Below are 230,686 nucleotides of genomic sequence, written 5' to 3'. Positions count from 1 at the left end.
TGCAGATCGTGTTCTTGCGGCATTGTCGAAGCATCACCGAAGAAGTAACGATTGGAATAATCAAAAAACCAGGACAATTCGGCGGCGATGCTGCGGTATTCCGGATGGCTTTGATAAAACTCGGTCAATTTGTGCAAAAACACCGGCTTGCCATGCAAACCGTTAAAAGCGGCATGCAGCGCACCCAGCGCCTGCGGCAATTGTGGCAGCCCAAGCATTTGCAATTGCCGCTGCGCGCGCTTAAACACCCGGCGTTGCGGTAGACCGGGCAGGTAACCGTACAGCCAAGCCAAGCGTAAAGCGATCCCGCATAACACGGCCAGCGCTATGCATAAGCGCCGGACAATGACAGCGTCGTCTAACAGCGGCGGCGCTTGGTCCGGGCGCAGGTATTCGCCGTGTTGATCCTGTCTGACCACCAGTTCCCGCAATGGCGCGGCCGTAAAGGTCCAGGCCGCGACCGGCTGTTCCAGAGTTTGCCCGTGCTGCTGAAAGCGCAGGGTGAAAGCGGGTATGCTCAAGGCTTTCACTTCCAGAGGTGCGTAAAATTGCTGATACAGCAGGTCGATTTGATAGCGCTTGCCGTCAGCGCCACCCCGTTCCTGCACATGCACCGCGTTCAGTTGCAGCCAGCGATTCAATCGGCCCGGCGTCGGCAGACTGCTACGCTCCAACTCCATACCGGCGCGGGTTTCAAGCACAATACGCTGCGGTAGGGTATCGCCGATCACATAACCGAACGGCCGCGGTGTTTGCATTTGAAAATCGCGGAGTGCTTGGTTGGACGTGCCGGCACACGCCGCCAGCAGCAGCGTGACGAATGCCCAAGCCGAACCGCGAAAAAGCCGTTTCACCGCCACTGTCACCCGGCTCTCCTTAAAAAATAATGCGCCAGCTGCTCTGCGCGGTAGCCGTTTTCGATAAACAGCGGCTCACAGCCCAAGGCGCGAAAGTGCTGTTGCAATTGCGCACGGCGCTGCGCAAATGCGTGTTCTATCTTGCGTTTCAAACCGGGACGCAGCCACAGCGTGCGGCGCTTGCCGGTTTCCAGATCCTGAACTTGAAACAGCCCCCAATGCGGTAAACGGCTGTATTCGGCTTGGTCCCACAACACCAGCGGTACTACGTCATGGCGACGCAAGTTCTGTAAAATGGCCTGCAACTGCGGCAACGGAAAATGAAAATCCGACACCAAAAACACCAAGGCCCGATGATTGGGTAGATAGCGTTGCGCTTGCTGCAAGCCGGCCGAGCCTGGTTGCAGGTCGATGTTTTCCAGATGTTTTGCCATCGCTTGAATCCGGCCCAGGTGTTTACCGGCCGGCAAATAGCACTCGGTGAGCACGCGTTGGTTAGCAGCAATAAACCCGACGTTATCGCCATACTCCAGGGCCGATGCGGCAATCGATAACAGCATATCGGCCAGCGAACGGCGCTTGTCATAGCCGCCGACGAAACGCATGGAAGCGGATAAATCGGCCAGCAAATACACGTCGATAGCACTGTGTTGCTGCTGCACCCGCACTTGATAATGGCCGAACGGATCGAGCACGCTGGCCCGTAAATCGATGCGCCTGGGGTCCGGACGGGCAATCAAGGTGTCATGACGTTTGAATAATTGGCCGTTGCCGACCATTTGCCCAGGATGCGCGCCGGGAAACACACCGACTGCCGGGCGCGGCAGGCGATATTGGAAAGGCTTTATCGTGTCCGACATCGTTTTAGCGCGTACCTTATTGACTGACAACCAAATTCGCCAGCACCGCCGTCACGACGAGGTATCCGGGCAGGGAAAACTTCAACGGCGCCTTCATCAATAAGGCCACCACTCCTGAGTAAGACTGCGCATTGCGGCTATGGATGGCTTCGCCGAATAGCCACAGCAGCGAGTTAAGCAAGCATAAAGCCAGGATCGTGAAAAAGCCGACATCGCTGAACAAAAACGATTTGTTCGCCAACAGCGAAATACGCTCGCTGGTATCGATAAAATTGGCGGTCAAAATGCCTATCATCAAACCGCCTTCATCAAAGGCCACCAAGAAAAAAGTGTAAGTGAACCGCCGCAAGCGCCGACTAAACCCGGTCAAGGCCGGATAGTGCAGCGCCAGATACAACACTGGCAAGCTCAGGCAAAACAGCAAGCTGCCGACGACCGCCAGCAAAATCCAAAATTTAAAACCCACCGCGTCATTCAGAGCACTGGTGTAATACGCGGCATAGGGCACATCGGCATGTTTATCCAGCGTACTGGCGATAAATGCGCAGATAAAACCAACACCCGACCACGTGAGATAGGTTTCCACTAGGTGGCCGAGGCCGGCATGCGGCAGCATGGCGTGCAGAATCGATTTAATGTTCATGACTGTTACGGTGCGGCGATTTGATTGAGTATGCTGTCTATCAAGGCGGGAATAATGTCGTCTTGGCGATAGCTGTACATCGGGTTCAGAAATATCCGGTGCGACATGGTCACGGCGAAAACCGCCTGCAAATCTTCCGGCAACAGACTGTCGCGGTTTTCCAGCCATGCCCGGACTTTGGCGGCGCGTATCATATAGCTGATGCCGCGCGGACTAGCGCCGGCCTGCAGCAGCTTGTCCATTTCCACATCGGCTAAAGCGATGCCGAATGCACCGGGATCGGCGGTGGCTTTCCACAAAGCCAACGCGTATTGACGCAAAGCGGCGCTTGGCTGGATGCTGTTCTGAATCGCCACCGCCCAGTCGTTGAGCTGGTAATAAGGTATTTGACTGGCGCCCATTTCGCCGATCAAGGCATCGACATCGTGGTAACGCGGATTGAACAGCAAATCGTCCAGCACGGTGTCGTCACTGGGTGTATTAATGTTGATTTCCATAAAAAACCGGTCGCGAGCGGCCGCCGGCAATTCAAAGGTTTCTTCTTTTTCCACCCGATTACGGTCGGCAAACACCTGAATGTGCGGCATCCGGTATTCGCGGTTGAACGCGCCTATACTGCGCTCGGCCATCACCCGCAATAGCAGCGAATGCACTTGCGGCCGGGCCCGGTTGATTTCGTTAAAGAAGAACACCGACAACTGCTCGCCCTGCTTCAACAAGGGGCCGGGGTCGACGCAGGGTCGGCCTTCGTTGTTTAAATAGGTGTAATAGATCAAGTCGGCCGGCATCAGGTCGATGGTGCCTTCGATACGCTGGTAGTGGCCTCCTAGCCCTTGGGCGATGGCCCGCAATAAGGTGGTTTTGCCCACCCCGACCTGGCCTTCCAGCAACACATGGCCACGGGCGAATACGGCTATCAGTAGATTGCGCACCGCCGCCTGTTGACCGACGACGACCTGGTTGATTTGTTGTTCCAACTGCAACGCACTGGCGCGCCAGTCGCTGAGGGTTTGCTTGCTTGTCATAGCTAATTGAGCGCTGTTGATTAAAGCCAATACCGCAAAAAAACTCCGGTGCTGGGTTGCAATGTCGCCGTGTTTAGAAATTCGCATCGCTGACAACAGGCTGTAGCCGCGGATGACTGATCTAACCGGCATAGCAACGGCCCGGAGCCGTGAGGTTTCGTTTAGAAGCTGCTTAAACGCTACTGCACTCCCGACGTATTTAAACAGCTTGCATGGGTTGAGTGTGCCGCTGCCCTGGGCATTCCCTGGTCTCCGATTCCCTCCGCATTATTAGTTACCGCCATCCCTGGCGGCGTCCTAAGGGTTCGATCTTCAGGGTAACTGTCAGGTAGCGCGATACGCACCCTGACCTAACCCGTCTTTATTGGCCTTCGACGTCGTAAACAAACTTGCCGGTTTTCGCCATGAGCTCGTTGCGTTTAGCGTTGCGGGCTTCCATGTCCTTGATCGACTGCGCTTGTTTGTTCAGTTCGTTGGGATCGTGTTTCGGATCGTATTTGCTACCCGCCACTTGTGCCGGATAACCCGGTTTCGGTTCCCAGCAGTTGCCGGCTTCTTTGCATTTGGTGCCGTCATAAGCTTTTGCCGCGCCGGACAGGCCCAAAGCCAGTAGTACCGCGCCTAACATTACTAATTTGTTCATGTTGATCTCCTAATAAATTGTTGGATAACCCTCACCCTGCCCTCTCCCCTGGGGAGAGGGTTCAATACCTACTTCCAAGGCAAACTCAAGCCGCCTGGAGTTAGCTGTATAGTGGCTTTATGCCCTCTCCCTCCGGGAGAGGGCTAGGGTGAGGGCGTTTATTTCAACCACTCGGCTTTCTTCGGATCGCCTTTGTAAATGCTGCGCAAGAAAGCCATGATGTGCAGCATGTCGTCGGTGCTGAAGTTGACGTATTGCGGGCCCATCATGCCGTTGGCACCGCCGAACAGGATTTCGAACAAGCCCTGGTCGCTCAGGCCGCGCGGATAAGTCCAGTAGTCGTCGGCCAAACCGGGGCCAAGCTTGCCTTCCGCTTCATGGCCGTGGCAGCCCGAGCAACCAGTCATGTAAAGACTCTCGCCTTTTTTTGCCGCTTCGGCATCGCCGTTGTAAGGGTTTTTGCCGGTTTGCATGAATTGCTTGAATTTGTCGGTGTTGCCGCCTTTTTTGGCAAAACTCAAATCCAGGGCTTCACCGGTCAAGGCATGGCGCAAGGTGATGTCGGCCTGGACAGTACTTGCCGCCACCGCTGACATCGACAGCACGGCGCCAGTCAAAAATGTTTTCAATTTCATTCAAGGTTTCCTGTTTAGTTCATGGACACGGCGGTTTCGGGTTGCTCCAGCAACGGAATGCCTTCCGCTTCCAGCAACTCTTCGATATTGTCCTGCCCGTCTTTGATGATTTTGTTCAATTGCGCCAGCAAAGCGCTGTCGTCCTTACGCACGCCGATGGAGGTGCTGTAGTGGAAACCTACCTTCTCGCCGTCGGCACGCTTGGCGTTGTCCGGAATAACCGTCATCGTCAGAGGCGTGGCCGATGCCTTCACATAGCGGGCCGCCGCCGGCCCCCACAAGATGGCAATTTCCGCTTTGCCGGAAGCCACTTCGTTGACCAGCTTGTCGTTGTCGTACTTGACGTACTGGTTACGCTTGGACTTGAATCCGGCCAACTCTTGTTGGTAATTGAACATATCGTTGTAACGGCCGATGGCCCGCAGCATGGTTTCAGCGGGCGAACCCGGTGCGAAAGCAATCCGCTTGGCTTGCTTCAAGGCCGGGCTATCCCAGTTCTGCAAATCCAATCCGTCCTTTGCGCGGCTGATAAAGACATAGCCGGACCGGTAGTACGGCGCCGTGGTCAACAAACGCGGATCGCCGGCATCAACGCCCATCACTACGTCGCACAAGCCTTTATCCAGGTAATCGCGGATGAAGTAGCGCGGGTCTGTCCAACCGACGGTTTCCAGCTTTCGCCCCAATTGCTCGGCAACATACTGCGCCAGCTTGTTTTCGAAGCCTTCGCCGGCTTGATTGGAATAAGGCATTTCGTTTTCCGCCGTGCAGACCTTCAAGACCGCTTGTTCGGCTTGGGCGCAGGCAGACCCTATACCCAGGGCCAATGCAGTAAAAATATGTATCACTTTTTTCATGATTTGGATTTCAGCGTAGGGCGGGCATGCAATGCCCACCGATTCTGCCAACAAGGTGGACATTACATGCCCACCCTACGATTATGGGTTCTTGGGTTGTAGGGTACGTGATGCGTACCCCACGCCTGAGTTACAGCGCGAACACCATCACGCCGCCGCCCATTTGCGTGTAGTGCGCCAACTCTTTAAACGCACCTACCGCACCCAAGCCCGCTGTCGGATCAGCCAGGTCAAATACCAAACCTACGCCAGGCCAGCCGCCGACACCGTAATAAATCGCAACGTATTGCTTGTTGTTGTGTTTATAGGTAATCGGGTGGCCGATAACGCCGGAAGGCAGTTTGAACTTCCACAGCTCTTCGCCGGTTTTGGAATGACGAGCTTTGATATAGCCGTCCAAAGTGCCGTAGAACACCAAATCGCCGGCGGTCGCTGTGGTACCGCCCCACACTGCGAATTTCTCCTGAACTTCCCATTCCATTTTGCCGGTCACCGCGTTCATAGCTTTGACTTGGCCCAAAGTGCCTTTTGGCCCCGGATACATGTTCAAAGTCGCGCCCACAAAGAACTGACCCGCGCGGTATGGCAACATGAACGGCTCCCAGTCCATGCAGATATGGTTGGTGCCCATGAAGAACAGTTTTTTATTGGGATCGTAAGACTCGATACCCTGGTTGTGGTAACCCATGGCCGACGGGCAGATGCCGGTGGCTTGGTGATCCATGTGTGTGGAATATTCCGGATCGCGGATGGGCAGACCGGTTTTCAGATCGACTTTTTTCACCCAGTTGACGGTGTCGTCGATTTTAAACGCGTTAACCAGGCTGCCGTTTTCACGGTTTAGTGTATACACCAAGCCGTTACGATCCGGATGGGTCAGCAATTTGGTCATTTTGCCATCGACCATTTGTTCGGACAGACCCATGTAGTTGACGCCGGCGTAATCCCACTCGTCATGCGGAGTTTTTTGATAGCCGAATTTAGCTTCACCGGTATTGATGTCGCGGCCCCAGATGGTCATGGTCCATTTGTTGTCACCGGGACGCATGGTTTCGTTCCACGGCGCCGGGTTACCGGAACCGTAGTACAACATTTCTAAGTCGCTATCGTAAGCATACCAACCCCAGTTGGTGCCGCCGCCGATTTTCCAGGCATCGCCTTCCCAGGTTTTCAGACCCAGTCCGAACTGACCGTAATGCGGGTTGGCGCTGTTGAAGTCTTTGGATAATTTAATGTCTTCATCAGGACCGGTGGCATACACACGCCAGGCTTGCTTACCATCCTTAATATTGTAAGCGGTGGCATAACCGCGAACCCCCAACTCTGCGCCGGAGGTGCCGACAATGACTTTGTCCTTAACCACGAACGGCGCGACGGTCAACGTAGAGCCCATCGCGATGTCGGAGTTTTCCATTTTCCACAGCAGTTCGCCGGTCTTGGCATTTAACGCCACCACATGACCATCCAACTGGTTCAGGAAAATGGTGGCCGGATAATCCTTACCGGCCGGCGCATAAGCTAAACCACGGTTAACTACGTCGCAGCAAGCCACCGCGCGGGCGGCCGGATTTTGCTTGGGCTTGAACTGCCATAAAATCTTATCCGGCTCGTCCAAACTGATCGCAAACACATTGTTAGGATATGGCGTGTGGACGTACATAATGCCATCAATAACCAACGGACCGCCTTCGTGGCCGTTCAAGACGCCGGTGGAAAACGACCAGGCCACCTTCAGATTTTTGACGTTGTTGGCGTTGATGTCGATCATTTCGCTGAAATGGGTCGAACCGTAATCCTTGGTCTGCATCACCCAGTTGGTGTTTTGCTTGGACATCTGTTCCAGTTCTTTATTCGCTTGCGCCGATGGCGACACGGCCAAGGCCGCAGCCGTTACTAAGGCCGTGGTCGATACCTGCTTGGCAAACCGTGAAATTTGCATGAATCCTCCTATGTTGTTTATTAGGTTGCATGGCCCGGCAAATCGGTTGGTTAGGGGAGCCTTCCGTTAAAAGCGGATAACGCCATCGGCATTTCCGGGCAAAATCAATCACACGCTGCGCTTAATTTTGGCGTCAATCCGTGACGCGAGATTTTGCTTTGCGGCAGAAATCTCCTTCACTTTTCACATCAGCAATCTCAATCAAGTCGCACACAATATTGACTTAGACCTACCGGGCCATGCTGGCGCAAATGGTAAAGAAGGCCGCCTATCGGGCGTTACGGAATAATCCATAAATAGCCTGGGAATTCCGCGAAAAAAGTCATGGAAGTTTTCCCGGTCACGCGCAGCCGCACTCCGCGGCAAAACGGGAAAAGCTCCCATGGTTTCCCGGCATAAAAATCGGCATGATGGCAGGGCAAGAAACGCCAGCTATGGATAGCACCGGCGATACCGGCGGCGTTTCTTGCTCATTCACCCAAAACAAATCAGGACACGTAGTTAGTGGCGAATAAAATCAGCGTTTTATTAGTAGACGACCATGCGGTAGTCAGAGCCGGTTACAAGACTTATTTATCCTTATCGGAACGAATAGGCGCCGTCTATGAAGCCGATAGGGGCGAGACTGCTTGCCAGGTATATGACAAGCAAACGCCGGATGTGGTGGTAATGGATTTATCGATGCCCGGCTTGGGCGGCTTGGAATCGGTGCGGCGCTTATTGGTCCGTTACCCCAGCTGCAAGATCTTGGTATTCAGCATTCATAATGAGCTGGTGTATGTGACCAGAGCGATCAAAGCCGGCGCTAAAGGCTATATCACCAAGAATAACGAGCCCGACACCTTGGTCACGGCAGTCTGCACGCTGGCGGAAGGCGGCACGTACATAGAGCCGGCTTTAGCGCAGCAATTGGCGGTCAATATGGCCATCGGCCAGGACGAGGCCTATAAAGTGAAATCACTGTCGCCGCGCGAATTCGATATTTTCTGCCTGCTCGCCAACGGTTTGAGTACCCGTCAAGCGGCGGAGAAATTATGTTTAAGCTACAAAACCGTCTGCAACCACAGCACGGCGATCAAGGAAAAATTGAATGTCAAAACCATGTCGGAACTAACCCTACTGGCTGGTCGCCAGGGTATCATCAAGACCGGCAGCGAACTGTATGAGCACAGCTAGCGCGAAAAATACCCTTCCTTATTAGCCGGGCCGTATTTGTCCCTGGTGCTTCGTTCGGGCTGAGCGGATCGAAGCCTGAATTGCTTGGCCCTTCGATAGACTCAAGGCGAACGGTTTTTAAGGGCCGTGTTAACAATGCTGTCAAAAGGCGCTTGCGACCGGAACTCCCGGCTGCAACGCTGCAAACCTCACTCCCAAGCGGCGCATAAAGACACCCGGTTCATGCCTTCCCGGTCTCAAAGCTGCGTCGATCTTAATCATTACTTCATTATATTTTCATCTTCAATTCATGTTGAATGGTTATTGTGCCAAGTGAATAACCTTATTAAAAAAAGTAATAAAGCACCACCGAGGAGCGACGCGGTATCGGATATTGACCGTTTGCTTCCATTCATATGGGCAATTAATTAACGGTTACCCATCCGATCAAAACGTATTCATGGGAGGCATGTATGAATGCACGTCTATTTATTTTTCGGCTTTTGCTGATTTTTCTGGGTTTATGCGGATTTGGCAGCGCACAGGCACTTGAACTCAAACCCAATTCCGTCGAAATCTTAGTGGGTGACATAGCCAAGGTTGCTGTCACGAAATCATCCGGAAGCATAAGTGTAAAATCCAGTAACACCAGCGTGGCGACAGTCAGTTACGCCAGCGGCATCGCCAGTATCAAGGGTGTAAAAGCCGGTTCGGCGACTATCACGGTAAGGGATCGTGAGAGCTCGAAACGCGTGGAAGTAAAAGTCATCAGCGCTCCCTCTTCCGTCTTGACGATTTCGCCCGCCGTGGTGGCGGTTAACGTTGGCGGCAGTGCGACCGTCACGGTCACTAATGCCTCCGGGACCGTAAGCGTCCAATCCTCTGACAACTCAGTCGCCACCGTCAGCTATGCCAATAACCTCGCTACCGTAAAAGGCATTAAAGCCGGCTCGGCGACGGTGACCATCCGCGATAGCAAGACGTCAAAAACGGTAGCGGTAACAGTCTTAAATACCACGGCTATCGGCGAATACACCTTGCTGGCCTGGAATGACTTAGGCATGCATTGCATGGACGGGCTGGATTTTTCCGTGTTCGCCATCTTGCCGCCCTACAACACTTTGCATGCGCAATTAAAAGATAAAAACGGCAAGTTAGTCAGTAGCAACGTATTGTTGACTTATGAAGCGGTCGCCGACAGTAGCGGCTCCATCAATACCAGTAGCGCCAACAAAACCAATTTCTGGTCTTGGGTCGGTGAGTTAGTAGGCCTAAATCCGGCGCCGGATGTCGGTGTTAACCTGGACGGACTCGCCAGCGGAAACCCAATGCCCGGCAACAAAACGCCATCCTTAAAACCTGCGCCCATGACCTACAACACAGCGTTCGGCTGGTTCGAGGCCGAAGGTATCCCGGTGACGCCCTTCGACGACAAAGGTAACAAAAACTTCTATCCCACCGTTAAGGTCGTCGCCAAGGATGCGCTGAGCGGTAAAGTACTGGCTAGCGCCACCACCGTATTGCCGGTCAGCGACGAGATGACTTGCAAAGGCTGCCACGCGTCCACAGACGCCAATAACAATGCCGCGCAAACTGCTGCTAAACCCGTGGCCGGCTGGGTGTTCGATGCCGATCCTGACAAAGACTGGAAGCGTAACATTCTGCGTCTGCATGATGAAAAACAGGCAGCGAACACATTATTTAAAGACGCACTAAGCACACTAAGCGCTAAAGGCTACAAAGCAAGCGGCTTATTAACAACGGCAGATGCCGGACAACCGGTTCTATGCGTGGCATGCCATGCCAGCAACGCCTACTTTGATAAGGAAAACAAAACCACGGTGATGGGCGGCATGGCCGGCATTGCACCGTTTACCCAGTCATTGCATTTGAAACATGCCGATGTGAAAGATCCTGCCACCCAGTTAACGCTGGATAGTCTGGACAACCGCAGCGCCTGTTACCAATGCCATCCGGGATCGGTGACACAATGTCTGCGCGGTGCGATGTCCACAGCCAGCGATGCAAGCGGCGACCCGTCTATCAGTTGCCAAAGCTGTCACGGCAATATGAAAGCGGTCGGCAGCCCAACTCGGCAAGGCTGGTTCAACGAGCCAACTTGCGAGTCTTGCCACAACAGCGCAGCACCCGGCAAACGCGCCATCTCCGGCATCGACGCCACCGGCAAAGCGATTGTGCCAACAGATCATACCTTTGCCACCAACGCCAATACGCCGGTTCCCGGATTGAACTTGTACCGCTTCAGTAAAGGCCACGGCGGCTTGCAATGCGAGGCTTGTCACGGTGCGACACACGCGGAATACCCATCCACACATGCCGACGAAAACCTGCAAAGCATCGCCGTGCAAGGACACGCCGGCACGGTAGCCGAATGTAAGGCTTGCCATGCTACAGTCCCGAACACGGTAAACGGCGGCCCGCACGGCATGCACACCACCGGCGATGCCTGGGTTAAGCAACACGAAGACGCCAATAAAAACGGCACAGCCACTACGCCAAGCTGTAGCTATTGCCACGGTACGACCAGCGCCGGCACTCCCTTGAGTGCGGTAAAGGTTGCGAAAACCATTGATGCCGATGAGTTTGGTATTAAGAATTGGCCGGCGGGTTATCAGGTGAGTTGTTTTAGCTGCCACAACGGACCCAATCCGTAAAACCTCAGACAGCAAATCGCCCCGCTAGGGGCGATTTTTTTAATGCTGATCAGTTGGCAAGATAGACTTGATTCTACTTTTAAATGGCTTTTTGATAATTCATAGTCGTCGCTCCCGCGACAGCGGAAGCCCAGCGAAACCAATATACTAAAATCTCTGCGTGGTCTAACGGCTCCAGCATACACGGGAATTACGAGTTTTCGAGACTGCCTTTAGATTTATTTCTCCAACTTCGCTTTCAAGCCGCTCAAGCCGTTCTTGAAAAACTGCGTCATTGCTTTAACCGCCGCTTCGTCACTCAAATTGTCCGGCGGTGTGTTGCCGGTATCGCCGCGGTAGAATCGGCTTTTGATGGTTACCACGCTGCTGTCGGCGGTCTCCCCTGCCGTGACTTTCACATCGACCGTATGCGAACTGGTCGGAATCGCTTTGGTATTTTCGGTTTTCAACCGGTAACTATATTCGTGTTCAGCGTCGTTGTAATAATCCAGTTCTTCAGTGATGGTTTCATCGTTTTGAAACGTCAATGTACGCAGACCGCCGGACTGATTCTTGCCGTCACCCGTGCTCTTTTTTAGGTCGGTGTGCCAATTGGCAATGTCGTCGAAATTTTTTAATTCGCTCCAAACCTTGGCAAGCGACGCTTGAATCGTCACCGATTCCTTGGCTTTTTGCGGCGTCGGGCCGTGAGCGTGAACTTGCCAGGAAAGTAGCAAAAAGCTGAATGAAAGCATGATGTGTCGCATGGGCAATCCCGAAGGGTGGTGAAAACCGGGTATTATCCAGGCGCACCGCCAGCGTTCATCGGGAATAAACCCCGATTTGATCCGGGGAAACTTCATTTAGCCTACTGCCATCAGCTGCCGAAAGACACGCGCATAGCCAAACCGATTTGGTAAAACCGATCAACAGCTCCCCGGTTCGATCAGCATTTATTGCTGTAGATTCAGATCGCTTGGTCTTGTTTTTCGATAGTCAATATAATCGATTTTTGTTGGCCGCTCGCGCTGGTCTGAGTGATCACGACTTGTAGCGGCAACTGCGCGGCGCCAACGCTGTCAGTACTGAAGCTTAACGATTGGCTATTAAAACTCAGCCAAGCGGGTAACGGCTCGCCGTTACCCATTTTCGCCGAAACCGTGCTGTCTCCCGCCGTTGTAGGCAGCACTCCGGCTGGTAGCGCAAAACTAAATCCAATTGAATAGTTATTAACCTCAACGTTGGCGACGATCTGCACCTGACCTCCCGCTACCAAAGTTTGGGACGCCAATAAATGCACGGTATTGCCTATTTGCGTAGGCGCCGTACCACCCGCCGTCAAACCGGTGGTACTTCCACCGCCATTGATCCCCGAGTCCGCAATATTGAATTGCACGGTCCGGTTGCTGTCGGTACCGCGTAGCGCCGAAAGCGCCAAGCCGCCGGCTTTACCACCACCGTTGGAGCCGTCAGCCGCACTGCCATTTCCGCCACTGTTCGGTACAGCGGTACCGGCGTCGACGATATCAGTTGGCGTATCGACGGCAGGGCTTTGTAGGATGGTGACAACTGGATTGCCGCCGGCTAGCGTGTAATTGCTGGCCAAGCCGCCATTACCGCCGTCTCTCAAGGCCAAGGTTCCAAGATCGACCGGTTTATCGATACCGGCGCTGCTATCCGACATTTGACCAGCCCCGCTTAGCGACAGAGTTTCATTGCCGACCAAGGTGCCTAAATTGAAAACATCGGCATTTACAAGGTTACTGCCGTCGAACACCCTCGAACCGGTTAAATGGATGACGTAAGGCAAAATTATGCTGGTAGTGTTATCGCTGTAACTGATTGCGTAGTTGTTGCCACCGTTGCCGTCGGAAACGCTAATACCGCTAACCGTCACGATGCCGCCACCGCTGGCGTTCTTATCGATAAATGTGTACACACCGCCGGATAAGCTGTCCGCGCCGAAGAGTTGGCTACCGCTGCCGGCTTTGATGATTGGGGTGCCCGAGGCGGACGTGGTGCCGTCGTAAGTTTTGATAATGTCGCCGGTGGTCAAAACCAGGTTGGCTGGGCTGATGTCGGCTCTAAAGTCACCGCCAATCAAGGTATAGTTGCTGGCCAGACCGCCGTTACTGCCATCGCTGAGAGCCAACGAGCCTAGTGCAACCGTTTTACCGGTGCCGACGTTTTTATCCGCGACCGCTCCGACTCCGGTCAGGGTCAGTGTTTCACCGCCGACCAGAGTAGAGGTCGTCAAACTGGCGGCATTGATGGCGGTGGTGCCGTCGTAACTACGACTGCCGGTCAGGTTGACCTGGTAAGCCGTAATATCCGCGGTATGCGTGCCGCCGCTCAGCGTATAGTTGCTGGCCAAGCCGCCGTTGCTGCCGTCGGCCAACGCCAAAGTCCCCAGCGTCACCGCTTTGCCGGTGCCGACGTTTTTATCGGCGACCGTGCCGGTGCCGCTCAGGCTCAGGGTTTCGCTACCGAACAAGCTGCCGGTCGAGAAGATGCCGGCCGCCACATTGGTACTGCCGTTATAGGCCCGATTGCCGGTCAGACTGACCACGAACGGCGTGATGGTACTGCTGGTGTTATTGACGTAACTGATCGAATAGTTGGCGCCGCTATTGCCGTCGCTCACCGTCACACCGCTGACGCTCACCGTTTTATTACCGCTGCCGACGTTTTTGTCGGTAAAGGCAAAGGTGCCGCCGCTGAGGCTGTCGCTGCCGTACAGCGTACCGCCGGTCAGCGTGGCGGTGCCGGCTGCGCTGGTGCCGCCGTCATAAACCTTGCTGACGTCGCTGGTGCTGACGGTCACGCTGGCTGCTGAAATATCCGCGGTATGCGTGCCGCCGCTCAGCGTATAGTTGCTGGCCAAGCCGCCGTTGCTGCCATCGGCCAGCGCCAAAGTCCCCAGCGTCACCGTTTTGCCGGTGCCGACGTTTTTATCGGCGACCGTGCCGGTGCCGCTCAGGCTCAGGGTTTCGCTACCCACCAAGCTGCCGGTCGAGGAAATGCCCGCCGCCACGTTGGTACTGCCGTTAAAGGCCCGATTGCCGGTCAGACTGACCACGAACGGCGTGATGGTACTGCTGGTGTTATTGACGTAACTGATCGAATAGTTGGCGCCGCTATTGCCGTCGCTGACCGTCACACCGCTGACGCTCACCGTTTTATTACCGCTGCCGACGTTTTTGTCGGTAAAGGCAAAGGTGCCGCCGCTGAGGCTGTCGCTGCCGTACAGCGTACCGCCGGTCAGCGTGGCGGTGCCGGCTGCGCTGGTGCCGCCGTCATAAACCTTGCTGACGTCGCTGGTGCTGACGGTCACGCTGGCTGCTGAAATATCCGCGGTATGCGTGCCGCCGCTCAGCGTATAGTTGCTGGCCAAGCCGCCGTTGCTGCCATCGGCCAGCGCCAAAGTCCCCAGCGTCACCGCTTTGCCGGTGCCGACGTTTTTATCGGCGACCGTGCCGGTGCCGCTCAGGCTCAGGGTTTCGCTACCCACCAAGCTGCCGGTCGAGAAAATGCCCGCCGCCACGTTGGTACTGCCGTTAAAGGCCCGATTGCCGATCAGACTGACCACGAACGGCGTGATGGTACTGCTGGTGTTATTGGCATAGCTCACCGAATAGTTGGCGCCGCTATTGCCGTCGCTGACCGTCACACCGCTGACGCTCACCGTTTTATTACCGCTGCCGACGTTTTTGTCGGTAAAGGCAAAGGTGCCGCCGCTGAGGCTGTCGCTGCCGTACAGCGTACCGCCGGTCAGCGTGGCGGTGCCGGCTGCGCTGGTGCCGCCGTCATAAACCTTGCTGACGTCGCTGGTGCTGACGGTCACGCTGGCTGCTGAAATATCCGCGGTATGCGTGCCGCCGCTCAGCGTATAGTTGCTGGCCAAGCCGCCGTTGCTGCCATCGGCCAGCGCCAAAGTCCCCAGCGTCACCGCTTTGCCGGTGCCGACGTTTTTATCGGCGACCGTGCCGGTGCCGCTCAGGCTCAGGGTTTCGCTACCCACCAAGCTGCTGGTCGAGAAAATGCCCGCCGCCACATTGGTCGAACCGTTAAAGGCCCGATTGCCGGTCAGACTAACCACGAACGGCGTGATGGTTAAGGTGCCGTTGACATAACTGAAATCATAGTTGCTGGCAGTGTATCCGCTCCCGGTAATGGTGTAGCTACCCGCGTTGGCCGCGCCTTGCGAGGTGCCGCCGTAGCTAACGCTGCCGCCCAATACGCTTGAGGTTTCGCTGTTGACGAAGCCGGTGATATTGACACCGTGACCGCCACTGTAGCCCAAGCCGTTGTAAGCGCGGCTGTCGTCACTGCTGGTCACGATCAGCGTTTTTTTGTTGACCGTTAAGGTTCCGCTGGCGCCTCCGGTGCCTATCGTCGTCGAATAACCGGCCCCGCCACTGATCGCGGCCGAACCGACCGCGCCGTTGACGGTATAGCTGCCGACCGCGCGGGCAGTGCCGGCCGTTCCGCCGACGATGCTAAAACTTGGCGTGCCACTTAAACCCGCAACGGTGGCAGAGTCCGTCACGCCGTCGTCGTTGACGTAACCCGAAAACGCGCTGCTCGCGCTCGGATCGGCGTCGCCGTAGGTTTTGCTGATGTTGCCGACGTCGACGCTCAGGCTAGGCTGGTAGTCATAGATCATGTGATTGCCCGCGACGATTGTTGCCGGCGCGTTGCCATCGTAAGTTTTGTTGTATAGCCTGGGGAGAGCCGAACCCGCCGCCCCAGTCAGGCCGCCCTCGGTCGAGCCGGATGGACTGTGCATATACACCAGCCAACGACCGTTGGCGGCGGACAGTACGCCGTTGCCGACATTGTTGATCAACTCGCCGCCGCTGGCGGCCGCCAAAACCAGCGCATCCCCGCTGCCGCTGGCGGTCAAGCTCCCGCCGCTGTTTAAAACGATATTCTTGCTGCCGCTCGCGCCGCCGGTGCCGCGATGGATAATGCTGATGGTATCGGCCAGGATTTGTCCCGCCAGGGTGATGTTGCCGCTGTCGTCCTCGGTGTTGCCGGTGCCGTCGCGTAACTCCATGGTGACCGAACCGGCGCCGGCATCTATCGTGACACCGTTGGCAACTTCGATAACAGCATTCCCGGCCGCGCGATCAGCGTCGACAACGCCGTTGGCTGCCAAATCGTTGGCGTGCAGCACTAAGTTGCCGCCGTCGGTGGTGATGTCGGCATTGACGTAAATGCTGCGTCCCGCCTCCAATTTCAGGGTCGCTGACGAACTGAAAAGCCCGGCGACATTGAGCGCGCTGTTAACGGTGATGTCGTTGCTGGCTTGTAGCGTGACGTTGGTACCCCAGCCGAGTAGATTGGTCAAAACGTCCGGGGCTATGGTCATGTCCTTGCCGACCGCCATACCATAAGTAATGCGACTCGGATCGGTAGCACCCGAGGTTACCCGGCCGCTATTTTCGTTGGCGAAGCTGACCACGAAGGTATCGCCGTGGTCATAAGCAAAGCCTGGCAGCAGGCTGAAATAGTTGGTGCCGGCATATTGATAGTAATCCACCCAAGGGCCGCCGGTATCGAAGCTGATGCCGCTGTTCGCCGTGGTGCCGACAACGCTGTTCGCGTCCGAAACCTCGCCGAAAATACCGTAGAAGGCATCGCCGTAGGTCACGGCGCCGGCGTTCGCCAATCCGCCGTTGCGCCAATCGGTATCGATGACCAGATAGTCGTAATAGTAGGTATTGTAGTTAACGGTTAATCTAACTTGGTTCAGGCCGACGTCCTGATTGCTGTAACTACCGATCAAGCTATTGCTGGCCGACACCGCGCCGGCTCCGCCGATACTGGCGCGCGCCCAGGATAGCGCGCCGGCATCCGCCGCGGAACCGTTATGCCAGTGCCGGCTACCGACCAAATAAGACACGCCCAAATCGATGACCCCGTCGCTACCGACCTGGTCGCCAGCCTGGCTGCCGACAAAGCTATTACCGATCCCAACCACCGCGCCTTGGCTGCTCTCGCCATAGGCGAAGCCGGTTTTTTCGGCGACCCAGGTCACCGCGCCGGCGTCTACATTGGCGCCACTGTGCCAGTGCGGACTTAGCACCAGATAGTTGTAACTCGAGACGCCGTTGATAGGATCGTAACCGTTCGTCAAAACCGTGACGCCGCCGCTGCCGACCTGATCGCCGGAGGTGGCGCCTATCAGGCTGTTGCTGCTGCTCACCGCCCCTAAAGCGCCGGTCAGGCGGCTGCCCCATGTCACCGCACCCAACTGCGTGTCGGTGCCGTTACCCCAGTTCGGGCTGATCACAATATAGCCCACCCGCGTCGCGTTGTTATATTCAGCCGGCAGTGCGACCACGCCGCCACTGCCGACGCGGTCGTTGGCGTGAGTACCGACCAAACTGTTGGCCGCGCTGGCATTGCCGGTCAACGGCGACGCCGCGCCTGCCGTCGTGGTGACGCTGCCCCAGGTCACCGCGCCGGCATCGGCCGTCGCGGCGTTGTCCCAATAAGGACTCGCAATCGAGTAATAATCCAGATGGTACTGTTTCTGACCTACTCCGCTACCCGTGGTCCAGTCGTACGGCAACAGCGTGACGCCGCCGCTGCCGATTTGATCGCCTGCGGTACCGCCGATCAAGCTGTTTGCCGAGCTAATACTTCCGGTTATGCCTGTGGCCGCCGCGGTTTTGGTAACGGCCCCAACGTTCGCGTTGCCGCCGTCGCTCCAATTGGGGCTGATAACCAAATAATACGCAGTGCGGGTGCCTGACCAAGTGCTTCCGTTGTAAGTCAATTCGGTATATTGCCCGGCTTTGACGCCGCCGCTGCCAACCTGATCAGCTGCGGTGTCGCCGACGAGGCTGTTACCAGAGCCAACGGTTCCTTGGATACCGCTGGCTTCGGCGCCGAATGTGACAGCCCCGCGATCACTGTCCCAATGCGGGCTGATCACGCCGTAAAAATAGGTGTAAGTCCAGTTGTTTGCGGTCTCCACACCGTTAAAAGCCGTTACGACGCCGCCGCTACCTACTCGGTCGTTGGTATGACTTCCAATCAAGCTGTTGCTGCTACTGATAGCGCCACTGACGCCGCTGCCGACACTACCCCAACTCGCGGCGCCCGCATCGGCATTACCGCCGTTATCCCAGGTGGGGGTTAGGACCACGTAATCGGCCACGCCCACATCGACGATATTGTTGACGTCGCTGCCGACACCGTCGTTGGCTGTACTGCCGACTAAGCTGTTTCCCGCGCCGACCGCGCCGCTGACGCCGCTCGTTTTGCTACCCCAGGTGACCGCCCCGGCATCAGTGGCTCCGCCGTTGTCCCAGTCAGGACTCAACACCAAATAGTAACCGTCCTTCATCAAAATTCCGCCCCCTCCGACATGATCGTTGGCGGTCGTACCGACCAGACTGTTGGCCGAGCCCAAGGTGCCGGTCTTGGTGGCTGTGGCGTTCCAGAAGGTCACCGCACCGGCGCTGCCATTCCATAACGGGCTGAGTACCATGTAACCCGGATCTTGCCCTAGGTAACTGGCGCCGCCGCTGCCGACCTGATCGCCCGCATGGCTGCCGACCAAGCTGTTGCCGCTGCCGATGACACCGGATACGCCGCCGTTGTTGGTGCTGGTTTCGGTCGGGATATTCGTTAGCGTGTTTCCGAATAAGTCCGTCGTCGTGACAGTGCCGTAGGTGATGGTGCGGCCGTCGCCCCAGGTGATCGCACCGGCGTCGGCGGTTGAGCCGCCATTGTTGAAATGGGGACTGAGTATCAAGTAATACGGATGGGTTGAAGTATAGCCGGTATCCGGGCTGCGGCTGGTGTAGTGGCTGAGTAACTGGATGCCGCCGCTGCCGACCAAATCGCTGGCGGTTGCGCCGACCAGACTGTTGGCGGACGATACCGCGAAACCGGCAGTCGCGCCGCCGGACGCGTAACCGGTGGCGGCATTGAGCCAGGTGACTGAACCTTTGTCGCCGTCCCAATGCGGGCTGGCGACCACATACGCCGCGTCGGTACGGTAAGTGTTAACGTGGCCGTGCGGCGGGGTGTCGCCGGGTTGACTGGTATAGTTGGTACTGCTGGAGTAATAAAGCGCTTTGATGTCGCCGCTACCGATCCGGTCGTTGGCATTGCCACCGACCAGGCTGTTCGACGAAGAAACTGTGCCGGTCAATGCGGCCAAGCCGCTGGCCCAAGTGACCGCACCGGCGTCGGCACTGGCACCGTTCTGCCAATGCGGACTGGCGATCACGAAAAAATTTCGGTAATACTCGGTGCCGGTAATCAACGCGCCGCTACTGTTGTAATCGTGAAACTCGGTGACAAATTGCGTGATCCCACTACTGCCGACTTGGTCTCCAGCAGCACCACCTACCAAGCTGTTGGAAGATGAAATGACACCGGATATTCCGCTCAAAGCACTGCCCATCGTGACCGCACCGGTACTGGCATTCCATTGCGGGTTTAGGACCAGATATTTCAAATAGCCGTTGTCGTTGCTCCAAGTGTGACCAGTCGCGCCGTAATAATTATCGACCAACACGATACTGCCGCTGCCCACGGCATCGCTTGCCGAGCTGCCGACCAAACTGTTGGCTGACGATACGGTGCCGCTCAAGCCGGCGGTACCGCTGGACCAGGTCACCGCCCCCTTGCCACCATCCCAATGCGGACTGGAAATCAAAAAGTTGCCAAGCGAATTGAACGAGACGTTGACGTTGGTATTGGTATTTTGGCTAACCAGCTGGGTGATCCCACCACTGCCCAGGCGATCATCGGCGTGGCTACCGGTGACCGTCGCGATCAGCGCCCCGGACCAGCCGTTGTACAAATAAACCGCGCCGGCATCCTGGCCGCCGAAGTCGTCATAGGGATTCGTCACAGCCACGTTGGTGCTCCACAGGACCGAAGTGCCGGTGCCGAAGCCGGATGTGACGCCCAGTGTGTTGGTCGGATTGGGGTCTTCGAAATCGAATTGCGGGTACTGGCCGCTGCTGTCGATGGTGATGTTGCGCGGATCGAGTAATAGACTGCCGTTGCGGCCCTGACTGGCTAAGGTGGTAACGGTTCCGCCAAACAGTAGGGCGTCGTGAGACGAGACTTCAATGGTGCCGCCGTCGCCGCCCGCCGAACCGCCCTTGGCGGAGATCGTGCCATAAAAATCGGTTTTCTGATCCGACCAAACCACGACGTCACCGCCATCGCCCTTTTCAGTTGCGTCGGCTTGCAGTTGGGTGAAGGGATTGATTCGCGTTATCGTGGCATTGCGAACCGCCGCGTCCTTGCCATGAAAGCCGCCGCCAATGCTGATCTTGCCGCCGCCTTTGGCACCGTTGGCGGTGATCGTCGCAGCGGCCAACGTAACGTCTTTGCCGCCGGTGACGGTGATCTTGCCACCGCGTCCAGAAACGCCGCTAGCATCGATGGTGGCGGAACTGAACACGCCACCTTGGCCACCCGCGGTCACGGCGATGTCGCCGCCGTTTTGGCTTCCCTTTGTGGACAGCTTGGCGGATGCGGTCTGGATGACTCGACTGTCGGCGGCAATCGTAATTCGGCCGCCTTCGGAGACGGTACCTTCGGCGCTGAGCGTTCCGGTTTGCAGCACGCGGTCGCCGGTCAGGCGAATATCCCCGCCGCTATCACCGTCGGCGCGGATGGTGCCGGTATCGACGACCAACCGGCCGCGCTCGACGACATTGCCGCCTTGGGTATTCTCGGCGGCGGACACGTCCAGTGTGCCGCTGTTGCTGACCTCGTCGCCGATCAGTTCTATCGAACCGCCGCGATTGACCAGGGATTTGGCCTCAACCACACCGCTGTTGTTAATCGCGGCGCCGCGCAATTGGTCGGCGGCGCTGGCCGTCATGATCACCCGGCCGCCATCGGCGCGGATCAGCTGTTTGTTCTCGATCAGCGTATTGACGGTGGCTGGATCAACCTGAACATTGACCAGTTTACCTTCGTCCAATTCCAGTTTTACGCCATCGCCGCCGGCTAGCGCCACCGTGCCCAAATGGGCCTGGACCAGACCTTCGTTGCTGACGCTGGGGGCCAGCAACGCCACGTATCCGCCGTCCTTGGCACGGATGTCGCCCTGATTGACGACACCGGCGTCGCTGCCCTCGCGCTTGAAATGGTAGTTGCCGGCACGGAAATCGGCATCGCTGATGTTCATCGTCGACGCCGCCATCGCGCCGACATCGACTTGGGCGCCCTTGGCAAACAGCACGCCGTTGGGGTTCACCAGAAACACTTGACCGTTAGCGGTCAATCGGCCGGCAATGACCGATGCTTCGCCGGATGTCACGCGGTTCAGCGCGATCGCGCTGGCGTTAGGCTGTTGATAATCCACATGGGCACTGGCGCCGATGTTGTAGCTCTGCCAGTTGATGATAGCTTTATCACTACCTTGTACGACATCCATCCGTGCGCCATCTTGGTGGATTTGTGCCTGTCCCGACGTCACCTGGCCGCCATTAGGCAGCGCATTGCCGGCCAATTCGGCCAAGGCCGGCTGCCAAGCACCGGCCAAGGCGATTTGTATCGCCAGCACCAGCGGATGACGGTTGAAGTGCGGCGTGCGACTTTGGTAGGCATATCCGGTCATAAGACTGTCCTCTCGAATCAGTGCGGTTTTTCGGTGCTTGCGGCGGCTTTGCGTTCCAACAGGCGGGCAAAATTGCTCAACGACGCCAAGTGCAGATAGATCAATCCCAACCAGCCGGTTTGGAACAGGCTGTCCAACGCATCGCTACCGATTTTTTGGAAGCGCGCCTGGTCCACGACCCAAAGACCTGATAACGAGTAGCGCTCGCCGCTCGGTGATACCGCATCGGCCCGGCGTTCGGTTAAGAGGTCCAATTCGTGCAAGGTGGCGGCAAATTGCGCGGTCCGTTGCGATTCGGCGTGGAACTCCCGCAAAAAGCCGATGATTTGTTGCAGGTAAGCCGACGGTTCGCCGTCGACCAGCAACGGCTCACCGGCCGTTTCGTTAAAACGCGGGCTAGTCTCGTCAAAACAGACGACCAATTGCTTGTCTTCGGCCTGCTCGGCGGGTACGAACGGGTATCGGCGGACGAAGGCTGGTATGTAATGTCCGATCCAGCGACCGGCGCCGTTGACGAACAGGTTTTCACCGTCGTTCAAGCCCAGCACCGCGACCGGAACGAATTGGCCGTCGCCGGCTTTGGCGAAAGCGATCGGATATTCCTTGCCGGCTTCGCTGAATTCCGGACCAATCAGCGGCACCGAGTTACTGACTCGCGCGTAACCGACGTCTTCGGACGGCGCGATATGCAACCGGCCGTGAGCGGCGGGGTTCAGGCTGACGATGCGTTTGTAAAATAGCAATTGGTTATCCACGTTGGTGTCGCCGGTTGAGTTGGAGGAAAAATGGAAACTGAAGACGTTTAAAACGCTTTGCTCAAGCTGACCCAAAAATGAGGCGCTTTGTAAGTACCGTCCGAATCGTTGCCGTCTCCAGAGCGGGCTGGGTTGGCGCCTATGCGTTGGGCGACGCTGCCGCAGATGATGAAATTGCCGGGTACCACCCAGTTGATTCCGACGCCGCCGCCGCTGAGCGTGTAATGGTTAGGGCCTCCTTCGGCGGCATTCGGCCATAGATCGTTGTGCAGCGTTATACCGCCATGGTCGATGAAGCCGACCAACTCAACATGCTCGTAAACCTCGTACCGTAGTTCGAAATTCATCAGATAGCCTTCGTCGCCCAGGGCCTCGTTGACTGGATAAGCTCTGATGCCAAAGGGGCCACCCAGACTGAACTTTTCGGAAGAATCCAGATTTTTAGTGGCCAGTTGTCCGCTGACGCCGGCATAGAAGCGTAATTTGTCGGTCAGGCTTTGTAGACGGGAGGCGTTAAGCGAGAACTTTTGATAGGCACCACCGGCGCGGGCCGTGGCCCGGTTTTGAATTTGGTCGACCGGGCTTCCCGACAAATCCAGGTTGCCGGCTACCATTGTTGCGCCGAATAGCGTTACCGCGCTGCCTAGCCAGTCGTCCTGATGATCGCCGCTCAGGCCGAGGTAACCACTTTGCACTTCCTTGTCGCTGACCACGCTACCAAGGCTGGTATTGTAGTAGTGGCGATCATCGAAACCGCTGACAACGTAAAGATTCGTGCTCACACCGCGAAGCAACGGATAGGTTGCGAAGGTGCCGCCGGTCCACGCCGAGCCTTGGGCGTCCAACGACTGAAAGGGTTCGCCTAGGGTATAATCCAGCGCGGACGCGGCCAGGCCAATCCGCAACCCGGAGTAGCCTACCGGCAGCGAATAAGCAACTCGGCCATAAACGTTACCGCTGCCGCCTTGAACGCGTAACGAGGCCAGATCGCCGAGGAGCAAGGGATTATTCAGGTTTAGCGATCCGCCGAATTGGTTCATGCCGACCGAGCGCACGCCGGTATTGCTGTAATCTACAGAGCCGCTGATTAAATTGCTGGGGTCGATTTTCAGCAGCAGGTCGGATTCGCCGGCTCTTTCGCCGGCCTTCAAGGTGGAAGAAATGGTGCCGCCGGTCAGATCGTTCAGCAGGAGGATGCCGCGTTGCATATCGGCCAATCGCAAAGCGTCCCCTGCCGGCTGAGCCGCCAACATGGTTTGTCGGGGAATGTCGTTTCGGTAGGTGGCGGCCGGGTCGTCGACCTCGACTTTGCCTAATTTGGCTTCGCGGATCAGAATTTCGACGATGCCGTCGCGAATTTGCTGAGCGGGCAATACCGCGCGGGCGAAAAAGCCACGTTGCTGGTAATACTCCGCAATATCGCGAGTGATTTTGCGCAGTTCGGCCAAGCTCAAGTCCTTGCCGATCTGGTCTTTCAGAAATGCCTGGAGTTCAGCTTCGCCAATCAACTCGGCGCCGCTGATTTTCCAACCCTTGACTTGGATGCGGATATCGCCTTCACCGGCAGGCGCCGGTTGCTCCGAAATTTCGAACGGGACTTTCGAGTCGCCAGGCAAAATCGGTTCGGGTTTGATATTTCGTAGAATCGACCCCGCCTCTGGAACCACTTCAGCCGCTTGTCCGGCAGCCAGACAACTGATTAGGAAAGCTAAGGCAGCGGCACTGAGCCGAATCCGGATGAGTTTGCGATTTCTTAGGGTCGGTTGCATACGATTTCAATTGCTGACATGAATGGAAATGGTCGCCTGTCCGCTTTATTTAGGCCGCGAGGCAAATAACGACTGCCCTGGCCTATCTTTGGTTACCCGATGCGGATTGGTGTGCCCGTACAATATAGCCGTTCGGTCATAACCGTTTGGCTCAGGGGCCGGAGAGTATCGGATCCGATCAGACCCCAAAAACGGTATGGAAATAATATAGTCGATAAAAAAAATTAGTCGAACGCAAAAAATCTCAACCTTTAATTCGGGCGCGTCAGTTGGATCGCCGGTTTGAGCAGACCGGCGCTAACCGAGCCTGGGTCTCGGACATCACTTACCTGCGGAGCCGGAGCGGTTGGCTGCTTATGCCCTTGGGTATAAGCTGGCGGTCGTGTTGGACTTGTATTCGCGCAAAATCGTCGGCTCGGCTATGGCGCTCAACATGCCGGCGGAATCGGTTTACACGGCCTTCCGGATTGCCATTGCTCAGCGCAGACCACCGCTGGGCGTGATCGTGCATTCCGACCAAGGTAGCCAATATGCCAACCACGCCGAGGCCATCCGCGACGTGACCGACTATATCCTTAATTTCTACAACAATTGGCGCTTGCATTCGTCATCGGGCTCCTTGCCGCTGAATGGCTATGAGATGAAAATGGCAGACCAACAACCTATCTCGGTGTCCGAACAAAGTAGACCACTACAACCTGGCCTAAATGATCGTCACCGCAGGGAAAGTGGGAACCCCGTTGCCAATGGATTGACGGCGAGTTTTGACGGATGCCGCTTGCGCGGCACATGAAATGCGTTAACGGGCTACCCGACACCCCTGCAAAAACAAGCCAACAGACTGACGCACCCAAGCGTCTATCTCCGTTTCGTCGGGTGTCGGCTCCAAACCCAACTGTAACCGCTGTAAGCGTTCGCCACGCACGGCGCTGATGAATTGGTCGGCAAGGAAATACGGGTCCATTTCGGTGATTAAGCCGGCCTGTTGCTGGCGCATAAAAAACTGCGCTAACAATCCCAGAGTCCGGCGTGGTCCTTGTTCATAAAACTGTGTCGCCAGATCAGGAAAACGCGGCGATTCGCCGATCAATATCGCCCGCATCCGCAATACATCCGGACGGGTAATACGAAACAAAAACTGCCGGGCAAAATTCGTCAACGCCTCTTCCAATTCGCAATCGTCGGACAGGCTACCGATAAATTGATCGCTGCAACGCCTGATCAATGCGCCGAACAAACCGGCCTTGCCACCGAATTGGCTATAGATCGTACGCAGCGATACCTGCGCATCGCGGGCGATAGTTTCCATACTCAGGTTGCCGTAACCGTTTTCCAGGAAAAGTTGCAAAGCCGCATCGAGTAATCGATCCCGACTTTGCTGCTCATCGCCCTTACAGGGACGTCCACATTTGACCATGCTGTGTGATTCGCGAAATGAATTGACTTGGGTGAAGATGATAACCTAGACTAAACGGTAATAGATATTACCATTTTCAGTTAACCGACGATTTAGGCAGTACGGCAATGGCAAAAAACGCGCGCATGACGCTTGCAGACAAACAGACCCATTCATCGCCGGTTGCGGCTAATTTTCCAGGGCAAATGCATCGCCAAGCGTTGCGGAGTGGGTTAAAACTCGGCGTGGCCGGCGTCATCCTGCAACTGGCTGTGGCTGGCTGTGGTGATGCTGTAACCCCTGCCGGCCCAATAGCCGCGCCACCGCCGCCCAATGTGAAAATCGCGCAGCCCCTGAGCCGGGAAACCACCGAATGGGACGAATACACTGGCCGGATCGAAGCGATCAACTCGGTGGACATTCGCGCCCGAGTCGGCGGTTATTTAGACTCCGTCAATTTCACCGCCGGTGCCAAAGTCAAGAAAGGCGACTTGCTGTTTCAGATAGACCCTAAACCGCTGAAAGCCCAGCTTAATTACGCGCAAGCGGAACTGGAGCGCGCCAAAACCAAACGCGAGCTAGCGAAAAACGATTTGAGCCGCGCCGAAAACCTGTTCAAAGCCAAAGCGATTTCCGCGGAAGAATACGACATGCGCACCAAAGGCTTGCGCGAAGCGGCGGCTGCGGTCGAATCTGCGGAAGCCAACGTCTACACCGCAAAATTAAATCTGGAATACACCGAAATCCGCGCGCCAATCGGCGGACGAGTCGGCCGCGAGATGATCACCGCCGGCAACTTAGTCAAAGCCGACGACACTATGCTGACCAATATTGTTTCCATCGATCCGGTATACGTTTACGTCGATGCCGACGAACAATCGGTATTGCGTTATCGTCGGCATGCCCAGCAACACGGCCAAAGTGCCGCCGATTTGAAAGGTACGCTGGTGCAACTGGCGGTTGCCGACGAAACCGATTTTCCGCATCAAGGCAAACTGGATTACATCGCCCCGCGCGAGGATGCCGCTACCGGCACGCTGAGCTTGCGCGGCGTGTTCGCCAATCCGGACGAATTGCTCAGCCCCGGCTTTTTTGCGCGGTTGCGGGTGCAAGCCTCGGCATCGTACCCTGCCCTGTTAGTGCCCGACCGCGCCGTCGGCACCGATCAGGCGCAGCGGTTTGTCTGGGTCATCAACCAGGACAACCAAGCCGAGTACCGTCAAGTTACCCCAGGCTCGCGCATCGGCGAGTTGCGAGTGATCCGCAGCGGCGTGCAAGCCGGTGATTGGGTGGTAGTGGAAGGCGTGCAAAAACTCAAACCCGGCGCCAAAGTCAATCCGGAGCGCATCACTCTCGCTGTGCCGGGAGCGCAATAAGCTATGGATAAATTCAGTCATTTTTTTATCGACCGGCCGATATTCGCGGCGGTGTTGTCGATTGTGATCGTGTTGGTCGGCAGTCTGGCCTTAATCGGCCTGCCGATTGCCCAATACCCGGAAATCGCTCCGCCCACGGTCGTGGTCAGCACCAACTATCCCGGCGCCAATGCCAAAGTAGTCGCGGAAACGGTAGCAACGCCGATCGAGCAGGAAGTGAACGGTGTGGAAGACATGCTGTATATGTCGTCGCAGTCCACCAATAGCGGCGCGATGTCCTTGACCGTCACCTTCAAGCCCGGTGCCAATCTGGATAAAGCCCAGGTTTTGGTGCAAAACCGGGTGGCACTGGCCGAACCTAAGTTGCCAGAAGAAGTGCGTCGCCAAGGTTTGAGCGTGAAAAAGCGCAGCCCGGATTTAAGTCTGGTGGTTAACCTGGTTTCGCCGGACAAACGCTACGACAGCGTCTATATGAGTAACTACGCACTGCTGCAAATCCGTGACACCTTGGCGCGTTTGCCCGGTGTGGGCGATATTCTGCTATTCGGCGCCCGCGATTACAGCATGCGCCTGTGGCTCAATCCGCAAACCATCGCCGCCCGCAACCTAACCGCCGCCGAAGTGGTGACCGCAGTACGCGAGCAAAACGTGCAAGTGGCGGCCGGTGTGGTCGGTCAGCAACCCTCGCCGAACAGCGCCGAATACCAATACACCGTCAGCACGTTGGGCCGCCTCAGCACCCCCGAGCAATTTGGCGAGATTGTTATTAAGCAAGGCGAAAACGGCCAAGTCACCCGCTTGAGAGACGTAGCGCGCATCGAACTGGGCGCCAAGGATTACAATTCCGGCTTGTATTTGGACGGCGACGAAACAGTCGGCCTGGCAATTTTCCAACTACCCGGTTCCAATGCCATCGACACAAAAAATGCGGTGATGGCGGCGATGGAAAAACTGAAGACCCGTTTCCCGGAAGGCCTGGATTACAAACTGGTGTACGACACAGTGGTCTTCGTGGAGCAATCGATAGACGCGGTGGTCGAGACCCTATTCGAAGCTTTGCTGCTGGTCGTCTTGGTGGTGATAGTGTTCCTGCAAAACTGGCGCGCGGCAGTAATCCCGCTGCTGGCGGTGCCAGTTTCGTTGATCGGCACCTTTGCGGTAATGTCAGCCTTGGGGATTTCCTTAAACACCCTGTCGCTTTTCGGCTTGGTGCTGGCTATCGGCATCGTCGTGGACGACGCCATCGTGGTGGTGGAAAACGTCGAGCGGCATATCGCCGAAGGCCTGCATGCTCGCGAAGCCACACGCTTGGCCATGTCCGAGGTGGTGGGACCGGTGGTCGCCACGGCATTGGTGTTGGTGGCGGTATTCGTGCCCACGGCTTTCATCACCGGAGTATCGGGCGCGTTCTACAAACAATTCGCCTTGACCATTGCAGTATCCACGGTTATTTCGGCGTTTAACTCATTGACGCTGAGCCCGGCATTATGCGCCTTGCTGCTGGACCGCGCTCACGACAATAAAGACGCCTTTACCAAAGTCTTCGACAAACTGTTCGGCTGGTTTTTCGGCGCGTTTAACCGCTTTTTCGAGCGCTTCAGCCTGGGCTATTCGCGCTTGGTCGGCCGATTGATCCGCATCACCGCTGTGGTCCTGGTGCTGTATTTCGGCCTGAACGGCTTGAACTTCCTGGCATTTGAGAAAGTACCGACCGGTTTTATTCCGCAACAGGACCAAGGCTACCTGGTTCTGTACGCGCAATTGCCCGATGCAGCCTCTCTGGCCCGTACCCAGGATGTGGTGCAGCAAGCCAGCAAGATCATTCTGGATACCCAAGGCGTGCAGCACGTCAACGCCTACGCCGGCTGGTCGGTGCTCAGCGGGGCTAATCAGTCCAATGTGGCCACCATGTTCGCGCGCTTAGGTGAATTTACCGACCGGGCCGGCCACCCAGAATTGCATGCCGACGAAATCGTTAAAGACCTCACCCAACGTCTGAGCGTCATCCCCAACGCCCGCATCGCCGTATTCGCTCCACCGCCGATTCGCGGCATGAGTTCTGTCGGCGGTTTTAAACTGCAAATTGAGGACAGAAACAACGCCGGCGTGGACGAATTGCAGCGCGTTACCAATGAAATGCTGGGCAAGGGTAATCAACAGCCCGGCTTGGTGGGTCTGTTCAGCACGTTTAGATCCGGCGTGCCACAGTTGTTTGTGGACGTGGATAGAACCCGGGTCAAGGCGATGGATGTACCGTTGAAAGATGTCTTCGACACCTTGCAAATTTATCTGGGCTCCTTATACGTCAACGACTTCAATGCCTTCGGCCGCACTTACCAAGTCACCGCGCAATCCGATGCGCCATTCAGGATGCTACCGGGTGATATTGACCAATTAAAAACCAAAAACCGCCAAGGTGGCATGGTGCCCTTGGGCGCGGTCAGCGAGGTGAAAGAAATCGCCGGCCCCGATAAAATCACCCGCTACAACATGTACCCGGCCGCGGAAATCAACGGCGGCACCCTACCCGGCATCAGTTCCGGCCAGGCCATCGACACCATGAGCAAACTGCTGTCCGCAGAATTGCCGCCGGGCTTTGATTTCGAATGGACCGAACTGAGCTTGCAACAGGTTTTGGCCGGCAATGTAGCGATGCTGGTGTTTCCACTCAGCGTCATCTTCGTATTTCTGGCTTTGGCCGCGCAATACGAAAGCTGGTCACTACCGTTTGCGGTGATTTTGATCGTACCGATGTGTATTTTGTCGTCGATGACCGGGGTTTGGCTGAGCCATATGGACAACAACATCTTCACGCAAATCGGCTTCATCGTACTGGTGGGGCTGGCGAGTAAGAACGCTATTTTGATCGTCGAGTTTGCCAAACAACGGCAAGAAAGTGGCCTGAACCGTTTTGACGCCGCCGTGGAAGCATCACGCATACGCTTGCGGCCGATTTTGATGACATCGTTCGCTTTCATCATGGGCGTGTTCCCTTTGGTGATTGCCCAAGGTGCCGGCGCCGAATCCCGGCGCCTGCTGGGTACGGCGGTGTTCAGCGGCATGATCGGCGTCACCGTGTTCGGCTTGTTATTGACACCGGTGTTTTATGTGGTGGTGCAAGCCATCGCCCAACGCCTCCGCCCCACAGCCAGCGATTTAACTACTCATCAACCTTCAATGGATGCACCCAAATGAGTCAGCGCGTATCAATACACCGGTATAGCCTCCGCAATGCGATTGGTCTGATCGGTTTACTATTAGGCGGTTGTGCGGTCGGCCCGGATTATGAATTGCCGACCACTGCCGATTTGCCGGCGAGTTTTGCCAACGCCCAACCGGCCGAATTCTCCGAGCGCGGCATAGAGGAGCAGTGGTGGAAATTGTTCAACGATCCAGAATTAAGCGCCTTGATCGACAACACGATCAACCACAACTACGAGCTAAAAGCCGCCAGCGCCAATCTGGCCGAAGCGCGCGCCTTGTATCTGGAAACCGGTTTGAACCTGTTACCCACCGTCACCTCGCATGCCAATTACACCGAACAAAAACGCAGCGTCGGCGCATTTAATAACCGCACGGGGGTGTTTCCGCGAGAATTGAAGCTCTATAACACCGGCTTCGATGCCTCCTGGGAAATCGATTTCTTTGGGCGCGTGCGGCGCAATGTCGAAGCGAGCAACGATGAAGTGGAGGCCCAGGAAGCCAGTCTACGCGACATCGGTGTCAGCCTGATTGCCGAAGCAGCCCGGAATTATTTTGAATTGCGCGGCCTGCAAAACCAGTTGGCCGTCGCGCAAAAAAATGCCGACAACCAGGCCCAAACCCTGGAACTGACCCAAGTGAAACTGGAGAACGGTCGCGGCACCGAGTTAGACACTTCCAGAGCACTGGCGCAATTGGAAAGCACCAAAGCGACTATTCCGCGTTTGGAAAGCGCGATAGCGCAAGCCATCCATAGACTCAGCGTATTAACCGGGCAAATGCCGGACGCCTTGACCACAACCTTGGTGCAGTCAGCACCCTTACCGAAAGCTCCGGATGCCATCCAAATCGGCAACCCGGAGCAACTCCTGCGCCGCCGGCCGGATATTCGCGTCGCCGAACGCAGTTTGGCCGCCGCCACCGCCAGAATCGGCGTCGCCACCGCCGATCTATTTCCTCGCGTCACGTTCGTCGGCAGTCTGTCTTTAGAAGCCAGCACCCTGTCCGGCTTGGTCGCACCGGGATCGGAGACCTATTCGGTTGGCCCGAAGATCAGCTGGGCCGCGTTTGATTTAGGCCGGGTTTACGCCCGCATCGAGGCCGCCGACGCCCGCGCCGAAGCCAGCCTGGCGCAGTATGAACAAACCGTACTCAACGCTCTGGAAGAAACCGAAAACGCCTTGGTCAACTATAGGCAAGAACGCGCCCGCCGCAGCTCCTTACTAGCGGCAGCGCAGGCCAGCGAGAAAGCCTCGGAACTGGCGCATCTGCGTTATCAGGAAGGCATAGCGGATTTTCTGACCGTGCTGGATAGCGAACTTCGCTTATTGCAGGACCAAAGCCAATTAGCCCAAAGCGAAACCGCCACCGCTACCGCCTTAACCGCGGTCTACAAGGCGTTGGGCGGCGGTTGGTTGGAATCCACTGACACACCCGACAAGCTGGAAACCAGTCTTGTCCAATAGTCGATCATATCCCTCGGACGACAACGCCCGGAGTTTTGCCGGTGACTGTAAACGGGTGAATTAGCGAAAGTAGGATGGGTAGAGCAAAGCGAAACCCATCAATGCAAGTTATATAAGAAAGACTTACAGTGGTAGGCTGGTTGAATGACAATGAAACCCAGCTTGGAAGTGTTTGATTTTTCTAATCCAAAGAGTCGTGTCAATATAAAGAAACTTGGATATTTGAAGGTATTTGCTGGGTTTCGCTTTGCTCTACCCAGCCTACAAAATCATTTTTCTGTTCTTCAGGTATCGGTCGCCACAATTCAGTAAACTCCTTTGCATACTCAAGAATTTCATGTACTGAGGCTTTCAATACCGGTTTTTCCTCACCTCCAAAACTGACTAACTTGGGTTCATTTTTTACATCGGGCCATTCATCTAAACCATCCCTAAATTTTTCTGTCAGGCGCTGCAAGTTGTCTGGTGCTGCGAGATAGTTTTTTTGTGTGTTTCGATTTGTCATGAAAAATCCCTCTGCTTTGCCCCACCCGGTAAAACTTGAACCACGAGTTCTAAAGCCCGGCAGAATTCGGTAAACAATGTACACCTAATAGTCCGTGATTGGTGCGGTTCGTAATCTCACCGAACCCTGCGTCTGCTTTTGGCAGGACAATTGTCCAGGGGACGTTCGTTTCACCTGGCGTGATTTTGGTCGGCATTTGCGTTACCGCGTGATTATAAATGTCTCTTGAAATTTTATAACCATTTCTACAGGGACGTAGTTTATTTTCAAAATCTATCTCACCGCGAAGCTCTTATCGAATTTCTATATAACAATCGCTACCAACCCACCTATTCTTGTCAAGTAATTTTGGTTTCTGAAAACCTAATTTATTGCCTATGATGCAATTCCGGCACGGCTGTCTAATGCCAGATTTGCCGTATTTTTATTTGACCACGATGACGCTACCATGACCCAGCCTAACTATTTCCACGCCGGCGAAAACTGTTTCGTCATCGAGCAATACAACGACTGCGCGCCTTTCGCAAGTTTCTTGCCAGGGATTGCCGGCATGCGCGGCCGGCCGGCTTGGGTGTTTTATGTGAATCGTGGGCAGGCGATTGCTAGTTTTGGGGTTCGGAATAAGGACGGTGCGTTTTTGGAATTTTTTCCGGCGGATAAGGCTTATCAACTGACACCGTCTCGGGGTTTCCGCACCTTCCTAAAAATCGGCGATGGCGAGAAAGCTCTAAATTACGAACCGTTTCAGCGCGGCGCCGGGCCAGAGGTGTCGCAACGCCTGTTTGTCACGCCGCACGAAGTGGGGGTTGAGGAAATGAATCCCCAACTCGGCTTGTGTTTGCGCGCCGACGTATTCACCTTAGCCGAAGCGCCGGTGGCCGGTTTGCTACGTCGGGTGGAAATCGTCAACTCCTCCGATAAAGCCAGACAGATCGAGATCGTCGATGGCTTGCCGCAAGTGTTGCCCTACGCCATGAATCAATGGATCCTTAAATTCATGAGCCGCACCTCGGAAGCGTTTATGCGCGTAGAGGGCGTGGCGGAGAATCTGCCGTTTTACCGTTTGAAAGTCTGGCCCACCGACAGCCCGCAGGTGGAGCCGGTGGTTGCCGGCAATTTCTTCGTCGGCTTTTTGGATGGCCAGCACAATCAATCCATTGTCGATCCCGAGCGGATTTTTGGTTTGGCCGGGGATTTTTCTCAACCGGAACGGTTTTTTTCCGACCAGCCGCTGGATTTTGCCGAGCAGGTTAGCGGCAATCAAACGCCGGCGGCGTTTCAACATCTGACGCTATCGCTGCAACCCGGCGAAAGCCGGGTGTTTTATGGGGTTTACGGTCATGCCGGCTCCCGTGATATTTTGGATCAATTCATTATCGAAGCCGCTCAACCGAACTATTTTGAGAGCAAACGCGAAGTCAATCGCCGCTTGGTGAACGACATCAGCCAAAAGGCTTTTACCGCCACCGCCAAGCCGCTATTCGATGCCCATGCCCGGCAATGTTATCTGGACAACGGCTTGCGCGGCGGCTTTTCCATGCCAGTACCCGGCGGCGCGCATTTATATTTGTTTGGCCGGAAGCATGGCGACTTGGAGCGGGATTACAACGATTTTTTATTGCAAGACACACCCTATTCCGAAGGCAACGGCGACTTTCGCGATGTGTTGCAAAATCGGCGCATGGACCTGTTCTTCGATCCGGCCTTGGACGCTAAGAACATTCGCTATTTTTTCAATCTGATTCAGCCGGACGGCTATAACCCCTGCTCGTTGCGCAACTCCCGGTTTGTCTTAGAAGCGCCGCACGATTTTGCAGAGTATTTTCCGCGCTTTCCCACGCTGGAAGCTTTACTGGGCAAAGCGTTTAAATTCGCCGAGCTGGCGCAAGTGCTGGAAACGGCGACAGATGCAGAGGCCATTCTGACCGCTATTTTGGCGCAAGCCCGGGAAGTGGAGGATGCCGAATTCGACCGAGGCTACTGGTCGGATCATTGGACCTATCTGGTGGATTTATTGATTAGTTACGCAGCAATTTATCCGGATAGGCTTGCCGGTTTATTTCAGGACAAGACCTACAGCTTTTTCGACCCCACGCATAGGGTGGCGCCGCGCGCACAAAAGTATGTGGTGACCGCAAACGGCGTACGTCAATACAACGCCGTACAGTATCATCCGGAGAAAAAGGTGCTGATCGAATCCCGCAAGCAGCGCCCTTATCAAGCGCGTTCGCAAGCCGGCCAAGGCGAGATTGTCTACACCAGTTTATTAGGCAAAATTCTAACGCTGGTCGCCAACAAGCTGGCTACGCTGGATCCGGCCGGCGTGGGCATCGAGATGGAAGCGGATAGACCAGGTTGGTGCGATGCCTTGAACGGCTTGCCTGGGATTTTGGGTTCGTCGGTGAATGAAACCATTGAACTGAAGCGTCTGGTGGATTTCACTCGCACAGCGCTGGACCAATTAGATGCAGCTTGCGCAGTGCCCGTCGAATTGGCGGACTTTGTGACAGCGTTGCATAACTTGTTAACCCGCACTGATTTGACGCCGGAGCTGTTCTGGCAGGAAAGCGGCGCGCTAAAAGAAGCCTATCGGGAACAGGTATTCATGGGCTTTGCCGGTGCCGAACAAGCACTCGCGCTTGGCGACATCCAAACCTTCCTGAGCTTGGTGACAAATTATCTGGATACCGCGATAGATAAAGCCCGCACACCTAAAGGCATTGTGACCTATTTTGCTTACGATGCGGAGCAATACCGGGAACTGGAGACCGGTGGCTTGGAAGTAACTCGTTTTCGGCAAAAACAGCTGCCTTTATTCCTGGAAGGCTTTGTGCATGCCTTACGCATCGCCGATCCGACACAGGCGCAGACAATTTATCAAGCCGTGCAAAACTCCGAGTTGTTTGATCGCAAACTGGACATGTACCGGGTCAACGAACCCTTGGGCGATAACGCGCTGGACTTAGGCCGCATTGGCGTATTCAACTACGGCTGGCTGGAGAACGGTTCGATCTTTTTGCATATGCATTACAAGTTTGTGCTGGAATTGGTGCGAGCAGGCTTGGTCGATGAGTTTTATGCCCACATCGAATCACTATTGGTACCTTTTCACGACCCGGGCGAATACAAACGCAATCCCATCGAAAACTCCAGCTTTTTGGTCAGCAGCGGTTTTACAATCGATGCGCGCCAGCACGGACGCGGCTGCGTGGCCCGATTATCCGGCGCTACCGTGGAGTTCTTGCACCTGTGGACGCATTTATTTGTGGGACCTACACCGTTTGTACTTGAGGATGGCCGATTGGCGTTTAAACCGGCACCGCTGTTGGCAGCCACGTTTTTTACCCACGAAGCACAAAATGTCACCCCGTTCACCGAGACTGAAACATTAACTGCAGATAGCGCGACCTGCACGCTGTTTGGCTCGACGCTACTGGTTTACCTCAATCCGCAGCGCCGTGATACCTTTGGTCATGAGGCCGTCAAACCGATTCAATACCAGTTATTCGGCCGGGACGGCACTAAGCAGACGCTAACGGCAGGTTCGATTACGGGGGCCTTGGCAGAAGCGCTGCGTTTAGGTCAATTCAGTCGGGTCGACGTGTTGCTTGGATGACGCGCCGTTAGGCTGCCCAAACATAGCTAGCCACCGCTCTGGCCGGTAACTCAACGACCGCACTTTGGCCTTGATAGTGAATGGCAACCGCTTGCGGGTCGGCGTTGTCGTTAAGGACGATCAACACCACAGAACCCTCAGGGGTGAGGAAGGCCACGTTAGGTAAATAGTCGTTTTGGTCGCCGGAATTAATCCTAATTGAACCAGGCCGCACGAACTTCGCCGCGTGAGCAATCACGTAATAAGCAACATTGCGCGTGACCTGGTCGCCGTCGATGGTTAAAGCGCCCACACAGCGGGCTTCGCCGCCCGGCGTATGCGGGCCGCAAAACGGGTCGGACGCCAAGTTCCATTCCAGCACTGCCCTGCTCCAGTTTCGCAACGAGCCGATCAACACGTGCCGGGCGTGCCACATTAAATCCCCACCAAACTCACCATCCGAGCCAACCCATTGTTCGGTGAAATACAATTTCATGTCGGGATAGGCTTGATGCACTTCCGATAACACCGAAATATCGCCGCCGTACAAATGCCAGGCCGAGCCGCTCAGATATTGCCGCGCGTCGGCGTCGGCAAATACGGTCAACGGGTATTCTTTCACATCGCAATTGTGATCCCAGCAAAACAACTCCACGTCGGCTAAACCCGCATCGCGTAACGCCGGACCGAGATGATCTTTGATAAATTCGGCCTGCTCCGGCGCTTCCATGACCATGCTGGGTTCGTTCTTTTGATTCAGCGGCTCGTTTTGCGGGGTAATGGCGTGGATCACGATGCCGCGCTCGCGCATGGCTTGTAGGTATTTGACCAAATAAGCGGCGTAAATCGCATAGTATTCCGGCTTGAGTTTACCGCCGATAAACGCCTGGTTGGTTTTCATCCAGCGCGGTGCCGACCAGGCGGTAGCGATAATTTTGAGCGTTGGATTGAGCGCCAGAATGTCCTGCAATAGCGGAATAACATCCGTATCGCCGGCGTTCAGATCAAATCGGGCAAGTTCCAAATCGGTCTGACCGTCGGGCATATCGTCATAGCTAAAGCAACGCTCGCTTAAATCAGAAGCGCCGATGCTTAGCCGCAAACAGCTGACGCCGATTCCGTCGCCATAGGGCAAAAACAGCTCACGCAACAAAGCCAGCCTGTCAGCGTCGGGTAACGCAGCAATCAGCATCGCGCTGCCGCCGGTCAATGAGAAGCCAAAACCGTCAATGGTTTGATAACTAGGGTTGGTATCGAGCGCTATTACCGGCAAATCAGCGGTATTATCGTTAAATTCGAATTGGCTGGCTTGCTGGTCAAACAACGCCTGCTGGTCAGCGCTGGTCAGCCAAAACCTGATAGGCGCGCGTTCCTCGCTTTCAGAAGATAGTGATTGAAAAGCCTTGGTTTGCTCAGACATATCAGCCCTCATGGTTAGCGCGGAAGCGGCTCCGCCGGATTTAGTAACCCGGCCCTATTTATCAATGGCATGTCCTTCGGACTGAACTCGTCGAAGCCTAAGCGGGTGTGCCCTTAGACAGGCTCAGGGCGAACGTTGTTTAAAAGCCGGGTTAATAATAAAAACAACATCGCGCTATATTATCGATTTTGCCCGGACTAGCCAGTTAATTTTCCCGCCAGTTTCGATGCCATAGTTAAAGCTGCACAATCCAAACATTGTGTTAAGAGTCTCAGGCTTTTTGTTGGGCATTGTCATAAAACCGTCAAAATCACTTATACTGCGAATTCCGTTTTAACGTATGGAGATCGGATATGAAAAAATTGGTTTCAATTCGCGCGCTAACCACTCGGCTAAATCGTAAGCTGGCCAAGGAGTCGAAGAAGTTGTTGAAGTACAAGCCGAGGTTACAGAACAACGATACGATTGTCGAATACGCCGTCGTGGATCTAAAGACGAACTCCATCGTTAATTTTCATATGGCTAGCGAATTGCAAGAATTTGCCAGAGGACTAGGCTGCTTGGCTAGCCTGGAAGAAGTTTCTTTCGAATAGCAGCCGTTTAAGCGTTGCAATTCCATAAAGCCGGGTACGCCCGGCTTTTTTGTGCGCCTAAATCACAGCTTATCTATATTCAGAGCATCGTCTTTTTACATTTTACCGTTTAACTGGTTACTCAAAGCGCGTGCCGAAATTTCGTTGTACAAATTGGCTAATTCAGCGATCAATTTTTGATATTCAGGGTGGTGCTTTAGGAGTGGCATCATGGTGCTGGCTTCTGAAAGCATTTGTTCAAAATGCATGATTTCAATCTCGTTTAACGTATCACCATCTTCCACTCTTTTTTTAACGGCCAACGCGCGCGGAATGGACTGCTCTTCCAATTGCTCCACGAAGGCAGTGATAATGCCGATTTCATCATCTGACGAATACATTTATATTTCCTGATTGTCGCGACGAGGAGCCATCGCTACTGAATTATGCCATAGTCAAGAAGAAGTCTCTGACCTTATGGGTTTCTCGGAGAATAGCGTTTCCTTTAGTTTTTAGAAGTTACCTTCCCTGAATATTCGGGAGTGTCCCAAATTTTGTGTAAACGGTAGTTTGGTTTAATGGCTAGGGAAGCGATCTTCGAACTGAATACTAAACCGATTCAAAGCGGCTTTCCAATCGTAGACGGGCATGGTCCAATTTTGGCTGATATTGCGCAACGCCAAATAGAGCAGTTTGGACAAGGCGTCATCACTGGGGAAGACCGCGCGGTTTTTCATGATTTTTCTCAGACTTCGATTCACCGATTCGATGGTATTGGTGGTGTAGATCACCTTGCGAATCTCGGGCGGATAGTCAAAAAAAGGGATGATGTGCCCCCAGTTTCGTCGCCAGATGGGGGCGATCGTGGGATAGGTCTCCAGCCAGTTGGCCTCGAATTCGGTCAGCTTTTGCTCGGCTTCCCTCGCCGTTGCGGCTCGATAAATCTGCTTGAGGTCGTCGGCAACCGACTGGCGCCTTTTGTAGCTGACATAGTTGAGGCTATGACGGACCAAGTGGACAATACACAGTTGAACGGCCGCTTTGGGAAACACGGTTTCGATAGCCTCCGGAAATCCCTTCAGACCATCGACACAGGCGATAAAGATGTCGTTGACGCCACGGTTCTTGAGCTCGGTGACCACTTGCAACCAAAATTTGGCGCCTTCGCTTTGGGCAATCCACAGCCCCAGCACTTCTTTGTGGCCGTCCAGATTGACACCGATGGCCAGATAGACGGCCTTGACCCGCACGCTGCCACTATCGCGCACTTTGGTATGCAGACAGTCGAGGTACACAATCGGGTAAATCGGATCCAGCGGGCGGCTTTGCCAGACGCCCACCTCTTCGAGTACCGCGTCGGTCACCGAGGAAATCAAGGTGGGGGATACCTCGGTGCCGTAAAGCTCGAATAAATGGGCTTGGATTTCCCGTACCGTCAGTCCTCGGGCATATAACGAAATGATCTTATCGTCGAAACCGGTCCAGCGCCGTTGATGCTTAGGAATGATCTGCGGTTCGAATTCGCCATGACGGTCGCGGGGAATCTCGATAGGCAAGTCGCCGAAGTCACCTTTCAGCGTTTTCCGGCTTTTGCCGTTTCGGGCATTGCTGCTGGCGTTGGTCACCGCCTCATGCCTACCGTGGCCCAAGTGCGCGGTCATTTCCGCTTCCAGGGCCCGTTCGACTATCGCTTTGGTCAACTGCTTCAGCAGACCATTGGCACCGATCAGGTCCTCGGGTTTTTGATAGTGCGACATCAAGGCGTCGAGTAGGTCATCCGGTATGGCTTTTGATGATACGGTCATGGTTTCCTCCTTGTCAGGATCGGTAGTTTCCTACCTCAGGGCCGTTTACACAAAAATTCTTACACCCTTGTCCGGCGTCAATTATCTTTTCCGGTTTAACGTCAATTACCCTGGCCGGTTTTTGTTAAAAATAATGGGTTATTTTTTTACACGCTGTTTTTTCCGATAGCTTTCTCCTTCGATTTCAATAATGGTGGCGTGGTGGATAATGCGGTCAATCGCTGCAACCGTCATCATGGTGTCTGGAAAGATGTGATCCCATTGACTGAAGGGCTGGTTTGACGTGATGATCAAGCTGCCACTTTCATACCGATGGGCAATGAATTCAAAGAGCACTTGGGTTTCTGCATCGGTCTTTTTGACATAGCCAATATCATCCACAATCAGCACTTGATATTTATCCAGGCGTGTCATCGCGGTCATTAAGTCCAGGTCCCGCTTGGCTTGCTGCAAGCTTTGCACCAGTGCCACCGCTGAGAACCATTTCACACGGACGTTTTGTTCGATGAGTTGATGGGCAATAGCGGCGGCAATGTGCGATTTACCGACACCCGACGGGCCGATCAATAAGACGTTACCGGCACGATGAGCCCAGTCCGTATGATCTTTCAAGGCGGCAATCTGTTGCTGCACGGCGGTGCTGAGTTCTGCCTGATTCAAGTTAGCGAAGCTTTTCCCCGCCGGTAAACCCGCTTCTCGAGTCCATTTTTGCACGCGTTTTTGATAACGATCAGCCGCTTCCTGTTCACACAACCCCGACAAATAGCGGACATGGCCATAGCCTTTGGCAAGCGCCTGTTCTTGATGACTTTGATAATGGCGGATAAAGGTAGGCAGTCTGAGCTGCTTGAGCAATAACTCGATGGTTTCAGGCATAACCGACCTCCGGTTGATGCCAACTACCCTGTAACAGATGATCATAGCTGCCTAAGTCATGTTGCCGCGCGGGTATCGAAGGCACAGGGTGCTGACCTAAATAACGTTCCTGTAAGGCCTTAAGGCTGGGCAGTGGCTGATGTTGTTCGATAGTCGTCAGCAACTCATGGCCCAAACGTTCTTCGCAATCATGATCCATAGCGATTCTCAGTACGCCCACCATCCATTTACAGGCCTCTCGGGCATCTAATTGTCGGTCACTATGCAGCCATAACTGGCGATAAATGTCGGTGGGTAACAAATCATCACGGAATTGTAAAAACCGGAAGGCCTGTGGTTTGGCAGACAAACTATGGATAAGATGCCGGTAATCAATGCGTCGCGCACGTTCTTGACCGGCTTTCGGATAAATACGCGGGAGTGTTGCGGTTAAGGCTTGGCCGACAAACATGACCAAGCGATCATGGTATACATGCACCCGGACGTGCTCGCCAATCAGCCGTGAAGGCACGGTATACAACACGCGTTTAATTTCTACGGTACTGCTTCTCGTCACCTTCAGGCTGAGCTCGCTATAATCCATAAATCGCCCACCCGGCAAGGGCTGTAAGGCTAATTGCTCTTCTCTAAACCGGGCTTGGCACCGTCTATTTAACCGTTCAGACACGTGATCAAGAAAGGCTTGATAGGCTTTGATGTCAGCAAAATCGCTACTCCCTCTGAGCTTTAAGGCTTGATCCAGGCGATGCTTGAAGGACCCATGAGCACATTCAATAGCGCCATTCTCATGGCTGACGCCGCAGTTATTGCGGGTGGCCCGTAATCGATAATGCGTACAGAGCGCCTCATAAGACTGGGTGAGTGTCTGCTCATCTCGATGGTTATTAAACGCCGCACTTAAACTGTCAGTACGATGCTCAAGTGGACTGCCGCCGGCCAGCATTAATGCTGACTGCAGGCCATCGGCCAAGGCCGAATAACTTTCACCGCCCAACACAATCTGCACATACCGCCAGCCACTGTAGGCAAAGCGGAACTGGTACAACAGATGCGTAAAGACTTTGCCCTGGAGGGTGATGGTCGTGTTCGGATGACTGAAGTCCGATAAGCCTTGCTGACCGGCAGGCACTGACTGGCGAAAGATCACCACTTTCTCAGGGCCTTGGGTGGCTTTCCAGTGTTTGACGCGGCGCTGCAGAGTACGCAAGACACTGAAGGGAAATTGCCCAGCATGCTCATCTTCCAGATATTCCCAAAGCGTCAAGCCGGTGAGCTGCGATTCTTTTTCTAACAGAGGCACCAATTCCTTTTGCCAAATAGATTCCAAAGGATCTTCACGCGTTCGCCAATGGCGTTCACCCGGAATTGATACGCGCTCCCCTTTTTCTATCCTGCGGCCAGACCGTTCAGAAATAGCTGCCTGCGCCGCCGCGGTTTGCTGGCTTTGGCCTCGTTGACGTTTGCTCATATATAAACTCTCTTGATGTCGAGTGATACGTTTTCCAGGCAAGAGTGAGCTCCCTATCAAAGTGAAACTCACCGTTGTCCTTGGTATCAGTCAACCGGTCAAGATAGTTGTCGTCAAACCGGACAGGGTAATTGTCGCCGAACACACCCTCGAATATTCGGTATTTTGTGTAAAAAATCAGATGTAAATTTTGACTTTGAACATGGTAAATCCGAATATTGAAACTACTCTTTAGCATTTTTGGATAAAAAGATGACATTTCTTAAAAAAATATCTGCTCTGGCCCTTATATCTCTGACAACGAATACAGCCTGGTCTGAACCTGTTTACTTTTGCAAAGTGGAAAGAGTTTATGAAGACGATGTCAGCGTTCCCGCGAAGATTGTCCATGAAGACTGCTCTGGCGTAGCCTTTCTTTGGTATGCCAAGTCTTACGTCGAAGCGTCCTGTTGGCCTGGCGCTATCGAATTATTGAAGGGCAAATGCGAGCAAACTGATGTCGATTCCAAAGACTATGCAACCGAGCCAACGGTAACCGAGACGCAAGAAGAAAATCAGGAATAAAGGCATTGCAAGCAAGGATGCTTCATCAAGCTAAAACGGTTGACCAGTGTTGTAGTCCGTATCGTTCGATACCAGTTTGCTGTTGGATCGACGGTGAAGAAGCACTTGGATGTCCTAAGCGGGGTTACATGAAACTTACAAGCAACAAAAAAGGCCTAGGTCGTTAAACCTAAGCCTTTCATTTGTCTGGTAGCGGGGGCAGGATTTGAACCTACGACCTTCGGGTTATGAGCGCCCTCAAATAACACCTTAAGCACAACGAAACACGTTGAAACTTCCTTAGGATCAATAGGATAACAGAAACTGCCCGAAGGTCAAGCGTGTTTCAACGCGTTTAAATTTAGTTTCGATGTGCCCTAAATTGTGCCCTGTCTTGCGCCCTCGGGTAAAAAAACCGATGGTCTAATCACGGTCTTAAATAACCAAATTACCGACAATTCACCCCGCCTTATCGAGAGTAACATGGGTGGCGATGCCGGACTTGTAACGCGCGATTATCAATAATCCACCCACAATTTAACAGCTACAGCCTCGCGTGCTCGACAACAAAACTCGCTTATGCCGCTTGACACGTGTTTCCTTTAAGATAAATTAGGACATGAAATACGAACTGCAAAGCACCCAGACATTTAATCGCTGGCTATCCGGATTAAAGGACAGGACGGTCAAAAACCAATTATTGTCGCGCCTGGCGCGAATGGAAAACGGCCACTTTGGCGACTATAAGCCGCTATCTGCCGATTTGTTTGAATTGCGTTGCTTCTTTGGTGCAGGTCTGCGGGTTTATTACACGATTCGCCATCAGCAGGTTGTTCTGCTATTAGCCGGTGGCGATAAATCTAGCCAAGACCGGGATATTGAAAAAGCCCAAACCCTATTAAAAAGCCTGGAGAATTGACCATGAATGAAAGCATCACCGCGTTCGATATTGCTGAACACCTGGAAACCGACGCAGATATTCAAGCCTTTTTGCGTGAAACCGCAGCCAATGGCGACGTCTCCGATTTTATCCACGCGCTAAACACGGCAGCGCGCGCCAAAGGCATGACCGAAGTCGCCAAGCAAGCCGGCGTAACAAGAGCCAGCCTTTATAAATCCTTGGCCGACGACGGCAATCCGCGCTTTGAAACGATAGCCAAGATTGTCGAAGCCCTTGGCTGCAAATTGATTGTGTCCTGATGAAGCCGCCCGCACCGTCTATTTTACATTGATAAAAACAAAAGCCGCCCGCATTGCAGCCAGGCGCCTTAAATCATACCGGAACATCCTCAACCCAGTAATCCGACGACAGAATCATGCAACCGCAATCGGGCACTTCGCCAAAGAGGATGGGATGCGGATGGCCGGCGGCGGTGAGGTTGACTACGCCGTCTGCAATGAATGAGGGTTTGTTTTCGGGCCGCTCTTGTTGAGAGGCCGGGGTGTTTTTCTTTTTGCCCGTAATCATATTGGCAACCGCCGACAATGCCAGCGATATTGCCATATTGACTACCATTGTAATAATTGTGAAATTGGCAACAGTTACCCCGACCGCTGCAAACGCCGCCGCAACAAGTGGCACTGGCAGCTCCCCGCCGACAGTTGGCAGAATCCAAAGCTCTTCATCGGCCCAAGGATCTAGCGCGTTATCGCCAGTCACCTGCCAACAACGCCCCTGGTCAGCAACATCCACCAGCACCGCTACATAATGCCCGGCATCGCACTCCGCTAAAAAACCCTCCCGCTGCACACTGATAGCGCGCAATGCTTCGGCTGGGGTTTTAACGTCCAATGTCCAGACCGGTTTAAATTTTTCAAGATCGCCGCACAAGCGTATTGTTTTCATATAATCATCCTATAACTGATCACGCTAATTTGAAGTGGCAACCTGCTGGCCTGCTGGATTTGTTCCTGTTAAACCAATAGTCGCCATAAGTAAAAAACCCGGCGCGTTGCCAGGGTGGTCGGCCGATAACGCCCGTGTTGATAATCTCGCTATTGATATGATCGCCAGCGAGTTTGTTGGACTGGCGCATTTAGCTAAAAATCGCTTGGATGCGGCCGTCAATATCGGCAATACATGAAAGCAAGCGTTTGTCATCGACAACCAGGGGCAAGGCGCGCAATTCTTCATATATGCCGTTGAGCAGGCCCGTTTTATTGGGCGTTAACGGACCGGCAGACTGTACCCGTTCATGCAGATTATTGACGGCCTGTTGGATGATCAGGGGTTTCAACTGCTGTAGCTTTTGTTCCTCGGCCTGAATAGTGGTCAACAGTTTGCGCCGTCTGCCTTCGATCTCCGTGGCCAGCTCACTATATTTGCGCTGGGCTTGCGCTAGTTTAAGCGTCGAGTCGGCAACCTCTTTCTCGGCTTGCGCAAGCTGATCGGTTGGCAAATCACGCAACGCTTTGGATAAACTCTGGATTTTTTCAGCACAAGCCTGTCTGTCGTCCGAGCGTTCTTGCAAATCGTTCTGAAACAGCTCATCGATAATTCGCGATTTTTTCAGGATACTTTCTAAGAATTTCATACTAGCTCTCCATCCATTAATGGCCGGGCTACGACCTAAGCCATAACCCGGTTACAAGTTGATTACGCTGGAGTTAAATCACCGCCGCGAATTGCCCCTGTTTGCTCGATAGCAAGCGCCAGGCGGCGCTCGGCTTTCACAGTAAGCAAGCCCTTGGTGAAGTTGTCGCCATCGCTATCTGACACTTCAATCCCTACATCCTGCCGATCAAAGATCGATGCAGCGGCTAAGGCATCGAGAACCGCGAAGGTATCGATTGTCACCGAGCTTGTCTCGACGACGGGCACACCGAACAACATCTGCTGGAAGCCATTGGCAATATCACTTGAGCTGACGGCCGCCGGCGTGGAGGACAACAGATCTAAGTCAAACGCTAGCCAGTCCGCCGGATTAAGCAATATGGCGCTCGGCGTATAGCCCGCTGAGCGCAAATCTGCAATCACCTTGCGGATTAAGCGATGCTTTGGCAACGGCGTGCCGACCTGTGCGGCGGTGTAGCCGTGCGCGCTGAAATTCCCGGTTTGCAGCAACCCGCTCATATTCGGCGCCGTACCGTTACCGTTCACAATTTGTGCATCAACACGGCGTTGAACGCCGTACATCAGGCGGGCGTTGATGTACGCGGCCATGAGGGCGTTATCCGCCGCCAGTTGTTTGCTGACCTTCATAAAATGCGTTACGGTCGATACGGGTTGTTGAACCAGGGTGACAGTTAAGCTGGATTCACTCGCCGATCCCCCTTCAGCGGTCTCTGCGGCGGCATTGGTGAACACGTTCTCACGGCTGTATTCAATCAACGGCGAATCTGTCGGAAAATGCTGGAATAAATCCTCAACGCGCAGCGGCGCAAAGGCCCCCGGCAGCATGCCGGGGCGACGGTCGACGCCGCCAATATTACCGCTACCGGTTAACGTATTATTCTGAATATCGAATTTCGCACGCGCCCGGCCCCCGCGCATCATCTCGTTAAAGGTAGCGTTGTTAACGATTTGACCACCCCAACCTTTAGAAAGCCCGCTAAAACTGCCGCCATCGGCCCTGGCTACGCCTTTTTGCTCTAACATTAACAGCCTGTCAGCAAACTCGCGCTGCCTCAACTGGACATCATCTAGTGCATTCTTAGTTTCGGTAGAGACCCGACCAGATTCCTGAAGCTCGCGCTGGGCTTTCATTTGGAAGTCAGCAATCGATTTTTCCACGCCGTCCAGCATTTTCATAACCGCGTCGGAGTTGCCGACCGTGCCCGCCATCAGCAAGCCAGTGAATAACGGGCTATGATCCAGCGAGGCCAGTCCGGACAGTCCAGCGGCGACCTCATGAGGTGCGGCACCAACATTGAAAGCTAGGACCAGCAGCCCTAAGGAAGCCATGCAAAGGCCGATAAATTTAAATGTCTTCATAAATATAATTCCTGTAAAAAATGTGTTTAGTTGAGGATCGATTTGGGTATTTTTAAATTTTCCAATCGCTCCACAATTTCGTCGTCGCCGTTGTCGACTGCGGGCCGATTGACCACGTTTTTCAATCTGCTCACAAAGGCGGTTGCTTCACGCTTGGTGAAATGCAAGTCTCTAAGCAGTCGTTCAAAGTCTCGCTCATTCTCCAATTCATCGAAGTCCGGCTCACTCATGGGCGACATCTTGAAGCGGTGGTCAAAGGACCGGGCTTTGGCTGCCAAGCCAACACGACCTATAACCTCATCGCAGAAGCCTAACGTCTTAGCTTCCGTTGCTGATAACCAGCTCTCTTTGGCCATCATGTCAAGAACGGTCTGGCGGTCCAGGCCGGTGCGCCGCACATAGATGTCGGCGGCACTGCCCTGGAGCTTTTCCATTAATGCGGCCATGTCGCGCAGTTCCGCCGCGTCGCCGAAGGCACTGCCTTGGGCGTTGTGGATCATGAGGTAAGCATCTTCCGGCATGGTGATCCGGTCAGCGGCCATCAAAATAATTGAGGCCGCGCTGGCCGCCAGGCCATCGACATGGCCCAATATTTTGGCCGGATGGTTTTTCAGCGCGTTATAAATCGCCAAGCCATCCAACAGGCTGCCGCCAGGGGAATGAATGTTAAGTTCTAGCGTGGTAACGTTACCCAGCGCCCGTAATTCGGCAATGAATTCTGCCGCCGTAATGCCACCATAGCCGATCTCATTGTGAATGGAGATTTTGGCGGTTGTGGCCGTTAAGTTCTTCAAGTTGTACCAATTTTTCATAGGTTTCTCGCACATAAGACGACAGAAAGCCGTCGATTAAAATCGTGGTTTAAACAATACGATTGACATGTGCTTTTGCTACATCTCGCAGCAGAGGGTTTGTCTGATCGCGGCCAGCATCTCACTGGTTCGCTTGCCTTACCGGAATCACTCCGGCAGAGGTTGATGCCAACATAGCACGCCGCCTTTAGCGTTAAAACGAAAGATTTATCAAAAAAAATCAAAATTATCTTTCGTTTTAATATCAATCACATAGTGGGCTTTTTCTATTTAATAATCCCCCGGCGAAAATTTAGCTAGGGCGACGCAAAGGAAGCGGAACGGCCTAGAGTTTTGACCCACCCTCCCCATTGCTATACCCCCTCCCAAAACTCGCGGCCCTGCAAAAAACTAATCGCTATCGGTCTAGGCCGGGGTTGCTTTTGACTTTTCACCCCCCACCCCTGGACAGCAGGCCAGGATAACTGGACGGATAAACCGTAATTTTTCAACAAGTGGACGGCTGAAAGCCGCGCCGCATCGGGCTTTGATTGCAATCCGTCCACTTGTCTACTGATTTTTCCGGTATTGTTTCCTTTCGTGTAACTGCATAATCGTCCTGTTTTCGCCGTTATTCTCTATATCTCTTACATGTATGAAAAATAGGTGGACAAGTGGACGCATAGCCCCTTAGCCCAGAACACGCAAGGGTTAAAGCCGTCCCGTTATCCGTCCAGCCAAACCCGATAAATGAGTGAACATGGATACTATTCTCTTCGTGCGTCATACTCATCCAACCACTTGATAGCCGATCGCTGCCGCCACCCATCAATATCCCGCACCGCAAACAGGCTGACCGCTTCGCGTTTACCGGTAGCACGCTTGCACATCATCTGCAAACATCCGAGCTCAGCCATCACCACCCCGATAGATTTGGCGCTGTATTTATCGCGCATGGCTTTAGCCACATCGATAGACCGCACACAATCAACGTTGAACGGATAATCGCCCGCAGCAATCATGTCCTCAATCTGGTGTTTGAGCGGTGACTTGCTGGTGCCAATCAGCTCGGATTTGAACTGAGTCAGAGGGGCTGGTTGTTTGGGATTGAAGTCGCTTAGGTCACGATCCAGCAACCAGCGAACCACCAGACCATTGCCACCACCATCAAGCCACCGCGCCAGGTCGTTGTAATATTCCTTAGGTCTGGGTACCGCATCGGTCCATACCGCAAAATAGCGGCCGTCGCCCTCGGATATGTGCAAGGCATCTTTATAGTTGGACATAAAGATGGCCTGAACAATATTCGGTGTTTCGTAAAATCCCCGCCCGAACAAGCGCACCCGCAGCATATCCGGCGGCGCTGCCAGCATCGGTTTCAGTTTGTTTTCCAGGTTCAAACCCTCGAATGTTTGAATCTCCTGAAAGATAACCAATTTGGAATGATGCAGATAATCGGTGAATGATTCCTTCAACTCACCCGCCGGAGGCTCACAAACATTTGCAGAGCCCAGACCGTAACGCAGCGGATTAAGCAACATGTCCTTACCAACACGCGAAGTTCCCGCAATCAACAAGGCATGATTGATCTTGCACTGTGGCCGTTGCAAAGTACTCGCCATCCAGTTCAAGATATGGGTCTGCTCAATTTGGTTGGGATACAAGTAATTCAGATGCTCCAGCCACTGTTCCACATCCTCACATGTCGCTTCATCAGGCAAACTCACGCCAGGATCGCGCCAGATATTCCAAAGCACCGCACCGTCACGATGAACCGGGTTATCCGTTTCGCCAGGCAGATAAATCAGACCGTCAACCTTGATAGTGGCTGGATTTTTTAGAAAAACAGCCGATGGTTTGTGATCAGGAAAGACATGCAGAAACGCACCGTCGAAACCGTCTCGACTCAACTCGTTGCGCGTCACGGTATCGAATATCCGATTATGATTTTTCAAAAACACAAAGCGCTGAAATTGCTCGGTATTGCCGGACGACACCGTATTGGGTTTACGCTTCGGTTTATTTGCCTGCGCTTGTTTTGATGCTTCTGTCTGAGTGGCTTCAGTCTCATAAACCGACAAAGGCGGCTCAGGTGGTCGAGATACCTCCGGCGGCGAATAACCGTAGCCTTTGGCAATGCCAAACAAGGTAGCCAGGTTTACCCCGCCACCCGGCTTGAATGAATTCCAAACTCGCCGCTGATCAGCCAGGTTGAACTTATCCGACTGCTGCGACCATTCAACCCACAACCCACAACCCAAAGGCCTGATCACATGCCCCAGTTGAGTGTAACGCCATACCTATGGCGCGCCACTGGTCTCGGCTGTCAAAGTCCGAAATAAACCCCAATGCCGCCCGAATTCTCTTAACCTCGCTCACCGGCAAAAGCTTAGCGTTTTCCGGCGGATGCTTCATCGCGTTTTTTTTATCGCGCAACTTTGCCAGCAATTTACGGGGCAACTCTGGCAATTTTGCACCGTCCAAAGGCGATGCGCCATCCCAAAAATAATCGCCGCCAGCGACATGATTTGATGGCTCTACGACAATAAAACCACCATCTCCGCGCAGATCGATACCTGGGTAAAAATTGGTTGTCGACCGACATTCCGGGCCGGCGTATCTGAAACATATGTGACTACCGCCCGAACCCGTGTCTTGTACAACATCATCCGGAATAGAGCCTAGTTCGCCCTTCAACTGCTCCAGCGCATCATCACCCCCATGCCGAGGATCGATATCTAGCACAAAAATACCGGATGCCGCGCCGGTTCGAATGCCGATATTGGCTTTCGGCCATTTTTTAAACCAGGCATTTAATGTCTTTGTATCCGTAGCGGCATCAAGCAGCCCTTTCTGCAATAGCGGATGTTTGCCAGCGGACCGGCAATAAGTTTTGCCGCAGCTGCATACACCCCGCTCGGTAATCCAGTGCAACGGCAATACTGGCCAGCCCAGCGCCGCATATTTCGACGCGTACTCAAGTCTGGATTCAATTGTTGGCACTGGACAACCTCTTGTAATGCGCGGTAACGAATGCCACCCGGTTACCCCGCAAACAAGTCGCGCAATACCCATCACGCATTGAGCGCTTTTTGCAGGTGCCGCCGCATCGCCGGCATTGCCACATAGGTTCCTGCCTTTTGTAACAGTTCTTAAACTTCATCATCAAAATCACCCATTCTCATTTGCCATCGGTCCGACTCGACCGCAATCCGCGCGGCCACGTTGATAAGTCGTCTGAAAGAGAATTAGGCTTTTTGACTAGCAAACCACTTCGTAAACAATGGCTCGTTGATGTAAAACTTTCTGGCCGACAAAATCACCGCGCCGGACTTCGACAATCCATTGCGCGCGCGATTACGCATGAACCAAGTCAATTGACCGGGTGTGAACTTGTCGGCGTACTTTTCCTGGAATTTTTCAAGAATAAGAATCTCCCCTAGAGAAGCATCATTAAAACCGTCGCAAGCGCCGGTATAGTTGCTTGGTTGTTTTTCCATAGTTATCCCTCGTTAATATTCATGGTGTTGAAATTTGGAAGCGACTCAAAGCGCCTGCGCATATTGTCGCGCAGATTAAAGAATACAAAGGCAGTCAAGGAGTTTCAGGAATCAAGCGAGGGAGTATCAATGGGTTTGATTTGTTTTCATGAGTACCCCCCGTTGATTTGTAATGTCCCGGCGCGGTTGACGACGCTTGGTGCAAGATAACGGAGGCGAAGATGAGATAAAAGGAAAGATTAGAAAGATGTTTACAGACATATCTTTCCTATAATATTCAATTGCTTACAAATATATAGGGGATTTTTTTACTAAAAAATATTTTCCTAACCAATTGATTTTATTAGCTTAATTTTTCGGAAAACTGCGGCCCACGGTGTCAAGCTTAACAGGCGTATTTTTCCGTTTAATTAAAAATATTAGTTTTTATTGTGTTTTGGAGTCCAATCATGATTAATATAATTTGAGGTCTTTATAGTTGTAAAAGGGTAAAAAATGTTAGTTATGTTCTCCAAACTTGATTTAGATAGATTTGTTAATTTATTCGGCAAATGACCATCATCAATTAGCTTACGCAACGTATTAACAAAACCTCTAACGAAATCACCTGCACCACGCTTTGACGAAAACTTCAAAGGATCAAATCCTGAATCATCATTATTATATTCATCCATCCAACCACCTATTGCCATGACTAAAGCAGCTACCGATGGCATAACATCTGCACCATACTTAATGAGCAACTTAGAAAACTCTTTAGCAAACTCATTTTCATAAGAACATCCGCGCCAAAACTCACCATTCTGATGTAAATTATTTTGGATTTTAGCCGCGCGAGTCATCAGCGGAATATCAGGCCTCAACGGACAATGCTTAATCAACAAAGCCGAGAACTCAATAGATTTTGAACTAATTTCTTGGTAAATAAGCTTCTTCTCTCTCATTATTTCAGCGTCTTTTTTTGCCTCGCATGATGACCAATTAAATCCAGCCAACAACAAACCAAATGAAAATGCCATCCATTGCTCGTCACTGTTTAATATTCCATCTAGCTCGCACAACGGTGGTATTAAATTTACTTTTTTGCTATTTAAAACTTTCCTAACAGAATCAAATTCATGATCATTTAAATCAAAACAATGATCGTACCCATAACCAACGGGATCATCATAAACAAATAAATGCCTAGCACCCCAAGGTAAGCCGTTTTGTTTAATCCAATCTAATACGTTATCGTCCATTAACACCTCTCAAGTGTCACTCTCACAAATAGTTACCAAGCCAGGCGGGTGAGAAATCCGCTTTTCGATTGGCCGATCTAGGCTTGGTAAAACAGGTTACGCCGCCTCTGGTCGAGGCGCCGGCGTGACATTGGGGCGTGGTTTGTGGCGAGCCTGCCATAGGTCATACTCGGCCTGCATACGCACCCACGTTTCGGCAGTCGGGCCACTGGTCCACGCTTCCAATCGAATCGCCATTTCTGCGCTGATCGCCGCCTTGCCGTTGATGACCCTCGATAATGCCACGCGGGATACACCCAATTGCGCAGCCGCATCGGTAACGCCAATACCCAGCTCGGGTAAAACGTCCTCTTTCAAAATACTGCCCGGATGGGGTGGGTTAAATTGGGCGGTCATGCTGCCGTCTGGCGATGTACCGATAGTTTCAGCCCGACCGCCTTAGTAACGGCTAGCAGGGTTTTGATGGTGGGGTTACCTTTGGGCGACAAGGCCCGGTATAAGCTTTCGCGTTTAATACCCGCCCGCTCGGCAACTTCCGCCATACCTTGCGCTTCCGCAATCTGGCGTAGTGCCGCCAATAACGCTTCGCGGCCACCGGGCTGGTCAACCTCTTCTAACGCTGCCGCTAGATATTCATTGGCAAAATCAGGATCTTCGCGTAATAGCTCGATAACCGTTTGGTCGTGTGGTTTTGATGCTTCACTCATGGTCTGTTCTCTGCTTCCAGTCTTTCCAATAGGCAACGGCTTTGTCGATGTCTCCCTGTTGTTTGCGCTTGTCGCCACCGATTAGTAACAGCAGCAGCTTGGCCCCGGCCTGCGCGTAATACACGCGATAGCCGGGACCGTAATCAATGCGCAGTTCCCATAAGCCGTCTTGTATGGGCTTGCAGTCGCCGAGATTACCGGCGGCCATGCGTTGCACCCTGGTTAATACCCGAGCTTTCGCTTGTCTATCCGCCAAGGCTGACAGCCAATCCTTGAAGGGTAGCCGCCCATCGGCGGCCTGGTAGTCTTCAATTTGATACATTGTGGATTATAAGTTACAAGTAGACAACTGCAAGCGGTTTACCGTTAGGCGTCGGCTTCGCTTTCCGAAGCATAACGCGGCTCGACAGCTTCGACTATTTGATGCAGCTTCGCCGCCGCCATTCTGGCGCCATCGACCAAGGCTGCCAAAACAAATCGATCTTCTATGGTGTCGTCAGCCCATAGTCGCGCCGACAACGTTTTGGTCAATTCTTCGATAGCATTGATAAATTTGAAAGCGTCTTGTTGCCCCTCGGTCTGAAGGATTGAACTTAGTTCCGCCGATGCCGCGCGGGCGGCATCGACCTGCGCGGCCATGGCAAGCCGGTCCTTTATAGCTTCGTCATGCCACAGGCGTTCCGACAGCATTTCGGTTAATTCTTCGATAACGTTGGTGAATATGAAAGGGTCTGATTCTGGTCTGGACAATGACATGGTGGTTACTCCTTATGCGTTGGGGGTTTCGTGGCTATCCCAAGCCTTAATGCTGCGGTCGATGGCCGTCAACTCATCTATTACTACCCCAATTGCTGGTAATAATTCGCTGTTCTCCATCGCACTAAAAACTAACTCCAAAATGCAACGCGCCCGCTCGGTTTTAATCACTATGTCATCAAATAGATCTATCAGGTCTCTGGTATTAAGATCGCTATTGTTGTTATGTTCTTGGTTTTCTGTATTCATGATGTTCTCCTGTTATTTCTGGCGGATTGCCGCAGTCATCACCCGCTCGACCAGCTTCGATTTGTGCTCGGTGGATAGGTGCGCGTAGCGTTTGGTGGTTTGGGTGGATTTGTGGCCTAGCACTTCGCCAACCTCATAAAGGGAAGCGCCGGACATGGCCAGCAAACTGGCGGCACTGTGGCGTAAATCGTGAAACCGGAAGTTTTCGATTCCCGCTTCTCGTAATGCCTTATCCCAATGCTTTTTGAACTCGAACGGTCGTTCTGGCTTGTTCTCGCTGGCAAAGATAAGCGAGACACCGACTTGGCGCAGCGGCCGTAGCTGGTCCACAACAAAGTCAGGCAGAGGACACCAGCGGGATTCGCCGTTTTTGCTGGTTGCCAACCTGGCCAGGTTGTTATCGAAGTCGATGTCACTCCAGCGGAGGTTAAGCACTTCGGCTTTACGCATGCCGGAAGTCAGCGCCATCAACACCAACAAATGCAGCTTATCCCAGTCTGATTTTTGACACGCCGCCAGCAGCCGTACCCGTTCGCCTTCATCCAGGAATCGATTAATCTGGTTGTTAACCTTGCGAGCGGCCACCCGGGCGACCGGGTTGGCAACAACATAACCCTCGAAAATCGCATATCTGAAAATCGCCGACAGCACGGTGCGATAACGATTGACCGTAGACGGCGAACGGTCTCGATTGATTGCTTTGGTCTTGCCGGCGCCATCGCCACGCAGCACCTTGCCCGCTTCAAAAGCTTTAAGCCGTTGGCGGATCATATCCGCGCTGATGTCGACCAACTTATAGTCACCCAGGCAAGCTTGCCAATACTGGGCCCGCCTGGCTTGGTTGACCGCGTCCTTGCCTTGCCATTGCCGCATGTATTCGTCGACCAAATCAGCAAACCGCAAACCAGCACCGCGCGAGCCCAAGGCCTCCGTCATTTCGTGGTCAGACTCGATGCGCTTTACCCAGGCTTGCGCATCGCCTTTGCGGGTGAAGGTTTTGGATTTTATTGCAATGCCGCGCTGGGTGATGATCGCTTTATAGACGACACCCGACTGGCGTTCAATTTTTCGGATGGTGGCCATTAGGCTGGCCTCTCTTCGCTGAAAGCTGCCGAAAATTGCGGCAAAGCGTAGTCTCTCAGGTCGAGTGATAACGCAAGCTGTCGCAATGTTTCCGGATCAGAGTCTACCGGCAGCGATTCAAGCAATCGCTCATATACGTCTCGGCCACGTGACAGGGAATAAAGTATGCGTTTTCGTGGATCGTCATCACCCTCGCCAACATAAAAGCAGCGCAAATCTCGAAGGCAATACCCTGTCAGGCCAAAAACGTTGCCAAAGCGCCGCGCCTCACCCTCTGTGGGAAAGCCGGGAGAGGCCAACAAATGATTGTCAGGATGATGAACAGTCCAAAGTCGAATGACTGGGTGGTCGTAGGCGCCGCATGTCTTACACTGCACGCTACCGCCGTCGGGAAAATACGGATAAACCTCAGCAGGCAAGAAAAACCCTTCAGGATCACCGCATGAAGGACAATACGCAAACCGGTCAAATAGGAAATAATCTGAATTGACACAAGAAACGACCGGACCCGCGTTGTGTTGCCTTTTAGGAATAGTGGTCATGTCATTCCACCCCGCGGCTAGTTAACGGCTCCACGACCTGTGGAAACCTATCGAAGACCAAGGGGCTGCTTTCCGAATAATTGCAGCCAACATCCTCAGCCAAACAATTGATGGTGTTCTGTGCATCACCGGCAATTGAGTGTATTGCCTGGAGCGCATTACGTAAAAGGCGTGGGTTGGTATGAAATTTTGAACTTTCAGACGCGCAAATAAGCAAATCTGAAAATAATTCGATTAAATCAAACGCTTCTTGCGAAGTTTGATCAATATGAGTGATGGTTTGTTTGAACGTTTGGACATCAGCACCAGGTTCTGGTCGTGATGTTGATGGGGTTTGTTTTGAATTTATTGCGGACATAAAAAAAGCCCTCGGTGTAACACAGGTTCTCTGGAACCTTTTTGAAAAAATCCACATGTGCCCTAAACGGTGCCCTGTGGCGTTTTTTCAACGTGTTAAACCGATGGCTTTATGATTATTATCCTTAAGAATCAATCAGTTATCTGGTAGCGGGGGCAGGATTTGAACCTACGACCTTCGGGTTATGAGCCCGACGAGCTACCAAGCTGCTCCACCCCGCGATTGATTTGACTTATTATACAGACCTTAAATTATTTAGCAAGCAATAAACATGCTATTTGTTAAATAATGCCAACAGATAAGTTCCTTATGTGCTTGCTGTTGCTTTTAAAATCTGATTATTAGGGTTGGCCGGCTGGCAAATCCGCTGTACTCAGATCGGTATTTAAACAGGTCGGATGACCGAAACCATTTGCACTAACACCGGTACCTCCGTTCGGATTGGTGGTAATGTCATAAACGATATTATCAGGACGCTGTGGGTCGCCACTCACTCCCCCGACGCCGACGATATGGTCAAGCCCCAGATTATGCCTGACTCTCCAGGCGATATTATGATCGGCACAAGATGTGTCGCCGCTTAAACCGACGCCACCGACCAGCGTTTTACCCACTGAATACAAGCCTAGGCCACCACCGAATACATTAATGCCACCAATTTTTGACCCAACCATAGGATCTTGAGGAGTACCGTTTAAGCCTGAATTTCCACCGTAAGCAACGCCGGTTTCAACTGGATTGCTCTCTTGAAGTCCGAATAAACTACCACCAGGCTGTACCGCTGAATATAAATTCGCTGTCGATAACGCCAAACCATTGGGCTTGCCGGAACCAGCAGAATCTGAGGAAGAATCAAGACTGAGCGAATTGGCTGTGTTGGCTTTTTGCGCTGAGATAACGCGACTGGCCGGCCACTGTGCGCCCCGATTGGTGCCGGAAAACGCTACGGCACAAACCACGCCGTCACGATTAACTAATGTGGCCCACATATGCAAATTAAGCCCGCTTTCCTCCGCACTCACTGCGTCGTCAAGTGCAGCTTTTAATGTGGCGTGATTGGGCAAACCCCGACAGGCATGCCCCACCCCTTTATTGTCATCTTTATCGGCGATTGCCGCACCGGTGTTGGCCAGCATCAAAAGTGAAGCAGCGAATAACCATCGTGTATTCATAAAAAGCCCTCCTAATTGTTTGTATATTTATTAGGCTTGAGGCTTAATATTTTCCGCAACGCAGCCTTCAATCAGTCCCCCAAACCGACATGGATTTTAGTCGCATGAATTATCATGGGTCAAATGAGAACAATGCCAAAAAACACTGACTGTTAAAAAATCGTTAATTCAGTTCAAACTGAAAAATCAAACCAGAGGCGCATAATCAAGGCGGCAAAGACGCCTGCCACCACGTCGTCCAACATAATGCCAAATCCACCGTGCACGTGCTTATCGAGCCATTTGATCGGCCAAGGCTTGACGATGTCGAACAAGCGGAACAACACAAAACCCGCCAATAAGCTCTGCCAGGAAAAGGTTATGCCGGTCATCGTAATCAAAAATCCGGCTACTTCATCCCAAACGATACCGCCGAAGTCATGGACTTGCAATTTTTTAGCGGCTTGATCGCAAATCCAGATACCGATGCAAACGCTGACCAGCGTTACCGTTAGATAAATCCACTCATTCGTTTGCAGCAAAGCGAGGTATAGCGGAATAGCGGCGAGCGTACCCATCGTGCCGGGCATGGTTTTGGATAAACCGGAACCGAAACCAAACGCCAGAAACAAGGTAGGGTCTTTGACGATTTGCAACGCACTCAAACGTGCGTTGCCGTAATGCTCCTTAAGAAAAATGCTCAAAACCCTTCACCTCGAATGCCTCCACAAACCCTGCCCTATTCATCCGCAAACCCGGCTCGGCCTCGATACGCCCCACACAAGTAGCCGCAGGCAATGATTGAGAACGATCCGCCGACACAGTAAAACACAATTCGTAATCATCGCCGGCAATCAAGGGCATGCGCCAATCGCCGCTGTGCTCGATAAACTCTCTCACTGACGCGGATAGCGGTAAGTTGTCCCATTGCAAACACGCACCAACGCCGCTTTGTTCCAAAATATGCCCCAAATCGGCAGCTAGTCCGTCGGAAATATCGATACAGGCATTGGCGACGCCGCGCAGCGCCAAGCCTTCCGACACCCGCGGCTGTGGTTGGTTAAAGCAACGCAAAGCCAACTCCTGATCGGAGCAGGCATAACCTTGTTTAATTTTCAAACCCAAACCGGCATTACCCAGTTGACCGGTGACATAAATCAGATCACCTGCCTGGGCCCCGGAACGCAATAGCGCCCTACCCTGCGGCAGCACCCCCATCGCTTGCACCGTCAAAGTCAACGGTCCGGACGTGGTGTCGCCACCAATCAAATCGACATTATGTTGCCGAGCCAGATTGATAAAGCCATTCGAGAAAGCTTGTAACCAAGTTTCATCGACTTTGGGCAAGGTCAACGCCAATGTCACGGCGAACGGCTCGGCACCCATTGCCGCCAAGTCACTTAGATTAACCGCCAATAATTTATGACCCAGCAGCTCAGGATCCGCGTCAGCAAAAAAATGCACATTCTCGACCATGGTATCGGCGGTGACGGCCAATTGGTAGCCGGATGGAATGTTCATTAGCGCGCAGTCGTCGCCTATGCCCAATTGATTAAACGGATGCCGAGGGGCATGCACCGCAAAATAGCGGCGGATAAGATCGAATTCGGCGACCGCCATCAGTTTTGGATTTTCGCCTGCTTGGCGGCTATCTCGACGGCGCGCTGTTTTTGCGCGACTTTATCGAGAATACCATTCACGTATTTATGACTGCCGTCGGCGCCGAAATCCTTGGCCAGATTGACGCCTTCGTTAATGATGACTTTGTACGGGGTTTCCAAGCGGTTGATCAGCTCGTATGCGCCAATGCGCAGGATAGCGCGTTCCACCGGATCGATTTTTTCGACCGGCCTATCGACGAACTCGGCCAGCGCGGCGTCTATCACATCCAATTGTTTCGGTACGCCATGAAACAGCTCGCTGAAATAAGTTTTTTGCGCGCCTTTCAGATGCTCTTCTTCCAGAAAATAGGTTTCGATACGGATCAGGCTCTCGCCGGACATTTGCCATTGATACAGCGCCTGTACCGCGCACTTTCTGGCGTTGGTTTTTGCTTGACTCATTAAAGACCCAGGTTATTAAAGAGACTGACCATTTCTATCGCCGATAAAGCAGCTTCCGCGCCTTTGTTACCGGCTTTGGTACCGGCGCGTTCGATCGCTTGTTCGATGCTGTCCACCGTCAACACGCCAAAAGCCACCGGCACGTCATATTGCAATGCAACTTGCGCAATACCTTTCACGCATTCGCCAGCCACATATTCAAAATGCGGTGTGCCACCGCGAATGACTGCGCCCAAAGCGATAATTGCATCGTATTTTTTGCTGGCAGCAATTCGTTGCACCACCATCGGCAACTCAAACGCGCCCGGCGCTTTTACCAGGGTAATGTTGTTTTTATCCGCGCCATGACGAACCAAAGCATCGATCGCGCCGCCTTCCAGTTGTTCGACAATAAAACTGTTGAAACGCGAAGAAACAATGCAAAACTTGCCGCCTTGCGCGGAAAAGTTGCCTTCCAGAGTCGTGACTGTTGCCATCTGTTTACCTGTTGTTGAATGATTGAAATCTTTTAAAATCAAAATCAATGCGTCGCATCGATATGCTCGACCACTTCCAAATCGAAGCCGGACAAGCCTATGTATTTTTTCTGCGCACCCATCACCTTTAAACGCCTTACTCCCAAATCCGAGAGGATGCGGGACCCGGCCCCGGTGGTGCGCCAATCCGAATCGGCACTTAAATCCTGACTGTTTTTGACGCCATGATCCTGCATTTGATAGGCGTGAATCAGCTCGACTAAATCCTTGTTGTTTTCTTTCTGGCGGATAATCACCAACACACCGCGCCCTTCTTCGGCGATATTTTTCAAGGCTTCCCGCACCGGCAGACTGCAATCGCTGCGCTTGGAAAACAATAAATCGTCGATCAAATTACGGGCGTGGACACGTACCAACACCGGTTCGTCGCCAGCGACATTGCCCATCACCAAGGCCAGATGCACATTATCGTCGTTGCAATCCTGGTAGGCATACAATCTAAAATCGCCGAATTCGGTCGGATAGACGCATTCGCTGATCCGCTCCAGGGTATTTTCGTGTTTGATGCGGTAGTGGATCAAATCGGCGATGGTACCGATTTTCAGATTGTGCTGTTCGGCAAACACTTCCAGATCGGGCCGGCGCGCCATCGAACCGTCGTCGTTCAGGATTTCGACAATCACCGCCGCCGGCTCAACACCCGCCAGCCTAGCCAGATCGCAACCGGCTTCAGTGTGACCAGCCCGATTTAACACGCCACCGGCTTGCGCCATCAATGGAAAAATATGCCCGGGCTGCACCAGATCGCTCGGCTGGGCATTTTTCGCTACCGCCGCCTGCACGGTCAAGGCGCGGTCGGCGGCGGATATACCGGTTGTCACGCCGGTAGCCGCTTCAATCGATACGGTGAAATTGGTGGTATAAGGCGTATTGTTGTCGCTGACCATCAGCGGCAAACGCAACTGCTGACAACGTTCACGGGTTAAGGTCAGACAGATCAGGCCACGGCCGTATTTGGCCATGAAATTGATGTCTTCCGGCCGGGCAAAGGCCGCCGCCATCAACAAATCGCCTTCGTTTTCCCGGTCTTCATCGTCCATGATGATGACCATTTTGCCTTGGCGAAGGTCGGCTATGATTTCTTCTATGCTATTCATTTAATAAAGCCTGCGTTTTGTAATAAGGCCTCGGTGACACCGCCTTGACTATAAGCTGCGGTTTCGCCTTTCATCAAGCGCTCCAAATAACGGGCCAGCAAATCGACTTCCAGATTCACCTCGTTGCCGGCTTCGGTGCTACCCAGGGTGGTTTCTTGTAAGGTATGCGGCACGATGTTCACGGAAAAATACGCGCCGTCGACAGTGTTGACGGTGAGACTGATGCCGTTGATGCAAATCGAGCCTTTTTCGGCGATGTATTTGGCTAGCGAATCCGGCGCCTTGAATTTGAAGCGGATCGAGCGGCCATCGGCCTGCTTCTCGACCACTTTGCCGATACCATCGACATGACCGCTGACGATATGTCCGCCCAGGCGGCTGGACGGCGTCATCGCCAGCTCCAGATTAACCGGCGTACCGGTACTTGCTGTCTTTAAGGTGGTGCGCGATAAAGTCTCGTTGGAGACGTCGGCGCAAAAATAATGTTCGCCCAATTCCACGGCGGTCAGGCAAACGCCGTTCACCGCAATGCTGTCGCCCAAGGCGCATTCGCTCAACGACAGCTTGCCGGTATCGATAATTAACCGGCAATCGCCACCTTTAGGCTGGATGGTCTTGATTTTGCCGATGGCTAAAATAATCCCGGTAAACATGGTTATCACTCTATAAAAGTAAAAATGTCCGTAACGATCAGCGCGGCGCTGGCTCGGAGGATTGCTTTGGCGCGTGGGGGGGCGGGTCTTTCTTTAGCGACTTAGCCGGCTTACGATAAACATCAACGGTTTGATAGGTGCCGCTATGATAATCGTAGATTTCGATTTCGTGCTTTTCGCCAATCAATTTGCCGCCTTGAATCTGCAAGGTACTGGTTTCCGGGGTATCGTCCTCATCCGCCGTCGCCGAAGCAGGCAGCAGGCTAAATACCAATGTCATGACAATAATACTTTTCATCGTTTCAATCGGTTTTTGCTTGATAGCGTAATCTTAAATCCGGTCCAATTTGCCGGGCTTCGATCAGGCGCAGTGTTTTTTTATCCTGCATGGTCAGCATGCCCGGCAGACTAAATAGGCCGCGCCCTTGATCGCCCAACACACACGGCGCCATGTAAATCAACCATTCATCGATCAGTCCGCTATTGAGCAGCGCACCATTCAGCGTGGCGCCGGCCTCCACCCAAGCCGTGTTGATTTGTAACTCGGCCAGCAACTTAAAAACCTGTACCAAGTCTGCGCGCCCGTTCCGCGCATCGACCTGAAAGACTTTGCAGCCCACGTCGCGTAATTTCTGCTGTTTTAGCGCGTTGTCGCTACAGGTAATAATCCACACATCTACCGCATTGTCCAACAGCCTGGCGGATAAGGGCATGCGTAATTGCGAATCCAGCACCACTTTGACCGGCTGCACCGCATCGAAATCGACGCGCGCATTCAATTGCGGATCGTCGTACAACACTGTATCGATGCCGGTGACAATTGCGCTGCTGGCCGCCCGCAAGATCTGTACGTCTTGCCTGGCTTGGGCGGATGTAATCCATTGACTCTCGCCGGAGGCCAGCGCGGTACGGCCGTCGAGGCTCATGGCCAGCTTGCTGCGTATCCACGGTAAACCCAGCTGCATACGTTTAAAAAAGCCTTGGTTTAGCTTTTCTGCTTCTTGCTGCAAGACGCCGACCAGCACCTCAATGCCTGCCTCCCGGAGTTTTTGCAAACCGCGTCCAGCCACCAGGGGATTGGGATCCTGCATCGCCACCACGACCCGGCTGATCCCGGCAGCGATCAGCGCGTCGCTGCAAGGGCCGGTTTTACCATGATGGCTGCAAGGCTCCAATGTGACATAGGCTGTGGCGCCCCGCGCATTATCTGTTTTAGCCAGCGCATCGACTTCGGCATGGGCAAATCCGGCGCGTTGCGTCCAGCCCTCGGCAATCACGTTGTCGTCTTTGACCAACACACAACCGACATGGGGGTTGGGATCGGTTGTGTATTTGCCCTTTTCCGCCAATTTGACGGCGCGCGCCATATAGGCCGCGTCTTGACTAGGCGTCATGCTTTTGCAGATTTTCGATCATCGCGGTGAATTCGGAGACATCCTGGAAGCTGCGATACACCGAGGCGAAGCGTACGAAAGCGACATGATCAAGTGTTTGCAATTCTTGCATCACCAGTTCGCCCAATTCGCGAGCCGGAATTTCCCGTTCGCCCTTCGCCGTCAGGGCTTTTTTGATGCGGCTAAGCGCCGCTTCGACGGCGTCCACTTGTACCGGGCGCTTTTCCAGGGCCCGCTGCATGCCGGACCGCAGCTTGGCTTCGTCGAAACTTTGCCGGGCGCCATTGCGTTTAATGATGCGCGGCAAGGTCAATTCAACCACTTCAAAGGTGGTAAACCGCTCTTTACAGGCCACGCATTCGCGGCGACGTTTGACTTGATCGCCGTCGTCGGCCAAGCGGGTATCGATCACCCGAGTATCTTGTGCAGAGCAAAACGGACAACGCATAGTAAAGAGCCAAATCGAGATTCAAAGGGCGGCCATTTTATTACAGAATGGCTTTATATTGAAATCGGCTAATAAACCGCACCTCATTCGTTCAATATCCCTTTCGCGACCGAGCGGATATGCACGTCGCGTTGCGGAAAAGGTATCTCGATATGGTGGGCCAGCAAAGCTTCGTAAATTTTTGTGTGCAGGCGATGGGTAACGACTGTCCTATCGCTGAGTTCGCGGACGAATACGTTAATTTTGAACTGTAGGGCACTATCGCCAAAGCCGACAAAGATGACCAACGGTTCCGGGTCGCTCAGCACTTGCTCTACGCTTTTTACCGCATCGGCCAGAATTTCCTCCACCATTGCCACGCTGGTGCCGTAGGCCACGCTGACCGGCACCACCACCCGGGTGACGGTATCCGACAGAGTCCAGTTGATCAAACGGTCGGTAATAAAGGTTTTATTCGGCACCACCAACTCTTTTCTATCCCAATCGACAATATGCGTCGCTCGCATTTGAATGCGGCTGACCCGGCCGGTCACATCGCCGACCGTCACCGTATCGCCAACGCGAATCGGCCGCTCGAACAACAAGATAATGCCCGACACCATATTCGCGAAAATCTCCTGCAAACCAAAACCCAAACCCACCGACAGCGCAGCCACCAGCCATTGCACTTGCGACCAACTGCCGCCCAGCTCTTTGGCAACCGCCAGAAAGGCGATGGTTATTAAGGAATAACGCACTAACTGGATCAACGCATAACGACTGCCGGCGGTCATCGCGAACTTGCCGGCGGTTACCAAATCCACCAAGGCTGGAAAATTGCTGGCAAACACAAAGGCCAGGCCGCTGTACACTAAGCAAATCAGCAAATTGATCAGAGTGATGGGTTGTAATGTTTCTTTACCTTCCACCATTTCACTATGCTGCCACAGCACGACCTGATCGAACACTGTCAAGGCCGGCAAAATATCGCTCCAGATCATCCAGAAACCCATCAACATGATCACCATCACAACCGTGGTCAATAACTTATGGCTTTGCTGATTGATTTTGGAAATATCCAGTAATTGCTCCTCGACCGGATAGCCCCCTTCCAAGTTGGCGCTACTCACGGCAGCTTGTTCGACCTGTTTACGTTTTTGTCGCGCATTTTTTAAGGCCAATTGCCGTTCCGTGTTGCGCAACCAACGCAATACCAAGCCCTGGAACAATACGGTGATAAAAATCAAGCGTAGCGTTAGTAGCAACTTTTCCTGCAACTCCAATGCGCTTTGGTAGTAGCCCGCCACCGCAAAGCCGATGATGACCAGCGGCGTCAAGACCGCGATACCGTACCAGAGGTAACGCAAACTGCTGAGCCAGCCATCGGATTGTTGATAGAAATTTTTGCCTAAGCCGGTCAGGGGTTGCGTGAGGCGATGCAACACGTAGCTCATCATCAACATCATCACGATCATTGCCGTTCTACCCAGCGCATGACTGTGTTCCGAAAACAAATCGCTACCGGTCATCGCGGTGATAAACACGCAAGGTACGAGCACGAATCGCGCCCATTTCATTTGCGCGTAAAGTAACTGGACCGCATGTTGCGGCCACTGCAACAAGTTGTCGGCGACACCGCCGGGTTTAAACAAACGAAACACGAATTGCACTATGCACAAGGACACAGCGGTGGCGGTCAGGCCTTCGGCAAAAGCATGGCTAAACAGATCGGCCCGAACGTTCAATATCAACACACCAGCCATCCAGGCCATAAGCAATGGACCCGATAAGGAGAGCAATAACAGATATAGCAAGCTGGATAAAATTTCCGCAAATTCTTGATTGACGGCTTTTTTCCCTAACAGCTCCGTCAAGCGCTGCTTGACGCCGGCACGAAAGCGCCCATGGAATATCACGACACTCAAACCACCGAGTACCAACAGCGGCAAATGAGTGATACTGCCCCAAAAGCCGCTCAGCACCCCTAGCCAGTTCCCAGGACTCATAAACCACAGCAAGGAGGAGAAAATATCTTGCAGGAAATATTTGTCGATAACCGGGGCACTTGGCACCCAGAGCAAGCGTTGATCCAAATACGCGCTAAATTTGTCGGCTATACCCAGCATTTGCTGCAAACTAAAATCGACATCGCCCAGCACGCGGCCGTATTCGTTGTAACCGTTAGCCAGTCTTGCCACCAGATCTTTCTGATCGTTCAGCAACATCCGCAGCTCGGTACGCACCCTCAGCTTTTCCGCGTCCGGTGTGTTCTCCGGCAACTGGGCAATACGCGTCAACAACAGTTGATTAATATCGACCAGGCCTTTTTTGGCTTCATCCAGCTTGAACATTTCCAAACTCGCCAGCGCAATCTGATTTTGAATCTCGTCGCTCAAGGTGCTGTATTGTTTGCGTTGCGGCAAATTACGGCGCTGTTCGCGCAGTAAATTACCCAAGGCCGGACTTAAACCCGCCAGGCTGATTTTTTGCTCGGCGCTTTGAAAGTCCTTTTCCAGTTGTTTGTAGCGGACGTCGATTTCGTTTTTCTGGAGCGAGTACAGCTCCGTATTTTTATTGATTTCCTGCAAACTGCGGTTGAACTGCATGTTCTCTTTCGTGGCAGCGCGAATTAACGGATGCTTGCCCTCCGCTTCTTTTTCCGCCTGCAATAACGCTGCTTGTTCTTTGTCGGTTTCCTGCTGACGCCGCTCAAGCAGGAAATTATCGAGGTCGGCAATCACCAAGCTCTGTTGCTCGCGTTGCAAGGTCAACAGATGGACACGATCTTTATTGGTTTGCAATTGCAAAGGATTGCTAAGATTTTCCAGTTCCAGTGTTTTCAGCGTGCTGTTTAACAGGCGAATTCGGCTATCCAGCTGCACTTGCCTGGCTTCTTTTTGATATAGATTATCGCCGGCTTCAGACGCCAACACTTGCTGTTCACGCTGACTGGAGGCCTGCTTACTCTTGACTTCGGAGACTTTTTCCCTGATCAATTGCGGGCGGCCGCTCAGTTCGGCCAAAGTGGCTTCGATACGGCTAATCTCCGCATCCAAATCGCTAAGCCGGGTTTTTTCGATAAGCAGCCGTTGCTCTAACTCATCCGTCGGAAAAATCGCTAGTTTCTCCGGCTTACGAGTTTTCAAATTGGCTTCGGCCTCGGCTATTTGTTTTGCCAATTGCTTAACTTCTACCGGCAAGCTGTTTAATGCCTGCTTGAACGATTCAGCCTGTTTATCCTGGGCCTCCAATTCATTGAGGTTGTCTTCGCTCTCATGATAAGCGGCCAGAATCCGGTTTTTCTGCTCTTCAGGCAGATTTTGCTTGTCTTTGACGGTCTGAATACGTTGTTGTATGTCGGCAAGCGATAGGGATTTAATCGCCGGCTTTTGATTTGCGGCGTGGGCTAGGTTTAAACTGATCAGCAAAAACAGCAAACAAAAGGCAAAGCCGGATCTTAAAAAATTAGGTTTCATGCGTTGGCTGGATAACAAAATAAATCTTAAAAACACATTATAAGAATGGAAAACGGATTGAGCGAACTGGAAGGTGTTATTAAATATCGCCTTGATCATCAGCATAACGAGTTCGCTGCGGACATCGACATCAGCGAACTCAATGCCTGGCGTAGCCTGTTTTATCGCTTGCGGCTGATTGGGCAAATAGCCGAAAAATATGCCGGGCTGGGGTTTGGCAACATCAGTCGGCGCCTGGTTCCCGGCGGTCAGGCGTTTTTGATCTCCGGCACTCAAACCGGACATTTGCCGGTTCTTGACAAACAACACTATGCGCTGATCGAAAGCGCATCGCCGGAACGTAATGCCATCAAGTCGCGCGGCTTATCTCAACCGTCCTCGGAAGCGCTCACCCATGCCAGCGTTTACCAGCAACACCCAGCGATTAACGCCGTGATACATGTGCACTGTCCGGAGTTGTGGTTGCAGACCGACCGGCTGAATCTGGCTTTTACTGCGGCAAACGTGCCCTACGGTACCCCGGAAATGGCCAATGCCGTTGCCGCGTTATTTACCTCAGGTAGACTGCAACAAACTGGATTATTCAGCATGCTCGGCCACGCAGACGGGATTGTGGGGTTTGGAGCGACCTTACCCGAAGCGTCCTGCTTATTAATCGAGCAACTCGCCAAGGCCATGGCTATTGAGCAAAACCGGCCGTGGCTTTAGAATACCTGCATTCATTAGCATTTATTAATTTTTCTCATGCCGGACATTATCATTTACACCGCTAAACTCTGCCCGTATTGCACCATGGCAAAAAAACTTTTTGATCGCAAAGGCGTCGGCTATACGGAAATCAATGTGGATGCCGAACCTGGACTACGTCAGCAAATGATGGAAAAAACCAAGCGTCGCACCGTACCGCAAATCTACATCGGCGAGCGACATATAGGCGGGTTTGATGACTTGCATGAGCTGGATATGAACCACGAGTTAGATCCGTTACTAAGCGCTTAAGCGGGTCAACACTGGTTTTGACATACCTTCCTGGACATCATCTTTATTGAATGACGCCAATTGCGATAAAGCGCCGTGTATTATTTGTCTTGGGTAAATGACCGGCCTAAAAATGCCCAAAATGCATGAGTCAACGGCGCAAGCAGCCCATTGTGGCCTTATTTGACGATCACCAATTGCAGACCAAGGCGGGTGACCAATTCGTTGCTCTCTACCCAAACCACTTTGCCCAAAGCGCTCAATCCAAGTTCGGCAGCCAACAGCTTAACCGGAGCGTTGATCTTGATGCAGGGATGATTACCCGTTAGCTTCAAGCACATGCCCTCTACCGAACGATTCACGCCCTCCACACTGAAACGCTCCTTGTCGATAAACAATTCGGCTTTAAACGCTTCCAGTTTGCGGTAACCGCGCCGCTTGCGCCAGAGCTTGTGGGCATTGTGCACGACATCGCGAAACTCCATGCCCATCATGATGCGATTGCGTTCGCGTTTTACCCAAACGATATCGACTTCGCCAGCCAACATCAATTCCGCGACAAATATTTCCGCTCGCCGATCTTCATTCAACAACGCTTCAAAATCCTGGATAGTGGTGAGCAGGTCACCAGGACTGACTTCGACCATCGCGCCTTTCAGCGACACGTCGTAGCAATTCAGTTGCAAGGTTTCGCCGCCAACAAATAATTGGCCTTCCGCGTTAAAGTTTTTTCGGTACTCTTTTCTATCCTGAAACATGATCGCAATCTCTCTATAACGTCGGTCAAAGATAGCTTAATTTTTGATTTGCGTTGCGCGGCGGCAGGCTTTACCTACCTGCACCATCAGCAATTCGTCAGTCCGTTAAGCAAATCGGCCTTGATGTCATCGATATTTTCCAAACCCACCGAAATTCTCACCAAGCTGTCTTTGATGCCGGCCTCGGCGCGCGCTTCAGGCGTCAAGCGACCATGCGTGGTCGTTGCGGGATGGGTGATAGTGGTTTTTACATCGCCCAAATTCGCGGTAATCGACAACATCCGTGTCGAGTCAATCAGCTGCCAGGCGTGATCTTTACCGCCTTGCAATTCGAAACTGACCACTGCGCCGAAATGCGTCTGCTGGCGCTTAGCCAACTCGTGCTGGGCATGCGATTCCAATCCAGGGTAATGCACCTTGGCAACCGTCGGTTGTTGCTCCAGCCATTTGGCCAGCTCGAACGCATTATCGCAATGCGCTTTCATGCGTAAAGCCAGCGTTTCCAGTCCCCCTAAAAACACCCAGGCATTGAACGGACTCATCGTCGCACCGCCGGTACGCAGATAGGGATACACGTATTTTTCGATCAATTCTTCGTTGGCCACCACGGCGCCACCCACGCAACGCCCTTGGCCATCGATGTATTTAGTCGTGGAGTGCACCACCAAATCCGCGCCCAAGGTCAATGGCTGCTGCAAGATCGGTGTGCAAAACACGTTATCAACCACCAACAACACTCCATGCCGATGGGCAATGTCCGCCAACGCACGAATATCGGCAATTTCGATCAATGGGTTAGAAGGGGTTTCCAGAAACAGAAACCGGGTATTGGGTTTAATCGCCGCTTCCCAGGCCGCCGGCTCGGTCAGGCTGACAAAATCGGTCTCGACGCCAAACTTGCCGAAATAATTCTGGAAGGTCAATACTGTGTTACCGAACACACTGCGCGAACAGACCACATGGTCGCCGGCTTGCAGCAAAGCCATGCCCACGGCCATGATCGCCGCCATGCCCGACGCAAACGCCAGACAACGCTCGCCCTTTTCCAAATAAGCTAAACGCTCCTGAAACGCGCTGACGGTCGGATTGGTGAAGCGCGAGTAGATATTGCCGGGTTGTTTTCCGGTAAAGCGCAGGGCTGCTTCCTCAGCCGATTTGAACACATAGCTGGAGGTAGCGAAAATCGGGATGCTATGTTCGTCTTCGTGAGTGCGCTTATGCCCGGTGCGGATGGCCAAGGTTTCCGGGGCGTAGTCTTGCCAATCAAATTCACTCATTTCGGGTCCTGTTACTTTGCAACTTGCATCTCTATGATAAAGCTGCTGCTGTTACGCAATTCCTGCGCATTGTCATTGCGCAAGGCTTCGATGCGCGCCAGATAAGCATCGTCGATATCGCCGGTAATGTAATCATGACTGAAACATGAGGTATCGAAATGCTTGATGTCCGGGTTACCTCGACCGACCGCTTCAATCAAATCGTCCAAGTCTTGATAGATCAGCTTGTCGGCGCCCAGAGCCTCGCAAATCTCATCCTCGGTGCGATCATGCGCAATCAGTTCATGCGCGGCCGGCATGTCGATACCGTAAACGTTGGGATAACGTACCGGTGGCGCCGCAGAGGCAAAATATACTTTATTGGCACCGGCATCGCGGGCCATTTGGATAATCTGCTCGGAAGTAGTGCCGCGCACGATGGAATCGTCCACCAGCAATACATTCTTACCGTCGAATTCCAGCGAAATAGCATTCAGCTTTTGCTTGACCGATTTTTTACGCATTTTTTGCCCAGGCATGATGAAAGTCCGGCCGATATAACGGTTTTTCATAAAGCCTTCGCGAAACTTCACACCCAGGTCATGAGCAATTTGCGAGGCGGCGGTGCGGCTGGTATCCGGAATCGGAATGACCACGTCGATGTCGTGGTCAGGCCATTCCCGCTGAATTTTTTCGGCCAGTTTTCTACCCATCCGCATTCTGGCTTTGTACACCGAAATATTGTCGATGATCGAATCCGGCCGGGCAAAGTAGACATATTCAAAAATACACGGACAATGATCGACGACTTCCGTACACTGCTGGGTGTGTAACTGGCCGTCTGCTTCGATAAATACGGCCTCACCCGGCTCGATGTCGCGAATCAATTGAAAATCCAACACATCCAGCGCCACGCTTTCCGATGCGATCATGTAATCAGTGCCGTCATCATTTTCTCGCTTGCCAAACACAATGGGCCGGATACCATGCGGATCCCGGAAGCCCAACACGCCAAAGCCGGCGATCATGACCACGACTGCATACGCGCCACGGATACGTTTGTGCACGGCTCTAACCGCTTGAAACACATCGTCCACAGTCAATTTAAGTTTGCCGAATTGCGCCAGTTCATGCGCGAATACATTCAACAACACTTCCGAATCAGAATCGGTATTGATGTGACGTTGGTCATCCATAAACACCTGATATTTCAATTCTTCGGTGTTGGTCAGGTTGCCGTTGTGCGCCAAGGTCAAACCGAACGGAGAATTCACGTAAAAAGGTTGGGCTTCAGCCGAACTGGTGCAACCGGCGGTCGGATAGCGCACATGGGCAATACCCATATTGCCTTTCAGCTTCATCATTTGCTTGCTGGAAAATACATCCCGCGCCAAACCGTTATCCTTACGCAAATGCAAACGGCTACCGTCGCAAGTTACGATGCCGGCGGCGTCCTGGCCGCGATGCTGAAGTACCGTCAGGGCGTCGTACAAATCCTGATTAACACTTTGATTGGAAACAATAGCGGCAATACCACACATAGCAGACCCAAGTTATCGATAATGGATGTAATCCGCCAAACCGGTCGGCATGTGGGTTTTCAACCACACTGCCAAGGCTTGGAACGGAGGAATGAGAAGGGATTGTTTCCACCACGGATCTTCCGGCAACGGCGTTAGGCCGGCCAGCATCACCAATAAGGAAACCAGTACCGCCCCGCGGGCAATACCGAATAACATACCCAGCAAACGATCACTACCGGTCAAGCCGGTTTTTTCGATAAGCTGACTCAGCAAAAAGCTGATTAAACTACCCAAAATCAAGGTGGCGAAAAATAGCAACGCGAATGCGGCGGCAATTCTAGCGGACGGATAGCTGATGGTGGATTGCAGTAACACCGAAACATCCCGGCAGTACTGCGTTGCAACCCAAACCGCCACCATCCAAAGCACCAACGCAAACGCTTCTTTAATAAAACCGCGCAGTAGACCCATTATCGCCGAAATCGCGATAATGGAAATGACGACGTAATCCACCCACAGCAACTTGGCCCAGGGTACAAAATCCAACATGGTCTAGCCAGCTAAATCAAACAATACGAGGTTGGCAAATGGCTATTCGTCCGCGGAAACAAAACTGTTGACGTTAATTTGCGCCAGCTTAGCCTTCACCGCCTGGGCCTTGGCTTTATCGACGATAGGCCCTATGCGCACTTTAAAAACGGTACCTTTATCGCTGGCAACCTCTCTGACCGATGCGGCGAAACCTTGTTGCTTCAGATTATCCTGCAAAGTGACTGCGTTAGGTTTTTGACTGAAGGTACCCACTTGCAAATACCAGCGATTGCTGTCCTCAGCCGCCGCCGGCGCTTTGCTGGCCGGTGTAGCCACCTGTGCAGGAGCCGGAACTGCCGCTACCTCTGCTTTTGGTTCTGGTAATTTGTTAACCGGTTTAAGCACTTTCGGCGTCGGACTGACCGCTTGTAAAGGCTGGACAGCAGGCGCAGGCGATTTGCTCGGTTTAGTCAGGACTGCCGGCGGCACATCTTCCGCTTCAGCAGGTTCTTCATCGACTTGCGCGACCGCCGCCGCTGGCGCAGCGGGTTTGGCAGCCGGCAGACTCCGTGGCGCCGGCGCAGTGTCTTTGGCGGTCAATTTAACTTGCGGCTTAGGCGCTTCCAACTCCGCTTCAGATTCCCCTTCTTCCAGCACTTTCACCGCTTGTTTGGGTGCATTTTCAGCAGGCAGAGTTTCCGCCACCTCTTCAACTTTTTCCGGCAGAGGCATGATTTCCACATCCTGAGCCTTGGCGGGTAGCTCGGGGATTTTCAATTCATTGATGCTTTTGCCTGTTTCGTCGATCGGGTCGTCAAATAACATCGGCACGAAAATCGCCGCTAATGCGGTGATGACCGCCGCACCAATCAATCGCTGCTTTAACTCTTGATCCATTCTGATCACCTCTATGAAAATTTCGATAAATATTCGGATACTAGAAAAAAAGAACCAAAAATCAAAAGCAACTCGTCTTGCCCGGTGTTTTGCCGAGCAGCTTGAAATGCCTCGGTAAAATCGGCAAAACCGCTACGGACATTGTCCAGGCCTTGTTGCTGAAAGATGGTTTCTAACATATCCGCACTAGCAGCGCGAGGATTAACCAGCGGCGCTAAGTACCAAGTTGTCACTTTGTCGCGCATCATGTTCAATACGCCGGCTATATCTTTATCCCGCATCATCGCAAAAACTGCGTGTATTCTGACTTCGGGGAAGTATTCGTGCAAATAGTCGATTAGTGTTTGCACAGCTTGCGGGTTATGCCCCACGTCAAGCAAGATTCGCGGCGAGCCGGCAATCGATTGAAAACGCCCGGATAGCTGGGCACTTTGCAAGCCTTGCCGAATTGCATCGTCACTGATCGCTAATAGAGGCTGTAGGGTTTTTATCGCCATTATCGCCGACGAAGCATTTCGATATTGGTGCTCACCCTTAAAGGCCGGCGGTGGCAAGCGACTGATTTGCGTATCAGCAGACCGCCATTCCCAGCCGTCAACCTGTTTCTGATACGTGAATGCGTTGCCCATTTGCAGTACGGTGGCCCCTACTTGCTCCGCCACTTCGACTACCGAGCGAGGCCCTTGTTGATCGCCGATTATCGCCGCCACGCCCGGCCGGAAAATACCGGCTTTTTCCCGACCGATGGCTTCTTCGGTATGACCCAGCCAATCGACATGATCGAGTGCTATCGTCGTCACAATAGCCGCATCGGGATCAACAATATTCACCGCATCGAGCCTGCCGCCAAGACCGACTTCCAGCAACTGAATATCCAGATCCGAGTCGGCAAAGATTTTCAACGCCGCCAATGTACCAAACTCGAAATAGCTCAAACTGATCTCGCCGCGCGCAGCATCGATACGACTAAAGGCCTCGCAAATCAAAGCGTCGGCAACGGGCTCGCCATCAATACGAATACGTTCGTTATAACGCAAAATATGCGGCGATGTGTAAGCACCCACTCTATAGCCCCCGGCGCGATATATCGCTTCCAGAAATGCTACGCACGAACCCTTGCCGTTGGTGCCGGCAACTGTAATAGTCAGCGGCTTTTTCTGCTCGGGGTTAAGCTGCCGATATACGCCGGCAACCCGTCCCAATCCCAAATCGATAGGCCGAGGATGTAATTTTTCCTGCCAGTCCAACCAGGCTTGCAGCGAATCAAAACGTGTCATTTCGACCGTATTTATTCCTGAGGCTGCGGATTATCTCTCTCACCCTGATTGCTTAATGGCTCACTGTAAGGAATAACGTCGACCACGTCCGCGCTGCTGCTACCGGCGCACATAATAGCCAGAATACTGGCTATTTTATCGCGCATCTCGCGGCGATCAACGATCATGTCTATCGCTCCGTGTTCCTGCAGAAATTCGCTGCGCTGGAAGCCTTCCGGCAACTTTTCACGCACGGTTTGCTCGATGACTCGCGGACCAGCAAAACCGATTAAGGCGTCCGGTTCGGCTACGTTTATGTCGCCCAACATCGCCAGACTGGCGGAAACACCGCCCATAGTTGGATCGGTCATGAAGGAAATATACGGAATTCCGGCTTCGGCTAATTTGGTTAAGGCCGCGCTGGTTTTGGTCATTTGAAACAGCGAGAACAAAGACTCCTGCATTCTGGCACCGCCGCTGGCAGTAAAGACGATGAACGGCACACCCAAACGCAAACTTTCGTTCACGCCGCGCACGAATCGCTCGCCAACCACCGAGCCCATCGAACCGCCCATGAAACCAAAGTCAAACGCCGCAGCGACGATACCTGCGCCTTTCAGCGTACCTTTCATCACCACCAATGCATCGTTCTCGTTGCTTTGTTTTTGCGCCTGACTGATGCGATCTTTATAGCGTTTGCTGTCCTTAAATTTCAAAGGATCGCTGGGCTTTAATCCAGCGCCGATCTCTTGACGGCCATCTTCATCCAAAAACATATTCAGCCGTTTGCGCGCCGAAATGCGTAAATGGTGATCGCATTTTGGGCAAACGCTTAAGTTTTTCTCTAGCTCGGCGTTGAACAAAATCGCATCGCAACGCGGACATTTATTCCACAAGCCTTCCGGCACGGTGGTTTTCTTCTGCGAGGATTCGGTTCTGATGGCAGAGGGGACCAGTTTTTCAAACCAACTCATTCGGTGTAGTCTCCGCTTGAAAGCTTAAACATCCATGGCTGCGCGCATGGATTTCAACAGGGTGATGATCTCATGCTTGGCTTGCTGAGGATCATCGAGATTTGCTTCAATTTTACTGATCAGCGCACTACCCACCACGACGCCGTCGGCAATCGCAGCGATAGTCTTCGCGGTATCGGCATCCTTGACTCCGAAACCAACCCCAACCGGCAAAGCGGTATTCTGGCGAATCAGTTGTAATTTTTGTTCGACATCGGCGGTATCCAAATGCCCGGCACCGGTGACGCCTTTCAGCGACACGTAATATAAATAGCCGCTGCCCACTGCATCCATTTTCTGAATCCGTTCAGCAGTGGTGTTAGGCGCCAGTAAAAAAATCTGATCTATACCGCGCTCGCGCAGCATATGGACGCAAGCCTCGGATTCTTCCGGCGGCAAATCCACGGTCAACACACCGTCAACATCGGCGCGTTGCGCAGCATTGGCAAAATCTTCGTAACCCATGATTTCGATCGGGTTTAAATAACCCATCAACACCAACGGCGTGGTCTGATCGGTTTTCCGAAACTCGATGGCCATGCTCAATACTTTTCGCAAACCGACATGGTGCGACAATGCACGCTCGCTGGCGCGTTGTATCACCGGGCCATCGGCCATCGGATCGGAAAAAGGCACTCCCAATTCAATAACGTCGGCACCAGCCGCGACCATTTCGTGCAGCAAAGGGACGGTGAATTCCGGATAAGGATCACCGGCAGTGATAAACGGAATTAAGGCTTTACGGCCGGAGGCTCTCAATTCGGCAAATTTGTTAGCTAAACGGCTCATAAACTGATGCCCTCGCGTTGCATAATCGTTTGCATATCTTTATCGCCGCGTCCGGACAAATTAATAACAATGATTTGATCCTTGCGCATGGTGGGCGCCAGTTTCATCGCATAAGCCATGGCATGGCTGGATTCCAGAGCCGGAATAATGCCTTCCATACGGGTTAAGGCATGAAAGCCCGCCATGGCTTCGTCGTCGGTTATGTTCACATACTGGGCACGACCGGTATCTTTCAGCCAAGCATGCTCAGGGCCAACGCCGGGATAATCCAGGCCGGCGGAGATAGAATGGGTTTCGATGATTTCGCCATCGTCGTCAGCCATCAAATACGTGCGGTTGCCGTGCAATACGCCAGGACGGCCGGCACATAGCGGTGCTGAATGACGACCGGTTTCAACGCCGTCGCCGGCCGCTTCGACGCCGATCATTTTCACGGACTTGTCGTCGATAAACGGATAAAACAAGCCGATGGCATTGGAACCGCCGCCCACGCAAGCAAGCAGTACGTCGGGCAAGCGGCCGGTTTGGTCTAGACATTGTTGACGGGCTTCGCGGCCAATCACAGCCTGAAAATCCCGAACCATGGCGGGATAGGGATGCGGACCGGCTACGGTGCCAATAATATAAAAAGTATTATCGATATTGGTCACCCAATCGCGCAAAGCTTCGTTCAATGCGTCTTTGAGGGTTTTAGAGCCTGATTGCACAGGCACCACGGTGGCGCCCAACAACTTCATTCGATAGACATTCAGGGATTGGCGGGCCACGTCCACTGCGCCCATGTACACCACACACTCCAAACCCAGACGGGCCGCGACAGTCGCGGTGGCGACGCCATGCTGACCGGCGCCGGTTTCGGCGATGATGCGGGTCTTGCCCATACGTTTAGCCAACAGGGCTTGACCGACCGTGTTGTTAACTTTGTGCGCGCCGGTATGATTGAGATCTTCGCGCTTCAGATAAATCTGCGCACCGCCCAAATGCTTACTCCAGCGTTCTGCATGATACAGCGGCGACGGTCGACCGACATAATCCTTGAGATCGGCATCCAACTCAGCGAGGAACTCCGGATCCTGCATATAGCGCTGGTAGGCTTCGTTCAATTCGGTAATGGCCGGCATCAGCGTTTCCGCCACAAAAATACCGCCGTAAGGCCCGAAATGGCCCCGGGCATCCGGCATATCGTATCTTTCTGTCATAGTTCTCAAGTCGCTTGATTAGTTTTTCTTATAAACGCAGCCATTTTCGCTGCATCCTTGATGCCTTTCCCGGCCTCAACACCGCTGCTCACATCCAGTGCATACGGTTTTACAGCTTTAATCGCTTCCCCGGCATTTTCCGGCGTCAATCCGCCCGCGAGAATGATCGGCAAACTGCGGGTGTTTGGAATCAAATCCCAGTCAAAACCGCTACCGCTACCGCCCTGCACGCCCGGATGATAAGCATCCAACAGTAATCCGGCCGCATCGTGATATTGCTGTTGCAAGCCGGCGACGTCCGTATCCGCTTGCATGCGAATGGCTTTGATATACGATTTATCGTAAATCCGGCAACCATCTGCAGGCTCATCGCCATGAAATTGCAGGCAATCCACCCTTACTTTATTCAATACTTCACGAATCAAAGCCGGCGCGGCATCGACAAACAAGGCTACCACGTTAACAAAGGCTGGCAACGCTCTACTGATGCTTGCAGCTTGTTCGATGCTTACGTTTCTTGGACTGGGCGGATAAAATACCAAACCAATCGCATCCACGCCCAAATTGGCGGCACAAAGCGCATCTTCCACTTGGGTAAAGCCGCAAATTTTAACGCGGGTACGCATCTAATGCCTCACAAAAAATGGCGGCGTAGGATAACACAGCTATCCGATATGTCATGTCCGGACCAATAAAAAAAGGCTGACCCTTGTCAGCCTTTGTCCCGCGGCTTATCAGGTATGCGTCAATGCGCATGATGATGGTCGTGATGATGACCGGCAGCGCCATGCGTCGTTTCATCATAATGACTATCTTCCGGTTTCAAATCTTCGACTTCGGCTTCTTCATGCGTTGCCGGCAAACTATCCTCAACAGCACCTTCGTGTTCATGAGCGCGCGCCGCCGCTTGATTGACTTGATCCGCAGCGTGCACCGAGACGCCATGTTTATAAACCATCAGACCACCCAGATCGGCGGCAAACGCCAACAAGGCGGCTAAAATCGCCGCCAGCAACAAGTACAGCGTGTTAGCTGGTCCGACTATCAGCCCTTTGCTAAACAAACGCCACGCCGACAGCGCAGTAGCCAGACTCAATACCGAAATACCCAGATGCTCATGATGCTCCATGATCTCGTGAACATCACCACCATGCGCCACACTCCCTGCCGCCACTAAACCGGCCGCCACGGTAAGCGCGGCAAACACGGTACCCAGATACAGAAATGCGCCGGCTATCTGCCGCCACTCCGAGCGCTTCGCCACGCTGCCGATCAAATCCAGAGTGAAGAACATAGTCAACAACGCAATCGGGAAATGCACCAGCAAGGGATGAATATTTTGTAACGCAGCAACGCCCGGCAATAAACTATCCAGACTTTCCGAAGGAGATTGCCGCACCAACACTTCCAGGAAGGACAATAAGCTCTCCACCCCACCGGCCACTCCTCCACCGTTGTCGCCGCCACCATGCACGGCGAACGTCAAGTGATCGTTTAGACCCCACATAAAATCTCCCCCGCTTCAGTTTTGCGCGGATACTACCACGATAGGCCTTAGCCTAGTTAATCGTCACTTGGGTGGACATAGTCAAGGCCCTGGTTTTACTTTCCAAAAACTCGGTGCCTTGTTGCTGGATAAACATCACTTGCAATTTCTCCGCATCGGCAAGTTTCATCCCTTCTTCCTGCCCCAGGCACAATAAAGCGGTAGACCAGGCGTCGGCTATGGTCGGGCTTTCGTTAAACACACTGACAGCAACCAAATCGTGCGTTACCGGCTTGCCGTTGCGGGCATCCAGAATGTGGCTGTAACGCTTGCCTTTGACGTCGAAATAATGCCGGTAAGTACCCGAGGTCATCACCGACATCGGCGACTCCTTCGGCAAGGTCACCACTTTGTGCATCTTTTGTTCGCCCGGCAGCGGTTTTTCCACCGCAATACGCCAGGCCTTGCCGTCCGGTTTGCTACCCAGCGCTTTCAATTCGCCGCCAATTTCCACTAAATAGTTTTGGATACCCAAAGCCTCAAGCGTGTTGCTGATTTTCTCGACACTATAACCCTGGGCGATTGACGACAGATCAACTCGTACATTGGGCAGTTTTTTCGACATATGGCTATCGTCCACCAGCTGCAATTTGTCCATGCCGATATTCGCCAACGCTGATTGCAAGGCTGCATCGTTTGGGATAGTCAACTCTTCTCCCATGAAACCCCATATCTCGAACAAAGGCTTGATGGTCAAATCGTAACAACCCTGGCTCAGCTTGTTGACGTTCTCGGCCACTTTAAACAAAGCCACAATTTCGTCGCCGACCAGCTGACTGTTTGTCGACGTGTTGGCGTTAAATTGTTCGATTGTCGAGTCCGGCCGGTAATTGGATAAGGTTTTATCCAAATCCAGGAAAACCTTTTCAACTTCAGCGGTGATCTGCGCCTCATCCTGCGCTTGCGGCGTCCAATAACTGATGTGATACGTAGTACCTTGTGCGAAACCACTAAAAGTCTTTACTGGCGGCAGCGGCTCCGCACATCCCAGTACCAGCAACAATCCCAGTATTACCGCGATCCATCCTTTCCGTAGCATTAAACCCCCGTGCAATTAACGCAAAAGCGCTGAAATAGTTTTGAAATGGCTATGCCGAGCATCCCGCAACCATTCGAACAATACAGATTCGTGACAGCTCAACGTAGCGCCTTGCTGCTGCATGCGCTGCAAGGCGTAATCTTTGTGCTGGACTTGGCGCGAACAAACCGCATCAGCCAACACATGAACTTGATAGTTTGCACTTAACAACTCAAGCGCGGTTTGCAACACGCACACATGCGCTTCCTGACCTATCACCACAACCTGCTTCCGACCGGTATCAGCCAGGGCTTGCTTGAAGCCGTCCGCGGCGCAACAAGAAAAACCGGTTTTACTAAAGGTACGGGTATTGCCGGGCAAACACTCGCTAACCTCGGTTTGCGTGGGCCCAAGCCCTTGCGGATACTGTTCGGTCAATAACACCGGCACATCTAACAACCCGGCGGCCTGCAACAAGCGCCGACCGTGTGTGAGCATCTGTTGCTGGTCTAAAGCCGGCATAGCCGTCGACAAACGCCCCTGAATGTCCATCACCAGCAAAACGCTGTTGTCAGCGTCCAGTAAATTGGGATGCATCGTCATCGAAATTAGCCGTGCTTCATGATGCGCGCTCGGTCTCGCTGCCAATCCTTGTCTTTGGAAGCTGCGCGCTTGTCGTGCAATTTTTTACCTTTCGCCAGACCGATTTTCAGCTTGGCGCGGCCCTTGATCCAATACATCGATAGCGGAATCAGGGTGTAGCCTTTGCGTTCCACCGAGCCGATCAGCTTGTTCAATTCACGTCGGTGTAACAATAATTTTTTCTTGCGTACCGCGTCCGGATTGACGTGGGTGGACGCCGACAATAAAGCCGACACATGCGCCCCACTCAGCCAAGCCTCGCCGCGTCTGATCTCGACATAGCTCTCTTTCAGCTGAATCCGGCCGTCACGCAAGCTTTTCACTTCCCAACCTTCCAATACCAAACCGGCTTCGAAAGTCTCGTCTATGGTGTACTCGTGGGAAGCCTGGCGATTAACCGCAATCGTGTTATCGGTGGCTTTGTTGTCCTTCTTGGATTTTTTGGCTGCCATTCTGTAGCGAAGTTTTTTTTAAACTGACTGAAAACGTGAATTTTGATATTTTACTCACACACCCGTTAAATAACGATATAAAAACACAAGGGCTCCCCAACATGACCGATAAAACCCCATCCATCCACGGCGAATGGTCCTCCCGTTTCGCCTTTATTCTGGCCGCCACCGGTTCGGCGGTCGGTTTGGGTAATATCTGGAAATTTCCTTACATCACCGGCCAAAACGGTGGCGGCGCTTTTGTGATGGTGTATTTAATCTGCGTGGCAGCTATCGGCATACCGATCATGATTGCGGAAATCATGCTGGGCCGACGTGGCCGGCAAAGCCCGATCAACACCATGCAAACCCTGGCCGCCGAGGCCAAAGTCGATCCGCGTTGGGGCTATTTGGGCTGGATGGGCATGATCGCCGGTTTTTTAATCCTGGCCTACTATAGCGTGATTGCCGGCTGGTCGATGGCTTATATCTTTAAAGCCTTTTTCGGCGGTTTCTTCGGTACCGACGCCGGCGAAGTGAAGCAAATGTTCGACAATTTGATGGCCAGTCCGATTCAACAAATTTTCTGGCACACCGTGTTCATGTTCATCACCATGCAAGTGGTGATGCGCGGGGTGAAAGGCGGCCTGGAAAAAGCCGTGCGCTTTTTAATGCCGGCCTTATTTGTGATCCTGATTATTTTGGTGGCTTATGCGATGGCTTCCGGCTCCTATGCGCAAGGCATCCACTTTTTGTTCAGCCCCGATTTCAGCAAAATCAACGCCGACGCGGTGCTGACCGCGATGGGCCACGCCTTTTTTACGTTAAGCTTGGGTATGGGCGCGATCATGGTCTACGGCTCATACCTGCCCGGCCATGTCTCCATCGCCAAAACCACCTTTTTTATTGCCGGCGCGGATACGGCGGTAGCCTTGCTGGCCGGCATCGCCATTTTTCCCTTGGTGTTTGCCAATCAACTGGAAGTTGCCACCGGTCCGGGCCTTATATTTCAAACCCTGCCCTTGGCTTTTGGGCATATGAGCGGTGGTTGGTTATTCGGCGTGCTGTTTTTTGTACTGCTGTTTTTCGCCGCCCTCACCTCGTCAATTTCTTTGATTGAACCGGCCGTGGCCTGGCTGGTGGAAAACAAAAATATCGATAGGCAAAAAGCCTGCGTCTGGGCAGGCACGGCTTGCTGGGGTTTGGGTGTGGCGGTGGTGTTTTCCTTCAACATCTGGTCAGAATTCAAAATCTTCGATAAAAATCTGTTCGAACTGCTGGATTACCTGACCGCCAACCTGATGCTGCCTTTGGGCGGTTTGTGCATCGCGGTGTTTGCCGGCTGGATGATGAAACAAGCCCATGCGGAGCAGGAACTGGAACTGCCGGCGCAAGGCTTTCAGGCTTGGCAATTTCTAATCAAATACGTAGCGCCGGCAGCAGTGTTCATCGTCTTCTTACATGTACTCGGGGTGCTGTAAATGATCACGGTTGTACAAAAAAGCGCCTTGGTCAAATTCTCCGCTAAACAAATGTTTGATCTGGTAGATGATATCGAGTCGTATCCCAAGTTCTTACCTTGGTGTTCCGGCAGCAAAATATTGAAACGCGAAGGCAACATCGTCGAAGGGCAAATAGACATCGCCAAGGCCGGCTTTCATAAATCCTTTACCACCCGCAATAAAGTCGATCAAGGCGGCAGAATCCAGATCAGCTTGCTGGACGGGCCGTTTTCCTCGCTGGAGGGATTTTGGAGCTTTATGCCCTTGCGCGAAGACGCCAGCAAAATCTCGCTGGACCTGGAGTTCGAGATCTCCGGTATGCTGGCCAACCTGGCCTTCGGCCCGGTGTTTAATCAGATCTGCAACACCATGGTCTCCTCCTTCACCCAACGCGCAAAAGCCTTGTATGGCGGATGAGTTGATTGCGGTTGAGGTGGCTTACGCCACGCCGGATCGGCAACTACTTATTCCAGTCAGCCTGGCAGCAAATAGCACCGTCGAACAAGGTATAGCAGTTTCCGGCATCTTGCGGGAGTTTCCGGAAATCGATTTAAGTCAGCAGAAGGTGGGGATTTTTGGGGTGGTTTGTAATTTGGACAAAAATCTCAGCGCTGAAGATCGCGTTGAGATTTACCGGCCTTTAAAACAGAATCCGATGGATGCTCGGCGGGGGCGGTTGCAGAAGTAGTTTGGGTAATCTGTTGATGGTTAACCAATTTGATTTAGGCAGTGCTAAATGAAGACACACAGTTGAAATGAACCGATATTTTTATTTTTTTAAAACGTTTGGAAATCGTTTTGACCCAATGTTTTGCGTCATTTAGGTTGTCTAATTTTAGTTAGCGTCATTCAGGAGACAACAGTGGTTCAGATCGAGAGTGCCCGAATTCAATCAGACAGCTACGGAGCGAGAACTCAGAAAGTGGATACCTTGGTTCTCCACTACACGGCCTTGGATCTCGAGTCGTCACTACGCGTGCTTCGATACCGAGGGGTGAGCGCCCACTACGTCCTTGCACCTGACGGTGTTGCCTACAAGATCCTCAACAATGATGAGGTGGCATGGCATGCTGGTGTCTCGATGTGGAGAGGAAAGAAGCTTGTAAATGGTCGAACAATTGGTGTGGAGATAGTGAACCTCGACGGAAACAAGAACGACTATCCACAGGCCCAAGTCGCCGCCTTGGTCGAACTCTGCAGGGTAATCATTTCCGAAAACCCCTCTATCACCAACGCGAACGTCGTTGGGCATTCCGATGTTGCACCCAAGCGCAAGGTTGACCCGGGTAAAAACTTTCCTTGGAAGCTTCTCGCGGATCAAGGTGTGGGGCTTTGGCCGAAGCTATCATCAACAACGCAAATTGGAACCGACTCGCAGATTCAAGCACTCCTCGAGCAGTGCGGATACGCCAAGCCGCACGGGTACGGAAAGAAGGGTGAGGCTTACGTGATGGTCGATGACCCAGCCTTTCCACCACCGGGCGTGACTGACGTTGTAACAGTAGGAACCAAGGACATTCTGAAGGCCTTTCAGTTGCACTACCAACCAAGTTCCGCGACTGGCACTCCCAATCTTACAACGATGCGATTGCTTGAAGGCCTTGCCGCTGCTCAATGACGCCTAACCCCTCGTTCGAGGCTGGGCTGAGGCACCACGCCGATGGACATACTCACCTATCCTGTCGGCTCTTATTCCGAAAGGGCTGATCTTGTCAACCGAGTCGTTGACCTTGTGGGGGCGGAATACCGCCCAACTCATTTGCTCCTCGATGGCGAAGATTATTCGAAGAAAGACGGCGTGCTAGAAGAATTCAAGGACATTGCCTTCTACTGGAACCGCGATCACGCGATCAATTCTGTTCCATCTCACGTCCTAGCTGTCATGAAGGACGTGGCATGCCATCACATGGTTTGGCTTTCGCGCAGAGCGCTCGAAGAAGACGAAATTCTTTTTGTCTGGATCGTTGCCCACGAACTGCGACATTTCTTCCAAGCTACACACCACTTCTCACTCGCCTCACTCCGTCGGGAGGCGCAGAATCTTCGCCGGCGCCAACAATATAGAGGTCTACCCTCCGGTCCAATGGCGCCAGCCGAACTAGACAGTGACATCTTCGCTATGAGCACATGCGAAACATTCTTCGGAAAAGCCGACATAAGTTGTTTCTTGGCAAGACGTCGCCTCCCACGGTGCCCCTTTACTTCGTACCCGGCCTACCTGCAAGACTTACAGCAGCTATGGAACCCCTCCACCCAATAGCGCCGGCTAACCCTGCAATCAACCAGCCTGGGCGTTGCCGAACGAAACGGAGTTCCACACATCTATGAGGCTGAGTTCGGTCACAGCACTGATGAGTAGGGTGACACCTACTTCCTTTCGCCCGGAGACCAACACGTCCTCACGCTTGTGTTGGCGGACTGGAAAATCTGGCTGCGCTGGGAGTCAACATTCAAGCAGGGCGAAACCGCTATCGAAACTCATCCGGCACTACCGGGCGATCGCAGGCGCCACGACTAACTCAAAGCCGAGCTTGACGATCGGCAGGCAACTGATCCAACGAATCGGTCACGCATGAAGGGTGCCTTTAGCATCGCTCCAGCCGGTGGTGAATGGCAAGGAATGCTCGTACGGTGAGAACGAAAGACGCCTAACCCTTCGCTGGAGCGGACCTCTACCGGCAAGTCACTTGGCCCGCGAGGCGCTCAGGCTTAGCATGCACCTCGCGGGCCAAGCACCACTTTATGCCAGCCTCCAGACGGTTAAGGATTGGTTTCTTTCCTAAACTTCAGGGTATTGGTAAATATGCTGACCGGAGTTAATGCCTGTCAATTTCCTTCGCTTGTGCCCCGCTATCAATGGCTTTATCAATCAACATCACGCTACCCCGTATCAGGGCGGCAAAGAGCAATATCGAAAAGACCAATCCCATCGGTAGTATCCCCAGCAAACCGGCAATGACAACGATCAGCATGGCTATGCCGGTATTTCCTATCTTAGCGATCTTCATTTGGCCTCCCGGACCGTTTGTCGGTCGAAACGAAATCTCGCATTCACTATATCGGCTTATTAAAATTCAACAATACACGCAAGCGGTAATTTATTGTTTTACTTAATAAAACAGTAACAATACTAAGTGTATTTGTGATTCACCCCTTATTCGATGCAAATAGCCACCCTATTTTTAAATTAGGCGGCTTCGTCCAACAACTCCAGGCCTCTAAACACCGAGCAGCGCTTGAACACATCCAGTTCCGGCGCCAGTTGTTTTTGCTGGCAGAACTTGGCGACCAGTTTGGTCAGACCCTTGATGTCGCGGCCGGTGGCACCCGGAAAGATGGCCGCCAGTTCGTCGATCAACTCTTCCTTGACCGGCAGGCTAAATTGCTCGGTCATCACTCGCCAGATTTTGCATCTGTCCGCATGATCCGGGGCGTGATAGCGCAACATGGCGATACAACGGGAAATGATGGCTTCGTCTATGTCGTCCACCCGGTTGGTGGTCAGGAATAACAAGCCGTTAAAATATTCCAGCACCCGCAAGAACACACCGACTACGGCATTGGAAGCCAAATTGTCAGCCCGGCTTTTGATGTAAACGTCGGCTTCGTCGATCAACATCACCGCCCCCCAGCGCTGGGCGCGTATCAAAGTGTCCTTCAAGGTTTTTTCCATCTCCGCGACGTTTAAACCCAACTGCCCGGAATGTACCCGGTACAAGGGCCGCTTGATGATTTCCGAATACACCTCGGCGGTCAGCGTCTTACCCACGCCGGCAGGACCGGCGCACAGCACCGTGGTACCGCCGGATTTGCCGGCGACGATGTCGTCCATCAGCATGTCCATTTCCGCCGTCAGGATGTCGATCAAATCGGTTTGTTCGGGCGGCAGGATCAGCTTTTGTTTCAACTCCGGCTGATACACATAAGGCTGGGTATCGTCGACATGTACCCAAACATGGTGATGCAATTCCAAATGAAACATCAGGATATAGCCATGGACCGGCATTTCCGTGAACATACCTTTGGGGACATCGGCTTTGGCGGCTTCCATCGCGCTCTCGGTCTTGCTGTCGTAACGCATGCTTTTGCCGGCTTTGCGCAGATAAGTGCCGAGAATGTCGCCGGATGCGTCAAGACTCAAAGCCCGTTCGCTGAGGATATTTTCGTCGTTGACCAAGCGACAGATCCCGCCACCGGAGGACATAACCACCGTATTCTTCCGCGTCCAGTCGCTGCTGCGATGGCTGGCGGTTGGATCCTCGGCATATTCGCCGGTACCCCACCCGGAAAACTGTTCGCCATAGCGCGCCCGCCAGTCAAAATACCGCGCGGTAGCCTCATCGTAACTGGCGATTAATTCCGGGGTTTCTTTTAAGTAACCTTTGGTGGCAAAAATCTCCGGGATGGTTTTGTTCGCCAGATCTTTGCTACGAATGATGAGGCTTTCCACCATGATTTTACCCTTGGTGTTGGCCTTCAATTCGATCAGGATCCGCCCGGCTTCTTCTTCTCCCGGTGGGGTGTAATCCAGGCGAGTGATCAGATAAGCCAAGGTTCTGCCGGAAGGCTGCACATGAAATAGCCAACCACGCAGCCCGCCCTCCAATAAATAATTGGCAATGGCCGGCAACAACATTTCCAGTTGATCGACGTTGTAGCGATGGCTGTCGTCGGCCAGCGCCGCTTGCAAGGCTATCAATAGCGCCGCTTGCTGTTGTAAGGCTTCACCGTGTTGCAAGTAGATATCGGCCAGACTGGCTAATTCGGCCTCACTGAGTAAATCGTAAGGCACTTGCGCCTTGGTGCCAAAACGCAATTGCTCATTGATGCTTTGCAAACGGGGGTGATCGTTAAGCAGTTGTTCGAGATGACGTTTGTCGATGGTTAATTTCATAGCATCAATCCTGTGACGGTAAGGCTAAACAAAGTACTTCGGCTAAATGCAGGGGCTTGGCAAAGCCGCCATTGCCGATCTGCTGCTGACAAGAGAAACCATTGCTGACCAGCAGTGCGTCAGGTTCGGCACGTAGCGCTGGAAATAAGGCCAACTCGGCCATCGCTTGGGCTTGATCGTAATGCTCGGCTTCGACACCAAAATTGCCTGCCATGCCGCAGCAAGACGACTCGATCAGCTCGAATTTCAAATCCGGCAGTTGCTTAAGCAGTTTGCGCACCGACTTGATCGCGCCGACGGCTTTTTGATGACAGTGGCCGTGCAATAACAAGCTGTTAACGCCGGGGATGGCTTGAAACTCGATAGGCCAGCGTTTGCCGGCTTGTTCGCGGACGATAAACTCTTCCAGTAACAAGACCTTTTCCGCCAGTTTTTGCGCCGGTTCGCCTAAACCCAGCTTTAAATATTCGTCACGCAAACTGAGAATGCAGGACGGTTCCAAGCCAATGATCGTGCGCCCCGCAGCGACATGCTCGGCGAGAGCCGCCAGCATGCGCTGCGCTTCGATGCGGGCCTTATCGATCAGACCATTGGAAAAATAAGTACGGCCACAGCATAAGGGCCGATCCGCCTCATCGCCAGCCAAGGGCGTAGCGATATGCACATGATAACCAGCGGTATTCAGCAGTTTTTTAGCGGCTTCGGCGGCGGCCGGATTAAAGTAATAATTAAAGGTATCGACCAGCAGCACGACCTGATTGTCGGCTAACTCCGGATGCAAACTTAATTCGGATTGCGCCGGCACCTGAAACGCTTGCACGGCAGGTTCCGGCAAGCGGACTTTGGCGCTGATGCCCAGCCAGGCTTCGCCTAAACGCGCCAGCAGCGGCATGCGATTGCGCCATTGAATTAAGGGCCGGAGCGCGCGCCAACGCAGTATTTTCGGTAACTCCGCCCACAAGCGCCGCCGCAGCGTCAAGCCATTGCGCCGCACTTGCTGCGCCAGAAACTCGGCCTTGATCAAGGCCATGTCCACTTCGTTCTCGCACTCGCGCTTGCAGCCTTTGCAACTGATGCACAAGGCCATGGTTTCGGCCAATTCCGGATTGAAAAAGGCCGCGTCGTTTTCGGCGTTCAATGCTGCTTTCAACGCCCTCACCCGCCCACCCGGCGATAAGCCGGAATTTTGCGTCACCCTAAAACTAGGGCACATCACCCCTTTGGCATCCCGTTCGCATTGCTTGCTGCCGATGCACACCGCCACGGCCTTCGCAAAATCGGCGCCATGCTTGGGAATATCGGCATAGGCGTCGCCCATCCCGGCGTTTTCATAAGACGACCAATCCAGAAACAGTTTCATAGGCACTAGGCTGATTAAAAACCTAGATCAAGCAAAAACGAAGCCAGTCGGATCGGCATAGGGCGGATAAGCGCAACGCTTCCCGCTTTCCCTTCAGTACTTGGCGGATGCACTGCGCTTATTCGCCATGCCTTTGCTGCGATTGTGACATTTCCCCACCGGATTGCTGCTCGGCATACTGTAGCAAAACCGACAATCCGCAAAAACCGCGAACGATTTGTCACAGCGTAGCCGAGCCAAATCACCGGCGACCCCAGGTAATTCGGGCCACCTATTTCGGCACAAATATTGCGGTAATTAGTTTTTTGCCTGGGAAAATTGAAGTGGAATTAGAAAACTGCGATACCCGCTATTTCATTAGCTATAGCGGCGTAAAACTACCGTTGAAACTGGTCAACGAACTGGCAGACGAAAGCCATCTGGAAAACCGCAACACTTACTTTCGCGGCTGCTACGCTGCCGATCAGCGTCTAATGTTGCTGGAAAAACTGGTCTATGGCGAAGTGGAATTACGCCATGTCTATACCTATCATGCTAACGGGGTTCTAGCCGAGGCGGAAATAACGGATGCGGACGGCGAGATCGACCTGTTACGCTTTGACGAAACGGGAGCTGCGTTGAAAGTTGATTAGCTGGCCGGTGTAATAGATTCATAAACCTTTGCCATAGGCAATTCGCTACCGCCTACAATACAATATGTCTCTCGCGCCTTAACCTTGGCGACCGACATTTTGTTTTCATTCAACCGCAAACCAGCATGAGCAAAGACATCCGCATCCAGCGCCTCAGCGGCGACGCCCTGATTCAATACATTCCGGAACTGGCGCGACTGCGCATCGAGGTGTTCCGGGATTTTCCGTATTTGTATGACGGCGATTACGAGTACGAAAAGAAATACCTGCAAACTTACATAAATTGCCCGGAAAGCGTCATCGTGCTGGCGTTCGATGGCGACGCCATCATCGGCGCGTCGACGGCGATTCCATTGAAATATGAAACCGACGAAGTTAAAAAACCGTTTGTTGAAAACGGCTACAACCCGGATGAAGTGTTTTATTGCGGCGAATCAGTGCTTAACAAAGCCTATCGCGGCTTGGGCATCGGCGTCCGCTTCTTCGAACAACGCGAAGCCCATGCCGAAGATTTAGGCGGCTTCAAACATATCACCTTCTGCTGTGTTGAGCGTCCACTTGACCACCCGCGCCGGCCAGCCGATTACGTGCCGCTAGACGCTTTCTGGAACAAGCGCGGCTACGTCAAACATCCCGAGCTGAAAACCACTTACACCTGGAAAGATCTCGACGACACCAGCGAGACCGCTAAACCCATGACTTTTTGGTTGAGAGAAGACCGTGCCTAAAATCGCCAGCGCCCAATACGACATCAGCTTCCTGGAAACCTGGGAAAATTTCGCAGCCAAGGCCCGCCGCTGGGTCAAGGAAGCCGCCGAGAACCAAGCCGAGATTCTGCTGTTCCCGGAATATGCCTGCATGGAATTGGCCTCCTTGTTTTCGAAGGAAGTTTATTCTTCGTTGAACGGCCAACTGGATGCCTTGCAAACCTTGCTGCCGGGCTATCTGGACCTATTCAAAACCCTGGCCGCCGAATACCGGGTTTACATCCAGGCCGGCACTTACCCTGTCAAACACGCCAACGGCGAGTTCCGCAATCACGCTTATTTCTTTACCCCGCAAGGCGACGTGGATTATCAAGAAAAGCTGACCATGACGCGCTTCGAGAACGAGCAATGGCATATTTCCCGCGGCTTGGACATCAAGTTATTCGATACTGTGTTCGGTAAAGTCGCGATCAACATTTGCTACGACAGCGAGTTCCCACACTATGCCCGCCAACAAGCCGAGCGCGGTGCCAGCTTGATTTTGGTGCCGAGCTGTACCGATACCGAAGCCGGCTATTATCGGGTGCGCATCGGTTGCCAAGCCCGCGCCTTGGAAAACCAATGCTACGTAGTACAAGCCTCATTGGTCGGTAACGCAGATTGGTCGGAAGCGGTGGATGTGAACTGCGGTGCGGCGGCGATTTACACGCCGGTAGATCGTGGATTTCCGAATAACGGCATTCTGGCGATTGGCGAATACAACCATGTTCAATGGGTCTACGCCGATTTGGACCTCTCCGCCGTCGACATCGTCCGTCAGGAAGGTCAGGTGTTTAATTACCGGGATTGGCCTAAGCAATTCGATTGCCGCTAGGCACTCACAACCCTTTTCTAACCAGTACGCCAGGCAGCACGAGGCCTGGCGTACTGGATAATCTCGCATTTCGATCCAACAAAACGCCGATCAATTAAGACATTTCAGCTCGATCTCATCGTGCATCATCAAGGCCACTTGCTTTAACAAAGCTTATCTCCTTGGTTTTTGCGCCAATTCTCCTAAACTTGCGTAATGCCGAAAAAACAGTGCCCGCAATAGCCAAGCCCGGTTATTATTGAGGTGTTGTCCATTTACACGCCCCGGCGGAGATATGCATGCTTGACTCAATCGCTCTTGATATCCAGGCTCTGGTCAATCTGCTAAGCAGGTTAAGACCGGAATTGCTGGATCAAATTTGCGCGAAACATCCCGGTTACACCGAAACCCTCAGGCCCGGAAAATTAATGGGGCAAGACAGCGATTCGCAATCGCAGTTGCTGGTCGATTTAGCCATGAGCACCAAAGGCCTAGTCAAGCAGGAGTGTTTGAGTATTTATAATTTGCTGAGCGTGCGTTTGCGAGGTTCGGTGCGCTTACGTCTGATCGGCAGCACCATCGCCACCTTGTCGGCCGGCGCATTGATAGCAGCCTTGACTCAGGGAATACCCAAGTTGGTACTGGCGTTTGCCGTATTGACTGTATTTGCCGCGGCATTCATGCTGGTGGGTGAATGCCTGGAAGGTTATTTCGGCCGACAGCGCGGCTTGCGAGAAATGCAGGATAGGCTGCTGAAAAACCTATTGGAAGTAGCCGATATTGAAGCCGAGTTGCGTCTGATGGAGTTCCGCGGCAATTTCGACGGCATCGAACCGCAAATCCGCAAATTAAATACCGTCGCGATTACCAGCCAGCAAATCCAACATTTGGTCGGCTAAGTGCATTTCCAGGCGTAAAACTTAAACTTCAGACCTAGCCTCGCCAGACCGACAGATACCTGACTTCAGTAGCGAAGCTTCAAATCGCACGCCCCAACGAATCGACTAGACAGCGAATTGTCTTCACTGGGAAATTGGTTCACATCGACACCGCAACCCAAGTTCACCGGCCGGCTTTTGCGTTTTTCAGTCGGTTTAAGGTTTGCCGTGCCGCGCCCGGTATTACTCAACAAAAGATTCGAGCTATCAGTGGCGTCGGCTGTCAGCGCTTGGTCCGATGGGGTCAGAATTAACGCGGAGGGCGTGTCGAAGCTTTCTGGAGGCGGTGCATCCGCAAAAACGTTTAGCGCACAAATAACTAGCAAGCCGCCGATGATGGCGGAAACTGGTTTGGACTGCTTTAGAAACGAAAAATCATGGGCTTTCATGATTTCCTCCTGTTCCAAAGTTGGCATTATGAGCTCGGCAAACAAACCCTCCTTCTACATGAGTTTGTCCAACCTGCTCGGTCTAAGCTATCTGCCGGTAGCGGCCAAAATTGTTGCGACGACTAACAATCCGCTCTAGCAAATGGGGTTCTATCTAAACATTGATCGCTTAACACATTTTTAATTGGTTACTGCGAACCAGGCTGCAAATACAATCCTGGAAACGTCACTAATAATAGTCCGATCACGGTTAATTGGCGAATTTTAAAACGCTTAGTTGCAAAATTTTTCTTATGATAGTCAATTAGTTGACAAACAAATCTCATAAATTTTCGAGCATAATTGATGCCAAACCACTAGGATACACACCAAACTAGGCAGCAAATTCATTGCAAGCCGGGTTTGCTGTACTCAGGCCTTCGCTGAAAATCTTGGAGTGTGCCACAGGCACACAAACTGAGGCTGTAAGGAAATAGCGATCAGATGTGTATAAGCTCATTGGAAGATGATGGTAGGCCCATCAAAGTCTGTTGTCGGAAACTGGCTTTAAACCACCTCAAGCTGCTTGTATTAAGAGTGCAGGTAGTGAGCGTTGAGGAAAAGCTAATTCATAATTAGTAGGTAGGGTACAGAGAGACGAGTTAAACCGAACCTATGTTGACGCGTCGTTATTCAGAGATTTGACATCAAAACCAGGGGCGTCCAAGACTCTTGGGATTAGCCTGTAAGCGAATCCGAAGGCTGTGCAGGCGGTGTCCGGCGTATAGTGGGCGTGACTCTGTACTGGGCTTTCAATGGGAACTGTGGGAACCAGTCATCATGATGCTAAGGGAGAAATGCAAATAACTCAATTTATGAGCATGAGAGTACCGATGCGTGATACTGGGGCGGAGTTGCCCGTAGTAGCGAGGAAACGTTTGTAATGAACGTGGAGCGAAGGGGCAACATCAGGCAGCCTTTGTTGATGTCACAACTGTCTAATGGCAGGAGGATGATGTGAGCGGGGCAAAGCCATTTGTCATCTCAAAAGGACAAGTCATGCGCGCATTTGAATTGGTGAAAGCCAATGCCGGTGCCGCTGGCGTTGATAAGCAATCGTTAGCAGATTTTGAAAGAAATCTGAAAGCCAATCTTTACAAGCTATGGAACCGGCTATCGTCTGGCAGTTACTTCCCGCCGCCTGTGAAAGCGGTAGCCATACCAAAGAAAGCGGGCGGCGAACGGATTTTGGGCATACCCACCGTGAGTGATCGTATTGCTCAAATGGTCGTCAAGCTGGAGTTTGAACCCCAGGTTGAGCCGCACTTTTTGCCTGACTCGTACGGATACAGGCCGAATAAGTCAGCATTGGATGCGGTGGGCGTCACGCGAGAACGTTGTTGGCGTTACGACTGGGTGCTTGAATTTGACATCAAGGGGTTGTTCGACAATATACCGCACAATTTATTGCTTAAAGCGGTCTATCAACATACGGATACACCCTGGGTGAGGTTATATATTGAACGTTGGTTGACGGCGCCGATGCAGATGCCAAATGGAGAGTTGATCAGTCGGGGAAAAGGCACGCCACAAGGTGGGGTTGTCAGTCCCGTGCTCAGTAATCTGTTTCTGCACTATGTATTCGACAAATGGCTGCAAACTCATTACCCGAATACAGTCTGGTGCCGTTATGCCGATGATGGTCTGGTGCACTGCTGTAGCGAGGCGGAAGCCCAACGTATGCTGGAAGTATTGAAACAACGCTTTCAGTCCTGTGGACTTGAACTTCATCCGGTGAAAACCAAGATCGTTTACTGTAAAGATGGTAGTCGCAAAGGGCAATATGAGCATACATCCTTTGATTTTCTCGGATATACGTTTAGACGGCGACTTTGTAGGAATCGTAAGAGAAACAGCGTGTTTGTAAACTTTACGCCCGCAGTGAGTAAAGCGGCGCTGAAGTCAATGCGGCAAAAGATTAGAACGTTACGGGTGCGAACACGTACCGAGTTGAGTTTGGGAGAGATCGCTAAATGGTTGAATCCCATCATCAATGGGTGGCTAGCCTATTATGGTTGTTATACCCGCTCAGCGTTGTACGGACTGTGTCGCCACGTGAATATGACTCTGGTGAGGTGGGCGAGGCGTAAGTTCAAGCCGCTTCGCCAGCACAAGATCAAGGCTATGATGTTTCTGGCGAAGATTGCTGATCAATATCCAAACTTGTTCGCTCATTGGCGAGCGGGAATGATAGGTGCGTTTGCCTGATGGGAGCGGTATGAATCGAGAGGTTCACGTACCGTTCTGCGAGAGGCTGCGGGGGAAGTGCCTGCGGTCTACTCAACAACGGAGCGCCAGCGAAGTGAAGATTTTTAGTCCCCGATAGCCGTAGCGCCGGGCGGGTTTTCGCAGCGAAGCGGAGAAAACCTGCAAGGCATCGCGACACGGCGTTAAGTCATGCGAGAGCCGATGTTTCGACCCCTTGTTGGGTCGGAACGAGGTGACGCGGACGAATCGGGGCGCCGAAGGCATAAGCCGTCGCGTAATTTTTGCCGATTTTTTCCAGCAGGATGCCCGAAAAAATCTTTCGGCAAAAATAGCGACTCCCCGGTTCTCATAAATCCTGTGAAAACCAAACTACCCCCTTTCCCCAAATCAGTTAGACGGATTTAGGGCATGGCAACGTTGACCGGCCTGCCCAGTTTGGCAAACCGCTTGAGCAGTGCCGCTTTATGCAACAAAGCCGATTCAGTTGCAGATAATGTCGGCTTGAATGCCCGTCAGCGGCATTTAATCCTGGTCGAAATTTGTGCTGATTGCTGGTTTACGCGTTTTCGATTGCGAGTCGCAACAGCTAAGTAACACTTCCACTCAACAACTGTTGCCCTACAAACACCTCCTAAACACAAGACCCGGGAAATTGGTGCTCAGCAAGCAATTCAGCAGTTAATACCAACTAAAATCCCTCGCTATCCGCTCGCGCCTAACCCAACTTTCGCCCTAAAAACAATCGATAAATAAACCACTTAGCGTTCTTACCTGCCATCCATACCAAACATAGCGACGCTATTCGACAATCTGGCACAGCTCGTGCTGTATTGGAAATCAACAGCACTAATCAAAGCTTATTTAGCGTATCAAACAGCCGCCTACTTAGCGCGGCACAACAGGGAATATGGCATTTATATTTAAGAAATGGGGAACAGTGGCATGAGCAGTCCTTTAGCGACTTTTAATAAATTTGCACCGGCGGGCGCTCCCGCAGATTGGGACGCAGCGGACGTTGTTTCGTTAAAACCGTCTGTCGCTCAATTGTCCGAAGGTTTAACGCATTCGCGAGTCGCAGTTGCCTTGGGGGATTTTAAGTACGTCACTGAAACGCGCGATCATAAATGGGTAGATTTTTTACTAATCGGCGTGCTGACTATTTTTATCCACAACACCGTGGTCAATCACTTTAGCGGCGCGGCGTTTGAGCAGGAAATTGTGGAGCCGATCAAGCCTGAGACCAAAGTCCAAATCACGCTGACAAGACCACAACCCAAACCGGTGCCCCCACCGCCACCCTTGGTCAAACCTAAGCCACCCACTCCCAAGGTAGTACCACTGAAACCGCAAAAGCCTAAACCCGTGGAAAAAGTGGTAGAGCAAGCACCCGCGCCCGATCCGACTCCGGTAGTAGATACCGCGCCGGCAGCGCCTACCGCACCGCCAGCCCCGCCGGCGCCAGTGGTTGAAGAAAAAATCACCGAGCCGGTAGCCGACGCGGCTTACCTGCACAACCCACTGCCCGAATATCCGGAAGTCGCGCAAGAACGTGGCTGGGAAGGAAAAGTGGTGATGAAAGTACACGTGCTACCCGACGGCACCACCGATAGCGTTACCGTCAGCAAATCCAGCGGCCAGAAAATCCTGGACGATGCTGCCGTCAAAGCCGTTCTCAAGTGGTCTTTCGTGCCGGCCAAACGCGGCGATACGGCGATTGCCCGCTACACCACGGTTCCATTCACTTTTAAATTGTAATTATTTTTTGAGGATCAAAAATGTCTGATATCGCAACCAATGTCATCGTCGATGGCACCCTGAACACCTTAATCGCCGCCTCGGTAGTAACCTGGGGCTTAATCCTGATCAAAGGCGTGCAACACATCCGCATTTCCTATCACAACCGCCGTTACAACAAGGAGTTTTGGAGCGCTCCTAATATTCAGGCCGCCGCGCATCTGGAAAACCAGGATGGCCCGGCTGCCCGAGTCGCCGGTATCGGTTTTTCCACATTGATCGAGACTGACGGCGGTGCGTCTACCCATGATCTGGAACACACCTGGGACAGACAGGAGTTGCTGGACAGACGCTTGCGTCAGCAAATGCAAAAAGAACGTGGCTCGCTGGAAAGCGGTCTGGCGGTGCTGGCGACCATAGGCAGTATCTCGCCGTTCGTGGGTTTGTTCGGTACCGTGTGGGGCATCATGGGCGCCTTGACCAATATCAGCAAAACCGGTTCGGCCAGTTTGGAAGTCGTTGCGGGTCCTATAGGTGAAGCGTTGATTGCTACGGCAGTGGGTATTGCGGTCGCGGTACCGGCGGTTGTGGGTTACAACTTTTTCATCCGCCGCAATAAAGTGGTTTGGGCCTTCCTGGACGACTTTGCTATCGACTTTGTGCATTTGGCCCTGAAAAGCTCATTCATCATCGAACGTGCCGGCAGCAAACCGGCATCAGCGGCAGCTTCCGCACGTTTGACCGATGTCAGCGGCGGCAAAAAATCCAGCATCAAAGACACCCATGAAGAATTAATCGCGAAAGAGGCGCACGCATAATGGCATTTAATACTAAAGACGACGGCGGCGATGACGTAATGGGCGAAATTAACGTTACGCCCCTAGTGGATGTGATGTTGGTGCTGCTGGTGGTGTTTATCGTCACCGCCCCTTTGTTAACCCAGGCCGTACACGTCAATCTGCCGAAAACCGCTGAAACCGCGCCACCGGACGACAAAGCGGCGTCTTACTTGAGTGTCGATGCCCAAGGCAAAATCTACATCGATAAACAGGAGTTTCCGCTGGAAATCATCGAAGGCGAATTGCGCAACCGCTTGGCGGCTAACCCGGAGTTTGCTTTAAATCTGAACGCGGACGACGCGGTGCAATACGGCATTGTCGCTAAGGTGATGTCATCCATAGAAAGAGCCGGCGTCACTAAGCTGTCGGTTCTGACCGTTCCGCAATAAATCATGAACTGGCCGGGTAACAAGTTTGCCCGGCTGGTTAATCGCGGCGGCGAAGGCTGCGGCACCAGCACAACCCGAACCACGCCAAGACCAAGGATGCCGCTGCTGCGTCCAGGTTTTATTTGCGTTTAGGCACAAACTTTTAGGAGAACTTTAGGATGGCGCGCAAGACCGCTCAAGACTTTCATCCAGAAGCGTTACAAGCTTTTGATAAATACGTGCATGGCGATATTTCCCGGCGGGACTTTTTATCATCGGTGCCTAAATACGCCCTACTCGGCCTGACCGCCGAAGCCCTGCTGGAAGCACTTAACCCGCGCTTCGCCGAAGCCAAGCAAGTAGCAGACGATGATCCGCGCATTAAAGCCACCTATGTGGAATACCCCTCCCCGCATGGTAACGGCAAGATTCGCGGTTACTTGGTACAACCGGCCAAAGCCGCCAACAAACTACCAGTGGTGCTGGTTATCCACGAAAACCGGGGTTTGAATCCGCATATCCAAGACATCGCTCGCCGCCTGGCGCTGGATAATTTCATTGCCTTCGCACCGGACGCGCTGTTTACCTTGGGCGGTTATCCGGGCGATGAAGACAAGGCCCGCGAATTGTTCCAAAAACTGGATAAGGAAAAAACCCAGGCCGACTTTTTGGCGGCAGCGCAAGCCATTAAAAAGCTGCCGCAAAGTAACGGCAAGCTCGGCGCGGTAGGTTTTTGCTACGGCGGAGGCATCGTCAACTTCCTGGCCACCCGTCTGCCGGATCTGGGCGCTGGCGTACCGTTCTACGGCGCCCAACCTGCCGCCGATCAGGCCGCAAAAATCAAAGCCCCTTTACTGATCCATTACGCTGGCGTCGACGACCGCATCAATGCTGGCTGGCCGGCTTATGAAGCGGCCCTGCAAAAAGCTGGCGTCAATTACGAAGCCCACACCTATCCGAGCGTGCAACACGGCTTTAACAACGACACCACCCCACGCTACGACGCCGCTACCGCCAAGCTGGCCTGGGACAGAACCATCAGTTTCTTCAACGCTTACTTGCGCGACAGCTAAACCGCCGGGAGGATTTCAATGAAAGTGGAAGTGCATATTTGGGATTGGCCATTACGACTGTTTCACTGGTTGTTGGTAGTAGCCGTGGTTGGCGCTTACGCCACCGGCAAACTGGGCGGCAATCTGACCGACTGGCATGCTCGCTTCGGCAGTTTGATTTTGGGCTTGCTGGTATTTAGATTGATCTGGGGCTTCATCGGCACTACCCATGCCCGTTTCGCCAGTTTCTTTCCGACTTTTTCGCGGCTAGTGGAATACGTCAAAGGCGAATGGCAAGGCGTCGGCCACAATCCGGCCGGTGCCATAGCGATTATCGCCTTGCTGGCGGTGTTGAGTTTTCTGGCTATCACCGGCTTGTTCGCTAACGACGATATTGCTTTTGAAGGTCCGCTGTTTCATGCCATCGACAAAGAGGTCAGCGATAAATTGAGCGGTTGGCATATTTTTGCAGTGAATATCCTGCTGGGCTTGGTCGCGGTGCATGTCAGCGCGATTGTCTTGTACCAACGCCTGAAAAAAACCAATCTGGTCGGCGCCATGCTGACCGGCAAAAAACAACTGCCCAAATCCTTGGCACCCTCCCCGATCAAACCCGTCGGACCGTTTCGTTTTGTGATCACCTTGTTGATCGCGGCAACCGTAGTCTGGGGCGTTTGGAGCAGCGGTTTTGTGAATTATCTGGCGCCATTGGCCAGCTTCCAAACGGCTACGGCCAATCCAAAAACCTAAACGTTACTTTTTCTACAACACCACAAGGAGTTAACCCCATGAAATTGAAACTGATAATCACACTGGCGCTGGGCGCTGTCACGACAGCGGCTGTGGCCGGCGACATAGAAGACCAGATCCGCTTCCGCCAATCCGCCTACTCGTTCTTGGGCTGGAATACTGCGAAAATCAAAGCGCAAGCAGCTGACCATCCGGAAACCTTTAATAAAGATCAGGTGATCGCTGCCGCGAATGCTGTTGCCGCGGTCGCCAATTCCGGTCTACTCAGCCTTTACGGCCCGGGCACCGATAAAGGTACCGGCTGGAAAGCGACGCGTCTGAAGCCGGAATTCTTCGAAAAACAGGACGAAGTGAAGGAAATCGAAGCGACGTTCATCAAGGAAGCCAACGAATTGCAAAAAGTGGCGGCTAACGGCGACGTAGCGGAAATCAAAGCCCAATTCGGCAAAGTTGGCGCATCTTGCAAAAGCTGCCACGATTTGATTCGGGTTCGCGAATAAATACATCTGCCCCGAACGCCAAAAATCCATGAGGCTTTAAGGCATTTCTAGACAGCAACTCGGCTTACCGGGACTTGTCCGAACCCTATTTGGACGAGTTCCGCATCTAAAAGTATGGACAGAAACACCAATTCGATCATGTTGACCAGAGGGTCGGATTGGGTTTGACCACTTCCCTAAAAACGGCATGCCTGGCTTAGTGCCTGCATTTCTAATCTTGGCATATTAACTTCAAATATTATCGTTTTATTTAATGAGTTAGTTTCGCTAACCTTTGCGTTTATCAGCAAACCATCAGTTACTAGGGACTTACTGGACAGATACTCATGCCTTTACAACAATTAGTCGAATATTTTAACGATAGACTGGAGCAAGAACACAATAACGGCTTACGGCCATTTGTGCTGGACAACGGCGCGGTGCACGGGATATTCGGCCCGATCTGCATCGGTAGCAGATTGTCGCCCCTGCGCCAGACTTTGCGCACAGCAAATGTTATCGGTCACATTGCGCAACTGAACGTATCCACTATCAACAAACAGACCATTGAAAGCAGCGAACTGGAACAATACCTGGCCCTGCCCCAGGCCGAACAAGCCAATGTCGAATCCATCATCAATTTCGACCGGATGTCACGAGCCGTACACATGCTGAACTATTTGCCGCAAGCACATCTGGACGAATTATTGTTTCTGGAAGTCGACCCGCGGCATATACTCGGGGTCAAAGAGGATCATGGCGCTTATTTTGAAGAAGTGATAGTAGCTTGCGGCCTGCAAACTGCCAATGTCGCCATCACATTGACTGCAAACAACGCTTATGCCGGTTTTTACCAATTGCTGCTAAAAGGCCTGAACAACTATCAACGCCGCGGCTACCAATTGGCGTTGAAGTTTGATTATCACTCGCTGGAAAAATCGGCCTTCGAGCTCATCACCCGTGCGGCGCCCAACTTTGTCGGTATCTCGGCGCTGGAATTGGACCGTATCCGCGACAATAAACTTCTGGAAAAACTCCAACAGTTAAGCAGTTTGGCAAGATCGATCAACAGCCAAAGCTTCATGCTGCAGATCGACGACAAACGCACAGCGGCATTGGCTCGCAATACCGGCTTCGAGTTGGTACAGGGGGACTATTTCGAACAAAGCGTCCAGTTATCTGCGGCCAACGGCTAATGAAATAGTTTAATCATGCCGGACATTTCACAGGACACTCTTTATACCGTCTTTTGAGGTGAATATGAGCGAGAGCAACCAACACAAACGTCCCGAATATAATTTGTAATTAGTGTTATGGTTCACGCCGCTTGTCGAATGAGTTGAAAAAGCAAGGATTTGCTGTTGGGCGATATAAAACGCGTCAGGTGATGCTGCAACTCAAGCTGAAAGTGCGCTATCCCAAACGCTATCAATCGACAACGGATAGCAATCACAATGAGGCCATTTTTCCCAATCATCCAGATCGGTAACTTAACGTCGTAAAACCCAATCAAGTTTAGGCGACCGGCATCATAAGCGTCCTCAGCATTTGCCGCCTATTGTTTTAACGTAGGCTTTTCCTCTAATTTCACTTGCTTTGTTTCTAAAGCAGGATCCCTGCCAGAATCGCGCTGGTTTTTCAAAGCTTCCCAAGCGACAATAGCCAATGGGAATGACATAGACCACCAACGACCAATCGATACTTGTCGAAGGTTTCCATCAACAGTGCTTCTATAAACCAGGTTCTGACCTTTGCCATGGCAAACAAACGCAGTCCTAAGTAATCATCAAAAGCCATATGCTGTCCAGGTAGCAAAGCTTTAGCGGTACGGGGGTCGAATTGCATTTTGGCATAGGCTTTTTGAAGCGAATGATGGCGCGCGGCTAACCGGAAAAAACCCAGTCTAAAAGGTGAACTACAGGTAAGTTTTCATAAGTGTCGATAATATTATGCTCAACATAAAACAAACAAATATTACTTAGGCGTAATCTGCTTACAAATGAAGAACCAGAAAACACAAGGCACCAAGCAAGACGAGAAAATGCAACACACGCCGATGATGCAGCAGTGTATTACCTATGAAATATAAGGATTTTTTTTACTAAACATAATTTACTATACTAAAACCTATACTGTCACTAATGAAACGCCTCATCGTCTCAACTCCTTGGCTTTAGATGCCAGCTCTTCACAACACACTCTTTTTTATCGAAAAACTTCACACTGAAATTAAGATGTTTTTCTACTGACTCCGCACCGGTGCGGCTCGCCACTAAAGTCCAAGTCGCTTACATTGGCTTAGACTCATTATCGGATGGCATGTTTGGCAGCGCCATTGGTTCGATTCTGTTGGCAGATCTGGCCGCCGTCGCTGGCAATCGCTACAACTATGGCGTCTCGGAACGGCCCGTGGATGCCCTTGTCCAAGAGGCGACGGAAGTCTCATCAATGATCTCTTCATTCAGGTCTTGAACAAAGGCCGAGGCGCCAAGATTCACCCGTTCGTCGCCACGGAGCCCTGTTGTTCAACTTGATGTTCTGGTTATTGGATAGTGATGATGATTGGCTTTTTGGTGCAAATAAGGAATCTCATACCCACCACACCGCGCAACGCTGGTTTGATCACTTGTTCGTTACTACCGGCATTCGAGAAAGTGTTTTCCGCTACTTCATCTTAGTTGATGTCGACGACCGGGAACGCTTGGCTTATTCCGGCTATTTGTTGCGGAAGAAATCGGCGCAAGTCGACTAAGCGTAGGTGTTCACCCAGGCCCGAGCCGCAGGCATCAATGATACGCCTGCTTACCCACTCTTCGCCCTGGAGGTGAGCGTAAAAGCTAAATCTTTTTTTCAAAGGGTGGCAAAGGTTATCGTCACCCTGCCCGGCCTTCCTCGCACCCCGGGCTTTACCTTGGCAAGGCAGTTCGACTGCTTTCCGCTTACACCAAAGGCAGATAAACATCCGTAACCTGTTCGTGTTCCAGCGTTTCAGGCACCCGTTTGATGTAGTGGAAAAACAGCGGAAAATCGCGCAGTTCCTCGCCGCTTTCCGGCAACCACTCCCGGTAGAGGTAATAAACACTGTCGCTAATGCGGTCGGTCGAGCCGATATGGCGCACCACCGCGCAACGTCCTTCCGAAATCCGTTTGTTAACCACCCCTTGCGAATTTGCCGGCACAGGTTGCTTGACCTCGCCACAAACATCGAAACGAAATGCTTCCGGCGGCGTGACCGCCGGATCGTCATACGCGATACCAAAAGTACAGCTACTGGCAACCGGTGACAAGCCACTTTGCTTGCGCCAGTCGATGAATTTTCTGACCGAATCCATCACAAGGGTATGTGATCCACGGTGCTCCAAGACTGCGATCATGGTTTCTGAAAAATCGACGATTGTTACCTTCATCTGGGGAGTCCTAATTCGTTTGGGTAATTGCATGCGCTCGTTCCAAGGCTGCCATGCAGGCTGCGTTCTGAATTGAGTGGGCGTCTGTCCGAAGCATTTTTTGAACGCGCGGGAGAACGATTCCGCATTGCCGAAACCGGTTTCCAACGCAATGTCGGTAATGCGGCGCCTCTCCTGAAATACCAGTTGGTACGAAGCCTTGCGTAGTCGCAATAACTGAATGTAACGCGTCGTACTCAATCCGGTGTAAGCGGAAAATTGCCGTTGAAAGTGAAATCGGGAAAAGTTTGCCTGTTTGCTCAGTTCGTTTATCGACAGCGGCTCGAACAGATGCTTGTCTATGTAATCGAAAACCCGATCAAAGCGCGTCGCATAAGCCGTGCTGGCCGTTTTGTTGTTCAACTCAATACCTCCTCAATCGAGATGCACTGTAACAAGCTTCGATAAATGCCGCCTGACTGAGCGTGCTAAGTTGACATGAGGGATGCATAGAACAAATGGCTGGCGCATCGGCCCAAGCACCGCGCTTAATCACCCGCCCGCCCTGGGTTGACGATCAATTTACCGTGACCTAGGCGCTCGAACAGAGCTGAACTATCGCTGCTCAATTTCCAGAGTCATAACGTCTGGCTCTACCTCCAGACCGGTAGATTGAGCCGCCCGCAGCACCAATACTTTCCCGAACGTCTGCAAGCCCACCACCTCCTGCAACACTAACCCGCTCTGATCGAACAGGCGCAGCCATTCCGTCAGCGTCCGTTCCCGACCATGCGTATTGACGAACATCTGCATATCGAACGCGGCCGTGGCGATGTCGGTCCGGCTGTCCGGAATCAGGATTTCCATCACGGCGATGGTCGCATCGTAGCCTGAGGCGGCGCTCGCCACGTTGGATAAAGCGGCGACGCAGGCACCGTCGTCGAAGCCGTGCAACACCGCGCACAGCAGGTAAATATCCTTGTCGCTGTGCGCCTTGGGCACGGATTGCAGCAGGTCGCAGGCTTCGAAGCTCATGCGTTGCAGTGCGACACCCTCGCCCTGGTCTTTCCAGAACTGCTCCGCGCCGCGAATGACCTGTTCGCGGTCGGCTACCAGCGCCTTGAGATGCGGATGGCGTTTGAGTATGGCGAGCGATTTTGCGCCCTCGGAGCCGCCGACGTCGATGATGCGCTCGAAGCGCGACCAATCGAAGTCGGTGGCGAAGCTGTCGCCGGCCAAGGCTTCGACGCTATCCATCGCCTGCGCGAACAGCGTGTCGAATTCCGGGTTGCGGTCCATATACGAGTAAAACGCCTGCCCGTGCGCCGATTCGAACGGCACGCCGCCGCTACGTACGCCCTGCTCCAATTGCTCGAACCACGGCCGGCTCATTTCCGGCGAGTTGTGCATCAGCACCATCGCGCGAACGCTGCGAGGATGATCCGGGCACAAGCAGAACGAAAGCTTGTTGTTACGGAAGCGACGCGGCGAGACTTCCTCGAACACGCCCATCGCCGCCAGCATGCGCAGCAAGCGGTAAAGCGCATCGGCATCAGCGTCAACGCGTTCGGCCAAGGTATCGACGCTCGCTTCGCTATCGGCCAGCGCGCCGGCGATGTCCAGCCGCGCGGCGACATACAGCACCCGCGATTGCCAGAAGGCCGAACCGATCTGGATCAGGCGGAACGGCGGCGGCACGAATTTGTTGGGCAGATTTTGCAGCCAGGCGCCGAATCGGGCGATTTTCGCGAAGCGGCGCACCGCGCCGGCGTTGTTTTGCAGCGTCATGTCATGCTCCCGATTTCGCAGCGGCCATGCCCGCCGCCAACAGTTTGCCGTTGAGCGCGGCGAGTTCGTCGAGGAAGGCATCGTCCATCTGCCCGCCCATCTGTTCCTCGAAGATGTCTTTCAGCAGCATGGGCATCATGGCAAGGCTGACGAAAGCCATCCGCGCCACGTCGGGATTGAGCGCCTGATCGACCTGCCCGCTCGTCTTCAGCTGTTCCAGCCGCCGCGCGCCACCGCTGCGGCCACGCTCCAGCAATTGCAGGATGAAACGCCGGCCCGGCCCGTGGTTGAGGGCGAGCACTTTGAGGATAAGCTTGGGAAACTCGGGATGCCGGCGCATGGTGTCGTAATAGAAGCACAGATATTCGGTGAAGCCGCCGGCGTCGGACAGCGTATCGCTGTCGAGCATGTCCAGGATGGGCTTGAGCGTCTCACGTATCATCTCTTCATAGAGACCTTCCTTGTTGCCGAAGTAATAACGGATCATCGAGACGTTCACGCCTGCCTTGTCGGCAATTGCACGAGTGGTAACCTTGTGGTATTCGTCGGCAAGGAAACACTCCAGCGCCGCCTTGAGCAGTCGCGCGTAAACCGGATCGGAAATATCGTTCATCAAAAAAACTCCTGCAATACATGATGGCGGCAGGTTAGCACCGGCGGCGCGAGGGCCATAAAGTTTTCGCCAATCAAGATGCGGGGTTTGATTGAACGGTAGCCGTTCGCAATCAGCGTAGCAAGCGAACCCCAAGCAGCATACAGCCCACGGCAAAGGTGAAAATCCCAAAGATAGACACGAATACCGAAATCGCAGGCCCCAGCGCATATACCAAGGCTCCGGCGAAGATCAATACCGCCGCGGGTTTGGGATAGATAGTCGAACGATACAGCGACAGACAAAACAACACGATGCCGATCAATATCGTCACGGATGCCGAAATTCTAAACGCCAACACCGCCGGATCGTTTTTTATGATGGCGTCCCTTAACAGAAAGGCGGTTTCCGGATAGCGGGCGATGACGGGATAAAGAAACAGCTCCCAAGTGACCTTGCAAGCCTGTAATAAATAAGCCACCTCGACGAATAAAAAACCCACGACACCTTGCACGCCGGCCGTGGCACGCATTTTGGCATAAACGGCGTAGAAACCGACCAGCAACGCTAACACGCCGGCGAAGGCTACCCCAGCCGGGGCTGCGCACGACCTCGGCATAGTCGAAGGTTCCCGTCCCTAACGGTAACAAGATCGGAAACAATACTGCATAGGCGCTGAGCAATAGCGATCCCACCATGATAGTGATGCCACCGAGTTTTTCGAAAACGTGCATATTCCTTTTCTCTGTTTCTATTGATTGTCGGCCAACAACCCTTAGCTGCCGATGGATGCATATTTTTGCTGATCGCTTTGGACTTACACTTAATTTTAAGAAAAATAAATTTCTACAGTATTGTGTACAAAAATTAGCTTCCCAATATCTCTCACGGACTGTGTTAACTTACAAAAAACAGTAATAAAGTTTCTAACTCAGTTTATTTTTGTTGAACAAAAGCATTTAAAAGCATCTATGAAAGTATTTTCTTCATCAGTTGAAACAAGTCTCACACATCGAAGGTTGAATTTAGCTCGTGAGCAAGCAACATATATCAACTGCAAATTTTTTTCCTTTTTTTTAAGATCGGTCTCATCAGGATCAAAAGCTGAGCGAAAGTTGTATTCATTCCAAAAATACTCGTCAAGAACTACCAGTACATTATCAATTCCCGTACCTTTGGTCTTATGCATTGATATATATGGCGTTTGCTCATCCTCGTATTTGAAATAATTGAGCACCTCAGCAAATGTAACCTTATCTGAAAAAAGAGCTTCAAAAAATTGTTTTTGTTTTAAATTTCGCTCTTGTTCTTTGAAAGCATCCTCATCAATCTCAGGTTGCTTTTTTTGCATTTTAACTAGTGTGTGCCCATCATTATTATAGTTAGCTTCGAATTTTGCGAAATTGGTATCTTGATTTATTTCCTCCAAAAATTTTTCGGCTCTATTCTTATATGCCGCGTATGATTCTGACTCTTTCAACAGTTTCGATCTGAAGGCAGTTTCAACTGTTTGTACTGCACCTTTGTCTGAATTAATGATGGCTTGTATATTAGTGCTGATGCTTATCTTGTCTGCAACGGTCTTAATTGATAGTCCAGATTTTTTTAACTTTGAAAGAATAAAGTTGTGGTTTTTAGTTTTATACGCATTGCATATTTCAAATAAGTCTAGAAGTTGCAGCCTCGTAAATATTTTTGTAAATTCTTCTTTTGGCTCTAAATATCTATCTGAAAAAACTTTGTACAGCTTAGGAAAACCAGCTTTTATGGAAACAGCTTTGTTACTCAACAATAATATTTTTGAATCGTTATTAAAAGATGCTTCCTCGATTAAAGTATTGAGTGCGTTTGTATATGCCTCTTTATCGGTATCCGAACTCCACGAAGTAGGTTTATCATCATAAATAGAATAAAAAAACTCAACTTTTCCTTGTCGCGCCTCCACAGACTCTTCTTTTCCAGCTATCAATTTTAGTGCTAGCTCTTGATTTAGCCCATCATTTCGAAGCGTATTGATAAACTTAATGACTTGCGGAGAGCACCTAAAGTTATCTTCTTTATCTATTCTTTTTAATCTTCCCGCTTGTACATAATTATTTACATCGCCTATGCCATCTCCATATATTGATTGCATAGAATCGCCAAACAATCCAATCACAGGTTTGTTTCGTGACGGTAACTTTGTTAAAAATAAATCCACTATTTTCTGATGTGTATCCTGATACTCATCGATGAAAATGTAGTCAAACTTATCGTTCAGAATCTTCCCTAAAAGGGGGTATTCATCAATAAGTAAAGCTGCAATATCTAATAAGCCGTCGTGTCCGAACGTAAGATCTTTAAAGTCATTGAAGCGTGTTTCATTGTATTCAATCGATTTAAATCCTTTTTGTTGTATCTCTTCCCTTATTTTATTGTTAAGCTCTAGGATTTTCTCATTCAGGATGCGATTAAATTCTATTGGATTGGCATCGTAAACTTTTTTACCTTCAACCTTATTAACACGCCCCCCAAAGACTAAAAAATATCTAGCAGAATATTTTTCATATACATTTTTATATTTTTCATGTTCTTTACTTTTTTGCTCTTTTTCGTCGCCGTAATTTGTCAGCTCAAGTCTATCCATGAGATTGACTTTAAATAGTTCATAAATCACTTGATGAATATTTTTCTTATAATCTTTTATTAGGGTATTTAAAAAAGAGTGAATAGTGCTAACTACATGCTCACCATCAATCCTAAATTTGATTTCGTCGACTGCTTTATTGGTATGGGTGATACAGGCGATTTTTTTATCAGGATATTCCGTTGAAATAAAATCAATCAATTGCTTCAACGTTTCAGTCTTGCCACAACCAGCACCACCTTGAAGAACAAAGTCATGACCATTAAAAAGGCAATCTTTAATTTTATCTAATGTGTTTATTTTACTAACCATGCCGGGGAGTCGCTATTTTTGCCGAAAGATTTTTTCGGGCATCCTGCTGGAAAAAATCGGCAAAAATTACGCGACCGCTTATGCCTTCGGCGCCCCGATTCGTCCGCGTCACCTCGTTCCGACCCAACAAGGGGTCGAAACATCGGCTCTCGCATGACTTAACGCCGTGTCGCGATGCCTTGCAGGTTTTCTCCGCTTCGCTGCGAAAACCCGCCCGGCGCTACGGCTATCGGGGACTAAAAATCTTCACTTCGCTGGCGCTCCGTTGTTGAGTAGACCGCAGGCACTTCCCCCGCAGCCTCTCGCAGAACGGTACGTGAACCTCTCGATTCATACCGCTCCCATCAGGCAAACGCACCTATCATTCCCGCTCGCCAATGAGCGAACAAGTTTGGATATTGATCAGCAATCTTCGCCAGAAACATCATAGCCTTGATCTTGTGCTGGCGAAGCGGCTTGAACTTACGCCTCGCCCACCTCACCAGAGTCATATTCACGTGGCGACACAGTCCGTACAACGCTGAGCGGGTATAACAACCATAATAGGCTAGCCACCCATTGATGATGGGATTCAACCATTTAGCGATCTCTCCCAAACTCAACTCGGTACGTGTTCGCACCCGTAACGTTCTAATCTTTTGCCGCATTGACTTCAGCGCCGCTTTACTCACTGCGGGCGTAAAGTTTACAAACACGCTGTTTCTCTTACGATTCCTACAAAGTCGCCGTCTAAACGTATATCCGAGAAAATCAAAGGATGTATGCTCATATTGCCCTTTGCGACTACCATCTTTACAGTAAACGATCTTGGTTTTCACCGGATGAAGTTCAAGTCCACAGGACTGAAAGCGTTGTTTCAATACTTCCAGCATACGTTGGGCTTCCGCCTCGCTACAGCAGTGCACCAGACCATCATCGGCATAACGGCACCAGACTGTATTCGGGTAATGAGTTTGCAGCCATTTGTCGAATACATAGTGCAGAAACAGATTACTGAGCACGGGACTGACAACCCCACCTTGTGGCGTGCCTTTTCCCCGACTGATCAACTCTCCATTTGGCATCTGCATCGGCGCCGTCAACCAACGTTCAATATATAACCTCACCCAGGGTGTATCCGTATGTTGATAGACCGCTTTAAGCAATAAATTGTGCGGTATATTGTCGAACAACCCCTTGATGTCAAATTCAAGCACCCAGTCGTAACGCCAACAACGTTCTCGCGTGACGCCCACCGCATCCAATGCTGACTTATTCGGCCTGTATCCGTACGAGTCAGGCAAAAAGTGCGGCTCAACCTGGGGTTCAAACTCCAGCTTGACGACCATTTGAGCAATACGATCACTCACGGTGGGTATGCCCAAAATCCGTTCGCCGCCCGCTTTCTTTGGTATGGCTACCGCTTTCACAGGCGGCGGGAAGTAACTGCCAGACGATAGCCGGTTCCATAGCTTGTAAAGATTGGCTTTCAGATTTCTTTCAAAATCTGCTAACGATTGCTTATCAACGCCAGCGGCACCGGCATTGGCTTTCACCAATTCAAATGCGCGCATGACTTGTCCTTTTGAGATGACAAATGGCTTTGCCCCGCTCACATCATCCTCCTGCCATTAGACAGTTGTGACATCAACAAAGGCTGCCTGATGTTGCCCCTTCGCTCCACGTTCATTACAAACGTTTCCTCGCTACTACGGGCAACTCCGCCCCAGTATCACGCATCGGTACTCTCATGCTCATAAATTGAGTTATTTGCATTTCTCCCTTAGCATCATGATGACTGGTTCCCACAGTTCCCATTGAAAGCCCAGTACAGAGTCACGCCCACTATACGCCGGACACCGCCTGCACAGCCTTCGGATTCGCTTACAGGCTAATCCCAAGAGTCTTGGACGCCCCTGGTTTTGATGTCAAATCTCTGAATAACGACGCGTCAACATAGGTTCGGTTTAACTCGTCTCTCTGTACCCTACCTACTAATTATGAATTAGCTTTTCCTCAACGCTCACTACCTGCACTCTTAATACAAGCAGCTTGAGGTGGTTTAAAGCCAGTTTCCGACAACAGACTTTGATGGGCCTACCATCATCTTCCAATGAGCTTATACACATCTGATCGCTATTTCCTTACAGCCTCAGTTTGTGTGCCTGTGGCACACTCCAAGATTTTCAGCGAAAGTGCCTCCTTAATATAAAGAGGCATTTCCCAGTCTAAATCATCATTAGTTAAAGCTTCGTAGAGTAACGACGAGGCAAAAGCAGATTTTTGTTTACTATCTATGGTTGTTTTTGTTAATTCGTATGTGGATATGCTGTCATCTTTGAAAAATTCTTTGTGCTTCAAGCCCCTCAAATTATCAATTAAAGGCTTTAATTTTTCCCTATTGACGTTCAAAAAAGCATCTTCGAAGCTTCTTGCGTGATAACCATCTTCTTCAATTTGGTACGCAACCTTAACAATTGATTTCGGATCGAATAAGGAGTTTCCCTTCAGTTTTTTATACCATTCAGAAAAGCCTGGATCATCATATTCAGGGGCATCGTAAAAATGCTTTAGGGAGTAGTTGCTTGTGTGGTCAGAATCACTTACACAGCTTGCAGGGTATGTAGTTGTTTCGTTACCATCTTTGCCGGTTGTTGTAGTTTTTTTAGTTGAATCAATATCGGTAATAATTAATGTTTTAATACCCAGAAATTCAAGAAATGGGGCAAATACTTTTGCATTTGCTCCGACTTCTTGTATTGAAATATGCTGTGATACTAATGGAGTCGCATTGCTATGCTTAAACTTTTCGTCGAATTGTTTTATGAAGTATGGAAGTAAAATTCTTTCCGTCGTCCCTTCAATAAAAATTATTTTGTCTGCAAAAAATAGCTCTGAAGACTGAAGCGTTAAGTACTGTACTAAAAATTTAAAATGCTCTTGTTTTTCTGCATATTTTTTTTCTAAGTCATCATGAAAGTTCTTGATTACAATATTTTCATCATTAGTTTTAGACAAATATCTGACGTCTTTAAAATCACACTGTGAGACTATGTGGGACGAATGCGATGTGATTAAAGTTTGAAGATCCTTTGTGTCTTCAATTATTTTTTTTATTTGCTTTGCAAAAACATACTGCATTTGAGGGTGAGTATGTGCCTCAGGCTCTTCAATAAATAAAAGATTGATCGATTTTTTATTTTTTAAAATATTGTATTTCTTAATCTCTATATCTAATAACAGATAGAGAATATTCATATAACCAAGCCCATTCAAATACTCAGGCAATACATGATCATCATCCCCATAAACAACTTGAGAGGAGTTTGAAACTAGTTCATTTGATTGGATGTTCGAAACAACTTTGAGATTCTTTAAATTCAAAAAGTCTTTGGCATTTTTTAAAAAACCATCGAAAACGCTTGCGTATTCTTTTTCTAACACTCCGTCCATTTCAATCATCTTTTGATTGATTGAGGTAAAATCACTTTCGGGTGATTTGCTGTTATCGTTATAGTACTTTGTAGTTAAAGAAGATAATGCTTGTTTATCTCTAGTTGATTCTTCGGAACTAGCCACATTGCGTTTAGCGTGTATCACCTGTAAATTGATGACTTCTTTAAGAATCGTCATATTTTTTTCAACTAACTTCCTATCGCCCCAATTTAAGTCACTTTCATTCTGAAAAACATATAGTTTGTTTTTTGTATACTTGCTGATATTTTTTGAAATATATCTTTCTTTATCTGGGTTTGATTTATCTGAAATGCTTTTTAATAAGTTTAATTTATCAATCGAGCATTCAAAAAGAACATTTACGGTATCTATTGATGGGTCTAAATCCAAAATAAATTCTGACAAATATTCTAAGTTGTCATTGGCATCATATTTTATTTCAACAACCATTTGGATCGCTAAATCACTATCTTCAGTTTCTTCTGTAATCTTTAGAATTTTCTGGCGTTGACATAAGGGGTAATCATCTAAAGTAAATTTACTGTCCTCAAAAAACTTTTGGAAGATAACTATTAGTGAAGTTTTACCGCTATTGTTTTTTCCAATTAAAAGCGATAATCCTTTCTTAACATCTAAGCTCGTGTTTCGTAATAATCGAAAATTTTTTATCTCTATTTTACTGATGTGCATTTATGATCCTTTATATTTTTGTTTTTGCACTCGTTACTTGTATATCATAATCTCTTCAAGGCCGTAAGGCGCAATCCGTAGGGCGTTAAATAGGCGTAGCCGTATTGCGCCGCATGTTGGTCTTTAATGTTTCGGCGCATTACGCATAAAGCTAATGCGCCCTACGCGGCTGGACCGATTAGCGTATTTCATGACTCGGCTAAAATCGTGCAGCCGAGCTTACTGACCAGCGGCGCGAAAGTCGTGCAGCCAAGTTCCGGCGTTTCGCGCCATCTGCTCGTGTTCTTCATCCCGCCATGTCTCGCTTAGCGCAGCCGCGTACCAGTCGCGCATGGCGGGCAAGGCTAGCAAACGAACGACGTATGCTCGGCAAGCCGGAGTCATTTCCAGCCCATAGGTTTGTACGCGAAATGCGACGGGCGCGAAGAAAGCGTCGACGGCGGTAAACGTCGGCCCGGCCAGGTAGGGTCCGCCGAAGCGGGTCAGGCCCTCAAGCCACAATTCATTCATTCGCGTCAGATCCTTTTCCAAGGCCGGCGAAGGCGATGCGAGGCGAATCCGTAGCCCGCAATTCATCGTGCAACACTCACGCAGTGCCTGAAACCCCGAGTGCATTTCGGCAACCGCGCAACGCGCCCAGGTTCGCGCCGAGGCATCGACTGGCCAAACCGCCGGGGTTCGCTCGGCCAAGTATTCGGTAATCGCCAGCGAATCCCAAACGACCGTTTCGCCGTCGATTAGGCAGGGCACTTTTCCGGTAGGCGAGAAACTGTGGAACGGATTGGTTTCATCCGTTTCGGCAAAAGGCACGAGCTTTTCAATAAATGGAATTTCGAGTTCACGCATCAGTATCCAGGGCCTTAGCGACCATGAGGAGTAGTTTTTATTGGCAATGTAGAGTTCGAACATGAGCGATATATCTCCGATGTTTCTTAATCGTTGATTAAGGCACTTCGCGCGAGCCCGGCGGAAAAATTGCTTGGCCGTTCGTCATCCTATTTCCGAGCAAGGGGTTTCGCAAATTCGCTCACGGCGCCGACAAATTCATCGGCTTGGTCCTGCATGATGAAATGTCCGCTGTTCCTGACAATGATATGTCGAGAATGGCCGGACAGATGGGCCAGATCGTCTTGCTCGGCCTGTTGAACGCTGGCAAGAGCCTTTTCCGCTTCGAGATTTTTGCCCGCTCTCTCCGCTTCGCGCGCGACCAAATCCGAGTCCACCAGATTGCCGGCAGTTAGAACCAACAACGGAAGATTGCCTAAGCTGCCCGGAGGCGGTGTGGCTGGATCGAGCCCTCGGCGCATCACGGCGATTTCATTGACCACCGCATGTGCGGTATCGGTGCGATTCTGTAGCGCCGTTTTCGCAGCCAGGATTTCCGGTGGCAGCGGAGAAGGCCGGCGGTCGGCGTCGGCGACTCCCAGCAGCCTGACGATACCAAGCCGCGATAAAGGCTCGGCAATTTCGATCTGTAGGGCTTGTTTACGATAATCCCAGGAGGCGTAAGGATACTGATGCTTGGAGCTTTGCTCATGCGTCGAATCGACAAGGACGATACCCTGCGTCTGTTCGGGAAACTGGTGATAGAAAGCGCGCACGTAGATGCCGCCGCGCGAATGACCGACCAGCACAAACGGCGGCGAAATATCCGCATTGTTCAGTAGCGCATGCAGGTTTTTGGCTACCTCTTCCGCTTGAATGGCAGCGTCTACGGGATCGCTCCAGCCCAGTCCGGGGCGATCATAGGCGCAAACGCGCATGGTCTGTGCAAGCTTGGCGTGGACCGGATACCAGCTCAACACATTTTCGCCAAGACCCGCTTCGAGAACCAGCGTTGGCGTGCCTGAGCCCAGGCAGTAAAGATGAAGATCCGCGCCATTCACTGAAATCATGCGCCCCGGCGGCGGAAATGCGGCAAGGTCTGCTGCGGTTCTTTCGGCTTGATAAATGGCTCCTACCACTGCGGCAAGACTGACGATAGCCACACCGAACAGCAAGTAGCGCAAACGCGGCGCTAATAAGAATGTCATGTCAGGCAACGGAAGGTTGGATGGTGCGGGGCAATCAAACCACATCCGAACCGGTTGTCGGACTTCAACTTGCTATCCTCCAGCCCACGGAATAAAGCCATTGTTGATATTGTTAAAACGTTTAGCGTAATAACATCTATCATCGACTTAGATCAGGGCTTGACCGCATCGGTGACCAAGTTTGCCATGGCCGGGTGTTCGGCTTCGCGCAACGCTTCGAACACGCTGTTTCGGTTTTCCGGCGGCTGGTTTTGGCTGACTTTCCACTTGCCTTGCAGCCGTGTCACGCTGACTTCGATACCGATAATCTGTGTGATCAAGCGTTCGGTAAAATCGGCAGGCGCGTCCGCTACCGACCAGGGTTCTGGAAATTCGGCTTCGAATTCATCCGTCATGGCCTCCAATTGCCGGCGAATCCAAATCGGATCGTCTATTACCCGTAGAGTGCCGTAAGCATGCACGGCGGCGTAGTTCCAGGTGGGTACTACTTTTCCGGCCTGCTGTTTGGTCGCATACCAGGACGGCGAAATATAGGCGTTTTCTGATTGGAACACCGCTAATACTTCGGTTTGCGGGTCGAAGTCCGTCCACAGCGGATTCGAGCGGGCGATATGACCTCGCAAGCTGCCGTAAGATGAACCGCCCTCCTCTACCCAATGCAACGGAATGTGGTTTGCGTTCAAACCACTGGCCGATGAGGCGATCAATGTCGCCAGCGGATAATCGCTTATCAATGTCTGCATGACATCGATCCTGGGTTCGTCGAAATGCTTAGGGATATACATGAGTGCTTGCTGTTTAAGTGTTGATGCCGCTAGACATTGATTTTGTAATTCAAGCTCACTTCGTCGCCGTGCATACCGCGGAATCCCCAGTTACAAGCTGGACTTTCATAAATACAAATTTCGATGTCCTGGTGAGCGATACCGATCTGCTCCTGAATGCGATCGAACAGAAAACGGATGAGTTTTTTCTTGGTAGCCGTTTCCCGTCCCGTGATCATGCTGATTTCGATAATCGTATAAGCATTGGTTCTGCCGCTTGGCGCGAAAAGATCCTCCTTTTCCATCGAAAAAAAACGATGGGCTCTTTTATCCACCGGAAATTGCAACGCGTCGACAACGCAGTCATGAATCACGTCGGACAGTTGCCGCTTGATGGGATCGAGATGATCTTTGATGCCGTATATTTTGATTTGTGCCATGTCGATAGTCCTACGAATTTGAGATTGCGGCTACAGCCGATAAAAAAGCCGAAACCAAAGGGTGCGGTTGTGCCGGCGTGGAGCGGGCTTGCGGCACGAATAAAGTGCCGATGAAAAACGGATGGCTAGGCCACTCGATCACCCGGATGTCGCCTTCGGCATCGGCGCCGCTGATTTGCATGGGACCTTGTTTCAGCGCATCGACATAGTCCGGGTTGATGCCGAAATTACAGTAATACTGCTCGGTAGCCGCTATCGCACCATAAATATCTGCCACTTGCGAATTGGGTTCGAAGCATAGTTGCATCTCGCGTCCGGCCAGCGAACAAGCCAGTTGTGAGATAAATAAATTCGAAGCATATGGGTCGTACTCGGTATGCTGCGCGTCTTTAAATCCCAAGATGTTGCGGGCATATTCGATAATCATGTGTTGAAAACCGCCGCAGGTACCGAAGCAGGGAATCTTGTTTTCTCGGGCATTACGAATCGCTTCCAAGGTCTTGTCCATGTCCTTGTAGGGACTACCGGGGGCGATCCAGATGCCATCGTAGCGGGCAAACAACGGTGGATTGATGTCGGCGGTCGAAATCCAGTCGGCGTTAATATCCAACCCTTTAGCCGACTTGACATGTTCGATGGCAGCGTTGGTCGACAGATGGGGCGGAAACGTCGGCGTGTATTCGCCGAGCAATGCGATTGATCGCGTCATGGCTGAGCGCAATCCTTGTTTAATTTAATGTTTTGATCGATATAAGCCAATTGCAAATGTAACGTGTCGTCCCAAAACAACCAGACTTTGGTTTCAGATAACAATGACTGGGCAACCGACTCGGTAGCCTCATCGCAGTCGACGCAGGCAACTAGCACCATAAAGATCAAGGTGTAATATCTATTCGATACTTGCTTACTTTAGGCATATTCCTTTATCTCAAGATTTGGATTCACATAATCCCAGGGCTGATGACTGACGCCCCAAAACACCGCCTGCGGCATAAATACAGTCGGGTTATCCAAGGTGGCGGCATGAAAAAACAGCATGCCCGGATAACCCGATGATTTTTTCAAAACCGGATTGCCGCAGGTCGGACAAAACCCGCTAGTGACGGTATTGCCATTATCGGCAGTTAACTCGTAAAATTTCAGATCTCCCGAAATATAAATGTCCTTTTCCGACGCCATGAACTCGGCCGAATGGCCCGTTCCGGTGATTCTTTGACATTGCCGGCATTGACATAAAAAGGACAAACGCGGCTCGGATTTCACTGCGTATTGAACCGCTCCGCACATGCAGCTACCTATAAACTCGTTCATGCAATTTATCCTCGCAATGGTTTAATAGCTATGATGGTAGTCATTCGGTTGACGACTTCGTTAAACGCCACCCTCAAGCCACAGTCGGCAAGGGTTTTCACAACGTCGTTTGGTGAAACACGGACTTTATAATAGGAACTCACTTTTTGTTGCCAGCCGTTTTCCGTTTTAACCTGAAACAAATCGGTAACTCGCACCCTGTCTACTTCATAATCCAAACAGCACGTCAGTATTTTTGTGTCGTCACTTTTTACGGGGATGAAGCGCTGATCGCCCGAGAGTGCCGTTGAATAATCACGAAAAGATAAGATCAGTTTTCCGCCTTCGATTAATGATTCGCAGCAATCGATAACCAATTGCCTAATGTCATCCAAACTTTCAAGATGTGTCAGGGTGTCGCCCCAGCAAATAATGAGCTCCGGTTGAGGATCAGCATATTTTTTTACCAGACGAATATCATCATTAAAGCCGGTAACGGAAAGTCTCTGCGTATTGTCGATTAACTCGGATAAAAGCTGTTGGTTAAAATCAATCGCTTTAACTGTAAATCCCAATTTGGCCAGGGAAACACTTTGTATACCATGCCCTGCCCCCAGATCTAAGGCAATCGAGGTGCTATGTGGCGATAGGCCGCTGGCTTCCAAGAAGTGTTGATGTTCTTTTTGCCTGGCATCGAAGTCTCCAACCATCCAGGCATAAATATCGCCAAGATGGCGGTCGTAGTGTGCTTTTGCGGTCATATTATTCCTGTAGTCTTTTCGTTCGAAAAGCAGTTTCAGTACTCTAAGTACGTGGCTAGGTTTGGTCGAAAGTGAGTGGAACGCTTACTCATGGCTGTCTCGACCGCTTGAATGCGGCTAACGGTTGAATTGAGTCTTGTTAGCAAATTGCGCAAGCAAAGGCGGCAGTTGCGACATATCATCGAATACGACATGGCCCGCAGTTTGATACGAAGTGGTCACGCCGGTTGGTACATAGTAAAGCGGCGTCATACCTGCTGTTATGGCGGCCTTAATCCCCACGTCACTATCTTCAATCACCGCGCACTGACTAGGCACAAAGCCCATCGCATGGGCGGCATATTTGAATAAGCCCGGATCGGGTTTCCATGAACCGATCTCATAGGAACTGAATAGATTGTCACCAAAATAAGCAGCAAGACCGCTGACTTCCAAGGCCTGACGGATTTTCGGCAGCGGTCCGCTGGAGGCAATGCATTTCGGAGAATTTATGGATTCGAGCATTTTCAAAACGCCTGGCATGGGGTTCAAATCATGCGCGAAGAGTTCCTCAACACGCTGACGATAGTGCTGTTCAAACGAATCATTCAGATTTAGGCCAAGTCGATTTTCTAGGTCAATCAGAATCGAGCTTAGTTTTTGGCCGCGATAGCGCTCGGTCAAGGTCTCCAGGGAATCATGCAATTGCGGAAGCAGATCGAGAAAGGCTTGATTGCACAGTCCCTCGCTGTCCACCAGTGTGCCGTCCAAATCGAAGATGACACAAATATTGTTCATCTACCGCGTTGCCTAAGCATTGATATGCCATAGCTGGCCGGCTCCGGTCTTTTGGTCTGTAGTTGCATTGAACCGTTCACGGTTATCAGGTCATGCATTGGCTAACAACTCGCGCGGAAATTGCTCAAAACTCTCGATCACGGTCGAGACGCCTTGGCAGGCGAGAAGCTTGTTGTGCGTTTCAAGCGGACCAAGACCGACGATATGGCCGATATTGGCGGCATGGGCGGATTGGAAACCGGAAATGGCATCTTCAACAACCAGACATTCTTGCGGCGGTAAACCAATATTGGTCGCCGCTTTGGCATACATATCCGGCGCGGGCTTACCGGGAAGAGCGCCGTCATCGTAGACAATCCGTTGCAGATCGAACCACTTATCCAGACCGAGGTGCTGGATGAAAAAATCCAGATTGGTTTTTTCGGAGGCTGTCGCGATGGTACGCGGTATATCTTTGCTAGAAACCAAGTCGAGCAGTGCTTCGGCACCGGGAGACAAGACAAACATTTCTGGATTTTTTAAGCATAAATCCCGGTACATAGACTCTTTGATTTGGATCAGCTCAAGCAGCTCTTGCCCTTGAGGAGTTCGACCGCTGAGATAGCTCAAAATGTGGCTATTGGTACGGCCATGCAAATGGAGTGAAAATTCGTCGTCGCTTAAGGGCGAGCCTCTGAGTCGGTGCGCCGTCGCTTGCCAGGCCTGAACGTGAAGCGGTGCGTCCCAAAGCAAAACGCCATTGAAATCAAAAATAATTCCTTTGTATTTCATCATGATTACGGGTAGTGATATAGATTGAGGCGCCGTGCGGTCGGGCTAAATGATTGCCTACGGTTATCGTACCAAGCCAATTTTTGGATGGAACATAAGTCTAATAGACGCCATTTTTAGAGCACCCCTCCCAGCGATTCTTTGAGCGGAATACCGGCATTAAGCCTGTACCAGTTATTGAACCGCTGACGATAGGATGCAAATGGCTCATGCAGTTCTATACGCGGATCGTTACTCAGGGCGTAGGCCATTCCTTCGATTAGCCATTGCTCACCTGTTAGCAGCGCCAGGCTGCCGAAGCGGTCGGCCTGCCAATGATGGATGAGCTCATGCGCCACGTAGTGTTGTTGCCAAGCTCGCGGCGCGATGACGATAGCGAAACTGCCCAAGGTGAATCCAGCCCTGTTCGATAAGCCGAATGCAGACCGGCATTGCTCCGTGCTACAAAAAATGATCTTCGGCTCGCCGATAGACAAGCCCCATTGCGCGGCAAGATAACTTTTCGAGTCATTGAGTAGTGATTCCGCCGCCGCAAGCTGAGAAAAATCGTCTATGCACAGGTTTTGTTCATTGCAACGGACGCCGAATGCTTCTGGAATCAACACACGAGCCGGTTTGAAAACAGCCAGAGCAGAAATCGGCAACAGCAGGAAAATCACGACTAACCAGCTACTGTATTTCATTCACCTTCCTCCATGATAGCTAACGGTGCTTAGCCATTTGTAGCTAAATTCTGTCTCATTTTCCGACCGCCAACCGGCATAAGACCATTTTGCTGATAAAAACTTAATGTCTGCTCAAATTCCGGGAGCGGCGGCGTGCAAAGCTCGATGCACGACCAACCCCGCTGTCGTCCATAATTTCTAACCTGCTCAATCAACAGGGCACCGACACCCGAACGGCGAAATTCAGGAATAACGTAAAATTCTTGAATGACGCCTATTTTGCCGCCGGCATATAAGGCATAGGTTTCGGCGATGGTTGCGACGGCAACCGGGATGGTGTCCGACCAGCCAATAATAGCCGCGTAGTGACCTGCGGATAACAAGTCTTCACAGCGCTGAACCGTACCTGCCAAATCAATATCGAAATGCTGCGCATGAGTACGCTCGCAGATTTCCTGAGTCAGCTGGACAACCAGTGAACCGATAGCTTTTGCGTGGTCCGGCGTTGCTTGTTTAAATTCCAGTTTCATTCGTGTACACACTGGTGATGGCTGCTTTAATCCAAGTTCGTTATTTAGGCTTGATGACCAGCATTTGATTACCGCCGCGTTGAAATTCGTATGCAACCTTATTAATCTGCACATCAAAACCTCGGCTGGCAAATTCTTCGCTGACAAGCGAAAGATAAGGCGATACCGATCCATCCAGCGTAAGCAGAGGAAATATCCGCACCTCGCTAGCAACACGCAACATTTCCTGTATTGCCTGAAGATGAAACTCCGCCGACAAGTGTCCGCTGTACAAAAACAGAAAATGCGATGACAAGGCAATATCGAATTGCCCGTTTGCAAAAGGCAATGTCGGTAACTCTCCAGCGATATATCGACCTTGCTGCTTGCCCAACTCGAAATCGGCGAGGAAGGTATCCATGGCCGACATGCGGATTTCTCCGAGCGCGTCTATTGATGGAATGACATCCCAGATGAAGTCGTTTTGGTTTTCACTCGTCTGCGCCATGATAGTTTCATAGGTTTCGGCAATGCGGCTTTTGATTTGATCGACAGCAAAGATATACACGGGGTCAACCGAAACGACAGCACCGCCACGCTTGGATAGCTCAACGTTGAATCCTGCTGGCCCGTCACCGCAACCCAGAATATGTTTGCCAAGATCGGTCTCGGTCAGGCCAAACATACCGATATATTCGGCGTACGAACGTCCCCAGGGCACAACCTTGTCTAGTGTAAAAGCCAACTCAATACTCCTTAATGTTCTGGGTTTCTAACCCGGTTATTGTACGTCTAAATGTTTGGCACCAATCGGCCGATGCGGCCAAGATGGGTAAAGCTGAATCCCTCCGGGTACTTGAGCCCATAGCCCAGCGCCCGATCAAAGACAATGTGGGCACACCAGATTAAACCGGCACATTGCAGTGCCGGGGACGGAAGCGTAAAGCCAATCACCAGGCTGGCAATGGCACCGATGTGGGAGTGCGCAGTGTTATAGCTAATGGCACCAACTTTGGCGCCGGCGAAGTAACCAAGTAAAAAAATATCGGGCACCAGAAAGTAGATTGCGAAAGTACCCCAGTCCAAGCTGAATTTTGAGTAGGCGACGCAGGCCACAACCAATACGCAAAATCCCTCCAGTCGCAACAGAACGCGAACGACCCCCGTTGTTTCACCTAGCATTTTGACTCCAATAATTTCTGCATAGAAACTGATTATTTTGGGTTAATTACAACCCAGGTTAATGTCTTGCGACAACTGTCAGTAGTGACAGGGTATGGTGCGAAACTTGTAAGCGCTGTTGTGCCGTTCACTCATTATCCAGCTATAACCGCAAGCCAGGATTTTGCGGAGTATCGACAAGTTCTCCGGGCATAGTGCGTTTCACTCGGCCCCCATGAATGCCAGCATTAAAGCCATTTGCGCCGCCAACATGGGAACGCCGGTTTGAATTGCTTTTCCTTGATTGGCCGCTTCTTGCAGCAGTTTCGTCATTTCCGGCGCGATCACGCAATCTGCTATCAAGTCACAGCACCCGATGAACGATTTGCTGATCGGAAGATCATCGTCCGCTTTCATGCCGAGCGAAGTGCCGTTGACCGCGATGTCGTAGTGCGAAGTTGCCTGGATTGCTGTGCTTACCTCAAGGTGAGGATACGCATGACGGACGCGCTCCGACAGAGCACTCGCCCGATCCAGCGTACGATTTTGGATGCATAGCGAAGCGCAGCCATGTTTTGCCAGCGCGAAGGCAATGGCCGACGCCGCACCTCCGGCTCCGACCAGAAGAATACGAGCCCCCTTCACGCAGTGTCCGGCAGCGACCAGTCCGGAAACAAAACCCTCACCGTCCAGCATGGTACCAATCAGACAACCATCACCGTTCCGGCGAATGACGTTCACAGCACCGACCAAGCGCGCCTCGGGAGTCAGCTCATCAATTAAGTTGGCGGTGGCGATTTTGTGTGGCATGGAGACGACTGCGCCCCCGAAGTTTTTCAAAGCGCGCAGGCCAGTAATAAACGTGGGAAAGTCTTCAGCGGACACTTGCATCGGAAGCATAACAAAGACACCCAAGATGCCCCGTTCACCCAATAATGTGTTTGCCATGGCCGGCGTTCTGGCCTGGCTGACGGGGTCGGCTATTACGCCGAGTATTTTGGTGTTGCCGGTAATCGATGCAAGCATGTTTTTGGATGCCACTTAAAGGTGATAGGGATTGTCTCTTTGCATGTCATGTTGCAGGATAGTGATATACCCCATACTCCCAATAGCCACGGCCCGGCTTTGAGGGACCAACCCAGTTTCTGGCTAACAACTCCTGGGCTATGTAGTAATTTACGAAACCATGTCCCACCAGCAAAACACGTTGATGCTCATGCGCCAGGTCTATTAATGTCGATGCAGCGACTTGCGCCCTCCGTTTCGCCATGGCGAGCGACTCGCCATTCCGAGCAAAACCAAGCACCGACAGACATCGCAATAATATGCCCCAGGCATTGAGCGACATCGTCAATGAACCCTGTTTGAAATGAGGTGCGGCAATTTCCCGAAACACAGAGTCGCTCAGCAAAATATCGCTAAATCCCAGGGCCTTGGCCGACTCTAAAGAACGAGTAAAATCGCTACAAACGGCAACATAGCATGCCAAGGCACGCTGTTTGGCGTTTTCCGGCGGTTCATCTTCTATACCGGATAAATCATAAACGCGGATAATCTCGCCAATGTCCCGCGCTTTGGCTTTGCCTTTCAGCTCGAACCTCGGTTTGCCGTGCCTGATTAATGTAATTTCCATAAGGCCACACTTCGCAGATTTAACGTGTGTTTGGGGAAATGCCAATCATTGGTACGATTCCGTTGCTTAGGCTCGATGTTGCCAATTGCATCGGGACAAACGCAACGCCTTTGTCCTCGATGCCAGGCCCTTGCGGCTGAAAGCCTAGCCGCTCGTAAAACGGCACGGCGGGCAGAGAGGAGTTGACCGTGAAGGTTTCCGACGGACTTGCGGCCAGCGATAACTCGATAGCTCGCAACGCCAATGCTGTGCCGATGCCTTGGTATTGAAACGCGGGCGCCACGAACAGATGAAAAACATGCCGCGCGTCGCGGACGGCAACGACACCGGCAAGTTCATCGCCGAACAAGCCCAGTAAATAAAGGAAATCGGCGTTGGCGATGTAACCGCCAATCGCTTGGGCGGAAATGCTCGAAAAAAATAACTCAGCGCCGTCACCGGCTGGAGTAACCGTACAGCAATCAGCAACGCCGCAAATCAGTTGGCTGATACGGTCAGCATCAGTCGGTAGAGCATGACGGATGATCAGCGGCGAACTCATAGCTATGCCTTGGTTTAGATGCTCATTGGCTAGTCGTAGTAAAGTCCGGCAAGTTGTCGTAAACCTGCTCGACGGTTGGGTTCTCGGTTAAGGCTTTGACGACGGCCGGCAAGGGTTCCGGCAAGATGCCAGGCAAATCTTGTTCCAAAGGGTTCACAATTGGGAAGGCCAATTTTTCCAGCGGCGGACAAAAGTCCGCTTCCACACCCGGTTTATTGCCGCGCGCGTCGATCCGGTACCAACCGTATTGTTGTAGGTAAACCGCATTCAAACCGTGTAGGCAATAAGGCGGCTGCTCGCCGTCTATCGTTAACCGCTGATAACACAGCCCTGCCGGAATGCCGTTGGCGCGCAACAGCGCCGCCAGTAAATGGCTTTTGGCGTAACAATAGCCGGTGCCGTGGATTAACACTTCGGAGGCTTTGCAGGTCAATGGATTCAGCTGGTAGTCCCAACTATGCTTGATCTGGTCGCGGACGAATTCGAAACAGCGTTTGGCGATTTCTTCCTCACCGGCACAACCCTCCGCCAACTTTGCGGCTTGCGCGAGAATCGCGGGATGTTGGCTATCGATATAAAGGCTGCTGCCGAGGTATGCTTTCATCGCCGGCGATTGATTCACCGCGCATTCGATTTCCGCTAATACGTTGGTAAGTAAAGAAACTATATCCGGCGCAGCTAGCAGGTCCGCTTCGCCGATATTTGCACTCGGCAACGGCAAAGTGATCGATGCCGCTTCGATCAATGTGGCCGACATCGTAATCAAGGTTTCCCTGAGCGCGGCATCGGCATGACGGGCGCGCGGTGTCGCGTTCAGTACTGCCACAGGTTTGTACACAAACCCCTCGAATGCCACCAGCCAATCCAATGCATTTTTAATGGTACCGGTAACGCCGTGGGCATATTCCGGACTGGCGATCAGTAAGGCATCCGCCGAGGCCACTGCGTTGCGTAATTGGATCGCAACGTCTGGAGGCTCGCTTTCCAAATCCGGATTGTATAAAGGCAATTCGCCCAGCGCGGAAAACAAACAGACTTCGATCGAGGCCGGCGCCAAAGTTCTTACGACCCGCAGCACGGCAGAATTGATGGACGCCGCCCGCAAGCTGCCGGATAAAGCCAGTATTTTCATTGCAAAGCTAAATGTTAAATGCCAGGGAAAAGTGGTGGCTGCTCAGTCGAAAACCCTTGTTAAGATACAACCGATGAGCGGAAAAGCGCTGATAACCGGAATCCAAATGCACACCCTGACAGCCGTGCGCTTGCGCATGTGCGATCAGCCAATCGAGCAAGGCGCCGGCAAAACCTTGCGAAGTCTCACCGCTTAGCGTGGCTAAATCGTCGACATAGAGTATTTTGCCCCAGGCCAAAAACTCGGCGAAACGAAAACCCGCTGCGCTTTTAACGGTGCCTTGTTGTCTAACAGCCAGGATTTGGTAGGTCTGCGCTTGCTGGCGACGAACCTGGGCCAAAAACTGGTCCGCCTTGAGATGCGGACGCAGTTCGCTAAACACCGGAAAACAGGCTTGAATTTCGGCGTCGGTATCGGCAATAAAAATATCGAATGTCATGGGGTATGGCTTAACAAACAAAAGGATGGCAGTTGGCTTAAAAACGAAGTACCGGGAGCTGAAACGCTTACCAACTTTGTTAGATTAGACGCTATTTGCAATCATCTAACAACTGTCAATATTGACAGCGTATATCGCCATTTTACTTTGCTGGTAAATCAGGATTTCGATGCATTCACCATTTAGGATAAGCTTTCGAACAGTTCTAACGACGGTAAACCCATGAAAGCCTGGCAAGAAATTCAACTTCAAGCGTTACAGACCAGCGATAGCGATCATCAGCTTTTTCAAACCATTGTTTCGTTGGCTGCGGAATTGGGTTTTGATTACTGTGCCTATGGACTTAGGTTGGCGCTACCACTAAGCAATCCGAAGATCGTGAAAATAAGTAATTATCCAACGGCCTGGCAAGCGCAGTATCAAGCTAAAAACTATTGTGCGGTCGATCCCACCGTTAAACACGCCCTGTGCTCGACTCAACCTATCCTCTGGACGGACGGTTTGTTCGCCGCAACCTCGGAGTTTTGGGAGGAAGCGCGTTCGTTCGGGTTGCGTTATGGTTGGGCGCAATCCATGCGGAATGTCCATGGCGCAACCGGCATGCTCACTTTAGCGCGATCCAACGAGCCGCTTAGCGAAACCGAACTTGCGGCTAAGGCTTTCAAAATGGCTTGGTTGGCCCAAAATGCGCATATTGCCTTGTCGCGCCGCTTGTTGCCAAAATTGCTGCCGGAAGCGAATACCAAATTATCGAACCGCGAGATTGCGGTATTACGCTGGACTGCCGATGGTAAAACCGCCGGTGAAATCTCCAGCATCATGAAAATCACCGAACGGACCGTCAATTTTCATATCAGAAATGCCGCGACGAAATTGAATGCGGCCAACAAAACCTCGGCAGCCGTCAAAGCGGCGATGCTCGGTTTTTTGTGACCGCTTGTCGAAAGCCGCCGATTGATTACCGATTTCGATCATACGTCCACGGAATGAGATATTTTGAATATGATGACTATTCAGGAAATCTGCTGCTGATTTTGTCAATACCCGCTTGAGCACACGCCTCATCTTTATCGCCGCCGGGAGCGCCGCTGACCCCAATCGCACCTATTATATTTCCTTTCACTTTTATCGCTAATGCCCCGGGCAATGGCGTGACATTGGGGATAGTGAGCACGGCATTATAAAATGCTGGGTTTTTGCTCATTAGATCGGCCACTTGACCACTAGTTTCTAAATGATAGTTAGGGCCAAATGTCACAATAGTATAGGCTTTGCGATAGGCTGTCTCGAACGTATGCGGCGTGCTCTTATCGCTTTTTAACTGAACCCTCGGCTGACCGGACATATCGACAAACGCCACTGAGACGTTATATCCCAAAGCTTCACAGGAGCGTACCGTTTCGTTGGCAGCTTCAACCGCTAAAGTAAGCGGAAGCGTATAGCTATTTTCCGCAGCATGCACATTGGCTTGCAATGACAAAAGTGTCAAAAATATCAGCAAACGTTTTGTTTGTTTTTTCATATTATTTTTCCGATGAAGTTATGTTCCAAATCCCAATAGGAGTTTTGGCGCTATGGAATAATTAAAAATGGTTGGCCTTTTTTGGTGGTATAAGCGATTAAATACTTCAACGGATTGACCCTGTCGGCATTGCGAAATATCAGATGTTGGGCGTTGGCTTTGTCTTGATAACTGTCTCCAGCCTTGAAGGTTAGTAAAGGCTCGTCAAGGTACTGAGATTCCGCAATACCCTCTAGAATGTAATTGAAGCCCACTGATGGGTGATGATGAGAGGGTAGACCCACTCCCGGCGGATAGGTGGTCATGACCAAGCGAAATTCGTTGCCTTCCCGATCTGAGTAACTTTGCAGGATGGTTCGAACGATTCCGCTGTCAGAGACTGTCGTATTATCTGGCGATGTTAGTTGAGCGAACAATGGCTTTGCGGAGAAAGTGCTTACCGCACCTACCATGCCGGCCAGTAACAGCCGTCGTTTGATATCGCATTCGATATTATGTGTAGTGACCTCGATAGCTTTTGAGATAGAGCCATTTGCCATAAGCCTTCCTTTTATAAATGTGTACTTATTAGACAGTAACGAGATGTTTTAACAGCTTTGCCGGTCAGGCTGATAGGTAAAGGACCCCATATCAGCCATTTAGCATCCATGATGAGCGGTTTTGGTGTGGCAAGATATTTGCGGATTCGCGGACCATTGGAGATCGACCCGCGACTCCGTCAAAACCTAACCTGTAGTAAGCGCCTCACCTAGTTGTTCGTTCGTCATCGCCTGCCCGGCAATTCCCCAGGCACCATCAACAGCATGGACGATGTTAGCCCAAATTTGTTGTTTAGGCAGATTGCCGCCCGACAACTCGTGAATAATTCCAGTGGCTTCTTCGATATGTCCCTGCTGAATTTCTCTGGTATTAAATGCAAATGACGGCACCTTCCATTCGATAAAGGCGACGGCGGTTTCTTCCAGTCCCGAATAGGTTTGTTGCTTGGGCAGCAGATGGATGGCGCCGACAACATTAGGCGTCATCACCTTGTTACCGGATAGCCCGTGCCATTTCAACATTGAATCGCAAATTCGGCGAAAAGCCAGTTTTTCAGTTCCTGCGGGTAATACACCTTCTGTGAGCGTAAGAGTAAGCGGCATATCGGTTTCCTGTAGTTAGGGGTTACACATAGCGAAGGCTAAGTGGCAGACATTAAATAACGACCGCTATACAATATTATATAACGATCGTTATGTTGTCAACCATGCTGATTCCAACGATTTGATACAATGTCAATCCAAAATAGCATTGGATATACCAGCGTGAGATATACAGCGGACCAAAAACAACAAACCTGTCAGCGCATTATTGAGGCAGCCGGGCGTTGCTTTCGAAAAGGCGGCTACAGCGGCATCGGTGTCGATGGTTTGGCAAAGGAAGCCGGCGTGACTTCAGGGGCTTTCTACGGGCACTTCAGCTCCAAAGCAGAAGCTTTTAAAGCTGTAATCATTGCCGGAATGAAAGATTTAAAATCAGGTATTGGCTTTTTCAAACAACAGCACGGCGAAAACTGGTGGGAAGAATTTGCAAAGTTTTACATGGGCCCAAAACGCACCTGCGATCTGGGCGATAGCTGCATACTCCAAAGTGTAACACCGGAAGTATGTCGTTCCGAGGAAGCGATACGCACTGCATTTGAATCGGAGTTGCTGGAGATCGTCAAACTAGCGGCAGATGGAACACCGGAAACAGGCGATCAGGCGGCGGTTGATAAGGCTTGGGCTAACTTTGCGATGTTGATTGGCGGTGTAACCTTAGCTCGCGCGGTTACAGACGAAAAAATCGCCAATGAAATTGCAATGGCCGTTCAGCAGGCGTTGATCACCCGGCAAAAGCGTTCTTAAATTCAATGGTATTCGTCCGATTGTCCAGATTCCATCCAAGCTTAGCCAAACCCAACCACCGTCGCAAAGCGAAACCAAAGCGTGCCCAGAATGATGCAGCTTGAAGCCCAAGTCGCGAAGCGATATGGCACCCAGTTTACTGCCATATAGATAATGGCATGGATACACCTGAGTACAACAAAAGCCCAAGCAAGGACGATTTGAACGTTGTCGGCTTCTTTCACTATAAGCATCAATAGGCAAATCACATAAAAAAGCGCTGGTACTTGCATTAGATTATTGAAAGTTCGAGCGGGACGTTCGAATCGATCATCAGCTGGGATATCGGACTTAAAATCCGCAAAATATCCGATCGATGCATGCCCGCGAATAACCGCGACATTGCGCGCAACGACCATAATCAGCCAAACCAAAGCCGTCAGCGTAAAGAGCGCGGCCATGGGAGAAACGAGCAATTCCGGTCGTACAGAGTGATGTTCACCGGCTAATAGCCAGAATAACCAAGCTACGACCGAGCTGACAATTATGCAAGGAGCTGCGTAAATCCGCAGCAACGAGATATTGGTGGCAGTAGAATTTATTGGCGACATAGACGATTTCCTTATGAACGTGGTTTGCGGAATAAGCCCTGGTTGATATACTTGCAATATGCAACCAATTATCCCATTTCAATTGCAAAACGCAAGCAAATAAGCCAGATGTCCGACTTGAAGCTCGAAAATAGATGTCCAATAGATTATGCCCTCGAAGTGTTCGGAGACCGATGGACGCTGATCGTACTCCGCGATCTGATGCTAAGCGGCAAACGGCACTACCGAGAGCTGATGACATCGAAAGAAGGAATCGCAACTAACATTCTGGCTTCGCGATTGAAGAAAATGGAAGCGGACGGACTCGTTATCCGCAAACATAAGCCCGAAGACAAACGCCAAGTGTTTTATGAACTAACGGACAAAGCACTTGATCTGGTCCCTGTGCTACTCGAAATTAGCCGCTGGAGCGTGATTTACGACAAACATACGGCAGCCCCACCGGAACTCATGCGCCGTTATCATGAAGAGCCGCAGCAGCTAATAGCAGATTTGCAGGAAGCGGCACGGGTCCGGCAAACCTGATCGTGTTTGCAACAAAAACGAAAATTCGGAGTGGCAGTCTACTCCTTTTGTCAGATCAAAATTTTAGGGCATTTTTAGAACTTTCATCGCCCCGAGATTTTGGACTACTAGCTGATACCAGCCATCAGCAAGACCGGCGACAGTCGGAACAACTTGTTAATTTGAATTTTCATGACTCTAAAAATCCACCGTATTGGTTGATCGCGGCCTGTTGCTTCGGCGCCTTCTTCAATCCGCCGGCGTTTTGCTAAGAGGCCTGACACCCAAGGCCGTTGCGACAATCCCGGTCGAACCGCACTTTCCGCTCCAGGCAGCGCTGAGTTTTTCGTTGACCACGATCGGTTTTCTCGGTGCTATCGTGCTAATAGCGCGAGCGGTTTGGATAGCGCATTGGGCGAAGAATTGAAAGCCGTTATTCTTAGCCGAGGCTAAGCGACTAGCCGCCGCGTGATTTACGGGCGGCGCGCCGCAATTCTTGCGAAGTACGTCCGAACACATTCAGACAACTGCGACACATTTTTTCCGCGGAACCAAAACCAATATCCCTGGCGATTTGCTCGAGCGGCTCCAGCGTTTCTTCGATTCTGGCCCGCGCAACTTCCAGCCTAAGCCGCTCGATGGCTTTCGCCGGCGTCATTCCGGTGGCATTAAAAAAAGTCCGGCTAAATTGGCGCGGACTAATGCAAGCCACTTCGGCGAGGCGCTCAACGGATAAAGGTTCGCGGAGATGGTCGCGGGCATAACAAAGTACGTCTCTAACCCGACCGGACGTTGGCGTGATATCCAAGATGGCCGAAAATTGCGACTGACCGCCCAGGCGGCGGTGGTAGACCACCATATCCTTCGCAACGCCTTTGGCGACCGAGGAACCGAAATCGTCCTCGATCAGCATCAATGCCAGATCTATTCCGGCGGTCAATCCGGCCGCCGTCCAAATATTGCCCTCTCTGATATAAATCCGGTCTATATCGACCAACACTTTGGGATAGTGCGATTGCAATAATCCCGCGTACCGCCAGTGAGTGGTCGCTCTGCGGCCATCCAGCAATCCGGCGGCGGCGAGAAGAAACGCACCGGTGCAAACGCTGACGACGCGATTGCCACGGCGGGCGCTTTTCGAAAAGAAGTCCTTGGTTAAGTCATTCAAACCATAGACATGTGCCGTTGGACCGCCAACAGCCACGATGGTCTCATTGTCGCCAACTTCGGCGAATTTCTCGCTAGCCATAGTTAAACCGGCCCGGTCTTTGATCGAGCCACCCGTCGCGGACACCACGCTAAATTCGTATTGGCCGCCGTAAAGTTCGTTTACCAAGTTAAATGCCGAGCATGGACCGCTTAAATCGAGCAATTCGAATTCCGGATAGACAAAAAAAATAATTTTTCGCTTCATTTACGTTAAGCCGCTAGGAACTTGCCTGTTTCTGAATAGAGTTTACGCCCGGATGTGGTGAATAGTGCCGCCTGGAAAATAACGGCAACGGCACTGTCCATTTTAGCTAATGTTAACCTTGAGCCTGTCCGGTATAGGCTGCGATTGCCCCTCGGCTATACTCCTGAATCATATCGGCGATTAAACTGGAATAGTTCTCGGCGATAGCCTTGCCGGCATTTTCAACCGTGCCAGGTCCAAGCGGCGGATGCGGGTCATATTCGACGACCAAGTTGGCCAATTCAGCGAATTCGCGTCCCAAAGCGATATCCGCCACCATCAAAGCGGCTTCGAAACTGCCGATGCTGGGTCTCGCGGTATAAAGATTACCATCCACCACGACGCTGCCACCAGAGGTCACCACTTCCGCCGCGCCCAGCTTATTCAATAGCGGCAACGAATTGACGCTGGTCGTCACGCGCTTGCCTTTCAAAAGGCCGGCAGCTCCCAGCAAAACCACACCATTACAAACGCCGATCACATACTTAGCCTGACGGCCTTGCTTGGCGACGAAGGCAATCACCTCGGGATCGCTGGTAGTTTCCGGTGCCAGCATTGGAACGGCCAGCACATCCAGCTCTTCTGGACAGTCTGAAAACGTTGTGGTCGGTTTGGTCCACCAAGCCGGAAAGCCTTCCACCAGATCTAGCGATTTCCACAGCAAATGGATTTCGGCACCAGGGCAGAAGCCGAAAACCGCCTGAATCCCGACCATGTCCATCGGTAGGAATCCCGGCCCGATCACGATACCGACCCGAAATGGCCGGGTGCCCGGAGGGGACATGGCTTGTGCGAAGCGTTGATAGGAAGGAAGTGGCTGGGAATGGGACTTTTGCATCATTTGTTCTCCAAAAATATTAGGGATTTCGGGGCTAGTCACCCAAACGCATGATGACAATTTCACCTTGATTCCAAAATGACATAAAAGCCGCAATTTAGGACATTCTGTAGCGAGGGGCCAGAGTTAATCGGCGAGATCGAACTCAAAACAGCCGAATCCAATTGGCGAGCATGAAAGCGATGCAGCAGCAAACCGCATTCGTCGTCTCGCGCACGGTTTATTGATCTGCGGCGTTTGGGAGGGTCATGCATTCGCCAGTTCCATGAGCTTGGAAATCGTCCTCCAATTGCGGCTCGTCATTGCCATGCCTAGCTGTTTTTCGGCCTGAGCCGCCAGCGCATCCAGGTTGTGGTTGGCCAATGCCGACAGCAAAAAAGCTATTGGGCTAGATTTCCGCGCCGGAAAGGGATTGAATAGCACGGCTTGTTCTCGTGCCACCAGTTCCACCAACACTAACTGCCGCTGGAATCCTTGGTGTTGTTTTATTGCTCGGCAGCCGCGTGTTCCAATGAAATCCACCACTAATTCCGATATAGACGCGGCTATGATTTTGATCTCCTGGGTTCGGCCATAAGCAATCATTTAGGTAGAGCCGGTTTTGTATTCCTAAAAATGCGCAGCTAGTTTATCGATTGATCGGCACTATGAACTCTGTTAGCATCCCATCATGACTAAACTGTTCCCAACCCTGCTGGCTATTATTACCACCATTTCACCAATGGTGGGTTAGCACGTTTACTTTCTACTGCAACCCGCCCTGAGGCGGGTTTTTTATTGCCTGTCTCTTGGGGGCTTACCCTACCAAGGAGATCGATATGGCATACCATCCACTTAAACAAGTTATCGAAGCTGCTGACAAAGCAATCACTGAAGAGGACTTCGATTCATTGATGGCTTTCTACGCAGACGATGCAACGCTTGTCATCAAGCCAGGCTTGATTGCAACAGGCAAGGAACAAATCCATAAGGCGTTCCTCGCAATTGCCGAATATTTCAACCATAGTCTTGTGGTCAAGCAAGGCGCGATGCATGTCATTCGGAGCGGGAATACGGCTCTAGTAATCATGGAAACCGTTCTGGAAACGACCGATAACACCGGTGTGACGAGTTGCATCTCACGACGCGCCACCTATGTATTCCGGGAGGACCCTGCCGGCAAGTGGCTTTGTGTTATTGATAATTCGTATGGCACTGACTTACTGGGAGCCATGTAAAATGTCAAAACTACTGCCAACACTGCATCTGCTCTGCGGAAAAATCGCCTCTGGCAAATCGACATTGGCAAAGGAACTGGCCAAGACTCCGGACACGGTGATCCTCAGCGAGGACACTTGGCTTGTACATCTATATCCAGACGACATCAAGACTGTGGCGGACTATGTTCGGTGTGCTTCGAATTTGCGTGGCGCGATCGGGCCACACGTGACCGATTTACTTCGTATAGGTGTGTCCGTGGTATTGGATTTTCCAGCCAACACCGTCGCAAACCGAAAATGGATGAGATCTCTTATCGACAGAGTCGAATCGGAGCATGTACTGCATTTTCTTGATGTGTCGGATGACAAATGCTTGACACGTTTACGTGCGAGAAACACGTCTGGCACTCACGCTTTTGTAGTGGCTGATACCGAATTTGACCTAATCACGAATTACTTCGTAGCCCCTCAGCAGGAAGAGGGTTTCAACATTATTCGATATTAGGTGTTCTGAATCAGTCTAAATGACGTATCACTGTCGTGTCCGTTTTGCTTTTGCGTTTTTTACGCTGAGCCCGTAATGCCGCATCGTACGCGCGGCGCGCCCAGATAGCGGCCTGCTCGCGCTCTTCCATAAACTCAGCAGGTGCCTTGTAATACGACATTTTCGCCATCTTGCCTTCCCGCTGATAGGCGAATTGCGCAAGCCCCTGTTCCTCGAAAAACTTTGCATTTTCAGCATCCGCCTTGAGATAAAGGGTCTCGTCGGCCACCAGGGCAAACATCAAGCCATCGTGGTAGACCCCATAGCCCCCGAACATCTTGCGGATCTGAATGCTCCCGAACAGTTCGAACACTTCCGGCAGATAGGCGATAAACTCGCTCATCGGAATAACTCTTGATGGATGATGGCACGATTAGAAACACTCATAAAACCCGTTTTGACTGGCGGCGGCCGCTAATGGCAAAGCTTACGCATTGATAAAACGTCCAAGCGAGTGAAATGCCAACGCCATAGGAGACTGTTAATCCTGAAGGTTTTACTCATTTCTTCCGCAATAAATATCCGGAATACGCCACAAAATCTTGGCCATTGATCGTCTCCAGCCGAACGGTTTCCTGCATGCCTCGTCCCAGCCCAAGAATGACGGCTGCATTTTCCGATACCGGTGCAATGGGAAAAGTCAGATTATTAATGTCGAAAGTGGGGATGGAATACTCCAGCATCAAAAAACCGTCCCGTTCGCGTATGGCGCATTTTTCCGGAACCATCGCCTCGCCTTCGGCAAGATTCACAATCTCGTAATCGCCCAGACGACTACGCATGGAGTCGGGAATCGGTACGGGTTGAATTTTTTCGCCCAACACAAAGGTTTGCCCTTGCCAATGGGCCAGCGCCAGGTCATGACCGTCGACATGGCGCACCGACACGCCCACTTCGGTCAGTTGCTTGGGTTGTAGCGGTATCAATCCCAACAGCTTGTAGCGAATGCCGAATTTGCCATCATCCCTGCCGACCAAATCCATGCTGCTGCCGTTCAACTCGGTGGACAGGGTATCGCCATCCGCCGTTAACTTGATGTAGCCCAGCGCGGTTGCATATTGCCCGGCCGCCAACTGCTGTTCTTGCGGGGTTAAGCCGCGGGTTTCGACCACGGGTGTTTCGGTTTCCTCCGGCGGCGGCATACCGGTTTTTATCGCAACCGCCAGTTTTAGGGCTTTATCGGTGACTTTGTCGATCAAGTCGCCGGTGGGCGGGGAATTCGCCAACACGACCACGCCCAGCTTGTGTTCCGGCAGCACCGTCAGCAGGCTCCGGTGAAAAAGTGTGGCTCCGCCGTGTGCGGCGACAGCGCCGATACCGGGCTTGCTGGTTAAGAACCAACCCAAACCGGTTTTGGTACCGACATCCAGCGCCACATCCTGGTTTTGCTGGCGCAGCATTTCATGTAGGGTTTCCGGCTTGAGTATTTGCCGGCCATTGGTTTTGCCGTCCGCCAAGACCATGGCGATAAAGCGGCTTAGGTCCAAGACATTCGCGTTCAAGCCGCCGGCCGGCATATCGCGCAGTGCCACTTCCGTCTTTTCCTGATCATTCTTATAGGCTTTCGAGGCCAGTTCCCCCTCGATGCCAAGCGAAAATGCCGCATTCGTCATCCCAAGCGGTTTTAACAGCTGCCAGTCGGCATAACGGCTGAAATCCTGGCCGGTAAGCTGTTCCAACATCGTCCCTAACAAGGTGATGCCCAGATTCGAATAGGCCCAGATACGATTGGGCGGATAGGCGACGTATTCGTCTTTCAGCGTGCCGACAAGCTGACTGAACGGCGCAGGGTTGTTAGTCCACATGCCGTTCCCCCTATCGCCCGGCAAACCGGAATGATGGGTCATGATATTGCGCGGCGTAATCGGCCCGGCATCCGGGAAGCGACTTTTGATGGCAAAATTCGGCAGATAGGTTTGCAACGGTCGATCAATATCCAGTTTGCCTTGCTCGGCGAGTTGCATCACCAGCGTATCGGTGAAGAGCTTGGAGATGGAGCCGACTCGATAAACCGTTTCCGGTGTCGCGGCAATCTGCCTGGCTTGATCGGCATAGCCGAAACCTTGCGACCAGACGACCTTTTGATCGTCCACCACGGCAATACTCAAACCTTCCACGTCCTGTTCGGACATTTCCTGCTCAATCAGCCAGGCAAGATGAGCCTTGAGGTAACTATAATCGCCGCGTTGTAAAGTATCCGGCTTTAGCGGCGGAGAACCGGCGCAACCGCTTAGCAAAAGCAATATCGCGCTTAAATAGGTCAAATAGGTTTTCATCTGGTCCTTGAAGGGGTGATCATCGATTAGTCGGCCAGCAAGATGTTAAGCCCGTGTAGCGGGGCTGCGAGGCTTTTACCAAAGCCATGTTGGGACGAGGATAGTATTTGGCGAGCCCATTACAGTCAAACGTTTTAACAGTGCGGCCTTGAGCCTACGCGATGGCAGACTTTAACATCGGAAGTAGTTGCGCGTTGAGTGATGATTGCAGTGTTCATTTTTTGTGTAACGGTTTGAGTCAGTGTTTTGCCATGTTAGCAAACTCGGCCAGCAATGGGTTCGGAACGATCATAGCCCAACCCCGACCGGAAACGCCGTCTTATCCACCACGCGCCGCAACACGAAGCTGGAATGCACCCCGGTCACGCCGGGAATACCGGTGATGCGTTTCAGCAGCAATTCCTGGTAGGCGTCCAAGTCCTTGACCGCCACCTTGAGCTGGTAGTCGGCGGCCTGGCCGGTGATCAACAGACATTCCATCACTTCCGGAATCCCGGCAACCGCCGCTTCAAAGGCGCTGAAACGTTCCGGCGTGTGTTGGTCCATCGAGATGTGGATCAAGGCCATCAGCGTCAGACCCAAGGCTTTGGCATCCAACAGCGCTCGATAGCCGACGATCAACCCGCCCTCCTCCAACGCTCGCACCCGTCGCAAGCAAGGCGACGGCGATAAGCCGATGCGATCAGCCAACTCCTGATTGCTGATGCGGCCATCGGCTTGCAGGATGTTCAAAATTTGCCTGTCGTAGCGATCCAGCTCCATAAAATACCCGATATTTACATATTAAAACAATTAAATAAACAATATTCAAATTATATAGCAATATTCTATCAATAATCTGTGTTTTATATGGCATAAACGCAATCGCCTAGCGGACGGTTTGGCTTATCTTATCGGCATCCCATTGACCGAGAGTAAGCAGCCATGTTGACCGACCCTTCCCGCAAATATCGCCCATTCCCGCCGGTGGCGCTTGCCGACCGCCGATGGCCCAATCGCACGATTACTCAAGCGCCGATCTGGATGAGCACCGACTTGCGCGACGGCAACCAAGCCTTGTTCGAACCGATGAACGCCGAACGCAAACTGCGCCTGTTCCGCACCTTGTGCGACATCGGTTTCAAGGAAATCGAAGTGGCGTTTCCGTCGGCCTCGCAGACTGATTTTGATTTCGTGCGCCGCTTGATAGACGAGGCATTGATCCCCGACGACGTCACCATCGAAGTGCTAAGCCACGCCCGTGAGCCGTTGTTGCGCCGCACTGTCGAAGCTTTGCATGGCGCGCGCTCGGCCATCGTGCATATCGTCAACGCCACATCCCTACCGTTCCGCGAACTGGTATTGGGCATGAGCCGGGCCGAGGTGTTGGCGATGGCCGTCAATGCGGTGCGTCTGGTCAAACAATTGACCTCCGAACAGCCGCAAACCCAATGGCGCTTGCAATACAGCCTGGAAACCTTCAGCGCCACCGAGCCGGATTTCGCCGTCGAGTTTTGCGATGCGGTCAGCGCCGCCTGGGGCGCGACACCGGACAACAAGATCATCTTGAATTTACCGTCGTCGGTGGAAACGGCGACGCCGAACGTCTACGCCGACCAGATCGAATGGATGCACCGCCATATCTCCCGCCGCGACAGCGTTATCCTCAGCGTGCATCCGCACAACGACCGCGGCACCGCGGTAGCTGCCGCCGAACTGGCATTGATGGCCGGCGCCGAGCGCGTCGAGGGTTGCTTGTTCGGCAACGGCGAACGCACCGGTAACGTGGATTTGGTGACGCTGGCGTTGAATCTGTATACCCAAGGCGTGACGCCGGGCTTGGATTTTTCGGACATCAATGTGGTAGTGCGTGATTTCGAGGCTTGCACCGGCCTGACCGTGCCGCCGCGCCAACCCTATGCCGGCGAACTGGTGTTCACCGCCTTTTCCGGCTCGCACCAGGACGCCATCAAGAAAGGCTTTACCGCCCAACATCCCGGTAGCGTCTGGAACGTGCCGTATCTGCCGTTCGACCCGGCCGACGTAGGCCGCGGTTACGACGCGGTGATCCGCATCAATAGCCAATCCGGCAAGGGCGGAATCGCCCATTTACTGGAAAACCATTACGGCGTGGTACTGCCGCGCCGTTTGCAGGTGGAGTTTTCGCAAGTGGTGCAAGGCCATACCGACCACCACGGCGGTGAAATCGGTGCGGAACAGTTGTGGCAGCTATTTGCCCAGACTTATCTCGATGTGGCAAAGCCCTTGCGTTACCTCGACCATCAATTGTTCGAGCATGCGCAAGGGCAAGGCATACATCTGCAAATTGAATGGGACGGCGAACCGCGCAATTTAGCGGGCGTGGGTAACGGACCGATAGCCGCGGCCGTCCAGGCTTTAGGCTCGCTCGGCGGCGCAGTGTCGGTGTGCAGCTACGAGGAACGCTCGGTCGGCAGTGGCGGCGATGCCCAAGCCTGCGCCTTTGTCGAACTAACGGCTGCGAACGGCCCAACCGTCTTTGGCGTCGGCATGGACGCTAACATCGTCACCGCATCGATCAAAGCCCTACTCGGAGGCTACAACCGTTTGACCAAAGATACAGGCTTTCAGCGATATCACGAGTTAGAAAGAGGCGGTTTTACCGCGCTAGCGCGCCAGCCGTAAACCCTACGAAGTGAAACAGGAGGAAAATTGAACACTTACCGCTGGAACGCCCAGGATTATGCCCAAAACTCGCAAGCCCAACAGCAATGGGCTAAGGAACTGATCACGCAATTGCAGTTAAGCGGCCACGAAAATGTACTGGACTTGGGTTGCGGCGATGGCAAAGTCACGGCTGAAATCGCCAGAATCGTCAATCGCGGCGCAGTGGTCGGCATCGACAACTCGGAAGCGATGATAGCGCTGGCCCAAAGCCGATACCCGAAGCAGCAATATCCCAACCTGTCGTTCCAAGTCATGGATGCGGTGAACTTAAGCTTTGCTGACTGTTTTGACGTGGTTTTCTCCAACGCGGCGCTGCATTGGGTCAAGCAACATCAACCTGTGATCGGCGGCTTATACCGAAGCCTGAAAACCGGCGGCAAAATCCTGCTGCACATGGGCGGCAAAGGCGATGCGGCCAACATGCGGGCGGCGATTGACCGGGTCAAGGATTCGGCGCCATGGTCGCAGTATTTTGTCGGCTTCGAGTTTCCGTATACCTTTTCAGCGGTCGATGAATACCCGGTGATGCTGGACGCCGCCGGCTTTAATGTCAAACGGCTCGAACTCGTCGCCAAGGACATGAACCACGACGGACGGGAAGGTCTGGCGAGCTGGATTCGAACCACCTGGCTGCCGTACACGCACAGGATTCCCGAAAACCATAGAGAATCGTTTATCGAAGCGGTCTGTTCGAGTTACCTAGATCAAGTGCCGTTGTGTGCGGACGGCCAAGCCCATGTGGCGATGGTCTTGCTCGAGGTCGAAGCGGAGAAATCGGCAAAACTTAAGCCGACGTTTCCCTGAATAGCGAAGCATATTTGGAGGTGTGAGAGGACTTTGTTCGTGCGAATATGCTTCGGTATTCGCACGGTCTATTTACCTGGAGAATTATTTGACAATAGTCAAATTTGGTCGCCTCGCCGACTTGCCATCCGCAATGAGATCACGATCCTTTCGACCACCAAGTGCTGTAAGCATTAGTCCGAATGTCAGTTCATCTATTTCTTGAGGTAAAACCATCAATTCACTAGCGACATCATTTTTAGAAACCCCTTCCGCTCGTAATGCTGCAAATACCTTCGATAAGACTTGCGAAGTTTCAAAAGACGATCCATCCGGTTCTTTGTTACGCCCATATTGGGATAGTTGCACGCAAAGAGTTCTATAGGTCCAATCCGTCGTGAGACCAAGTGAGTGCAATCGGTAGTTCAAGGCAGCAGCGGAAACCGTCCAATATTTCTTGTGAGCTATTAGGCTGGGTAGCGTAGCCGAACGTGGTGCGTTTGCCAAAATGCTCTTTCTAGGCATAAGGAACGCTGAGGCAAACGCATTTGCATCCCTTTCCGCCTCTTGCCCCTGTGGCGCGCCGTGCCTATGCATAATCAAATGTCCCAGTTCATGCGCGGCATCGAAACGGCAGCGTTCCGCTGTCTTGTTGGTGTTAAGAAACACGTACGGCTTACCGCCATACCACATCGAAAATGCATCAACTTCCCTGGCATCAATAGCCAACGAAAATACGCGTATACCATTTGACTCCAGCAATGAAATCATGTTCCTAATTGGCAATTCTCCTAGCCCCCAATAATGCCTGAGTGCATCGGAGTAGGCTTCTGGATCATGCTCTTCACCTGCTGCTGGATATAGATCGCCTTGATCCGACCTGGGAGCCGCTTGTGAAATTGAGCTCGCTCGTAATCCATTTCTGTCGAAATCAGGCATCTTGGTTTGAGGTAAGTCAAAGCGTTGTTCAATCCATTCGCTCAACAAGAGAGCAATGCTTCCAGCACCAAGCGCCATAGCTCGTTGAGATGATGTCATTTTTGTCAAAGCTCTAAAACTCGCAATATCCGGTTTTAGTTCATCCACATCCGAAGCACAGAAAAAGGCCACGGGAAAACCCAAGACGCGAGATATTCGATTTACGGTTTCAGGTTCGGGAATGGTAGCTCCACATTCATAAGCGGATACCGAACGTTCTGAAACTTCAATTCGCTCTGCGAGTGCGCGCTTTGTAATGCCACGGCGCTTTCTAGCCAAGGCAAAGCGAGTGGAATTAAACATCATGAAGCCTTACGTCGGATTGGAACGTCAATTTCCGGAACATCAGGCATGTTGACATCAATAAAATCACCTTCGCGCGGAATGACAGGAAGGATTATGCGTTCCTTCCAAGCCTTTATTTTTCCATTTGAAATCAGAGAGGGCAATGATAATTCAGCCCGGACTTCTTCATCAGATAAATGTATCAGTAATACCCAAGTGCTTAAGCCCGCTTTTTCGATTACTGGAGGCAAAAACTCGGCAAATAAATCAAATTGATTGTTAGCACTAATAGCATCAATCGTATTGATACCTTTAGGACATTTGTTCGAAGGGCTAAGGTGAGCAAGGCCTGTGCATTCATCGCCAGTTGTAACGGCAATCGCAAGATTACCAATTGAATTGATCGTTAATTCATAATTACCCTGATCAGACTTAAGCCAGCCATCAGGACGTAAATTATCGCGCAATGCTGCAACTGTCTGCGCCCACATAGAATAACCAAAGAATATTCGAGGATGATTTGCAGTTAGCAGGGTTCTAGCCAAATATCCCTGCCTAACTGCTTCTGATAAAGTGGTCACGGTCAGATCGAGCTGCGAAAGGCGGTTAGTTACATCGGAAAACTCGGTACGAATAGGTACTAGCACAATAAATATCCTTGAAGGAATCGTCGCAATTGACTTCCGGTTATTAGACCTCATATGAGGTTAAAAAACAAGAAGAGACATTCCATTCGTTGTTTCTAAATTGGCTATAACCGATTAACACCACTTTTTAATTCATCCAGCCTAATAGCTCAGGGTTCGCGATAGCGTTCCCTGACAATTTGACTGGCGGCGAAAAATTTCAAAGCGTTCAATATGGCGTACCGTCCTTGTGGGCGAAGCGGAAGCTATTATCGACAAACGCAGCCAGCAAGTCGTCGTCCGGGTAGACGACTTGGTCACCCGCGCTGCGGTCGCCGATTTCCAGATAGACGACGTCGCTCGCCGTTTCGTTGACCAGCCGGTGGGCGTCGCCGCTGCCGGCTTTAAAACCGGCGCACATGCCGGGCGACAAGGGCGTGGGGCCGGCGTCGGTGTACAGGGTTGGGCAGCCTTGCAAGATGTAGATGAACTCGTCCTGTTTGGCATGAGCATGGCGCAACGCGGAAATCGCGCCGGGTTCCAACTTGGTCAGATTGACACCGAAGTTTTGCAGGCCGAACAAATCGCCTAACGCCCGCTTTTCCCGACCTTCCAACCGGGCGCCATGCACGTCCAAAATGGCTTGCGGATACAAAGATTTTCTCGCCCGTGGCGGCACTTGCTCCGCTACGATGGCAATTGGGAACGTTGACTCAGTCATTCGGAACCATCCTAAAAGGGTTAAAAAATGCAAGCTTAGTCGACAAACGGCGCACAGATATAATCGATGGCGCCGTAGTCGCAACCGCACTGGCTTAGCAACGCGGTGATTTGGCCGCGGTGGTGGGTTTTGTGGATCAACAAGGTGGTCAGCATGGTAGCTACAGCCAGATTTCTATCCTGCCCGGTGGACAGGCTGCAGAAGGCGATGCGCCGTTGCAAATCGTCGGCTTGCAAGCCTTCGATCCAATCCAGCAAGGCTTGGTCGCAATCGGCTTGCGCCGCCCGCAATTCGCCGAAATCGGCGTAAAGTTCCAAGTCCAAGCGTTGGTATGGCGCCGTTTGATCTTGCAGCCGCGCCAGCCAGACGCGATCGCCCAGCAGCAAATGGTTCCAGGTGCCGTGGATGGAATGGAAAAATACGCCGCGCTCCCGTTTGCGTTCGTCGTCCGTCAAACTGGCGCAGGCGACGTACAAACGCTGGTTGACCCACTGGCTGTAACGCGCCTGCAACTGCAAATTTTCCAATAAATTCATCTCTCGCCTCCGCACTCTTGGTCTATGGTCCGCCGAAAGGCCTGTTGCAAGCGTTGGAACACCGGTCCTGGGCAACTAGGCAATGCACGGCAATCGATACTGGCCACCGCTATCAGTTCGGCGCCGGTGCCGGTGCCGGTCAACAAACATTCGTCGGCGGCGTACAAATCATACACGCCCAACGGCTGTTCGCTAGTGTCGATGCCTTCGGCTTGCGCCAATTCCAGCACTAAATCGCGGGTGATACCTTCCAGTGCGCCTTCGCTGCAAGGCGGCGTCAGCAAGCGGCCATTGCGGACGATGAACACATTGTCGGCGGTGCCTTCGGCCACCCGACCTTGGCCGTTGAGCAGTATCGCCTCGTCGGCACCGGCATGGTTGGCTTCGATTTTGGCGAGAATGTGGTTCAAATAATTCAGGCTTTTGATGCGCGGATCCAGGCCGTCGGCCGGCAAGCGGCGCACCGACGATACGATCAGCCGCGCCCCGGCCTGTTGTTGGCCGATGGCTATCATCGTCAATTGGTCGGCGATGGCGATGACATTGGGCTGCGAATAGATTTTGGGATTCAAGCCCAATGGCCCGGCGCCGCGCGTCACCGTCAGCCGGATATAGCCGTCGTCGTCTGCAAACGCTTCGATCAGCCGTTCGATGACAGCCTCCAATTCCTCGGTGGAGTATGATATTTCCAGCGCAATCGCCCGCGCCGACAGCGCCAGGCGTTGCAAATGCCGTTGCAGACGAAAAGCCCGGCGCCGGTAAAAACGTATGCCTTCGAACACGCCGTCGCCGTAAAGTAGTCCGTGGTCGTTGACCGGGATACACGCTTGATTGGTTGGCAGCAATTGGCCGTTCAGCCAAGTTAGCGAATGGGTACTCATAAAATGCTCCTGATGTTAACGTTGGCATGAAGATTTTCTGCCGGCCAAGACGCAGGCGACGACTACAGAGGCGGTTGCCAATTGTTCAATCTCGACACTTTCACCGATCAACCCCGAACCGGCTGCCATGCTGAGAAACGGCTGCAGCAATTGCAGTTGGCCGATCTGCGCGGTGCCGCCCAGCGCTAAACCGCGATACCAGGCAAAAAATGCCAGATACATGCTGACCACACTGACGTAGGCGAAGCCCAACAGACTAGGCCAGCCGACCAGCTCGATGCGCGACGGCGCGGCTTCCACCACCCACGGCAATAACAGCGGCGCAGTCATCAACAGCGCCCAACTGATGGTTTGCCAAGCGCCTAGCTGTTTCGCCAGCCTCGCGCCTTCGGCATAACCGTAGGCGACGCAGGCAATGGCCGCCAGTAAATACAGATCCGCTTGCTGCAGCCCTGCCGAACCGGAAAGATAGACGAAGACCAGGATGGCCATACTACCCAATGCCGTTGCCAGCCAGAATCGCCATGCCGGCCGCTCGCCCGATAACAGCACGCCGAAACCGGCGGTCAACAACGGCGTCAAGCCGACCACCACGGCACCATGCACCGCCGAAACTTGTTGCAAGGCCAATGCCGACAGTAGCGGAAAGCCAATCACCACACCGCCGGCGGTTGCGGCCAACCTCAGCCATTGACTGCCTTTTGGCAAACGGCCGCCTCGCCACCACAACGCGAATGCCGCCAGCAGGGAAGCGGCGACCGCTCGGCCCAAGCCGACAAATACCGGATCGAGTTCCGCCACCGCAAGCCGGGTAGCCGGCAAGGTCAGGCTAAAACCGAGGATGCCGGCGCAGCCGAACCAATAACCGCGCGTCAGCTCGGAAGGTTGGGGAAGCGTCGTAGGGTTACGGCCGCCAACGGAAAACTTGGCGCGGTTCAACAAGCGGAATTTCATAGTCTTGCCCTGTTTGATTGGAGGGGCTACTTTAGACTATGATCAGACTATCGATACAGATGCAAATTCTGTAAATTACATCGATACAATTTTGACTGATGATAAATTGTATCGATACCTAAACGCCGAAACTGTATTGCAACTGCCATGAATCTTCGTTACGAAAACCTCGCCGAACATTTGCTCAACGCCATCGCGCAGAATCTGTACCGACCAGGGGCACGCCTGCCCAGCGTTCGTCAGCTCAGTCAGCAACATCAGGTCAGCACCGCAACGGCGGTCAGCGCATTGCGGCTTTTGGAGGACCAGGGCCATCTCGAAGCCCGCCAGCGCTCGGGTTATTACGTCAGGCCGCGTCCGCGCTGTTCGCTGCAGGAACCGGCGATTTCGGCGCCGCCCCGCGAACCGTCATTGGTGACGGGTCAGGAATTGGTATTGCGGTTGGTCAAAGCCGCCAACAACCCGAACATCGTGCAATTGGGCGCGGCGGTGCCGGCGGCGTCGTTTTTGCCGACGCAAAAAATGGCTCAGCTGTCGGCCAGCGTCGCCCGCCGTTACAGCCAACGCATTGCCAATTACGAGTTTCCGCCGGGCGCGCCGGAATTGCGCCGGCAAATCGCCCGGCGCATGTCGGAACAGGGCTGCCCGGTCGATCCCAACGACATCCTGATCACCAACGGCTGCCAGGAAGCGATGACGCTGGCCTTGAGAGCGGTTACTAAGCCGGGCGACGTCGTCGCCGTCGAATCACCGACCTTTTACGGGCTGCTGCAAGTTATCGAATCGTTGTCGCTACGCGCAATCGAAATTCCGACCCATCCGCGCGACGGCATCGCGCTGGACGCGCTGCAACTGGCCTGCGAGCAATGGCCGATCAAGGCATGCATCGCGGTGCCCAACTACAGTAATCCGCTCGGCTATTGCATGAGCGACGAACGCAAACGCGCGCTGCTGGAGTTGGTCAACCGCTACCGGATCGCGCTGATCGAGGACGACATCTATGGCGACCTGGGTTTCGGCCCGCAACGGCCGTCGATGGCGAAAAACTGGGACAGCGAGGGACGTGTGTTGTATTGCTCGTCGTTTTCCAAATCCCTGTGTCCCGGTTTACGGGTGGGTTGGCTGGTGGCCGGGCCGTACCTGGAACAAACCGAATATCTGAAATACGTCGGCAATCTGGCAACGCCGACTCACGCGCAATTGACAGTCGCGGAAATGCTGGCCAAGGGCGGCTACGAACGGCATCTGCGCCAGGCGCGCAACCAATACCGGCAAGCGGTGGAGAGAATGACGGCGGCCATCGGCGTTTATTTTCCGTCAGGCACCCGCGTTACTCAGCCGGAGGGCGGCTTCGTGATCTGGGTGGAGCTGCCGGAAACTGTCGATGCGACGGCGCTGAGCCGGCGCGCGTTGCAGCAAGGCATCAGCATCGCGCCCGGCCCGATGTTCTCGGCGACGCAAAAATACCGCAATTTCATCCGTCTCAACTGTGCTGTCGATTGGGACGAGCGGGTCAATCAAGCGTTGGTCAGGTTGGGGCAGATGGTCGGCGAGGAATAGTCCGGATTGTAATTCCCAAATGCCCTGAGTCATCCAAAATCAAGCCTTCGAGTCAATACAGCTCAGCTAGCCAACGAGCGGTTTTATCAAATTAAAGTAACACCTCACTGTCGATTTTGGTCAAGACCCAGAAGCCATTCAAAGCTTTGTGTCGCTATTGACTATATAGCGCCATTTAATTTGTCACTAAACTAAAAGTCGCGCCATAAAAATGCTCTTGGTGGTACACATAATCCTCAGCCACCATCAGCACACCCAAGTCACATTCCTTCCGATCATAAGATCAAGTAAAAAAGCAAGGCCAAACTCAGAGGATCGGCGAAAAACAACTTAAAGAGAGGTTTTTCGAACATATAGAATTTTTGGCAACGTCGTAAACTCGCTTCAAAACCATAACGGTGAGCTCGCGATGTTAATTATTCACATAAAAAAACACGGGGTTAAGCACCCTGGCGTTTCAATCCAAAACCCTATTAAGCATCTTTGGATTGGATTGTTCAGTGGCCTTTACCTCATCAGCCAACCCATGGAATCAATGGCTGCCGATCCCATTCAAGCCAATGGCTACAGCCTACACTCCCCAGCATCTAAAGCTAAATTACAAAACACGCAGTGGGGACAAATTGCCCGTAGACATCGCATTGATCCCTATATTCTGTATGCCGTTGCGCTGACGGAGTCGCGAAAAAACGGTGAACAGAATTGTGTCGTGCCCTGGCCCTGGGCCATCAATAACGCTGGCAACTCCTTTATTCCTAGCAGTCAGCAGGAGGCCAAAGCTTTGCTCAATCAAATGCTGGATCAAGGCAAACGCAATATCGACGTCGGCATCATGCAAGTGAATCTGCGATGGCATGGCCACCGCGTTGCGAAACCCGAACAACTCTTGATCCCGAGCACCAATCTCGAAATTGGCGCTAGCGTACTCTCAGAGGCCATCCAATCGGTGCCAAACAATCTCGCTCATGGTATTGGGCGATATTACAGCTGGAAAAATGAGTCGGCAGCCATCCAGTACGGGCAAAAAGTGATTGCCTTGGCCGATCAAATCCGCGAAATTCTTTAGCCAATAAAGGATTCCACCATGGATGAGAATCTCTACAAACTGAATCTCGACTACCTCATCGTCGCTCAATCCTTAATTTTTTCCGAAAGCGAACAGAAAGCTATGTTCTGCCTGGGCTTAACGGCAGACGCGGTTTCATTGCTCAGAAAGATGCCGCTCGAACAACTGAAGAGCCTGGCACGAAGCGATTGCCTGACCTTTGTTCCCCGTTTCAACTCCCATAAATGGAGCGAATTCCTAAAAACCCCAAAAGCCGAAGTCCCGGATGTACTCGACGCACGAGCGATCGACTTACTGATGCTTTTGTCCGCCCACCCTCCAGAGTCATGAGCAGTCATTGCGCCTTTGCTACTCGGCTCAATGATCAGTATTGGGCCTATCAATTACTGAGACGAAAGTTGCGTACAAAATTGGCCTGCCGGGCCATCAAAACCTTGCGCCCCAAAGACTTGTGTAACCTTTATTTTTCGCTGCACCGAGAAAGTCCAGTATCTGGGCTAGTTCCCAGCATTACGTCGATGCCGCAAGCGCGCGAGTCGTTTCTGTACATGGCCCTATTTGCTTCAATCTATCGAAGCGCTTGTCCGGGTGATATCAGATCGGAAATAGATCTGAACGCTATGATTTTTGCCTGGGATACTTTTTGCACAATCTATCCCAACCATATTCTAGAACGCCGACCGTTTGGCCGCATACGACCTGCAAATTTCGATGAAGCCTGGATTATCACCGAAGCAATGAAAGACGGACTCGCTGAACTACCTTACTGTACAAGCTGCCATTTGCCCTATTTGGTTATTCATGGCTGCAAATACCAGCAGGTCTGCCAAATGTGCGTGCTAAACCAGATGCGTAAATCCAAATACCTCATTGGCTAATTGATTCTTTCCAAGAATATTGGGATAGTAGCCACTAGAATTCAGGATCTGCCGAATATTCGAAGTGGAGTCCACCAATGGCGACATTCTCATCCCAATTAAGCCGAAAAGACACTTCCAAACCCTCAGTCTTTGCCGGACATCATGCTACCGTGATTTGCAACGAATGTAGCCGATCCATGGTGCCTAGAGTAGTCGTTTACTATGGCAGACCAACCAAGTCGGTTTGCCCTTTCTGTGGCGTGACGTTTGCGCGGTTTCCGAGTGGATTGAAGAAGTTTTTGCAGCGTTTTCACACCCGCACATTAACTAAAAAGCACTTTAATTTTTTTAGCTTGGCAGCTGGATTATTTGGATTAACATTCATGGGCAGTTCAAAAGGCATGCTGCCTGAAACACTTTCTACATTTGCCCTATTTGGTTTCGTTACTTTTACTGCCCTAGCATTAGCAGAATTAGTTTTTCAGTGTATTGAACAATTGGCAAATCGTCTTTCCCATGAAAGTAATTACTATTGGGCTACCTTAGTGTTTGTAGCCTGGGTACTGGGGAGTATTAACAATGAACTTACCGTACCAATTATCATGCTCTCATTTGCCATGATTCTGCGAGGGATTATTGTTGGTTTTGGACAAATTCTTCGCAACAAATAATTCATGGTTCTTAATAATTAATTAGTCCTCTAGCTCGATTAAAGCTACTAATCTGATCTATGAGATCCATGCGATTTTGGCCGGCTGCACTCATCAATAACTTTGAAATATTGTTGCCATCAATGTCTCCTTCCTCTTTGATCAATTGTTGTTTTGCTGCGGCCAAATTTCCGCTATATCCTCCACCAACTGATATTCCAGCGAATGCTTCAAACATTGCTGCTCGGTAATATGTTTTTTGACTTGGCGTTAATTTGTCACCGATTTCATTAATTCTTTGGTCTGCCCAAGCCTGGGTAGTTTGAATAAAACCGGAGTAAGATTTAGAGGCTCCGTATTTTACGGAATCCCAAAAGCTTGCTCCGTTCGAGTAAGCTTCTGTAGTATTTGAAGTAAATTCTTTAATGCTTTCAGCACCAGAAGAACCCACGGCTTCGATATTCTTGGCGGTATTATAAATACTCCCTCCCAGGTAATCGTATGTTGCCTCCGCTACCGAAGGCGTGTCATTGGCCGCTGCCGCAATCGATTGCCTAAAGTGCTCCGCTTTGACATTCGCCAATTGACCGAAACCTTCTCTTGAATTTTGTTCACGCTCTGCCAAATTACGATCATGTTGTGCGTCGATATGGGCTTCGCCGCCGGCAATTTTTTCCGTCGCTGAACCAATATGCGCCTGAGCACGCTGATTTAGCGATTCGGTTTCAGCGCGTGGGTCTTTGAGATTGGCCTGTTCGACTGATGCCTGAACCCTGCCAGCTTCCGGAGCGCTGGCTTTCAGGGATTCATTCCGGCTGGCATTCCAGCTTTGATCGGCTTGCGGCGCATTAAACGCATCGCCGAGCAGCTGGTAACCCGAGATTTGCGCCTGGTACGATTGTTGATCGTCCAGCGTGCGGTAGCTGGGTGACGAAAATCCGGTCAATAACGACATGCCGGCGGCCGCATAGGCTTGATCGGCATTGCTGATCCAACCCGACGCTTTCCATTGCGAGGCTAGCCGTTGCGTATCGCCGCGCAAGCCGTATTGATCAAGTGTGCGATCCAGACGTTCCATCAAGCCGAGATCATTCGCAATTTTGTAACCCGTTTCCGCCGCGCCGAAACTGGCTTGCGTTCCGAAGCGTTGTTGGGCCGATAGGGTTTGTTGATAGGATTCGCTGGCGGATACCGCATCGGTTGCGCTCTGTTGCAGTGATGACAACGATTGATTTTGCAATCCCATTGAGGCGACGTTTCGGGTGCCGGTTTGCGCATCCATGGCTAGGCTTTTCGCCAAGCCGGCTTGATAACCCTGACTGTCGTTGACGGTCTGGCTGATGTCGGCGGCAATAGCATCGGATTTATCCTGACTGACTTTGAAATCGTTTTGCAAGCGACCGGAGATTGCGCCGCTCAATTGGTCGCTACCCAGCTTGGCGCCGGCATTGGCGCTGCCGGCAACCAGTGCCGAGAACTGATCCGCGGAAATACCGGTGTCTGCATGCTTCTTGGCAAAGGCCTCTCCGAACTGACGGTTATAGGCATCGGTATAACTGGAACTACTGGTAATCTGATTACCCAGCGAACGGCTATCAAATGCATCACTGGTGATACTCGCCGACTTCGACGCGGTTGACGACACGCTGTTCATGAAACTGCTGGTCGCCTGTTCCGAAGCGCTGTACGCCGACGATACAGCCGCACTCATGTCCTTGCCGGCTGTGAATGTCGGCAGCACCTTGTCGACGCCGGTTTGCGTAACTGCCGATAACGGACTGTATTGATGCTGCGATTGGGCATTCAAGACCGGTGCCGGGCTGATCACATCGGGCGTGGCAATTCTTTCGCTAATGGTGTCGCCGCCGTCCATCCGTCCCAGGAAATGCGTCGCCGTTACCGCACCGCGGTAGATCAGCATCAAGGTAATGGCCGGCGTCGACGCCGCCAGCATGCCGCCGATCGACAGCCATTGCTGCAACTCCATGTCCAGCTGATAAATGCCCATCATTGACGGCAAGTTGTAGGTAGCGGTGGTCAGCGCCGCCATCTTGCCGGCGGCCGACATCTGGATGAACAGATTGATCACCGCCAGAATAGGCATCCACAATTGGATCCACAACAACATCGAGAAGTAGCCGATATTCATCCGGATACCGACATTGCCCAGCATCACCACGAAGGCCATGATCGGGGCAATGGCATAACTCAAGCCTTCGATGAAGGCCATCATGGGCCGTACAATCTTGGCAAACAGGGTTTGCTCGGCGGCCCATTGGGTATTACGTTGCTGAATCGCTTGCTCGACCATCGCCGCTTTATTCCAATGCAAGCCGTCTTCATGCCGGCCGATCACGCCTTTCTCGAACATGGGCATGATGGCTGACATCAGCATGTAATCGGCGGCATCAATGACACCGGGACCGGCCAACGCATCGAATGCATCCTGGATTTTCGGCACCGTGTCGGCCGCCGCCGGTACGCCCAAGGTCGGTTGCAACAACCCTTCCAGCGCTGTCGCAAAATTGCCATTGGCCACCACGCTCAAATCGGCCCAGGCTTCGGTGCAGGTTTTGGTTTGCGGTTGGCCGCCGACATAGATTTGGGTCATGTAGATGTCGGAGTCAAACCTTATCGCATTCAACGGGTCGGCATCCCGCAAGATGGCATCTACCGATTTCTGGTTTAAATCGACACCAGTCAAGGTGCATTCGCGCACGTAATTGGCAAACGAAGTTTCCATGTCGCTGCCGGCATTCGGCACATTGGCCGCCCCCAGATTCACCCGAGACAACAGATTCTTCCGAACTGCGGTCAAGGTCTGCAAACTGTCGGCAAAGCCGTTGCCGGTCATCGACGGTGTGCCAAAGCCTTGTTCGAACAGCCGTGTGGTGCGATAACCCATGTTCGACATCACGCTGCCGACCACCGCCGGTCCCAGCGGTACGTTGTCGACTACCACCACGCTACCGGTATAGGCATCCTCGATCGATACCCGCACCGAAGGCGCATATAGCATCAACCACAACACATAAGCCAGCAATAAATCCTGATAGCGGATGCCGCGGCCATCCCATTGCAACAAAGCCCTGAGCATGACGATGATGACACCGATCAAGCCGCCGACAGCCGCTGCGGTACGGTAATCGCCGGTGCCAGAGATCATCGCCACGGCATTCAGTACAGCTTGCAGATAGGCAGAATCGCCTACGGAAAAGATTTCAAACATAGGAGATGGCCTGTAGAGAAAAGATAAGGGCTAAGGCGTCGGCCAGGCGGTACCGGAAGCCGGCAATTGCGCCACGGTACCGTAATGTTTTGGCTTTACGGTATTCATCAACTGCTGGTAAAACGCCATCAGGGTTTGCGGATTGCCGTAGCGACCGGCGATAGTGACGTATTCGTCCTGAATTTGTTCACGGGCGTCTTTCAGAGCATCCATCAGCAACTTGGCATAGGCATGGTCATTCATATGCGCGGCGGTTTGCACGGCATTCAGTAAATCATTGACAATTAGTTGCGCCAGTTTCAGGGCAATCACCGGCGCGGCTTCCTCGGCCCACAGTTTGGCAATGCCGGCATCTTCCCTAGCCAGGTTATGAATCATGCCGCCGATGGCATCTGGTACGGTTTGCATGAAGGCTTTTTCGCTGTCGGTGATTTGACCGCTGTTGGTCGAGAATTTGTAGATCAAGCCGTTGCCGGAATTGGCCGAACCCAGCAAGATTTCCATTACCCGCTGCTTCAAGCCGACCAGATTCACGTTCTGGACGATGGGTTTCAGACACTGATCGGCATCGTGACCGTCTGTACAGGTATATATCCTGACGGTTTGATAGCTGTTGCCGGCGTCGTTGCCGTACATCAGATCCTTGATCCGCAGCACCGGCGGCGGCGCGCTGATGGCATTGTTTTCGCCTTTGCCGTCGGGCGCGGCTTGCGGGGCATCAACGATCACGGTACCGGAAATACTCATCGCCGCTTCCAGCAAACTGTTGCCACCGAAGCGAAACCAGCCGCCGGCGTTTTGATTGACTAAGGCCCGCCAGACCAGATTGCCCTGAATGATCTTGGTCATATCGGTCGGGTCATTCTGCTTGATCTGCTGTACCGGATCACCCAAGGTGCTGGTATTGGTCCAGCTGGAAAACACATCGGAAATGCCTTGGGTAAACGAGGCATTGGACAAGTTGGTTTTGCTTTGCAGGTCGAAGGCTTTGACGGTATCGTTCACCAAGCCCTGCGCCAACCGGCAGGAGTTGCTGAACATCTGGTTCATCTCCTGGATTTTCTTTTGCAGATCGGTCATCACCGAAGCACACCAGGGACACATGGCGCCAACGGCGAGTTGGAATGCATAGCCTGAGGCATTGGCGGCCACATTGCGTAGCAACTGCACGAATTGGTTGAAGTTGATGAAACTGAAGCTGCCGGCGAACAAATCGATACCCCCGCAGCCAGCACTGAACGACGGCGGCACAAACGACACCAGATTGGTGTTGGTGATGCCATTGCGCGCCACCAGGCTACCGCCGGTAATCACACCACGGCGCTGTCCCAAATGCGCGGTCGGCGCCGTGAAGTTGGTCATGGTGCCGAACATGCTGTCCATTTCCTGTTGCAAGTCGGCATAGGCTGGAACGGCGCTCTCGATCAACAGAATCAACACCAGCACCTGACGACAGCGCAGAGACAATGAAAACGAAATCATGGCGTGCTCCCAAAATGTGCACTGCGTTGCAATGCCTGGATCAGTGACAGTGGATCTTGCGTAACCGCAGGGCTGATGCTACCGGCTGCCGGTAACAACATCGGAGTGTTACGGATGCCCTGAGTGGTTTGGTATTGGGAGGCATCGATCCAACCGGCTTCCTTGGCGGCCAGCAGAATCCGTCCGGTGACTTCTTCCAACGACAACGCGCCTTGCGCCAACGGCACAATTTGCTTGGGCGGTTTCATCAGGAACAGCGCCGGGGTTTGTTCGACGCCCAGCATCGCTGCTTGTCCTTGGTCGCGTTTGAACTGACTGAAAAATCCGTTCGGCATCGGCAAGCCATCCAGCGACACGGGATAGATTTTGAAGCCGTAGGCGTTTTCCAGCATGGCCAGAATCGGCGCCTGCACATGGCAATAAGGGCAATCGGAACGAAAGAAAAACAATATGCCGGCTTGGGCGGCAATCGACTTCAATGCCATTTCCGCCACCACGCTGGCCTGATGATTGGCTTCATTGGCCGCATAGGTCGCCACCGGACGGCGCACGGTTTCATCCAATTGCGGATCGGACATCACCACGTAACGCGCGGCGTTGGTAAAACGCTCAGCTTTGTCCATCATCACCCGCTGCAGGTAGTAAAACGCCGCCACATTCTCGGGACTCGGATCGTCGATCGCCTGGTTCAGGTAATGCTCGAGGTTTTGCTTCAACCAGGCCGAAGATAGGGGTTGGGATTCTGCGGATGGCTTGGCTTGTGTTTGGGGTTCAATTTCAGCCTCAACGACGCTGGGCGGTTTGATGTCAGACTTCGGTTTGTGCTGATCGGCTTGTATATCGGGTTGGGCTTTTTTAACCGGCTCCGGCAGCACCTCATACCAAAACCAGCCGCGTTGCTTGTCGGAGAAATAGGAAATCTCGGGCGCGCTGTCTTTTCCCATCGCCAGTGAGGCTCTGAGACACAAGCTTATGATGATTGGCAAAGAAATGGCGTTTCGGTTCATCGCGCCATTGTCCGTCAGATCTTCCCAGCGACTTTTGCAGCTGACGACGAAAACGCCATCAGCTGCAAGATGATTCGAAAAGCGATCGCAGATCGCGACCGGAACGGCAGACGATCGCAAATTCGGCGTCAACTGCAATCGGTATCCCATATCGGTTGCCTAAAATGCTGGCGTTATTGCGAACGGACGATAGCCCGCAAATCCCAATAGGAATTCGACTTTCGATTTCCCTACTGTAGTAGGGAAAGGTGGCAACCGTTAACCGGCCCCTAATCCGAAGTTATTTCCTAGGTAGGCATGAATCACGCCGTTTTGCGAAGGCAATGCCTAAATGAACCATCGAGAAAATGACAGTGATATGCCTACTGCGTTAGGGATTTAAGGTGCAAATACCTATGCACTAAGGCGCTTTCCAAGGTTCGCAATGAACAGAAAACTCCATTAGGCATTGTCCATGTCTATCCCTACAGTTAAGTAATAGGAAAATTCATGTCCAGCGAACGACCCGTCAACGCTCAGTCCACTCTCACCGAACAAGACATATTGCATTGGATCGAAACCCGGTGCGATCATCTCCAGGCGCAAGCCAAAGTATTGGTCGATGATTATTGGCGCCAATTGAAAAGCCAGCGCCAGAAACACAGCAAAAGCGAATCGGGCCGAATCGGCGTCCGCATCCGCTGCCGGGAAAACCAACGCGGTTTCAGCATTGAGTGGTATCGCATGGCCACGTTACGACAAAACGGTCAAACCAAGCCAATTGCGCAGTACGTTAAGAAAGGCCGCGGCTATCGTTATCCGCTCGGCAACCTGCTGAAGGGGGAACCCGCCTGGGAGACGGAATTAGTCGAAGAACTGGAAACCGAGTTTGCCCATATCCGGCAACAGCTCGATCGATTGGGAAAAATTCGGGATGCTCTGCAGCGTTATTGCAGGGTAATTGAAGCCGAAGCCAATAACAAATTCATCGGTTGATGATTGCAAGATTACGAGCATTGTTCCAATCGGCTTGCTAGAAAGATAGACCCCGATACGGCGATTACCTGTCGGTCGGGATGGCCATTCAATTTCAACGATTAATACATCCTGAAATCCATTCGAAGGTCTGGAATTCGGCGAGCAAATTGAAATTATCACTGTGTCATAACGGCCGATTCTGTTGAAAAAGTCCCCTGATATAGGGTTCCTAAAGTAGTAAAATACAGCTAACAGCCACTCAATCATGAGGTGACGCCATGATGGGACAACAATCAGGGATTCAGGAGCAGTTGTTTTTCTGTTTCAGTCTCGAAAACCACATTCCCAAAGATCATCTGCTGCGAGGCATTAACCATTTTCTTGACTTGGGTGATTTTCGTCAGCAATTGGCGGAGTTTTACAGTCCTATCGGCCGACCATCGATTGCTCCCGAACTGATGATCCGGATGCTAATCCTCGGTTATTGTTTTGGCATTCGGTCCGAACGCCGTCTCTGTGAAGAAGTGCATGTCAACTTGGCTTATCGTTGGTTTTGCAAACTGGATTTAGACGATCCTGTGCCGGATCATTCCACCTTTTCCAAGAACCGCCTGGGCCGTTTTCGGGAAAGCCAGGCTTTTCGGCTAGTGTTTGAAACGGTCCTGAAACGATGCATGGCAGAAGGCCTGGTGCGTGGCGAGGGTTTTGCCACCGACGCGAGCATCATCAAAGCCGATGCCCAACGGCAACGTCGAGTAGAAAATGGTGACGACATTGACTGGGGCGATCCCGCTCAAGCAGAACGTCCGGTCCGTGAATATCTCGCGGCAGTAGAAGAAACCAATGACCCCAAAGAGTCCACCCGGACGCTTTCACTGACTGATCCGGCGGCTACCTGGACGGCCGCACCCGGTGGCCCTGCATTCTTTGCCTATTCAACCAATTACTTGATCGACTTGGAAGCCGGCATCATCCTCGACGTAGAAGCCTCAGCGGTCAATAAAGCCGCCGAAGTGGAGGCGACTCGGACCATGATTGATCGGGTAGAAGAGACGTTTGGTCTGAAGCCCGAACGTTTGGTGGGCGATACCAATTATGGTTCAGCTGCCATGCTCGGATGGTTAGTCGATGAAAAAGATATAGCACCACATGTACCCGTATTCGATAAGTCAGAACGCAGCGATGGCACCTTCAGTCGCTCTGACTTTACTTATGACGCGGAGAATAATCGGTATATCTGCCCTGCGGGTAAGCCTCTGAAAATCGCTTGGCGCAGCAAACAGAAAAACCCTTATCGCTATCGCGCCAGCCAATTGGATTGCCAAGCCTGTTCGCTCAAAGCGCAGTGCTGTCCTAACATGGCAAATCGTCAAATCGATCGAAGCCCCCACGAATCGGCTCGTGATGTCGCTCGTGCCATTACCAAAACCGATGCTTATAAGCAGTCACGCAAGGAGCGCAAGAAGGTGGAAATGCTGTTTGCCCATCTCAAACGCATCTTGAAAATGGATAAGCTGCGGTTACGAGGCTTCAGTAATGCCAAAGATGAGTTTCTATTGGCGGCGACGGCCCAAAATCTAAGGCGAATGGCAAAGAGGTTGGCCATCAATGAACCAGTAACCCAATTGATACCCGCATAACGGCAATATAAGCCGTATTTACGCGCCAGAAAGCGAAAAACTCACCTAACGGCTTCTGAAAAACCAAGGCAATCAATCAACACCCTTCCGACTCACACTCAAAAAACCGACTTTTTCAACAGAATCGGCCAAAACCGGTCATTGGAGTTTTTTCAGAAAGACCTTAAATACTCAAGCGACCACCCATAAGCGGCCACTCAGTAATTTAAGGGGGCTGCAAACCCGCCACATAAACCAGCCCGGCACCCACACCCCCAACTATTCCCATCTCGCTTGATGGACTCTATGGCTTAGTTTTTACCCCAACGACCCTATTGAGTATTATTTTTGACCATTAATACACTTGTCATATTTGCTCGGTAAATTTTTTATCGAGGCAGTTATTTGAGCTGTTAGTTATTTCAACACGTAACTGCTTACTAGGTTAGTACGAACCATTGCTCGTATAAGCAGTATACCTACGCACAAGCTTGTCTGATTCCGATTTGGGCGCTTAGGTTGGAGAAGGCCTGGCAGCGTCTCGTTTGGCGTTCAGGTAAATGTAGTTTGGGCAAAGCATGGTTATGGCGTCGCGAGGTGCGATGACCATCCAAATTTAAAACAACCGGTGTCAGATTTGATTGAGGCTGAGTACCTGCTCAGGTGATCGGATCAGGGAGAATATGGAAATGAAGCGTTTAAGATTGGGTGCGGTGTGCTCAGGCTTTTTCATGGCAACGACCGTGATGGCGGCGCCCGTCGACGATGCCCGACTTAAGGCCATGGCCTGGCTGATTACGCACCAGAGCGGCGACGGCAGTTGGCAGGGCGCGCCGGGATTGGAAATGGCGGAAACTGCCGCTGCGGTAGAAGCTTTGGTCAATGCCGGTATGACCAAGAGCGATACTTATGCAAATGGTGTTGCCTGGCTGCAAAATCATCAAGCCTACAGCACGGATGCCTTAGCCCGGCAGATCATCGCCCTGGCAAAATCCGGACGCGATACCTCGGATTTAGTATCTCGCTTGATCGCATGGCGTAACGATGAAGCGTCGCCCCAGAGCAGTTGGGGGGCTTACGACCACTACAGTACCAGTTATCCCGACACAGCCATGGCATTGGAAGCTATTAAAACCAGTGCTGCAAGCTATGCCGAGGAAGGCTACAGCGTTTGCAACATCGTTGCACAGCGCAACACCGGCGACGGCGGTTGGCCATACTTTGTTCCTCCAGTTGGCTACACACAGCCAAGCCGCATTCTGTCAACCGCCTATAGTTTAATCGTGCTAAATCGATACAGCCCCTCGAGTTGCGGCCCAACCGCAATATCCAGCGTGATAGCCAACGGTGCCGCCTGGCTGAAGACTCAACAGAAAACGCCCGGCGGCGGTTTCGGTGAAGGCAGTGCCGGCACTATATTGGAAACCGCATTGGCCTATCGAGCGCTGGTAACTGTGGCCGGCGCTAACGATCCCGCCGCCGTGAGCGCTCAGAACTTTCTCATCGCCCAGCAACAAGCCGACGGTAGTTGGGACAGCGGGGATGCTTTGCTGACCACGTTGACGTTAGCGGCGCTCCCGGCAACCACATTGGCCGATACCGATAACGACGGCTTGCCGGACGGCACGGAGACACAGGCCTTGCTCGGCACAAATCCCAACGTGCCCGACGCCTTTGGCTTGCTGAAGGGTAATGGTCGCAGCATTGCCGGTGTCACCACGGCCATCCCCTTAACCAAGGCCATTATCGATCAGCCCTACCTTTCTACGCTGACTTCCAATAACGGTGCGCCACCTTATAGCTGGTTAGTGAGTTCAGGCCAACTGCCGGACGGACTCAGCCTGAATACTAATACCGGCCAGATTACCGGCATACCCACGGCGCTGGGTTTTTATAATTTCACCTACGAAGTACTGGCAGCCGATATGCACACCTCCGTCACTAGTCAAATCGAGGTGGCGGAGCCCAGTGAACCCACCCAAGTGCCGGCACTACCGACTTGGGCCATGTTGCTGATGGGGGGGCTGCTTTGCCTCATCATGCGGCATATTGAGCAACATAAAACACGCGACCTTCGCTAAATCCATAGGCTCTGCCAAGGAACTTTCCATGTCACCCGTTTCTCGTTTTCGCTTTCTGCTGGCGTTGGTTATGCTGTGCCAGAGCCTACTCGCGTCCTCAACCCCATCCGCCGCGCCGCAAAACCCAGCAGCTTTGCCGGAGGCCGTGGTGCAATCGCTGCTCAAGGTGCATCAACAGCCGGGCAACGCCTTAGCGCAGCAACTGCGCGAGCATCTGGACGAGGCCGCTGAACTGATCGACGAAGCGGATAACGAGGACCAATTGCAGCAGACCGGTCAAGCTAACCGGCTACCCTCCAAACAAGAACTTTTGGAAGGCAAGCGCTCTGAAATCGGGGATTTGCGTCAGGACGTGGAAGCCGAACTCGACCGGGTGCGTTCAAAACTGGCCGGGCTAAAACAGCCAGACAAATTGGCTGCCTTCGACCGTTATGCCAAGCAAGTCGCGCAGCGCTTCGACCGTATCGATCGATCACTATCGGGGTTTTCGTCGGCTCGCGAGGACGGTGCCCGCCATCGCGCTTTGGGCAATGCCAAGGCCGAACTGCGCGCGTTGCACCGCCGAGGCCAGGCTACCGATATTGCGCCTGAGGTGGTTCCCGCACCTACGACCCGTTTGGGCGCGGAGGTTAAACCGACGCCGGCGGAGCCCAGTCAAAAATTGCCGCATTATCTCAGCGTGGGGCCATTCAAGCCCGACGTGCCTGCCTACGCATTCCTGCTGGATATGTTGGGGATACCAGCTGAAGCGGCGGCACCGACGACGCCGAACGAAGCGACAGCCTGCGGCTATGTTCCCGCCGACTTGAATGCTACCCAAGACGTGGTCATCTCCCAGGAAATTCGTGACCTGGCCGCAAAACTCGGTTATTCGCCGGTCAAGATATTCCAACACGTCTATAACACGATTCGCTTTGAACCCTACTTTGGTTCGATGAAAGGCTCAGTTGGCGCTCTATATAGCGGTGCCGGCAGCGCGACCGACCAAGCTTCTTTGCTGATCGCGTTGCTGCGTGCCTCGAACATACCGGCGCGTTACGTATTGGGCGACATTCAGTTACTCGATTCTACCAATCTAGGTGCCAATGGACGAGGCCCGCGCTGGTTAGGCGCCAAAACCTATCAGGCCGCCGGCTCCATTCTGTTGAGTAACCTTAACCCTAATGCCGGCAGCTACTCAAATGCCAATGGCATTTTCCTACGCCATGTCTGGGTCGAGGCCTGTTTACCTTACGGCAATTATCGCGGTGCGCCGTCGGACAACACCGGCTACCGCTGGATTCCGCTTGACCCGAGTTTCAAGGACAACACCTATCAACAGGGTATTGCCGGCATTCAATCCAGCGTTGCGTTCGACTACAGCGCCACCGGCTATTTGGGCAGCCGCACGCCTACCTTGCCGCACGAGCGCTACGCCTCGCAGGTCGAAAGTTACGTTAAGGGCTTGAATGCCGACAACACCTTGCTGGACGTACCTTACCTTGGCGAACAAACCGCCAGAAACTACGACATCCTGCCGGTCACGCTACCCTACAAAGTCACGCAATACGTCAATTGGAACGGCTCGTCCTCACCCGAGGCCGCCAGTTTGCCGGATAGCCACCGCTATCGTCTGTCGATCAAAGTCAAAAATAGTAGCGGCACCGATCTGGTCGCCGAGCAAATCCTGGCGTTGCCGTCCATCGTTCATCAGCGGGTGACGCTGTCCTATGTGCCGGCGGATGCCGGTTCGCAGACCATTTGGAACAGCTGGAACGGCGATCTGGCCACCCCGCCCGGCTTAGTTAATCTTCATCCGATCCTTAAGGTGGACGGTTTGACACAAGCGACCGGCACCGGTTCTATCACCTTGGGCACGCAACATCGGTTGATCATGAAGGTGACTTTGGGCGATACCAATCTCTCCCAGGCCTCCTGCCGCAACGACGATCCAGCCAACAGCACACCGGACCCCGATCTGCATTGCTTCAACAAAACCGTTTATACCAATTTGACCGCCGGCGCCCATCACGCCCTGATGGCCTACGCCCATCAGGGTTCGGATAGGCTGATAGCGGAACGGGCCGAGCGGTTGACGCAATCCGTGCAATCCGCCCCGACCGCTCCGACGCCGGCTAACGCCGCCAATTACGACGAAACGGAGGGCGAGTTGTTGCATATCGCCCTGATGAAGTATTTGCGTTATGTGACCGACGCCGGGCAACAGGTGGGAGAGCTCAACGGCGTCAGCGCCCAAAGCGGTACGCATCTGGGTTTGACCGCCGCCGGCCTCAAGGTCGATTACCTATTCGATTTGCCGTTTGCGGTGCATCCTAGCGGGCCCTATATCGACGTCTTGGGCAATCTCGCACATCTGGTCAAACTCGATACGACCGCGCCGACATTGGCGGAAACCTGGCCGACATTCAAGCTGTTTGCCTACAGCGCCTCAGCCTACGAACACTACATCTGGCAAGAACTGATCCGTACCGATGCGGTGTCCACAGTGCGTGGTTTGCAATTTGCCGGCGAATCGGGTGGCGCCAATCCCTTGGTCACGCTGACCTCGGCCAATATCGGCAACTGGTCGACGTTGATGGATGCCAGTATGGCCCCTTATCAAGCCGCCATCACTGCGGCTGTTAACGACGGGTCCACGGTTACCGTGCCCAAGAAAACCATCGCCTATACGGATGGCGGAGCTCAACCTAAAACCTGGAATGGCGCCGTCTACATGGCGGAAAACCAAAACAAGGGTTATTTTTCCGCCATCATCGCCGGCGGTCTCGGCGGCGGCTACTCCCTGGTCAACCCCACCCCGGTCGCCACCAGCTTTCCGCGTGACGGTTTCCTACCCAGCAACTTCTTCAGCAACTTCCCGATCAACTCCACCACGCTGTCCAATGGCTTGAACTGGCTGCAAAGCTGGGGTGGCGATCCGGTCAATCTGGCGACCGGCAATTTGTACCACAGCGAAAAGGATATTGCCGTACCGGGCCGGGGCCTGCCGCTGGTCTTCGAGCGCAACTACAATAGCCGCAATCCCCAGGACGGCCCCTTGGGCTTTGGCTGGACCCACAGCTTTAATCACAAACTGAACTTTTACGGCGTCGACGGCGGTTTCGTGAAAGTCGGCTGGCTGGACGGCAGCGGCGCGGAGCGCTTCTTTCGACTGGCCGGCAGCAGCGTGCCGGTTAACAGCCCTTTCCAGGCCGCGCCGGGCGTGTATACCGCGCTGAAACGCGAAGCCGACGGCAGCTGGAGCGTCACCGAGAAGAACGGCTTGCGCTACGGCTTTGAAAGCAATACCGGCGTCACCGCCGGGCAAGCGGCCCGCCTGCTGACTATCCAGGATCGCAACCTCAACACCCTGAGCCTGGCTTACAACACCGGTTGCGGCAACGTGCTGTGTACGGTAACTGACGGTCCTGGCCGGAAACTGGCGTTTCATTACACCGCTAATCGCATCGACCAAGTGCAAGTACAAGCCATCGGCGGCACGGTGTTGGCTACCCATCAATACGGTTACGACACCGCCAATGGCAACCTGACCACTTACAAAAGCCCGCTGGCCGTCGCCAGCCAGCATGCGCCGGTCACCTATGCCTATTACAGCAGCGCCGACGGCCAAAACCTGAACCATGCCCTGAAACGCACCACCGCCCCGCAAGGCGAAGGCATGCAGTTTTCGTACTACGTCGATGGCCGGGTGTTCCGCCACCAAAGGCATAATAACGGCACGCTGTTGCCCGAGACCACCACCTTTCGTTACCAAGACTTCCGCCGCGAAACCGTCACCGTCAACGAACGCGGTTTCGAGCGCCGGCATACCTTTGATGCCAACGGAAACCCGCTGCGCATTGTCGATGAAGCCGGTGCCGCGCACGCTTACAGCTACGATCCGACCAACCCGTTCAATCGTCTGACCGAATCCGATCCGGCGGGTTTGCAGGTGCAATACCAGTATGATGCCGCTGGCAACGTCACCCGCATCACCCAGCCCTCCGGCGCTACCACTGAATATTACGACTTCACCACCTTCAACGCTCCGCAGCGCATCAAGGACGCCAAGGGCAACTGGACCCTGCTGAAATACGATACCAAGGGCAACCTGACCGATAGCGTCCGCTTGAAAGCCGGCATCGCGCCGACCGCCGGCACCACCCCGGCGCTGACCAACATTGCCGCCTGGACGAAACGCAACTATGATGCCGCCACCGGCCAGCCCACCCAAACCAAAACGCTACGCGACTTCACCGGCGCCACATTAGGCACCTTTGGCGGCGGCACGGGACCGACCGTCATCACCAGCTATGATGGCAACACCCTCTATCCGACACAGATCGCGCGATCGGGCGACAAAACCGGCGACGGCCTGATCAATGCAGCCGACCCCACCGACACCGCCAGCCTGCAATTCGACAGCCTGGGCCGGCAGACACTGGGTATCGACGCCGACTGGCAGACCGTCAGCAGCAGTTACGACGCCGACAACCTGCCGCTGACCGGCACCGATGCCGCCGGCCATCCGCGTAATTACTTCTACGATGGCGATGGCCGCTTGACGGCTAACGAACTGGAACTGAGCCAAAACGGCAAAATCCGACTATGGGACAGCGCCTACCGCCGCTATGATACCGTCGGTCGCTTGCAGCAAACCTTGGATTCCGGCGGCCACCTCGCCCAATACCAATACGATGCCGCCGGCAACCTGATCCAAATCACCGACCCGGACAACTACACCCTGGGTTTTGATTACGACGCCGTCAACCGCTGGACCAAAGCCTACGACAAAGCAGGGCATCACGTCGACCGCAAACTGGATGCCGCCGGTCGGGTTAAAGCCGTCACCGACCCCAACGGCAATAGCACGCTTTACAGCTATTGGAACGCCGCGCAAGACGGTCGCCTGAAAAGCGTCACCCAACCCAAGATCGCCAGCTACACCCTGGGGCAAATCCGCCAGTTCGATTACGACGCGCTGGGCCAAGTCGTGAAAACCACCGATACCCCGGCAGCGGGTTCCAGTGAAGCGGCTCGCGACAGCCTGAATACCTATAACGCCCTGGGCCAATTGATCCGCGTAGCCGGTCCGGCCTATGTCGACCAAAATCCCACTAGCGCCACCTTCAACCTGCCCATCCGGCCACTGACCCGCTACAGCTACGACAACCTGGGCAACCTGAAAACCATTCAAGCCGGCCAGACTACAGCTGACGGCGGCACGTCCATCAATGCCGACACCGGCGCGAGTAGCAGCGACACCGTCGCCACCCAGGTCAGTTACAACTACGACGACTTTGGCCGCAAACTCAGCGAAACCGACGCCATGGGCCAGGTCACCAGCTTCAGCTACGACCTGAACAACAACGTCAAGACTGTGCAAACGCCAGGCGCCAACGGCCACACCCTGACCTACGTCTGGGACTACGGCCACCAGTTGCTCAGCGTGACCGCCGAAGACGGCAGAAAGATCGACTATACCCGCAACCCCCTAGGGCAAACCACCCGCGCCGAAACCTGGAGCCCGACGCCGGGCAGCCAACTCGACGTGGCCTACGACTACGCGTATGACGCCGCGCATCGCCTGCAAGACGTTACCGACAGCCGAGGCCAAAAAACCCTCAGCTACGCCTGGAGCCCCGGCGGCCAGCTGGACAGCCTGACCGATAACGACGGACGCGGCACTTACTACCTGTATGACGAAGTGGGCCGGCTCATCAGCCTGTGGGCGCCTAACTTCGACCATTACACCTTCGACTACGATAACGGCGGCAGGCTCACAGAAGCCCGTTATCCCAACGGCATCAGTCAAACCCAAACGTGGAACAGCGACAACAGCCTCAGCCAGGTCGCCCACAAAAACGCCGCGACGGTCATCCAACAAAGCCAATACAGCTACGACGGCCTGGGCAGACGGAAAACCAACCAGGAAGCCCTCAGCGGCCAAGCCACCCTGAGTTATACCTACAGCTACGACGCGCTGGACCGGCTGACCCATGTCGCCAACGGCACCGCGACCCAAGCCCAAAGCTTCAGCTACGACGTTTACGGCAACCGGGTACAAAAGCAAATCGGTGTTCCTGCCACCAGCACCATCGCCTACAAACACGATGCCGCCAATCAACTCACCGAAGTTCGGCAAACCAATCTGAGCGGCACCCTGCTGGAAGCTTACCTGTATGACGCAGCTGGTCAGCAAACCAAAAAATGCAGCGGCGGCACCGTCACCCGAGCCAGCGATACCGCTTGCACCGGCAGCACGCAAAACCAATCCCAATACGACAGCTTCAATCGACTCAATCAACTTCAGGTCAACGCGGTCACCACCGGCAGCTTTAAATACGACGACCAAGGCCGCCGTACCCAGAAAACCGAAGGCGCTACCACCACCAACTATCTGTACGACGGACAGAATGTCTACGCCGAATATCCACAAACGGGCTGGACTACAGCCAACGCCGTATACGTTCAGGCCGGCACAGACCACCCGCTGGCACGGCTGACCGGCCAGACTAACCTGCCGACCGCCACGGCGGCTTACTACCATCAGGATGGCACCGGCTCCGTCCTCGCCACCACCAACGCTACCAAGGTCGTCACCGCCACGCAACGCTTCGACGCTTACGGCAGCAAAATCAGCGGCGTAGGCACAGTGCCACAGTACGGCTACACCGGCAGAGAACCGGATGCCAGTGGGCTGACTTACTATAGGGCTAGGTATTACGATCCGAACCAAACCCGGTTTACCCAACGTGACCCGTTGGGCTATATCGATGGGCTCAACCGCTACAGTTATGTGCATAACAATCCGGTCAATTTTAATGATCCGAATGGCCTTCTAGCCAGACAAGTTGGAAACTGGTGGGATACCCAGGAAACCAGCTATCATTTAAGCACACGGATTGGCGGCGGTTTCCAGGCCATCGGTGGCGGATCGGAAGCCTTCGTGGGCGGCGCAGCCTGTGGCGGCTCCGGCGTGGGCTGCTTGATCGGCGTCCCGGTCATGATTCACGGGGCCGACCAATTCCAGACCGGTATTCAAAAACTTTGGACTGGTCAGGATGTCGATTCTCTGACCAGCCAGGGATTGCAAGCCGCAGGCGTCAGCCGCAACTGGGCCAACGGCATCGATGCAGGAGTTAGCGTTGTTGGATCGCTAGGCGCGGGTAGTCTGGCGAATTCGGTGAAGGTTGGAGCGGTCTTAAACGAGGGGGCGGAGAGTGCGGTAAATGCTGCACGTCTAAGAAGCCAACTTGCGGGCCAAGAAATCGCTGGCGGCCATGCGTTTGAAAAGCATGTTATTCAACAGGGTGAGTTCGGTGGGCTTGGAATTCGTACTCGTGAGCAGTTCTCAAATCACATTGAGAATGTGATCAATAACCCTACCGCTGTGAAACAGCTCAGTGGTGGTCGATCAGCCTATTGGGATGATGCAACCAGCACCGTGGTTATCAGAAATCCGCGCGCCGCTGATGGCGGTACTGCATTCCAGCCTGCGAAAGGCCGCTCATATTTTGATGGATTGAGGTAATGATGGAAATCATTGATGTAACAAGTGAGAAGTCACAGATTGACATGAGCCATGATGAACTTTTGATAGTGAACTCTGCCCTTAACGAGATTTGCAACGGAATTGCGGTATTCGAATTCGAAACAAGGATTGGTGCGGATCGTGACCGGGTTACTACCTTATTAAAAGAAATTAGCGAACTACTTGATAAGATGGATTTGTTAATATAGTCCGGTAGGTCCGATTAGCCCTCAACAGCTCGAGCATGTGTTAACAACTGGTAAGCTAGGAGGTGGCTGATGAGACATTCCGTCGTTGATTATCAGCTACTGCTCGACCAGTTTCTTTACAATGAGATTTCTGCCGAGGAGTTCCAAAGAAAATATCTGGATCGTTTTAAAAATGAGATGAGACACTTGGAAGATCCGCTGTTTGTATTACTTGATGAACTATTCGGTGACGTTGACGCATTCGCAATGGACCCCCTATTGCTCGCAGAGAATCCCAAGTACAATATTGATGAGCAAGGCCTAAGAGATAAGGTAAATGTCGTAGTGAATCGCCTGTCAATTTTCGAGTAGCCTTTACGCGAAAAGGTGTAAAACCGTTACAATAAAATAGCATTGGTAAAAGTAAGGTTACTCTTACCCTTGTTTTTGAAAAATGGCGGATTCAAATATGAAGTACAACACCACGAGTTTTGCCGGTAAACGACATGAATGGCTTACTTTCACGCTTTTCGTAGGCTGCTACGTGCTTTTTGACTACGCTTACTTCAAAATCCCGGTCGACCTGTTTTCCAATGTCATCTATTTCCATGGTGTAGTCACGGTCTGCGCGGATGTGCTTAACTGGCTGGCTCCGCTGGAACATGTATTGGCCAAGCAAAATCATCTGCTTTCCGCCAAAGCCAACCTGGAGATCGTGCGCGGCTGCGACGGTGCCGGGGTGTTATTTTTGGTGGTGTCCGCCGTTTTGGTGTTTCCGTCCGGATTGAAGAGGAAACTGATAGGTTTGCTGCTGGGTATTGGCTTGATCTATGGCCTAAATCTCTTGCGCATTTGCGTGCTGTATTTCGTCATCGCTTACCAACCCGGCTGGTTTCAGCTGATTCATACCTATGTGGCACCGACACTGATGGTGATTTTTGGGTGTTTCTATTTTGCCTGGTGGGCATTTGGCTCGACAAATAGACTCCATGAGCCGGCGTGAGCTGTTTGTTCTGACTCTAAAAGGCTTGCTAGCCTGGCTGGTCTTATCTGGCTTGGTTTTGTATTTTGGGGAGTGGCTGGCAAAAGGGCTGTTCCCGCCGCTTAAGGCGGTCATGATCTCAATGGCTCCCGACCTATCGTCAAGCTTAAACTTACTGAAATCAGTGCAATCTCAATTGGATTACTCGATTGAGTTGTCGGCCTGGGTATTGCGGCCCGTTTATTTGAACACCAATCACTTCATTCCGCCAGGCACCGAGTTGAAATCATCGGCTCACTTGCTGCATAGCTTCGTACCTCTGGTGATTGAAGGTGCGATTTTACTGACTTGGCCAGTGCAAGGCTGGCGGCAACGTTTACTGCTGATCGGGTTGGGTTTGCTGACAGCCATTCTCGTGGTCATGGCCACTTTACCGGCACAGCTATTAGGCAAATTGGAAATATCGTTTCAAGACATCGCAGAGTCAGGCAGTAACCCCCGCGCTATACCGTGGTTTTTAGACTGGATGGTGTTTTGCGAATTAGGTGGCCGCTGGCTTTTGGGGATTGTCGCCGCTTGGCTGTGTATTATGTTACAGCGAGCCATACTTCGGGTTTGACCAACGAACGTCTGCTTTCTAAGAAATTGAACTTGATCGAAAGGATTCACGGAAAAATTTGACTGGCCGGTTTGGGTCGATTCTGTTGAAAAAGTCGGTTTTTTGAGTGTGAGTCGGAAGGGTGTTGATTGATTGCCTTGGTTTTTCAGAAGCCGTTAGGTGAGTTTTTCGCTTTCTGGCGCGTAAATACGGCTTATATTGCCGTTATGCGGGTATCAATTGGGTTACTGGTTCATTGATGGCCAACCTCTTTGCCATTCGCCTTAGATTTTGGGCCGTCGCCGCCAATAGAAACTCATCTTTGGCATTACTGAAGCCTCGTAACCGCAGCTTATCCATTTTCAAGATGCGTTTGAGATGGGCAAACAGCATTTCCACCTTCTTGCGCTCCTTGCGTGACTGCTTATAAGCATCGGTTTTGGTAATGGCACGAGCGACATCACGAGCCGATTCGTGGGGGCTTCGATCGATTTGACGATTTGCCATGTTAGGACAGCACTGCGCTTTGAGCGAACAGGCTTGGCAATCCAATTGGCTGGCGCGATAGCGATAAGGGTTTTTCTGTTTGCTGCGCCAAGCGATTTTCAGAGGCTTACCCGCAGGGCAGATATACCGATTATTCTCCGCGTCATAAGTAAAGTCAGAGCGACTGAAGGTGCCATCGCTGCGTTCTGACTTATCGAATACGGGTACATGTGGTGCTATATCTTTTTCATCGACTAACCATCCGAGCATGGCAGCTGAACCATAATTGGTATCGCCCACCAAACGTTCGGGCTTCAGACCAAACGTCTCTTCTACCCGATCAATCATGGTCCGAGTCGCCTCCACTTCGGCGGCTTTATTGACCGCTGAGGCTTCTACGTCGAGGATGATGCCGGCTTCCAAGTCGATCAAGTAATTGGTTGAATAGGCAAAGAATGCAGGGCCACCGGGTGCGGCCGTCCAGGTAGCCGCCGGATCAGTCAGTGAAAGCGTCCGGGTGGACTCTTTGGGGTCATTGGTTTCTTCTACTGCCGCGAGATATTCACGGACCGGACGTTCTGCTTGAGCGGGATCGCCCCAGTCAATGTCGTCACCATTTTCTACTCGACGTTGCCGTTGGGCATCGGCTTTGATGATGCTCGCGTCGGTGGCAAAACCCTCGCCACGCACCAGGCCTTCTGCCATGCATCGTTTCAGGACCGTTTCAAACACTAGCCGAAAAGCCTGGCTTTCCCGAAAACGGCCCAGGCGGTTCTTGGAAAAGGTGGAATGATCCGGCACAGGATCGTCTAAATCCAGTTTGCAAAACCAACGATAAGCCAAGTTGACATGCACTTCTTCACAGAGACGGCGTTCGGACCGAATGCCAAAACAATAACCGAGGATTAGCATCCGGATCATCAGTTCGGGAGCAATCGATGGTCGGCCGATAGGACTGTAAAACTCCGCCAATTGCTGACGAAAATCACCCAAGTCAAGAAAATGGTTAATGCCTCGCAGCAGATGATCTTTGGGAATGTGGTTTTCGAGACTGAAACAGAAAAACAACTGCTCCTGAATCCCTGATTGTTGTCCCATCATGGCGTCACCTCATGATTGAGTGGCTGTTAGCTGTATTTTACTACTTTAGGAACCCTATATCAGGGGACTTTTTCAACAGAATCGGTCGTCATAAGACGACCGAGGGCGTTCCATATAAGCCCAGTGACAAACGCCTCACTAGCATTTGTTTCAAAAACGAAATCCTGGCTATCACCAGTCCCTATATATAGATTAAATAAAGATTATATATAGATTAGCACCTTCGATTTTCAGCGTGAAAAAATCGCTGAAGCCCGCGAATAGCTTGGCCTGCGGCGATTTCCAATTTTGCTCGAAGCGTCGGTCTAATGCCGTGTCAAACGTCGGCCTAATGCCGTGCTTTTTGTCGGTCTAATGCCGTGCCCGTCGGTCTAATGCCGTTACCTTGTCGGCCGAATGCCGTGCCTCCGTCGGTCTAATGCCGTATCCGCGTCGGCCTAATGCCGTATCGAGAGGCTTCGACCGACCCAAAATAGCGTCGGTCTAATGCCGTGCTTTTTTAGTGTTGTTTATCTTCCAAAAAACGTTGCTGACTGGGCGTCGGTTGGCGTTTGATCTTCACCATATCGTCAGCGAATTCAAAGCTAGCCAAAGTATCAATGCTAACCAAAGCCTCCAACGCTTTACCCAACCGATATTTGAAATCGCGCAGGGTTTTTGAGCCACTACCGCTCAGTCGGTGAATGGTGATAATTTTCATCGGGAACGGCGCGGCATGGGACGACAGGAAACCGTGTAACCATAAGGCCAAGGGTTGTTTGCGCAATTTCTGCCGCTGTTCGAATTCAATGTAGGTGTAGCCCTCCTCGAACAGGCGCAGCATGGATTCGGTTAATTCCACCACGTAGCGCTGCGTCAGTTCGTCACGGTAATAGCGCAAAAAGCCTTTTTCACCGAAGGCATCCCGGCCGTGAAAGGTGATTTCGACAAAGGCGCCGCCCAAGCGCGCCATCGATTCTTTCAACCATTCATGTTGGCTTTTGCCGCTACCGCGACCCAATGCCGTCAACAGGGCATGGGCGCTGAAGGTCACGCTAAATCCCGGTAATTGTTGCCGGGACAAGTGCACGATCTGCATCCAGACATCAAGGTCCGATTGATTGAGTTGTATGCCGAGGTAACGAACCTCGATCCCATCGACCGCAGCCAGCAAAGTGCGTTTTTTGTAGGCAATGCGCTCCTTGCCTTGGATGCCGGCGAACAATGCGCTCCGTAAGCAAGCATTGGGCGTACCGCGTATCGCCGACGGCCAATTGGGCAAAGACGTCAAGGGTTCGACGACCCGCAATTTGGCCTTTTTCCGCTCCGTCAGAGATTGAAAACGTTCGGTGAGATTATCGAGCGAATGGTTGGTGGTATTTCTGTCCATGACAGCCACCTCACTTCTTCAAGCTGCCTGGATGACAACCATGACTCATTACGTTGTGCGGAATTGGCATGGTTTTGACTAACGCCTGCTCCTCCGATGTCATATCGAGCTGATGATGGCAATATTTTCGCCAAGCACGTTCTATGACCAGTGTATCGTCATCCTGGCGATCGGGAATGTGCGACGCGCTGACATCGAGAACGCGATCCGATGAGTCGTCACTTGCCACGTAAACGCCAAGCGGCTGATCGACTTGCCTGACGACGTGTTCAATTGATGCAGACCGTAATACCGAACCGCCCAATCCACCTGTCTGCCAGGCATTATCCAGGCGCCAGGGTTGTTCGGGTTGAACCGGCACAATCGATTCGATGACGGTCTCGCTCACGTGTTCGGCGGCATTGGGCCGATTCAGCGAATTACAGGCCGTGCCGCACACTGCGGACACAAGACAATGGATTGCGAGCGATTTGGATTTCATGAGAGCTCCAGGGGTAATTAAAGGGAGCTCGTTACACTAAACACTCTTTTGCGAAGCCTGCTTGCAGCTGACGTCGAATTCGTCGCCAGCTGCAAGCGACGATTGAGAAATTCCCGGCAAGATGCGGCGTTATGGAAAATACGCCTTCGACGCTCATTACTCGCATCCGCCAACGTCTGTTTGGCGTCGAGTCCGCGCTTGTCGCTCCGGTTGCGACAACGATGGATGAAGACGTGCCGCGTTACCCACCGTTCATGAAGGGTCTGCCGGCTGCGCCTGTGGAACGCATCCTGTCCGGTCAAACGGAATTGATTGCTGCTATCGAACAGGCGCTGGCCCTGCCGGATAGTCTTTATCAAACCATAGCTGCGCCGGTCATACGCCGCTATGCCGCCTTCAGCCACTTGTTGCCGGCTTCCGAATCGCATCATCATCGCGGCGCCGGAGGCTTGTTTCGGCACGGATTGGAAGTTGCCCATTGGGCCACTTTGGCTTCTCAAGGCAGTTTGTTTGCCACATCAGCATCACCCAAGGAACGAAAAGCACAAGAATTACGCTGGCGTCTGGCGGTCTGTTTTGCCGGGCTATTGCATGACATCGGCAAACCGGTTGCCGATATCGCCGTGGTCGACACACAGGGGCAACATACCTGGAACCCTTGCGATGAAAACATCACCGACTGGGCTGTACGAAATGAGATCTCCCGATACTTTCTGCGCTGGCGGGACAACCGCCATAAACGCCATGAACAGTTTTCTGCCTTGGTGATCGAGCGCGTGCTGACTCGCGAAGCGCGCACATTCATTCTGGAGTCCGGCCCCGACATCATGCAGGCCATGCTGGAAACCATTAACGGTTTGGACCGCGGCTCCAAAGTTTACGCACTGGTGATAACCGCCGACTGCAAAAGCGTGGAACGGGATCTGAAAGCGCACTACCAAAACATCGACTCGGCCTTGGGCATGCCTGTGGAAAAGTACCTGTTCGACGCCATGCGCCGATTGGTCAAGTCCGGACAATGGACCGTCAACGAAAAAGGCGCTCGGCTATGGCGTTTTGAGGATGGCCTGCATATTGTCTGGCGTGCCGGTGCGCAAGACATCGTCACATTGCTGGCCAAGGACAAAGTGCCCGGCATTCCGCGTGACGAAGATACCTTGGCGGACATTCTGATCGAACGCGGCTTGGCAATCCCTAAGTCCTGGCCGGATGGCCGGCAATACCGTTATTGGCAGATGCAGCCTGAAGGCTTGGAAAATACGCTGTATCTGTTGCGCCTGAAATCCGCGGAACTCATTTTCAGCGGCGAGCCGCCGCTCGTTGTTGTAGCGCGCGAAATCAACGAACCGGATGCGACCATCGTTAAAGCCGACCCCGATACGAATCAGGCACGGCAAATCAGCAAACCGGCAAAAGCCAAGAATGTCGCGGCTCTGAAGCAATCCCAACGCACTGATAATCCGAAGCCAGTTGAGCCAAAAGAACCCCAAATAGAACCTGCTCATGAAACCAGCGCTGAACTCGAGCTACCGATCCTCGAATCGGCGCCAGGCATTTTGAATTCCTTGCCATCAGATCCCGATCAAGGACTGTCGCAATCCAAATCAACCGATGACGCCTCTTCGTTGTGTCAGACAAAAAAACCGAAAAACAAAACGCCAGCCAAAACGCCCATCACAGAAAAATCTGATTCAGCGGCAAAACCCGATCTCTCCACGACGGATACGAAAAGCATTTCTAATCCGGTCGACAGCGCCAAGTGCTGGTTCGAAAACCACGGCGATGCCGGCCAATGGCTAATGGACATCGCCAGCATGCTCAATCAAGGCCAATGGCAATTAGGCAGCGATATTCTGGAAGTTCAGGACAAATACTTGCTGCCGTTTCCGGCGACGGCTGAAAAACTCGCCGTCGATCCGCCCCAGTTCATCAAAATCCTGGAGGACAATGGTTGGCTGGTGACCGACGTCCTGTCGCCGATGCGTAAGGTACAAACCATCCAATCGGTCCGCGGCATCCTGCTGGCATTGGAACCGAGTTTGGCGTTGAAGGCATTATTGAATTTCCAAGCCAAAGCCACGCTTACAGCGTCATCTCCGCAATCTCCAAGTAGCAATACTGACAAGACCGGAGATCAACTTAAGGCTTCTCAGTCTCAAGACGCGACGCCTCTGGAGACTAAGCCTGTCCAGCCCAAATCAAAAGCGACCGGCAAGCAAAAATCAATCAGCGGCAAGGCATCAGACAGTTCGGTCAATTCCGAACCTGATAAGGCAAGCGCTCCCCTAACAACCCCACCGGCAAAACCCGGAACAATCGACTTGCTGATAACACATGTGCGGCAACAACACATTCCGCCCGATGAATCATCGCCAGACGGTCACTGGCACACAGTATCCAATACCGCGCTGGAACAATTTCTAACGCAACATCCTACGATCAAGCGCACTCGCCTGATGCTGGATATTGCCAACCATCCAGATTGCCGCTCGGTGAGTGCCACAGAAGGCATCCAGGTTCGATTACACCCATGAAATCCGATTACGACTACCAGTTTCCCTGGCGGCCAATATTCGAGGTGTATGCCATATCGGGCTGGCTAGGCGGTGCCGGATTGGCGCATTTCACCAGTCGCTGGTCGGGCTTGCCGAGTGAACCCTTCGATTGGCTGATGACGGCATGTGGAGTCATGGCGTGTTGGCGATTGTCGCCGGCATTGAGTCTCTGGTACCGCAAACGCCGGTTGCGTCAGTTTCGGTTCCAATACCTGGATGCCGAAAAGCTTGTAACCCTGGTGAAGCATCATCCCGAGGCCTTGTGGTTTGGCTGGGGATTCGATTGGGTGCAAAAGCATGCGCAATTGGCGTATGAGATTTTGAAACGGGATGTTTCTACACTGATTCCCAGCGATCATCAACGCATGGGCTCGGCCTGGATACACGGCCTGGAAGTCTCCGAAAACGACATTCGTCAGCCTTTGCAGCATACCGCCGGCCATACGCTGCTGGTCGGCACCACCGGCGCCGGCAAAACCCGCGCCTTTGACGTACTGGTGACTCAAGCGGTTTTACGCGGCGAAGCGGTGATCATCATCGACCCCAAAGGCGACAAGGATCTGATGGCCTGTGCCAAACGGGCTTGCGCTTTGGCGAAGCGCCCGGATCGTTTCGTTTATTTCCACCCGGCGTTTCCGGAAGACAGCGTGCGACTCGACCCCTTGCACAATTTCAACCGGCCTTCGGAAATCGCCAGCCGCATCAGCGCCATTTCACCCAGCGAAAGCAGTAACGACCCGTTCAAGGCCTTTGGCCAAAAATCGCTGGACAACGTGATTCAGGGCTTGATGGTGATCGAGGAACGACCAACGCTGGTTAAGCTTCGCCGTTACTTGGAAGGCGGACCATCCACGCTGGTGATTCAAGCATTGGAACGCTATTTCGACAACAATCTGGGCCATTGGCGGCAAGAGGCGCGGCCTTACCTGAAAAATGCCAAGGACATAGATTCGAAAGCGGTGGGTCTGGTGCGATTTTACCGGGAGGTCGTGCAGTATCAACTGCCGAACTTGGATTTGGAAGGCCTGTTGTCCTTATTCGAACACGACCGAGCACACTTCAGCAAGATGGTGGCGTCCTTGATTCCAATCATGAACATGCTGACCTCGGGTTCTTTAGGTCCCCTGCTCTCCCCTAACCCTCATGATATTGACGATCTTAGGCCGATCACCAACACCGGCCACATCATCGAAAAGGCCCAGGTCGCCTACATCGGCCTGGACTCGTTATCGGATGGCATGGTGGGCAGTGCGATTGGCTCGATTCTGTTGGCCGACTTGGCGGCCGTCGCCGGCGACCGTTACAACTACGGCGTCTCGGATAGACCGGTGAATGTGTTTGTCGACGAGGCGGCGGAGGTCATTAACGATCCCTTCATACAGGTCTTGAACAAAGGCCGCGGCGCCAAGATTCGCTTGTTCATCGCTACCCAGACCTTTGCCGATTTTGCCGCTCGCACCGGTTCCCAGGATAAAGCGCGGCAAGTGCTGGGTAACGTCAATAACCTGATCGCGCTCAGGATCATGGACAGCGAGACTCAGCAGTACATCACCGACAATCTGCCGAAGACGCGATTGAAATACATCATGCGCACCCAAGGCGTGGCCACCAGTGCGACCAACCCCACGGTGTTTTCCGGCAATGTCGGCGAACGTCTGATGGAAGAAGAAGGTGATTTGTTTGCGCCGCAGTTGTTGGGGCAACTCCCCGATCTGCATTACATCGCCAAGTTATCCGGCGGCCGGATTGTCAAAGGCCGCTTGCCGATTCTGCGATCAGCACAAGATTGCCAAGGCGCCCGCTCATGACCCGCAATCTGTTGTTCAGTCTGATGCTTTGGTTACTGGAAGTGATCCTGGTGGCCAGTTTTGTTTCCGACCGCTGGACGCGTGAACTTCAGCGCGCCGAAGACCAGATGATGATCGGCTATTTTGGCGCCTATAAAGAATCTCAAATCAGCCACACCGCGCAACGCTGGTTTGATCGCTTGTTCGTCACTACCGGCATCCGAGAAAGCGTGTTTCGCTATTTCATCCCGACCGAGCGCGAACGGCAGATGTCCAAAGGTTTCGAGGATGTGGGACGCCATGATTTGTTTCCCTTTATCGAAAGCCGGCTCAACGTGCTGTGGGACACGATCTTTCAAATGACCAAGCGCCTGACTACAGCCTGCAATTGGTTACCGTACCTGGCGGCTTCCTTGCTGCCGTTTGTCGTCGACGGACTGGTGCGGCACAAGATCAGCCAGACCAATTTCGATTACCCCAGCCCCATGGCGCATCGCTACAGCCTCTACTTGATTCTAGGTGCGCTGTATCTGCTACTGGTCAGTTTGACCCTGCCATTTCCGATTCCGCCGCAAGCCGTGCCAGTGGGCGTTTTTATTGTGGCCTATGCCGTCAACGTGTTGCTCGCCAATACACAGAAAAGAATTTAGACTAAAATGGTCGATTACTATTCAGCGTCTAGCAGCATTAAAAGCCGACATGAATAGTCACTCTTATTTAAGTTACTCTGAATAAATACCACTGCTATTACTCTATTGTCACAAACGACAACTTACTGACTCCCGAACGTTGCGCACTAGCCATTACCTTGGCCACCGATTCGAACACCGCAGCTTTGTCGGCTTGTAGTTGCACGCTGATGTCGGGATCGCGTTCTTGCAGGGTTTTCAGTTCGGCTTCCAAACTGGTTAATGGCACGGTCTTGTCGTCCAGCAGGGCTTCACCGCTGGCGGTGACGGCAAGAATTGCCACGTGTTTGTCCGGCGTGGGCTCGGTCTGTTCGGTTTTGGGTAGTTTGACTTTGACAACTTGCGTCAGTAACGGCGCGGTGACGATAAACACCACCAGCAGCACCAACATCACATCCACTAACGGTGTGACGTTGATGTCACTCATTTCGCCGCCTTCGTCTTCGCTGGGAAATTGCATGGCCATGATCAGATCTCCTGAGGTTGTGATGCGGGTTGGCTTAAGTCGTTTTCGATACAGCTGCGCAAGAAGTCGGTAGCAATGTGTTCCAGGCTGGCTAGGACTTGGCGGTTTTGGCGCAGGAAGAAGTTGTAGGCAATTACTGCCGGAATCGCAACGGCAATGCCCAACGCGGTGGCAATCAGAGCTTCACCAATCGGACCGGCCACCACTTCCAGACTGGCCGTGCCTTGCGCACCGATGTCTTTCAGGGCGTGCATGATGCCCCAGACAGTGCCGAACAAACCGATAAACGGCGACGTACTGCCAATGCTGGCTAACCAGCCCAGGCCAGAATCCAGTAAGGCTTTTTCTTTTTGCAGTTGCTGACGCAAGGCGCGTTCGATGAGTTCGTGCCACGCCGCGTGCTGGGTTTGGTGGTCATGTGGCAGGCTTTGGGCGCGGGCGTAGGTTTGGCGGCCAACACTTAGCACTCGTCCGGCTTGAACCGCCAAAGGGTTTTCCGGGTGGTTGTCGATCGCATCCAAGGTTTCCAGGGATGCGGCACCACTCAAACGTTGCAACAACTTATGGTTACGGTAACGGTGCCAGGCAATTTCACCGGCCTTAAGCAAAATCACGCTCCAGGTGACCAGGGAAAAGCAGCCCAGCATACACAGGGTGCCGTCGACGATGGCGGTTTCGGAAAAGCTAAAAATGTGGTCCATAAAGTTCTCGTTATTGTTTTATTTTTTAAAATCTTGGCTTGGCCAAACATCCGTGCGGCGCCTGGATCATCCTTAATCCAGGTCTATCAACGTCCGTGTTATCTGCCTCAGGTAGGCGAGGCAGGCTGCAAACCCTCTTGGGCGAGGTGTTCAATCCAGTTCAAAGGTAATCGGCACGGTTACCCAGCAGGGTTCCGGCGTATCGCCACGCTTGGCGGGTACAAAGCGCCATTGCTTCACCGCGTCCAATGCGGACTCATCCAGCGTGTCGTGATTGCTGGAACGCTGAATGTTGACTTGCAGGGCTTTGCCATCTGCGCCGACATAGACCCGCAGCAACACCGTGCCTTGCCAATGCCGTTGTCGTGCGGTCATCGGGTATTCAGGTTTAGGGTTGTTCAAATACGCGGCATTGCTATCCGCCGGCATATAGGTGTCGTTAAGCTGTGCCGCCAAGGCGTTGTGGTTCAGGGTTTGTGGCGCAGCCGCAGCGGGCATCGCCGGTGCAAGCGGTTCTGGTTCCACGGATTTGCGCTCTTCAACCTGCTTGACCACTCGTTCCGACGGTTTTGGCTTCGGCTTGGGTTTGACCTTGGGCTTATCCAGCTTGGGCGGAGTTATGGGTTTCGGTGGTTGCGGCGGCGCAATCGGTTGATTGACGACTGGCGACGGTGGTGCCGACAGTTCCATGGAAATCATCGGCAAGGGTGCAGCAGCGGTAAACGGCAGCGGTGCCGGACGGCTGACATACCAGAACAGCAAACCGGCGTGCAGTAAGGCCGCAACCAGCACGGCTGAGGTCACGGCCGCCGAACGCCGATAGCGGTTGTCGGGTATCGGTGCCGACACCAAAAGCGGCTGCGGGTCCGGTAAGCCTTGTGCTGGTTGGATAAACGAACGCTGGGTTGTAGACAGCCCCGCCGTTTGCGTGATCGAATGCCACAGTGCCAACGTCACCGTCCTCCTGTTAAATTAAGGTTGGGTGTGTCAGAGTCCTTGGTAGCGTTACGATTGGCGGTGAGGCGATCAATCGGACTCAAGGTTTTATTATTCAGACGAGTATCTTGAGCCGATCGAGACAGCTGACTTTCTAGTTGCTGCATCTGTTGTTGCAAGGATTCCTGGTTACGCAAGATCAACTGGAGCTGCTCTTGCAGAAACTCAAAATGAATCTGGAAATAACGCACGGACGGAAACACATCGGCGGCTTTGTCAGCCGGTACCACCGTCGATGGATCGAGTCTGGATTTCTTGCGGGATTTACTTAACATGCAACGTCTCCTTCCTTAGTACTTTTTAGGGTATTGGGCATGGCACTCCGCTGGCTGAGCAAGCGACGGACTGGAATCAGTGATATTCCTGGCATGTTGCTTGGGATCGCGGCGGGCTATAATCGCGTAACAGACCGGCGTCAAAATCAGACTGGCCGTCATGCCGATCAGCAAACCGGCTGACAGCGACAAGGTCATCGGAATCAGGAACTGTGCTTGTGGGCTGGTTTCCAGTAAGGTGGGTAGGAAGCCGGCAAAGTTTGTCAGAAATGCCAGCAAAATGGCCCGAAATCGCGAACGACACGCATCGATGATCAGGTGTTCAAGCGGTTGGTCGTCCTCGCCATGCTGGCGGATGTAATCCAGCAGCACCAGGCTGTCGTTGACTACCACACCGCTGGCAGCGATCATGCCGACCAAGGATTCCATCGATAGCGGCAAGCTAAACGCCCAATGTGCCAACACCGCCCCGCACCACGCCACCGGCGCAGCCAACAAAAAGATCAAGGGTTTTGAATACGATTTAAAAGGCACGGCGATGAGCGCATAAATCACCAGCAAGGCAATCAAGGTGTTTTTGGCAAAGGCTGCCAGCATGGCTTCCTGTTCCTGACGTTGTTGACCAATTTGGACGGTCAGGCCGGGCAAGGCTTGCTGCAAAGCCGGTATCTGGTTTGTTTCCAGTTGCACATACAAGGCATTGGCATCGGCCAACGCCGGATTTACACGGGCTTGAACTTTAAGCACCCGTTGCCGATCCTCCCGCACCAAACGAGAATAACCCGGCGCCAGTTGAATATCCGCTAATTCACCCAGTGGCGCAGTCGACCCATTCGGCAAGCGGATGGGTTGCTGTTTCAGGGTATCCAACGATTGTCGTTGATCCAATGGATAACGCACCATGACTTTGACTTCGCTGCGGCCACGCAAAAACCGATGCACTTCATCGCCGTAATAGCCGTGATGGACTTGCTCGGCCAGTTGTTCCAGGCGCAGCCCCAAGCGTTCGGCATTGGGTTTGAGGCTGAGTTTAATTTCCGGTTTGCCGGGTTCGCTGGAATCGACCACATCGTAAACGCCGGGTAGCGCTTGCAATTGTTGTTTGAGGTGTGCGGCGGCAGTGGGCAGCAGCTCAGAATCGGTGACACCTAGCAGCAATTCGATGTCATACGGCACATCGCCTTCTTTGTAGATAAAATCCACCTTACCCCGGCCAATGTCGCCGATGCGCTCACGCCATTGGTGGATAAAGTCTTCGACTTTGATGCGTTGCCGGCCTACCGGCGAGAACTCCAGCCAAATACCGGCACCGTGTTCCCAGATGAGGGTTTCGACGCCAACGATAACACTGCTTTCATCGGTGTGAGCGGCATTCACTGTGGGACTTGTTGGTAGGTCGTTCTGCTGCAGACCATCCAACTCATCCCTCAAACTGAATAAGGCCTGTTCCACTTTGGTCGCTAAGGCTTTGGCTTCGCTATACGGCGCACTTTGCGGCAACTGCATCGATACCCAAAAGCTGTCTTTGGTGACATCGGGATTGATCGATTGCCTTACTGTGTCGCTAGCCACCAGCGCCGCACAAAACATGATCAGTCCCAAAAACAAAGACGCCGTTAAATAGCGCCAAGCAATCGCGGTTTCGAGGAATGGGCGATAGACCTGCTCGACAAATCGATCCAGCCGGTCGTTCATTTGTTGGCGGATGCGTTGCAAGCGATTGGGATTGACCGTTGATTCCACATCGCTGACCAGATGCGACGGCAGAATCAGTAAGGCCTCGACCAGCGAAAACACCAAAGTCAAAATCATCACCAGACAAATCGGCTTCATCATTTGTCCACCCCAGCCGGGCAGGAACAAGCCGGGCAGAAACGCGACCAGCACGATCAATACCGACAGAATCACCGGTAAGGCAACGTCTTGTACGCCTTGGATGGTGGCTTGCAGAGGGGAAAGTGGCTTTTTTCCTGGATCCGGATTTTGGCATTGACGTTGATGGACGCTTTCACCAATGATGATGGCGTCATCCACCAGAATGCCCATCGCCAGCAGAAAGCCGAACAGGGACAGCATATTCAGCGACACATCCAATGCCGGCATTAACCAGAACGCCCCCAACACTGAGGTAAAAATCCCCACACCCGCCCACAGCGCCACCCGTACCCGCAAGAACAGAGACAACACCAGGCACACCAGCAAGAAGCCACTCAAACCGTCTTCCAGTAGGGTGTCGATGCGTTCATCGTAGGCTTGTGAATCATCCCACCAGGTAATCAGTCGCAGACCGGCGGGGAGTTGTTGGCGAAGCCGTGCAACGGTTGCTTTCACTTGCCGAGCCACGGCCACGCTATCCTGGGTGGTATGCACTTCCCAACCTTGGGCGATTTCGCCGTTGTGATGCCACTCGGACAAGCGTTCTTCCAAGCCGTCCTTAATGGTGGCGATTTGGTTGAGCCGGACGCGATTACCGTCCGGTAAAGTTTTGATGATTAACGCACCGACCGCATCGGCATCTTTAGCCCGTTGATTGACCCGTAACAGCAACTCGCCATCGGGGTTCTTGATCAAACCGCCGGGTAAATCCACTGAAGCCTTGCGCACCGCTTGCGCGACTTCATCCAGGGTCATCTGGTATTGGCGCAGTTTGTCAGGTGAGATTTCAATCGCCAGCTCATAAGCCATTTCCCCATAATTGCGGGCTTTGCTGACGCCGGGAATTGCCGCCAACTGCTGCTGAATGTGCTCACCGAAGCTTTGCAGGGTGAAGGCGTCGGTGTTGCCGTGCAAAGCCACCCAAATCACCCCGTCGTCCTCAGTGCGATTGGCGGGCAGCACCTGAATTTTTTCCAGTTGCTTGGGTAATTTGGGGATGGCTTGCACCTTACTTTGCACACTGGCCATGACTTGTTCGCGGGATACCTCGGGCAATATCTCGACGTCAATCTTGCAGTAATCGCCGCGTATCTCGCTGTGCAAATGCTTGACACCGGGGATGTCGTGAATCGCTTCTTCAATCGGCACACATACCGATTCTTCAACTTCTGCGGTACCGGCGCCAGGGTATTGGGTGTTGACCACAATCTGATGCGGACTAAAGCGCGGAAACACTTCCTTATCCACATCGGCAATGCCCAACAAGCCGCCGCTCATGATCAATAGCATCAGCAAGTTCGCTGCCACAGGATTGGCGGCAAACCAAGCCAGTAAATTTCCGGAGCGCAGGCGTTTAGTCATTCAGCACCTTGAGCGTTGTGCCGGCAATGGCGATCGGCAATTCAGAAACAATCACCCGATCACCCGGATTTAAACCGGCTTGAATCACCACCGCATTTGTTTCGCTGCGGACAATCTCAACAGGGCGAATCTCCAGCTTTTGCTCGATATTGACCAGTTTGACGGTCTGAGTCGGACTAATGGCGTTGCGCGGCAAGCGATAAACACCGGCCCGTTCCGCGCCTTCAATCTCGGCATGTACAAACAGGCCTTTTACCAACGGCGGTCGATCGGCGATGGCTTGAAAAGGTTGGTTGACCTGCGCAACTAGGTACCACTGGCCACTGTCTTCGGACACGGCCGCTTCGCTGCGGACAATCTGGCCTAACCACTGGCGCTGGCTGCCACCCAGTTCGGCAGTCAAGGTCACCTTAGGCCATAGACTGGCATCACTATGCGGCAAGGCGAATGGCAAATTCAAAAACGCCAGTTGATCGCTGCTGATCGGTAAACGTACTTCGGCCGCGTCGCTGGCGTAAATCCGCGCCACTACCGCCCCCGATGCTAAAAACTGGCCAACGCCAGCCTGTTTAGTCAGAATGCGACCGGCAAACGGTGCGCGTAGCTCGCAGCGGCTGCGATTGAGTTGGGCTTTCGCTAGATCGGCTTGCGCAGCTAGCAGTTTGGCGTGGGCTTCGGCCAATTGCGGTTTACGCAAGGCCAGTTCGCTGGCGTCGCCTTCGCCCAGGGCCTGCCATTCACTGTGGGCTTGTTCCACTTGTGCCTGTTCGGCGATCAACACCCGCTTAGCTTCGGCAACGCGGGCTTGGGCTGCGGTAATGGCGTAGTCGTAATCGCGAGGATCGATGGTCAGCAGTAACTCACCGGCTTTGAAGAAGCCACCCGCGACCAAGGCCGGATGCATCTGCACCACTTTGCCCGCCACTTCGCTGACCAGATCGATTTCCTCGCGCGGCGTGACGACGCCTTGCGACACCACATTCAGGCGCAGGGTTTGCGGCTCAACGCGCATTACGCTGACTTCGGGAATGGTCGCAACAGTCGCTTGAGATTCAGTCTTGGGACGCAAGGCAAATACCGCCCAACTGGCAACGGCAGTTGTCAGCAACACGGCGACGGGTAATATCACTTTCAAGGCACGATGGGCTTGCTTCATACCTTATCACCCAGCGTAGGTTGGGGTAGACTGCATGGATGCAGGAGGTAGGGCCATGCCGGGAGCAATTGCCGAGACGATAGGAACCCCAACACGACAACCTTTGCAATACGAACGTGTTGTCGGTCACGAAAATGAGTGTGTGTCGGTCGTATGAAAGCCGACATGTTGGGGTTCGTTACCTCACCCCAACCTACATTTTTGTTCATACGCTGCCCCCCAACGCCAGATATAAACTAATCCGGTTGGTTAGCAATTGCCGCTGCACCGCCAGATGCGCACTTTGCGCATTGAGTGTGCTTCGATAGCTATCCAACAAAGTCAAAATTTCGATCAAACCCTGCCGGTAGGAATACACCGCCAGTTTACGGCTGGCTTCGGTTTGCGAAACGGCTTCGCGCAAGGCTTGTTCCTGTTCACGTAACCTGCTTTCGGCGGCCAAAGCTTGCTCGACTTCGCGGAAGGCGTTTAGGGCTACGCTTTGATATTGGTTATAGGCGTCTTCGACGTTGGCTTGCTTCAAACGAATATCGGCTTGTAAACGGTCCCCGGTGAACAAGGGTTGTGACAAGCCAGCGGCCAAGTTCCATGCGGCAGCACGGGGGTCGATGATTTCGGTCAGGGCTGGGCTGCTGGTGCCACCGATGGCAGTTAAAGTGACGCGCGGCAGCAAAGCTTTTTCGCTGCTGGCCAAGCGTTGATCAGCAGCTTGTAAGCGTTTAAAAGCAGAAATAACATCCGGGCGGCGGTTGAGCAGGTCGGATGGCAAACCTGCCGTTAACGAGACGGGTGGTTGCGGTAAGTCCCGAGCCAAGGATGAAGCCATTGCCTCCGCGCCGGACGCCGAGGTAGATGCTTCAACCGGATAACGCCCCACCAAGGTCTGCAACTGCTTATGCAGCAACTGTACCTCATTGTACATCTGCGCCGATTGTGCTTCTGCATTCGCCAAGTCAGTCAACGCCAGCCGCAAATCCAGGCCACGGGTCAGGCCTTTATTGAACCGACCGCGGACCAGTTCGACAATCACGCTACGGTCTTTGACAGACTGCGCCGCCACTTGAGCCTGCAATCGAGCCTCTAGCCATTGAAAGTACACCTGAGCAAGCCCTGCCGCTAACGACAAACGCGCGGCATGATAGTCTTCGCTCACCGCCACTGCTTCTTCCAGCACGGCTTGTTGGGACGCTTTGATACGGCCCCATACATCCAGCTCCCAACTTAAATTGAACAAAGCCAAAAACTGGCCGGACTCGCTGCTCAAAGCATCTTTGCCACGTTGATAGCCCGGTGTGAAATACAGTTGCGGCAAACGTCCAGCGCCGGCAATCACGGCTTGTTCTTTGGCGGCATCGACCCGCGCGGCGGCGGCTTGCAAATCAAAATTATGGCTTAAACCATCCTCTATCAAAGAGGTTAGTGTGTGGTCGTTGAAGGTGGTCAGCCAATCGGTAACTGATTGGTCCCTGGGCAGTGCCGGACTTTGCCATTGCGTTGGCAAAGCAATATCCAACGTATTCGGGTCGCGCTCTGGAATCGAATCGCAAGCAGGCAGCACAAAAAACACCAACAGGGAAAACATCGCTAACCACGATGCGTGGCTTTTTTTCGCAGTGCACTGTTCGTAGTCGATGATTGACACCCAAGACTGAGGGCTCGATTTTTGTGTGGGTAATCGTGGTATCAACATTAACGGCGCTTCTTTGACCAGATGACGACGCCTGTCACCGATAACATCACAATCACCAAGCCCAAGAAACAAACAAACAGTCTATACGGTAGGCCAAAAACGTTAGCCATATGCAAAGCCATTAGCCAGGACGTGATGGTATTGCCGTTATATTGGCCGGAAGGGAGCAGCAACATTTTTTGTTGTCCGCTATTCGCATCGATCACCACGCGCGTTTGACCTTCATGATCCTGAATATCAAGGCTGCTGCGTACGCAATAGACGTAGAACCCTTTGGCAGGATTGAGCCAAAGGGCCACAGGCACTTCGATTTGGAAACCGTGTTCCGCAGCGGCGCGGCTTAGGGCTTGATTACCCAAGCGATAGGCCTCGCGTAAATCGATCGCAGGATGAACTAAGGGTTCAGGTAAATCTTCGATTTCAGTCCAGGGTTGGTGATAATCACTCACTGATTGCATCACCTTCTGATAAACAGTATCACCCAAGTTCATGTAGACGCTTGACCAGGCAAATACTAATAAAGCCAACCATAGCCACAGTCCGCCAGCGCGGTGCAAATCGTAATTGATTCGAACAGACGAACCACGCCATTTGATCAGCCAAGCACGCCCCCAGCGTTGCCAAAACGATGAGGCAGTGGACGTACTGTTTGGAGCGACAAACACTTTGGCCGGTAAAGTTAAGTAAAAACCAACAAAACAGTCGATCGTCCAGATCAAGGCGGTGATGCCTAAAATCCACATGCCGACCTCATCCAATGCCAGGTTGAAGTGCAGCTTATAGAGAAAAGGCAGGAGATTGGTCATACCCTCAGAAATCGCCCCCCAACGACGCCGACCCAATTCAAGTCCAGTGTAAGGATCAAGAATCAGTTGATCGTAATTCAGATCGAAAGATTGACCAGTTAGCTCATTTTGTAACGGTGATACCGAAAATTGTACGGCAGACGCACTCATCCATAATGATTGCACGCTAGCCTGTGGCTCAATGTATTCATTAGCGTTGTCGATGAGGGCGTCAAATGGGAGAGGCGTGCGACCGGTAGCTGAAACATACAAATGGGGGTTGAAAGCGCCATCCAGCTCTTTGTAAAACGCCAGCAAACTACCGGTCAATCCTACAACGACTAAGAAAATGGTCATCGCTAAACCGGTATAGCGATGAACAAGCACCCATACTGGGCGGATCTTCATAAAAACTCCAAAATCTTTATCTGTTAAATAAGCTGTAATCCATATTAAAGAGAAGACGATTTAGTCATGAAAATACCGCCTACCGACCCTATGAAATCAATGCTGAGTAACTTAAGGGCAATAATCGTCTTCGTTATAAAGCAAAGCTTTAGCGGCTTACATCATTACTCACAACACTATTGATTGGATTCACGCGCATGGAATATGGCAAAAACATTGTCTGGCATCATTCTCAAATATCACGATCACACAGGGAAGCCCTGAACGGGCATCGGTCGGTCATTTTGTGGTTCACGGGGTTGTCTGGAGCAGGGAAATCAACCCTAGCGCACGCTGTAGAGGCTCGGTTGCATCAGCGAAGTTGCCGCACGTTTGTATTGGATGGGGATAACATCCGCCATGGTCTTTCGAAAGATTTAGGCTTTGAAGATGCTGATAGACGAGAAAATATCCGCCGGATTGCGGAGGTGGCCAAGTTAATGCTTGAAGCAGGAAATATCACCCTAACGGCGTTCATTTCGCCTTTCAGATTAGAAAGAGAACTGGCCCGATGTACCGTGGCGGAAGGGGATTTTATAGAAATTTACTGCAACTGTGATTTGACTGTTTGTGAGCAACGAGACGTCAAAGGGCTCTATCGAAAGGCAAGACTCGGTGAAATAGCGCACTTCACCGGTATTTCATCCCCCTACGAGCCACCAGAAAACCCGGAGATAGTGGTTGATACCGATCAGATGAGCATTGAGGAATGTTTAGCCCACATATTCAATCACTTGAAAAAAATGGGCATTTTGTCTCCCATTCCAGTCTTACCTAAAGCCTTAAAACGGTCATCGACAAAATGACTAAGGGGGAATACCGATGTACGCTATTGACCTAGCGTTTTCGCTGTCAACACATCACCCTCAGCTGAAAAATAAGGTGGCGAAGACAAAGAGAATGGCTTAACCCACAATAACTACCCAGTCGGTGACATAAGTCATTTTAAGATCCATGGTTCTTTGCAATACCTTTAGCATATCGTGGGAGTCTCTAATACTTAGGCGACCGTTGACTTTTAGTTGCCGCAATGAATCATCTCTAAAGAAAACCATTCCTGGATGATACCGATTGATAGCATCAATAACCGACTCCAAGGTTTCATTTTCGTAAGCCAAAAATCCGTTAATCCAAGAAGTAGCCAGTTTTGAATCCAATTTTTTAGGTTGACCGATCTTGGTGTCATAAACGGCTACCATTTCATCCTCGCCCAACACAACAGGATCTTTCCAAATTTGATTGTCAGAGACTTCGACGCGACCGGAAAGCACTTTGATCTCGTCCCGCTCTTTTCGATGGTTAACAAAAAAGCGGGTGCCCAATACGCGCGTCGTTGAATGATCCGCATGGACTAAAAACGGGCGACTGGGGTCGGGCTTCACATCAAAAAAAACCTCCCCCTTAAATAACTCAACAGATCGTTTGCCGTCTTTCATATTGACGGCGATCGCGCTGTCTGTGTTAAGCATGGCCGTGGAGCCATCCTCTAATAGAACAGTTTTACGTTCCCCTATGGCCGACGAATAATCCGCTTTGAATAAAATCCGCATTTGACTACTAAGCGACACTGCCAGTATCAAACACGCGGCAAGAGCCAATGGCATTCTGGTATTGATATAACGCTTTTTAGAGTGCTTGGGGGCAATGCCATGTACTTTAGCGCTGATGCTTAGGCTTTTTAACAGATCCGTATCGCCCCACATGGCGCACACTTCATTAAAGGCGTCACGGTGCTCAGCCGCTAGATTAAGCCAATGCTCGAAAGATGTCCTATCCTCGTTATTTACGTTATCGGCGCGCAAACGGATAAACCATGCCACGGCCTGCTCGTCTATATTGTCGTTCAGATCGGAGTCCAAAATATTCTACAGATAGTGAGTTAAAAAACGGTTTATCATTTTAACGAATTCTAATTTCACTGATTCAGTTTTATCGTCGTCTGCCAGGTTATTCCGGTTTTAACACCAGTTTATGTTGGGGTTTGCCAGTCATTAATGGCATTGGTAAGCCTTCTACCCAAAAAGATTGCTGATCCTTGTAATAACCAGATAGTGGATGCCCGGATTGTCCGCCCGGCATATGTAAAATGCCTTCAGATAGGTGACCGGGGGATACCACCAATCGTTCGCTCGCCCCAAAATCAGGGCCTGTTACCCTCACACAGAATCCACCGCATCCAGCTAACGATTGATGAGGCATATCTAACACAGAGGACAGTAAAGGCACTGCCTTTGAGAAAGGGTGAGAGTGACCGACGATATTCTGTTTGCCCCAGGTTAGATCAGTCAGGCTGACATCGGGATGGCGAGACATTACCGTTGACGCGCTAGTCGCCAATTGCGCCAGAATAAATTGATCCCACGTTTTATGCTGAGCTGGTTCCGGCAACAATTGCGTCGGCTTTTCCGTTAACAATGCTTGCAAAGGTGTGTCGACATAATTCCAGTTATAAACAAAATTTTTGTCGGCTTGCTTGCTTGCATTTAAAAAAGGCGTAAACACCGAATCAATCAATTGCTTGCGGAATTCAATCAATATTGGTAATCCCAAACTTGCAATATCAGCTCTACCATTCCAACTTATCAAATAATCCCGTAACGCGATTAATTCGGGCTGTTGCGCTAAAACGTCTGGTGACAATGCTTTCAATGCTAGTTGTTGGTAATACTCATAAAATTCAGTTTGGGTATCTTGCTGAAGATTGAACAATGACCATTCGCTATGGGCTGCCGCTTGCTTGAGTCGTTGATTGATACGGTAGGCTCGGTAACCATTGACAAATTGATGACCAATGACGAATGGAAAGTCTGCAGCGAATCGCCGATCATTGGCCGACACTAAAAAGCCTTCCGTGGGATCAACGGATTGCGGTATTTCATCGGGTCGAACATACTCCTGCCAACCCGTTTTACCATCGACCCATGAATGACTGATTGCCCCATCACCACCAAAACGACGAGGAATCTTACCTGTCAATGTCCAGGCAATGTGCCCACGCTCGTCTGCCAATAACACGTTCAACTGTGGTCCGCCGGCGCGTTTAGCAATAGCCAACGACTCATTCAAGGATGTGCTTCCTTCCAAATCCGCAATACCGATATTTACCGCATCCGTATCTAAAGCCACCCAATGAATGGCAACCGGCTGCCCCAATAACGGTTGCGCCGCGACCGGCCCCCATTGCGTTTCTCTAATCGTTAATGCTTTGGGCTCTGAGCTTTTGATCTGTATCGTTTCATGCCGTTCTTGGAAGTCTTGCCAATGATCGCCAACCCGGTATTGCCCGGAATTGTCAGGATTGATTTCAAGTTTGACCAAATCCAAAAAGTCTCCGCTGAGGTTGGTTACTCCCCAAGCCACATGCTGGTTACTACCTGAAACAAGAAAGGGAGTGCCAGGCAAATTTAGGCCGACCGCCCGTACCTCGGGATATTGAAGCTCAACGCGGTACCAAATGTTCGGAACACGAATCCCCAGATGCATATCATTTGCCAGTATCGCCCGACCATCGCCAGTTTTGCTGCCACTAACTGCCCAGGCATTGGAGCCTGCTAGCGTTTCATCGGGCGCCTTAGCTAAGCTTCGCAAACTAGGTGTATTTCCTGCCAGCAGTGTTTGCATGGCAGGCACGGGAATACTTTGCGGCGGCCTGAGGGATTTGGTGTATCTCATCAAGTCGTCTGTGAACCGGTCACTATCCGGTGTCAAGAATGCCAAGACCTCAGATGGTAAGGTCTGATCCATAATACTAAGCGTCCGTTCGCTTTGCTCAGCCCACGCGGTTAAGTTTTCAAACATCCCTAATACAACAAGTAAGCAATCTTCAGCCTGCCATGGCTCAGGGTGGTAACCCAGTACTTTAAATTCGAAGGGTAGAGCAGGGTTTTGCTGCAGATAGCTGTTGATGCCCTCCGCATACGCCTCTAAATACTGACGATGAACTGCAGGCTGCTTAGATAAAATTTGCTGAACTCTGACATTGAAACCATAGGTTCTTGATAGCAAGTCGCTCTTGATAGCCATTTCGCCAAATATCTCAGCTAATCGTCCAGCGCTTTTACGCCGCATCAAATCCATTTGAAATAAGCGATCTCGTGCCGTCACGTAACCTAGAACGCGCGCCGCATCAATTCGGTTATTAGCATTAATGAGCGGGATACCGTGAGAGTCCGTATCCACGCTCGCCGGCGCAGACAGTTTGGCCAATTTGTATTCACCGTCCAAAGTAGGCAGTGATTGCAACCACCAACGATAGCCAAAGCCACCTGCAACTACTAATAATCCAATTGAGCCAAGCCCAACACTCAGCCATTTTTTAGGTTTAGCCATGGTCGCTCACCCGCATCATGAAATTGAGGTTTCAGTTTCGGCCGAGCTCAGCCAGTCAGCGCTTGCTGCTGCGTGTTCGGGGAGGCCCTGAGGGTATTCAATTGCCGCAATATTGCCTTCATCGAGCTTGATACATCGATCAGCCAAATAGAAATACTTTTCATCGTGGGTAATCGCCAAAACCGTTTTGCCGCGCGCTTTCAGTGCAGGCAACAGCTCGGTGTAGAACAAGTGTTTAAATTCCGGATCTTGATCCGCAGCCCATTCGTCAAACACGTAAAAGGGCCGATCCTCCAAATAAGCCACTAGCAATGCCAGACGTTTACGTTGCCCTTGGGAAAGATTTACTGAAGAAAACCGGCCATTGATAATCTCTACCTTATGATTAAGATGTAAACGCTGTAAATAATCATCCATGGCACTGCGATGCTGTTCCGCATCAACACCATACAACTCGTCAAATAGATAAAAGTCAGAAAAAATCACTGAAAAGTTTTGCATATAAGCATCACGATTGCACGCATCAACGGGGCAGTCGCTCCAGGAAAGCATACCGCGCTCAGGATGATAAAGACCGATCAACAACATTGCTAACGTCGTTTTGCCGCTGCCATTGCCACCCACGAGAAAGACCAACTCCCCGGGATGAAATTCAAGGTCTATTGGGCCTAATGTGAAATTCCGGTTTTCCTTTTCACGATGAAAGCTATGGGTAACACCGGTAAGGGTCAACGACGTAAAGCTTTTCTGTACTGCTAATTTGGACAGACGTTCAGCAGGACCTTGTTCAACCAGTTTTTCTTCTAATTTCAGGACGCTATCTAATGAAACTTTCGCTCGACTAAAAGCAGGTAAGCTACTCGTCACAATAGTAAGAGGCGACATCATGAATAAAAAAACTAAAACATAGCCGCTGATGATTTCTTGCGTCAGGGTTTGCCAAGTTGGAAAGGCGTATAAAATCGCCCCAATGGTCAGATAATAAAGAAATTGAACCCATTGGTTTATCCAGAGGTAGGCGACCGTCGCGCGAAATGAATGTTGCCTGTAGGCTTCAGCACTACTGGAAAGCGATTGGGTCACAAATGCTTCGCTTCTAAGGCGATGAAGTTTTAATTCACGAATGCCTTCCGTCAACGCCGTGAACCCACGGCTGAGCACATCATATTCGTTGCGTGCGGTGCGAACGGACCTGATGGGTATATCTTTAAAGCAATTAAAGGTCGTCACGCCAAACAAAATGATGCCGGCAAGAACCAAAGCTAATTGCCAAGACAACCAACTCAAATAAGCCATGCAGCCAATGAGAATGGCAAAATTGATACAGAGCACAGGAAAAAGCTCACTGGCGCTTGCTATAGCAGTAACATCTTCAGTCAGATGGCTAAGCAACGCCGATTTTCCCATTTTTTGCAAATTGGGATACGGCGCATTCAAAATTAGCCGGCTAATACGGAGTCGTAGATCCCGGACCAACTGCGTGCTGAATTGATTCAACAGATAGTGCGATACCGTTCGACTGACCAATACCGTAAATGCTAATCCGGAGAACCACCAAATTGCATGTGCTATGTTTATTTGTCCAACTAAACTGGTATTGATAAACGCAATTAATGCAGCGTTACTCAGGCCGCTGATAACACCTGTCAGTAACACACCAGCAATAGTGATCCATGAAGAGCGCCATAAAAAAAGCAGCATAGTGACTCCGTTATATAGCTAAATCAGTTGACAGAGCGTAATTGTTACAAAAACACCTACTCATATTGAATACGACGAACTGCCAAGCAGTTTTGCATTGCCTAAAATAAATGCTCAGTTTATAGCAGACGGTAGGTTCCGATCATTCCGTCATGGTTACAGTAACCAAGTTGAATAATAAGAACTTGTTTCCATGATTGGATTTTCGCATACATACCATTTAGAAGACGCCGTGAACGTGAAAAAACCCCAGCCATATTCGTTGATCAGATCCGCTGTTGACAATACGGCTTTTGAATTCAGCATATTACGCAATGCCCTAAAAATATATCAAATCAAGCAATCTATGCTATGCGCGGTGGCGCTACTTAGTAGCCGTAATAACCCACTCACTCTTAGGGTCCAAAGCTTTTATTAGCACTGAAAGTTGAATGCGGCTTATCTGGGTTAAACCTAGAGAAGCAAGTTAATGGTAATAACTAAACTGTGTTATATGCCTCGCATGAATCGGGCATTACACTTATCCGCTCGCCAAACTTATCATGCATATATATGCAAATTATTGATACTCATTAATATTAACAATGGGCCTAATTATTGCTGCTATCAATAGACTATTTTTTCATTTTGATGCAAAGCTTCCACTTAAAAGATTACCGCTGTTAACCCTGGAACATTATGAAATTCACATACGCTTAGGCCTAACAATCTAGCCATGTAACCCTTTGCAGCCCATGTCAATGCAGTTGACTAAGTTGCAAAATAACCAATAGGAAATTGAACATGAATTTTGAGTCTGTGTACATCAACCATCAATCGGAGCTACAACTTCATTTATCACGTATTGTTGATTGCCCGGATATCGCCGCAGAACTTGTTCAAGAATGTTTCATGATATTTTCCAGGGAAGCTCGCAAGCAGATTATCGAACACCCCCGAGGCTTCCTATTTCAAACAGCTAAAAACCTAGCTTATGACCATATCAAACACCGTAAAGTCATTGAGAAACACCTAAACAACACAGACCCTACGCAGACTGTTTGTGACGAACTACCTTCAACAGAGCACTTGGCAATCGTCAATGAAAAACTGTCGATTTTTTCCAATATCGTTGACGAACTACCAGATCGTGCCAGAGAAGCCTTTATTCTGAATCGCGTCTACGGCATGACATATGCCGAAATTGCCATTCAAATGAATATTTCCGATAGCGCCGTCGAAAAACTTTTAGCTAGGGCGCTATTGCATTGTCGGAAACAATTCAAAATTCATCAGGCTGAATTCAGCAACGACTGAGGATAAATAAGCTTTAGTTCGTCTTCTTAATTGAAGATTTTAATATGTAAAGCACGCAGCTTTACTTTTTTGCACCTGAACCACGGAGAAAGAGATGAGTTGGGACGAGGAAGACACCACGATTTATCAGGTCGTTGTCAACGACGAAGAGCAGTACTCCATCTGGCCAGACTATAAAGAGATTCCGGGTGGTTGGCGAGCCGTTGGCTCAAAAGGGCCTAAGCAAGAATGCTTGGACTACATCAACGAGGTCTGGACCGATATGTGTCCGCTAAGCTTACGGAAGCATATGCAGCAAGCCGGATTGAATTAATTTTTTTAAAAAACGGTACATGGACGTACCGCGACTTGAGATAATGCATCTCCTTATTAGAAGAGGCGTTTGTAATTTATTGCAGGTGTATTCCGAGATTGGGCCGTTATAGCCCCACTCAAGCCGTGAGGCAATTCTAGATCGATCAAGCTCCAACTTCCCGGCAAACCAAATCCGACTGGTAGAGATCGGAATCGACTAGCTCCTTTCAACGAAGTCTCTACGAGCGAAACATCTAGCTCTAGGCCTAGGCCGACAGCTTTTATGAAGCTCTCTTTCCTCGTCCAAAGTTTGTAAAAAAATTCTTTCTGCCGCTCCTTTGGTAAATCCGACCAAAAGCGAGTCTCTTCCTCAGAAAAACATAACGCCATAATCCCATGATAATCAACCCTATCCGACCATACTTCAATATCGATACCGATGTCATTAGCACAACCGACACCAACAGCCATGTAATCGCCGGAATGGGCCAAATTGAATCTAATGTCGTAGGAATTGCCGCAGGCGACAAAAGGTTTACCGTACGCTTGTGTTGTAAACGGGATTTTGCCAGGGGGCACACCCAGATACTCAGCCAAAATCAACCTGAGCTTCCCGTGACTCGCCACATAACCCAGGGCATCCCTTGTTCGCACAAAACGCAAAGCCTTGTTTTGCTCGTTTTTGTCCAGTAGCGTCCAATAATGCCGGTATTCTTCATCGGTAATGGCTAACGCTTCAAACCATAAGTCGATATACATACAAAATCGTCAGCGATTAGATTGTATTTCTGGGTACTTTGAGTTTCTATAATTAAATCTTGATGAGAGCAAACACTCCTCTGGCCTGTCCAAGTGCTCGCACCTCTCGTCCGCTAAACTCATCTTTCAATCGTGCATTTACACATTCAACTACACTACGCAATTGATAACAAATGGCTTTCAGGCATGCGATTTGAGATTGAGGCCGCATATACACCAAAAGGGTCGGAATAATGGAAAAATCGGACATAAGGATGTATACAACACATTTACCGGCCTGCGGACTAAAATTAAGTACCGAGCATAAAAATTAAGTCTAAATCAAGGACTGTTCAATTTCTATCTTGATAACTCGCTAATTTCTGTAGAATTGATTTCCCTTTAAAATACCATGAGGCAACTTCAAATAGTAATGGTGTATGCCAAGGTATGCCCAGCGGAGGCGACCATCTCAAACGACGAGGATCGTTCCAGAAAAAAACTACAGCAGATGTGAATTCCTGAGTGTCAACGCCATGCCACCAATAGATTGGAAAAAAAGCATTTCCCCCGCGTTAACTTCACACTCATAGTAATTGGCATTTGCATACAAAGGATACTTTTCTAAATCAACGGGCTCCTCCGTAATTTTGCTAAAATTATATTTCTGATATAAGAATTTAGTTTGATCAGGTGCAAAAAGCTTAACCTTTTTACGACCTGAAACAACACATAACAAAGCTTTTCCGTAAGGATGAAAATGGAGCTGGGAATATACATGACTCCCGATATAGCAAACCGCCAACGGATCCTTAGATTCAATGTATGCAGGTATAGAATAATCTGTAACTAAATCCGGAAGAATTCTTTTAATAGGTTGTTCACTTAGGTAGAACCGACCTTCTGCTGCTTGCTTATTAATTACAAGCGCCAAATATTCCGACAACTTCATCGATTCACTAGATGCTTCAAGATAATTTCCGTTTTTCATCCGCTTTACAGGTATAGTTCGTTCACCGCCGATAGAATTAAAATAATTTTTATTCCAAAGAGAATAAGCAGGCCAATTCTATGCAATCCCAGATATCAAAACCGGCTTACCCTGCTCTGCGTATAGGGCTTTGAATTACTCTATCGATCGCGTACGAACTCGCGCTACACTTAAGGGTCATTTATCGTTCGCATTCATCAAGAAATCTTAAAATATTAAAGCAATTAAAGTTGTCATAGTTAACACCTCGACTCTATATCTTACAAACTAATTTCTTAGCTAAATCATAATAAGGCCCCGAAAGACTGTCGATTAAAAACCGAGTATCTTTAGACAAGTTACTAGCTTTGCCAATGCTTTTTTCATTAATAAGTTCAGAAAACTCAGGCTTATAATGAATTCCGAAAAATTTATATATGGAGGCTAATATTACGCATTTATCTTTTACCAACTCATCATAATCAACAACAATCACACGCTCTTCATCTAAATTTTGCAAAATAGATACCAATTGGTTCACCTTTGCATTATATGAATAGCAAGCCCGGCGAATTCGATTAATTGCGAATGATCCAAATCGGTCAAATTTAACCTGATCAGATTTATTCATTACATGCTTTCCACATCCCAAAAATAATTCATCAAGGCAAAATCTCTCCGAAAATCGCGTCAGTGAATAAACAACCGAATAGGGATTTCTTACCATCCATACCAATTTATTCTTTTTGCCATACTTCCAATATTCATAGAACCTCTCATTAATATAGGTTGTTTGAAAACAGTAATTACCATTCAAATTTGGTCCAACTACTTCCGCTAAAACTAAAGCAGAGTCTAGTTCTGATAATTTTTCAATGCCTTCTCCTTGCATAATGGCATTGCTTATCATAGTGGTTCCAGATCTTTGGCATCCTCCTACTAAAATAGCTTCTGGATAATAAGAAAGCCCCTTAAGTAAATCGGTGTTTCTGGATCTTATGTGCTTGGAAAACTTTTTCCATGTATCAATTTTTTTTTCTTCAGCCATATGATTATCCTGATGAGAAACAGAAACACAAAGTACTAAACATTTTATCCATCAATACACATGATGACAAATAAAAACATATCAAATAGCCAAAATTTCATTAATCAGCTCAACGCCTTTGTTTTCCAATTCTGCTGACTCGAATTCCTTTCTCATAAAGGAGATCCTCTCTCGAAAATATGAAGTTTTTTTTATCATTTCGAGCATATTGATTAATCCGGTCGTAGTCAGCGTTTTTAAATCACCGCATATGCCAAGTCCGTGATAAACCACCCGAGCCGCATTGCCTGGGTGGTCGAAGCCAAGAGGAAAAACAATCATGGGAACGCCGAATAAAATGCATTCTTTAATCGTATTAGTGCCACCATGTGTAATTATCACGCTAGCTCGCTTTAAAATACTCAGCTGAGGAGCATAATTCACCAATATCACGTTATCAGCCACATTATAAAATCGACTTATATCTAACTCATTTCCTACCGATATAATCCATGTGTCGTTGATTTTTTGCTGTGCAACAGCAATAACTGTTTGGAAAAATTTTATTTTTTTTGTTTTTGGCAAATACTCTAATGACCCCAGAGAACAGTATACTAACGGCTTATCTTTGTCGACTATCTCCCAACAAAAATTCGGTTCCGTTCGTTCCAAATCTATTGAAGCACCAATATAATATCGACCCACCTCGTTATAAGAGGGAAAATCAAAATATTTCGGGCATAGCACCAATTCAGTAAGCTTTATCTTCGGGCCTAACATATCTGTTGACAAATCCACTAAATCAATGGGATAGCCATAATGCTCGCATAGTTTTTTGACGCCATAATTTTTACTTAGACAAATGCCAATGATCGTTGAGTAAAAAAAATCTTTAAAATAAAAAATCATCCACTCTAGTTGCACTATAAATTGATAAGACACCGAATTTTCCGGGGTCAATGCTGTTGTTATAGGGGGAGTACCTAAGCGTTTTGATTTGCACAAAGTATCGTGCAAATAAACAGACTTCAAGCCTGCTTTATATGCTAGCAGCCCCCATAGAAAAGAGTCATAATGAGTTGCAACAATTACCATCATATCTGGTCGCAATTGATTTATCAGCTCAAAAAACTCCTTATCCTCTCCAAGCATCAATGCATCGATAAATCTCTTCAAATATTTTACATACTTCCTTGTCGTCATAATACGTGAAAGTCCTGTAGAACCTTTATATGACTCATTACATTCGGGGAACCACTTGCTAAAAATAGATATAAAATCAAACCCAGACCTATGAACTGTTTTTTTTGATTGAGGAAGCCCTATATAAAATATTCTGTGCCCATTGCATCTTAATTCACGAGCTATTTTTAAACTAGCATTTATCGACCCTGTAATAGGATGAATACAGAAGACTATTATTGCCACAAATCACCATTAGTTGTAAATATAAAGGCCATCGTTTGAAATAAAACATACAATTTATCTTTGCTTCCCCGGAAGGATGCTCTATGAATAGGCGATAAAGTGAGTCAATTTCTTGTTCCGCAAATTTGACCTCGCTTGGTATAAGCCGGAACCTTTCTATAGCTTTCGCAGGTCACAACTGGACACAAGGTCTAATCTCAAAATTCCACCTTGACCGATCCTAAGAAATAACGAGGTGAGCCGACCCCAATCATATTGCCGCTGTTGGTACCCTGATAATAGGTTTTATCCAGCAGGTTGTTGGCGTTGAGTTGCAGTGTAACGCGGGATTTACCCAAATTCAGGCCATAACTTGCCATCAGGTTAAGGGTGGCATAACCCGGTAATTGGAAGGTATTGGCATTAGTACCCTGGCTTTGCGAGGCCGCATTGACGCCGGCACCCAATTTCAAGCCTTGTAAATCCCCGCCCTGGAACGCGTAAGTGCTCCATAAACTGCCGAAATTATGCGGGGTATTGAACATTCTGTTACCGGTATTTCCAGGGCCGCCATCGAACCCCACATCTTTAATGACATTTGCGAACGGCATGTGGGTGTAAGCGCCTATAATCCGCCAGCCGGGTAGGATTTCGCCCGCCGTTTCAAATTCATAGCCTCGACTTTCCTGTTCGCCTATGGCTCTGGAAATATTAGGGTTAACCGGATCGGGCACAGACATATTTTTTTGGATCAATTCGAAGTAGGCAAAACTGGCGGATAAGCGCCCGTCGAAAAACTCTGTTTTTGCCCCCATCTCCCACTCTTCGCCGGTGCGAGGCGGCAACGCTTGTTGATCAACCGACCTAAAAAGACTGTTAGATGGACCGAAGTTCTCGGTGTAGTTGCCATAGACGGCCAGCCAATTGAGTGGTTTCCATAACAAGCCACCGCGGGGACTAAAATGATCGTCGTCTGTGGTGGTAAGGCCGGTGGCTTTGTTGACACCATTGGCGTTGTCATAGCGCACCCCCACATTGCCGTAAACATTAAAAGGAAACTTAATTTGATCCTGCCAATACAGTCCGTACCATTCTTGCGACATATCCGGCCCAGGATTGGAGGCTAAATTGGGTGCCGACGACAGATAGGTCGGATTGAAAACATTGAAATTGGCACCTATGGGTAAAGCAGCGCAGCACTCGGAGCCTGCTTGTTGGTCATCGATGACGAAATAATCGAAACCCCACAGCGTGCTGTGTTCCAGCATGGCGGTATTGAATTTGCCGGTCAGGTTTAGCGTGGTGTAATAATTTTGTTGACTAACGCCTATACCGTTATTGAATCCGCGTACACCGCCATTGCCAAAATTCTCGTCCAGGTTTTTCAGATTCCCGTCCGCTGTGGCGGCGTCAATGAAGAATGTGAAATCGGAGCCCTTGTCCAAAAATTCCGCGCCGAAACGATGGTTTATTTTCCAGTTATCGTTGAATTCATGCGACCAGCTGGCGCCTACATAGGCTCTGTCTCCAACAGTTTTATTGTTGAATGGATCGCCGGTTTGGCGGCTTCTGGGCACCGGTGCAGGACGGTTGCCTATCGGAGGGATGCCTGAATCGTTAGTATTGTCGAAGTGTTGATATTCGATGTCCAAATTGACTTGGGTTCGATTTGAAATATTCCATGTAAAACTAGGAGCCAGGAATACGGTATCGGTTTTGACGAAATCCCGAAACGAATTGGCGTTTTCGTACGATAAATTCACCCGATAAAGCAATGTGTCGTCGTGAGTAATCGCGCCCGTCGAATCGACTAGGGTACGGTAAAAATCGTAGGAACCGAATTGTTGCTCTACGGAATGATAAGGCGTGGCCTGAGGACGTTTGGTCACCAGATTGATCACGCCGCCAGGTTCGTTACGGCCGAAGAGTAACGAGCCGGGGCCTTTTAGAACTTCGACTCGCTCCAGGTTGGCAGTCTGGCGCTTAAGCGTGCCACCACCTAATGCCGATGGCAACAAAAAGCCATCCCGATATAAATTTATATTTTCAAAGCCGCGCATGATGAAAAAATCGCTATCTCCGCCGTTGGCATAGCTGGATGTTACCCCAGCCACATTTCGAATACTGTCCTCAACTCGAATAAAGCGCTGATCCTCTAGTACCTGCTTTGGGACGACGGCTATTGAATACGGTGTCTCCATGACCGGCGTATCGGTCTTTGTTGCGGTGGTGGCGTTAGGCAGGCGGTAATCCGGGTTATATGGATCAGCCGAATCATAAACTGCCCGCCCAACCACTCGGACAGCCGGCATAGTCGTTGGATCTTTTGCTTCAGCCAGTTGTATTCTCTCAACCGTCACCGTGCTGTCACCTGTCATCCGATAACTCAGATCACTGCCTTTAAGTAACTGTTGCAACGCTTGTTCGGTTGTATAACGCCCTTTCAATCCGAGGGATTTGACTTCGTTTACAACCTTGGCAGGGTAATTAATATCGAGATTGGAGGTATCGGAAAAATCATCCAATGCCTTAGACATTGACCCGGCAGCGATATCGAATTGGTAAATCCTGTCATTGCCGTCCGCAATTGGTGTGGATGCGTATAACAAGCTGCATAGCATAGCGATCGACTTTACAGTATGCCGCTGGCGGGACTCTTCTATTGAGTTATAAATCGCGGTCCTTGTTGTAAAATTATGGGCTTTTCTGGAGCGAATCATGGTTGATCTCGTTGGTAATTAATAGTGCCTAGGCATTTTAGTTGTCGGGGGTGCTTCAAAATATTCGTTTATTTAAACGTTGCAGTTTCTGTTTGAACCTGCGGATATTTAGTTAGAAGACGACTACCTCCACGATTTTCCTCCGAAATTTCTTCTCCTCTAGCACCGATGAATTTGCTACGCAAAAAATAGTCCCGATAGCGATCCAATAAGATCTCATCGAACTCGCCATATTCGGCGCCTAAGTTGCGCAATGCACATTGAGTAGTGAGACAGGCGTATCCCTTATCGACACCGGCAGATGGATTGATGGGCTCGTCGGTAAATAGGCCTAGTAATGGCTTTAATGCAAACTGGTCCATGATTTCCGCCGTGCAATGTATTGCACGCAACCATTCCGGCATCGGCACCTTGCATAGCGGAAAGTCCCTGGCGGCAAACCAATCTAATAACGCATTCGCGGTCGGTGGTTTAGGGTGGTTTAAATGGAAAATGCGGTTTTCCGCACAATCGGCCTTCGCTAATGCAACGATGGCGCGACTGATGTCGTCGACAGTCGCCATTTCCAGTTTGGCCACACTATCCGGCGCCAAGCCCATCTGCACGCAGCCTTTCAAAATGCGGCACAGGAAGTCATCGGTATTCCATACACCGTTGCGCCGGTCGCCGGCCACTGTCGCAGGGCGATAAACGTCCACGAAAAATCCACGGCTGCCGGCAGAGCGCATAATAGCTTCCGCGACCCATTTACTTTGCGCGTATCCGCCGGTCAGGCTTTTGTTCAATAACGGTTCGTCGGCTTCCGCAAAACCGGCGGAGCTGCGGGGTTCCCCGGAGAACACCGATAACGTCGATACATAATGTATGGCTTTAGGACGCTCGGTTGCCGCCATGCGCAGAACTTCGACACTACCCAACACGTTTGCCGGTTTTAACGAGCAGTAGGGTTGTACGAAATTGACTAACGCCCCGTTATGGAAAATGGCATCCGTATTAGCCGAAATTTCCCGATAACGTTCGCCGGTCAACCCCAATTTTTCAACTGCCAGATCGCCGCACACCGCAATGACTCTGGACCATTCGACTAGGTCGTACAGTTCGTAACGCCGCAACTGTGTTTGTAAACGTGCTGTCGCCTGCATTTCGTCCTCGGCTCGCACTAGGCAATAGACGTTGGCATCCGTTTGCTCCAGCAATTCGACCAACAAAAAGGCCCCAAGAAAACCGGTTGCCCCAGTCAACATGACTGCCTGAGATTGATCGAGCGGCAAAGGTTGTGTCGGCAAAGGGTAAATGTTGCTGCCCAATCGACTGTCCACCAGCAAATCGATGTCGGCATCGGAAATGTCTCCAGCGAGCCAAGCCGCTTGCTGAACGATTGTTGGATGTTCGAACACCATTTTGACCGGAAATTTTTGCTGTAATCTTCTTTCGCCAGAAAACGCCAATTGTGTGGCCAACAAGGAATGCCCGCCCAATTCGAAGAAATCGTCTTCGATGCCCACTTTATCGACCCCCAAGACTTCCTGCCAAATCTCTGCCAAGACTTGCTCGGTTTCGGTACCGGGTGCTACGTAGGCTTGTTTCAACTGCTCGCTGAAATCGGGTGCCGGTAATTGCTTCCGATCCAGCTTGCCGTTGGCGGACAGTGGCATGGCGTCTAACACCACGAAGGCGCTGGGCACCATGTAGTCCGGCAGCTGCTGTTTGAGTCGGGCTTTAAGGCCCTCGACGATGGCCTGTTCGGCCTCGGTGTCTGCCACCGCATGGGGGACCACGTAAGCCACCAAGCGCTTGTCGCCGGGGTGATCTTCCCTCGCGATTACCACGGCGTCCTTGATATCCGCATACTTGAGCAATTGGGCTTCAATTTCCCCCAGTTCGATCCGAAAGCCTCGGATTTTGACTTGGTGATCGATTCGACCCAGAAACTCAAGTGCGCCGTCGGTGCGATAGCGGACCAGGTCGCCGGTTTTGTACCGCCGGCCGCCGGCCGGGCCAAAGGGGTCGGGGACGAAACGCTCGGCGGTCAGATCGGGGCGTTGCCAGTAGCCGGGCACGATGCCGGCGCCACCGATGTACAGTTCGCCGACCACTCCGACCGGGACCGGGTTGAGCGACCGATCCAGGTTGTAAAGACGAACGTTGGTGATCGGCCGACCTATCGATAATGGTTTGTCCAAATCATCCAAACTCGCTTGGTAGACGCTACTCCACACCGTACCTTCTGTCGGGCCGTATTCGTTGTAGAGCTTGGTACCGGGCAGTACGGCAAGGTGGCGCTTGACGACGTCGGTCGGACACGCTTCGCCAGCGACGATGGCAACCTGCAGGCCGCTTAAGGATTGGGGCGTTTGTTCCAAGAGCAAGGCATACAGCGAGGGCAAGGCTAACAAGTGGGAGATGCGCCCTTGCTCGATCAGCGCTGCCAGCGCCACCGGGTCTTTGATGTTGTCGTCATGGGGTAGATATAAACAGCCGCCTTGAGCCAGGGTCCAGAAAATGCCCGCCACCGAGCTGTCGAAAGCAAACGAGGACAGCAGCAGATAGGCTTTTACTGGTTCTGGATAACCTGTCAGCCGGGACCAAGTGGAATGTACCGCGTTGCGGTGGTTCACCGCCACGCCCTTGGGCCGACCGGTTGAGCCGGAGGTGTAGATCAGGTAGGCCAGATGCAAGGGATGCAGGCTCACCATAGGGTTAGCCTTGGGATACTCGGCAATGGCCGGCCCGCCGCGGTCGAGGCAGACGACATCGCCCACCTGGTCCGCTGCAAATTCGGCATTGGGTGTTTCCCGGGTCAATAACAACTTGACGCCGGCATCGGCTAGTATCAACTTCCGCCGCTCGGCCGGATAGTTGGGGTCGAGCGGCACATAAGCGCCGCCGGCCTTCAAGATGCCCAGCAAGCCGATCACCATCGCCAGCGAGCGTTCAACGCAGATGCCGACCAGCACGTCCGGTCCTACGCCCCGTTCGATCAGGTAATGCGCCAGTTGGTTGGCTTTGGCGTTCAGCTCGGCGTAGCTCAGGCTCTCGCCTTCAAACGTCAGCGCAATCGCACCAGGCGTTTGCTCGACTTGCGCTTCGAACAGTTGGTGGATGCAGCGCTCTTGCGGGTAGTCAACACCGGTCGCATTCCAGTCGTGCAGGATTTGCCGAGTTTCCGCTTCGCTCAGCAGCGGCAGTTCGCTGACTTTGCGCTGCGGCTGGGCGGCAACCGCTTGCAGCAGCTGTTGGTAGTGCCGTTCGAGGCGTTCGATGCTGGTTGCATCGTACAGGTCGGTGTTGTATTCCCAGTTTCCGCCGATTCGGCCGTCCGGCCAGTCTTGGATGTGTAGGGTTAGGTCGAATTTGGCCACCTTGCCGGAGTCTTCGATCAGTTCGACGGCTAAATCAGGCAAGCTTAGCGTCAGCGGCTCTTGTTTGGCCAAAACGAACATGACTTGAAACAATGGACTGCGGCAGGGGTCCCGTTCGGGCTGCAGCGCTTCGACCAGTTTTTCGAACGGCAGGTCTTGGTGCTGTTGGGCATCCAGCACCGTGGTTTTGATTTGTGTTAGAAACTCGGCCACCGTTGGGTTAGCCGATACGTTGGCGCGCAGAACCAAGGTGTTGACGAAGAAGCCGATCAAGCTTTCGATTTCTGGCCGATTCCGGTTGGCTACCGGGCTGCCGACACACAGATCGGATTGGCCGCTGTAGCGACTGAGCAGCAGTTGGAACACAGCTAGTAGTGCCATGAACAAGGTGACATTGTGTTGCCGGCTCAATGCCCGTATCGCTTGCGCCAAAGTCAGCGGCAGTTCGAAAGCCAGACTGGCGCCACAGTAGGTGGTCGCTGCCGGCCGTGGCCGGTCGGTCGGCAGGTCCAGTACCAGCTGCGCGCCGTCCAGTTGTTGCCGCCAGTAATGTAACTGCCGTTCCAGTACCTCGCCGCTCAGCCACTGGCGCTGCCAGCAGGCAAAGTCGGCGTATTGAATCGGCAATTCCGCCAGTGGTGCGGCGAGTCCTTGTGTGAACGCTCGGTACAACGCGCTGAATTCCTTGACCAGGAGTTCAGCCGACCAGCCGTCGGACACGATATGGTGCATGGTCAACAACAGCACCGTATCCTGCTGTTCGGCACAGTCCCTCAGCCGCAATAAGCGGGCACGGATCAAAGGTCCGTTACGCAAATCGAAGGGTTTGGCGGCTTCTTGCCGGCATAGCTCTTGCCAAGCTTCATCTTGACCGGACTCTAAGTCGGTCAGGTCGATGTGCGCCAGTTCTACCGTCAGATCCGGGCGAATGGTTTGCACCGCCTCGCCGTCCGGGCCGGTGTCGAACACGGTCCGCAGGATTTCGTGCCGGCGGACGATGGCCGTGAAGCTTTGCGTCAGTGCGGCAAGGTCCAAACGCCCGGTCAGGCGCAGCACTACCGGAATGTTGTAGAAGGGGCTGTCCGGTTCCAGCTGGTCCAGAAACCACAGGCGTTGCTGGGCATAGGATAACGGGATCGGGGCGGTGCGGGCGGCGGGCGGTATCGTGACGGCAACCGTGTTTAGCCTGCTCCCCTTTAGCCCTTCTATTGTTTCGGCCAAGGCCGCAAGCCGGCCATGCTCGAATAAGTCGCGCAACGGTAATTCAATCGAAAATCGTTTGGCAATACGCGACACCAGTTGCGTGGCTAACAGCGAATGCCCACCCAATTCGAAGAAATCGTCTTCGGTGCCCACTTGCTCGACACCTAAGACCTCCTGCCAAATCTCGGCCAAAACCCGTTCGGTTTCGGTGCACGGTGCTACGTAGACTTTTTTCAGCTGCTGGCTGAGGTCCGGCGCCGGCAGCCGTTTGCGGTCCAGCTTGCCGTTGGTGGACAGCGGCATGGCGTCCAGCACCACAAAGGCGCCGGGCACCATATAATCCGGCAGGTGGTGTTTGAGTTGGGCTTTGAGGTGATCGACCATGACCTGCTCGGACTCGTTATTGGCCACCGCCTGCGGAACCACGTACGCTACCAATCGCTTGTCGCCGGGGTGATCTTCTCTCGCGATCACGACGGCGTCCTTAATCTCCGCTTGCTTGAGCAATTGGGCTTCAATTTCCCCCAATTCAATCCGAAAACCTCGGATCTTGACTTGGTGGTCTATGCGACCCAAATAGTCGATGTTGCCGTCCGGGCGATAGCGCACTAGGTCGCCGGTTTTGTATAGCCTGCCACCGGTCGCGCCGAAAGGATCGGGGATGAATTTCTCGGCGGTCATATCGGGCCGATTCAGGTAGCCTCGGCCTAAACCGATACCTCCGATGTGCAACTCCCCGTGCGTACCTATCGGTACCGGATTTAAGCTATGGTCGAGAATGTGCATGCGGAGATTGGCAATCGGCTTGCCGATCGGTGCAGTCAATCCATCGCAAGTTGCTTTAAAAGACCAAGAACTTGAATCGATGCAAGCTTCAGTCGGCCCATAAAGATTAATTACGTTAACTTCAAGGCGTTGACGACATTTCTCACCCAAGGGTACAGGTAACGCTTCACCGCCGCAAAAAACTCGTTTCAACGAAGGCAAACTTGGTAGTTCACTATCTTCATTTATTAAAGCTCCCAGTAAACTCGGTACCATTTGAAGTGTTGTTATTTCGTAATCAGCCACAACCGAAAACAGAGAAGAAACATCCCTCTCCCAACCGATTGGAGCGAGAACCAGCCTTGCTCCAAACGATAAAGGAGTAAACAATTCCCACACTGAGGCATCGAAACTAAAAGAAGTTTTTTGCAAGATAAAATCACTATTCGTAAACGAAAATTCTTGCTGCATCCATAAGGTGTGATTTACCAATGCCTCGTGATGCATCATCACTCCTTTAGGTCGACCGGTCGAGCCAGAGGTATAAATGCAATAGGCTAGATTGCTGGGGTGTAGGTCGGGTCGAGGATTGTCGGCGGGATACACCGCTACCCGCGTCCAATCGCTATCCAGACTGAGCATTGGAGTCCCGCCAAAATCCAGTTCGGCGAATCGCTCTTGCGTCAAAATCACGCTGGGCGCAATGTCGGCTAGCATGAAGGCCAAGCGTTCGGCCGGATAGTGAGGATCGAGCGGCACATAAGCCCCGCCAGCCTTGAGGATGCCCAACAAGCCGATCACCATCTCCAGTGAGCGTTCCAGGCAGATGCCGACCAGCACGTCCGGTCCTACGCCGCGTTCGATCAGGTAATGTGCCAGCTGGTTGGCTTTGGCGTTCAGTTCGGCGTAGCTCAGGCTTTTGCCTTCGAACGTCAGTGCCATCGCGTACGGGGTTTTCTCGACTTGCGCTTCGAACAGCTGGTGAATGCAGCGGTCTTGCGGGTAGTCAACACCAGTCGCATTCCAGTCATGCAGGATTTGCCGGCGTTCGTCGCCGCCAACTACCGTGATCGCGCGCATTGGCAGTTGGGGATGCGTTTCTAGCGCGCTTACGATGGATTCCAATGACGTCAACATATACTCGTTGAGCCTGCCCGGCTGCAAACGCCGGACACATTGCAGCGTTAACGCGTAACCGTCTCCGAAATCGTCAACCGATAGTGTCATCGGGTAGTTGGTTCGTTCTTCTCCGCCAGCCACAACCCGCATACCCGGCCATGAATTTCCAATATTGTCATCGTCCCGCAGACTATGCCGGTAATTCAGCAACGAGGTAAACAATGGCAATCCCGAGTCTAGGCCACTACAGCGTTGCGCCAACGCTAGCGAGGCTTGCTCATGCTCGATTAGCCCGGTCAATTGTCGTTGGGTGTCGGCCAACGCCTTTCCGACCGAAACATTGCCTACCGATATTCTCAGCGGCAAAGTATTGATAAACATCCCCACTGTCCGTTCGATCCCCGCCCCCCCCCGCATGCGGCCAGTCAAGACCGTACCGAACACGACGTCGTTTTGTCCGCAACATTGCCCTAAGACTCTGGCCCAAGCCAAGTGAAACAATACCGCCGCACTGACGCCGTGACGCTTGATTTGGGCCCGAAGTCTTCCGGTCAAACTGTCAGATATACCCGTTTGTGCTTCGGCGATCTCGCCGCAATTTTTTATATCCAGTATGCCGAACGGTGCCGTCGGCTCCATAATGTTGCCTAGCTGTTCGCGGAAATAGCTATCGTGTTTGTCGAGCTCCAGCAATCGAAGCTGAGCGATGAAATTGCGGTAGGGAAACGTTGGCGGCAGTTCGTGAGCACATCCATTCAACAGCAAACGAATTTCGCTGATAATGAATTCCAGACTGATATGGTCACAGACGATATGGTGATTTAGCAGAGCCAATAGCCATTCGCCGTTTTGTGGCTCGGCGATCACGTATGCCGCCAGCAAAGGCGCTTTACCTAAATCCAAGCGCACACGGCTTGGGTCGCTAGCAGTCAATAATGAAGCTAATACGTCGCCGCTCGAGGCAGCCAACTCGTGCACCGGCAATACTGCTTTTCGACAAACCACTTGTACCGGCTGAGGCAAATCCTGCCAGACGACCATGGTACGCAATATATCGTGTCGTTCAATGACTTGCTGCAATGCCGCAACGAAGTGATCCACCCCTTCGCGGCTATCGAAGGCAAGGATAGACCGTAATAAGTAGGTATCGCCTTCTGCGTCCATCAAGTGATGAAATAAAATGCCTGATTGCAACGGCGACAGCGGATATATATCCTGGATATTACTGGCGCCGCCCGGCACCCTTTCGACAATGCGGTCGATGTCGGTTTGTGACAATTCAATCAACGGCAGTTTGGCGGGTGTGATGCTCGTGGACGGTGGCGCACTTTTTATTTTGATCGAATCGTCGTTCCCAGTTTGCAGTAACTCGATTAGCGATTGCTTGTATTGTTTCAACAAGTTCATGGTGTCAGCATCCATCGCCCCTTGCGGAATTCGGATCACCAATTCGCCACCATCCAACAACACCCCAATATTTTTTTCGTGGATCCTGGCAATGACCTGTTCCATGCTCATAATCTGAATTCCTCCAATGCTTCGTCTTCGGGTTCCAACTCCGCTTGATCAAGCAAATTGGGCGGAATTTCGAAATTGTTTTGGTGCCTACGAACGGTTATAGCCGACGCCATATTTGCCAATATCGGCATAACAAATACAGTCCGCGCGTCTATCGCCATGTCGTGTTCCGAAAGACGTTGAATAAGTTGAATGATCAATAATGAATGTCCGCCCAACTCGAAAAAATGATCGTTGCGGCCAATACGTTTAACGCCGAGTAATTGCTGCCAGACTTCGGCTAGTCTTTCTTCGACTTCGCTAGTCGGCGCCACGTATTCTCGATTACCGGCGCCATTTAAATCCGGCGCCGGCAGCCGTTTGCGGTCCAGCTTGCCGTTGGTGGACAGCGGCATGGCGTCCAGCACCACAAAGGCGCCGGGCACCATATAATCCGGCAGGTGGTGTTTGAGTTGGGCTTTGAGGTGATCGACCATGACCTGCTCGGACTCGTTATTGGCCACCGCCTGCGGAACCACGTACGCTACCAATCGCTTGTCGCCGGGGTGATCTTCTCTCGCGATCACGACGGCGTCCTTAATCTCCGCTTGCTTGAGCAATTGGGCTTCAATTTCCCCCAATTCAATCCGAAAACCTCGGATCTTGACTTGGTGGTCTATGCGACCCAAATAGTCGATGTTGCCGTCCGGGCGATAGCGCACTAGGTCGCCGGTTTTGTATAGCCTGCCACCGGTCGCGCCGAAAGGATCGGGGATGAATTTCTCGGCGGTCATATCGGGCCGATTCAGGTAGCCTCGGCCTAAACCGATACCTCCGATGTGCAACTCCCCGTGCGTACCTATCGGTACCGGATTTAAGCTATGGTCGAGAATGTGCATGCGGAGATTGGCAATCGGCTTGCCGATCGGTGCAGTCAATCCATCGCAAGTTGCTTTAAAAGACCAAGAACTTGAATCGATGCAAGCTTCAGTCGGCCCATAAAGATTAATTACGTTAACTTCAAGGCGTTGACGACATTTCTCACCCAAGGGTACAGGTAACGCTTCACCGCCGCAAAAAACTCGTTTCAACGAAGGCAAACTTGGTAGTTCACTATCTTCATTTATTAAAGCTCCCAGTAAACTCGGTACCATTTGAAGTGTTGTTATTTCGTAATCAGCCACAACCGAAAACAGAGAAGAAACATCCCTCTCCCAACCGATTGGAGCGAGAACCAGCCTTGCTCCAAACGATAAAGGAGTAAACAATTCCCACACTGAGGCATCGAAACTAAAAGAAGTTTTTTGCAAGATAAAATCACTATTCGTAAACGAAAATTCTTGCTGCATCCATAAGGTGTGATTTACCAATGCCTCGTGATGCATCATCACTCCTTTAGGTCGACCGGTCGAGCCAGAGGTATAAATGCAATAGGCTAGATTGCTGGGGTGTAGGTCGGGTCGAGGATTGTCGGCGGGATACACCGCTACCCGCGTCCAATCGCTATCCAGACTGAGCATTGGAGTCCCGCCAAAATCCAGTTCGGCGAATCGCTCTTGCGTCAAAATCACGCTGGGCGCAATGTCGGCTAGCATGAAGGCCAAGCGTTCGGCCGGATAGTGAGGATCGAGCGGCACATAAGCCCCGCCAGCCTTGAGGATGCCCAACAAGCCGATCACCATCTCCAGTGAGCGTTCCAGGCAGATGCCGACCAGCACGTCCGGTCCTACGCCGCGTTCGATCAGGTAATGTGCCAGCTGGTTGGCTTTGGCGTTCAGTTCGGCGTAGCTCAGGCTTTTGCCTTCGAACGTCAGTGCCATCGCGTACGGGGTTTTCTCGACTTGCGCTTCGAACAGCTGGTGAATGCAGCGGTCTTGCGGGTAGTCAACTTCGGTGGCGTTCCAGTTTTCGAGGAGATGTTGGCGTTCAGGTTGGCTCATTATAGTCAATTCGGAAATTGGCATGTCCGGGCGATCAACAATAGACTCTAACAATAGCTGCCAATGTTCGGCCATGCGTTCGATAGTCGTTTCGACAAATAAATCACTGCTGTAGTTAATGTTGCAATCGATGCTGTCGCCTCTTCTGAGTAAATTCAACGTCAAATCGTATTTGGCCGATTGCAATTCTGCTTCGACCAGTTCGAATTGTAGGCCAGGAATATTTAGGTCTTCGAACGCGGTATGCTGATAAACCAGCATGACCTGGAACAACGGGCTACGACTTAGCTCGCGTTGAGGCCGCAAAGCCTCAACAAGGCGTTCGAACGGCAAATCCTGATGGTTTTGCGCTTCCAACAAGCGTTGCTTAATCTTTTGCAATAAAGTTAGGAAGCTCGGATTGCCCGACAAGTCGCTTCGCAGCACTTGCAAATTGACGAAAAAACCAATTAGTTCTTCGATTTCCCGCCGGTTGCGATTGGCGATTGGGAAGCCTATGCAAATGTCGGTTTGACCGGAATAACGCCATAGCAGTACATTGAATGCCGCCATCATTACCGCAAACAATGTTGTATCGGCTTGGCGGCTCAGAGTAATCAGTTCCTGGCCGAGCTCGCCGGGCAGCAAAAATCGAAAGTCACCACCCCGGTGAGACATTTGGTGTGGACGCGGATAATCGGTGGGCAAATCCAGTGATGACGGAGCTGCGGCTAATTGGTTTTGCCAATAGCCTAATTGCTGGGCATATGATCCGCCTTGCAAATATTGCCGTTGCCATTCGGCGAAATCAGCATATTGAATGGCTGGTCCGGAGTCGAACAGCGATTGCCCAAGTTGCAGTTGCCGATAAAACTGGCCTACTTCCTTGATAAGCAGTCGCAACGACCATTCATCGGCAACAATATGATGTAGGGTAATAGATAACCGGTGATTTTCGTCCGCTAACTTGATAAGTAGCACACGCATCAGCGGCAGTTGTTCCAAATCGAATGCCTGGCGCGCCTCAACCTTTTGCAATGTTTCGGCTGTCTGTTGACTGTGTTCAAACGGCAAATCGCTCAAATCAATTTGCTTTAAATCAATGTCGCCGCAGGCATGAATTACTTGTCGGGGATGTCCATCGAGAGACGTAAAACTCGTACGGAGTATTTCATGATGGCGAACGATTTCGTTCAAGGCTTGTTCCAGTATGGCAACATCCAACGGTCCTTGCACTCGCACTACACCAGCCATATTGTAGAAAGGATCGTCTGGCTCCAGACGGGTCAAAAACCACAACCTTTCCTGAGAAAATGATAAGGGGCAGGGCGAAATTTGCTTGCGCTTGCCAATGCCACGATGAACGGCAGCGCTTTTATCGCTAAGGCGCTTTAACAGTAAGGCTTGTTTTTCCTTCGACAATTCGATTACTTTTTTCGTTGATACAGACATGTTTGATCCTGGTAGATTGATGCGATCGCATTTCATTCACTTAGCGTAAGTTGTTTGGCATCCTCGTCAGAAAGTTGATCTAGTTCTTTCAATAATTCCTCTAACATGCTTTCGTCATATTGATCTATTTGAAGACGAATTACTTCATTGGCTAAAACGTCTATGGTTGACTTTTCGAATATATTTTTTACAGGGAACTCAAGACCAAAACATGTTTGTATGCGTGATCCAACTTGAATTGCCACTAACGAATGCCCGCCTAGATCAAAAAAGTCATCGGTGATTCCGATCTTTTCGATGCCCAATACTTCCTGCCAAATTTCGGCCAAGATTTGTTCGGTCTCGTTGCGCGGGGCGACAAATTGATTGCTCAGTTGTTCACCTAGATTCGGTGCCGGGAGGCGTTTTCGGTCCAGCTTGCCATTGGCACTGAGCGGCATGGCATCCAGCATCACGAAGGCGCCGGGAATCATGTAGTCCGGCAGAACTTGTCTCAGTTGGATTTTCAGGCGGTCCAGTTCAGCGGCGTCTTGGCCGACGGCTGGTTCGCTGAACACCAGATAAGCGACCAGTTTTTTGTCGCCCGGCTGATCTTCCCGTGCCAACACCACGGCTTCTTTAACGTGGGGCTGGTCCAGCAGTTGCGCTTCGATTTCGCCCAGCTCGATGCGAAAGCCGCGGATTTTGACCTGGTGGTCGATGCGGCCCAGAAACTCGATGGCGCCGTCGGTGCGATAGCGGGCTAGGTCGCCGGTTTTGTAGAGTCTGCCGCCATCGGCCCGGAACGGGTCGGGGATGAAACGTTCGGCGGTCAATGCCGGCCGCCACAAATAGCCGCGCACGATACCGGCACCGCCGATGTAAAGTTCGCCGGCCACGCCGATCGGTACGGGATTCAGGTGGTTGTCCAGAATATAGAGGCGAGCGTTGGCGATCGGCCGGCCTATCGATAATGGTTTGTCCAAATCATCCAAACTCGCTTGGTAGACGCTGCTCCACACGCTGGCTTCGGTCGGGCCGTATTCGTTGTAGAGTTTGGTTTGCGGCAAAACGTCGAAATGGCGCTTGACGACGTCGGTCGCGCAGGCTTCGCCGGCGACGATGGCGGCCTTCAAGCTGTGCAGTTGTTCCGGTGCTTGTGCCAGTAGCAAGGCGTACAGCGACGGCAGGGCCAAAAGGTGGGAGACTCGGTGGCGTTCGATCAGGGCCACCAGTTCGGCCGGATCCTTGCCGGCGCCGCCAGCCGGCAGGCACAGGCAACCGCCCTGCCCCAGCGTCCAGAAGATGCCGGCCACCGAGCTGTCGAAGGCGAACGACGACAGTAGCAGGTAGGCCTTAACCGGGTCGGGATAATAAGCGAAACGGGCTGCAGTCGAATGCACCGCATTGCGATGCGTCACCGCCACGCCCTTAGGTTGGCCAGTCGAACCGGAGGTATAGATGATATAAGCCAGATCCAGCGGGTGGTTGCGAAGAGAGGGATTATGCTCGGAATATTGAGCAATCGACGGCCAGTCGCTGTCCAGAAAAATCATGGGTCGGTGGCCGGCATTGACTAAATCCACCAAGCCTGATCGGGTCAGCAACAATCCGACGCCGGCGTCGTCCAGCATGTAGCGCAGCCGCTCCTCGGGATAATGGGGATCGAGCGGCAAATAAGCCCCACCGGCCTTCACTATCCCCAGCAAGCCAACCACCATCGCCAAGGAGCGTTCGATGCAGATACCGACCAGCACATCCGGGCCGACGCCTCGCTCAATCAGGTAATGTGCCAACTGATTGGCACGGCCGTTCAGTTCGGCGTAGGTCAGGCTTTGGTCTTCGAACGTCAATGCGATGGCATCCGGCGTTTGTTCGACCTGGGCTTCGAACAGCTGGTGGATACAGCGATCTTGGGGATAAGCCACTTCGGTGGCGTTCCAGTCGTGGAGGACGTGCTGCCGTTCGGCTTCGGTCAGCGTCGGCAAGCCACCCAGTTTGGCCTGCTGTTGCTCGGCAAACCCGTTCAGTAACTGTCGCAAATGCGTCAACATCCTCTCGACACTGTCTTCGCTAAAGCGGCTGAGGTCGTGGTTGATCTCCAGTAGCAGTTGCTGGCCGGGGAACACCGTCAGCGTCAAGGGATAGTTGGTGGGGTCGTTGCCTACCACTTCGTCGATTTTGAGCGGGCCACCGATCTCCATCAGGGCTTGGTCGAGCGGATAGTTTTCGAACACCAGCAGGCTGTCGAACAGATTTTGACCTCGGCTAATGTCCGAGCTGCTCTGGATGTGCGACAGCGGGGCGTATTCGTAGCGGCGCATCTCCTGATTTTGTTCGAACAAGTCCCGCAGCCAGTCATCGATTTGATTTTCCGGCTTGATTCTGACCCGCATCGGCAGCGTATTGATGAACAGGCCGACGTGTTCTTCAATGCCGATCAATTCCGCCGGCCGGCCGGAGACGGTGATGCCGAACACCACGTCTTCGCTGCCGCTGTAGTGGCTGAGCAGCAATCCCCAGGCGGCTTGTGCCAAGGTGTTGAGGGTCAGTTGCCGCTGTTTGACGAAGCGTTGCAGACATTGGGTTTCGGCTTCGCTGAGCAGCAGGCTTTGTGTTTGAACTTTGCCCGCCAGACGATGGCCGTTGGGGGCCCGATCGGCACCCAATACGGTCGCGGCTTCAAAGCCCGCCAAGCTTTGCCGCCAGTAGCGTTCTGCGGCGCCTCCATCCTGACATTGCAGCCAGGCGATGTAGTCGTGATAGGGTTTGACCGCCGGTAGGTTCGGTCTCTCGCCGCGCCGCAATGCATGGTAAATCGCGAAGACTTCCTTAATCAGCAACGGCATGCTCCAACCGTCCAACAGGACGTGGTGGTAGCTCCATAGCAGGTAGTGCCGTTCGTCGCTAGCCGTTGCCAAGGCGAGACGCATCAGCGGCGCACGGCTAAAGTCGAAGCCTTGCGCGTGATCGGCGGCTTGCAGTGTTTGCCATTGTTGTTGGCATTCGACTTCGGTAAGGGCGCGCCAGTCGTGCTCGCTGATCGGCAATCTCGCCTGTTTGTCGACGATTTGCAACGGTTGTTCCAAGCCCTGAACCTGGAAACGGGTACGCAGGATAGCGTGGCGTTCCAGTAGCTGTTGCCAAGCGCGACGGAAGGCGCCGGTGTCTAGCGGACCTGCCAGCCGGCAAGCCAGTTGAATCCGGTAGACGTTGGCGTCGGGCTCGTACAGGCTGTGGAACATCAGGCCGTGTTGCAGCGGCGCCAGCGGGTAGAGGTCGTCGATCTGCCGCGGTGGCAGGTTCAGGCCGTCCAATTGGCTTTGCGTTAGCGCCGCCAGCGGGAAGTCGGACGGCGTGTAGCCGCCATTGCCGGCTTGCGTACAGTGGGCAATCAAGGCTTGCAGCTGCTGCAGGTAGTTGCCGGCCAGCGTTTCCAGCGTGGCACGGCGGTAGCGCTCGCGGCTGTAGCGCCAGCTTAGTCGCAAGCAGCCGTCCTGGATGCTGCTAACCACGTCCAGTTCGTGAGCGCGTTCGCCGGTCGGATCGTAGCAGGAGCCGACGCCGTCGGCGCTGACCTGGAACAAGGCGTCACCGGCCAATGCGGTGTCGAGTTGCCCCAGGTAGTTGAAGATGATACGCGCCGGCGGCATACCAGCCAGGGTTTGCCTAAGTTCTGCATCATCCGACAGGTAGCGTAACAGACCGTAGCTTATGCCGTGCGCCGGCACGGCGCGGCTTTGTTCCTTGACGGTTTTCAACGCTTGCACCGGGTCAGCGCTGTCCAGAGTCAACAGCAGCGGGTAGACGCTGGTAAACCAGCCGACGGTGCGCGAGACATCCAGGTCGTCTGCCAGATGTTCGCGGCCATGGCCTTCGCGGTCTATCAGTAATGTGGTTGTTGAAACGGGCCCTATACCACCATTGTCATTGGCGCTGATCCAACCGCGTAGCGTCAGCGCCAGCGCGGTCAACAACACATCGTCGATTTGGGTGCGGTAGGCGGCCGGTACGTCTTGCAACAAGGCGCGGGTTTGCTCGGCATTTAACGCGACGACAACTGTCTCTTCCAACGCCACCCGGTTGGCACCGGCCGGCTCATCGACCGGCAGCGTTGCTGCCTGTTTGCGGCGCGGATCTTGCCAGTAGTCGGTGACCCAGGCTAATTCGCCGCTCCGTGCCAATGCTGGCAGGCGTCCGGCCCAGTACTGGAAGGCCGTGGTTTTGGCGGGCAGTTGGATACATTCTCCCGCCAATTTTTGTCGGCAGCCCAGATTCAGGTCTTCCAGCAGGATGCGCCAGGAGACGCCATCCACCACCAAGTGATGAATCGCGATCAGGATTTGGCTGCCGCCGTCGCCCATGTCGAACCACACGGCGCGCAATAACGGCCCTTGGCTCAGGTCGAGCGAAGCCTGGCATGCGCAGGCTTTCGCCTGTAACTGTTCGCTACGGTGTTCGGCAGCAACGGCGGAGACATCGCAGTATTCGAGGATATTGTGCGTTTCCTCGGCCAAGTTAGTTTGCAACCACTGACCCGTTTGTTCCGTAAAGCGCATCCGCAGGGCATCGTGCTGGATCAGCAGTTTGTGCAGCGCGGCTTCGAACACCGTCGGCGTCAGATCGGGCTTGATGCTCAGCATCAAGGCTTGGTTCCAGTGCTGCGGTTTGCTTAAGTTCCGCTCGAAGAACCAATGCTGGATTGGCGTCAACGGCAGCTCGCCCGTGACTAATCCTTGCTCGGCGACGGCACGGCTAACGGTTTCGGCGACCGCCGCCAGTTCGGCGATGGTCTGTTGTTGGAACAACTGCTTAGGCGTGAATACCAACCCGGCTTGACGGGCGCGGCTGACCGCTTGGATGCTGAGGATGGAGTCGCCGCCCAGTTCGAAAAAGTTGTCGTGGCGACCAATGCGTTCGACGGCCAACAGTTGTTGCCAGATTTGGATCAACGCCGCCTCGACCGGCGTTTGCGGCGCGGCGTATTCGGCGTTCGATAATCCACTCCAGTCCGGGGCGGGCAGTTGCTTCCTGTCCAGCTTGCCATTGGCACTGAGCGGCATGGCATCCAGCATCACGAAGGCGCCGGGAATCATGTAGTCCGGCAGAACTTGTCTCAGTTGGATTTTCAGGCGGTCCAGTTCAGCGGCGTCTTGGCCGACGGCTGGTTCGCTGAACACCAGATAAGCGACCAGTTTTTTGTCGCCCGGCTGATCTTCCCGTGCCAACACCACGGCTTCTTTAACGTGGGGCTGGTCCAGCAGTTGCGCTTCGATTTCGCCCAGCTCGATGCGAAAGCCGCGGATTTTGACCTGGTGGTCGATGCGGCCCAGAAACTCGATGGCGCCGTCGGTGCGATAGCGGGCTAGGTCGCCGGTTTTGTAGAGTCTGCCGCCATCGGCCCGGAACGGGTCGGGGATGAAACGTTCGGCGGTCAATGCCGGCCGCCACAAATAGCCGCGCACGATACCGGCACCGCCGATGTAAAGTTCGCCGGCCACGCCGATCGGTACGGGATTCAGGTGGTTGTCCAGAATATAGAGGCGAGCGTTGGCGATCGGCCGGCCTATCGATAATGGTTTGTCCAAATCATCCAAACTCGCTTGGTAGACGCTGCTCCACACGCTGGCTTCGGTCGGGCCGTATTCGTTGTAGAGTTTGGTTTGCGGCAAAACGTCGAAATGGCGCTTGACGACGTCGGTCGCGCAGGCTTCGCCGGCGACGATGGCGGCCTTCAAGCTGTGCAGTTGTTCCGGTGCTTGTGCCAGTAGCAAGGCGTACAGCGACGGCAGGGCCAAAAGGTGGGAGACTCGGTGGCGTTCGATCAGGGCCACCAGTTCGGCCGGATCCTTGCCGGCGCCGCCAGCCGGCAGGCACAGGCAACCGCCCTGCCCCAGCGTCCAGAAGATGCCGGCCACCGAGCTGTCGAAGGCGAACGACGACAGTAGCAGGTAGGCCTTAACCGGGTCGGGATAATAAGCGAAACGGGCTGCAGTCGAATGCACCGCATTGCGATGCGTCACCGCCACGCCCTTAGGTTGGCCAGTCGAACCGGAGGTATAGATGATATAAGCCAGATCCAGCGGGTGGTTGCGAAGAGAGGGATTATGCTCGGAATATTGAGCAATCGACGGCCAGTCGCTGTCCAGAAAAATCATGGGTCGGTGGCCGGCATTGACTAAATCCACCAAGCCTGATCGGGTCAGCAACAATCCGACGCCGGCGTCGTCCAGCATGTAGCGCAGCCGCTCCTCGGGATAATGGGGATCGAGCGGCAAATAAGCCCCACCGGCCTTCACTATCCCCAGCAAGCCAACCACCATCGCCAAGGAGCGTTCGATGCAGATACCGACCAGCACATCCGGGCCGACGCCTCGCTCAATCAGGTAATGTGCCAACTGATTGGCACGGCCGTTCAGTTCGGCGTAGGTCAGGCTTTGGTCTTCGAACGTCAATGCGATGGCATCCGGCGTTTGTTCGGCCTGGGTTTCGAACAAACTATACAAGGTTGAAACAGCAATGCTTTCGGTCGCGGTAGCGTTCCATTTAGCCAGTTGCGTCTGTTCGGGCACGGTTAAAAACGGCAATTGAGCTAACGGCTTATCCGGATTGGCCAAAATTCCGTGTAGCAAACATTGAAAATGTCCCAACAAATGCAACATGGTTTCGCGCATCATGACATCGGTGCGATAGCGGAAAGTGACCGACAATCCACCGTCAGTCTCCGCGGCCAGCATAGCCAAGTCGAATTCCTCCGCGGTTTCAGGTAAACGACAAGTCCGAGCCTCAAACCCTGCCCACCGCAGTTTTATTTCGGGGCGTCCAATGGCTAATGCCCCGGCAATGGGATCGGAACTGTCCTGCAATACGAAAAATACACGATAAAGCTCGATGGCCCCTTTAGCTTGTTCGGCGCGTAATTTATCGATCAGCAAGGCATGCGGATAACATTGATGCTCCAACGCACCACGGACAGCGGCATCGACCTCGGTCAGATAATCGCAAAACCGCAAATTGCCGCTAGGCCTACTCCGTAAAGCCACGGGATTGACGAAATAGCCCACCAACTCGGCAAACTGACGCATGGGCCGACCTAGCGTCGGAGAACCGACAATCAGATCCTGCTGGCCGCTATATCGGTACAACAAAGTCTTGAATACGGCCAGCAGCAAGGTATACAGCGTGGTATTGTGCTCTGCCGCCAAATGTTTCAATCGGGCCAATACATCCGCCGCAATCGTTAGACCTTCCATATCGGCGGCCATCGATTGGGCGCCACCATCGGAACAAGCACCCGGCAACTCCAATCGAGGCAATTCACCTTTCAATTGCCGCAACCAAAACTGCAAATCTCGATTCGCCGCTTCGCTGTGCAAATAACCTTGTTGCCACCGAACGTAGTCGGAATAGCTTGCCGCTAACACTGGCAAATGACTAATGACGCCATTGAGGTATCCGAGGTAGAGCGTCTGCAATTCCGATAGCAATACCACTAAGGAGCGAAAATCGACGATCAGATGATGGGCGCAAAATGCCAACAGGTGATCTTCGGCGCCGCAGCTGAATACCGCGGCTCTCAGCAACGGCCCATGTTCTAAATCGAACGGCTGCCGGACAAAGGCTAGCAAATTCTCCTGCCGTTGCTGATCGCCGCTACAAACTATCCTCGCCAGCCGTGGCGTAGCGTTATCGAGCGGCAGGCAGACCGGACGGTTTTCGGCATTCAAGACGAAGCCGCTACGCAATTGCGGATGTCGGTTGCATAATTCAGCCAGCGCTTGACGCAGGGCGTCGACATTCAAGTCGCCGTGAATTTTTAACGCCACCGGCAAGTGATACAAGGCTTCGCCGACATGCATCTTCGCCTGCGTCCACAAGGCCTGTTGGTTATAAGACATCGCTGTTTCGGTATTCGCACCATCAATCGCTACTGGCGGCTTGGCATCGGCCTTTCCGCTCAATCCCAGCGCCGTTAACGCACCATCGTGTAAGGTGGCGGCGCCGAGCAAATGGCTGACCGGAAAATCCATCCCCAACAGCTCGTCGATGAAGTATTTCAGTTCCACGGCTTTTAGCGAGTCCAAACCCAAGCCGGTCAAGCTATGGTTACGATCTATGCTATCGGCCGTCACCCCGGATAACTCGGCAACCTTGCCGGCCAAGTGTTGGGCCAACAGATCGGTGGCATGGGCTTTGTCCATCGCCGACAGAGCCTGCCGCAATAGATTGTGGGCGCCGGTGGCTTTGTCGATCTGGTTTGCGGCTTGTTGCCCTAGCGGCCGTTGTTGTTCGGCATTGCTAGCCACCGCCTCGAAACCTTGTTGCAAATACACCTCGCGGCAGGCGCTACGCCGGAGTTTTCCGCTGCTGGTTTTTAAAATAGTGCCGGGTTTTACAAACAAAATCTGGTCGGCTTGGATACCGCATTCTTCGGTCAACCTGGCACGAATAGACGAGAACTCGCTTCGATAATCACCTTGCCTGACCCGATTGCGCTTTAATTCGGCTAACACAATCAGCTTTTCGCCATCGCCTTCATCAACCGAAAATGTCACTGTTGAGGCGGGGTTCAAAGCATCGGTTGCTGCTTGGACAGCATACTCAAGATCGTGCGGATAATAATTGCGACCGCGAATAATGATTAGGTCTTTTAGGCGCCCGGAAACGAACAATTCTCCATTGTCTATAAATCCCAAATCACCCGTGCGTAGCCAGGATTGGCCTTTGAAATCTTTGACAAAAGCTTTACCGCTCATCTCGGGGTTTTGCCAATAGCCCTGGGCGACGCTGGGACCGCTCAGCCAGATTTCTCCGATTTGATCATTCGCGCAGCAGGTGCCGGCATCAGGATCGACAATACGCAAGTCTTGTCCATCATGAATATCGATAGCGCCGCATCCTACAAGGTTTTTGGCATTCAATTGATTCTCGTCAATCAAATCGACTACACCTTGCTCTAAGGCGGTTTTATTAAACGCCGCAACCCTTGGGAGGGATTGTTTAGCGATTCCAGTCGCTAGTAATGTTGCTTCGGCCAGGCCATAACAGGGATAAAATGAACGCCGTTGGAATCCACATGCCTTAAATGCGTCGCTGAATCGTTGCAAGGTCAGCGGATTGATAGGTTCGGCGCCATTGAATGCCAGTTGCCAACCGCTGAGATCAATCCCGGCCAAGTCTTCGGCACTGATTTTTTGGACGCACAAATCGTAAGCAAAGTTAGGACCGCCACTGGTATGCGCACCGTAATCGCTAATGGCTTGCAACCAGCGCAGAGGTTTTTCCAAAAACGCCATCGGTGCCATCAAAATCGCACTAGCCCCACAATACAAGGGCTGCATGACATTACCGATCAGACCCATGTCGTGATAAAGCGGTAGCCAACCGACTACAGTCGACCGTTCGTCGTGGCCAAATCGGCGTTTGATTAACTGTTGATTAGCCATCAAATTTCCGTGGCTAATCATCACCCCCTTTGCGTCGCCGGTAGAGCCGGAAGTGTATTGCAAAAAAGCCAAGTCCTTGGTTTGCAATCTAGGGGGCGTCCATGAGTTGGCATCATTAGGGTATTCAACGACATCGGTTTTCAGCCAATTTCTGTCTAACAAATCACCCGTGGTGCCGAGAAAATTACGAATGTTGTTGGCAACTTGGCCAGTACTCAGAATGATTTCCACATTGCTGTCGTCAAGAATGGCCTGCAACCTGGGCATATGCCGATTATTGCTGGGCGGATAGGCGGGAACAGCAATCACTCGTGCATACAGACAAGCAAAAAAAGCTACGATGTAATCCAGACCCGGTGGATAGAGTAATAGGGCGCGTTCACCTTGCATGCCCATCTGCTGCAACGATGCTGCTAATTGCCTGGTTTTTGTGTTAAGTTCGTCATAGGTCAACGAATACTGACCTGATGCCCCATAATCCAAAAATGTATACGCAATTCGGTGGGGGTGACATGCTGCGCGTCGCTGCAACACATCCGTCAGAGATGTTGCGCCTTCAAGCACTAGCGCATCATCGCTGGAACTATCTAAATCATGTCGTTCGCTCAACACATAATCCTCCATTCTATCCAACCCTTTGCGGTGTGCGTTTCATCTTTAAATTGCCATCTCTAATTTTCAAGGGCAGGTAACTCATATATCTGCTTACTGCTTTTGCTAATGCCAGATAGAGTCTGAATGTTTTGCCGATAGCGTTTTGAGCCTAATAACAAAGCAAACCCAAACGACCAAGACCCCTTATGTATAAAGAAGACGACTAACGGAAATAATTTCCCCACCAAAATGTCGGCCCAGCAACAGGCCAAAAACACCTTTGAAGTCAATTGGTATTCGGCAAAGTGCTGCAAGCTGAGCGCAAATTCGTCGTCAGCTGCAAAAGATCTATTCAAATATCCATTCACAATAATGACCATCCCAACCAGAGGTCATTATGGAACCCGTTGCCATTCCCCAATCGATCGATGATCCGATCCACATTTTGCTGTGGTGTGCGGACGAGATCGTACCCTTCATGGTCAGCATGCTCACCGGCATGTTGATCGATCAGTTCATCCCCGGCTTAGCCCTCGGTTTTATCGCAGTCAAGTTTTACCGGCGTTTCCGCGATAACCGGCCTGACGGCTACACCTTGCATGCGCTGTATTGGCTGGGTTTGTTGCCGAGTCGCGCGCAGACGATCCCCAATCCCTACATTCGCCGGTTTCTGCCATGAGATGGTCAGATTTTCTGCAAACCTGGGACGGCCACGAGACCGAGAACCGGTTTAGCCGCGCCGTCATCATCGGCCTGCTGGCCATTTGCGTGATTACCTCGCTGGCCGCCTGGCGCACCGAACGCAGCATCATTCTGGTGCCACCGACCTTGACCCAGGAAGTCGAAGTCACCCGCAGCCAAGCTTCGAGCGAGTTCAAGGAATCGTGGGGCTTGTTCCTGGCTGAACTCCTCGGTAATACCACGCCGGCCAATGCCGACTTTCTGAAAACCGCGGTCGAGCCGCTATTAGCGCCAGATATTTACCGCAGTGTCCTGGATGCCATGAGCGATCAAATCAAGGCCATCAAAATGGATCGGGTCGCGATCAGTTTCACTCCGCGTCACGTCGATTACGAAGCCGAGACCAACAAAGTCTTTGTCAGCGGCGAACTGAAAAGCCAAGGTCCCAGTTCCAAACCGGACGTTAAGCCCCGCACCTACGAATTCATCATCGCCATTAAAAACTATCGCCCCCGGCTTGAATACATCGACGTGTATCCGGATTCCCCCAGAACCTTGGATCGTCTGAAAGCAATGCAAGGCCAAACCCGCGAGGCTCGACCATGAATCGCTCATTCCCGCTAATTTTGTTATTCCTGACCGTTAGCACTGCCTTGTCTGCGGATGAATTACCCGTGACTGTGTTACCACCGGCAACCACTGTGGCCGAAGATTCTTCCTCATCACAGCCAGTTGTACCGTCGCAGCCAGATTTTGGCATTGAATTACCCCCAGTCGATGCCAGCATCTTGAAAGCAGCCAAACAGCAAGCGGCAGCATCAAACGCAGCATCAGCCACTTCCATCGGCCCGCAACATATTGCCGTCAAACCGGGCATCAACGAACTGATGCCGATTGCCGTCGGCCATTTGAATCGGCTGGTCACGCCGTTCGAACATCCGGTAGTCACGACCACCAGCCAAGCCACCACTAGTACCAAAGGTAAAATCGTTTATGTCGCCACCGCCGACGAAACGCCGGTCACGCTATACATCACGCCCGGCGACAACCAGGACATCGCACTATCCCTAACCCTGATCCCCAAACGCATTCCGGCGCGGGAAATCCACCTTGATCTGGATAAGGACAGCTACCGATTGCTGAACCAATGGCAACGCGCCGATAGTACGAGTCGGACTTCCAGCCAACAGGAACAAGCCTACATCAGCCAGCTAAAAGCCTTGTTTAGGGATTTGGGTTTGCAAAAGACCCCAGCCGGTTATTCACTCCGCGAACCCAAGCCCCAAGAACAAATTCGCTGCCTGCAAGACCGCGTGCAGATTAAAACCGGACAAGTTCTGGAAGGCCAGGACCGGCTGATTCTGGTGGGTCTTGCCAAAAATACCGGCAGCGAGATGCTCGAGTTCGACGAACGCAGTTGCGCGACGACGCAACAGGACGTACTCGCCGTGTCGGTCTGGCCCAACGTGGTATTGAAGCCACAGGAAGCGACCGAATTGTATGTCGTGGTCCGACAATCGCCTGAGGCGTCGTCCAGTTTGCGGCCTTCGTTACTGAGCGGAGGTCAACAGTAATGGCCAGCGTCGATACCTGGTGGACACGCTTGAGTCCGACCGCCAAACGTAATTTAGCTATCGGCAGCATCGGTACAGTGGTATTGGCCGTCATCATCGCGCTGGCCACCGTCACCCCGGAAGTCAGCAAGCCGCTGAGTAAACAGGCCACCATCCAACACATCCTGACCGATAGCGATCCTCGCTCGCTCGGTATCGACGGTATTTCTGCGCAATTGCGCGATCTGCTACAGAAAAACGAGGAACAAGCCCGTCGTCTGGCGGCTATCGAGGAACAACAAAAGCGCGAACAGCAATCCGACGAAATCCGTTTCAAACAATGGACCACCGCTGAACGGGAAGCCTATGAAGCCAAGCTTCAAGCGGTCACCGGTGAAGTTGAGACGTTGAAGAACAAAGCGTCTACAACGGCAGTGGCTGGCAACCCTGGCGACGCCAATCAACCTGCTGTGGAGCCAACGGCACCGGGAAGGCCGCCATACCGCCGCCCGAGCAATCCGCCGTTCGACAACGGGCAAGACGATCTCAACCGCGTGTTCGAGCAAGCCGCTATTCCCGCATCGACTGCTAGCAATACCGGCGTCTCAGGAGCACGAGCCAATAACCAAGCGCCGGCGGCGATGCAAATTCGCGTCATCCAGGAAGGCGCTGAGCAGTCCAATGGTAAAGACAAAGACGCAGCGCCGACCAACGCTCACGGGCAGTCGCAGCAAGGCCACGCCAATAGCGATGTGTTCATCCCCGCCGGCAGTATTTTGACCGGCGTGTTGTTGAATGGCCTCGATGCCCCGACCGGCAAAAAAGCCAAGAAAGAACCAATGCCGGTGCTGTTCCGGATCAAGAAGGAAGCCATCTTGCCCAATCGTTTCCATGCCGATGTGCGCGAGTGCTTTCTGTTGGCCGCGGGCTTCGGCGACTTGAGTGCCGAGCGCGCCTATTTTCGCGGCGAGACCTTTTCCTGCGTACGCCAGGACGGTGGCGTGATCGAAGTGCCGATGAATGCCTATGCCACCGGCGAAGACGGCAAAAACGGAGTGCGTGGTCGGGTGGTGTCCAAACAGGGTGCGCTACTCGCCCAATCCATGATGGCGGGCTTTTTACGCGGCTTTTCCGATGCCTTCGGTCGCAACCAGATTCCGATGCTGATGACCGGCGGTCTGGGGGCACTTTCCGGTACTACACCGTTTCAAAGCGCGTTTTCCTCGCAGTCGATGGAAGGCGGTGCCCTGAAAGGCGCCGGTTACGCCATGGAACGCCTGTCACATTTTTATATGGACATGGCCGAAGAGATTTACCCGGTCATCGAAGTCGATGCCATCCGCCAGGTCAACTTCATCGTGCAAAAAGGCACGGCACTGAAGCTGAAGTCACCGAGCTGATTCCTTAATCCAAACCCAAAGGTCGTTATGACGCTACGCCAAATTCTCTTATTACTGGCCACGCTATTCGGAGCCTCCATGGCCATGGCTGCCAATCCGCCCAAACCGGCGGTCTCAGACATTGCCGCCGGTTTGCTATCAATCAAGATCGACGGCATGCAGGACTTGCCGATCTCGGGCCTGAAGATGGTCAAGTCCGGCGAGCAAACGGTGTTTATCTCCAGTAACGGCCGCTTTGCCTTTTACGGCGGCAAATTGATGGACATCTGGACTCAGCAAGAAATCAAGGAACTGGCGGATATCGACAAAATCGCCAACCGTATCGATCTGTCGCGGATGAAACTCAAGGCCGACGATCTAGGTGCGGTGACCGTCGGCCACGGCAAAGCCCAGGTACTGGTATTCATCGATCCGCGTTGCCCATACTGCGGCAAGGTCATGAAAGACCTGCAAGCCTTGCAAGACCAATACACCTTCAAACTGGTGATGGTCCCCATCCTCGGCCCCGAATCGCAAAACATCGTCGTACAACTAGCCTGTCAGCTGGGCGCGAGCGATGCCAAAACCAAAGACGCCGTGCGCGACCGCTTGTTGAAACAGGATTACACCGGCTTGCCGAGCGAACCGCCCGTTCAATGTAACAAAGAGCCGCTGCAAAAAGCCGTGGTCACTGCCAAGTTGTTCGATTTGAAGGGTGTGCCATTCCTGATCGCTCCGGACGGTCGTACTCACAGTGGCGCACCTGAGGTGTTAGCCGATTGGTTGGCCGATAAACCAAAACCGTCGCCCAGTCTGGCAACAACGCCCGATACAAACGCACAAAACACAAACGCCACGGAGAAAAAGCCATGAAACGCTTTCATCAGTTTTCTATTTATAGCCTCAGTGTACTGCTGATCGCCATCACCACCGGTTGCGCTACCGACTACGGCTGTAAAGGCATGCCGGACGAACCCAGCTGTCTGTCGACGACGCAGGCCTACCAGGTGACCAATACGGCGATAAAGGAAGCGCCTCCCGAAACCAGCCAGGAATCAGAGCCAATGTCAAAACCGGCACTCGCACCACCGTTACCACAACCCGTGCCCAAGATCGAGGATCCCACACCGATTCGGACGCCATCCCAGGTGATGCGCATCTGGATCGCGCCTTGGGAAGATGCTGAGGGCGATTTGATGGTGTCCAACTACGTCTACACCGAACTGGAACCCCGGCGTTGGATGATCGGCAAGGCGGCACCGACAGCCAGTGCGTCGTTGATTCCTTTACAAGTCGAGCAACGACCACCGGAGAAACGATCCAGCGTCGATACCACTGATGACGAGAGTCCAGTGAATCGATTAGGCAAACAATTGCCCTGATCCTTGATCCCATTTCACCGCAGGTACCACACCCCCCTGCGAGAGTGAGCGGGCAACCGCTTAACACACGCCGGACTGAGCGTCCGAGATTCGACGGGCAACCGTCTTTTAACCTTTATGAGGACATTTTGATGAAAACTTCGTATCGAACCGGGGTACTGGTGACCCTGGCATCGTTATTTTTTATGTTGATGGCATCCGACGCCATGGCCGGTGCTGGCGGTACCGAGTTCAACAACGTCTGGACCTTGCTGACCGGCTGGGTGGAAGGCTTGCTCGGCCGCATCATCGCCATCGTGTTCGTCATCGTCGGCCTGGTCGCCGGTGTCGTGCGTGGCAGCATCATGGGCTTTGTACTGGGTATTGCCAGCGGGGTCGGCCTGTTTGCGGCACCGACCATTATCACCAACATCGTGACGGCCACGATTTAGGCCTGGAACAACGATGACCGGTTCAACTATTGATACCGAGACTGCGGCGGGCAACCGCCGCCCTTGCACATTGGCGAAGGATAAACGGACCGTCAAGGTCCAAGCCGCCAATGGTCAGCCGATCAACCCCTGTCATCCGGCTAGAGCCCGGCAGTTGAAACGCAAAAAGCGTGCGGTTCGGGTTTGTCGACATCCCTTTACGATTCGCCTGCGTGCCGAGCATCAAACCGAAGCCATGCAACACCTGTATTTCGAGGATCAGACCCCATGACCACCGCGCAACGCCAACGTGCCGATCAGTTATTCACGGTACTGGCTTATGAATATGACCATCATCTGTTTCTGATGGCTGATAGCAGCATTGGCTTTGGTTTTCTGTGCCGACCGCTGACCGGTGCCGATGCCAGCGTCTCCGCGCGGGTCAACGTGTTGCTAAACCAGGACTGGCCGACTGACACCTTGTTGCAGGTGAGCCTTTGGACTTCGCCTGACATCGAAGAGTCGCTGGCGATCATGCAGACCCGGCGCTTGAAACAGCAAAAACCAACGTATAAGACCATGACCCAGGCCAGTATCGAATTCCTGCGACGCGGTACGACCAAGGCGCCGGAAGCGATCTCGGGGGCTCGCTTGCGGCGCAGTCACATTTTCGTGACCGTGAAATTGCCCATGGCGCATCCCCGGCCCAGTGAAAGTGACATCCGCCGGGCAACCGAATTGCAACTCGCTACGCAGCAGTCGTTGTCGACCATTGGCTTGTATCCGGAGGTATTGGGGGCTGATCAATATGTGCGCATCCTCAACACACTACTCAACTGGCAGCCCGATGCCGGCTGGAAAGACCGGGTGGTACCCGAGTGCGATCCTACCCAATTGATACGGGATCAATTGCTGGATTTCGACAATGCGATTCGGACCGACGAAAAAGGCATTTGGCTAGGACAAAAACGGGTAAAAACCCTATCCGCCAAACGCACACCCGATCATTTTTACTTTGGCAGCGCCAAAAGTTACTTGGGCGACATTCTCTCAGGCACGCGTGGCATTCGCCAGAATGCTTTGCTCAGTCTGACCCTGCATTATCCCGATGCCGAATCAACCCGTACCCGGCAGGAAGGTGTGCGGCAATTCATCACCAACCAGGTTAATACGCCAATTGCCCGGTTTTTGCCGGTGTTGGTGCAGCGTAAACACCATTTCGACGTGTTGTTCGATGCCTACCGTGACGGCGACCGGCCAATCAGGGCTTATTTCGGGGTGTTACTGTTTTGCGACGAAGCCGAAGAAGCGGCGGCGGTGTCCAATGCGCGGGTGTATTTTCGGGAATTGGGCTTTCAGCTTTTGGAAGACAAGTATTTCTGCCTGCCGTTTTTCCTGAACTGTTTACCGTTTGGTCCTGAGCGTTCGGCGGTTGCCGATTTGAAACGGTATCGTACCTTGGCCACCCGACACGCTATTCCACTGCTACCGTTATTCGGCGATTGGGCGGGCACCGGCACGCCGACATTGAATTTCGTCTCGCGTAATGGTGAGCACATGGCAGTTTCGTTGTTCGATACCACCGGGAATTACAACCTCTGCATTGCTGCCGAATCCGGTAAAGGTAAGTCTTTCCTGACTAACGAGATCATTGTCAGCTACCTGACCGAAGGCGCGCAAATCTGGGCGATCGATGTCGGCCGCTCGTATGAAAATCTGTGTGAGGTACTGGAAGGCGATTTCGTCAAATTCACCCATGGTTCCGGGATCTGCATGAACCCGTTTGAGATCGTGCAGAACTTCGAGGAGGAGGCCGATATGTTAGCCGGTTTGGTGAGTCAAATGGCGGCGCCGACCGAGAAACTCACTGACTTTCAAACTGCGGGTCTGAAGCGGATTTTGAAGCAACTCTGGACTGAAAAAGCCCAGTCCATGTCGGTCGATGACATTGCCAAGTTGCTTTGCGCTGAAACCGACCAACGCTTAAAAGATGTCGGCGAGCAGCTATTTCCCTTTACCACCCGCGGTGAATACGGCCGTTACTTTAATGGCCAGAATAACGCCAAATTCGCCAACGACTTTACCGTACTGGAACTGGAGGAACTCAAGGGTCGCAAGCATCTGCAACAAGTCGTGTTGCTGCAACTGATCTACCAAATCCAGCAGGAAATGTATCTGGGCGAACGCAACCGGCCCAAGATCGTCATCATCGACGAAGCCTGGGATTTGCTCACCGAAGGCGATGTGGCCAAGTTCATGGAACACGGCTACCGGCGGTTTCGTAAATACGGCGGTGCTGCAGTCACCATCACCCAATCGGTGAACGACTTGTACCGCAATGCCGCAGGGCGAGCCATCGTCGAGAACTCCGCCAATATGTACTTGCTCGGTCAAAAAGCCGAAGTCATCGAAGGCATGAAGCAGGATCGACGTTTGCCATTGTCGGATGGCGGCTATGAACTCTTAAAAACTGTCCACACGCTGCCAGGTGCCTATTCGGAAATCTTCTTCATCACCGAGATGGGTTCCGGAATTGGCCGACTGATCGTCGATCCGTTTAAACGTATTCTTTTCTCTACCAAACCGGAAGACGTAAATGCCTTGAAGCAATTGCGCCAGCAAGGTTTGAGTCTGGGTGATGCCATTCAACAACTCATCGACAGCCGCCAGTCTAAAACACGGGAGTTGAATCATGGACGCTAAATCACAATGGCTCAGCACTGTTTTAATCGCTGTCTGTCTGGGATGTTGCGGTGGCTGGTTGGCTGCGCTACAGCAATTACAACAGCCCTTAGAACGCTTGAATTTGGTGACGCCGGTATTCGTGTTCGACAGAGCCAAATTGATTCAATCGATACCGCCCAATGCCAGTCAGGAGCAGATGGCCAAGATCGTCGATGACTGGCAGGGTCAAGCCAAAAAACTCAGTGATGCCGGTTATCTGGTGATCGATTCGACTGCCGTGGTCGCTGCGCCCAGTGATTTATACATTCAAGCGCAAGGACGGTGAGTTATGAGCGGCACTCAATCTTCATCAAACCCTGCCCATTCTAAACCCGCCCGATTAAGACCCTACCAAACCAAAGCGGCATTCGGGATGTTCTTGCTGAAAGCGCTGCCCATCCTGGTATTGATATTGGCGGTTGAACGCTACGTCGGTCAACGCTTTCTGATTGGCGGTGACGATCAAGTCGATCGCTGTTTGCCGGACAAGTGGATTTACCTGATCGACACCTACAACAAAGACATCTGGCGGGGCGATCTGATGGCCTTTCGCGCCG

Annotated in this window: 196 protein-coding genes, 1 tRNA gene and 3 pseudogenes (2 of these 200 running past the window's edge); 68 read left to right on the top strand and 132 right to left on the bottom strand. The window is 52.2% G+C overall.

Annotated features, from left to right (window positions below):
* The 8 genes from ACR64Q_RS09925 to ACR64Q_RS09890 all read right to left on the bottom strand — a co-directional run.
* Positions 1 to 866: the 5' portion of a nonribosomal peptide synthetase MxaA gene (locus tag ACR64Q_RS09925; RefSeq protein ID WP_313734513.1), read on the bottom strand. 55 nt of this gene lie to the left of the window's left edge; only the first 866 of its 921 coding nucleotides appear in the window; its start codon is at positions 864 to 866; the stop codon falls past the left edge of the window.
* A complete protein-coding gene (locus ACR64Q_RS09920) occupies positions 863 to 1,717 on the bottom strand; it encodes a DUF58 domain-containing protein (RefSeq protein WP_313734512.1) in 855 nt (284 codons plus the stop codon). The genes ACR64Q_RS09925 and ACR64Q_RS09920 overlap by 4 nt, the downstream gene beginning before the upstream one ends.
* A 16-nt stretch (positions 1,718 to 1,733) precedes the next feature.
* Positions 1,734 to 2,360 carry an MxaP protein gene (locus ACR64Q_RS09915; protein WP_313734511.1) on the bottom strand — a complete coding sequence of 209 codons (627 nt, stop codon included), beginning with the start codon at positions 2,358 to 2,360 and terminating at the stop codon, positions 1,734 to 1,736.
* A 5-nt stretch (positions 2,361 to 2,365) separates the two neighbouring features.
* On the bottom strand, positions 2,366 to 3,385 hold the full coding sequence (locus tag ACR64Q_RS09910; protein WP_313735071.1) for an AAA family ATPase: 1,020 nt from the start codon (positions 3,383 to 3,385) through the stop codon (positions 2,366 to 2,368).
* A 361-nt stretch (positions 3,386 to 3,746) separates the two neighbouring features.
* Positions 3,747 to 4,028, bottom strand: a complete 282-nt coding sequence (locus tag ACR64Q_RS09905) for a methanol dehydrogenase (protein WP_313734510.1) — start codon at positions 4,026 to 4,028, stop codon at positions 3,747 to 3,749.
* Positions 4,029 to 4,186: 158 nt separating this feature from the next.
* Positions 4,187 to 4,663 carry a cytochrome c(L), periplasmic gene (moxG, locus tag ACR64Q_RS09900; protein ID WP_020481119.1) on the bottom strand — a complete coding sequence of 159 codons (477 nt, stop codon included), beginning with the start codon at positions 4,661 to 4,663 and terminating at the stop codon, positions 4,187 to 4,189.
* Positions 4,664 to 4,677: 14 nt separating this feature from the next.
* Positions 4,678 to 5,520 (bottom strand): methanol oxidation system protein MoxJ, encoded by an 843-nt coding sequence (gene moxJ / locus ACR64Q_RS09895; RefSeq protein ID WP_313735070.1) that lies wholly within the window; start codon positions 5,518 to 5,520, stop codon positions 4,678 to 4,680.
* Between the two features lie 130 nt (positions 5,521 to 5,650).
* A complete protein-coding gene (locus ACR64Q_RS09890; protein WP_020481117.1) occupies positions 5,651 to 7,459 on the bottom strand; it encodes a methanol/ethanol family PQQ-dependent dehydrogenase in 1,809 nt (602 codons plus the stop codon).
* A 504-nt stretch (positions 7,460 to 7,963) separates the two neighbouring features.
* On the opposite strand from ACR64Q_RS09890, the gene ACR64Q_RS09885 reads away from it, so the two are divergent.
* Together ACR64Q_RS09885 and ACR64Q_RS09880 are read left to right on the top strand one after the other, a co-directional pair.
* Positions 7,964 to 8,635: a response regulator gene (locus ACR64Q_RS09885; protein ID WP_020481115.1), complete on the top strand. Its 672-nt coding sequence runs from the start codon at positions 7,964 to 7,966 to the stop codon at positions 8,633 to 8,635.
* Between the two features lie 452 nt (positions 8,636 to 9,087).
* On the top strand, positions 9,088 to 11,289 hold the full coding sequence (locus tag ACR64Q_RS09880; RefSeq protein WP_313734509.1) for a hypothetical protein: 2,202 nt from the start codon (positions 9,088 to 9,090) through the stop codon (positions 11,287 to 11,289).
* 218 nt (positions 11,290 to 11,507) lie between these two features.
* Here ACR64Q_RS09880 and ACR64Q_RS09875 read toward each other — a convergent pair whose 3' ends face one another.
* The 4 genes from ACR64Q_RS09875 to ACR64Q_RS09860 form a co-directional block, all read right to left on the bottom strand.
* The gene (locus tag ACR64Q_RS09875) at positions 11,508 to 12,035 is read right to left on the bottom strand and encodes an SRPBCC family protein (RefSeq protein ID WP_313734508.1); all 528 of its coding nucleotides are present in this window, start codon (positions 12,033 to 12,035) and stop codon (positions 11,508 to 11,510) included.
* A 200-nt stretch (positions 12,036 to 12,235) separates the two neighbouring features.
* The gene (locus ACR64Q_RS09870; protein WP_483823318.1) at positions 12,236 to 21,877 is read right to left on the bottom strand and encodes a YDG domain-containing protein; all 9,642 of its coding nucleotides are present in this window, start codon (positions 21,875 to 21,877) and stop codon (positions 12,236 to 12,238) included.
* A gap of 17 nt (positions 21,878 to 21,894) precedes the next feature.
* On the bottom strand, positions 21,895 to 22,632 hold the full coding sequence (locus tag ACR64Q_RS09865; RefSeq protein ID WP_026146733.1) for a SapC family protein: 738 nt from the start codon (positions 22,630 to 22,632) through the stop codon (positions 21,895 to 21,897).
* A 47-nt stretch (positions 22,633 to 22,679) separates the two neighbouring features.
* Entirely contained in the window at positions 22,680 to 24,401 is a 1,722-nt protein-coding gene (locus ACR64Q_RS09860; protein ID WP_313734506.1) for a ShlB/FhaC/HecB family hemolysin secretion/activation protein, read from the bottom strand.
* A gap of 269 nt (positions 24,402 to 24,670) precedes the next feature.
* On the opposite strand from ACR64Q_RS09860, the pseudogene ACR64Q_RS09855 reads away from it, so the two are divergent.
* Positions 24,671 to 25,017: pseudogene (locus ACR64Q_RS09855) on the top strand (DDE-type integrase/transposase/recombinase); the annotation flags it as partial.
* Between the two features lie 183 nt (positions 25,018 to 25,200).
* Here the strand turns inward: ACR64Q_RS09855 and ACR64Q_RS09850 are convergent.
* Positions 25,201 to 25,818 carry a TetR/AcrR family transcriptional regulator gene (locus ACR64Q_RS09850; protein WP_313734505.1) on the bottom strand — a complete coding sequence of 206 codons (618 nt, stop codon included), beginning with the start codon at positions 25,816 to 25,818 and terminating at the stop codon, positions 25,201 to 25,203.
* A gap of 107 nt (positions 25,819 to 25,925) precedes the next feature.
* Here ACR64Q_RS09850 and ACR64Q_RS09845 point away from each other — a divergent pair, with 107 nt between their 5' ends.
* Genes ACR64Q_RS09845 through ACR64Q_RS09835 form a run of 3 tightly spaced genes read left to right on the top strand, consistent with a single transcriptional unit; the run spans position 25,926 to position 31,840 of the window.
* Positions 25,926 to 27,173 carry an efflux RND transporter periplasmic adaptor subunit gene (locus ACR64Q_RS09845; RefSeq protein WP_313734504.1) on the top strand — a complete coding sequence of 416 codons (1,248 nt, stop codon included), beginning with the start codon at positions 25,926 to 25,928 and terminating at the stop codon, positions 27,171 to 27,173.
* 3 nt (positions 27,174 to 27,176) lie between these two features.
* The gene (locus ACR64Q_RS09840; protein WP_313734503.1) at positions 27,177 to 30,368 is read left to right on the top strand and encodes an efflux RND transporter permease subunit; all 3,192 of its coding nucleotides are present in this window, start codon (positions 27,177 to 27,179) and stop codon (positions 30,366 to 30,368) included.
* On the top strand, positions 30,365 to 31,840 hold the full coding sequence (locus ACR64Q_RS09835; RefSeq protein ID WP_313734502.1) for an efflux transporter outer membrane subunit: 1,476 nt from the start codon (positions 30,365 to 30,367) through the stop codon (positions 31,838 to 31,840). The genes ACR64Q_RS09840 and ACR64Q_RS09835 overlap by 4 nt, the downstream gene beginning before the upstream one ends.
* 199 nt (positions 31,841 to 32,039) lie before the next feature.
* Here ACR64Q_RS09835 and ACR64Q_RS09830 read toward each other — a convergent pair whose 3' ends face one another.
* Positions 32,040 to 32,429 (bottom strand): hypothetical protein, encoded by a 390-nt coding sequence (locus tag ACR64Q_RS09830; RefSeq protein WP_483823317.1) that lies wholly within the window; start codon positions 32,427 to 32,429, stop codon positions 32,040 to 32,042.
* Between the two features lie 364 nt (positions 32,430 to 32,793).
* Here ACR64Q_RS09830 and ACR64Q_RS09825 point away from each other — a divergent pair, with 364 nt between their 5' ends.
* Positions 32,794 to 35,961 carry a hypothetical protein gene (locus tag ACR64Q_RS09825; RefSeq protein ID WP_313734500.1) on the top strand — a complete coding sequence of 1,056 codons (3,168 nt, stop codon included), beginning with the start codon at positions 32,794 to 32,796 and terminating at the stop codon, positions 35,959 to 35,961.
* Between the two features lie 7 nt (positions 35,962 to 35,968).
* On the opposite strand, the gene ACR64Q_RS09820 is transcribed toward ACR64Q_RS09825, so the two are convergent.
* Positions 35,969 to 37,360 (bottom strand): glycoside hydrolase family 30 protein, encoded by a 1,392-nt coding sequence (locus ACR64Q_RS09820; RefSeq protein WP_026600658.1) that lies wholly within the window; start codon positions 37,358 to 37,360, stop codon positions 35,969 to 35,971.
* Positions 37,361 to 37,713: 353 nt separating this feature from the next.
* On the opposite strand from ACR64Q_RS09820, the gene ACR64Q_RS09815 reads away from it, so the two are divergent.
* Positions 37,714 to 37,953, top strand: a complete 240-nt coding sequence (locus ACR64Q_RS09815; protein WP_026600657.1) for a hypothetical protein — start codon at positions 37,714 to 37,716, stop codon at positions 37,951 to 37,953.
* A 95-nt stretch (positions 37,954 to 38,048) separates the two neighbouring features.
* Here the strand turns inward: ACR64Q_RS09815 and ACR64Q_RS09810 are convergent, their stop codons facing one another.
* The 4 genes from ACR64Q_RS09810 to istA form a co-directional block, all read right to left on the bottom strand.
* Positions 38,049 to 38,333, bottom strand: coding sequence for a hypothetical protein (locus tag ACR64Q_RS09810; RefSeq protein ID WP_026600656.1), 285 nt, complete (start codon positions 38,331 to 38,333; stop codon positions 38,049 to 38,051).
* A 174-nt stretch (positions 38,334 to 38,507) separates the two neighbouring features.
* Positions 38,508 to 39,737: an IS256 family transposase gene (locus ACR64Q_RS09805; protein WP_483823316.1), complete on the bottom strand. Its 1,230-nt coding sequence runs from the start codon at positions 39,735 to 39,737 to the stop codon at positions 38,508 to 38,510.
* 138 nt (positions 39,738 to 39,875) lie between these two features.
* On the bottom strand, positions 39,876 to 40,613 hold the full coding sequence (gene istB / locus ACR64Q_RS09800; RefSeq protein ID WP_313732341.1) for an IS21-like element helper ATPase IstB: 738 nt from the start codon (positions 40,611 to 40,613) through the stop codon (positions 39,876 to 39,878).
* A complete protein-coding gene (istA, locus tag ACR64Q_RS09795) occupies positions 40,606 to 42,081 on the bottom strand; it encodes an IS21 family transposase (protein ID WP_409521147.1) in 1,476 nt (491 codons plus the stop codon). The genes istB and istA overlap by 8 nt, the downstream gene beginning before the upstream one ends.
* Positions 42,082 to 42,333: 252 nt before the next feature.
* Between istA and ACR64Q_RS09790 the strand changes: the two genes are divergently transcribed.
* The 3 genes from ACR64Q_RS09790 (at position 42,334) to ACR64Q_RS09780 (ending at position 43,824) form a co-directional block, all read left to right on the top strand.
* Positions 42,334 to 42,645 (top strand): hypothetical protein, encoded by a 312-nt coding sequence (locus ACR64Q_RS09790; protein ID WP_026600655.1) that lies wholly within the window; start codon positions 42,334 to 42,336, stop codon positions 42,643 to 42,645.
* Between the two features lie 598 nt (positions 42,646 to 43,243).
* Positions 43,244 to 43,543, top strand: coding sequence for a type II toxin-antitoxin system RelE/ParE family toxin (locus tag ACR64Q_RS09785; RefSeq protein ID WP_026600654.1), 300 nt, complete (start codon positions 43,244 to 43,246; stop codon positions 43,541 to 43,543).
* A 2-nt stretch (positions 43,544 to 43,545) separates the two neighbouring features.
* A complete protein-coding gene (locus tag ACR64Q_RS09780) occupies positions 43,546 to 43,824 on the top strand; it encodes an addiction module antidote protein (RefSeq protein ID WP_026600653.1) in 279 nt (92 codons plus the stop codon).
* A 73-nt stretch (positions 43,825 to 43,897) separates the two neighbouring features.
* Here ACR64Q_RS09780 and ACR64Q_RS09775 read toward each other — a convergent pair whose 3' ends face one another.
* From ACR64Q_RS09775 to ACR64Q_RS09640, 28 genes are all read right to left on the bottom strand, one after another.
* Positions 43,898 to 44,470, bottom strand: coding sequence for a tail assembly protein (locus tag ACR64Q_RS09775; RefSeq protein ID WP_026600652.1), 573 nt, complete (start codon positions 44,468 to 44,470; stop codon positions 43,898 to 43,900).
* 190 nt (positions 44,471 to 44,660) lie between these two features.
* On the bottom strand, positions 44,661 to 45,158 hold the full coding sequence (locus ACR64Q_RS09770; protein ID WP_026600651.1) for a hypothetical protein: 498 nt from the start codon (positions 45,156 to 45,158) through the stop codon (positions 44,661 to 44,663).
* A gap of 62 nt (positions 45,159 to 45,220) precedes the next feature.
* Positions 45,221 to 46,558, bottom strand: coding sequence for a phage major capsid protein (locus ACR64Q_RS09765; RefSeq protein ID WP_313734499.1), 1,338 nt, complete (start codon positions 46,556 to 46,558; stop codon positions 45,221 to 45,223).
* A gap of 26 nt (positions 46,559 to 46,584) precedes the next feature.
* On the bottom strand, positions 46,585 to 47,370 hold the full coding sequence (locus ACR64Q_RS09760) for a head maturation protease, ClpP-related (protein ID WP_026600649.1): 786 nt from the start codon (positions 47,368 to 47,370) through the stop codon (positions 46,585 to 46,587).
* A gap of 746 nt (positions 47,371 to 48,116) precedes the next feature.
* Positions 48,117 to 49,598, bottom strand: a complete 1,482-nt coding sequence (locus ACR64Q_RS09755; RefSeq protein WP_026600648.1) for a DUF5906 domain-containing protein — start codon at positions 49,596 to 49,598, stop codon at positions 48,117 to 48,119.
* The gene (locus ACR64Q_RS09750; RefSeq protein WP_313734498.1) at positions 49,588 to 50,352 is read right to left on the bottom strand and encodes a bifunctional DNA primase/polymerase; all 765 of its coding nucleotides are present in this window, start codon (positions 50,350 to 50,352) and stop codon (positions 49,588 to 49,590) included. The genes ACR64Q_RS09755 and ACR64Q_RS09750 overlap by 11 nt, the downstream gene beginning before the upstream one ends.
* 245 nt (positions 50,353 to 50,597) lie before the next feature.
* The gene (locus tag ACR64Q_RS09745; RefSeq protein ID WP_026600646.1) at positions 50,598 to 50,849 is read right to left on the bottom strand and encodes a hypothetical protein; all 252 of its coding nucleotides are present in this window, start codon (positions 50,847 to 50,849) and stop codon (positions 50,598 to 50,600) included.
* Positions 50,850 to 51,268: 419 nt separating this feature from the next.
* Complete coding sequence (locus tag ACR64Q_RS09740) at positions 51,269 to 52,090, bottom strand: hypothetical protein (RefSeq protein WP_026600645.1); 822 nt, start codon at positions 52,088 to 52,090, stop codon at positions 51,269 to 51,271.
* A 96-nt stretch (positions 52,091 to 52,186) separates the two neighbouring features.
* Positions 52,187 to 52,486 (bottom strand): HigA family addiction module antitoxin, encoded by a 300-nt coding sequence (locus tag ACR64Q_RS09735; protein ID WP_026600644.1) that lies wholly within the window; start codon positions 52,484 to 52,486, stop codon positions 52,187 to 52,189.
* The gene (locus tag ACR64Q_RS09730; protein ID WP_026600643.1) at positions 52,483 to 52,797 is read right to left on the bottom strand and encodes an addiction module antidote protein; all 315 of its coding nucleotides are present in this window, start codon (positions 52,795 to 52,797) and stop codon (positions 52,483 to 52,485) included. Before ACR64Q_RS09730 ends, ACR64Q_RS09735 begins: the two co-directional genes overlap by 4 nt.
* On the bottom strand, positions 52,790 to 53,119 hold the full coding sequence (locus ACR64Q_RS09725; RefSeq protein WP_313734497.1) for a type II toxin-antitoxin system RelE/ParE family toxin: 330 nt from the start codon (positions 53,117 to 53,119) through the stop codon (positions 52,790 to 52,792). Before ACR64Q_RS09725 ends, ACR64Q_RS09730 begins: the two co-directional genes overlap by 8 nt.
* 44 nt (positions 53,120 to 53,163) lie before the next feature.
* Positions 53,164 to 53,553 (bottom strand): hypothetical protein, encoded by a 390-nt coding sequence (locus tag ACR64Q_RS09720; protein WP_026600641.1) that lies wholly within the window; start codon positions 53,551 to 53,553, stop codon positions 53,164 to 53,166.
* Positions 53,554 to 53,565: 12 nt separating this feature from the next.
* Positions 53,566 to 53,802 carry a hypothetical protein gene (locus tag ACR64Q_RS09715; RefSeq protein WP_026600640.1) on the bottom strand — a complete coding sequence of 79 codons (237 nt, stop codon included), beginning with the start codon at positions 53,800 to 53,802 and terminating at the stop codon, positions 53,566 to 53,568.
* 12 nt (positions 53,803 to 53,814) lie between these two features.
* Positions 53,815 to 54,885 carry a tyrosine-type recombinase/integrase gene (locus tag ACR64Q_RS09710; protein ID WP_313734496.1) on the bottom strand — a complete coding sequence of 357 codons (1,071 nt, stop codon included), beginning with the start codon at positions 54,883 to 54,885 and terminating at the stop codon, positions 53,815 to 53,817.
* Complete coding sequence (locus tag ACR64Q_RS09705) at positions 54,885 to 55,427, bottom strand: hypothetical protein (RefSeq protein WP_081733735.1); 543 nt, start codon at positions 55,425 to 55,427, stop codon at positions 54,885 to 54,887. Before ACR64Q_RS09705 ends, ACR64Q_RS09710 begins: the two co-directional genes overlap by 1 nt.
* Position 55,428: 1 nt before the next feature.
* Positions 55,429 to 55,785, bottom strand: a complete 357-nt coding sequence (locus ACR64Q_RS09700) for a hypothetical protein (RefSeq protein ID WP_081733734.1) — start codon at positions 55,783 to 55,785, stop codon at positions 55,429 to 55,431.
* Positions 55,786 to 55,929: 144 nt separating this feature from the next.
* Positions 55,930 to 56,006: transfer RNA gene (locus ACR64Q_RS09695), tRNA-Met, on the bottom strand.
* A 120-nt stretch (positions 56,007 to 56,126) separates the two neighbouring features.
* A complete protein-coding gene (locus ACR64Q_RS09690) occupies positions 56,127 to 56,957 on the bottom strand; it encodes a heme-binding protein (protein WP_026600638.1) in 831 nt (276 codons plus the stop codon).
* A 173-nt stretch (positions 56,958 to 57,130) separates the two neighbouring features.
* Positions 57,131 to 57,640, bottom strand: a complete 510-nt coding sequence (locus ACR64Q_RS09685; protein ID WP_026600637.1) for a phosphatidylglycerophosphatase A family protein — start codon at positions 57,638 to 57,640, stop codon at positions 57,131 to 57,133.
* Positions 57,624 to 58,556, bottom strand: a complete 933-nt coding sequence (thiL, locus tag ACR64Q_RS09680) for a thiamine-phosphate kinase (RefSeq protein WP_026600636.1) — start codon at positions 58,554 to 58,556, stop codon at positions 57,624 to 57,626. The genes ACR64Q_RS09685 and thiL overlap by 17 nt, the downstream gene beginning before the upstream one ends.
* Complete coding sequence (nusB, locus tag ACR64Q_RS09675; protein WP_020481571.1) at positions 58,556 to 58,999, bottom strand: transcription antitermination factor NusB; 444 nt, start codon at positions 58,997 to 58,999, stop codon at positions 58,556 to 58,558. Before nusB ends, thiL begins: the two co-directional genes overlap by 1 nt.
* Entirely contained in the window at positions 58,999 to 59,475 is a 477-nt protein-coding gene (gene ribH / locus ACR64Q_RS09670; RefSeq protein ID WP_313734494.1) for a 6,7-dimethyl-8-ribityllumazine synthase, read from the bottom strand. Before ribH ends, nusB begins: the two co-directional genes overlap by 1 nt.
* A gap of 44 nt (positions 59,476 to 59,519) precedes the next feature.
* On the bottom strand, positions 59,520 to 60,632 hold the full coding sequence (ribBA, locus tag ACR64Q_RS09665; RefSeq protein ID WP_026600634.1) for a bifunctional 3,4-dihydroxy-2-butanone-4-phosphate synthase/GTP cyclohydrolase II: 1,113 nt from the start codon (positions 60,630 to 60,632) through the stop codon (positions 59,520 to 59,522).
* Positions 60,629 to 61,285, bottom strand: a complete 657-nt coding sequence (locus tag ACR64Q_RS09660; RefSeq protein WP_020481574.1) for a riboflavin synthase — start codon at positions 61,283 to 61,285, stop codon at positions 60,629 to 60,631. Before ACR64Q_RS09660 ends, ribBA begins: the two co-directional genes overlap by 4 nt.
* 37 nt (positions 61,286 to 61,322) lie before the next feature.
* Positions 61,323 to 61,583 carry a hypothetical protein gene (locus ACR64Q_RS09655; protein ID WP_026600633.1) on the bottom strand — a complete coding sequence of 87 codons (261 nt, stop codon included), beginning with the start codon at positions 61,581 to 61,583 and terminating at the stop codon, positions 61,323 to 61,325.
* 4 nt (positions 61,584 to 61,587) lie between these two features.
* Positions 61,588 to 62,679, bottom strand: a complete 1,092-nt coding sequence (gene ribD / locus ACR64Q_RS09650) for a bifunctional diaminohydroxyphosphoribosylaminopyrimidine deaminase/5-amino-6-(5-phosphoribosylamino)uracil reductase RibD (protein ID WP_026600632.1) — start codon at positions 62,677 to 62,679, stop codon at positions 61,588 to 61,590.
* Positions 62,669 to 63,127 carry a transcriptional regulator NrdR gene (gene nrdR / locus ACR64Q_RS09645; protein WP_020481577.1) on the bottom strand — a complete coding sequence of 153 codons (459 nt, stop codon included), beginning with the start codon at positions 63,125 to 63,127 and terminating at the stop codon, positions 62,669 to 62,671. The genes ribD and nrdR overlap by 11 nt, the downstream gene beginning before the upstream one ends.
* Before the next feature lie 83 nt (positions 63,128 to 63,210).
* Complete coding sequence (locus ACR64Q_RS09640; protein ID WP_313734493.1) at positions 63,211 to 66,582, bottom strand: mechanosensitive ion channel domain-containing protein; 3,372 nt, start codon at positions 66,580 to 66,582, stop codon at positions 63,211 to 63,213.
* Between the two features lie 45 nt (positions 66,583 to 66,627).
* Here ACR64Q_RS09640 and ACR64Q_RS09635 point away from each other — a divergent pair, with 45 nt between their 5' ends.
* Positions 66,628 to 67,290, top strand: a complete 663-nt coding sequence (locus tag ACR64Q_RS09635; RefSeq protein WP_313734492.1) for a class II aldolase/adducin family protein — start codon at positions 66,628 to 66,630, stop codon at positions 67,288 to 67,290.
* A gap of 36 nt (positions 67,291 to 67,326) precedes the next feature.
* Positions 67,327 to 67,581: a glutaredoxin 3 gene (grxC, locus tag ACR64Q_RS09630; RefSeq protein ID WP_020481580.1), complete on the top strand. Its 255-nt coding sequence runs from the start codon at positions 67,327 to 67,329 to the stop codon at positions 67,579 to 67,581.
* A gap of 158 nt (positions 67,582 to 67,739) precedes the next feature.
* On the opposite strand, the gene ACR64Q_RS09625 is transcribed toward grxC, so the two are convergent.
* From ACR64Q_RS09625 to smpB, 14 genes are all read right to left on the bottom strand, one after another.
* Entirely contained in the window at positions 67,740 to 68,318 is a 579-nt protein-coding gene (locus ACR64Q_RS09625) for a PilZ domain-containing protein (RefSeq protein WP_026600629.1), read from the bottom strand.
* A gap of 86 nt (positions 68,319 to 68,404) precedes the next feature.
* Positions 68,405 to 69,595 (bottom strand): O-succinylhomoserine sulfhydrylase, encoded by a 1,191-nt coding sequence (locus tag ACR64Q_RS09620; RefSeq protein WP_313734491.1) that lies wholly within the window; start codon positions 69,593 to 69,595, stop codon positions 68,405 to 68,407.
* 11 nt (positions 69,596 to 69,606) lie between these two features.
* The gene (purF, locus tag ACR64Q_RS09615; protein WP_020481583.1) at positions 69,607 to 71,115 is read right to left on the bottom strand and encodes an amidophosphoribosyltransferase; all 1,509 of its coding nucleotides are present in this window, start codon (positions 71,113 to 71,115) and stop codon (positions 69,607 to 69,609) included.
* Between the two features lie 12 nt (positions 71,116 to 71,127).
* A complete protein-coding gene (locus ACR64Q_RS09610) occupies positions 71,128 to 71,646 on the bottom strand; it encodes a CvpA family protein (protein ID WP_020481584.1) in 519 nt (172 codons plus the stop codon).
* A 42-nt stretch (positions 71,647 to 71,688) separates the two neighbouring features.
* A complete protein-coding gene (locus tag ACR64Q_RS09605; RefSeq protein ID WP_313734490.1) occupies positions 71,689 to 72,525 on the bottom strand; it encodes an SPOR domain-containing protein in 837 nt (278 codons plus the stop codon).
* 11 nt (positions 72,526 to 72,536) lie between these two features.
* A complete protein-coding gene (folC, locus tag ACR64Q_RS09600) occupies positions 72,537 to 73,802 on the bottom strand; it encodes a bifunctional tetrahydrofolate synthase/dihydrofolate synthase (protein ID WP_313734489.1) in 1,266 nt (421 codons plus the stop codon).
* An 11-nt stretch (positions 73,803 to 73,813) separates the two neighbouring features.
* A complete protein-coding gene (accD, locus tag ACR64Q_RS09595; protein WP_313734488.1) occupies positions 73,814 to 74,755 on the bottom strand; it encodes an acetyl-CoA carboxylase, carboxyltransferase subunit beta in 942 nt (313 codons plus the stop codon).
* Positions 74,756 to 74,779: 24 nt separating this feature from the next.
* The gene (gene trpA, locus ACR64Q_RS09590) at positions 74,780 to 75,583 is read right to left on the bottom strand and encodes a tryptophan synthase subunit alpha (RefSeq protein WP_313734487.1); all 804 of its coding nucleotides are present in this window, start codon (positions 75,581 to 75,583) and stop codon (positions 74,780 to 74,782) included.
* Positions 75,580 to 76,782 (bottom strand): tryptophan synthase subunit beta, encoded by a 1,203-nt coding sequence (gene trpB / locus ACR64Q_RS09585; protein ID WP_313734486.1) that lies wholly within the window; start codon positions 76,780 to 76,782, stop codon positions 75,580 to 75,582. The genes trpA and trpB overlap by 4 nt, the downstream gene beginning before the upstream one ends.
* 5 nt (positions 76,783 to 76,787) lie before the next feature.
* Positions 76,788 to 77,408, bottom strand: a complete 621-nt coding sequence (locus tag ACR64Q_RS09580) for a phosphoribosylanthranilate isomerase (RefSeq protein WP_313734485.1) — start codon at positions 77,406 to 77,408, stop codon at positions 76,788 to 76,790.
* Between the two features lie 119 nt (positions 77,409 to 77,527).
* Positions 77,528 to 78,289, bottom strand: coding sequence for a DUF2231 domain-containing protein (locus ACR64Q_RS09575; protein WP_313734484.1), 762 nt, complete (start codon positions 78,287 to 78,289; stop codon positions 77,528 to 77,530).
* Positions 78,290 to 78,341: 52 nt separating this feature from the next.
* On the bottom strand, positions 78,342 to 79,367 hold the full coding sequence (locus ACR64Q_RS09570) for an FAD:protein FMN transferase (protein WP_313734483.1): 1,026 nt from the start codon (positions 79,365 to 79,367) through the stop codon (positions 78,342 to 78,344).
* Between the two features lie 15 nt (positions 79,368 to 79,382).
* Positions 79,383 to 79,949, bottom strand: coding sequence for a hydrolase (locus ACR64Q_RS09565; protein ID WP_313734482.1), 567 nt, complete (start codon positions 79,947 to 79,949; stop codon positions 79,383 to 79,385).
* 5 nt (positions 79,950 to 79,954) lie between these two features.
* Positions 79,955 to 80,440, bottom strand: a complete 486-nt coding sequence (gene smpB / locus ACR64Q_RS09560; protein WP_020481594.1) for an SsrA-binding protein SmpB — start codon at positions 80,438 to 80,440, stop codon at positions 79,955 to 79,957.
* Positions 80,441 to 80,541: 101 nt separating this feature from the next.
* Here smpB and ACR64Q_RS09555 point away from each other — a divergent pair, with 101 nt between their 5' ends.
* The 4 genes from ACR64Q_RS09555 (at position 80,542) to ACR64Q_RS09540 (ending at position 83,539) form a co-directional block, all read left to right on the top strand.
* Positions 80,542 to 81,900 (top strand): sodium-dependent transporter, encoded by a 1,359-nt coding sequence (locus ACR64Q_RS09555; protein ID WP_313734481.1) that lies wholly within the window; start codon positions 80,542 to 80,544, stop codon positions 81,898 to 81,900.
* Complete coding sequence (locus ACR64Q_RS09550; protein ID WP_026600617.1) at positions 81,901 to 82,338, top strand: type II toxin-antitoxin system RatA family toxin; 438 nt, start codon at positions 81,901 to 81,903, stop codon at positions 82,336 to 82,338. It begins immediately after the preceding gene.
* Positions 82,339 to 82,342: 4 nt separating this feature from the next.
* The gene (locus ACR64Q_RS09545) at positions 82,343 to 82,609 is read left to right on the top strand and encodes an RnfH family protein (protein ID WP_313735069.1); all 267 of its coding nucleotides are present in this window, start codon (positions 82,343 to 82,345) and stop codon (positions 82,607 to 82,609) included.
* 174 nt (positions 82,610 to 82,783) lie between these two features.
* Complete coding sequence (locus ACR64Q_RS09540; protein ID WP_313734480.1) at positions 82,784 to 83,539, top strand: N-acetylmuramoyl-L-alanine amidase; 756 nt, start codon at positions 82,784 to 82,786, stop codon at positions 83,537 to 83,539.
* A 1,198-nt stretch (positions 83,540 to 84,737) separates the two neighbouring features.
* On the opposite strand, the gene ACR64Q_RS09535 is transcribed toward ACR64Q_RS09540, so the two are convergent.
* The 3 genes from ACR64Q_RS09535 to ACR64Q_RS09525 all read right to left on the bottom strand — a co-directional run bounded on the left by ACR64Q_RS09535 (position 84,738) and on the right by ACR64Q_RS09525 (position 88,175).
* Entirely contained in the window at positions 84,738 to 84,929 is a 192-nt protein-coding gene (locus ACR64Q_RS09535; RefSeq protein ID WP_101052393.1) for a hypothetical protein, read from the bottom strand.
* Between the two features lie 179 nt (positions 84,930 to 85,108).
* Positions 85,109 to 86,815: an ATP-binding protein gene (locus ACR64Q_RS09530; RefSeq protein WP_313734479.1), complete on the bottom strand. Its 1,707-nt coding sequence runs from the start codon at positions 86,813 to 86,815 to the stop codon at positions 85,109 to 85,111.
* A gap of 4 nt (positions 86,816 to 86,819) precedes the next feature.
* The gene (locus tag ACR64Q_RS09525) at positions 86,820 to 88,175 is read right to left on the bottom strand and encodes a (Fe-S)-binding protein (RefSeq protein WP_313734478.1); all 1,356 of its coding nucleotides are present in this window, start codon (positions 88,173 to 88,175) and stop codon (positions 86,820 to 86,822) included.
* Positions 88,176 to 88,498: 323 nt separating this feature from the next.
* Here ACR64Q_RS09525 and ACR64Q_RS09520 point away from each other — a divergent pair, with 323 nt between their 5' ends.
* The 4 genes from ACR64Q_RS09520 (at position 88,499) to ACR64Q_RS09505 (ending at position 91,266) form a co-directional block, all read left to right on the top strand.
* Entirely contained in the window at positions 88,499 to 88,807 is a 309-nt protein-coding gene (locus ACR64Q_RS09520; RefSeq protein WP_313734477.1) for a DUF6156 family protein, read from the top strand.
* A gap of 125 nt (positions 88,808 to 88,932) precedes the next feature.
* Entirely contained in the window at positions 88,933 to 89,535 is a 603-nt protein-coding gene (locus ACR64Q_RS09515; RefSeq protein WP_313734476.1) for a GNAT family N-acetyltransferase, read from the top strand.
* Entirely contained in the window at positions 89,528 to 90,388 is an 861-nt protein-coding gene (locus tag ACR64Q_RS09510; RefSeq protein WP_313734475.1) for a carbon-nitrogen hydrolase family protein, read from the top strand. The genes ACR64Q_RS09515 and ACR64Q_RS09510 overlap by 8 nt, the downstream gene beginning before the upstream one ends.
* Positions 90,389 to 90,666: 278 nt before the next feature.
* On the top strand, positions 90,667 to 91,266 hold the full coding sequence (locus ACR64Q_RS09505) for a hypothetical protein (RefSeq protein WP_026600607.1): 600 nt from the start codon (positions 90,667 to 90,669) through the stop codon (positions 91,264 to 91,266).
* A gap of 65 nt (positions 91,267 to 91,331) precedes the next feature.
* Here the strand turns inward: ACR64Q_RS09505 and ACR64Q_RS09500 are convergent, their stop codons facing one another.
* Positions 91,332 to 91,694: a hypothetical protein gene (locus tag ACR64Q_RS09500; protein ID WP_155931064.1), complete on the bottom strand. Its 363-nt coding sequence runs from the start codon at positions 91,692 to 91,694 to the stop codon at positions 91,332 to 91,334.
* A gap of 1,038 nt (positions 91,695 to 92,732) precedes the next feature.
* Between ACR64Q_RS09500 and ltrA (ACR64Q_RS09495) the strand changes: the two genes are divergently transcribed.
* From ltrA (ACR64Q_RS09495) to ACR64Q_RS09450, 10 genes and pseudogenes are all read left to right on the top strand, one after another.
* Positions 92,733 to 93,941 carry a group II intron reverse transcriptase/maturase gene (ltrA, locus tag ACR64Q_RS09495; RefSeq protein WP_483823304.1) on the top strand — a complete coding sequence of 403 codons (1,209 nt, stop codon included), beginning with the start codon at positions 92,733 to 92,735 and terminating at the stop codon, positions 93,939 to 93,941.
* A gap of 408 nt (positions 93,942 to 94,349) precedes the next feature.
* Positions 94,350 to 94,535, top strand: a complete 186-nt coding sequence (locus tag ACR64Q_RS09490; protein WP_026600605.1) for a hypothetical protein — start codon at positions 94,350 to 94,352, stop codon at positions 94,533 to 94,535.
* A gap of 348 nt (positions 94,536 to 94,883) precedes the next feature.
* Positions 94,884 to 95,696, top strand: coding sequence for an energy transducer TonB (locus ACR64Q_RS09485; protein WP_026600604.1), 813 nt, complete (start codon positions 94,884 to 94,886; stop codon positions 95,694 to 95,696).
* A gap of 20 nt (positions 95,697 to 95,716) precedes the next feature.
* Positions 95,717 to 96,493 (top strand): MotA/TolQ/ExbB proton channel family protein, encoded by a 777-nt coding sequence (locus ACR64Q_RS09480; RefSeq protein ID WP_020481616.1) that lies wholly within the window; start codon positions 95,717 to 95,719, stop codon positions 96,491 to 96,493.
* Complete coding sequence (locus ACR64Q_RS09475; protein ID WP_026600602.1) at positions 96,493 to 96,903, top strand: ExbD/TolR family protein; 411 nt, start codon at positions 96,493 to 96,495, stop codon at positions 96,901 to 96,903. The genes ACR64Q_RS09480 and ACR64Q_RS09475 overlap by 1 nt, the downstream gene beginning before the upstream one ends.
* A 158-nt stretch (positions 96,904 to 97,061) precedes the next feature.
* On the top strand, positions 97,062 to 97,955 hold the full coding sequence (locus tag ACR64Q_RS09470) for a dienelactone hydrolase family protein (RefSeq protein WP_313734474.1): 894 nt from the start codon (positions 97,062 to 97,064) through the stop codon (positions 97,953 to 97,955).
* Positions 97,956 to 97,973: 18 nt separating this feature from the next.
* A complete protein-coding gene (locus ACR64Q_RS09465; RefSeq protein ID WP_313734473.1) occupies positions 97,974 to 98,684 on the top strand; it encodes a cytochrome b/b6 domain-containing protein in 711 nt (236 codons plus the stop codon).
* A gap of 38 nt (positions 98,685 to 98,722) precedes the next feature.
* Complete coding sequence (locus ACR64Q_RS09460; protein WP_026600599.1) at positions 98,723 to 99,184, top strand: c-type cytochrome; 462 nt, start codon at positions 98,723 to 98,725, stop codon at positions 99,182 to 99,184.
* Between the two features lie 326 nt (positions 99,185 to 99,510).
* A complete protein-coding gene (locus tag ACR64Q_RS09455) occupies positions 99,511 to 100,359 on the top strand; it encodes an EAL domain-containing protein (RefSeq protein ID WP_026600598.1) in 849 nt (282 codons plus the stop codon).
* Positions 100,360 to 100,484: 125 nt separating this feature from the next.
* Positions 100,485 to 100,652: pseudogene (locus tag ACR64Q_RS09450) on the top strand (IS3 family transposase); the annotation flags it as partial.
* Between the two features lie 149 nt (positions 100,653 to 100,801).
* Here ACR64Q_RS09450 and ACR64Q_RS09445 read toward each other — a convergent pair.
* A complete protein-coding gene (locus ACR64Q_RS09445) occupies positions 100,802 to 100,960 on the bottom strand; it encodes a hypothetical protein (protein WP_155931062.1) in 159 nt (52 codons plus the stop codon).
* A 724-nt stretch (positions 100,961 to 101,684) separates the two neighbouring features.
* Between ACR64Q_RS09445 and ACR64Q_RS09440 the strand changes: the two genes are divergently transcribed.
* Positions 101,685 to 101,915, top strand: a complete 231-nt coding sequence (locus tag ACR64Q_RS09440) for a hypothetical protein (protein ID WP_313734472.1) — start codon at positions 101,685 to 101,687, stop codon at positions 101,913 to 101,915.
* A gap of 187 nt (positions 101,916 to 102,102) precedes the next feature.
* Here ACR64Q_RS09440 and ACR64Q_RS09435 read toward each other — a convergent pair whose 3' ends face one another.
* The 25 genes from ACR64Q_RS09435 to ACR64Q_RS09315 form a co-directional block, all read right to left on the bottom strand.
* Positions 102,103 to 102,972: an AraC family transcriptional regulator gene (locus tag ACR64Q_RS09435; RefSeq protein ID WP_313734471.1), complete on the bottom strand. Its 870-nt coding sequence runs from the start codon at positions 102,970 to 102,972 to the stop codon at positions 102,103 to 102,105.
* A gap of 192 nt (positions 102,973 to 103,164) precedes the next feature.
* Positions 103,165 to 104,337 carry a methyltransferase gene (locus ACR64Q_RS09430; RefSeq protein ID WP_313734470.1) on the bottom strand — a complete coding sequence of 391 codons (1,173 nt, stop codon included), beginning with the start codon at positions 104,335 to 104,337 and terminating at the stop codon, positions 103,165 to 103,167.
* A gap of 1 nt (position 104,338) precedes the next feature.
* Positions 104,339 to 104,950: a TetR/AcrR family transcriptional regulator gene (locus ACR64Q_RS09425; protein ID WP_313734468.1), complete on the bottom strand. Its 612-nt coding sequence runs from the start codon at positions 104,948 to 104,950 to the stop codon at positions 104,339 to 104,341.
* Between the two features lie 112 nt (positions 104,951 to 105,062).
* Positions 105,063 to 105,548 (bottom strand): hypothetical protein, encoded by a 486-nt coding sequence (locus tag ACR64Q_RS09420; RefSeq protein WP_313734467.1) that lies wholly within the window; start codon positions 105,546 to 105,548, stop codon positions 105,063 to 105,065.
* Between the two features lie 312 nt (positions 105,549 to 105,860).
* Entirely contained in the window at positions 105,861 to 107,867 is a 2,007-nt protein-coding gene (locus ACR64Q_RS09415) for a UvrD-helicase domain-containing protein (protein WP_313734466.1), read from the bottom strand.
* Positions 107,868 to 108,211: 344 nt separating this feature from the next.
* A complete protein-coding gene (gene ltrA, locus ACR64Q_RS09410; protein WP_483823304.1) occupies positions 108,212 to 109,420 on the bottom strand; it encodes a group II intron reverse transcriptase/maturase in 1,209 nt (402 codons plus the stop codon).
* A gap of 562 nt (positions 109,421 to 109,982) precedes the next feature.
* On the bottom strand, positions 109,983 to 111,992 hold the full coding sequence (locus tag ACR64Q_RS09405; protein WP_483823315.1) for an ATP-dependent nuclease: 2,010 nt from the start codon (positions 111,990 to 111,992) through the stop codon (positions 109,983 to 109,985).
* A 219-nt stretch (positions 111,993 to 112,211) separates the two neighbouring features.
* Positions 112,212 to 112,901, bottom strand: coding sequence for a glutathione S-transferase family protein (locus ACR64Q_RS09400; RefSeq protein WP_313734464.1), 690 nt, complete (start codon positions 112,899 to 112,901; stop codon positions 112,212 to 112,214).
* 86 nt (positions 112,902 to 112,987) lie between these two features.
* Positions 112,988 to 114,025 (bottom strand): alpha/beta fold hydrolase, encoded by a 1,038-nt coding sequence (locus ACR64Q_RS09395; RefSeq protein ID WP_313734463.1) that lies wholly within the window; start codon positions 114,023 to 114,025, stop codon positions 112,988 to 112,990.
* Positions 114,026 to 114,177: 152 nt separating this feature from the next.
* Entirely contained in the window at positions 114,178 to 114,810 is a 633-nt protein-coding gene (locus tag ACR64Q_RS09390; protein WP_313734462.1) for an FMN-binding negative transcriptional regulator, read from the bottom strand.
* Positions 114,811 to 114,839: 29 nt separating this feature from the next.
* Positions 114,840 to 115,229, bottom strand: coding sequence for a tautomerase family protein (locus ACR64Q_RS09385; protein WP_313734461.1), 390 nt, complete (start codon positions 115,227 to 115,229; stop codon positions 114,840 to 114,842).
* 10 nt (positions 115,230 to 115,239) lie between these two features.
* Complete coding sequence (locus ACR64Q_RS09380; RefSeq protein ID WP_313734460.1) at positions 115,240 to 115,938, bottom strand: CTP synthase C-terminal region-related (seleno)protein; 699 nt, start codon at positions 115,936 to 115,938, stop codon at positions 115,240 to 115,242.
* Positions 115,939 to 116,138: 200 nt separating this feature from the next.
* The gene (locus tag ACR64Q_RS09375; RefSeq protein ID WP_313734459.1) at positions 116,139 to 116,540 is read right to left on the bottom strand and encodes a GFA family protein; all 402 of its coding nucleotides are present in this window, start codon (positions 116,538 to 116,540) and stop codon (positions 116,139 to 116,141) included.
* A 5-nt stretch (positions 116,541 to 116,545) separates the two neighbouring features.
* Positions 116,546 to 117,280, bottom strand: coding sequence for a class I SAM-dependent methyltransferase (locus ACR64Q_RS09370; protein WP_313734457.1), 735 nt, complete (start codon positions 117,278 to 117,280; stop codon positions 116,546 to 116,548).
* Between the two features lie 117 nt (positions 117,281 to 117,397).
* On the bottom strand, positions 117,398 to 118,057 hold the full coding sequence (locus ACR64Q_RS09365; RefSeq protein ID WP_313734456.1) for an HAD-IA family hydrolase: 660 nt from the start codon (positions 118,055 to 118,057) through the stop codon (positions 117,398 to 117,400).
* Positions 118,058 to 118,147: 90 nt separating this feature from the next.
* Positions 118,148 to 118,831 carry an HAD family hydrolase gene (locus ACR64Q_RS09360; protein WP_313734455.1) on the bottom strand — a complete coding sequence of 228 codons (684 nt, stop codon included), beginning with the start codon at positions 118,829 to 118,831 and terminating at the stop codon, positions 118,148 to 118,150.
* A gap of 113 nt (positions 118,832 to 118,944) precedes the next feature.
* Positions 118,945 to 119,511, bottom strand: coding sequence for a hypothetical protein (locus ACR64Q_RS09355; protein ID WP_313734454.1), 567 nt, complete (start codon positions 119,509 to 119,511; stop codon positions 118,945 to 118,947).
* Between the two features lie 29 nt (positions 119,512 to 119,540).
* Entirely contained in the window at positions 119,541 to 120,023 is a 483-nt protein-coding gene (locus ACR64Q_RS09350; protein ID WP_313734453.1) for a GNAT family N-acetyltransferase, read from the bottom strand.
* A gap of 40 nt (positions 120,024 to 120,063) precedes the next feature.
* On the bottom strand, positions 120,064 to 120,747 hold the full coding sequence (locus ACR64Q_RS09345) for a class I SAM-dependent methyltransferase (protein ID WP_313734452.1): 684 nt from the start codon (positions 120,745 to 120,747) through the stop codon (positions 120,064 to 120,066).
* A 47-nt stretch (positions 120,748 to 120,794) separates the two neighbouring features.
* Positions 120,795 to 121,184 (bottom strand): DUF4260 domain-containing protein, encoded by a 390-nt coding sequence (locus ACR64Q_RS09340; protein WP_313734451.1) that lies wholly within the window; start codon positions 121,182 to 121,184, stop codon positions 120,795 to 120,797.
* 201 nt (positions 121,185 to 121,385) lie between these two features.
* Positions 121,386 to 122,189: a shikimate dehydrogenase family protein gene (locus ACR64Q_RS09335; RefSeq protein WP_483823314.1), complete on the bottom strand. Its 804-nt coding sequence runs from the start codon at positions 122,187 to 122,189 to the stop codon at positions 121,386 to 121,388.
* Positions 122,190 to 122,235: 46 nt separating this feature from the next.
* On the bottom strand, positions 122,236 to 122,796 hold the full coding sequence (locus ACR64Q_RS09330) for a histidine phosphatase family protein (RefSeq protein ID WP_313734447.1): 561 nt from the start codon (positions 122,794 to 122,796) through the stop codon (positions 122,236 to 122,238).
* Between the two features lie 19 nt (positions 122,797 to 122,815).
* Positions 122,816 to 123,337 carry a GNAT family N-acetyltransferase gene (locus ACR64Q_RS09325; RefSeq protein WP_313734446.1) on the bottom strand — a complete coding sequence of 174 codons (522 nt, stop codon included), beginning with the start codon at positions 123,335 to 123,337 and terminating at the stop codon, positions 122,816 to 122,818.
* 22 nt (positions 123,338 to 123,359) lie between these two features.
* On the bottom strand, positions 123,360 to 124,469 hold the full coding sequence (locus tag ACR64Q_RS09320; RefSeq protein WP_313734445.1) for an NAD(P)H-dependent oxidoreductase: 1,110 nt from the start codon (positions 124,467 to 124,469) through the stop codon (positions 123,360 to 123,362).
* Between the two features lie 7 nt (positions 124,470 to 124,476).
* The gene (locus ACR64Q_RS09315) at positions 124,477 to 124,908 is read right to left on the bottom strand and encodes a GNAT family N-acetyltransferase (RefSeq protein ID WP_313734443.1); all 432 of its coding nucleotides are present in this window, start codon (positions 124,906 to 124,908) and stop codon (positions 124,477 to 124,479) included.
* A 222-nt stretch (positions 124,909 to 125,130) separates the two neighbouring features.
* Here ACR64Q_RS09315 and ACR64Q_RS09310 point away from each other — a divergent pair, with 222 nt between their 5' ends.
* On the top strand, positions 125,131 to 125,841 hold the full coding sequence (locus ACR64Q_RS09310) for an autoinducer binding domain-containing protein (RefSeq protein WP_313734442.1): 711 nt from the start codon (positions 125,131 to 125,133) through the stop codon (positions 125,839 to 125,841).
* Positions 125,842 to 125,917: 76 nt separating this feature from the next.
* Here ACR64Q_RS09310 and ACR64Q_RS09305 read toward each other — a convergent pair whose 3' ends face one another.
* The 3 genes from ACR64Q_RS09305 to ACR64Q_RS09295 form a co-directional block, all read right to left on the bottom strand.
* Positions 125,918 to 126,430, bottom strand: a complete 513-nt coding sequence (locus tag ACR64Q_RS09305) for a GlcG/HbpS family heme-binding protein (protein ID WP_313734441.1) — start codon at positions 126,428 to 126,430, stop codon at positions 125,918 to 125,920.
* Positions 126,431 to 126,480: 50 nt separating this feature from the next.
* Positions 126,481 to 126,969, bottom strand: coding sequence for a cupin domain-containing protein (locus ACR64Q_RS09300; protein WP_313734439.1), 489 nt, complete (start codon positions 126,967 to 126,969; stop codon positions 126,481 to 126,483).
* 186 nt (positions 126,970 to 127,155) lie between these two features.
* Positions 127,156 to 127,572, bottom strand: coding sequence for a 4-oxalocrotonate tautomerase (locus tag ACR64Q_RS09295; RefSeq protein ID WP_313734438.1), 417 nt, complete (start codon positions 127,570 to 127,572; stop codon positions 127,156 to 127,158).
* Between the two features lie 129 nt (positions 127,573 to 127,701).
* Here ACR64Q_RS09295 and ACR64Q_RS09290 point away from each other — a divergent pair, with 129 nt between their 5' ends.
* A complete protein-coding gene (locus tag ACR64Q_RS09290; RefSeq protein ID WP_313734436.1) occupies positions 127,702 to 128,316 on the top strand; it encodes a TetR/AcrR family transcriptional regulator in 615 nt (204 codons plus the stop codon).
* Positions 128,317 to 128,357: 41 nt separating this feature from the next.
* Here ACR64Q_RS09290 and ACR64Q_RS09285 read toward each other — a convergent pair whose 3' ends face one another.
* A complete protein-coding gene (locus tag ACR64Q_RS09285) occupies positions 128,358 to 128,906 on the bottom strand; it encodes an MAPEG family protein (RefSeq protein ID WP_313734434.1) in 549 nt (182 codons plus the stop codon).
* 51 nt (positions 128,907 to 128,957) lie between these two features.
* Here ACR64Q_RS09285 and ACR64Q_RS09280 point away from each other — a divergent pair, with 51 nt between their 5' ends.
* Positions 128,958 to 129,431, top strand: coding sequence for a winged helix-turn-helix transcriptional regulator (locus tag ACR64Q_RS09280; protein ID WP_313734433.1), 474 nt, complete (start codon positions 128,958 to 128,960; stop codon positions 129,429 to 129,431).
* Positions 129,432 to 129,867: 436 nt separating this feature from the next.
* Here ACR64Q_RS09280 and ACR64Q_RS09275 read toward each other — a convergent pair whose 3' ends face one another.
* The 3 genes from ACR64Q_RS09275 to ACR64Q_RS09265 all read right to left on the bottom strand — a co-directional run bounded on the left by ACR64Q_RS09275 (position 129,868) and on the right by ACR64Q_RS09265 (position 132,286).
* Positions 129,868 to 130,824 carry a GlxA family transcriptional regulator gene (locus ACR64Q_RS09275; protein ID WP_313734432.1) on the bottom strand — a complete coding sequence of 319 codons (957 nt, stop codon included), beginning with the start codon at positions 130,822 to 130,824 and terminating at the stop codon, positions 129,868 to 129,870.
* A gap of 112 nt (positions 130,825 to 130,936) precedes the next feature.
* On the bottom strand, positions 130,937 to 131,704 hold the full coding sequence (locus ACR64Q_RS09270; protein ID WP_313734431.1) for a DJ-1/PfpI family protein: 768 nt from the start codon (positions 131,702 to 131,704) through the stop codon (positions 130,937 to 130,939).
* Between the two features lie 243 nt (positions 131,705 to 131,947).
* The gene (locus tag ACR64Q_RS09265) at positions 131,948 to 132,286 is read right to left on the bottom strand and encodes a hypothetical protein (RefSeq protein WP_313734430.1); all 339 of its coding nucleotides are present in this window, start codon (positions 132,284 to 132,286) and stop codon (positions 131,948 to 131,950) included.
* Positions 132,287 to 132,519: 233 nt separating this feature from the next.
* Here ACR64Q_RS09265 and ACR64Q_RS09260 point away from each other — a divergent pair, with 233 nt between their 5' ends.
* Both ACR64Q_RS09260 and ACR64Q_RS09255 read left to right on the top strand, forming a co-directional pair.
* On the top strand, positions 132,520 to 132,918 hold the full coding sequence (locus ACR64Q_RS09260) for a YybH family protein (RefSeq protein WP_313734429.1): 399 nt from the start codon (positions 132,520 to 132,522) through the stop codon (positions 132,916 to 132,918).
* Position 132,919: 1 nt separating this feature from the next.
* Positions 132,920 to 133,405 carry a P-loop nucleotide/nucleoside kinase family protein gene (locus ACR64Q_RS09255; RefSeq protein WP_313734428.1) on the top strand — a complete coding sequence of 162 codons (486 nt, stop codon included), beginning with the start codon at positions 132,920 to 132,922 and terminating at the stop codon, positions 133,403 to 133,405.
* A gap of 10 nt (positions 133,406 to 133,415) precedes the next feature.
* On the opposite strand, the gene ACR64Q_RS09250 is transcribed toward ACR64Q_RS09255, so the two are convergent.
* From ACR64Q_RS09250 to ACR64Q_RS09240, 3 genes are all read right to left on the bottom strand, one after another.
* The gene (locus ACR64Q_RS09250) at positions 133,416 to 133,787 is read right to left on the bottom strand and encodes a TfoX/Sxy family protein (RefSeq protein ID WP_313734427.1); all 372 of its coding nucleotides are present in this window, start codon (positions 133,785 to 133,787) and stop codon (positions 133,416 to 133,418) included.
* Between the two features lie 157 nt (positions 133,788 to 133,944).
* Entirely contained in the window at positions 133,945 to 135,720 is a 1,776-nt protein-coding gene (locus ACR64Q_RS09245) for a serine hydrolase domain-containing protein (protein WP_483823313.1), read from the bottom strand.
* A gap of 288 nt (positions 135,721 to 136,008) precedes the next feature.
* Entirely contained in the window at positions 136,009 to 136,482 is a 474-nt protein-coding gene (locus ACR64Q_RS09240) for an Lrp/AsnC family transcriptional regulator (RefSeq protein ID WP_313734425.1), read from the bottom strand.
* A gap of 162 nt (positions 136,483 to 136,644) precedes the next feature.
* Between ACR64Q_RS09240 and leuA the strand changes: the two genes are divergently transcribed.
* Both leuA and ACR64Q_RS09230 read left to right on the top strand, forming a co-directional pair.
* Positions 136,645 to 138,363, top strand: coding sequence for a 2-isopropylmalate synthase (gene leuA, locus ACR64Q_RS09235; protein ID WP_313734424.1), 1,719 nt, complete (start codon positions 136,645 to 136,647; stop codon positions 138,361 to 138,363).
* 27 nt (positions 138,364 to 138,390) lie between these two features.
* Complete coding sequence (locus ACR64Q_RS09230; RefSeq protein WP_020481712.1) at positions 138,391 to 139,209, top strand: class I SAM-dependent methyltransferase; 819 nt, start codon at positions 138,391 to 138,393, stop codon at positions 139,207 to 139,209.
* 84 nt (positions 139,210 to 139,293) lie between these two features.
* On the opposite strand, the gene ACR64Q_RS09225 is transcribed toward ACR64Q_RS09230, so the two are convergent.
* From ACR64Q_RS09225 to ACR64Q_RS09200, 6 genes are all read right to left on the bottom strand, one after another.
* A complete protein-coding gene (locus ACR64Q_RS09225) occupies positions 139,294 to 140,472 on the bottom strand; it encodes a helix-turn-helix domain-containing protein (protein WP_020481713.1) in 1,179 nt (392 codons plus the stop codon).
* Entirely contained in the window at positions 140,469 to 141,098 is a 630-nt protein-coding gene (locus ACR64Q_RS09220; protein WP_200860422.1) for a hypothetical protein, read from the bottom strand. The genes ACR64Q_RS09225 and ACR64Q_RS09220 overlap by 4 nt, the downstream gene beginning before the upstream one ends.
* 208 nt (positions 141,099 to 141,306) lie before the next feature.
* Positions 141,307 to 141,798 (bottom strand): cupin domain-containing protein, encoded by a 492-nt coding sequence (locus ACR64Q_RS09215; RefSeq protein ID WP_026146810.1) that lies wholly within the window; start codon positions 141,796 to 141,798, stop codon positions 141,307 to 141,309.
* Between the two features lie 35 nt (positions 141,799 to 141,833).
* Positions 141,834 to 142,334, bottom strand: coding sequence for a DinB family protein (locus tag ACR64Q_RS09210; protein ID WP_020481716.1), 501 nt, complete (start codon positions 142,332 to 142,334; stop codon positions 141,834 to 141,836).
* Complete coding sequence (ilvE, locus tag ACR64Q_RS09205) at positions 142,331 to 143,215, bottom strand: branched-chain-amino-acid transaminase (RefSeq protein ID WP_020481717.1); 885 nt, start codon at positions 143,213 to 143,215, stop codon at positions 142,331 to 142,333. Before ilvE ends, ACR64Q_RS09210 begins: the two co-directional genes overlap by 4 nt.
* Positions 143,216 to 143,230: 15 nt before the next feature.
* Positions 143,231 to 144,169, bottom strand: coding sequence for a DMT family transporter (locus ACR64Q_RS09200; RefSeq protein ID WP_020481718.1), 939 nt, complete (start codon positions 144,167 to 144,169; stop codon positions 143,231 to 143,233).
* A gap of 147 nt (positions 144,170 to 144,316) precedes the next feature.
* Between ACR64Q_RS09200 and ACR64Q_RS09195 the strand changes: the two genes are divergently transcribed.
* From ACR64Q_RS09195 to ACR64Q_RS09180, 4 genes are all read left to right on the top strand, one after another.
* Positions 144,317 to 145,729, top strand: coding sequence for an aminotransferase-like domain-containing protein (locus tag ACR64Q_RS09195; protein ID WP_020481719.1), 1,413 nt, complete (start codon positions 144,317 to 144,319; stop codon positions 145,727 to 145,729).
* A 409-nt stretch (positions 145,730 to 146,138) separates the two neighbouring features.
* Positions 146,139 to 146,795 (top strand): transglycosylase SLT domain-containing protein, encoded by a 657-nt coding sequence (locus tag ACR64Q_RS09190; protein ID WP_152428788.1) that lies wholly within the window; start codon positions 146,139 to 146,141, stop codon positions 146,793 to 146,795.
* A gap of 18 nt (positions 146,796 to 146,813) precedes the next feature.
* Positions 146,814 to 147,125, top strand: coding sequence for a flagellar transcriptional regulator FlhD (locus tag ACR64Q_RS09185; RefSeq protein ID WP_020481721.1), 312 nt, complete (start codon positions 146,814 to 146,816; stop codon positions 147,123 to 147,125).
* A gap of 625 nt (positions 147,126 to 147,750) precedes the next feature.
* Positions 147,751 to 148,326 carry a hypothetical protein gene (locus ACR64Q_RS09180; RefSeq protein ID WP_026146813.1) on the top strand — a complete coding sequence of 192 codons (576 nt, stop codon included), beginning with the start codon at positions 147,751 to 147,753 and terminating at the stop codon, positions 148,324 to 148,326.
* A gap of 10 nt (positions 148,327 to 148,336) precedes the next feature.
* Here the strand turns inward: ACR64Q_RS09180 and ACR64Q_RS09175 are convergent, their stop codons facing one another.
* From ACR64Q_RS09175 to traF, 3 genes are read right to left on the bottom strand one after another with little or no spacing between them, the layout of a single operon-like run.
* Positions 148,337 to 151,534, bottom strand: coding sequence for a conjugal transfer protein TraG N-terminal domain-containing protein (locus ACR64Q_RS09175; protein WP_313734423.1), 3,198 nt, complete (start codon positions 151,532 to 151,534; stop codon positions 148,337 to 148,339).
* Positions 151,535 to 151,564: 30 nt separating this feature from the next.
* The gene (locus ACR64Q_RS09170) at positions 151,565 to 153,016 is read right to left on the bottom strand and encodes a conjugal transfer protein TraH (RefSeq protein ID WP_313734422.1); all 1,452 of its coding nucleotides are present in this window, start codon (positions 153,014 to 153,016) and stop codon (positions 151,565 to 151,567) included.
* Positions 153,013 to 154,023 carry a conjugal transfer protein TraF gene (gene traF / locus ACR64Q_RS09165; protein ID WP_313734421.1) on the bottom strand — a complete coding sequence of 337 codons (1,011 nt, stop codon included), beginning with the start codon at positions 154,021 to 154,023 and terminating at the stop codon, positions 153,013 to 153,015. The genes ACR64Q_RS09170 and traF overlap by 4 nt, the downstream gene beginning before the upstream one ends.
* A 489-nt stretch (positions 154,024 to 154,512) precedes the next feature.
* On the opposite strand from traF, the gene mobI reads away from it, so the two are divergent.
* The 8 genes from mobI to ACR64Q_RS09125 all read left to right on the top strand — a co-directional run bounded on the left by mobI (position 154,513) and on the right by ACR64Q_RS09125 (position 167,982).
* Complete coding sequence (gene mobI / locus ACR64Q_RS09160) at positions 154,513 to 154,998, top strand: conjugative transfer protein MobI(A/C) (protein ID WP_020481727.1); 486 nt, start codon at positions 154,513 to 154,515, stop codon at positions 154,996 to 154,998.
* 260 nt (positions 154,999 to 155,258) lie between these two features.
* Positions 155,259 to 156,620 (top strand): transposase, encoded by a 1,362-nt coding sequence (locus ACR64Q_RS09155; RefSeq protein WP_313733591.1) that lies wholly within the window; start codon positions 155,259 to 155,261, stop codon positions 156,618 to 156,620.
* 668 nt (positions 156,621 to 157,288) lie between these two features.
* A complete protein-coding gene (locus ACR64Q_RS09150) occupies positions 157,289 to 158,680 on the top strand; it encodes a putative Ig domain-containing protein (protein ID WP_313734417.1) in 1,392 nt (463 codons plus the stop codon).
* A 28-nt stretch (positions 158,681 to 158,708) separates the two neighbouring features.
* Positions 158,709 to 166,193 (top strand): RHS repeat-associated core domain-containing protein, encoded by a 7,485-nt coding sequence (locus ACR64Q_RS09145; RefSeq protein WP_313734415.1) that lies wholly within the window; start codon positions 158,709 to 158,711, stop codon positions 166,191 to 166,193.
* Positions 166,193 to 166,402 carry a hypothetical protein gene (locus ACR64Q_RS09140; RefSeq protein WP_313734413.1) on the top strand — a complete coding sequence of 70 codons (210 nt, stop codon included), beginning with the start codon at positions 166,193 to 166,195 and terminating at the stop codon, positions 166,400 to 166,402. The genes ACR64Q_RS09145 and ACR64Q_RS09140 overlap by 1 nt, the downstream gene beginning before the upstream one ends.
* 69 nt (positions 166,403 to 166,471) lie before the next feature.
* On the top strand, positions 166,472 to 166,753 hold the full coding sequence (locus ACR64Q_RS09135) for a colicin immunity domain-containing protein (protein WP_313734411.1): 282 nt from the start codon (positions 166,472 to 166,474) through the stop codon (positions 166,751 to 166,753).
* Between the two features lie 97 nt (positions 166,754 to 166,850).
* Entirely contained in the window at positions 166,851 to 167,384 is a 534-nt protein-coding gene (gene xrtM, locus ACR64Q_RS09130) for an exosortase family protein XrtM (protein ID WP_313734409.1), read from the top strand.
* A complete protein-coding gene (locus ACR64Q_RS09125) occupies positions 167,371 to 167,982 on the top strand; it encodes a hypothetical protein (protein WP_483823312.1) in 612 nt (203 codons plus the stop codon). The genes xrtM and ACR64Q_RS09125 overlap by 14 nt, the downstream gene beginning before the upstream one ends.
* A 204-nt stretch (positions 167,983 to 168,186) precedes the next feature.
* On the opposite strand, the gene ACR64Q_RS09120 is transcribed toward ACR64Q_RS09125, so the two are convergent.
* From ACR64Q_RS09120 to ACR64Q_RS09110, 3 genes are all read right to left on the bottom strand, one after another.
* Positions 168,187 to 169,548: a transposase gene (locus ACR64Q_RS09120; protein WP_313733591.1), complete on the bottom strand. Its 1,362-nt coding sequence runs from the start codon at positions 169,546 to 169,548 to the stop codon at positions 168,187 to 168,189.
* A gap of 499 nt (positions 169,549 to 170,047) precedes the next feature.
* On the bottom strand, positions 170,048 to 170,917 hold the full coding sequence (trfA, locus tag ACR64Q_RS09115) for a plasmid replication initiator TrfA (RefSeq protein WP_020481729.1): 870 nt from the start codon (positions 170,915 to 170,917) through the stop codon (positions 170,048 to 170,050).
* 10 nt (positions 170,918 to 170,927) lie between these two features.
* Entirely contained in the window at positions 170,928 to 171,398 is a 471-nt protein-coding gene (locus tag ACR64Q_RS09110; RefSeq protein WP_020481730.1) for a hypothetical protein, read from the bottom strand.
* A gap of 131 nt (positions 171,399 to 171,529) precedes the next feature.
* Here ACR64Q_RS09110 and mobH point away from each other — a divergent pair, with 131 nt between their 5' ends.
* From mobH to ACR64Q_RS09095, 3 genes are read left to right on the top strand one after another with little or no spacing between them, the layout of a single operon-like run.
* Positions 171,530 to 173,932: a MobH family relaxase gene (mobH, locus tag ACR64Q_RS09105; RefSeq protein ID WP_483823311.1), complete on the top strand. Its 2,403-nt coding sequence runs from the start codon at positions 171,530 to 171,532 to the stop codon at positions 173,930 to 173,932.
* Positions 173,929 to 175,761, top strand: a complete 1,833-nt coding sequence (gene traD / locus ACR64Q_RS09100; protein WP_313734401.1) for a conjugative transfer system coupling protein TraD — start codon at positions 173,929 to 173,931, stop codon at positions 175,759 to 175,761. Before mobH ends, traD begins: the two co-directional genes overlap by 4 nt.
* Positions 175,758 to 176,390, top strand: a complete 633-nt coding sequence (locus tag ACR64Q_RS09095; RefSeq protein WP_313734399.1) for an IncC plasmid conjugative DNA transfer DtrJ family protein — start codon at positions 175,758 to 175,760, stop codon at positions 176,388 to 176,390. The genes traD and ACR64Q_RS09095 overlap by 4 nt, the downstream gene beginning before the upstream one ends.
* A 97-nt stretch (positions 176,391 to 176,487) precedes the next feature.
* On the opposite strand, the gene ACR64Q_RS09090 is transcribed toward ACR64Q_RS09095, so the two are convergent.
* From ACR64Q_RS09090 to ACR64Q_RS09055, 8 genes are all read right to left on the bottom strand, one after another.
* Positions 176,488 to 176,895: an ExbD/TolR family protein gene (locus ACR64Q_RS09090; RefSeq protein ID WP_313734397.1), complete on the bottom strand. Its 408-nt coding sequence runs from the start codon at positions 176,893 to 176,895 to the stop codon at positions 176,488 to 176,490.
* A gap of 2 nt (positions 176,896 to 176,897) precedes the next feature.
* Positions 176,898 to 177,596 carry a MotA/TolQ/ExbB proton channel family protein gene (locus ACR64Q_RS09085; protein ID WP_313734395.1) on the bottom strand — a complete coding sequence of 233 codons (699 nt, stop codon included), beginning with the start codon at positions 177,594 to 177,596 and terminating at the stop codon, positions 176,898 to 176,900.
* Positions 177,597 to 177,746: 150 nt separating this feature from the next.
* The gene (locus ACR64Q_RS09080; protein ID WP_313734393.1) at positions 177,747 to 178,553 is read right to left on the bottom strand and encodes an energy transducer TonB; all 807 of its coding nucleotides are present in this window, start codon (positions 178,551 to 178,553) and stop codon (positions 177,747 to 177,749) included.
* Positions 178,550 to 178,867, bottom strand: coding sequence for a hypothetical protein (locus tag ACR64Q_RS09075; RefSeq protein ID WP_313734391.1), 318 nt, complete (start codon positions 178,865 to 178,867; stop codon positions 178,550 to 178,552). The genes ACR64Q_RS09080 and ACR64Q_RS09075 overlap by 4 nt, the downstream gene beginning before the upstream one ends.
* Before the next feature lie 15 nt (positions 178,868 to 178,882).
* Positions 178,883 to 182,104, bottom strand: coding sequence for an efflux RND transporter permease subunit (locus tag ACR64Q_RS09070; protein ID WP_313734389.1), 3,222 nt, complete (start codon positions 182,102 to 182,104; stop codon positions 178,883 to 178,885).
* Positions 182,097 to 183,260 carry an efflux RND transporter periplasmic adaptor subunit gene (locus ACR64Q_RS09065; protein ID WP_313734387.1) on the bottom strand — a complete coding sequence of 388 codons (1,164 nt, stop codon included), beginning with the start codon at positions 183,258 to 183,260 and terminating at the stop codon, positions 182,097 to 182,099. The genes ACR64Q_RS09070 and ACR64Q_RS09065 overlap by 8 nt, the downstream gene beginning before the upstream one ends.
* Positions 183,261 to 183,465: 205 nt before the next feature.
* Positions 183,466 to 184,842 carry an efflux transporter outer membrane subunit gene (locus ACR64Q_RS09060; protein WP_409521212.1) on the bottom strand — a complete coding sequence of 459 codons (1,377 nt, stop codon included), beginning with the start codon at positions 184,840 to 184,842 and terminating at the stop codon, positions 183,466 to 183,468.
* Positions 184,843 to 184,949: 107 nt separating this feature from the next.
* Positions 184,950 to 186,143: a PepSY-associated TM helix domain-containing protein gene (locus ACR64Q_RS09055; protein WP_313734383.1), complete on the bottom strand. Its 1,194-nt coding sequence runs from the start codon at positions 186,141 to 186,143 to the stop codon at positions 184,950 to 184,952.
* A gap of 197 nt (positions 186,144 to 186,340) precedes the next feature.
* Between ACR64Q_RS09055 and cysC the strand changes: the two genes are divergently transcribed.
* Positions 186,341 to 186,988 (top strand): adenylyl-sulfate kinase, encoded by a 648-nt coding sequence (gene cysC / locus ACR64Q_RS09050; protein WP_313734381.1) that lies wholly within the window; start codon positions 186,341 to 186,343, stop codon positions 186,986 to 186,988.
* A 99-nt stretch (positions 186,989 to 187,087) separates the two neighbouring features.
* Here the strand turns inward: cysC and ACR64Q_RS09045 are convergent, their stop codons facing one another.
* The 3 genes from ACR64Q_RS09045 to ACR64Q_RS09035 all read right to left on the bottom strand — a co-directional run bounded on the left by ACR64Q_RS09045 (position 187,088) and on the right by ACR64Q_RS09035 (position 192,212).
* Positions 187,088 to 188,041: a FecR family protein gene (locus tag ACR64Q_RS09045; protein WP_313734379.1), complete on the bottom strand. Its 954-nt coding sequence runs from the start codon at positions 188,039 to 188,041 to the stop codon at positions 187,088 to 187,090.
* Between the two features lie 88 nt (positions 188,042 to 188,129).
* Complete coding sequence (locus ACR64Q_RS09040) at positions 188,130 to 190,511, bottom strand: penicillin acylase family protein (RefSeq protein ID WP_313734378.1); 2,382 nt, start codon at positions 190,509 to 190,511, stop codon at positions 188,130 to 188,132.
* 15 nt (positions 190,512 to 190,526) lie between these two features.
* A complete protein-coding gene (locus tag ACR64Q_RS09035; RefSeq protein WP_313734376.1) occupies positions 190,527 to 192,212 on the bottom strand; it encodes a cyclic peptide export ABC transporter in 1,686 nt (561 codons plus the stop codon).
* A 783-nt stretch (positions 192,213 to 192,995) separates the two neighbouring features.
* On the opposite strand from ACR64Q_RS09035, the gene ACR64Q_RS09030 reads away from it, so the two are divergent.
* Both ACR64Q_RS09030 and ACR64Q_RS09025 read left to right on the top strand, forming a co-directional pair.
* Positions 192,996 to 193,508 (top strand): RNA polymerase sigma factor, encoded by a 513-nt coding sequence (locus ACR64Q_RS09030; RefSeq protein WP_313734375.1) that lies wholly within the window; start codon positions 192,996 to 192,998, stop codon positions 193,506 to 193,508.
* Between the two features lie 94 nt (positions 193,509 to 193,602).
* Entirely contained in the window at positions 193,603 to 193,821 is a 219-nt protein-coding gene (locus tag ACR64Q_RS09025; RefSeq protein WP_313734374.1) for an MbtH family protein, read from the top strand.
* 56 nt (positions 193,822 to 193,877) lie between these two features.
* Here ACR64Q_RS09025 and ACR64Q_RS09020 read toward each other — a convergent pair whose 3' ends face one another.
* The 8 genes and pseudogenes from ACR64Q_RS09020 to ACR64Q_RS08985 form a co-directional block, all read right to left on the bottom strand.
* Entirely contained in the window at positions 193,878 to 194,561 is a 684-nt protein-coding gene (locus tag ACR64Q_RS09020; RefSeq protein WP_313734372.1) for a 4'-phosphopantetheinyl transferase family protein, read from the bottom strand.
* Between the two features lie 481 nt (positions 194,562 to 195,042).
* Positions 195,043 to 195,597: pseudogene (locus ACR64Q_RS09015) on the bottom strand (cupin-like domain-containing protein); the annotation flags it as partial.
* Between the two features lie 187 nt (positions 195,598 to 195,784).
* Entirely contained in the window at positions 195,785 to 196,558 is a 774-nt protein-coding gene (locus ACR64Q_RS09010; RefSeq protein WP_313734371.1) for a sulfotransferase domain-containing protein, read from the bottom strand.
* A gap of 81 nt (positions 196,559 to 196,639) precedes the next feature.
* The gene (locus tag ACR64Q_RS09005) at positions 196,640 to 197,965 is read right to left on the bottom strand and encodes a glycosyltransferase (protein ID WP_313734370.1); all 1,326 of its coding nucleotides are present in this window, start codon (positions 197,963 to 197,965) and stop codon (positions 196,640 to 196,642) included.
* Positions 197,966 to 198,162: 197 nt separating this feature from the next.
* Entirely contained in the window at positions 198,163 to 200,481 is a 2,319-nt protein-coding gene (locus ACR64Q_RS09000; RefSeq protein ID WP_313734369.1) for a TonB-dependent siderophore receptor, read from the bottom strand.
* Between the two features lie 251 nt (positions 200,482 to 200,732).
* Positions 200,733 to 208,631: a non-ribosomal peptide synthetase gene (locus ACR64Q_RS08995; protein ID WP_313734368.1), complete on the bottom strand. Its 7,899-nt coding sequence runs from the start codon at positions 208,629 to 208,631 to the stop codon at positions 200,733 to 200,735.
* The gene (locus ACR64Q_RS08990) at positions 208,628 to 211,981 is read right to left on the bottom strand and encodes a non-ribosomal peptide synthetase (RefSeq protein ID WP_313734367.1); all 3,354 of its coding nucleotides are present in this window, start codon (positions 211,979 to 211,981) and stop codon (positions 208,628 to 208,630) included. The genes ACR64Q_RS08995 and ACR64Q_RS08990 overlap by 4 nt, the downstream gene beginning before the upstream one ends.
* Positions 211,982 to 212,013: 32 nt before the next feature.
* Positions 212,014 to 222,018: a non-ribosomal peptide synthetase gene (locus ACR64Q_RS08985; protein ID WP_313734366.1), complete on the bottom strand. Its 10,005-nt coding sequence runs from the start codon at positions 222,016 to 222,018 to the stop codon at positions 212,014 to 212,016.
* A 379-nt stretch (positions 222,019 to 222,397) separates the two neighbouring features.
* On the opposite strand from ACR64Q_RS08985, the gene traL reads away from it, so the two are divergent.
* The 11 genes from traL to lepB form a co-directional block, all read left to right on the top strand.
* Positions 222,398 to 222,679 carry a type IV conjugative transfer system protein TraL gene (gene traL, locus ACR64Q_RS08980; protein WP_313734364.1) on the top strand — a complete coding sequence of 94 codons (282 nt, stop codon included), beginning with the start codon at positions 222,398 to 222,400 and terminating at the stop codon, positions 222,677 to 222,679.
* Positions 222,676 to 223,287, top strand: coding sequence for a TraE/TraK family type IV conjugative transfer system protein (locus ACR64Q_RS08975; protein ID WP_313734362.1), 612 nt, complete (start codon positions 222,676 to 222,678; stop codon positions 223,285 to 223,287). The genes traL and ACR64Q_RS08975 overlap by 4 nt, the downstream gene beginning before the upstream one ends.
* Positions 223,284 to 224,255, top strand: coding sequence for a TraK domain-containing protein (locus tag ACR64Q_RS08970; RefSeq protein ID WP_313734360.1), 972 nt, complete (start codon positions 223,284 to 223,286; stop codon positions 224,253 to 224,255). Before ACR64Q_RS08975 ends, ACR64Q_RS08970 begins: the two co-directional genes overlap by 4 nt.
* Positions 224,255 to 225,634, top strand: coding sequence for a TraB/VirB10 family protein (locus tag ACR64Q_RS08965; protein WP_313734359.1), 1,380 nt, complete (start codon positions 224,255 to 224,257; stop codon positions 225,632 to 225,634). The genes ACR64Q_RS08970 and ACR64Q_RS08965 overlap by 1 nt, the downstream gene beginning before the upstream one ends.
* Positions 225,635 to 225,661: 27 nt before the next feature.
* Entirely contained in the window at positions 225,662 to 226,486 is an 825-nt protein-coding gene (locus ACR64Q_RS08960) for a DsbC family protein (protein ID WP_313734358.1), read from the top strand.
* Positions 226,483 to 226,995, top strand: coding sequence for a TraV family lipoprotein (locus tag ACR64Q_RS08955; RefSeq protein ID WP_313734357.1), 513 nt, complete (start codon positions 226,483 to 226,485; stop codon positions 226,993 to 226,995). Before ACR64Q_RS08960 ends, ACR64Q_RS08955 begins: the two co-directional genes overlap by 4 nt.
* A gap of 131 nt (positions 226,996 to 227,126) precedes the next feature.
* Positions 227,127 to 227,426, top strand: coding sequence for a TraA family conjugative transfer protein (gene traA / locus ACR64Q_RS08950; RefSeq protein ID WP_026600538.1), 300 nt, complete (start codon positions 227,127 to 227,129; stop codon positions 227,424 to 227,426).
* Positions 227,427 to 227,439: 13 nt separating this feature from the next.
* Positions 227,440 to 227,697 carry an RRXRR domain-containing protein gene (locus ACR64Q_RS08945; RefSeq protein ID WP_313734356.1) on the top strand — a complete coding sequence of 86 codons (258 nt, stop codon included), beginning with the start codon at positions 227,440 to 227,442 and terminating at the stop codon, positions 227,695 to 227,697.
* Positions 227,694 to 230,108, top strand: a complete 2,415-nt coding sequence (gene traC, locus ACR64Q_RS08940; protein ID WP_313734355.1) for a type IV secretion system protein TraC — start codon at positions 227,694 to 227,696, stop codon at positions 230,106 to 230,108. Before ACR64Q_RS08945 ends, traC begins: the two co-directional genes overlap by 4 nt.
* Positions 230,098 to 230,415: a hypothetical protein gene (locus ACR64Q_RS08935; RefSeq protein WP_313734354.1), complete on the top strand. Its 318-nt coding sequence runs from the start codon at positions 230,098 to 230,100 to the stop codon at positions 230,413 to 230,415. Before traC ends, ACR64Q_RS08935 begins: the two co-directional genes overlap by 11 nt.
* A gap of 3 nt (positions 230,416 to 230,418) precedes the next feature.
* A protein-coding gene (gene lepB / locus ACR64Q_RS08930; protein WP_313734353.1) for a signal peptidase I crosses the window boundary here: on the top strand, positions 230,419 to 230,686 show its start. 296 nt of this gene lie beyond the right edge of the window; only the first 268 of its 564 coding nucleotides appear in the window; the start codon lies at positions 230,419 to 230,421; the stop codon falls past the right edge of the window.

It is taken from the genome of Methylomonas sp. 2F7 (assembly GCF_057126975.1).
The sequence above is the reverse complement of the archived record's forward strand: the minus strand, read 5'-3'. Positions and strand labels throughout refer to the sequence as shown.

What these genes read in the sequence shown, in the direction of transcription:
- ACR64Q_RS09920 (WP_313734512.1), bottom strand. Translation starts at nt 1,717, where the DNA reads ATGTCGGACACGATAAAGCCTTTCCAATATCGCCTGCCGCGCCCGGCA.
- ACR64Q_RS09915 (WP_313734511.1), bottom strand. Translation starts at nt 2,360, where the DNA reads ATGAACATTAAATCGATTCTGCACGCCATGCTGCCGCATGCCGGCCTC.
- ACR64Q_RS09910 (WP_313735071.1), bottom strand. Translation starts at nt 3,385, where the DNA reads ATGACAAGCAAGCAAACCCTCAGCGACTGGCGCGCCAGTGCGTTGCAG.
- ACR64Q_RS09905 (WP_313734510.1), bottom strand. Translation starts at nt 4,028, where the DNA reads ATGAACAAATTAGTAATGTTAGGCGCGGTACTACTGGCTTTGGGCCTG.
- moxG (WP_020481119.1), bottom strand. Translation starts at nt 4,663, where the DNA reads ATGAAATTGAAAACATTTTTGACTGGCGCCGTGCTGTCGATGTCAGCG.
- moxJ (WP_313735070.1), bottom strand. Translation starts at nt 5,520, where the DNA reads ATGAAAAAAGTGATACATATTTTTACTGCATTGGCCCTGGGTATAGGG.
- ACR64Q_RS09890 (WP_020481117.1), bottom strand. Translation starts at nt 7,459, where the DNA reads ATGCAAATTTCACGGTTTGCCAAGCAGGTATCGACCACGGCCTTAGTA.
- ACR64Q_RS09880 (WP_313734509.1), top strand. Translation starts at nt 9,088, where the DNA reads ATGAATGCACGTCTATTTATTTTTCGGCTTTTGCTGATTTTTCTGGGT.
- ACR64Q_RS09875 (WP_313734508.1), bottom strand. Translation starts at nt 12,035, where the DNA reads ATGCGACACATCATGCTTTCATTCAGCTTTTTGCTACTTTCCTGGCAA.
- ACR64Q_RS09870 (WP_483823318.1), bottom strand. Translation starts at nt 21,877, where the DNA reads ATGACCGGATATGCCTACCAAAGTCGCACGCCGCACTTCAACCGTCAT.
- ACR64Q_RS09860 (WP_313734506.1), bottom strand. Translation starts at nt 24,401, where the DNA reads ATGCAACCGACCCTAAGAAATCGCAAACTCATCCGGATTCGGCTCAGT.
- ACR64Q_RS09850 (WP_313734505.1), bottom strand. Translation starts at nt 25,818, where the DNA reads ATGGTCAAATGTGGACGTCCCTGTAAGGGCGATGAGCAGCAAAGTCGG.
- ACR64Q_RS09845 (WP_313734504.1), top strand. Translation starts at nt 25,926, where the DNA reads ATGGCAAAAAACGCGCGCATGACGCTTGCAGACAAACAGACCCATTCA.
- ACR64Q_RS09840 (WP_313734503.1), top strand. Translation starts at nt 27,177, where the DNA reads ATGGATAAATTCAGTCATTTTTTTATCGACCGGCCGATATTCGCGGCG.
- ACR64Q_RS09835 (WP_313734502.1), top strand. Translation starts at nt 30,365, where the DNA reads ATGAGTCAGCGCGTATCAATACACCGGTATAGCCTCCGCAATGCGATT.
- ACR64Q_RS09825 (WP_313734500.1), top strand. Translation starts at nt 32,794, where the DNA reads ATGACCCAGCCTAACTATTTCCACGCCGGCGAAAACTGTTTCGTCATC.
- ACR64Q_RS09820 (WP_026600658.1), bottom strand. Translation starts at nt 37,360, where the DNA reads ATGTCTGAGCAAACCAAGGCTTTTCAATCACTATCTTCTGAAAGCGAG.
- ACR64Q_RS09815 (WP_026600657.1), top strand. Translation starts at nt 37,714, where the DNA reads ATGAAAAAATTGGTTTCAATTCGCGCGCTAACCACTCGGCTAAATCGT.
- ACR64Q_RS09810 (WP_026600656.1), bottom strand. Translation starts at nt 38,333, where the DNA reads ATGTATTCGTCAGATGATGAAATCGGCATTATCACTGCCTTCGTGGAG.
- ACR64Q_RS09805 (WP_483823316.1), bottom strand. Translation starts at nt 39,737, where the DNA reads ATGACCGTATCATCAAAAGCCATACCGGATGACCTACTCGACGCCTTG.
- istB (WP_313732341.1), bottom strand. Translation starts at nt 40,613, where the DNA reads ATGCCTGAAACCATCGAGTTATTGCTCAAGCAGCTCAGACTGCCTACC.
- istA (WP_409521147.1), bottom strand. Translation starts at nt 42,081, where the DNA reads ATGAGCAAACGTCAACGAGGCCAAAGCCAGCAAACCGCGGCGGCGCAG.
- ACR64Q_RS09790 (WP_026600655.1), top strand. Translation starts at nt 42,334, where the DNA reads ATGACATTTCTTAAAAAAATATCTGCTCTGGCCCTTATATCTCTGACA.
- ACR64Q_RS09785 (WP_026600654.1), top strand. Translation starts at nt 43,244, where the DNA reads ATGAAATACGAACTGCAAAGCACCCAGACATTTAATCGCTGGCTATCC.
- ACR64Q_RS09780 (WP_026600653.1), top strand. Translation starts at nt 43,546, where the DNA reads ATGAATGAAAGCATCACCGCGTTCGATATTGCTGAACACCTGGAAACC.
- ACR64Q_RS09775 (WP_026600652.1), bottom strand. Translation starts at nt 44,470, where the DNA reads ATGAAAACAATACGCTTGTGCGGCGATCTTGAAAAATTTAAACCGGTC.
- ACR64Q_RS09770 (WP_026600651.1), bottom strand. Translation starts at nt 45,158, where the DNA reads ATGAAATTCTTAGAAAGTATCCTGAAAAAATCGCGAATTATCGATGAG.
- ACR64Q_RS09765 (WP_313734499.1), bottom strand. Translation starts at nt 46,558, where the DNA reads ATGAAGACATTTAAATTTATCGGCCTTTGCATGGCTTCCTTAGGGCTG.
- ACR64Q_RS09760 (WP_026600649.1), bottom strand. Translation starts at nt 47,370, where the DNA reads ATGAAAAATTGGTACAACTTGAAGAACTTAACGGCCACAACCGCCAAA.
- ACR64Q_RS09745 (WP_026600646.1), bottom strand. Translation starts at nt 50,849, where the DNA reads ATGGAAAAACAACCAAGCAACTATACCGGCGCTTGCGACGGTTTTAAT.
- ACR64Q_RS09740 (WP_026600645.1), bottom strand. Translation starts at nt 52,090, where the DNA reads ATGGACGATAACGTATTAGATTGGATTAAACAAAACGGCTTACCTTGG.
- ACR64Q_RS09735 (WP_026600644.1), bottom strand. Translation starts at nt 52,486, where the DNA reads ATGACCGCCCAATTTAACCCACCCCATCCGGGCAGTATTTTGAAAGAG.
- ACR64Q_RS09730 (WP_026600643.1), bottom strand. Translation starts at nt 52,797, where the DNA reads ATGAGTGAAGCATCAAAACCACACGACCAAACGGTTATCGAGCTATTA.
- ACR64Q_RS09725 (WP_313734497.1), bottom strand. Translation starts at nt 53,119, where the DNA reads ATGTATCAAATTGAAGACTACCAGGCCGCCGATGGGCGGCTACCCTTC.
- ACR64Q_RS09720 (WP_026600641.1), bottom strand. Translation starts at nt 53,553, where the DNA reads ATGTCATTGTCCAGACCAGAATCAGACCCTTTCATATTCACCAACGTT.
- ACR64Q_RS09715 (WP_026600640.1), bottom strand. Translation starts at nt 53,802, where the DNA reads ATGAATACAGAAAACCAAGAACATAACAACAATAGCGATCTTAATACC.
- ACR64Q_RS09710 (WP_313734496.1), bottom strand. Translation starts at nt 54,885, where the DNA reads ATGGCCACCATCCGAAAAATTGAACGCCAGTCGGGTGTCGTCTATAAA.
- ACR64Q_RS09705 (WP_081733735.1), bottom strand. Translation starts at nt 55,427, where the DNA reads ATGACCACTATTCCTAAAAGGCAACACAACGCGGGTCCGGTCGTTTCT.
- ACR64Q_RS09700 (WP_081733734.1), bottom strand. Translation starts at nt 55,785, where the DNA reads ATGTCCGCAATAAATTCAAAACAAACCCCATCAACATCACGACCAGAA.
- ACR64Q_RS09690 (WP_026600638.1), bottom strand. Translation starts at nt 56,957, where the DNA reads ATGAATACACGATGGTTATTCGCTGCTTCACTTTTGATGCTGGCCAAC.
- thiL (WP_026600636.1), bottom strand. Translation starts at nt 58,556, where the DNA reads ATGGCGGTCGCCGAATTCGATCTTATCCGCCGCTATTTTGCGGTGCAT.
- nusB (WP_020481571.1), bottom strand. Translation starts at nt 58,999, where the DNA reads ATGAGTCAAGCAAAAACCAACGCCAGAAAGTGCGCGGTACAGGCGCTG.
- ribH (WP_313734494.1), bottom strand. Translation starts at nt 59,475, where the DNA reads ATGGCAACAGTCACGACTCTGGAAGGCAACTTTTCCGCGCAAGGCGGC.
- ribBA (WP_026600634.1), bottom strand. Translation starts at nt 60,632, where the DNA reads ATGAATAGCATAGAAGAAATCATAGCCGACCTTCGCCAAGGCAAAATG.
- ACR64Q_RS09660 (WP_020481574.1), bottom strand. Translation starts at nt 61,285, where the DNA reads ATGTTTACCGGGATTATTTTAGCCATCGGCAAAATCAAGACCATCCAG.
- ACR64Q_RS09655 (WP_026600633.1), bottom strand. Translation starts at nt 61,583, where the DNA reads ATGAAAAGTATTATTGTCATGACATTGGTATTTAGCCTGCTGCCTGCT.
- ribD (WP_026600632.1), bottom strand. Translation starts at nt 62,679, where the DNA reads ATGACGCCTAGTCAAGACGCGGCCTATATGGCGCGCGCCGTCAAATTG.
- nrdR (WP_020481577.1), bottom strand. Translation starts at nt 63,127, where the DNA reads ATGCGTTGTCCGTTTTGCTCTGCACAAGATACTCGGGTGATCGATACC.
- ACR64Q_RS09640 (WP_313734493.1), bottom strand. Translation starts at nt 66,582, where the DNA reads ATGAAACCTAATTTTTTAAGATCCGGCTTTGCCTTTTGTTTGCTGTTT.
- ACR64Q_RS09635 (WP_313734492.1), top strand. Translation starts at nt 66,628, where the DNA reads ATGGAAAACGGATTGAGCGAACTGGAAGGTGTTATTAAATATCGCCTT.
- grxC (WP_020481580.1), top strand. Translation starts at nt 67,327, where the DNA reads ATGCCGGACATTATCATTTACACCGCTAAACTCTGCCCGTATTGCACC.
- ACR64Q_RS09625 (WP_026600629.1), bottom strand. Translation starts at nt 68,318, where the DNA reads ATGTTTCAGGATAGAAAAGAGTACCGAAAAAACTTTAACGCGGAAGGC.
- ACR64Q_RS09620 (WP_313734491.1), bottom strand. Translation starts at nt 69,595, where the DNA reads ATGAGTGAATTTGATTGGCAAGACTACGCCCCGGAAACCTTGGCCATC.
- purF (WP_020481583.1), bottom strand. Translation starts at nt 71,115, where the DNA reads ATGTGTGGTATTGCCGCTATTGTTTCCAATCAAAGTGTTAATCAGGAT.
- ACR64Q_RS09610 (WP_020481584.1), bottom strand. Translation starts at nt 71,646, where the DNA reads ATGTTGGATTTTGTACCCTGGGCCAAGTTGCTGTGGGTGGATTACGTC.
- ACR64Q_RS09605 (WP_313734490.1), bottom strand. Translation starts at nt 72,525, where the DNA reads ATGGATCAAGAGTTAAAGCAGCGATTGATTGGTGCGGCGGTCATCACC.
- folC (WP_313734489.1), bottom strand. Translation starts at nt 73,802, where the DNA reads ATGACACGTTTTGATTCGCTGCAAGCCTGGTTGGACTGGCAGGAAAAA.
- accD (WP_313734488.1), bottom strand. Translation starts at nt 74,755, where the DNA reads ATGAGTTGGTTTGAAAAACTGGTCCCCTCTGCCATCAGAACCGAATCC.
- trpA (WP_313734487.1), bottom strand. Translation starts at nt 75,583, where the DNA reads ATGAGCCGTTTAGCTAACAAATTTGCCGAATTGAGAGCCTCCGGCCGT.
- trpB (WP_313734486.1), bottom strand. Translation starts at nt 76,782, where the DNA reads ATGACAGAAAGATACGATATGCCGGATGCCCGGGGCCATTTCGGGCCT.
- ACR64Q_RS09580 (WP_313734485.1), bottom strand. Translation starts at nt 77,408, where the DNA reads ATGCGTACCCGCGTTAAAATTTGCGGCTTTACCCAAGTGGAAGATGCG.
- ACR64Q_RS09575 (WP_313734484.1), bottom strand. Translation starts at nt 78,289, where the DNA reads ATGTGGGGTCTAAACGATCACTTGACGTTCGCCGTGCATGGTGGCGGC.
- ACR64Q_RS09570 (WP_313734483.1), bottom strand. Translation starts at nt 79,367, where the DNA reads ATGCTACGGAAAGGATGGATCGCGGTAATACTGGGATTGTTGCTGGTA.
- ACR64Q_RS09565 (WP_313734482.1), bottom strand. Translation starts at nt 79,949, where the DNA reads ATGACGATGCATCCCAATTTACTGGACGCTGACAACAGCGTTTTGCTG.
- smpB (WP_020481594.1), bottom strand. Translation starts at nt 80,440, where the DNA reads ATGGCAGCCAAAAAATCCAAGAAGGACAACAAAGCCACCGATAACACG.
- ACR64Q_RS09555 (WP_313734481.1), top strand. Translation starts at nt 80,542, where the DNA reads ATGACCGATAAAACCCCATCCATCCACGGCGAATGGTCCTCCCGTTTC.
- ACR64Q_RS09550 (WP_026600617.1), top strand. Translation starts at nt 81,901, where the DNA reads ATGATCACGGTTGTACAAAAAAGCGCCTTGGTCAAATTCTCCGCTAAA.
- ACR64Q_RS09535 (WP_101052393.1), bottom strand. Translation starts at nt 84,929, where the DNA reads ATGAAGATCGCTAAGATAGGAAATACCGGCATAGCCATGCTGATCGTT.
- ACR64Q_RS09530 (WP_313734479.1), bottom strand. Translation starts at nt 86,815, where the DNA reads ATGAAATTAACCATCGACAAACGTCATCTCGAACAACTGCTTAACGAT.
- ACR64Q_RS09525 (WP_313734478.1), bottom strand. Translation starts at nt 88,175, where the DNA reads ATGAAACTGTTTCTGGATTGGTCGTCTTATGAAAACGCCGGGATGGGC.
- ACR64Q_RS09515 (WP_313734476.1), top strand. Translation starts at nt 88,933, where the DNA reads ATGAGCAAAGACATCCGCATCCAGCGCCTCAGCGGCGACGCCCTGATT.
- ACR64Q_RS09505 (WP_026600607.1), top strand. Translation starts at nt 90,667, where the DNA reads ATGCTTGACTCAATCGCTCTTGATATCCAGGCTCTGGTCAATCTGCTA.
- ACR64Q_RS09500 (WP_155931064.1), bottom strand. Translation starts at nt 91,694, where the DNA reads ATGAAAGCCCATGATTTTTCGTTTCTAAAGCAGTCCAAACCAGTTTCC.
- ltrA (WP_483823304.1), top strand. Translation starts at nt 92,733, where the DNA reads ATGCGCGCATTTGAATTGGTGAAAGCCAATGCCGGTGCCGCTGGCGTT.
- ACR64Q_RS09490 (WP_026600605.1), top strand. Translation starts at nt 94,350, where the DNA reads ATGGCAACGTTGACCGGCCTGCCCAGTTTGGCAAACCGCTTGAGCAGT.
- ACR64Q_RS09485 (WP_026600604.1), top strand. Translation starts at nt 94,884, where the DNA reads ATGAGCAGTCCTTTAGCGACTTTTAATAAATTTGCACCGGCGGGCGCT.
- ACR64Q_RS09480 (WP_020481616.1), top strand. Translation starts at nt 95,717, where the DNA reads ATGTCTGATATCGCAACCAATGTCATCGTCGATGGCACCCTGAACACC.
- ACR64Q_RS09475 (WP_026600602.1), top strand. Translation starts at nt 96,493, where the DNA reads ATGGCATTTAATACTAAAGACGACGGCGGCGATGACGTAATGGGCGAA.
- ACR64Q_RS09470 (WP_313734474.1), top strand. Translation starts at nt 97,062, where the DNA reads ATGGCGCGCAAGACCGCTCAAGACTTTCATCCAGAAGCGTTACAAGCT.
- ACR64Q_RS09465 (WP_313734473.1), top strand. Translation starts at nt 97,974, where the DNA reads ATGAAAGTGGAAGTGCATATTTGGGATTGGCCATTACGACTGTTTCAC.
- ACR64Q_RS09460 (WP_026600599.1), top strand. Translation starts at nt 98,723, where the DNA reads ATGAAATTGAAACTGATAATCACACTGGCGCTGGGCGCTGTCACGACA.
- ACR64Q_RS09455 (WP_026600598.1), top strand. Translation starts at nt 99,511, where the DNA reads ATGCCTTTACAACAATTAGTCGAATATTTTAACGATAGACTGGAGCAA.
- ACR64Q_RS09445 (WP_155931062.1), bottom strand. Translation starts at nt 100,960, where the DNA reads ATGGCTTTTGATGATTACTTAGGACTGCGTTTGTTTGCCATGGCAAAG.
- ACR64Q_RS09430 (WP_313734470.1), bottom strand. Translation starts at nt 104,337, where the DNA reads ATGACGCTGCAAAACAACGCCGGCGCGGTGCGCCGCTTCGCGAAAATC.
- ACR64Q_RS09425 (WP_313734468.1), bottom strand. Translation starts at nt 104,950, where the DNA reads ATGAACGATATTTCCGATCCGGTTTACGCGCGACTGCTCAAGGCGGCG.
- ACR64Q_RS09420 (WP_313734467.1), bottom strand. Translation starts at nt 105,548, where the DNA reads ATGCCGAGGTCGTGCGCAGCCCCGGCTGGGGTAGCCTTCGCCGGCGTG.
- ACR64Q_RS09415 (WP_313734466.1), bottom strand. Translation starts at nt 107,867, where the DNA reads ATGGTTAGTAAAATAAACACATTAGATAAAATTAAAGATTGCCTTTTT.
- ltrA (WP_483823304.1), bottom strand. Translation starts at nt 109,420, where the DNA reads ATGCGCGCATTTGAATTGGTGAAAGCCAATGCCGGTGCCGCTGGCGTT.
- ACR64Q_RS09405 (WP_483823315.1), bottom strand. Translation starts at nt 111,992, where the DNA reads ATGCACATCAGTAAAATAGAGATAAAAAATTTTCGATTATTACGAAAC.
- ACR64Q_RS09400 (WP_313734464.1), bottom strand. Translation starts at nt 112,901, where the DNA reads ATGTTCGAACTCTACATTGCCAATAAAAACTACTCCTCATGGTCGCTA.
- ACR64Q_RS09395 (WP_313734463.1), bottom strand. Translation starts at nt 114,025, where the DNA reads ATGACATTCTTATTAGCGCCGCGTTTGCGCTACTTGCTGTTCGGTGTG.
- ACR64Q_RS09390 (WP_313734462.1), bottom strand. Translation starts at nt 114,810, where the DNA reads ATGTATATCCCTAAGCATTTCGACGAACCCAGGATCGATGTCATGCAG.
- ACR64Q_RS09385 (WP_313734461.1), bottom strand. Translation starts at nt 115,229, where the DNA reads ATGGCACAAATCAAAATATACGGCATCAAAGATCATCTCGATCCCATC.
- ACR64Q_RS09380 (WP_313734460.1), bottom strand. Translation starts at nt 115,938, where the DNA reads ATGACGCGATCAATCGCATTGCTCGGCGAATACACGCCGACGTTTCCG.
- ACR64Q_RS09375 (WP_313734459.1), bottom strand. Translation starts at nt 116,540, where the DNA reads ATGAACGAGTTTATAGGTAGCTGCATGTGCGGAGCGGTTCAATACGCA.
- ACR64Q_RS09370 (WP_313734457.1), bottom strand. Translation starts at nt 117,280, where the DNA reads ATGACCGCAAAAGCACACTACGACCGCCATCTTGGCGATATTTATGCC.
- ACR64Q_RS09365 (WP_313734456.1), bottom strand. Translation starts at nt 118,057, where the DNA reads ATGAACAATATTTGTGTCATCTTCGATTTGGACGGCACACTGGTGGAC.
- ACR64Q_RS09360 (WP_313734455.1), bottom strand. Translation starts at nt 118,831, where the DNA reads ATGATGAAATACAAAGGAATTATTTTTGATTTCAATGGCGTTTTGCTT.
- ACR64Q_RS09355 (WP_313734454.1), bottom strand. Translation starts at nt 119,511, where the DNA reads ATGAAATACAGTAGCTGGTTAGTCGTGATTTTCCTGCTGTTGCCGATT.
- ACR64Q_RS09350 (WP_313734453.1), bottom strand. Translation starts at nt 120,023, where the DNA reads ATGAAACTGGAATTTAAACAAGCAACGCCGGACCACGCAAAAGCTATC.
- ACR64Q_RS09340 (WP_313734451.1), bottom strand. Translation starts at nt 121,184, where the DNA reads ATGCTAGGTGAAACAACGGGGGTCGTTCGCGTTCTGTTGCGACTGGAG.
- ACR64Q_RS09335 (WP_483823314.1), bottom strand. Translation starts at nt 122,189, where the DNA reads ATGCTTGCATCGATTACCGGCAACACCAAAATACTCGGCGTAATAGCC.
- ACR64Q_RS09330 (WP_313734447.1), bottom strand. Translation starts at nt 122,796, where the DNA reads ATGGAAATTACATTAATCAGGCACGGCAAACCGAGGTTCGAGCTGAAA.
- ACR64Q_RS09325 (WP_313734446.1), bottom strand. Translation starts at nt 123,337, where the DNA reads ATGAGTTCGCCGCTGATCATCCGTCATGCTCTACCGACTGATGCTGAC.
- ACR64Q_RS09320 (WP_313734445.1), bottom strand. Translation starts at nt 124,469, where the DNA reads ATGAAAATACTGGCTTTATCCGGCAGCTTGCGGGCGGCGTCCATCAAT.
- ACR64Q_RS09315 (WP_313734443.1), bottom strand. Translation starts at nt 124,908, where the DNA reads ATGACATTCGATATTTTTATTGCCGATACCGACGCCGAAATTCAAGCC.
- ACR64Q_RS09310 (WP_313734442.1), top strand. Translation starts at nt 125,131, where the DNA reads ATGAAAGCCTGGCAAGAAATTCAACTTCAAGCGTTACAGACCAGCGAT.
- ACR64Q_RS09305 (WP_313734441.1), bottom strand. Translation starts at nt 126,430, where the DNA reads ATGAAAAAACAAACAAAACGTTTGCTGATATTTTTGACACTTTTGTCA.
- ACR64Q_RS09300 (WP_313734439.1), bottom strand. Translation starts at nt 126,969, where the DNA reads ATGGCAAATGGCTCTATCTCAAAAGCTATCGAGGTCACTACACATAAT.
- ACR64Q_RS09295 (WP_313734438.1), bottom strand. Translation starts at nt 127,572, where the DNA reads ATGCCGCTTACTCTTACGCTCACAGAAGGTGTATTACCCGCAGGAACT.
- ACR64Q_RS09290 (WP_313734436.1), top strand. Translation starts at nt 127,702, where the DNA reads ATGTCAATCCAAAATAGCATTGGATATACCAGCGTGAGATATACAGCG.
- ACR64Q_RS09285 (WP_313734434.1), bottom strand. Translation starts at nt 128,906, where the DNA reads ATGTCGCCAATAAATTCTACTGCCACCAATATCTCGTTGCTGCGGATT.
- ACR64Q_RS09275 (WP_313734432.1), bottom strand. Translation starts at nt 130,824, where the DNA reads ATGAAGCGAAAAATTATTTTTTTTGTCTATCCGGAATTCGAATTGCTC.
- ACR64Q_RS09270 (WP_313734431.1), bottom strand. Translation starts at nt 131,704, where the DNA reads ATGATGCAAAAGTCCCATTCCCAGCCACTTCCTTCCTATCAACGCTTC.
- ACR64Q_RS09265 (WP_313734430.1), bottom strand. Translation starts at nt 132,286, where the DNA reads ATGATTGCTTATGGCCGAACCCAGGAGATCAAAATCATAGCCGCGTCT.
- ACR64Q_RS09260 (WP_313734429.1), top strand. Translation starts at nt 132,520, where the DNA reads ATGGCATACCATCCACTTAAACAAGTTATCGAAGCTGCTGACAAAGCA.
- ACR64Q_RS09255 (WP_313734428.1), top strand. Translation starts at nt 132,920, where the DNA reads ATGTCAAAACTACTGCCAACACTGCATCTGCTCTGCGGAAAAATCGCC.
- ACR64Q_RS09250 (WP_313734427.1), bottom strand. Translation starts at nt 133,787, where the DNA reads ATGAGCGAGTTTATCGCCTATCTGCCGGAAGTGTTCGAACTGTTCGGG.
- ACR64Q_RS09245 (WP_483823313.1), bottom strand. Translation starts at nt 135,720, where the DNA reads ATGAAAACCTATTTGACCTATTTAAGCGCGATATTGCTTTTGCTAAGC.
- ACR64Q_RS09240 (WP_313734425.1), bottom strand. Translation starts at nt 136,482, where the DNA reads ATGGAGCTGGATCGCTACGACAGGCAAATTTTGAACATCCTGCAAGCC.
- leuA (WP_313734424.1), top strand. Translation starts at nt 136,645, where the DNA reads ATGTTGACCGACCCTTCCCGCAAATATCGCCCATTCCCGCCGGTGGCG.
- ACR64Q_RS09225 (WP_020481713.1), bottom strand. Translation starts at nt 140,472, where the DNA reads ATGATGTTTAATTCCACTCGCTTTGCCTTGGCTAGAAAGCGCCGTGGC.
- ACR64Q_RS09215 (WP_026146810.1), bottom strand. Translation starts at nt 141,798, where the DNA reads ATGACTGAGTCAACGTTCCCAATTGCCATCGTAGCGGAGCAAGTGCCG.
- ACR64Q_RS09210 (WP_020481716.1), bottom strand. Translation starts at nt 142,334, where the DNA reads ATGAATTTATTGGAAAATTTGCAGTTGCAGGCGCGTTACAGCCAGTGG.
- ilvE (WP_020481717.1), bottom strand. Translation starts at nt 143,215, where the DNA reads ATGAGTACCCATTCGCTAACTTGGCTGAACGGCCAATTGCTGCCAACC.
- ACR64Q_RS09200 (WP_020481718.1), bottom strand. Translation starts at nt 144,169, where the DNA reads ATGAAATTCCGCTTGTTGAACCGCGCCAAGTTTTCCGTTGGCGGCCGT.
- ACR64Q_RS09195 (WP_020481719.1), top strand. Translation starts at nt 144,317, where the DNA reads ATGAATCTTCGTTACGAAAACCTCGCCGAACATTTGCTCAACGCCATC.
- ACR64Q_RS09190 (WP_152428788.1), top strand. Translation starts at nt 146,139, where the DNA reads ATGTTAATTATTCACATAAAAAAACACGGGGTTAAGCACCCTGGCGTT.
- ACR64Q_RS09185 (WP_020481721.1), top strand. Translation starts at nt 146,814, where the DNA reads ATGGATGAGAATCTCTACAAACTGAATCTCGACTACCTCATCGTCGCT.
- ACR64Q_RS09180 (WP_026146813.1), top strand. Translation starts at nt 147,751, where the DNA reads ATGGCGACATTCTCATCCCAATTAAGCCGAAAAGACACTTCCAAACCC.
- ACR64Q_RS09175 (WP_313734423.1), bottom strand. Translation starts at nt 151,534, where the DNA reads ATGTTTGAAATCTTTTCCGTAGGCGATTCTGCCTATCTGCAAGCTGTA.
- ACR64Q_RS09170 (WP_313734422.1), bottom strand. Translation starts at nt 153,016, where the DNA reads ATGATTTCGTTTTCATTGTCTCTGCGCTGTCGTCAGGTGCTGGTGTTG.
- traF (WP_313734421.1), bottom strand. Translation starts at nt 154,023, where the DNA reads ATGAACCGAAACGCCATTTCTTTGCCAATCATCATAAGCTTGTGTCTC.
- mobI (WP_020481727.1), top strand. Translation starts at nt 154,513, where the DNA reads ATGTCCAGCGAACGACCCGTCAACGCTCAGTCCACTCTCACCGAACAA.
- ACR64Q_RS09155 (WP_313733591.1), top strand. Translation starts at nt 155,259, where the DNA reads ATGATGGGACAACAATCAGGGATTCAGGAGCAGTTGTTTTTCTGTTTC.
- ACR64Q_RS09150 (WP_313734417.1), top strand. Translation starts at nt 157,289, where the DNA reads ATGAAGCGTTTAAGATTGGGTGCGGTGTGCTCAGGCTTTTTCATGGCA.
- ACR64Q_RS09145 (WP_313734415.1), top strand. Translation starts at nt 158,709, where the DNA reads ATGTCACCCGTTTCTCGTTTTCGCTTTCTGCTGGCGTTGGTTATGCTG.
- ACR64Q_RS09140 (WP_313734413.1), top strand. Translation starts at nt 166,193, where the DNA reads ATGATGGAAATCATTGATGTAACAAGTGAGAAGTCACAGATTGACATG.
- ACR64Q_RS09135 (WP_313734411.1), top strand. Translation starts at nt 166,472, where the DNA reads ATGAGACATTCCGTCGTTGATTATCAGCTACTGCTCGACCAGTTTCTT.
- xrtM (WP_313734409.1), top strand. Translation starts at nt 166,851, where the DNA reads ATGAAGTACAACACCACGAGTTTTGCCGGTAAACGACATGAATGGCTT.
- ACR64Q_RS09125 (WP_483823312.1), top strand. Translation starts at nt 167,371, where the DNA reads ATGAGCCGGCGTGAGCTGTTTGTTCTGACTCTAAAAGGCTTGCTAGCC.
- ACR64Q_RS09120 (WP_313733591.1), bottom strand. Translation starts at nt 169,548, where the DNA reads ATGATGGGACAACAATCAGGGATTCAGGAGCAGTTGTTTTTCTGTTTC.
- trfA (WP_020481729.1), bottom strand. Translation starts at nt 170,917, where the DNA reads ATGGACAGAAATACCACCAACCATTCGCTCGATAATCTCACCGAACGT.
- ACR64Q_RS09110 (WP_020481730.1), bottom strand. Translation starts at nt 171,398, where the DNA reads ATGAAATCCAAATCGCTCGCAATCCATTGTCTTGTGTCCGCAGTGTGC.
- mobH (WP_483823311.1), top strand. Translation starts at nt 171,530, where the DNA reads ATGGAAAATACGCCTTCGACGCTCATTACTCGCATCCGCCAACGTCTG.
- traD (WP_313734401.1), top strand. Translation starts at nt 173,929, where the DNA reads ATGAAATCCGATTACGACTACCAGTTTCCCTGGCGGCCAATATTCGAG.
- ACR64Q_RS09095 (WP_313734399.1), top strand. Translation starts at nt 175,758, where the DNA reads ATGACCCGCAATCTGTTGTTCAGTCTGATGCTTTGGTTACTGGAAGTG.
- ACR64Q_RS09090 (WP_313734397.1), bottom strand. Translation starts at nt 176,895, where the DNA reads ATGGCCATGCAATTTCCCAGCGAAGACGAAGGCGGCGAAATGAGTGAC.
- ACR64Q_RS09085 (WP_313734395.1), bottom strand. Translation starts at nt 177,596, where the DNA reads ATGGACCACATTTTTAGCTTTTCCGAAACCGCCATCGTCGACGGCACC.
- ACR64Q_RS09075 (WP_313734391.1), bottom strand. Translation starts at nt 178,867, where the DNA reads ATGTTAAGTAAATCCCGCAAGAAATCCAGACTCGATCCATCGACGGTG.
- ACR64Q_RS09070 (WP_313734389.1), bottom strand. Translation starts at nt 182,104, where the DNA reads ATGACTAAACGCCTGCGCTCCGGAAATTTACTGGCTTGGTTTGCCGCC.
- ACR64Q_RS09065 (WP_313734387.1), bottom strand. Translation starts at nt 183,260, where the DNA reads ATGAAGCAAGCCCATCGTGCCTTGAAAGTGATATTACCCGTCGCCGTG.
- ACR64Q_RS09060 (WP_409521212.1), bottom strand. Translation starts at nt 184,842, where the DNA reads ATGTTTTCCCTGTTGGTGTTTTTTGTGCTGCCTGCTTGCGATTCGATT.
- ACR64Q_RS09055 (WP_313734383.1), bottom strand. Translation starts at nt 186,143, where the DNA reads ATGAAGATCCGCCCAGTATGGGTGCTTGTTCATCGCTATACCGGTTTA.
- cysC (WP_313734381.1), top strand. Translation starts at nt 186,341, where the DNA reads ATGGAATATGGCAAAAACATTGTCTGGCATCATTCTCAAATATCACGA.
- ACR64Q_RS09040 (WP_313734378.1), bottom strand. Translation starts at nt 190,511, where the DNA reads ATGGCTAAACCTAAAAAATGGCTGAGTGTTGGGCTTGGCTCAATTGGA.
- ACR64Q_RS09035 (WP_313734376.1), bottom strand. Translation starts at nt 192,212, where the DNA reads ATGCTGCTTTTTTTATGGCGCTCTTCATGGATCACTATTGCTGGTGTG.
- ACR64Q_RS09030 (WP_313734375.1), top strand. Translation starts at nt 192,996, where the DNA reads ATGAATTTTGAGTCTGTGTACATCAACCATCAATCGGAGCTACAACTT.
- ACR64Q_RS09025 (WP_313734374.1), top strand. Translation starts at nt 193,603, where the DNA reads ATGAGTTGGGACGAGGAAGACACCACGATTTATCAGGTCGTTGTCAAC.
- ACR64Q_RS09020 (WP_313734372.1), bottom strand. Translation starts at nt 194,561, where the DNA reads ATGTATATCGACTTATGGTTTGAAGCGTTAGCCATTACCGATGAAGAA.
- ACR64Q_RS09010 (WP_313734371.1), bottom strand. Translation starts at nt 196,558, where the DNA reads ATGGCTGAAGAAAAAAAAATTGATACATGGAAAAAGTTTTCCAAGCAC.
- ACR64Q_RS09000 (WP_313734369.1), bottom strand. Translation starts at nt 200,481, where the DNA reads ATGTCTAAGGCATTGGATGATTTTTCCGATACCTCCAATCTCGATATT.
- ACR64Q_RS08995 (WP_313734368.1), bottom strand. Translation starts at nt 208,631, where the DNA reads ATGAGCATGGAACAGGTCATTGCCAGGATCCACGAAAAAAATATTGGG.
- ACR64Q_RS08990 (WP_313734367.1), bottom strand. Translation starts at nt 211,981, where the DNA reads ATGTCTGTATCAACGAAAAAAGTAATCGAATTGTCGAAGGAAAAACAA.
- traL (WP_313734364.1), top strand. Translation starts at nt 222,398, where the DNA reads ATGGAACCCGTTGCCATTCCCCAATCGATCGATGATCCGATCCACATT.
- ACR64Q_RS08975 (WP_313734362.1), top strand. Translation starts at nt 222,676, where the DNA reads ATGAGATGGTCAGATTTTCTGCAAACCTGGGACGGCCACGAGACCGAG.
- ACR64Q_RS08970 (WP_313734360.1), top strand. Translation starts at nt 223,284, where the DNA reads ATGAATCGCTCATTCCCGCTAATTTTGTTATTCCTGACCGTTAGCACT.
- ACR64Q_RS08965 (WP_313734359.1), top strand. Translation starts at nt 224,255, where the DNA reads ATGGCCAGCGTCGATACCTGGTGGACACGCTTGAGTCCGACCGCCAAA.
- ACR64Q_RS08960 (WP_313734358.1), top strand. Translation starts at nt 225,662, where the DNA reads ATGACGCTACGCCAAATTCTCTTATTACTGGCCACGCTATTCGGAGCC.
- ACR64Q_RS08955 (WP_313734357.1), top strand. Translation starts at nt 226,483, where the DNA reads ATGAAACGCTTTCATCAGTTTTCTATTTATAGCCTCAGTGTACTGCTG.
- traA (WP_026600538.1), top strand. Translation starts at nt 227,127, where the DNA reads ATGAAAACTTCGTATCGAACCGGGGTACTGGTGACCCTGGCATCGTTA.
- ACR64Q_RS08945 (WP_313734356.1), top strand. Translation starts at nt 227,440, where the DNA reads ATGACCGGTTCAACTATTGATACCGAGACTGCGGCGGGCAACCGCCGC.
- traC (WP_313734355.1), top strand. Translation starts at nt 227,694, where the DNA reads ATGACCACCGCGCAACGCCAACGTGCCGATCAGTTATTCACGGTACTG.
- ACR64Q_RS08935 (WP_313734354.1), top strand. Translation starts at nt 230,098, where the DNA reads ATGGACGCTAAATCACAATGGCTCAGCACTGTTTTAATCGCTGTCTGT.